The organism is Spirosoma litoris, from assembly GCF_054776755.1.
Map to the genome: position 1 here is coordinate 562,409 of NZ_BAAHBI010000010.1, position 230,686 is coordinate 793,094.

The 230,686-nt window shown below is 47.0% G+C and carries 204 protein-coding genes and 2 pseudogenes (1 of these 206 only partly in view); 113 read left to right on the forward strand and 93 right to left on the reverse strand.

Features of this window, described 5'->3' with window-relative positions; translation table 11 throughout:
• A pseudogene (locus tag ACYVGR_RS08790) lies at positions 1 to 333 on the forward strand (hypothetical protein); the annotation flags it as partial.
• Between the two features lie 166 nt (positions 334 to 499).
• On the opposite strand, the gene ACYVGR_RS08795 reads toward ACYVGR_RS08790, so the two are convergent.
• Positions 500 to 1,498: a glycoside hydrolase family 43 protein gene (locus ACYVGR_RS08795; protein WP_460955597.1), complete on the reverse strand. Its 999-nt coding sequence runs from the start codon at positions 1,496 to 1,498 to the stop codon at positions 500 to 502.
• 426 nt (positions 1,499 to 1,924) lie between these two features.
• Between ACYVGR_RS08795 and ACYVGR_RS08800 the strand changes: the two genes are divergently transcribed.
• The 3 genes from ACYVGR_RS08800 to ACYVGR_RS08810 all read left to right on the forward strand — a co-directional run bounded on the left by ACYVGR_RS08800 (position 1,925) and on the right by ACYVGR_RS08810 (position 5,132).
• Positions 1,925 to 3,019: an FIST signal transduction protein gene (locus tag ACYVGR_RS08800; protein WP_460955599.1), complete on the forward strand. Its 1,095-nt coding sequence runs from the start codon at positions 1,925 to 1,927 to the stop codon at positions 3,017 to 3,019.
• A gap of 3 nt (positions 3,020 to 3,022) precedes the next feature.
• Positions 3,023 to 4,552: an ATP-binding protein gene (locus tag ACYVGR_RS08805; RefSeq protein ID WP_460955601.1), complete on the forward strand. Its 1,530-nt coding sequence runs from the start codon at positions 3,023 to 3,025 to the stop codon at positions 4,550 to 4,552.
• A gap of 205 nt (positions 4,553 to 4,757) precedes the next feature.
• Positions 4,758 to 5,132, forward strand: coding sequence for an Hpt domain-containing protein (locus tag ACYVGR_RS08810; protein WP_460955603.1), 375 nt, complete (start codon positions 4,758 to 4,760; stop codon positions 5,130 to 5,132).
• A gap of 239 nt (positions 5,133 to 5,371) precedes the next feature.
• Here ACYVGR_RS08810 and ACYVGR_RS08815 read toward each other — a convergent pair whose 3' ends face one another.
• Positions 5,372 to 6,961, reverse strand: coding sequence for a right-handed parallel beta-helix repeat-containing protein (locus tag ACYVGR_RS08815; protein ID WP_460955605.1), 1,590 nt, complete (start codon positions 6,959 to 6,961; stop codon positions 5,372 to 5,374).
• Between the two features lie 614 nt (positions 6,962 to 7,575).
• On the opposite strand from ACYVGR_RS08815, the gene ACYVGR_RS08820 reads away from it, so the two are divergent.
• The 6 genes from ACYVGR_RS08820 (at position 7,576) to ACYVGR_RS08845 (ending at position 15,406) form a co-directional block, all read left to right on the forward strand.
• Positions 7,576 to 8,592: an acyltransferase family protein gene (locus ACYVGR_RS08820; protein ID WP_460955607.1), complete on the forward strand. Its 1,017-nt coding sequence runs from the start codon at positions 7,576 to 7,578 to the stop codon at positions 8,590 to 8,592.
• 135 nt (positions 8,593 to 8,727) lie between these two features.
• The gene (locus ACYVGR_RS08825; RefSeq protein WP_460955609.1) at positions 8,728 to 10,182 is read left to right on the forward strand and encodes an O-antigen ligase family protein; all 1,455 of its coding nucleotides are present in this window, start codon (positions 8,728 to 8,730) and stop codon (positions 10,180 to 10,182) included.
• A gap of 62 nt (positions 10,183 to 10,244) precedes the next feature.
• Positions 10,245 to 10,976, forward strand: a complete 732-nt coding sequence (locus tag ACYVGR_RS08830) for a TolC family protein (RefSeq protein WP_460955611.1) — start codon at positions 10,245 to 10,247, stop codon at positions 10,974 to 10,976.
• A 9-nt stretch (positions 10,977 to 10,985) separates the two neighbouring features.
• On the forward strand, positions 10,986 to 13,004 hold the full coding sequence (locus ACYVGR_RS08835; protein ID WP_460955613.1) for a GumC family protein: 2,019 nt from the start codon (positions 10,986 to 10,988) through the stop codon (positions 13,002 to 13,004).
• An 11-nt stretch (positions 13,005 to 13,015) separates the two neighbouring features.
• Positions 13,016 to 14,212, forward strand: coding sequence for a glycosyltransferase (locus ACYVGR_RS08840; protein ID WP_460955614.1), 1,197 nt, complete (start codon positions 13,016 to 13,018; stop codon positions 14,210 to 14,212).
• Positions 14,213 to 14,269: 57 nt separating this feature from the next.
• Positions 14,270 to 15,406 carry an acyltransferase family protein gene (locus tag ACYVGR_RS08845; RefSeq protein WP_460955616.1) on the forward strand — a complete coding sequence of 379 codons (1,137 nt, stop codon included), beginning with the start codon at positions 14,270 to 14,272 and terminating at the stop codon, positions 15,404 to 15,406.
• Positions 15,407 to 15,498: 92 nt separating this feature from the next.
• On the opposite strand, the gene ACYVGR_RS08850 is transcribed toward ACYVGR_RS08845, so the two are convergent.
• The gene (locus ACYVGR_RS08850) at positions 15,499 to 16,644 is read right to left on the reverse strand and encodes an acyltransferase family protein (protein ID WP_460955618.1); all 1,146 of its coding nucleotides are present in this window, start codon (positions 16,642 to 16,644) and stop codon (positions 15,499 to 15,501) included.
• An 81-nt stretch (positions 16,645 to 16,725) separates the two neighbouring features.
• Entirely contained in the window at positions 16,726 to 18,069 is a 1,344-nt protein-coding gene (locus ACYVGR_RS08855; protein ID WP_460955620.1) for a lipopolysaccharide biosynthesis protein, read from the reverse strand.
• A 354-nt stretch (positions 18,070 to 18,423) separates the two neighbouring features.
• Between ACYVGR_RS08855 and ACYVGR_RS08860 the strand changes: the two genes are divergently transcribed.
• Entirely contained in the window at positions 18,424 to 19,605 is a 1,182-nt protein-coding gene (locus ACYVGR_RS08860) for a glycosyltransferase family 2 protein (protein ID WP_460955622.1), read from the forward strand.
• Between the two features lie 282 nt (positions 19,606 to 19,887).
• Here ACYVGR_RS08860 and ACYVGR_RS08865 read toward each other — a convergent pair whose 3' ends face one another.
• The 9 genes from ACYVGR_RS08865 to dprA form a co-directional block, all read right to left on the reverse strand.
• Positions 19,888 to 21,087: a glycosyltransferase family 2 protein gene (locus tag ACYVGR_RS08865; protein ID WP_460955624.1), complete on the reverse strand. Its 1,200-nt coding sequence runs from the start codon at positions 21,085 to 21,087 to the stop codon at positions 19,888 to 19,890.
• A 10-nt stretch (positions 21,088 to 21,097) separates the two neighbouring features.
• Positions 21,098 to 22,048: a glycosyltransferase family 2 protein gene (locus ACYVGR_RS08870; RefSeq protein WP_460955626.1), complete on the reverse strand. Its 951-nt coding sequence runs from the start codon at positions 22,046 to 22,048 to the stop codon at positions 21,098 to 21,100.
• Positions 22,027 to 23,196 (reverse strand): sugar transferase, encoded by a 1,170-nt coding sequence (locus tag ACYVGR_RS08875; protein ID WP_460955628.1) that lies wholly within the window; start codon positions 23,194 to 23,196, stop codon positions 22,027 to 22,029. Before ACYVGR_RS08875 ends, ACYVGR_RS08870 begins: the two co-directional genes overlap by 22 nt.
• 29 nt (positions 23,197 to 23,225) lie before the next feature.
• On the reverse strand, positions 23,226 to 23,636 hold the full coding sequence (locus tag ACYVGR_RS08880; RefSeq protein ID WP_460955630.1) for a response regulator transcription factor: 411 nt from the start codon (positions 23,634 to 23,636) through the stop codon (positions 23,226 to 23,228).
• 204 nt (positions 23,637 to 23,840) lie between these two features.
• Positions 23,841 to 24,962 (reverse strand): sensor histidine kinase, encoded by a 1,122-nt coding sequence (locus tag ACYVGR_RS08885; protein ID WP_460955632.1) that lies wholly within the window; start codon positions 24,960 to 24,962, stop codon positions 23,841 to 23,843.
• The gene (locus ACYVGR_RS08890; protein ID WP_460955634.1) at positions 24,959 to 25,552 is read right to left on the reverse strand and encodes a chemotaxis protein CheB; all 594 of its coding nucleotides are present in this window, start codon (positions 25,550 to 25,552) and stop codon (positions 24,959 to 24,961) included. The genes ACYVGR_RS08885 and ACYVGR_RS08890 overlap by 4 nt, the downstream gene beginning before the upstream one ends.
• Positions 25,549 to 26,376: a CheR family methyltransferase gene (locus ACYVGR_RS08895; protein ID WP_460955636.1), complete on the reverse strand. Its 828-nt coding sequence runs from the start codon at positions 26,374 to 26,376 to the stop codon at positions 25,549 to 25,551. The genes ACYVGR_RS08890 and ACYVGR_RS08895 overlap by 4 nt, the downstream gene beginning before the upstream one ends.
• Before the next feature lie 4 nt (positions 26,377 to 26,380).
• A complete protein-coding gene (locus ACYVGR_RS08900) occupies positions 26,381 to 29,833 on the reverse strand; it encodes a hybrid sensor histidine kinase/response regulator (RefSeq protein ID WP_460955638.1) in 3,453 nt (1,150 codons plus the stop codon).
• Positions 29,834 to 30,375: 542 nt separating this feature from the next.
• On the reverse strand, positions 30,376 to 31,500 hold the full coding sequence (dprA, locus tag ACYVGR_RS08905) for a DNA-processing protein DprA (RefSeq protein WP_460955640.1): 1,125 nt from the start codon (positions 31,498 to 31,500) through the stop codon (positions 30,376 to 30,378).
• 284 nt (positions 31,501 to 31,784) lie between these two features.
• Here dprA and ACYVGR_RS08910 point away from each other — a divergent pair, with 284 nt between their 5' ends.
• Both ACYVGR_RS08910 and ACYVGR_RS08915 read left to right on the forward strand, forming a co-directional pair.
• Positions 31,785 to 32,663, forward strand: coding sequence for an oxidoreductase (locus tag ACYVGR_RS08910; protein ID WP_460955642.1), 879 nt, complete (start codon positions 31,785 to 31,787; stop codon positions 32,661 to 32,663).
• A gap of 90 nt (positions 32,664 to 32,753) precedes the next feature.
• A complete protein-coding gene (locus ACYVGR_RS08915; protein ID WP_460955644.1) occupies positions 32,754 to 33,560 on the forward strand; it encodes a helix-turn-helix domain-containing protein in 807 nt (268 codons plus the stop codon).
• A gap of 17 nt (positions 33,561 to 33,577) precedes the next feature.
• Here the strand turns inward: ACYVGR_RS08915 and ACYVGR_RS08920 are convergent, their stop codons facing one another.
• On the reverse strand, positions 33,578 to 33,937 hold the full coding sequence (locus ACYVGR_RS08920; RefSeq protein ID WP_460955646.1) for a MerR family transcriptional regulator: 360 nt from the start codon (positions 33,935 to 33,937) through the stop codon (positions 33,578 to 33,580).
• Between the two features lie 162 nt (positions 33,938 to 34,099).
• Between ACYVGR_RS08920 and alaS the strand changes: the two genes are divergently transcribed.
• From alaS to murI, 5 genes are all read left to right on the forward strand, one after another.
• The gene (alaS, locus tag ACYVGR_RS08925) at positions 34,100 to 36,757 is read left to right on the forward strand and encodes an alanine--tRNA ligase (protein WP_460955648.1); all 2,658 of its coding nucleotides are present in this window, start codon (positions 34,100 to 34,102) and stop codon (positions 36,755 to 36,757) included.
• Positions 36,758 to 36,769: 12 nt separating this feature from the next.
• Positions 36,770 to 36,964, forward strand: a complete 195-nt coding sequence (locus ACYVGR_RS08930) for a hypothetical protein (RefSeq protein ID WP_460955650.1) — start codon at positions 36,770 to 36,772, stop codon at positions 36,962 to 36,964.
• 1 nt (position 36,965) lies between these two features.
• Entirely contained in the window at positions 36,966 to 37,349 is a 384-nt protein-coding gene (locus ACYVGR_RS08935) for a type II toxin-antitoxin system death-on-curing family toxin (RefSeq protein WP_460955652.1), read from the forward strand.
• 114 nt (positions 37,350 to 37,463) lie between these two features.
• Positions 37,464 to 38,888 (forward strand): amidohydrolase family protein, encoded by a 1,425-nt coding sequence (locus tag ACYVGR_RS08940; RefSeq protein ID WP_460955654.1) that lies wholly within the window; start codon positions 37,464 to 37,466, stop codon positions 38,886 to 38,888.
• 2 nt (positions 38,889 to 38,890) lie between these two features.
• Positions 38,891 to 39,718, forward strand: a complete 828-nt coding sequence (gene murI / locus ACYVGR_RS08945) for a glutamate racemase (RefSeq protein ID WP_460955656.1) — start codon at positions 38,891 to 38,893, stop codon at positions 39,716 to 39,718.
• A 93-nt stretch (positions 39,719 to 39,811) separates the two neighbouring features.
• Here the strand turns inward: murI and ACYVGR_RS08950 are convergent, their stop codons facing one another.
• Complete coding sequence (locus tag ACYVGR_RS08950) at positions 39,812 to 42,196, reverse strand: carboxypeptidase regulatory-like domain-containing protein (RefSeq protein WP_460955658.1); 2,385 nt, start codon at positions 42,194 to 42,196, stop codon at positions 39,812 to 39,814.
• A 462-nt stretch (positions 42,197 to 42,658) separates the two neighbouring features.
• On the opposite strand from ACYVGR_RS08950, the gene ACYVGR_RS08955 reads away from it, so the two are divergent.
• The 3 genes from ACYVGR_RS08955 to ACYVGR_RS08965 are packed head-to-tail and all read left to right on the forward strand — an operon-like array spanning position 42,659 to position 46,294.
• Positions 42,659 to 43,432 carry an RNA polymerase sigma-70 factor gene (locus ACYVGR_RS08955; RefSeq protein ID WP_460955660.1) on the forward strand — a complete coding sequence of 258 codons (774 nt, stop codon included), beginning with the start codon at positions 42,659 to 42,661 and terminating at the stop codon, positions 43,430 to 43,432.
• Positions 43,425 to 44,483, forward strand: coding sequence for a FecR domain-containing protein (locus tag ACYVGR_RS08960; RefSeq protein ID WP_460955662.1), 1,059 nt, complete (start codon positions 43,425 to 43,427; stop codon positions 44,481 to 44,483). The genes ACYVGR_RS08955 and ACYVGR_RS08960 overlap by 8 nt, the downstream gene beginning before the upstream one ends.
• Before the next feature lie 56 nt (positions 44,484 to 44,539).
• Positions 44,540 to 46,294: an STN and carboxypeptidase regulatory-like domain-containing protein gene (locus ACYVGR_RS08965; protein WP_460955664.1), complete on the forward strand. Its 1,755-nt coding sequence runs from the start codon at positions 44,540 to 44,542 to the stop codon at positions 46,292 to 46,294.
• 314 nt (positions 46,295 to 46,608) lie between these two features.
• On the opposite strand, the gene ACYVGR_RS08970 is transcribed toward ACYVGR_RS08965, so the two are convergent.
• Genes ACYVGR_RS08970 through ACYVGR_RS08985 form a run of 4 tightly spaced genes read right to left on the reverse strand, consistent with a single transcriptional unit; the run spans position 46,609 to position 50,411 of the window.
• Positions 46,609 to 47,424, reverse strand: a complete 816-nt coding sequence (locus ACYVGR_RS08970; protein ID WP_460955666.1) for an alpha/beta hydrolase — start codon at positions 47,422 to 47,424, stop codon at positions 46,609 to 46,611.
• Positions 47,424 to 48,527: an alcohol dehydrogenase catalytic domain-containing protein gene (locus ACYVGR_RS08975; RefSeq protein WP_460955668.1), complete on the reverse strand. Its 1,104-nt coding sequence runs from the start codon at positions 48,525 to 48,527 to the stop codon at positions 47,424 to 47,426. The genes ACYVGR_RS08970 and ACYVGR_RS08975 overlap by 1 nt, the downstream gene beginning before the upstream one ends.
• 58 nt (positions 48,528 to 48,585) lie before the next feature.
• The gene (locus tag ACYVGR_RS08980) at positions 48,586 to 49,347 is read right to left on the reverse strand and encodes a LytR/AlgR family response regulator transcription factor (RefSeq protein WP_460955670.1); all 762 of its coding nucleotides are present in this window, start codon (positions 49,345 to 49,347) and stop codon (positions 48,586 to 48,588) included.
• Complete coding sequence (locus tag ACYVGR_RS08985) at positions 49,344 to 50,411, reverse strand: sensor histidine kinase (protein ID WP_460955672.1); 1,068 nt, start codon at positions 50,409 to 50,411, stop codon at positions 49,344 to 49,346. The genes ACYVGR_RS08980 and ACYVGR_RS08985 overlap by 4 nt, the downstream gene beginning before the upstream one ends.
• A gap of 256 nt (positions 50,412 to 50,667) precedes the next feature.
• Between ACYVGR_RS08985 and ACYVGR_RS08990 the strand changes: the two genes are divergently transcribed.
• The 8 genes from ACYVGR_RS08990 to ACYVGR_RS09025 all read left to right on the forward strand — a co-directional run bounded on the left by ACYVGR_RS08990 (position 50,668) and on the right by ACYVGR_RS09025 (position 58,403).
• Positions 50,668 to 53,295, forward strand: coding sequence for a TonB-dependent receptor (locus ACYVGR_RS08990; RefSeq protein ID WP_460955674.1), 2,628 nt, complete (start codon positions 50,668 to 50,670; stop codon positions 53,293 to 53,295).
• 192 nt (positions 53,296 to 53,487) lie between these two features.
• Complete coding sequence (locus tag ACYVGR_RS08995) at positions 53,488 to 54,063, forward strand: YceI family protein (protein ID WP_460955676.1); 576 nt, start codon at positions 53,488 to 53,490, stop codon at positions 54,061 to 54,063.
• A 66-nt stretch (positions 54,064 to 54,129) separates the two neighbouring features.
• Positions 54,130 to 54,438: a Dabb family protein gene (locus ACYVGR_RS09000; protein ID WP_460955678.1), complete on the forward strand. Its 309-nt coding sequence runs from the start codon at positions 54,130 to 54,132 to the stop codon at positions 54,436 to 54,438.
• 84 nt (positions 54,439 to 54,522) lie between these two features.
• Positions 54,523 to 55,635, forward strand: coding sequence for a hypothetical protein (locus ACYVGR_RS09005; RefSeq protein ID WP_460955680.1), 1,113 nt, complete (start codon positions 54,523 to 54,525; stop codon positions 55,633 to 55,635).
• On the forward strand, positions 55,592 to 56,740 hold the full coding sequence (locus tag ACYVGR_RS09010; RefSeq protein WP_460955682.1) for an Ig-like domain-containing domain: 1,149 nt from the start codon (positions 55,592 to 55,594) through the stop codon (positions 56,738 to 56,740). The genes ACYVGR_RS09005 and ACYVGR_RS09010 overlap by 44 nt, the downstream gene beginning before the upstream one ends.
• 15 nt (positions 56,741 to 56,755) lie before the next feature.
• Positions 56,756 to 57,478: a helix-turn-helix domain-containing protein gene (locus ACYVGR_RS09015; protein ID WP_460955684.1), complete on the forward strand. Its 723-nt coding sequence runs from the start codon at positions 56,756 to 56,758 to the stop codon at positions 57,476 to 57,478.
• Positions 57,479 to 57,538: 60 nt separating this feature from the next.
• Positions 57,539 to 57,811, forward strand: a complete 273-nt coding sequence (locus tag ACYVGR_RS09020; protein WP_460955686.1) for a hypothetical protein — start codon at positions 57,539 to 57,541, stop codon at positions 57,809 to 57,811.
• Positions 57,812 to 57,941: 130 nt separating this feature from the next.
• On the forward strand, positions 57,942 to 58,403 hold the full coding sequence (locus ACYVGR_RS09025; protein WP_460955688.1) for a VOC family protein: 462 nt from the start codon (positions 57,942 to 57,944) through the stop codon (positions 58,401 to 58,403).
• Between the two features lie 110 nt (positions 58,404 to 58,513).
• Here the strand turns inward: ACYVGR_RS09025 and ACYVGR_RS09030 are convergent, their stop codons facing one another.
• Together ACYVGR_RS09030 and ACYVGR_RS09035 are read right to left on the reverse strand one after the other, a co-directional pair.
• Positions 58,514 to 60,616: a M56 family metallopeptidase gene (locus ACYVGR_RS09030; RefSeq protein ID WP_460955690.1), complete on the reverse strand. Its 2,103-nt coding sequence runs from the start codon at positions 60,614 to 60,616 to the stop codon at positions 58,514 to 58,516.
• A 6-nt stretch (positions 60,617 to 60,622) separates the two neighbouring features.
• Positions 60,623 to 61,027 carry a BlaI/MecI/CopY family transcriptional regulator gene (locus ACYVGR_RS09035; RefSeq protein ID WP_460955692.1) on the reverse strand — a complete coding sequence of 135 codons (405 nt, stop codon included), beginning with the start codon at positions 61,025 to 61,027 and terminating at the stop codon, positions 60,623 to 60,625.
• Positions 61,028 to 61,173: 146 nt separating this feature from the next.
• Between ACYVGR_RS09035 and ACYVGR_RS09040 the strand changes: the two genes are divergently transcribed.
• The 3 genes from ACYVGR_RS09040 to ACYVGR_RS09050 all read left to right on the forward strand — a co-directional run bounded on the left by ACYVGR_RS09040 (position 61,174) and on the right by ACYVGR_RS09050 (position 65,649).
• On the forward strand, positions 61,174 to 62,718 hold the full coding sequence (locus tag ACYVGR_RS09040) for a serine hydrolase (RefSeq protein ID WP_460955693.1): 1,545 nt from the start codon (positions 61,174 to 61,176) through the stop codon (positions 62,716 to 62,718).
• Between the two features lie 387 nt (positions 62,719 to 63,105).
• Complete coding sequence (locus tag ACYVGR_RS09045) at positions 63,106 to 63,462, forward strand: MmcQ/YjbR family DNA-binding protein (RefSeq protein WP_460955695.1); 357 nt, start codon at positions 63,106 to 63,108, stop codon at positions 63,460 to 63,462.
• 105 nt (positions 63,463 to 63,567) lie between these two features.
• Positions 63,568 to 65,649 carry a CehA/McbA family metallohydrolase domain-containing protein gene (locus ACYVGR_RS09050; protein ID WP_460955697.1) on the forward strand — a complete coding sequence of 694 codons (2,082 nt, stop codon included), beginning with the start codon at positions 63,568 to 63,570 and terminating at the stop codon, positions 65,647 to 65,649.
• A 98-nt stretch (positions 65,650 to 65,747) separates the two neighbouring features.
• Here ACYVGR_RS09050 and ACYVGR_RS09055 read toward each other — a convergent pair whose 3' ends face one another.
• The 4 genes from ACYVGR_RS09055 to ACYVGR_RS09070 all read right to left on the reverse strand — a co-directional run bounded on the left by ACYVGR_RS09055 (position 65,748) and on the right by ACYVGR_RS09070 (position 69,612).
• Entirely contained in the window at positions 65,748 to 65,999 is a 252-nt protein-coding gene (locus ACYVGR_RS09055) for a hypothetical protein (protein WP_182463156.1), read from the reverse strand.
• Positions 66,000 to 66,119: 120 nt separating this feature from the next.
• Positions 66,120 to 66,842 carry a YqjF family protein gene (locus ACYVGR_RS09060; RefSeq protein WP_460955700.1) on the reverse strand — a complete coding sequence of 241 codons (723 nt, stop codon included), beginning with the start codon at positions 66,840 to 66,842 and terminating at the stop codon, positions 66,120 to 66,122.
• Positions 66,843 to 66,913: 71 nt separating this feature from the next.
• Positions 66,914 to 67,879 (reverse strand): NAD(P)H-quinone oxidoreductase, encoded by a 966-nt coding sequence (locus ACYVGR_RS09065; RefSeq protein WP_460955702.1) that lies wholly within the window; start codon positions 67,877 to 67,879, stop codon positions 66,914 to 66,916.
• Between the two features lie 212 nt (positions 67,880 to 68,091).
• Positions 68,092 to 69,612, reverse strand: coding sequence for a capsule assembly Wzi family protein (locus tag ACYVGR_RS09070; RefSeq protein ID WP_460955704.1), 1,521 nt, complete (start codon positions 69,610 to 69,612; stop codon positions 68,092 to 68,094).
• 419 nt (positions 69,613 to 70,031) lie between these two features.
• Here ACYVGR_RS09070 and ACYVGR_RS09075 point away from each other — a divergent pair, with 419 nt between their 5' ends.
• The 8 genes from ACYVGR_RS09075 (at position 70,032) to rplT (ending at position 77,041) form a co-directional block, all read left to right on the forward strand.
• Positions 70,032 to 70,607, forward strand: a complete 576-nt coding sequence (locus tag ACYVGR_RS09075; RefSeq protein ID WP_460955706.1) for a DinB family protein — start codon at positions 70,032 to 70,034, stop codon at positions 70,605 to 70,607.
• A 119-nt stretch (positions 70,608 to 70,726) separates the two neighbouring features.
• Positions 70,727 to 71,143, forward strand: a complete 417-nt coding sequence (locus ACYVGR_RS09080; RefSeq protein WP_460955708.1) for an EVE domain-containing protein — start codon at positions 70,727 to 70,729, stop codon at positions 71,141 to 71,143.
• A gap of 2 nt (positions 71,144 to 71,145) precedes the next feature.
• Positions 71,146 to 72,042: a class I SAM-dependent methyltransferase gene (locus ACYVGR_RS09085; protein WP_460955710.1), complete on the forward strand. Its 897-nt coding sequence runs from the start codon at positions 71,146 to 71,148 to the stop codon at positions 72,040 to 72,042.
• Positions 72,039 to 73,316, forward strand: coding sequence for a tetratricopeptide repeat protein (locus ACYVGR_RS09090; RefSeq protein WP_460955712.1), 1,278 nt, complete (start codon positions 72,039 to 72,041; stop codon positions 73,314 to 73,316). The genes ACYVGR_RS09085 and ACYVGR_RS09090 overlap by 4 nt, the downstream gene beginning before the upstream one ends.
• Before the next feature lie 153 nt (positions 73,317 to 73,469).
• Positions 73,470 to 75,413 (forward strand): threonine--tRNA ligase, encoded by a 1,944-nt coding sequence (gene thrS / locus ACYVGR_RS09095; protein WP_460955714.1) that lies wholly within the window; start codon positions 73,470 to 73,472, stop codon positions 75,411 to 75,413.
• Between the two features lie 199 nt (positions 75,414 to 75,612).
• Positions 75,613 to 76,170 (forward strand): translation initiation factor IF-3, encoded by a 558-nt coding sequence (infC, locus tag ACYVGR_RS09100; protein WP_460955716.1) that lies wholly within the window; start codon positions 75,613 to 75,615, stop codon positions 76,168 to 76,170.
• A gap of 151 nt (positions 76,171 to 76,321) precedes the next feature.
• Complete coding sequence (rpmI, locus tag ACYVGR_RS09105; RefSeq protein WP_012926783.1) at positions 76,322 to 76,516, forward strand: 50S ribosomal protein L35; 195 nt, start codon at positions 76,322 to 76,324, stop codon at positions 76,514 to 76,516.
• A 180-nt stretch (positions 76,517 to 76,696) separates the two neighbouring features.
• A complete protein-coding gene (rplT, locus tag ACYVGR_RS09110) occupies positions 76,697 to 77,041 on the forward strand; it encodes a 50S ribosomal protein L20 (RefSeq protein ID WP_182463145.1) in 345 nt (114 codons plus the stop codon).
• Positions 77,042 to 77,140: 99 nt separating this feature from the next.
• Here rplT and ACYVGR_RS09115 read toward each other — a convergent pair whose 3' ends face one another.
• Entirely contained in the window at positions 77,141 to 77,581 is a 441-nt protein-coding gene (locus ACYVGR_RS09115) for a nuclease A inhibitor family protein (protein WP_460955719.1), read from the reverse strand.
• Positions 77,582 to 77,707: 126 nt separating this feature from the next.
• On the opposite strand from ACYVGR_RS09115, the gene ACYVGR_RS09120 reads away from it, so the two are divergent.
• Both ACYVGR_RS09120 and dnaK read left to right on the forward strand, forming a co-directional pair.
• On the forward strand, positions 77,708 to 78,247 hold the full coding sequence (locus tag ACYVGR_RS09120) for a hypothetical protein (RefSeq protein ID WP_460955721.1): 540 nt from the start codon (positions 77,708 to 77,710) through the stop codon (positions 78,245 to 78,247).
• 327 nt (positions 78,248 to 78,574) lie between these two features.
• Positions 78,575 to 80,494 carry a molecular chaperone DnaK gene (dnaK, locus tag ACYVGR_RS09125; RefSeq protein ID WP_460955723.1) on the forward strand — a complete coding sequence of 640 codons (1,920 nt, stop codon included), beginning with the start codon at positions 78,575 to 78,577 and terminating at the stop codon, positions 80,492 to 80,494.
• A gap of 153 nt (positions 80,495 to 80,647) precedes the next feature.
• Here the strand turns inward: dnaK and ACYVGR_RS09130 are convergent, their stop codons facing one another.
• Positions 80,648 to 80,959: a DUF2442 domain-containing protein gene (locus ACYVGR_RS09130; protein ID WP_460955725.1), complete on the reverse strand. Its 312-nt coding sequence runs from the start codon at positions 80,957 to 80,959 to the stop codon at positions 80,648 to 80,650.
• Positions 80,896 to 81,198, reverse strand: a complete 303-nt coding sequence (locus ACYVGR_RS09135; RefSeq protein ID WP_460955727.1) for a DUF4160 domain-containing protein — start codon at positions 81,196 to 81,198, stop codon at positions 80,896 to 80,898. Before ACYVGR_RS09135 ends, ACYVGR_RS09130 begins: the two co-directional genes overlap by 64 nt.
• Positions 81,199 to 81,464: 266 nt before the next feature.
• Here ACYVGR_RS09135 and ACYVGR_RS09140 point away from each other — a divergent pair, with 266 nt between their 5' ends.
• From ACYVGR_RS09140 to ACYVGR_RS09150, 3 genes are read left to right on the forward strand one after another with little or no spacing between them, the layout of a single operon-like run.
• Positions 81,465 to 81,998, forward strand: a complete 534-nt coding sequence (locus ACYVGR_RS09140) for a deoxycytidylate deaminase (protein WP_460955729.1) — start codon at positions 81,465 to 81,467, stop codon at positions 81,996 to 81,998.
• Positions 81,995 to 82,600 carry an acyl carrier protein phosphodiesterase gene (locus ACYVGR_RS09145; RefSeq protein ID WP_460955731.1) on the forward strand — a complete coding sequence of 202 codons (606 nt, stop codon included), beginning with the start codon at positions 81,995 to 81,997 and terminating at the stop codon, positions 82,598 to 82,600. The genes ACYVGR_RS09140 and ACYVGR_RS09145 overlap by 4 nt, the downstream gene beginning before the upstream one ends.
• Positions 82,597 to 83,046 carry a rhodanese-like domain-containing protein gene (locus tag ACYVGR_RS09150; protein WP_460955732.1) on the forward strand — a complete coding sequence of 150 codons (450 nt, stop codon included), beginning with the start codon at positions 82,597 to 82,599 and terminating at the stop codon, positions 83,044 to 83,046. Before ACYVGR_RS09145 ends, ACYVGR_RS09150 begins: the two co-directional genes overlap by 4 nt.
• Before the next feature lie 72 nt (positions 83,047 to 83,118).
• On the opposite strand, the gene ACYVGR_RS09155 is transcribed toward ACYVGR_RS09150, so the two are convergent.
• From ACYVGR_RS09155 to ACYVGR_RS09175, 5 genes are all read right to left on the reverse strand, one after another.
• The gene (locus ACYVGR_RS09155; RefSeq protein WP_460955733.1) at positions 83,119 to 84,888 is read right to left on the reverse strand and encodes an alpha-L-fucosidase; all 1,770 of its coding nucleotides are present in this window, start codon (positions 84,886 to 84,888) and stop codon (positions 83,119 to 83,121) included.
• Positions 84,889 to 84,985: 97 nt separating this feature from the next.
• A complete protein-coding gene (locus tag ACYVGR_RS09160; RefSeq protein ID WP_460955734.1) occupies positions 84,986 to 86,371 on the reverse strand; it encodes an APC family permease in 1,386 nt (461 codons plus the stop codon).
• Between the two features lie 113 nt (positions 86,372 to 86,484).
• Positions 86,485 to 87,414, reverse strand: a complete 930-nt coding sequence (locus ACYVGR_RS09165; protein WP_460955736.1) for a heme-dependent oxidative N-demethylase family protein — start codon at positions 87,412 to 87,414, stop codon at positions 86,485 to 86,487.
• A 174-nt stretch (positions 87,415 to 87,588) separates the two neighbouring features.
• Positions 87,589 to 88,656: a mandelate racemase/muconate lactonizing enzyme family protein gene (locus ACYVGR_RS09170; protein WP_460955738.1), complete on the reverse strand. Its 1,068-nt coding sequence runs from the start codon at positions 88,654 to 88,656 to the stop codon at positions 87,589 to 87,591.
• Positions 88,646 to 89,710 (reverse strand): DUF1611 domain-containing protein, encoded by a 1,065-nt coding sequence (locus ACYVGR_RS09175; RefSeq protein WP_460955740.1) that lies wholly within the window; start codon positions 89,708 to 89,710, stop codon positions 88,646 to 88,648. The genes ACYVGR_RS09170 and ACYVGR_RS09175 overlap by 11 nt, the downstream gene beginning before the upstream one ends.
• 156 nt (positions 89,711 to 89,866) lie before the next feature.
• Between ACYVGR_RS09175 and ACYVGR_RS09180 the strand changes: the two genes are divergently transcribed.
• Both ACYVGR_RS09180 and ACYVGR_RS09185 read left to right on the forward strand, forming a co-directional pair.
• A complete protein-coding gene (locus tag ACYVGR_RS09180) occupies positions 89,867 to 90,340 on the forward strand; it encodes an Lrp/AsnC family transcriptional regulator (protein WP_460955742.1) in 474 nt (157 codons plus the stop codon).
• On the forward strand, positions 90,337 to 92,868 hold the full coding sequence (locus ACYVGR_RS09185) for a serine hydrolase (RefSeq protein WP_460955744.1): 2,532 nt from the start codon (positions 90,337 to 90,339) through the stop codon (positions 92,866 to 92,868). Before ACYVGR_RS09180 ends, ACYVGR_RS09185 begins: the two co-directional genes overlap by 4 nt.
• Positions 92,869 to 93,076: 208 nt before the next feature.
• Here ACYVGR_RS09185 and ACYVGR_RS09190 read toward each other — a convergent pair whose 3' ends face one another.
• The 3 genes from ACYVGR_RS09190 to ACYVGR_RS09200 all read right to left on the reverse strand — a co-directional run bounded on the left by ACYVGR_RS09190 (position 93,077) and on the right by ACYVGR_RS09200 (position 95,809).
• Positions 93,077 to 93,997 (reverse strand): helix-turn-helix domain-containing protein, encoded by a 921-nt coding sequence (locus ACYVGR_RS09190; protein ID WP_460955746.1) that lies wholly within the window; start codon positions 93,995 to 93,997, stop codon positions 93,077 to 93,079.
• A 111-nt stretch (positions 93,998 to 94,108) separates the two neighbouring features.
• Positions 94,109 to 95,119, reverse strand: a complete 1,011-nt coding sequence (locus tag ACYVGR_RS09195) for an aldo/keto reductase (RefSeq protein ID WP_460955748.1) — start codon at positions 95,117 to 95,119, stop codon at positions 94,109 to 94,111.
• A 123-nt stretch (positions 95,120 to 95,242) separates the two neighbouring features.
• Positions 95,243 to 95,809 (reverse strand): hypothetical protein, encoded by a 567-nt coding sequence (locus ACYVGR_RS09200; protein ID WP_460955750.1) that lies wholly within the window; start codon positions 95,807 to 95,809, stop codon positions 95,243 to 95,245.
• Positions 95,810 to 95,965: 156 nt separating this feature from the next.
• Here ACYVGR_RS09200 and ACYVGR_RS09205 point away from each other — a divergent pair, with 156 nt between their 5' ends.
• On the forward strand, positions 95,966 to 96,337 hold the full coding sequence (locus tag ACYVGR_RS09205; protein ID WP_460955752.1) for a winged helix-turn-helix transcriptional regulator: 372 nt from the start codon (positions 95,966 to 95,968) through the stop codon (positions 96,335 to 96,337).
• Between the two features lie 315 nt (positions 96,338 to 96,652).
• Here the strand turns inward: ACYVGR_RS09205 and ACYVGR_RS09210 are convergent, their stop codons facing one another.
• The 7 genes from ACYVGR_RS09210 to ACYVGR_RS09240 form a co-directional block, all read right to left on the reverse strand.
• The gene (locus tag ACYVGR_RS09210; protein ID WP_460955754.1) at positions 96,653 to 97,255 is read right to left on the reverse strand and encodes a NifU family protein; all 603 of its coding nucleotides are present in this window, start codon (positions 97,253 to 97,255) and stop codon (positions 96,653 to 96,655) included.
• A gap of 143 nt (positions 97,256 to 97,398) precedes the next feature.
• The gene (gene rpmA / locus ACYVGR_RS09215; RefSeq protein ID WP_460955756.1) at positions 97,399 to 97,698 is read right to left on the reverse strand and encodes a 50S ribosomal protein L27; all 300 of its coding nucleotides are present in this window, start codon (positions 97,696 to 97,698) and stop codon (positions 97,399 to 97,401) included.
• 95 nt (positions 97,699 to 97,793) lie between these two features.
• Entirely contained in the window at positions 97,794 to 98,111 is a 318-nt protein-coding gene (gene rplU / locus ACYVGR_RS09220; protein ID WP_157588287.1) for a 50S ribosomal protein L21, read from the reverse strand.
• A 69-nt stretch (positions 98,112 to 98,180) separates the two neighbouring features.
• On the reverse strand, positions 98,181 to 99,248 hold the full coding sequence (locus ACYVGR_RS09225; protein WP_460955758.1) for a peptidoglycan DD-metalloendopeptidase family protein: 1,068 nt from the start codon (positions 99,246 to 99,248) through the stop codon (positions 98,181 to 98,183).
• A gap of 100 nt (positions 99,249 to 99,348) precedes the next feature.
• Entirely contained in the window at positions 99,349 to 100,320 is a 972-nt protein-coding gene (gene trxB / locus ACYVGR_RS09230) for a thioredoxin-disulfide reductase (protein ID WP_460955760.1), read from the reverse strand.
• 197 nt (positions 100,321 to 100,517) lie between these two features.
• On the reverse strand, positions 100,518 to 102,518 hold the full coding sequence (locus tag ACYVGR_RS09235) for an OmpA family protein (protein ID WP_460955762.1): 2,001 nt from the start codon (positions 102,516 to 102,518) through the stop codon (positions 100,518 to 100,520).
• Positions 102,473 to 103,117, reverse strand: coding sequence for a 7-carboxy-7-deazaguanine synthase QueE (locus ACYVGR_RS09240; RefSeq protein ID WP_460955764.1), 645 nt, complete (start codon positions 103,115 to 103,117; stop codon positions 102,473 to 102,475). Before ACYVGR_RS09240 ends, ACYVGR_RS09235 begins: the two co-directional genes overlap by 46 nt.
• A 422-nt stretch (positions 103,118 to 103,539) precedes the next feature.
• On the opposite strand from ACYVGR_RS09240, the gene hisG reads away from it, so the two are divergent.
• The 11 genes from hisG (at position 103,540) to metF (ending at position 115,937) form a co-directional block, all read left to right on the forward strand.
• Entirely contained in the window at positions 103,540 to 104,400 is an 861-nt protein-coding gene (gene hisG, locus ACYVGR_RS09245; RefSeq protein WP_460955766.1) for an ATP phosphoribosyltransferase, read from the forward strand.
• Positions 104,401 to 104,503: 103 nt separating this feature from the next.
• Positions 104,504 to 105,781 (forward strand): histidinol dehydrogenase, encoded by a 1,278-nt coding sequence (gene hisD / locus ACYVGR_RS09250; protein ID WP_460955768.1) that lies wholly within the window; start codon positions 104,504 to 104,506, stop codon positions 105,779 to 105,781.
• Positions 105,782 to 106,121: 340 nt separating this feature from the next.
• On the forward strand, positions 106,122 to 107,306 hold the full coding sequence (locus ACYVGR_RS09255) for an aminotransferase class V-fold PLP-dependent enzyme (protein WP_460955770.1): 1,185 nt from the start codon (positions 106,122 to 106,124) through the stop codon (positions 107,304 to 107,306).
• The gene (locus tag ACYVGR_RS09260) at positions 107,303 to 107,806 is read left to right on the forward strand and encodes a peptide deformylase (RefSeq protein ID WP_460955772.1); all 504 of its coding nucleotides are present in this window, start codon (positions 107,303 to 107,305) and stop codon (positions 107,804 to 107,806) included. The genes ACYVGR_RS09255 and ACYVGR_RS09260 overlap by 4 nt, the downstream gene beginning before the upstream one ends.
• A gap of 82 nt (positions 107,807 to 107,888) precedes the next feature.
• A complete protein-coding gene (locus ACYVGR_RS09265; RefSeq protein WP_460955774.1) occupies positions 107,889 to 108,317 on the forward strand; it encodes an antitoxin Xre/MbcA/ParS toxin-binding domain-containing protein in 429 nt (142 codons plus the stop codon).
• Complete coding sequence (locus tag ACYVGR_RS09270) at positions 108,317 to 108,772, forward strand: RES family NAD+ phosphorylase (RefSeq protein WP_460955776.1); 456 nt, start codon at positions 108,317 to 108,319, stop codon at positions 108,770 to 108,772. Before ACYVGR_RS09265 ends, ACYVGR_RS09270 begins: the two co-directional genes overlap by 1 nt.
• Positions 108,772 to 109,905 carry a histidinol-phosphate transaminase gene (gene hisC, locus ACYVGR_RS09275; protein ID WP_460955778.1) on the forward strand — a complete coding sequence of 378 codons (1,134 nt, stop codon included), beginning with the start codon at positions 108,772 to 108,774 and terminating at the stop codon, positions 109,903 to 109,905. The genes ACYVGR_RS09270 and hisC overlap by 1 nt, the downstream gene beginning before the upstream one ends.
• An 84-nt stretch (positions 109,906 to 109,989) precedes the next feature.
• The gene (locus ACYVGR_RS09280) at positions 109,990 to 110,532 is read left to right on the forward strand and encodes a hypothetical protein (RefSeq protein ID WP_460955780.1); all 543 of its coding nucleotides are present in this window, start codon (positions 109,990 to 109,992) and stop codon (positions 110,530 to 110,532) included.
• Positions 110,533 to 110,608: 76 nt separating this feature from the next.
• Positions 110,609 to 113,938 (forward strand): UvrD-helicase domain-containing protein, encoded by a 3,330-nt coding sequence (locus ACYVGR_RS09285; protein WP_460955782.1) that lies wholly within the window; start codon positions 110,609 to 110,611, stop codon positions 113,936 to 113,938.
• 96 nt (positions 113,939 to 114,034) lie between these two features.
• Entirely contained in the window at positions 114,035 to 114,817 is a 783-nt protein-coding gene (locus ACYVGR_RS09290; protein WP_460955784.1) for a phosphatase PAP2 family protein, read from the forward strand.
• Between the two features lie 160 nt (positions 114,818 to 114,977).
• Complete coding sequence (metF, locus tag ACYVGR_RS09295; protein ID WP_460955786.1) at positions 114,978 to 115,937, forward strand: methylenetetrahydrofolate reductase [NAD(P)H]; 960 nt, start codon at positions 114,978 to 114,980, stop codon at positions 115,935 to 115,937.
• A gap of 79 nt (positions 115,938 to 116,016) precedes the next feature.
• Here the strand turns inward: metF and ACYVGR_RS09300 are convergent, their stop codons facing one another.
• Both ACYVGR_RS09300 and rhaT read right to left on the reverse strand, forming a co-directional pair.
• A complete protein-coding gene (locus ACYVGR_RS09300) occupies positions 116,017 to 116,643 on the reverse strand; it encodes a carbonic anhydrase (RefSeq protein WP_460955788.1) in 627 nt (208 codons plus the stop codon).
• A gap of 240 nt (positions 116,644 to 116,883) precedes the next feature.
• Positions 116,884 to 117,936, reverse strand: a complete 1,053-nt coding sequence (gene rhaT / locus ACYVGR_RS09305; protein ID WP_460955790.1) for an L-rhamnose/proton symporter RhaT — start codon at positions 117,934 to 117,936, stop codon at positions 116,884 to 116,886.
• Positions 117,937 to 118,291: 355 nt separating this feature from the next.
• On the opposite strand from rhaT, the gene ACYVGR_RS09310 reads away from it, so the two are divergent.
• The 7 genes from ACYVGR_RS09310 (at position 118,292) to ACYVGR_RS09340 (ending at position 127,488) form a co-directional block, all read left to right on the forward strand.
• A complete protein-coding gene (locus ACYVGR_RS09310; protein ID WP_460955792.1) occupies positions 118,292 to 120,397 on the forward strand; it encodes a bifunctional aldolase/short-chain dehydrogenase in 2,106 nt (701 codons plus the stop codon).
• Positions 120,398 to 120,507: 110 nt separating this feature from the next.
• Positions 120,508 to 121,782, forward strand: a complete 1,275-nt coding sequence (locus tag ACYVGR_RS09315) for a TIM barrel protein (protein WP_460955794.1) — start codon at positions 120,508 to 120,510, stop codon at positions 121,780 to 121,782.
• Between the two features lie 90 nt (positions 121,783 to 121,872).
• Positions 121,873 to 123,267 (forward strand): FGGY-family carbohydrate kinase, encoded by a 1,395-nt coding sequence (locus ACYVGR_RS09320; protein ID WP_460955796.1) that lies wholly within the window; start codon positions 121,873 to 121,875, stop codon positions 123,265 to 123,267.
• A gap of 10 nt (positions 123,268 to 123,277) precedes the next feature.
• Positions 123,278 to 123,592, forward strand: a complete 315-nt coding sequence (rhaM, locus tag ACYVGR_RS09325; RefSeq protein WP_460955798.1) for an L-rhamnose mutarotase — start codon at positions 123,278 to 123,280, stop codon at positions 123,590 to 123,592.
• A gap of 100 nt (positions 123,593 to 123,692) precedes the next feature.
• Complete coding sequence (locus tag ACYVGR_RS09330; RefSeq protein ID WP_460955800.1) at positions 123,693 to 124,238, forward strand: (2Fe-2S)-binding protein; 546 nt, start codon at positions 123,693 to 123,695, stop codon at positions 124,236 to 124,238.
• Positions 124,235 to 125,245, forward strand: coding sequence for an FAD binding domain-containing protein (locus ACYVGR_RS09335; RefSeq protein WP_460955802.1), 1,011 nt, complete (start codon positions 124,235 to 124,237; stop codon positions 125,243 to 125,245). The genes ACYVGR_RS09330 and ACYVGR_RS09335 overlap by 4 nt, the downstream gene beginning before the upstream one ends.
• A complete protein-coding gene (locus ACYVGR_RS09340; protein ID WP_460955804.1) occupies positions 125,242 to 127,488 on the forward strand; it encodes a xanthine dehydrogenase family protein molybdopterin-binding subunit in 2,247 nt (748 codons plus the stop codon). Before ACYVGR_RS09335 ends, ACYVGR_RS09340 begins: the two co-directional genes overlap by 4 nt.
• Positions 127,489 to 127,609: 121 nt before the next feature.
• Here ACYVGR_RS09340 and ACYVGR_RS09345 read toward each other — a convergent pair whose 3' ends face one another.
• Positions 127,610 to 129,202 (reverse strand): serine hydrolase domain-containing protein, encoded by a 1,593-nt coding sequence (locus ACYVGR_RS09345; RefSeq protein WP_460955806.1) that lies wholly within the window; start codon positions 129,200 to 129,202, stop codon positions 127,610 to 127,612.
• Positions 129,203 to 129,543: 341 nt separating this feature from the next.
• Between ACYVGR_RS09345 and ACYVGR_RS09350 the strand changes: the two genes are divergently transcribed.
• The 3 genes from ACYVGR_RS09350 to ACYVGR_RS09360 all read left to right on the forward strand — a co-directional run bounded on the left by ACYVGR_RS09350 (position 129,544) and on the right by ACYVGR_RS09360 (position 133,790).
• Positions 129,544 to 131,124, forward strand: a complete 1,581-nt coding sequence (locus ACYVGR_RS09350) for an amidase (protein ID WP_460955808.1) — start codon at positions 129,544 to 129,546, stop codon at positions 131,122 to 131,124.
• A 299-nt stretch (positions 131,125 to 131,423) separates the two neighbouring features.
• Entirely contained in the window at positions 131,424 to 133,178 is a 1,755-nt protein-coding gene (locus tag ACYVGR_RS09355; protein WP_460955809.1) for a M14 family metallopeptidase, read from the forward strand.
• Between the two features lie 117 nt (positions 133,179 to 133,295).
• Positions 133,296 to 133,790 carry a YybH family protein gene (locus ACYVGR_RS09360; protein WP_460955811.1) on the forward strand — a complete coding sequence of 165 codons (495 nt, stop codon included), beginning with the start codon at positions 133,296 to 133,298 and terminating at the stop codon, positions 133,788 to 133,790.
• Between the two features lie 61 nt (positions 133,791 to 133,851).
• Here ACYVGR_RS09360 and ACYVGR_RS09365 read toward each other — a convergent pair whose 3' ends face one another.
• Positions 133,852 to 134,877 carry a Gfo/Idh/MocA family protein gene (locus ACYVGR_RS09365; RefSeq protein ID WP_460955813.1) on the reverse strand — a complete coding sequence of 342 codons (1,026 nt, stop codon included), beginning with the start codon at positions 134,875 to 134,877 and terminating at the stop codon, positions 133,852 to 133,854.
• Positions 134,878 to 134,949: 72 nt separating this feature from the next.
• On the opposite strand from ACYVGR_RS09365, the gene ACYVGR_RS09370 reads away from it, so the two are divergent.
• On the forward strand, positions 134,950 to 136,065 hold the full coding sequence (locus ACYVGR_RS09370) for a glycerate kinase (RefSeq protein WP_460955815.1): 1,116 nt from the start codon (positions 134,950 to 134,952) through the stop codon (positions 136,063 to 136,065).
• A gap of 7 nt (positions 136,066 to 136,072) precedes the next feature.
• On the opposite strand, the gene ACYVGR_RS09375 is transcribed toward ACYVGR_RS09370, so the two are convergent.
• Entirely contained in the window at positions 136,073 to 136,522 is a 450-nt protein-coding gene (locus ACYVGR_RS09375) for a hypothetical protein (protein ID WP_460955817.1), read from the reverse strand.
• Between the two features lie 117 nt (positions 136,523 to 136,639).
• Between ACYVGR_RS09375 and ACYVGR_RS09380 the strand changes: the two genes are divergently transcribed.
• The 6 genes from ACYVGR_RS09380 to ACYVGR_RS09405 all read left to right on the forward strand — a co-directional run bounded on the left by ACYVGR_RS09380 (position 136,640) and on the right by ACYVGR_RS09405 (position 143,464).
• Positions 136,640 to 136,900: a hypothetical protein gene (locus tag ACYVGR_RS09380; RefSeq protein ID WP_460955819.1), complete on the forward strand. Its 261-nt coding sequence runs from the start codon at positions 136,640 to 136,642 to the stop codon at positions 136,898 to 136,900.
• Between the two features lie 220 nt (positions 136,901 to 137,120).
• The gene (locus ACYVGR_RS09385; RefSeq protein ID WP_460955821.1) at positions 137,121 to 137,306 is read left to right on the forward strand and encodes a hypothetical protein; all 186 of its coding nucleotides are present in this window, start codon (positions 137,121 to 137,123) and stop codon (positions 137,304 to 137,306) included.
• Between the two features lie 7 nt (positions 137,307 to 137,313).
• Positions 137,314 to 138,147: an SPFH domain-containing protein gene (locus tag ACYVGR_RS09390; RefSeq protein ID WP_460955823.1), complete on the forward strand. Its 834-nt coding sequence runs from the start codon at positions 137,314 to 137,316 to the stop codon at positions 138,145 to 138,147.
• Between the two features lie 409 nt (positions 138,148 to 138,556).
• Complete coding sequence (locus ACYVGR_RS09395; protein ID WP_460955825.1) at positions 138,557 to 138,871, forward strand: hypothetical protein; 315 nt, start codon at positions 138,557 to 138,559, stop codon at positions 138,869 to 138,871.
• Between the two features lie 634 nt (positions 138,872 to 139,505).
• Positions 139,506 to 140,951, forward strand: coding sequence for an autotransporter outer membrane beta-barrel domain-containing protein (locus ACYVGR_RS09400; RefSeq protein WP_460955827.1), 1,446 nt, complete (start codon positions 139,506 to 139,508; stop codon positions 140,949 to 140,951).
• 425 nt (positions 140,952 to 141,376) lie between these two features.
• Complete coding sequence (locus tag ACYVGR_RS09405) at positions 141,377 to 143,464, forward strand: beta strand repeat-containing protein (RefSeq protein WP_460955829.1); 2,088 nt, start codon at positions 141,377 to 141,379, stop codon at positions 143,462 to 143,464.
• A gap of 165 nt (positions 143,465 to 143,629) precedes the next feature.
• Here the strand turns inward: ACYVGR_RS09405 and ACYVGR_RS09410 are convergent, their stop codons facing one another.
• The 4 genes from ACYVGR_RS09410 to ACYVGR_RS09425 all read right to left on the reverse strand — a co-directional run bounded on the left by ACYVGR_RS09410 (position 143,630) and on the right by ACYVGR_RS09425 (position 148,060).
• The gene (locus tag ACYVGR_RS09410) at positions 143,630 to 144,532 is read right to left on the reverse strand and encodes a helix-turn-helix domain-containing protein (protein ID WP_460955831.1); all 903 of its coding nucleotides are present in this window, start codon (positions 144,530 to 144,532) and stop codon (positions 143,630 to 143,632) included.
• Positions 144,533 to 144,547: 15 nt separating this feature from the next.
• The gene (locus ACYVGR_RS09415) at positions 144,548 to 145,411 is read right to left on the reverse strand and encodes an NmrA family NAD(P)-binding protein (RefSeq protein WP_460955833.1); all 864 of its coding nucleotides are present in this window, start codon (positions 145,409 to 145,411) and stop codon (positions 144,548 to 144,550) included.
• Between the two features lie 305 nt (positions 145,412 to 145,716).
• Positions 145,717 to 146,403: a porin family protein gene (locus ACYVGR_RS09420; protein WP_460955835.1), complete on the reverse strand. Its 687-nt coding sequence runs from the start codon at positions 146,401 to 146,403 to the stop codon at positions 145,717 to 145,719.
• Positions 146,404 to 147,025: 622 nt separating this feature from the next.
• Positions 147,026 to 148,060 (reverse strand): hypothetical protein, encoded by a 1,035-nt coding sequence (locus ACYVGR_RS09425; RefSeq protein WP_460955837.1) that lies wholly within the window; start codon positions 148,058 to 148,060, stop codon positions 147,026 to 147,028.
• Between the two features lie 233 nt (positions 148,061 to 148,293).
• Between ACYVGR_RS09425 and ACYVGR_RS09430 the strand changes: the two genes are divergently transcribed.
• Complete coding sequence (locus ACYVGR_RS09430; RefSeq protein WP_460955839.1) at positions 148,294 to 148,848, forward strand: alpha/beta fold hydrolase; 555 nt, start codon at positions 148,294 to 148,296, stop codon at positions 148,846 to 148,848.
• Positions 148,849 to 148,898: 50 nt separating this feature from the next.
• Positions 148,899 to 149,351 carry a VOC family protein gene (locus tag ACYVGR_RS09435; protein ID WP_460955841.1) on the forward strand — a complete coding sequence of 151 codons (453 nt, stop codon included), beginning with the start codon at positions 148,899 to 148,901 and terminating at the stop codon, positions 149,349 to 149,351.
• Positions 149,352 to 149,482: 131 nt separating this feature from the next.
• Here the strand turns inward: ACYVGR_RS09435 and ACYVGR_RS09440 are convergent, their stop codons facing one another.
• On the reverse strand, positions 149,483 to 150,346 hold the full coding sequence (locus ACYVGR_RS09440; RefSeq protein ID WP_460955843.1) for an SDR family oxidoreductase: 864 nt from the start codon (positions 150,344 to 150,346) through the stop codon (positions 149,483 to 149,485).
• A 101-nt stretch (positions 150,347 to 150,447) separates the two neighbouring features.
• On the opposite strand from ACYVGR_RS09440, the gene ACYVGR_RS09445 reads away from it, so the two are divergent.
• The 5 genes from ACYVGR_RS09445 to ACYVGR_RS09465 all read left to right on the forward strand — a co-directional run bounded on the left by ACYVGR_RS09445 (position 150,448) and on the right by ACYVGR_RS09465 (position 155,219).
• Positions 150,448 to 150,864: a winged helix-turn-helix transcriptional regulator gene (locus ACYVGR_RS09445; RefSeq protein WP_460955844.1), complete on the forward strand. Its 417-nt coding sequence runs from the start codon at positions 150,448 to 150,450 to the stop codon at positions 150,862 to 150,864.
• A 281-nt stretch (positions 150,865 to 151,145) separates the two neighbouring features.
• A complete protein-coding gene (locus ACYVGR_RS09450; RefSeq protein ID WP_460955846.1) occupies positions 151,146 to 151,976 on the forward strand; it encodes a helix-turn-helix domain-containing protein in 831 nt (276 codons plus the stop codon).
• Positions 151,977 to 152,055: 79 nt separating this feature from the next.
• The gene (locus ACYVGR_RS09455; RefSeq protein ID WP_460955848.1) at positions 152,056 to 152,946 is read left to right on the forward strand and encodes an SDR family NAD(P)-dependent oxidoreductase; all 891 of its coding nucleotides are present in this window, start codon (positions 152,056 to 152,058) and stop codon (positions 152,944 to 152,946) included.
• 19 nt (positions 152,947 to 152,965) lie between these two features.
• On the forward strand, positions 152,966 to 153,334 hold the full coding sequence (locus tag ACYVGR_RS09460) for a hypothetical protein (protein WP_460955850.1): 369 nt from the start codon (positions 152,966 to 152,968) through the stop codon (positions 153,332 to 153,334).
• A gap of 397 nt (positions 153,335 to 153,731) precedes the next feature.
• Positions 153,732 to 155,219: a S41 family peptidase gene (locus ACYVGR_RS09465; RefSeq protein WP_460955852.1), complete on the forward strand. Its 1,488-nt coding sequence runs from the start codon at positions 153,732 to 153,734 to the stop codon at positions 155,217 to 155,219.
• A gap of 310 nt (positions 155,220 to 155,529) precedes the next feature.
• On the opposite strand, the gene ACYVGR_RS09470 is transcribed toward ACYVGR_RS09465, so the two are convergent.
• Positions 155,530 to 157,590, reverse strand: coding sequence for a heavy metal translocating P-type ATPase (locus ACYVGR_RS09470; protein ID WP_460956088.1), 2,061 nt, complete (start codon positions 157,588 to 157,590; stop codon positions 155,530 to 155,532).
• Positions 157,591 to 158,152: 562 nt separating this feature from the next.
• On the opposite strand from ACYVGR_RS09470, the pseudogene ACYVGR_RS09475 reads away from it, so the two are divergent.
• Positions 158,153 to 158,574, forward strand: a pseudogene (locus ACYVGR_RS09475) (helix-turn-helix domain-containing protein); the annotation flags it as partial.
• A 373-nt stretch (positions 158,575 to 158,947) separates the two neighbouring features.
• On the opposite strand, the gene ACYVGR_RS09480 reads toward ACYVGR_RS09475, so the two are convergent.
• Entirely contained in the window at positions 158,948 to 159,475 is a 528-nt protein-coding gene (locus ACYVGR_RS09480) for a GNAT family N-acetyltransferase (protein ID WP_460955854.1), read from the reverse strand.
• Positions 159,476 to 159,643: 168 nt separating this feature from the next.
• Complete coding sequence (locus ACYVGR_RS09485) at positions 159,644 to 160,477, reverse strand: SDR family oxidoreductase (protein WP_460955856.1); 834 nt, start codon at positions 160,475 to 160,477, stop codon at positions 159,644 to 159,646.
• A gap of 194 nt (positions 160,478 to 160,671) precedes the next feature.
• Here ACYVGR_RS09485 and ACYVGR_RS09490 point away from each other — a divergent pair, with 194 nt between their 5' ends.
• Entirely contained in the window at positions 160,672 to 161,016 is a 345-nt protein-coding gene (locus ACYVGR_RS09490) for a winged helix-turn-helix transcriptional regulator (RefSeq protein WP_460955858.1), read from the forward strand.
• A gap of 112 nt (positions 161,017 to 161,128) precedes the next feature.
• Here ACYVGR_RS09490 and ACYVGR_RS09495 read toward each other — a convergent pair whose 3' ends face one another.
• A complete protein-coding gene (locus tag ACYVGR_RS09495) occupies positions 161,129 to 162,532 on the reverse strand; it encodes a YncE family protein (protein ID WP_460955860.1) in 1,404 nt (467 codons plus the stop codon).
• 1 nt (position 162,533) lies between these two features.
• Positions 162,534 to 163,136 carry a DUF305 domain-containing protein gene (locus ACYVGR_RS09500; RefSeq protein WP_460955862.1) on the reverse strand — a complete coding sequence of 201 codons (603 nt, stop codon included), beginning with the start codon at positions 163,134 to 163,136 and terminating at the stop codon, positions 162,534 to 162,536.
• 185 nt (positions 163,137 to 163,321) lie between these two features.
• Here ACYVGR_RS09500 and ACYVGR_RS09505 point away from each other — a divergent pair, with 185 nt between their 5' ends.
• Positions 163,322 to 164,440, forward strand: coding sequence for a LytTR family transcriptional regulator DNA-binding domain-containing protein (locus ACYVGR_RS09505; protein WP_460955864.1), 1,119 nt, complete (start codon positions 163,322 to 163,324; stop codon positions 164,438 to 164,440).
• A gap of 422 nt (positions 164,441 to 164,862) precedes the next feature.
• On the opposite strand, the gene ACYVGR_RS09510 is transcribed toward ACYVGR_RS09505, so the two are convergent.
• The 10 genes from ACYVGR_RS09510 to ACYVGR_RS09555 form a co-directional block, all read right to left on the reverse strand.
• Positions 164,863 to 167,721, reverse strand: coding sequence for a M16 family metallopeptidase (locus tag ACYVGR_RS09510; RefSeq protein WP_460955866.1), 2,859 nt, complete (start codon positions 167,719 to 167,721; stop codon positions 164,863 to 164,865).
• Between the two features lie 135 nt (positions 167,722 to 167,856).
• Positions 167,857 to 169,542 (reverse strand): protein-disulfide reductase DsbD family protein, encoded by a 1,686-nt coding sequence (locus tag ACYVGR_RS09515; protein WP_460955868.1) that lies wholly within the window; start codon positions 169,540 to 169,542, stop codon positions 167,857 to 167,859.
• A gap of 8 nt (positions 169,543 to 169,550) precedes the next feature.
• Positions 169,551 to 169,997, reverse strand: a complete 447-nt coding sequence (locus ACYVGR_RS09520; protein ID WP_460955870.1) for a protein-disulfide reductase DsbD domain-containing protein — start codon at positions 169,995 to 169,997, stop codon at positions 169,551 to 169,553.
• Entirely contained in the window at positions 169,997 to 170,134 is a 138-nt protein-coding gene (locus tag ACYVGR_RS09525) for a hypothetical protein (RefSeq protein WP_460955872.1), read from the reverse strand. Before ACYVGR_RS09525 ends, ACYVGR_RS09520 begins: the two co-directional genes overlap by 1 nt.
• A 37-nt stretch (positions 170,135 to 170,171) precedes the next feature.
• Entirely contained in the window at positions 170,172 to 171,236 is a 1,065-nt protein-coding gene (locus tag ACYVGR_RS09530; RefSeq protein ID WP_460955874.1) for a PLP-dependent cysteine synthase family protein, read from the reverse strand.
• 113 nt (positions 171,237 to 171,349) lie between these two features.
• Positions 171,350 to 172,492 carry a redoxin domain-containing protein gene (locus tag ACYVGR_RS09535; RefSeq protein WP_460955876.1) on the reverse strand — a complete coding sequence of 381 codons (1,143 nt, stop codon included), beginning with the start codon at positions 172,490 to 172,492 and terminating at the stop codon, positions 171,350 to 171,352.
• A 67-nt stretch (positions 172,493 to 172,559) separates the two neighbouring features.
• A complete protein-coding gene (locus ACYVGR_RS09540; RefSeq protein WP_460955878.1) occupies positions 172,560 to 173,945 on the reverse strand; it encodes a RagB/SusD family nutrient uptake outer membrane protein in 1,386 nt (461 codons plus the stop codon).
• A gap of 19 nt (positions 173,946 to 173,964) precedes the next feature.
• Positions 173,965 to 177,267: a TonB-dependent receptor gene (locus tag ACYVGR_RS09545; protein WP_460955880.1), complete on the reverse strand. Its 3,303-nt coding sequence runs from the start codon at positions 177,265 to 177,267 to the stop codon at positions 173,965 to 173,967.
• A 193-nt stretch (positions 177,268 to 177,460) separates the two neighbouring features.
• Complete coding sequence (locus ACYVGR_RS09550; RefSeq protein WP_460955882.1) at positions 177,461 to 178,579, reverse strand: FecR family protein; 1,119 nt, start codon at positions 178,577 to 178,579, stop codon at positions 177,461 to 177,463.
• A gap of 88 nt (positions 178,580 to 178,667) precedes the next feature.
• Positions 178,668 to 179,234 (reverse strand): RNA polymerase sigma factor, encoded by a 567-nt coding sequence (locus ACYVGR_RS09555; RefSeq protein ID WP_460955884.1) that lies wholly within the window; start codon positions 179,232 to 179,234, stop codon positions 178,668 to 178,670.
• Between the two features lie 696 nt (positions 179,235 to 179,930).
• Here ACYVGR_RS09555 and ACYVGR_RS09560 point away from each other — a divergent pair.
• Positions 179,931 to 180,455, forward strand: a complete 525-nt coding sequence (locus ACYVGR_RS09560; RefSeq protein ID WP_460955886.1) for a nuclear transport factor 2 family protein — start codon at positions 179,931 to 179,933, stop codon at positions 180,453 to 180,455.
• Between the two features lie 127 nt (positions 180,456 to 180,582).
• On the opposite strand, the gene ACYVGR_RS09565 is transcribed toward ACYVGR_RS09560, so the two are convergent.
• The 9 genes from ACYVGR_RS09565 to ACYVGR_RS09605 all read right to left on the reverse strand — a co-directional run bounded on the left by ACYVGR_RS09565 (position 180,583) and on the right by ACYVGR_RS09605 (position 186,059).
• On the reverse strand, positions 180,583 to 181,191 hold the full coding sequence (locus ACYVGR_RS09565) for a Crp/Fnr family transcriptional regulator (RefSeq protein ID WP_460955888.1): 609 nt from the start codon (positions 181,189 to 181,191) through the stop codon (positions 180,583 to 180,585).
• Positions 181,192 to 181,372: 181 nt separating this feature from the next.
• Positions 181,373 to 181,843, reverse strand: a complete 471-nt coding sequence (locus tag ACYVGR_RS09570; protein WP_460955890.1) for a hypothetical protein — start codon at positions 181,841 to 181,843, stop codon at positions 181,373 to 181,375.
• Between the two features lie 6 nt (positions 181,844 to 181,849).
• Positions 181,850 to 182,266 carry a DUF4267 domain-containing protein gene (locus tag ACYVGR_RS09575; protein WP_460955892.1) on the reverse strand — a complete coding sequence of 139 codons (417 nt, stop codon included), beginning with the start codon at positions 182,264 to 182,266 and terminating at the stop codon, positions 181,850 to 181,852.
• Positions 182,267 to 182,333: 67 nt separating this feature from the next.
• On the reverse strand, positions 182,334 to 182,909 hold the full coding sequence (locus tag ACYVGR_RS09580) for a Crp/Fnr family transcriptional regulator (RefSeq protein WP_460955894.1): 576 nt from the start codon (positions 182,907 to 182,909) through the stop codon (positions 182,334 to 182,336).
• Positions 182,910 to 183,132: 223 nt separating this feature from the next.
• Positions 183,133 to 183,543 carry a DUF2000 family protein gene (locus ACYVGR_RS09585; RefSeq protein ID WP_460955896.1) on the reverse strand — a complete coding sequence of 137 codons (411 nt, stop codon included), beginning with the start codon at positions 183,541 to 183,543 and terminating at the stop codon, positions 183,133 to 183,135.
• A gap of 6 nt (positions 183,544 to 183,549) precedes the next feature.
• Positions 183,550 to 184,503 carry a bifunctional helix-turn-helix transcriptional regulator/GNAT family N-acetyltransferase gene (locus ACYVGR_RS09590; protein ID WP_460955898.1) on the reverse strand — a complete coding sequence of 318 codons (954 nt, stop codon included), beginning with the start codon at positions 184,501 to 184,503 and terminating at the stop codon, positions 183,550 to 183,552.
• Positions 184,504 to 184,647: 144 nt separating this feature from the next.
• A complete protein-coding gene (locus ACYVGR_RS09595; RefSeq protein WP_460955899.1) occupies positions 184,648 to 184,773 on the reverse strand; it encodes a hypothetical protein in 126 nt (41 codons plus the stop codon).
• A gap of 176 nt (positions 184,774 to 184,949) precedes the next feature.
• Positions 184,950 to 185,369 carry an ester cyclase gene (locus ACYVGR_RS09600; RefSeq protein ID WP_460955901.1) on the reverse strand — a complete coding sequence of 140 codons (420 nt, stop codon included), beginning with the start codon at positions 185,367 to 185,369 and terminating at the stop codon, positions 184,950 to 184,952.
• A gap of 138 nt (positions 185,370 to 185,507) precedes the next feature.
• A complete protein-coding gene (locus tag ACYVGR_RS09605) occupies positions 185,508 to 186,059 on the reverse strand; it encodes a hypothetical protein (protein WP_460955903.1) in 552 nt (183 codons plus the stop codon).
• Between the two features lie 114 nt (positions 186,060 to 186,173).
• On the opposite strand from ACYVGR_RS09605, the gene ACYVGR_RS09610 reads away from it, so the two are divergent.
• Both ACYVGR_RS09610 and ACYVGR_RS09615 read left to right on the forward strand, forming a co-directional pair.
• On the forward strand, positions 186,174 to 187,064 hold the full coding sequence (locus ACYVGR_RS09610) for a LysR family transcriptional regulator (protein WP_460955905.1): 891 nt from the start codon (positions 186,174 to 186,176) through the stop codon (positions 187,062 to 187,064).
• A 252-nt stretch (positions 187,065 to 187,316) separates the two neighbouring features.
• Positions 187,317 to 187,736: a hypothetical protein gene (locus ACYVGR_RS09615; protein WP_460955908.1), complete on the forward strand. Its 420-nt coding sequence runs from the start codon at positions 187,317 to 187,319 to the stop codon at positions 187,734 to 187,736.
• A 645-nt stretch (positions 187,737 to 188,381) separates the two neighbouring features.
• On the opposite strand, the gene ACYVGR_RS09620 is transcribed toward ACYVGR_RS09615, so the two are convergent.
• Positions 188,382 to 188,783 carry a nuclear transport factor 2 family protein gene (locus ACYVGR_RS09620; RefSeq protein WP_460955910.1) on the reverse strand — a complete coding sequence of 134 codons (402 nt, stop codon included), beginning with the start codon at positions 188,781 to 188,783 and terminating at the stop codon, positions 188,382 to 188,384.
• Between the two features lie 120 nt (positions 188,784 to 188,903).
• Here ACYVGR_RS09620 and ACYVGR_RS09625 point away from each other — a divergent pair, with 120 nt between their 5' ends.
• The 7 genes from ACYVGR_RS09625 to ACYVGR_RS09655 all read left to right on the forward strand — a co-directional run bounded on the left by ACYVGR_RS09625 (position 188,904) and on the right by ACYVGR_RS09655 (position 193,838).
• The gene (locus ACYVGR_RS09625) at positions 188,904 to 189,251 is read left to right on the forward strand and encodes a winged helix-turn-helix transcriptional regulator (RefSeq protein WP_460955912.1); all 348 of its coding nucleotides are present in this window, start codon (positions 188,904 to 188,906) and stop codon (positions 189,249 to 189,251) included.
• A gap of 16 nt (positions 189,252 to 189,267) precedes the next feature.
• Complete coding sequence (locus ACYVGR_RS09630; protein WP_460955914.1) at positions 189,268 to 189,408, forward strand: hypothetical protein; 141 nt, start codon at positions 189,268 to 189,270, stop codon at positions 189,406 to 189,408.
• Positions 189,409 to 189,514: 106 nt separating this feature from the next.
• Positions 189,515 to 190,351, forward strand: coding sequence for an SDR family oxidoreductase (locus tag ACYVGR_RS09635; protein WP_460955916.1), 837 nt, complete (start codon positions 189,515 to 189,517; stop codon positions 190,349 to 190,351).
• A 77-nt stretch (positions 190,352 to 190,428) separates the two neighbouring features.
• The gene (locus tag ACYVGR_RS09640; RefSeq protein ID WP_460955918.1) at positions 190,429 to 191,241 is read left to right on the forward strand and encodes an SDR family oxidoreductase; all 813 of its coding nucleotides are present in this window, start codon (positions 190,429 to 190,431) and stop codon (positions 191,239 to 191,241) included.
• Between the two features lie 16 nt (positions 191,242 to 191,257).
• Positions 191,258 to 192,061, forward strand: a complete 804-nt coding sequence (locus ACYVGR_RS09645) for an SDR family oxidoreductase (protein ID WP_460955920.1) — start codon at positions 191,258 to 191,260, stop codon at positions 192,059 to 192,061.
• 52 nt (positions 192,062 to 192,113) lie between these two features.
• A complete protein-coding gene (locus ACYVGR_RS09650) occupies positions 192,114 to 192,890 on the forward strand; it encodes an alpha/beta fold hydrolase (protein WP_460955922.1) in 777 nt (258 codons plus the stop codon).
• A 21-nt stretch (positions 192,891 to 192,911) separates the two neighbouring features.
• Positions 192,912 to 193,838, forward strand: a complete 927-nt coding sequence (locus ACYVGR_RS09655; RefSeq protein ID WP_460955924.1) for a helix-turn-helix domain-containing protein — start codon at positions 192,912 to 192,914, stop codon at positions 193,836 to 193,838.
• On the opposite strand, the gene ACYVGR_RS09660 is transcribed toward ACYVGR_RS09655, so the two are convergent.
• Both ACYVGR_RS09660 and ACYVGR_RS09665 read right to left on the reverse strand, forming a co-directional pair.
• Entirely contained in the window at positions 193,742 to 194,068 is a 327-nt protein-coding gene (locus ACYVGR_RS09660; protein WP_460955926.1) for an NmrA family NAD(P)-binding protein, read from the reverse strand. The genes ACYVGR_RS09655 and ACYVGR_RS09660 overlap by 97 nt on opposite strands.
• A 46-nt stretch (positions 194,069 to 194,114) precedes the next feature.
• Positions 194,115 to 195,335 (reverse strand): FAD-dependent oxidoreductase, encoded by a 1,221-nt coding sequence (locus ACYVGR_RS09665; protein WP_460955928.1) that lies wholly within the window; start codon positions 195,333 to 195,335, stop codon positions 194,115 to 194,117.
• Positions 195,336 to 195,420: 85 nt separating this feature from the next.
• Here ACYVGR_RS09665 and ACYVGR_RS09670 point away from each other — a divergent pair, with 85 nt between their 5' ends.
• The 9 genes from ACYVGR_RS09670 to ACYVGR_RS09710 all read left to right on the forward strand — a co-directional run bounded on the left by ACYVGR_RS09670 (position 195,421) and on the right by ACYVGR_RS09710 (position 203,685).
• Positions 195,421 to 196,386, forward strand: coding sequence for a helix-turn-helix transcriptional regulator (locus ACYVGR_RS09670; protein ID WP_460955930.1), 966 nt, complete (start codon positions 195,421 to 195,423; stop codon positions 196,384 to 196,386).
• Between the two features lie 174 nt (positions 196,387 to 196,560).
• Positions 196,561 to 198,141, forward strand: a complete 1,581-nt coding sequence (locus ACYVGR_RS09675; protein ID WP_460955932.1) for an ATP-binding response regulator — start codon at positions 196,561 to 196,563, stop codon at positions 198,139 to 198,141.
• A gap of 170 nt (positions 198,142 to 198,311) precedes the next feature.
• Complete coding sequence (locus ACYVGR_RS09680) at positions 198,312 to 198,605, forward strand: putative quinol monooxygenase (protein ID WP_460955934.1); 294 nt, start codon at positions 198,312 to 198,314, stop codon at positions 198,603 to 198,605.
• A 261-nt stretch (positions 198,606 to 198,866) separates the two neighbouring features.
• A complete protein-coding gene (locus ACYVGR_RS09685; protein WP_460955936.1) occupies positions 198,867 to 201,053 on the forward strand; it encodes a hybrid sensor histidine kinase/response regulator in 2,187 nt (728 codons plus the stop codon).
• Positions 201,054 to 201,295: 242 nt separating this feature from the next.
• On the forward strand, positions 201,296 to 201,520 hold the full coding sequence (locus tag ACYVGR_RS09690; protein ID WP_460955938.1) for a DUF4172 domain-containing protein: 225 nt from the start codon (positions 201,296 to 201,298) through the stop codon (positions 201,518 to 201,520).
• Positions 201,521 to 201,670: 150 nt separating this feature from the next.
• A complete protein-coding gene (locus ACYVGR_RS09695; protein ID WP_460955940.1) occupies positions 201,671 to 201,982 on the forward strand; it encodes a Fic family protein in 312 nt (103 codons plus the stop codon).
• Complete coding sequence (locus ACYVGR_RS09700; RefSeq protein ID WP_460955942.1) at positions 201,979 to 202,410, forward strand: Fic family protein; 432 nt, start codon at positions 201,979 to 201,981, stop codon at positions 202,408 to 202,410. The genes ACYVGR_RS09695 and ACYVGR_RS09700 overlap by 4 nt, the downstream gene beginning before the upstream one ends.
• A 163-nt stretch (positions 202,411 to 202,573) precedes the next feature.
• Positions 202,574 to 203,152, forward strand: a complete 579-nt coding sequence (locus ACYVGR_RS09705) for a recombinase family protein (RefSeq protein WP_460955944.1) — start codon at positions 202,574 to 202,576, stop codon at positions 203,150 to 203,152.
• A 113-nt stretch (positions 203,153 to 203,265) separates the two neighbouring features.
• On the forward strand, positions 203,266 to 203,685 hold the full coding sequence (locus ACYVGR_RS09710; RefSeq protein ID WP_460955946.1) for a hypothetical protein: 420 nt from the start codon (positions 203,266 to 203,268) through the stop codon (positions 203,683 to 203,685).
• Positions 203,686 to 203,998: 313 nt separating this feature from the next.
• Here ACYVGR_RS09710 and ACYVGR_RS09715 read toward each other — a convergent pair whose 3' ends face one another.
• Together ACYVGR_RS09715 and ACYVGR_RS09720 are read right to left on the reverse strand one after the other, a co-directional pair.
• On the reverse strand, positions 203,999 to 204,682 hold the full coding sequence (locus ACYVGR_RS09715) for a hypothetical protein (RefSeq protein ID WP_460955948.1): 684 nt from the start codon (positions 204,680 to 204,682) through the stop codon (positions 203,999 to 204,001).
• Between the two features lie 44 nt (positions 204,683 to 204,726).
• Entirely contained in the window at positions 204,727 to 205,923 is a 1,197-nt protein-coding gene (locus ACYVGR_RS09720) for a THUMP-like domain-containing protein (RefSeq protein ID WP_460955950.1), read from the reverse strand.
• Between the two features lie 156 nt (positions 205,924 to 206,079).
• Between ACYVGR_RS09720 and ACYVGR_RS09725 the strand changes: the two genes are divergently transcribed.
• From ACYVGR_RS09725 to ACYVGR_RS09735, 3 genes are all read left to right on the forward strand, one after another.
• Positions 206,080 to 207,711, forward strand: a complete 1,632-nt coding sequence (locus ACYVGR_RS09725; RefSeq protein WP_460955952.1) for a SulP family inorganic anion transporter — start codon at positions 206,080 to 206,082, stop codon at positions 207,709 to 207,711.
• 159 nt (positions 207,712 to 207,870) lie between these two features.
• Positions 207,871 to 209,241 (forward strand): glycoside hydrolase family 30 protein, encoded by a 1,371-nt coding sequence (locus ACYVGR_RS09730; protein ID WP_460956090.1) that lies wholly within the window; start codon positions 207,871 to 207,873, stop codon positions 209,239 to 209,241.
• Positions 209,242 to 209,299: 58 nt separating this feature from the next.
• A complete protein-coding gene (locus ACYVGR_RS09735) occupies positions 209,300 to 210,265 on the forward strand; it encodes a glycoside hydrolase family protein (RefSeq protein ID WP_460955954.1) in 966 nt (321 codons plus the stop codon).
• Between the two features lie 13 nt (positions 210,266 to 210,278).
• Here ACYVGR_RS09735 and ACYVGR_RS09740 read toward each other — a convergent pair whose 3' ends face one another.
• Entirely contained in the window at positions 210,279 to 211,160 is an 882-nt protein-coding gene (locus tag ACYVGR_RS09740) for an oxygenase MpaB family protein (protein WP_460955956.1), read from the reverse strand.
• 383 nt (positions 211,161 to 211,543) lie between these two features.
• On the opposite strand from ACYVGR_RS09740, the gene ACYVGR_RS09745 reads away from it, so the two are divergent.
• Complete coding sequence (locus tag ACYVGR_RS09745; RefSeq protein WP_460955958.1) at positions 211,544 to 213,496, forward strand: KUP/HAK/KT family potassium transporter; 1,953 nt, start codon at positions 211,544 to 211,546, stop codon at positions 213,494 to 213,496.
• A gap of 376 nt (positions 213,497 to 213,872) precedes the next feature.
• Complete coding sequence (locus ACYVGR_RS09750; protein ID WP_460955960.1) at positions 213,873 to 215,390, forward strand: PQQ-dependent sugar dehydrogenase; 1,518 nt, start codon at positions 213,873 to 213,875, stop codon at positions 215,388 to 215,390.
• A gap of 134 nt (positions 215,391 to 215,524) precedes the next feature.
• Here ACYVGR_RS09750 and ACYVGR_RS09755 read toward each other — a convergent pair whose 3' ends face one another.
• From ACYVGR_RS09755 to ACYVGR_RS09775, 5 genes are all read right to left on the reverse strand, one after another.
• Positions 215,525 to 216,586 (reverse strand): DNA glycosylase AlkZ-like family protein, encoded by a 1,062-nt coding sequence (locus tag ACYVGR_RS09755; protein WP_460955962.1) that lies wholly within the window; start codon positions 216,584 to 216,586, stop codon positions 215,525 to 215,527.
• 251 nt (positions 216,587 to 216,837) lie between these two features.
• Positions 216,838 to 217,158: a hypothetical protein gene (locus ACYVGR_RS09760; RefSeq protein WP_460955964.1), complete on the reverse strand. Its 321-nt coding sequence runs from the start codon at positions 217,156 to 217,158 to the stop codon at positions 216,838 to 216,840.
• Positions 217,159 to 217,368: 210 nt separating this feature from the next.
• Positions 217,369 to 218,529, reverse strand: coding sequence for an HU domain-containing protein (locus ACYVGR_RS09765; RefSeq protein WP_460955966.1), 1,161 nt, complete (start codon positions 218,527 to 218,529; stop codon positions 217,369 to 217,371).
• Between the two features lie 20 nt (positions 218,530 to 218,549).
• On the reverse strand, positions 218,550 to 220,232 hold the full coding sequence (locus ACYVGR_RS09770; RefSeq protein WP_460955968.1) for a TonB-dependent receptor: 1,683 nt from the start codon (positions 220,230 to 220,232) through the stop codon (positions 218,550 to 218,552).
• 119 nt (positions 220,233 to 220,351) lie between these two features.
• Positions 220,352 to 223,423: a tetratricopeptide repeat protein gene (locus ACYVGR_RS09775; RefSeq protein WP_460955970.1), complete on the reverse strand. Its 3,072-nt coding sequence runs from the start codon at positions 223,421 to 223,423 to the stop codon at positions 220,352 to 220,354.
• A gap of 223 nt (positions 223,424 to 223,646) precedes the next feature.
• Here ACYVGR_RS09775 and ACYVGR_RS09780 point away from each other — a divergent pair, with 223 nt between their 5' ends.
• Complete coding sequence (locus tag ACYVGR_RS09780; protein WP_460955972.1) at positions 223,647 to 225,503, forward strand: M61 family metallopeptidase; 1,857 nt, start codon at positions 223,647 to 223,649, stop codon at positions 225,501 to 225,503.
• 93 nt (positions 225,504 to 225,596) lie between these two features.
• Here the strand turns inward: ACYVGR_RS09780 and ACYVGR_RS09785 are convergent, their stop codons facing one another.
• Genes ACYVGR_RS09785 through ACYVGR_RS09805 form a run of 5 tightly spaced genes read right to left on the reverse strand, consistent with a single transcriptional unit; the run spans position 225,597 to position 229,387 of the window.
• Positions 225,597 to 226,082, reverse strand: a complete 486-nt coding sequence (locus ACYVGR_RS09785) for a GNAT family N-acetyltransferase (RefSeq protein ID WP_460955974.1) — start codon at positions 226,080 to 226,082, stop codon at positions 225,597 to 225,599.
• A gap of 38 nt (positions 226,083 to 226,120) precedes the next feature.
• Positions 226,121 to 227,149: a phytanoyl-CoA dioxygenase family protein gene (locus ACYVGR_RS09790; RefSeq protein WP_460955976.1), complete on the reverse strand. Its 1,029-nt coding sequence runs from the start codon at positions 227,147 to 227,149 to the stop codon at positions 226,121 to 226,123.
• Between the two features lie 30 nt (positions 227,150 to 227,179).
• Positions 227,180 to 227,677, reverse strand: a complete 498-nt coding sequence (locus ACYVGR_RS09795) for a hypothetical protein (RefSeq protein ID WP_460955978.1) — start codon at positions 227,675 to 227,677, stop codon at positions 227,180 to 227,182.
• A 19-nt stretch (positions 227,678 to 227,696) separates the two neighbouring features.
• Positions 227,697 to 228,671 carry a sulfotransferase family protein gene (locus ACYVGR_RS09800; protein ID WP_460955980.1) on the reverse strand — a complete coding sequence of 325 codons (975 nt, stop codon included), beginning with the start codon at positions 228,669 to 228,671 and terminating at the stop codon, positions 227,697 to 227,699.
• A 17-nt stretch (positions 228,672 to 228,688) separates the two neighbouring features.
• Positions 228,689 to 229,387: an aspartyl/asparaginyl beta-hydroxylase domain-containing protein gene (locus ACYVGR_RS09805; RefSeq protein ID WP_460955982.1), complete on the reverse strand. Its 699-nt coding sequence runs from the start codon at positions 229,385 to 229,387 to the stop codon at positions 228,689 to 228,691.
• Positions 229,388 to 229,392: 5 nt separating this feature from the next.
• On the opposite strand from ACYVGR_RS09805, the gene cysC reads away from it, so the two are divergent.
• Positions 229,393 to 229,917, forward strand: a complete 525-nt coding sequence (gene cysC, locus ACYVGR_RS09810; RefSeq protein WP_460955984.1) for an adenylyl-sulfate kinase — start codon at positions 229,393 to 229,395, stop codon at positions 229,915 to 229,917.
• Between the two features lie 374 nt (positions 229,918 to 230,291).
• A protein-coding gene (locus ACYVGR_RS09815; RefSeq protein ID WP_460955986.1) for a Gfo/Idh/MocA family protein crosses the window boundary here: on the forward strand, positions 230,292 to 230,686 show its 5' portion. The gene runs 679 nt beyond the window's last position; only the first 395 of its 1,074 coding nucleotides appear in the window; it begins with the start codon at positions 230,292 to 230,294; its stop codon lies off the right edge, out of view.

Here is a 230,686-nt window from a genome sequence, read left to right on the forward strand (position 1 = left end):
TGGCAGGCATTCATCGATGGTAAACCTGCGCCACATTTGCGAGCCGATTACGTATTGCGGGCTATGCGTATTCCGGCGGGTAAACATACCATTGAATTCCGGTTTGATCCACCTTTAGCGCACACTGGCGATACCATTGACTTGATTTGCAATGTGTTACTGATTCTGTTAATTGGCTTTGTTATTTTCCATGAAGGGCGTAATCGCCGTAAGGAAGCTGTATCTGAACCAACTCCTATAGTGCCTTCATCACCAGAAGTGCCATCTGGTACCGCAGAGCAAACGAAAGTAACTCCGCCACAGCGTAAGACTGGAGGAGCGAAATCGCGGTAGTGACTACAAACCTATAAGGTTTTTGAGACCTTATAGGTTTGTACGGAGTAATTGTTTCCTTAATTTCAACTCATAAAAAAGGTCGACTCTACTATAGAGTCGACCTTTTTTATGAGTTGAAATTGCATTTCTGTGGCCGCCCAAGGCCATATCTTAAGCCAGTAATTTATTTTAGTACCTGTGCGGATACGCCTTCGACCGTAATTTTTACGGGCTTGATGGCGTCCTTCTCGTCAAAGTACATGCGATCGATGCAGGTTTCCCGGTGATTACCATCGGTTTCGGTTAATGGGCGCCGATGATAAACGATATACCAGGTATCCATTCCTGGGACCTGAATAACCGAATGGTGACCGGCGCCAGTTGCCACGGCAGGATCTTGCTGGAGAATTTTTCCAACCCGCTCAAATGGACCAAATGGCGAATCGGCAACAGCATAAGCAACGGAGTAATTAGGACCTGTCCAGCCACCTTCTGACCACATAAAATAATACTTGCCGTTTCGAACAAACATGGTAGGGCCTTCTACATAATCTTTAGGCGTTATTTCCCGAAAAATAGTACCGTCGGCAAAGGGGAGAAACCCGGTAAAATCGTCTTTCAAACGAGCGATGTTGCAGTGACCCCAACCGCCATATAGCAGATAATATTGACCGTCTTTGTCTTTAAACACATATTGGTCAATGGGTTGAGCACCATTGTGAATCTGCCCAACGAGTGGTTTGCCCAGATAATCCCGGAATGGCCCCGCTGGGTTATTGGCGACTGCAACGCCAATGCCACCTACTTCTTTTTTGTCATCGTGAATATCATTCGCCCCAAAGAATAAAAAATACTTACCACCCTTTTCGATGATCGCAGGCGCCCACATCGCTCGCTTGGCCCATTTTACAGCTGTAGAGTCGAGGATTCGACTGTGCTTTGTCCAGGTTACTAAATCAGGCGATGAAAAGGCGTCGAAAAACACCTGTTGGTTATACTTTGCCGAATAAGTTGGATATATCCAGTACTTTTTGCCGAAAATAACACCTTCTGGATCAGCGTACCAACCCGGAAAAATAGGGTTACCCGAAGTCTTTGCCGTAGGCTTCTGGGTTTGAGCCAGTGAAAGCGACGAAAATAGTGCTAAAAAAAGAATGGGAATGCAGACGTGGAAACGGGACATGCTCGGAATAAGTTAATAACTGAGTCGTAAAAATAAGACGGAATCAGCTAAGAAGCGCTTTGCCTTGTTTGAGGTGAAATTGGATTGGGGTGTATAGTGTGAATTAGGCCTGTTTAAGTTTTTGAAGGATTGAATACATTAGCAAGAACGAATAGCATTGACTTGATTTAGAACAATCGTAGCCCATAACTAGCGCTCCACAGTAGTCTATATAGCCCTCTAATTATATGGATGAAATCAAGATATGTTAGTGTATTCTATTAAATAGTAAATAAATGTTGGCATTGGCTTTTAACGATAAATTTAATTGCTTTTTTGGGTAGTTTTGTTTGTAAAAGGATGGCCTGATCTATGCTTGTCCATTTGTTATAAAAGAGAGATATGAAAATAAGACAAGCGAAGTTTTCGAATGGCAATTGGGAGACTATGTCTGAAACTCCCGGATTTCTGCCAGAAAAGGCATCTTTGGTGTTAGCATTCGGCGAGCGAAGGATACTGGAAACTACAAATCCATATCAATACCTGGATCAACTGTTCCCCGAAGCTCAGATCATCATTAACTCTACATCTGGCGAAATTATAGGCGATAAAGTTTATGATGATACGATTGTTGTTACCGCCATTGAGTTCGAAAAGACAACGGTGCGAACCGTTCAGCTTGATATTAATAACCACAAAGAAAGCTATCAGGTAGGCGAAAAACTGGCCAAAGCCCTTGACGAAGAAAATCTGCAGGGAATTATTCTGATATCCGACGGTGGTGTCGTGAATGGGAGTGAACTGACCAACGCCAGCAATCGATGGTTGAACCGGCCAGTTCCCGTTATTGGCGGTCTTGCTGGCGATGGCCCTCGTTTCGAACGAACAGTCGTTGGCGTCAATCAGAATCCCGTGTCGGGTAAAGTTGTCGGTATTGGTTTGTACGGTACTGATTTGAAAATAGGGCACGGTACAATGGGCGGTTGGGACGTGTTTGGTCCCGAACGCGAAGTGACCAAGTCGGTCTACAATGAATTATATCAGATCGACGATCGGGATGCTCTTGATTTATACAAAGACTATTTAGGCCGATACGCTGAAGGACTACCTGGGACGGCGCTACTTTTTCCGCTGTCAATTCGAGTGACGCCTGATTCACAGCCATTGGTACGGACTATTCTATCGATAGACGAAACCAAAAAAAGCATGACGTTTGCTGGCGACATACCCGAGGGAGCTAGTGTTCGATTTATGCGGGCTAACCTGGATCGGTTGGTAGAAGCATCGGCTCTCGCTGCCCAGAACGCACTGACGCAACTAGGCAAAGCTCCTGAGCTGGCACTATTGATCAGTTGTGTGGGTCGTAAGTTAGTTTTAGGGCAACGTACCGAAGAAGAAGTAGAAGTTGCCTGCGAGATTTTTGGTAGCGTTCCTTATATGACCGGCTTTTATTCGTATGGTGAGATAGCGCCATCGGGCCCAGCGTCTCCGGGTGAGCTTCATAACCAAACAATGACTATAACTATCCTTTCTGAGCAGTAAACTATGGAAGAAAGTAAGTTGCATAAGATATTATCCCGCCAGATTCATCGACACCTGACAGAAGAATGCTTGCAGGATAAACATGTCCAGCAGTTTATTCAGGCGGTGAATGAGTCTTATCAGAATTTTGATCGTGACAAAGAATTGCTGGAGCACTCAGCTTTAGTGAACGATCGGGAGTATACTGCAATCAACCAGAAATTAAAGGAGGAAGTTAGTCAACGACGCCAGTCGGTTGAAAAGCTAATTGAAGCCATTGAACTTATTGAAGTGCCAGAGGGTGAGGCTATTGCCGATTTCGATTTGAATAATTTGGTTGGCTTGGTCAATTTCCTGCAACGGCAGATAGAGTATCGAAAAACGATCGAAGCCGAGCTGAGGCAGGCTAAAGACGAAGCCGAAAAAGCAACGCTGGCTAAGTCGGACTTTCTGTCGATGATGAGTCATGAAATCCGCACGCCACTGAATGGTATTGTAGGCATGACTTACCTGATGTTGCAGGAAGAAGTGCCGCCTTCTATGAATGAGAACCTGAAAACACTCCAGTTTTCGATCGAACATTTGCAGGCGCTCATTAACGATATTCTGGATTTCAGCAAAATCGAAGCCGGAAAAGTTGAGCTTGAAGAAGTTACCTTCGATTTTAAGCAGTTGCTATCGAACATTAAGCGGGCGCAACAGGCCAAAGCACAGGAAAAAGGCAACCGGATTCGGTTGATGATCGACGACGACATACCAGCCGCCCTAATTGGAGATTCACTTCGGATTGGGCAAGTGCTCACCAACCTGGTGTCCAACGCTATTAAATTCACCTTACAGGGCACCGTTACCATTGAACTGGCGCTTGAGCATCGAACAGAGCATATGGCAACGATTTATGTATCTGTTCAGGATACAGGAATCGGCATCGCTCCCGATAAGCAGCAGGCCATTTTCACGATGTTTACCCAAGCCAACTCAGCCACAACCCGCAAGTTTGGCGGAACGGGTTTAGGTTTGGTTATTACCAAAAAGTTGCTGGAGTTATATAACAGCGCTATTCACGTTGAAAGCGAAGAGGGTAAAGGCGCAACGTTCTCGTTTACGCTAAACCTGCCAATTAGCCGGGCCACACCAGTGACGGTAGTAGCACCCGATGCAGTAGATGAGAAAACACTGAAAGGACTCCGGATTTTATTGGTAGAAGACTATCCGGTTAATGTAAAAGTAGCTTTGAAATTCCTGAATAAATGGGGAATTGAGGTTGATACGGCTGAGAATGGGCAGGTAGCTGTCGATAAATGTCTGGTTGGCCAATACGATTTAATATTGATGGATTTGCAAATGCCTGTGATGGACGGCTATACAGCAGCATCAGAAATTAGAAAAACAAATACCACTGTTCCAATCATTGCCCTGACAGCCTCTGCTACATTCAGTAACCGGGATCGGGCCGTATTGGTGGGGATGGATGATTACGTTACGAAGCCGTTCAACCCCAAGGATTTATTCAATAAAATCGCCAAGTATAGTCAGCGTCAGGTAAGTATTTAAGGTAATAGATAATGAATGATTGATGAACTAGTACTTGTCCAATTTAGATTCTAGAGATTCTCGGGGCCGCCCGCGCGGTTGATTCTAATTGATTAGCAGTAGAATCCGGTAGAATCTACAGAATCTATTTTGGTAAAGCACTAGTACTCATTATCCATTGTTCATCAACAGTATAACTTGATATCAATTTAGGGCTTCATTAATTATGGCAGATTCAAATCCAGTTGCATTACACGCTATTGATTACAATCGACTTAATGAATTGTATGATGGCGATAATGAGCAGATTGCCAGTCTCTTTGAGTTATTTCTTGACGAAGTATTGCCTGATTTTGACGAAATAGAAAATGAAATCGAACAGCAGAACTGGTCTGAAGTAGCCCAGATTGCGCATAAAATGCTTCCCTGGGTGGGTATGGTTGGTCTGACAGCGTTAGAGGCCAAACTACGCGCTATTGAAGCACAGGCTAAAGCTGGTTCAGGCAAGGCGGAAATAATGGCAACCTGGAAGCAATTTAAAACAGGACTTAGCCAGGCTATGCCCTTGATTCGAGAAGAGCTGGTTAGATTAACGAGTTAAGTTTATACAAAAAGAGATCTGTCAATCCTCTGAAAAATAGATCTTTTTGAGTAAGCACTAGGCTTGTCCATTTGGCCAATCTAATAAATATACTCTTCTCGTGCTTTGATAAAATAGATTCTAACCGTTTCTATAGATTCTTTCGATTGATATTGTACTGATCAGCAGGGGCGATAGAATCAACCGCGCGGGCGACCCCGAGAATCTATAGAAGCTAAATTGGACGAGCACTAGGTTCGTCATATTTTTATAAATCGCCTGGTTATCACTTGTTGATCAGCCAGCGCTACCTTTAAAATGTACGAACCAATGGGCAAAGTGGTCATGTCTTTTGTAACTGTTGATACTAAATTGACTAAATAGAGGCAGCTTTGAACCAATTTGCCATTAAGATCGTACACCAAAAGTTCTTTAATCTGCGCTTCTGTTGGTAATTGAATTGTTAATTCGTCTTGGCAAGGTAACGGATAAACAAGCATTTGCTGAGACTGGCTTTTTTCTGAAGAGCTTACTCGGGCACCCGAAGCACCATATTCATAAGCCCCGATATCGTATCCCTGGCCAGCTTGGCGATCAGTGCCAATAATATCATCGGTTATACCCCAGGACGCAAGATTTATTCCCGCATTGATTGCCGGCGAAGTACTTGTCAACTGGAAATTCAAGCTATCGGCGTTGGCAAACTGCATTGCGGTTATCGATGAGCTGGTAAGGTTGTTCGTCTGGGTAGCGGTAGCTCCCTGGGCGAAAGTAACGTATCGGTTCTGCCAGATATTGACCAAAATATTATTGGCGATAGTGTTGATGTTGTTTTCGTTGTAGAGCTTAATTCCTTCTTTACCAGTAGTAACAATCGTGTTATTTAGAAAACCAACTGGCGTATTCACTGAAGAGCCCGCCCGATTGTCGCAGAAAATACCATTTGAGCCCGAGTTGGCGATTACGTTGTTATAAACAACCAAATTGCCGGTATGGCCTAAAATAATCAAGCCGGCACTGGCTGCATTAATGATCACGTTGCTGTAAAAAAGACCACCAGAACCTTCGCCAATCTGAATACCGTTATCCTGGTAGCTGGCAAACGGAGAAATACCTGAATTGCGTACTGTATTATGGTGGACCTTTGCCCCCGGCGAACAGCCGTATTGAATTCCTTCTGCGCCTGTCCGTTCAACCAGATTATTATAAATCTGTAGCCCAATTACTTCGTGCGGATACACAACCTGTGTGGTATTGTCACAGGTTCTGGTTATGCCGGCACTCCAAAAGGAATTGCCTACGTAAATGCCCTCTCCGTACGTATCGTGGATATAATTATCATGAATATTAACATTATTCATAGTGAAGGCACCTCGCCAGGTCGTTGGGTCACAAGTGGGATCGGTTTTAGCCATAATACCCGCAAAGGTCATATTCATAATCTCTACCCGTTCCACTTCGGTGTCAGAGCTCTTATTAGTTATCGTCAACCCGGAACCACCACCCGACTCATTAATCAGGAACCCATAGGGGACCTGACTATCACCCGAACCCGTCAGTTTGAAAAACCGACAATTATAGAATTGGATGCCCCCATAACTGGCTGAGCTGCCAACCGTTACCTGGCCTCCACAATTGATAATCTTGATGGGAGCAGCAGCGGTTCCCTGCATGTCCATAAAACGTAGGTAGGTGTAGTTTCCAGCCTGAACGCAGATCGTTTGGCCTGGTTTGACAGGGTACTGTTGGGCTCTATAAATGCCACTAGTTGTAACCGTCAAATCGCAATTGCAGGCTACAGCTTGATTGAGTAAAAGTACACAAAACAGCAGAGGCAAAAATGTCTTCATAGCATTCGTTCCCTTTTATTGTTGACTAAACTAAACCTGCACTATTCTAGGCCATTTTCAGACTGGTATATAGATAATGTACTTGCAATCTACCAATTAATCGACCCAAAAAAACCGTTTTCAGAGTAAGTATAGAGCTTTTATAGGTTGATCGTGACTCTTTTTATAGTAATAATTTATATAACTATAAACCTATTTATTTTGTTTGCTATTTAGTAACATAAAGTTAAATATCAAAATTAACGGCATTATATTTGCGTATATATTTTACTGAATGGGGGCTATGAGTTGGCAATTCGCCTGATTTAAGGTTGTGAAATACTACTTAAATTGAAGAAAATTGTAGTTTATTTTACTGATAATCAATTGATTGGAAATGTGGAAGATGGAAAAAAGACTACACTTTTAATTCTTACAATATGGTCAGTAAGTGAAGGGGTTTATTTCACAAAATATACATAAGTACTTAAAATAAAAACAAATAAGTATACATAATTATCTAAATAGATGGCTATTAATTCCAGGTGTGTACTAATGACTTTTAACTAATTCTTGTAAAACGCAACTAAGTGCAGCCATATAATTAATTGTTGACAAGTACTTTTTTAACCTGTATGCAACGAGATGCCTTTGTTGATTTCGCCCGTGGATTTTCAATTCTTACAATAGTACTGTACCATTATCTGGCTTTTATTCCATTGCCGGGATTTCTGGCCAAAGCTGCCTTGCTTGGCGGGTCAGGCGTGCATGTTTTTCTATTTATATCAGGTTATGGCCTTAGTTTATCAGCTTATAAAGGATGGTGGTTTTTTATTAAAAAACGTTTTTTAAAAGTATTGATACCTTATTATATTGGTATTATTTTTATTTTCAGTATTAATATTATTTTTCATTTATATCGGGAAGGTTTTGAAGAACTGTTAAGTCATTTATTTCTTTATAAAATGTTTTTTAATGGATATACCCGAAGCTTTGGCGGGCAGTTCTGGTTTATATCTACTATTATACAATTCTATCTGGCTTTTCCTTTGCTACTTAAACTATACACTAAAATAGGGCCTAGGAATAGTTTAGTAACTTCTATTTTTATTTCATTTTGTTATAGCCTATTGGTTGTTTATCTGGGAAAAGTTGATGAGCGGCAGTGGAGCCGATTTTTTCTGCAATATCTCTGGGAATTTGTATTGGGTATGGTCATTGCCCGGAATCAGTTGCTAGCTAAGTTTTTGAATTATAGATGGTTTTATTATTTGATTGCTTTAGTAGTTAGCTTATCTATTGCCCTATTATGTGTAGTAGTGCTAGGGGAAATCGGTAAAATATTGAATGACTATTTTACGTTTTTGGGCTATTTATGTGGATGTATACTCTTGTATTTATTGGGTAAGAATTATGCAATATGGATTGTGAATTTTATACGCTGGATCGAAGGGTTTTCGTATTCCTTATTCATTATGCATATGTTGGTATTAGATTTTTATCGACAAATACTAGTACATCGCCCCCTATCTTTAATCGATTTGCCTATTTTGTTGATCGCTTCGTTTGCAGTTTCATTAATTTTTAACAAGCTGATAAGTTATGTTTTGAATTTAAAAATGTTGCAATCCGCGCCAACCGTTAGTACTTGATTTTTTTACTAGTAATTCTGGGATAAACTAAATAGATCATCCTGTCTATTAATTAAAAAAGATCAACGTCACGATGAATCGTTTCGCTTTTTACTAAGTATTTGTTTTGCGTAACCACTACTGTTAATTAAATGTATGGCATTAGTTATTCGATATACGCTGAATACATTTTTACTGATAGCCTTACTTATCGTTTTAGCTATAATAATAGCTAAAGGAGAAATTCCTGCGTTGGTCGGACTTATTGTCCTGCCTATGGTGGTGGCTTACGTAATGTGGGTGATCAAATCGCCCGGAGTTGGTATTTATACAGCTTTTATTATTTCGTTTTTATCGAGTGGTCTGCCTCGTTACGTACCTGGCCCTCTAAGTCTATCAGTTGATGTTTTACTCTTCTTAGTGTTACTCATCGAATTTTTTCGTCGCTTCGAAAGCCGTCAGTGGCCAAACCTTCGGAAAAATCCGATTATGATGGTAATCTTTATCTGGTTCGTGTACTGTGTCCTGGAAATAGCAAACCCAGAAGCACGCAGTCTGGAAGCCTGGTTTTACGATGTAAGAGGTATTGCACTCTACCTAGTATTGGTGGTTCTGCTGGGTTTGGAGGTGCTTTATTCTGAGCGAGATATGAACCGGTTTCTGGTTATCTGGCTAAGCATTTCGGTCCTGGGAGTCCTATTTGGCATGCGCCAACTGTATTTTGGCGTCGATAAGTACGAACAGGCCTGGCTTAATGCTGGCAATGCGTTGACGCACGTATTGCATGGAAAGCTAAGGGTATTCTCCTTTTATTCCGATGCCGGGCAATTTGGAGCCGCAATGGGACATGCGGCTTTGGTTGGCCTCATACTAGCCCTGGGACCCCTTAGTAAAAAAGAGCGATTACTATCTGCAGTTGTTGGGGTCATCTGTTTTTATGGATTGGCTATTTCGGGTACCCGGGGGGCTATGTTTGTTCCGATAGCAGGCGTAGGCGTCTATCTTATCTTAACCCGGAATGTCAGGGTTTTGATCATTGGCGGCATCATAGCCGGTACACTTTTAGGAATCCTCAAATTTACATTCATTGGACAGGGTAATTATCAAATTCAGCGGATGCGCAGTGCGCTCGATCCAAACGATCCCTCACTGCTAGTTCGGCTGGAAAATCAGAAGCGTTTGCGGTTATACCTGGCTTCCCGGCCAATTGGGGGCGGAATTGGCTCGGCTGGTTATTGGGGCCTGCGATTTTCGCCCAACACCTTCCTGGCTCGAACGCCCACCGATAGTTGGTACGTAAAAATATGGGCCGAAACGGGCATTGTAGGTCTATATCTGCACTTGTTCATGATTGGTTTCTGGCTGGTTTATTTCTTTAAACGCATCTGGAAAATGCCCGAAGGGCCGATGCGTCAAAAGATGATGGCTCTTTATTCGGGATTGGTAGGGATAGCAGTGGCGAGTTATGGGAATCAGGTATTGGGTCAATTGCCTACCGGAACTATTATTTATCTCAGTATCGCCTATCTCTATCTGTTTACCCGAAAGCCAGTCGCCGATGCAGCGTCTGAAGTTCAACTATCCACAAACCAGCTTAGTCTGACCCATTAATGTAGAGATAATTTAAAAACAACCTAACCATCAAAAATCGCCCAATACTATTGCGAACATCTATGAAACGAGTCGACTTATTGTATAAACTGATGCTGGCTGGCTGGCTGCTTTTCCTGGTCAATAGACCTGGAATTGCCCAAACGCCCGCTCGTAAGCCCGATCCTGCTCCCTTGTTGGTGCTGCCACCACTCGACACAATTCTTCAACTGGCCCGGGCGCATTCGCCTTCAGGGGGTATGCAGAATGCCTTAATTGCCCGAAGCGAATACTTTGTAAAGAATCAAAAACAGATTTGGCTGGATGGAATTGGGATTGATTTACAACTGGCTTCCAGCAATCAGGCCTTATTGATCCAACAGGCCAATGGCGATCTCAATGCCTACAACAACTATAACAACGGGTATCGGGCGGCTGTAAACGTGCGCTTGTCGCTGTATAACTTTTTGGGGAGAAAAAATTTAGTGCGCATTGCTGAGAGCGAGGCCGATGCCGCCCGGCAACAGCGAAAATTTGTTCTTCAAGAAATGGAAATAGCTGTTGTTAATAAGTATTATGCTATTCAGGCAGCTCAGGCATTGCTAAAGATTAAGAGTGATGCTAAACAGGTAAATCAGCAAAACCGCCAAATGGCTGAAAAAGAATTTGCGCAGGGTACAATTACCATTACCGAGTTATCTCGAATTGTTCAGATTTCTACAAGTACCGAAGCCGAATACGAAGTTGCTAAACAGTCGCTCTTCGAAAACGTCAAAACATTGGAGATTCTGATTGGCCAAAAGCTATTTCAATAGTACGAGACTATGAGCCTGAAACGATTTTTACGATTATTATGGGGCTATAAATGGGCCTTTTTACTCTTTCCGTTCGCTTTAGCGGGAACAGTAATTTATTTAACGAAACAAGAAGACCATCAATTCACAACCAGCTCCCTAATCTATACAGGTTTGGCTTCGGGCTATACTATAGAAACTGAAAGCCGCCGGGATTATTTCTCCATCAGTATTGCCTTCGATAACCTGATCAATACAGTCAAATCGCGGGCGGCATTAGAGGAGGTCGGAATTCGATTAATGGCTGAGCAACTGATGCTTCGAAAACCATACGGAGGTACGGCCAATGCGAATACATTCTATAGATTGCACGCTATCATCCCCGATGATGTGGTCCGGAAAGTGGTAAACTATTATTCGCTAGAACAGACCGTCCAGAATATCTATCGTTACTCAAAAATTCCTAAAAATGTCATTGGCGAAAAATTATTGAATTTAAAATCACCATACAGCGTGTCAGGTATTCTGGCAAACCTGACTGTGACTCGAGAAGGCTCCAGCGATATGGTTCGGATTTCCTATATCGCAAACGATCCGGCTGTGGTGAAGCGGACCATCGAATTGATTACGTCCGTATTTATGCGTCGGTATCAGGAAATGAAAGTAAATGAAACGGGTAGCGTTGTGGCTTATTTTCAGCAGCAACTTGAACTGGCCTCCAATAAGTTATCCTCTTCAGAAGCAAACCTTACCAATTTTTCCCGCGATAATAGAATCATCAACTATTACGAACAGACCAAAAGTTTTACTCTTCAGGATCGGGATTTTAATTTTGAGATTGACCGGGAACGGGCTAACCTTGAGTCTTCTAAAGCTACTGTAAAACAATTAGCAAATAGGTTAAATATACGTCAGGACGTAATCCTTCAATCCACCAAATTGAACGCAATTCGTGATTCGCTTTCCCTATTGAATACACGACTAACTATGTTAGACATGCAGGCGGAGCCTGATCCCAGTCAGCGAGAAAAACTCATTAATAGAATCAGTGACTTTGAGCAAAAGGCGAAGACTGGCATTACCGAATTATATTCTATTAATAATTCGCTGGATGGTTTGCCTACTAAGCTCCTTTTCGACAATTGGATGCAAGCATTTGTTAATACCGATGCAGGCGAAGCCCGGTTGTTGGCACTCTACGACATTCGACAAAATTATGAATCATACTATCGTCGGTTTGCGCCACTGGGATCCAAAATGGGGCAATTACAGCGGGCTATTAATGTGGCTGAAAAAGAATATCTCGAAATTCTACATGGCCTGAGTGTGAGTAAGCTTCGAGAGCAAAACATGGTTATGTCGAGCAATCTAACCATTGTTGACCCTCCACTGTTTCCTGGTACAGCTGAGCCCTCCAAGCGACTATTTCTGGTCATTGGATCATACGTGCTGGGATTCATTTTGGTGCTCTCGTTTATGTTGGGAAAAGAGTATTTCGATAGAAGCCTAAAGAATCCAACCCGTGCGCTCGGTAAAATCAAGCTGCCCTTTATTGGGGCTATACCGCTGGCGAACGAGCGAAAGACAACGCGTTTTAAAGCTATTGAATCGATTACGGTAAATCAATGCCTTGCCAAAATGGCGTTGATGACCGCCAAGGTGCCAAACCGGCCAATTTTGATTGTCGTGTTTAGTATCCGGGGTGGAGAGGGTAAAAGTTACTTCATTTCCAGCTTACTACGAGCGGTTGAAAATCTTGATCCTGCTGATCGACCGGATTATATTATTCAGGAAATCGAGTCGTTGCTTTACCATCCTATACACGACGACATGGTCAAGCATGCCGACCTGTCTATCTTAGTCGCCGATGCTTCTAAAAAATGGCAACAATCCGATGCGTACATGCTCAAAACATACCTCGACGGCGTGAATCATCCGACCGGTTTTGTGCTCAATCGAGTACAAACCGACCAACTAGATGACATTATTGGCGAATTCCCGCGCCCGAAGTCACGGACTCAAAAGCGTAAATTATTACTAGGAACCTAAACTATTCGCGTGTGGCGTCAGATCTGGTTTGTATCGCATTTCCGGCTTGGGAAGGTAACTATGTGAAAAGTACGGTGGAGCTGGTCAAACGCATGGCCAACCACCATCGAATCCTCTATGTCGACTATCAGTATACGTATAAAGATCTGATTTGGAGTATTCTAAAAAAAGGAAATGCCCCCGCCCAGCGAATGCTCGGGCTGTCTCCACGGCTTCGGGAAATCCCAATGGAAACGGGTGGATCGGTTTTTGTCTTGACCCCGCCCCCAGTGCTTCCGGTCAATTTTCTGCGAAACTCCAGGATGTATGATTGGTTCCAGAAACTCAATAGCTGGTTAATCAGGCCCAGCATCCAGAAAGCGACTAAGCGGCTGAAATTTGCCAATGTAACGGTTATTAATGCCTTCAATCCCTTTTATGGCAATTACTTACTGGGTAAATTAGGGGAGCAACATACCGTTTATTACTGTTACGACGAAATTAGTGAATGCGCTTGGGCGCGTAACCACGGAGCAAGAGTAGAGCGGGAATTTCTGCGGAAAGTTGACGCAACGATTACGTCTTCGGTAGGGCTTTTGGCGAGCAAAAAGCAGTTCACTAAACAATCTTTTCTAGTCCAGAATGGGGTCGATTACCTTCCATTCTCGGCGGGATATGTAGATGCCGCGACAAAGGTGAAAACCGAAAAAGTTATTGGGTATATCGGAACGCTCGATAGCCGGATCGATTATTCATTGCTTGAAGCCATCGCGCAACGTTTTACAGATGTTCGTTTAACACTTATTGGTCGGGTAGTTGCCGATAAAGCCAGCGTGGTGGAGGATGTCGAACGGATAAAGGAGCTGCCGAATGTATCGTTAGTGGGTGCTCAGCCAGCCTCTGCTTTGCCCGGCTGGTTGCAAAAGTTTCATGTGGGGATCATTCCATTTGTGAAAAACCCACAAACAGCGGCAATTTATCCTATGAAAATTAACGAATACCTGGCTGCCGGATTACCCGTAGTGAGTACCGACTTCGCTCCGCTTTCTGATTTTGAATCAACCATTGCCATTGCGACAAATCCCACCGATTTCATTCATGCAATTCAAGCTGCTTTTGAGACAGATTCAAAAGAATCTCAACAAAGTCGACAGGCAGTTGCCAAAGGGAATTCCTGGGAATACCGAGCGCTGGAATTCGAGCGAGTTCTGCAAAATATTTCGGCTTAAGTTATTACAGATAAGTGTAATAAATAGTGTATACACGTAAAAAGACTAACCTGAATTATGCAAACATCTACACAGCCAGAACGCCCATCGGTAGTAAAGAAAATTTTCTTTCCGAATTTAGATGGTGTTCGTGCCATTGCTGCCACATTAGTGGTCATGTCTCATATTGAATTGCATAAACCCTTATATGGAATTGAACGATTTGAAACCGTAAATTTTCTTGACCTGGGAAAAATAGGCGTTTGCATTTTTTTTGTTCTCAGCGGATTTCTGATCACGTATCTACTGCTGGAAGAAAGAAAAAGTTTTCATAAAATAAACTATAGAGATTTCTATACACGCCGGGTTTTACGAATATGGCCACTGTATTTTATTGTTCTCTTAATTGGCTACTTTATTTATCCCAAATTTGATAATCCGACGGGCTTCTGGCTTAGCGTATTTTTTCTTCCCAATGTTGCATTCATTCTAAAGATGTTGCCAGCTGTAATCGATCCTGTTTGGTCAATCGGTGTTGAAGAACAGTTTTATATTTTTCAGCCTCATTTGCTACGCATCAAAAAGATGAGGGCGCTTTTTTATGTAGTAGCAGCTTTTATTGTGGCTTTGGTGCTAATTAGAGCAGGTCTGAATTATTTCAAAAATGTGGGAGCAATTTCCCCCGTCTGGTGGGAGTTTCTGTTTAAGTCGCGCTTTGATAGTATGTTGTTAGGAGCCTTATTGGCTCTCTTATTTTTTGATCGATCCTCCTCGCAACTAAATATGGGTTTTCTTCAACGAATTTTATTTCAGAAGAGTACTCAGATTATTGCTTTGGTAAGTATGGTAAGTTATGTGCTGGCTATTATTTTCTTTAGCTTACCAGTTTACTATGAATTTATTTCTTTATTATCGGGCGTTATAATTATTAATATCTGTAGCACGGAATCAAGTGTTATATCGCTACAAGCAAAGCCTTTTTTGCAGTTGGGAAAAGTTTCATACGGAATTTATCTATTACATAAATTCCCTGTTATGCTGGCGCTTTACTTAACCGCTGAATATTTGCCACGATTCAATAAATTGACCGATAACCTATTCATTTACCTATTTGTTCCTGCACTGACATTTATACTGGCGTCTCTTTCGTATAATTATATAGAAAGCTATTTCCTTAAATTGAAGAAACGGTTTGGTCATTTTTCTAAGGACTAAGCCATATTTTCTATAACGCGAAAGACCCTGCCATTTATCGCGATAAATGGCAGGGTCTTTCGCGTTATAGAAAATATATTATTTATTGTAGATCAATTAGTTGTTCTTAGCGATAACGTTCTTAGGCGGTACCACGCTTTCTGCGGCCATTGCGGATCCATGCATGGTTTTTCGATTACTAAATAGAAGATGACGCTGATCATAAAAACAGCAGGTAAAAACAGGAGCAGGCCTACCAGGTAATTGATAGCATAGGATGAACTGGGTAAAAAGTGACTATAGGCACTGGTGAAAAACTCGGCAAAAGCAAGATGTAGCAAGTAGATCGAATAACACATACCCCCAATAGCGCTAATCCACGGACTCTTGAAAAATTTATTCACGGATATGCTACGGAAACATCCATAAAAAGTTGTGAATAAAGCTGTAATGAAAATAAATTTCCAGGAAAGATTCTTGTCCCAAGTCCAGGAACAAAACATAACAATAATACTAATAATCGTTACGAAATCATAAAATCGACTTTGAGGTATACCATCTTTCCAATCAGCAATATATATGTCTGCTAATAATACCCCTACCAGGAAAAACTCAACCATATAGGGAAGGGTAATATTAAGGTTATCAAACAAAGTTGTTGTATTAGCAATAATGATTTTTACTAGAATTAATGATACTAATAGTAGCCTTCTCAACCATCGATTACGAATAGAAAAATAAAAGAGCGTAAGTATTGGAGCTACTATATAAAATTGGACTTCAACTTCTAATGTCCAGGAGGGAGGATTGATTGGACTCCACTCACCATATACTATTCGATGTACGTAAAGACAACTGGCAATATAATGTGGAAGGAGTGTAGAAAAGTCCTGATGCTTAAGGAAAACCAGGATAAGGAAAAAAAGAGTCATTACGAGCAGATAAGGTGGTTCAATTCGCGTAAATCGGCGGATATAATAAGTTCGTAATGACACAGGACGCCCTGTATGCAAGGCTTGCCTGCCAAATGGTAGCGACAGAATAAAACCGCTAATGGCGAAAAATACATAAACTCCTATATGGCCATGTGCAAATATTCGGGACAATACAAAATCGCCTGAAGAGTGAACAGGACTAACTTTAAGCAAGCGCTCACTAAAATGTTGTAATACGACAGGCATTATCGCCATAAAACGAAGTCCATCAATTTCACCAATAAAACCTGGTCCGCTGATAACGCGTCGCAGGTTGTGTGGCATGCCCGAAAAAAGTTGTATAATTTTATTAATCACCTGTAAAATTATTTTAAATAGATTTAATGGACATTGATTAAAAAATGCTTAGGAACGAGCAAACTTTGCGTATAGTAAAAATAACCCTTTATGCCCTGCTCGAACCACTTGCCATCCGGTAATAGGTAGTCGTTTGCCGATCATAGAAAATCCAAGTACCACGCCCGTACCAAACGTAAAGATTGAAACAAAAGCAACGGCCGTCACAGAATGAAAAATCTGCAAGGCAATTAAGTCGCCTAGTATATTGATGACCAACATGATAAATATTTTTGTCATGTTGGCTTTAGGAACGCCAATGGAGTCAAGTAATACGCCTACGTACCGGTCAAGTGGGATAAGCGCACTGTAAACCATAAATATTCGGAAGATCACCGTGGCATCACGGTATTGACTGCCCCCCAGGGCTGTTACCAGGGGTTCGGCAAAAATGATGCAGAATAAGGAAACCGGTAGGAGAGCAATCCAGAGTCCACCCGCATTTTTTCGAAAGAAATCGGCAAGCCGTTCGGGTTGGTTGGTTCGGTGAAGTTTTACCATTTCTGGAATAGACGTTACTACTATGCTTCTTATGGGAACTTCAAGTAGTTGGATCAATCGTTGAGGAATGGAGTATAAGGCTACGGCATCGGTCCCTAAAAAAATGCGGATCAGATAAATGTCGGAACTGCGTAATAGGTTGGAACACAGCAGAGCACCGATGCTATACTTCCCGTAATTCAGTAGAGGTTGCCGTTCAAGGGCCGTTCCAGTAAAGTAACTCGACATAAATGCCCAACCAGTTGTAATGGACACTAGGCTACTGACCACCATTGCCAGTAAATAAGCTAGTCCTACTGCCTTGATGCTGAGTGCATTATTGAGGTACGCCAGGCTCAGAAGAACCAGAAAAATAAGCGGATGAATGAGCTTAGACCATTGAAGTGCGCCAAAGCGGGATTTGGTTTGCAACAACCAGCTTGCTACGGAAAGTGGGAGGGAAATAACGCCCACCAGCAGGAGCCACAAGAGCGAGTCTACGTCCATAAGTGGGCCTACTACCCACCGGCTAATCAGGACGCTTACTACCAGCAGCGACCCGCACAAAATGGTAAACAGGCTCCCAACCTGCCAGGCGGCCCCCGCCCAGTTCCTTAGTTCATCATCGTTTTCGCAGTGCGATGCCTGCTGGATTAACGCATTCAATACCAGGCCTGTACGGACCGTGTCGAATAAAATGTAGGAGGTCAGCAAGAGACTCCATTCACCGAAATCGGATTTGGTGAGCCAGCGGGCTAGTAAAATAAAGGTTAATAAACCCAGTAGCATCGAAACGCCATTGCCTAATAAGGACACAACGGCATTCTTTCGAAGTAGCGATTTCAGGTAGTCAACGGTTAATCTGGATGGCATGATGGGCAGATTTACTTAGCAAATTCACTTCACTAAGTGAAAAAGAAGCGAATAGAAATCAGGGCTAAACTGGATGCTTTGTTCGATGTTGGACTCTGGTAAATTTACTTCTGGTATGGCGAAAAAAAAACTTATCAATCAAGTTTATTAATAGGTAAAAATATATCTTTGTTAGATATGTAATTTTAAAATCATACACTATTTGGTGCCATCAAATTTTACACTTTTTACAGGCATGGTATACGATTTGCAACAGATACCATCACCCAACTTAATCAGTATGGGCGTCATTATTGACGAATAGTCTAGAGAAGTCACCACCTATTAATTCTCCTTCATTAAACTTTACGTAATATGGTTTTTGTAAACGCCCTGGCTATGTTGATTGCATCATACACGGGCATAAATGTATTTTATTTAAGCATGGCGGCCTTTGCTGGTTTGTTCAGCAAGGATAAACCAGTTGCTACCATCGAGCCTGAGCAACTTCCTAAAATGGTTGTTATGATACCATCTTATCGGGAAGATACAGTTATTCTGGAAGCGGCCCAGGCTAGTCTTGATCAGGATTATCCGTCAGACCGGTTTGACGTAGTTGTGATTGCCGATTCACTACGCCCAGATACAATTGTTAAACTCCGCAGTTTGCCCGTTCAGGTTATAGAGGTTTCGTTCGAGGTCTCGACCAAGGCAAAGGCGTTGCAAGTGGCCGTATCGACTTTGCCCGACGTGTATGATGTGGCACTTATTCTGGATGCTGATAACGTTATGGCACCCGATTGCCTAACCAAACTTGCGCCTGTGTTTAATCAGGGCTGGAAAGCTGTACAAGGGCACCGAACGGCCAAGAATACCAATACCAGTGTCGCGATTCTGGACGCGATCAGCGAAGAGATGAACAATTACCTGCTACGAAAAGGGCAGCGGGCGTTGGGTATGTCGGCCACGTTGATCGGCTCTGGAATGGCTTTCGACTATCAACTTTTCAAAGAGTTTATACCTAAAGTTCAGGTTGTTAGTGGATTCGATAAAGAGACTGAAATGGTATTGCTTCGGCAGCGAATTGCGGTTGAATACGTCGAGTCGGCTATGATTTATGACGAGAAGGTGCAAAACCAACAGGTGTTCGAGCGGCAGCGTACTCGTTGGATGGCAGCTCAATTACGCGTCTTGCGGACCAACTTCTGGCCGGGCCTAAAAGAGCTGTTTAACGGTAATATTGACTATGCGAATAAGGTATTCCAGGCGATGTTGCTACCCCGGATTTTATTGTTGGGCGTATTGATGCTCGGATTTGCCCTTAGCTTATTTTCGGGTGGCACCTACTGGCCAACCCTCATGGGGACGCAGTTAGGGCTTGCCTTGGTTACGTTTTATATTGCCACGCCCGGCTGGCTACTCAAGAAGGTGGGCGTTACCGAGTTATGGGGCGTTGTTGTGTTATTTATCCGGTTTGTTCGGTCAATTCTAAAAGTAAAAGAGGCTCGTAATAAATTCATTCATACCCCTCACGGTATCGAATCGAATAATGCCTAAAAATCGGGGTGTATATAGGCCATATCTCCAATGATATGGCCTATATACACCCCGATTTTTAGGTGACTGAAAGACTACTAATGGAGTGATAAAGAAATTCTTAGGTTCTATTGATTCTAATACTGGCAATAGAATCTAAGAATCAATGGAATCAACTAGTGCTTTGACAAAATAGATTCTAGATGTTTCTATAGTTCTTGAGATTCTATTCTACTGATAATCAGAACCGATAGGATCGAAAGAATCTATAGAATCTAAATTGGATAAGTACTAGAACAAACACTACGTCAGTGCATCAACGGCCGACGCCCGTCGAACTTTCTCCCAGGTACCCGACTGATTTCCACGTAAATAGCGAACCAGACCTGCCAACGCGCAAACGTTCATGAACGTGAAATAGAACGGCACAAAAACGGCTTTCCAGCGAAGCTGCCGCTTCTCCAGCAAATACCCTAACCACGAAGCGCCGTAGAAGAAAACCTGACCCACCAGTAACCAGCTCCAGATGGAATCGACTTGCCAGCCATCGCGCAAAACAAGACCTAAATTGAGCAATAGGATTAGGGGTAAGCATAGGGGAGTGACAGCCCAACGCATAACCCGGTGCGACACATATTCGAACGTGAGCACGCCATATCGGAAGGGGTTCAGTAATTTTTTCAACCAAACGATCGATTGAAAACCACCTGCTGCAATACGTATTTTACGTTTTTGCTCGTCAATAATGGAGAAAGAAGGGCGTTCCAGTGCATAAGCATCTGGCTCGTAGGCTACCCGATAACCTCGTCCAGCAATCAGCAACGAAATCATAAAGTCGTCCAGAATTGTATTGGGCGATACGGGCTCATACAGGTCTGTCCGAACGGCGAATAGCTCCCCGGCGGCCCCTACAATCGTGTGCAGTTCGGCATCCCAGCGCTTTAATTGCGATTCATACTTCCAGTAAAGCCCTTCGCCCGAACCGGCAGCTGATTCACTATCGGTCGTCTGAATTCGCTTTTCGCCCGCTACAGCGCCTACTTGTGTATCCCGGAAATGCCGTACAATATTTCGAACAGCATCCAGATTTAGCTGCGTATTCGCATCGGTAAAAATGACAATGGGCGTTTTCACCTGTTGCATGGCCATATTCATAGCCGCTACTTTACCACGTCGTTCGGTGCCGCCCAGAATGTCGATGGCGTCACCGTAGTTCGTCCGTAGCCAGTCGTCAGAGCCATCTGTCGATCCCTCGGTGACGAATAGGAAATGAATCTTCTCGCGAGGATAATGCTGTCCGAGTGAATTTTCGACTTTCGCGGGCAGACAGTCCAGTTCGTTATAGGCGGGTACAATTAAGGTGACCTCAGGCATGTAATCGGCCGACACATCGGAGACGGCTGGTCGTTTAGGGCGTAGTTTAATAAGGGCCCACACAACTACACCGTAGCCAAGGTAGGTATAGACCACGAGGCCAATACAGAGCAGGAGAAGTATTTCCATTTGTTTGTCTTTAGTTACCCGCCATGGCCACTGGCATCGATACAACTGCTGTTGGCTTCGTTGTATGCGTCAAATTCCAGGTAATGGCATCCTTTACGGCTTTTAGGTACGTTGGTTGCCAGGATACGGTGTATTTGACCAATGCTTTGGGGAGCGCCATGCAAAAATAATACAGATAAAAAATCAGCAGCGGAAAGCCCGACACATTTCGGCGCATAAACCACAGCCGATTCCGCGTGTGGTAGTAGACCTTCATGGCACTTGCTTTGCCAACACTCATGGACTCCCGGTGATATATCAGGGCATCGGGTTGATAATAAATCTGAAAACCAGCCTTCCGTATCCGTGCCGACCAGTCCAATTCTTCGTAATATAGAAAAAAGCTCTCATCGAGCGTGCCTGCTCGTTCCAGCACCGCCCGACTAACCAGCATAGCGGCCCCGTGCGCAAACCAGGTTGGCCCTGGCTGGTCGTGCTGCCCCTGATCGGGTTCTTTGAGACCAATTGCCCAGGTTTGTCCTTTGTAGATGTTTAACGGCCGATAACCCGCGTACTGGATAACATTGGGTTGCGAATGGTACCGAATTTTAGGGCATACAACGCCAACATCCGGGTATTGCGCAAACGGAATCATCAGTTGCTCCAGCAAATTCGGCGTAACGATGGTGTCGTTGTTCAGCAGGAAAAAATAGTCGCCCTGTGCGTGCCGGATACCCAGGTTATTGCCGCCCGAAAAACCAAGGTTTTCGGGGCTGACCACCAGTTTTACGTGCGGATAATTGCCCTGTTGCAGCCGTTCGGCAATGTCGTCATTGGACCCATTGTCGACCACAATCACCTCGAAGCGAGGGTAGGTCAATACCTTCGTTGATTCCAGCAAATCGCAGGTAACCTGGGCCTGCTTATAATTGATGGTGATCAGCGAAATCAGGGGCGTGGTTATACGTTCTCCTTCTGCCATACTGCCTTCAGGGTTCTCACAAGAATAACCAGATCGGTACGTAAGGAAAACTGTTTGGCATACAATACATCGAGCTGAATACGCTCCTGGTCCGAGACTTTTTCTTTGCCTCGTTTGGTTACCTGCCATAAACCGGTTAAACCGGCCGGAGCGGCAAAACGACGGGCGTAGCCAATATTTGTGAGCTTTTCGGCTTCGTATAACGGTAAAGGCCGATTGCCTACAAACGACATGTCGCCCCGCAAAATGTTGTACAACTGAGGCAATTCGTCGATACTAGTGTTCCGCAGGATTTTGCCTAAGCGGGTCACCCGTGGGTCTTCCTTAAACTTGCTGAACATCGCTTTGGCCTGTTGCTGGCGATGATACTGGGTTTCACAAATCTGCTTTTGATCCAGAAACAACGGACGTTGACAAGGCGTATTGGCCAGCCGACAGGTTTCGCATAGTTCGTCTTCGGGCTTTTCCTCAACAACTTTATTGTACATGTTCTGCGATGCCATACCCGCCAGCAGCTTGTCGGCGCCCGTACTCATCGTCCGAAACTTGTACATATTGAATATCTTGAAACCCATGCCTACCCGTTTCGATCCGTAGAATATCGGCCCAGGTGAGTCGAGTTTTACCAGGGCAGCCACAACTAGTAACAACGGCGATATCATGAGCAGGATCGTGAACGAAAGCCCAATATCGAACGCTCGTTTTCCGATGGGCATCCGGACCGATACGGGCTTATGAACAACCCGCCCATTCTGTTGATAATCCCGTTTCTGGATCAGGTAACTCAACCGAATCCGAAAAGCATTCTCCGAATAATTGAACGGGAATGCATCGATCACATACCCATGATACGGCTCCGCGGTGATGTCGATATGCTCCTGATCGGTGAGAAGAACGATCGGGATTTTCATGCGGCTTAATTTTGCTTTAAAGGCATTCAAAAAGCCAAGCGTGTTGAAGTTGTCGTTAAACAGGATCAGATCGATCGGAGCATTGCTATCTAGATAGGCAATTGCCCACCAGCCATCAGGTACGCTTACGACCTCAACCTGCGATTGAAAGGTTTTCTGAAAAGCTTTTACCTGCTGTTCATCATTTTCTACATAGAGTACCCGAAAAGGGGCTGTAGTTGAGGTTTGGGCCTTCATAATCAGTATCGGAATGCAATCGTAGTGTATTAATCAACATTAGGCTGCGTCACCCTACTCATTTCGACCCGGCGCAATACGGTCGATATCTTGGTTTTTACCTCCATTGGGTTAAAAGGCTTAATGATATAATCATCAGCTCCCATGTTCAGGCAGGCAATACGCGTATCGCTATCGGCAAACGTAGAGAGCATGATAATCGGCAGGCTCTTGAAGGTCGGGCTGGACCGGAGCATGGCTATCAGATTTTTGCCATCCATATGCGGCATTTGGATATCCGACAGAACGATGTCGACATGATTGCCTTCTTCTAACCAAGCCATTCCTTCCATGCCATTCTCTGTTGTGACGACTTCAAAGTCATCTTTTAGCGTTTGTCGCAGAACTTTACGGATAAATGAGTCATCTTCAATCACTAAAACAGTATATAAATTTTTCATAGGGAATGTAAGGTTGGTCTGTAAAAGTAATAAATAATCATTTGTTGGTCTTTAAAATTAACTATATGGTTATAAAAATCTAATAAAGTAAACAAATTTCGCCCATTAGCAACAGCTTTTTTTTTGAAACACGGGTAAATTAATTTTACGGTAGGCAGTCGCAGATTCAGCTGTCGAAATTCCGGAATAGCCACCTCCGATTGCTCACTTGTTCCACTCAAAATAAAAGGTGCTTCCTTCTTGTGGCGAAGAGCTAACCCACACTCGACCACCCTGTTCTTCGACCAGTAATTTCAGGATAGACAAGCCAACACCAGTACTGCTTTCGGCCGTTGCTGTAGCACTATTCGACGCTTTCTGGAACAGATTGAAAATAGTACTCTGTTCGTCTGAGGCAATGCCCCGGCCATTGTCTCGCACAAAAAACTCAACATGGTTTGTAAAATCACGGTAACCGATTTCAATCAGCCCTTCCGATTTATCATTGTACTTGATTCCATTGCTAATCAGATTTTGGAGTACCTGCTGGAGCTTTAATTTCCGGGTGTTCAGAACGGGTAATGGCCCATGAATCCGAATTTTAATATGTTTGGGCGGAAACAGGAGCCGGGCAATTTGTTCAACTAACTCCTGCACATCAACTTCTTCAATGGCCTGTTGGTCCATACTCTTGCGGGAGTAATCGAGCAGCGAATTGACCATGTTCGACATGTAGTACGACGCTTCCTTTGAGTGAGTTATGTAGTCGAGCAGTTCCTCCTGCTGAATGCCCGCAGGACTTTCGGCGGCCATTTCCAGTAGCGACATGGCGCCTATGATGCCCGTTAAAGGCGATTTAAGATCATGGGCCACCACGTACACAAATTTTTCCAGTTGCTTATTGATCCGCTCGATGTGTTGCAAGCTTTGTTTCAAGTCCTGCTGGGAGCGATACAGGCGCTCAAAAACATTCACTTTCGCCTTCGTTACGTTGATATCCAGCGGTTTTTGCAGGTAATCGACGGCTCCTTCATCGAAGCCTTTCATGACGTATTGCTCGTCTTTGCTGATAGCTGTCACGAAAATAATGGCGATGTCCTTTGTTTTGGGGTTCGCTTTCAGCAAGTGTGCTACCTCAAATCCGTCCATTTCAGGCATTTGTACATCCAGCATAATCAGGCCGATCGACTCATTTTTGAGGACCTTTCGTAAGGCATCGCCCCCCGAAGTGGCCTTCAAAAACCTGCGGTTATCGGTTGCCAGTATGGCTTCAAGCGCCAGTAAATTTTCTTCCCGGTCATCGACCAGTAAAATGGTAAATTCGTTTTCTGTATTATTGGAGATCATAAGCTCTGTATGGGTTGAAGTAGCGTTTGCAGATGTGCCTTGAGTTGGTCTGGCGATAAGACAAGCGCCAGTTGATTTTGTTCGATAGCGGCCAAAGGCATGGCCGGATACTCGGCTGAAGCAGGGTCCTGAATGATGCCGACTCCTCCGTGGGCCTGAATACACCCCAGCCCATCGGCTCCGTCGCGATTGGCACCACTGAGTAAAATGGCCGTTGCCCGATGAGTATATACACGGGCAACGCACTCAAAGGTGACATCGATAGATGGTCGACTGAAATGAACTGGTTCTGAGTAATCCAGGCTAAACGTTTCGTCGGCTTCAATCAGGAGATGGTAGTTCTGGGGCGCCAGATACACGTAGCCAGACCGAACGGGGTCTTTGTCATTGGGCTCGCATACACGAAGGCTTTCCTCGTCGCCCAGGAATAATTTATACAGTTCACTTGGCGTATTTTTTAATCGATGCACAACCAGAATGACGGTTCCCGTGAAAGGTTTCGGGAGTGATTGGAGCAGGTCGGCGATAACCGGAATGCTGCCAGCCGAACCGCCAATAACTACCAGACCGATATCGTTTGTTAGCCTCATTGCTTACGTCGGTAAATACGTGTCGGTAAACTGATTGTTTCAAATTGTGTTCGCACATCGGCCGTCTGAATCGACTCTTTCGTGCCAATAGCCAGGTAACCCAGGGGCGATAAACTGTCGTGGAATAGTTGAAATACCCGATTTTGTAAATGCCGGTCAAAATAGATCAGCACATTCCGGCAACAGATTAATTGGAATTCGTTAAACACCTGATCGACAGCCAGATTGTGCTGCGCTAGCACAATATTTGAGCGGTACTCTTTCCGAATAATAACGTGTTCATAGCGAGCTGTGTAGTACGACGAGAATGCGTTTTTACCACCCGCCTGCATGTAGTTATCGGTGTAGGCTTTCATCTGCTGCATGGGTATGATTCCCTGCCGGGCCTGGTCCAGATTGGCCGGATTCAGATCGGTCGCGTACAGTTTAGAGCGCTCTAGTAAGCCCGCTTCAGCGAGCAGAATGGCCATCGAGAAAACTTCTTCGCCAGTGGCGCAACCCGCATGCCAGATTTTAATGACAGGATAGCTCGCCAGTTTAGGGAGTACTTTCTCGCGCAAGTCCCGATAGAATGCCGGGTCTCGAAACATCTCCGTAACGTTAACCGTCAGCGATTGCAGAAACCAATCGAAAAATGATTTGTCATTGGTTAAGCTATATTTTAGGTCGTAGGTCGTTTGCAGACCCGCTTGTTGCATGCATCGAACGACCCGGCGCTCCAGCGAAGCCCGCGCGTAATTGCTGAAATCATACCCATATTGCTGATGAATCAGGTAGATGATTTTGGTCAGCTCTTCCGACGTTACAATTGGATGCTGATTCATAAACTTAGTGCGACAACCAGACACGCATCAGGGAGAACAACTGGCCTTTATCGACGGGTTTAGGAATATAGTCGGAGGCTCCGGCTTCAATAACTTTTTCCCGGTCGCCGGGCATGGCCTTAGCTGTGAGGGCGATAATGGGCAATTTGGTCATATTCAGGTCTTCCCGAATACGCCGGGTGGCCTCGTAACCATCCATTTCGGGCATCATAATATCCATCAGTACGATGTCGGTATCGGTATGCTGCTGAAGCATTTCCAGTGCTTCCCGACCATTGTCGGCCGTTAAAACGTTCATCTGGTTTTGTTCCAATAGCGTGCTGAGCGCGAAAATGTTGCGAATGTCATCATCGACCAGTAACACTTTCCGGCCTTCCAGATTCTGGCTGATCGGTTCTACTTTGGGCTGGGGGAGGGGCTTCTTCTTCTCTTCCTGAACCTTGTAAAGAAACAGTTCCAACTCATCCATAAGCCGGTCGATGGATTGAGATGACTCCCGAATAACGACATCCGATAACTTTTTGAGTTTAAGCTCATTAGCCGGGCTTAAATCTTCATCAATGTAAATAATAACCGGCATCGGATTCGACGCCAAGGCCGACTTTAACTGGCGAAGTTCCTTAATGCCATGCTTCAAATCGTGGCCCATATCGACAATCAGGCAGTCATAGGTTTGTTCGGTCACCTTCTGAACAACTTCTTCGTCCGTCAGTACATAATCGCATTCCAGTTCCAGATGCCGCTGTTCGATCACATGGCGGAGCGCGTCGTCTTTAAGGTAATTGCCCGATTGGACAAGCACCTTTTTTACTTTTCCGCTTAACTGGGTCCCGATTAATGTGAAAATCTGGTTTAAATCGTTGGCACTAACGGGCTTCTGAATGTAGGTCAGAGCGCCATCGCCAGGCAACCGAAGGTCGTTCATGCCCGATATGATATGTACCGGAATATGTTTCAGCGCTTCATCGTTCTTCAGTTCGTTCAGAATGGACCAGCCGTTTACGACGGGCAATTGCATATCCAGAATAATCGCGGCTGGTTTGTAGCTACGAGCGAATTTTAATCCTTCGTCGCCCTGGGTGGCAATAACTGTTTTGTAGTGCCGACTGCGGGCAAAATCGCGGACGATTCGAGCAAATGACAGATCATCTTCAATAATCAGCATCACCTGATCGTCTTTTTGAATCGTTTTCCGATCGTCAAACTCTTGAACATCAGCCGTTTTTTCGACGGCTTGAGCAGGCTTCGTTGCTGTTACAACAGGCTGATTGATAGTCGATGGCGCTGAAATCGGTAAATCGCTACCCGTTAACGGGAATATGAGCGTAAATGTGCTGCCTTTACCTACTTCGCTTTGAAGTTGGACCTCGCCGTGTAGCAGCCGAATCAGCTCTCGGGTGATAGAAAGCCCCAGACCAGTACCACCGTATTTACGACTGGTTGACCCATCGGCCTGCTGAAACGCATCAAAAATTAACTGTTGCCGGTCGTTTGGGATACCAATTCCCGTATCGGAAACCGAAAGAGCAAGGACCCGATCGGTCTGCCGTAAAGCCAGATTCGTTAAGGTAGTCGAAGGCTTTTCGACCCGCAGCGAGAGCGTTACGGAGCCATTTTTGGGTGTGAACTTAAAGGCGTTCGAGAGTAAATTTCGGACGGTTTGTTCAAGCCGCTGTTTATCGGTATGGATCAACGCAGGAACGGCTTCATCAACATGGGTATGGAACGTAACGCCTTTTTGATCGGCAACCACCGAGAACAATTGTCGTAAATCGTCGACAATACTGCTGACTGATGCTTGTTCGAGATGCAATTCTACTTTACCCGCTTCAATTTTCGATAAATCCAGGATATCATTAATAAGTTCGAGGAGATCGGCCCCGGATTTATGAATGACGTTAGCATAACCGATTTGCTTGTCGGTCAGGTTGTTCGATTTATTCTCCGCCAACAGCGAAGCCAGAATCAAGACACTATTTAGTGGCGTTCGCAACTCATGCGACATGTTGGCCAGAAACTCGGATTTGTATTTGCTGGCTTCTTCCAGCTCCCGCGCCTGACTGACGAGCGTTTGCCGGGTTAGTTCAATGGATCGGTTGCGTTCTTCTAACTCGGCATTGGTTTGGCGGAGCTCTTCTTCCTGCACGCGCAATTCTTCTTCCGACGCTTGTAAATTCTCGGCTTGCAGTGTTAGCTCCTCGTTGGTCTGCCTGAGTTCTTCCTGCTGGTTCTCCAGAATTGCCTTTTGCTGTTGCACCTGACGGAGTAATTGACTCATCTGTTGCCGGGCCTGAACCGTACTCAACGCAATGGCAATATCACTGGCAATATCTTTTAGCAACGATAGATTTCTGTCTGCCAGGGGTTGGAAATTAGCCAGTTCGATTACCCCCTTCAATTCGTTACCATACCATAAAGGCACACAGACGACCTGCCCCGGCGTAGATTGTCCTGTTCCTGATTGGATAGCCCAATAGGTAGCCGGAACATTATTAATTACCAAAATATCTCGACGTGTGGCTGCCTGCCCAACCAAACTTTCGCCGATGCGGTAAGATTGAGGAGCATTCGGAGATAAAGCTACCGATGCGGTCAATTGCAGATGCGGTTCCCCGTCTTGTTCCTGGCACAGATAAAACCCCGCAGCAGGTATATTCAGGTATTGGCTAAGGGTTTGGAGTGAATTCCTGGCAACCACCTTGGGGTCTTGCTGGTTTTGCATCGCTTCATTGAGCGCGGTTGTTCCCGTGAGTATCCAGTTTCGGTTGTCGCTATCCCGATTAAGCGCTTCTAATTCAGTTACGTTGGCATGAAGCTGGGCGGCTACTAAGCGATGGCGTTTGAACTCCTGCGCGTAGAAGTAGGTAAGCACTAAGGCTACCGCAAACAGAATTACGGTTGCCGCAACGGCTCCTTTGGTAAGCGTTTTAATGAGCGCCTGCATCTTCTCTTCCCGCTGGTTTAATTCCCGTTGTGCTTCGCGAAGAATCTGCGTGAGTTGTTTATCACTACTCGTTAACTCGGCAGCCTCCAGCTTTTTTAATTGATTGGCATCAATAGCGTTCGTTGAGGCATTGACCGTGTGCTGGCTGCTTCGAATTTGGACCAGACGTTGCATGGTCTGCTCGAGCTGGAGCAGTCGCTGGGTTTGTTGTAAGTCGTTGGGTGTCGCCTTGAGTTCGGTAATTGTCTCTCTTGCCTGTTCCTGAGCCGTTGAATAAGCCAGCAGTAACGTCTGGCTCTGCGTATCTAAGAAAGAACGATGAGCTAATTCCGCATCATCGAGTAAGTTCTCAAGCGTTAGCAATTGCTGAATCTGTTTGTTTTTATCGCGAGCCCAGCGAGACTCCTGTTGCTGATCCTGAATAGTTTGGAAAAACAATACTCCGATCAGCGAACCGGACAGAGTAAGAAAAATACTACTCAGATGTAGCTTATTTACAAACGAAATGGTCATAAGACAAAGCGTCAGTCGGTATAGATCAGGGTGTAAACTAGCCTGATTTTAGGCAATAGCGTTTTATAGATAGGAGTTAATAACTGTACTAGATTGGCATGACTCGCGTCGAATCAAATCAAACCTAAAAGGCATTTCTATTAATTGTACCGGCAACCAGTTCAACGAAAAGCCCGTTCGCTACAGAAAGGCAGCGATTGAAATTCGAATAATTTCCTAATTGTCAATAGTTTATGCAGAATTGGGTAGAATTAACTAAATGGACTGGCGTTCTATTTATATATTTATGGGTAGTTATTTTGTAAATATATGGAATTTATGTTAATATAATATTGATTAATATTGCATTAAAGTAACTTTTAATGAATATACTAAACTAGTAGAAGTACTCAATGCTACTTAGGGAGCAAAGACCGGTATAGTTGGCAAAATAGAATCTATAAATATTTCCGAATGTATACTCAGTGTTTAGTAGGTGCAATAGAATTCCAAGAATCTATAGAATCTAAATTGTTCAAAATCGCCGATCAATCTTTGGTCCTTTATACATACACAAGAGCATATTTTTTACCTGGTAGTGAACGTACAAATCCTCTAAATTCCAGGCTGAGGAGTAAGGAGGCTAGTTTTCCCATATGCATCTGACTCTTCCAGCTTAACTCATCAATATGGATGTTCTCACATTGGCGGAGTAAGGCCAGAATCTGACTCTCTTCGTCAGTCAAGTCGAGCGGTAAGGCGGGTACTATCCTGTTACGTGAACTCTGCTCGTTGGTTTGTTTAGTCGATTGATCCCAATTTAGGCCTTCGATAATATCATTGGGACTGGTGTAAATCTGCGCTTTATTCTCTCGAATGAGTTTGTTACAACCTGCCGAAAAGGCTTGGTTTAATTGGCCTGGTACTGCAAATACCTCACGGTGGTAGTTATTGGCATACTCAGCTGTAATTAAGGCCCCGCCTTTAGCCGCAGCTTCTACGACCACCACTACATCGCTTAAACCAGCAATAATCCGATTTCGGGCCGGAAACAGATGGGCGTCTGGTTTGGTACCGGGTTGACTTTCGGTGAGTAAGCCACCTAATGGCTGCATGTCCTGCGCTGTTTTCTGATGCACGTTTGGGTAAATAACGTCTAACCCACTCGCCATGACACCAATTGTGGGCAGGCCATTGGCTAAACTGGAACGATGGGCTGCAATGTCGATCCCGTAGGCCAGACCACTGATGACATTTACGCCCAAAGGAGCGATCGCTTCAATGATTTCATTTGTAATGCGTCGGCCATAATCGGTAGCTTGTCGAGTACCAACGATACCAATTGTTCGGGACGTGTTCAGGTTGCCTTTGCCCTGAAAATAGAGTAAGGCTGGTGCATCATAAAGTGCTTTTAAACGACTTGGATACGTCTTTTCGGTATAGAATAAGGCAGTGGCGCTCATTTTTTCTAACCGATTCAGAATTCGTTCGGCTTCGGTCAGGACATCCGATTTCAGAATAGCTCGGGCCGTTACCTCGCCAATACCGGGCACTTTCAGTAATCTGCCTAGTGGTGAGCGGAGGACATCTGTTGCCGAGCCACAATAGCTAATCAGTTGCCGAATAAGAATGCTCCCTACGCCCGGTACAAGTGTGAGGGCAATTTGGTGTTGAGTATCGGTGGACACAGAATGAAGATCAGAGTAAGTTCTTTTACTAGACACTTTATTGGTGAATAGTCACTTGTATTGGTGCGTAAACTTCTTCTTTTTTTGAATAGGAACTTGTAGCGCGGGTGGAAACCCGCGTAGCCGAAGGCTAAGTTGAAGAGCAAAGAACAATTAACCTTCGGCTACGCGGGTTTCCCCCCACGCTACAAGCATGAGCGTTTTAACAAACGAACTTTGAGCGTTTCAACAAAGCAGGCCGGGTTAATTCGCCAGACCTTTGTCAAAAATAAAATTCAATGATAATGACAAAAGTTTGGTTTATTACCGGTAGTTCCAGAGGTCTGGGACGTAGTTTAACAGAAGCTGTTTTGGCGAAAGGCGATCAGGTTGCCGCAACGGCTCGCAACCTGGAGCAGCTAAAAGACCTCACCAAAACCTATCCAGATCAGATCTACCCCATTCAGTTAGATGTGACCGATAAAGTGCAGATTATCAAAGCAGTTGAGGCCGCTATAACGCATTTTGGCCGGATCGATGTATTGGTCAACAATGCTGGGTTTGGTATAATCGGAGCTGCTGAAGCCTTTACTGATGAGCAGGTGCGTAGCCAGTTGGAAACTAATCTCTACGCCCCCATCGAAATAACGAGGGTTGTGTTGCCCTATATGCGGAAACAGCGTTCGGGACGTATTTTGCAAATTAGTTCGGTGGGTGGTCGAGTTGGTAATGCGGGTTTAACGATGTATCAGGCCGCTAAATTTGGGTTAGGTGGTTTCAGTGAAGCGCTGGCCAAGGAAGTAGCGCCATTGGGTATTCGGGTAACCAGTGTAGAACCGGGTGGTTTTCGGACCGATTGGGCCGGAGCGTCTATGACCTATGCACCAGCCGTAGAAGGCTATGAAACGACTGTCGATCAACGGGCGGATTTCATTAAAGGAGGAAATTTTGTTCCGGTGGGTGATCCCGAAAAAGCGGCAAAAGTAATGGTGGACTTGGTTGAAAGTCCTGAGCCACCTGTTCATCTGGTTCTAGGCAGCGAAGCCATCGGTATTGTAAAACAGGCCGATGTTGCACGTCAGAATGAGTTGGAAAAATGGCTTCCAGTTAGTCTTTCCACCGATCACGACGAAGCTGTCAATTTTTTCGATACTACATTGGGTAAAACATTCGTTAAAGCATAATTTTTTTTGACAGGATTTACAGGATGAACAGGATGGCTAGAATCAATACAAACCGGTTAATCTTGTGAATCCTGTCAAAAAGAGAGTCTTATGATTACACGGGCAGAAACTAAGCGGGCGTCAAAAATCGTCTATTCCTGTTACTACACCCGCAGCAGGGAAGGGGAGCAGTTCATCTCGGAACATGTGTTTAGTTACCAGATTGCTGGTACACTCACCATGACGGACGGGCTGAAAGATTATGTATTTAAGGAAGGTGATTTTCGGTTTAGTCGTCGGAACCACCTCGTGAAATTCTTCAAACAGCCTCCCGAAAATGGTGAGTTTAAGTCGCTGTCCATTTATCTCGACCAGGAAACCTTGCGCAAATTCAGTATTGAATATGGCTATAAAGCCGAGGCTCATCAGGAAACCGATGCCATTCTGGAGCTAAAGCCGCATGCGTTGTACAAGAGCTTTATGGATTCGTTACTGCCTTATTTGCAGGAGAATCAAGCCGTAAATGAAAATCTACAGGCTATAAAATTGAAAGAAGCAATTTTAATCATCTTACAGGCAAACCCGGAATTAAGGCACATTTTATTTGATTTTTCGGAGCCGGGTAAGCTGGACCTGGAAAGCTTCATGAACAAAAACTTTCACTTCAACGTGGAATTAAAACGCTTTGCGTATTTGACGGGAAGAAGTCTGGCAACGTTCAAGCGAGATTTTGAAAAGATATTTCATGTATCGCCGAGTCGATGGCTACTCCAAAAAAGGCTACAGGAAGCCTATTATCTGATTAAAGAAAAAGGAAAGGCCCCGTCGGAGGTGTACCTGGAATTGGGCTTTGAAGACCTGTCCCATTTTTCATTTGCCTTTAAAAAAATGTACGGCTTAGCGCCTTCTAAAGTCTAGGAAGCTGGGTCAATTGCTTACTCCTCAGGCCCTTTGCTGGTTTCCTGAGATTTATCCAACGCTTCGCGTAACTCGACCATAAATGATTTTATTTTTTTCAATTTGGCGATGTAGCGGGCGTTTTCCTGACGCCGTTCCAGTTTGGCTTTTAAAAATTCGCGGGCACCGGGAAGCGTATATTTCTGGCGATCAATTAAATCCAGAATTTCGGTAAGGTGGTCAATGTCTTCCTGCGTGTACACCCGATCACCAGAGCGGTTTTTCTTAGGCTGAAGTGTAGGGAATTCCTTTTCGTAATAACGCAGTTTAGAGGCATTAATGCCGAACATATCGGCGACTTCCTTAATGCCATAATACAATTTACCAGAACCTTCCATGTCACAAACTTGCTGACGTTCGACTAAACCTGCAAGTTTTACCGTAATTTTGCTGAATTAACGTAGTGTTTCAAGTTCCATGTTTCAGCCGGGCTGCCGGTCCGGTTTCATGTTGACTGATAAAACCTGGAACTTGAAACTGTGAACCTGGAACTTACAATAATGACTTCCCACGAAATTCGTCGGCATTTTCTCGACTTCTTCCGCTCAAAACAACACCTGATTGTTGCTTCGGCTCCGCTTGTTGCCAAAAACGACCCCACCCTGATGTTCAATAACTCGGGCATGGCGCAGTTTAAAGATTTTTTCCTCGGCAACGGGACACCTCCAGCCAAGCGGGTTGCTGATACGCAGAAGTGTTTGCGGGTGTCGGGTAAGCATAACGATCTGGAAGATGTAGGGTTCGATACCTATCACCATACCATGTTCGAGATGCTCGGCAACTGGTCGTTTGGTGATTATTTCAAGAAAGAAGCCATTACCTGGGCGTGGGAGTTACTAACGGAAGTCTATAAACTGCCGAAAGATCGGTTGTACGTATCCGTATTTCAGGGCGACGATAAAGACAACGTTCCGTTCGATCAGGAAGCCTTCGATTTGTGGAAACCCATTGTTGGCGAAGACCGGATTATTTACGGCAATAAAAAAGACAACTTCTGGGAAATGGGCGATACCGGCCCTTGCGGCCCCTGTTCCGAAATTCACGTGGATTTGCGGTCGCCGGAAGAAATTGCCGAGAAACCTGGTAAAGAACTCGTCAACGCCGATCACCCGCAGGTTGTTGAAATCTGGAACCTCGTGTTCATGCAGTTCAACCGTAAAGCCGATGGTTCGCTGGAGCCGCTGCCTGCCCGCCATGTCGATACGGGTATGGGCTTCGAGCGGTTGTGCATGGCCATTCAGCAGAAAAAATCGAACTACGATACCGACGTTTTCTCGGGCACGATTCACGTAATCGAAGAACTATCGGGCCTGAAATACAGTGCCGGAACCGATATGGCCGATGTAGCGATGCGCGTTATTGCTGACCATATTCGGGCCGTATCGTTTGCTATTGCCGATGGCTTGGTTCCGTCTAATTCGAAAGCGGGTTATGTGATCCGACGGATTCTACGTCGGGCTATTCGGTATGGGTATTCGTACCTGAACCTGACCGAACCGTTCATGACTAAACTTGTACCTACGCTGGCCATGCAGTTTGCCGACGTATTCCCCGAACTGAACGCCCAGCGTGATTTCGTGGCAACAGTTATTCGGGAAGAAGAAATTGCATTCCTAAGGACACTGGGTACAGGGCTGGGCCGATTAGATCAGATCATTAGCGACCTGAGTGGCAAAGGCACCAAAGAAATTCCGGGCGAAACCGTATTCGAACTGAACGATACCTTTGGCTTCCCGGCTGACTTAACGGCGCTGATTGCCCGCGAGAAAGGCTTGAGTATCGACGAAGCTGGCTTCCAGAAAGCCCTTCAGGAGCAGAAAGCCCGTTCGCGGAAAGATGCAACGTCATCAGCTGGTGACTGGATCGAACTGGCCGAAACTGATAAAGTTGAATTCGTGGGTTACGACCAGCCTGAAGCCTATGCCCATGTGGTGAAGTACCGGAAGATTCAGAACAAACAGGGAACTCAGATTCAGGTTGTTCTGGATAAAACGCCGTTCTACGCTGAATCCGGCGGACAAATTGGCGATACGGGCGTACTTGAGTTGTTCAAAGGTTCGGACCAGATTGGTACGTTGACTGTGATAGATACCCGGAAAGAAAATGACCTGAGTATTCACATTGTTCAGGACGTAACCGGTATTGACGATCTACTGACCGAAGCTGATACGGTGTATGCCGTTATCAACAACGCTCGTCGGGGTTTGATTGCCAGCAACCACTCGGCTACGCACCTGTTGCATTCGGCTTTGCGCGAAGTGTTAGGCTCACACGTTGGCCAGAAAGGTTCGTACGTTGGTCCCGATGCCCTGCGCTTCGACTTCTCGCACTTTACTAAAGTAACCGATGAGCAGTTGGCCGAAGTGGAGCGTATCGTAAACGAGAAAATTCGTGAAGATATCAAGCTCGATGAGAAGCGAAATGTCCCTATCGCACAAGCCAAAGAATTAGGCGCAACGGCCCTGTTCGGTGAAAAATACGGTGATTTTGTGCGTGTTATCACGTTCGATCCTAGCTACTCTGTTGAGCTTTGTGGGGGTACACACGTGCCAGCAACGGGGCATATTGGCCTGTTCAAGTTCACGGGCGAAGGATCTGTATCGACGGGTATTCGTCGGGTTGAAGCCAAAACATCAGCGGGTGCCGAAGCCTTGATTAACGAACAGATGGCTGTGGTAAGCGAGTTGAAAGACTTACTGAAAGCGCCTAAAGATATTGTTAAAGCCGTTCAAGCGTTGCTTGATGAACGGACTGCCTTGCAGAAGCAGGTAGAAGCGTTGCAAAACGAGAAGGTTCAGCAACTGAAAAACCAACTGTTGGATAAAGTTGAAGTCGTAAATGGTCATTCGCGCCTGGTTGAGCGGGTCGACGTTCCGAATGCTGACGCCCTGAAACAACTGGCGTATGATCTGAAAGCGAAAGTAGATAACCTCGCTGTTGTTCTTGGCGCTGATATCAATGGCAAGCCACAACTAGCGGTGATGCTACCTGATTCACTGATTCAGGGTAAAAATCTGAATGCTGGTCAAGTAGTGAAAGAGCTGGCGAAAAATATCAAAGGCGGTGGCGGTGGCCAGCCATTTTTTGCTACGGCAGGCGGTTCCGATTCGTCGGGGCTGGATGCTGCGTTGGCACAAGGGAAGGCGTTATTGGGGTAAACTAGAACTGTTATGACAACCATCCAACTGACATTACCCGATCAACAAGTATCGGCTTTGCAATCGAAGGCTGAATCGGAAAACCTTACGATTGAAGAGCTGTTGAAGCAGACGATTGAGACAATTTTAGCTCAATCATCTGCAAAGGAGCGTGCAATGGATTATGTTCTGGCTAAGAATAAAGCCTTGTACGAACGACTAGCTTAATGTGATATTTCTATCTCTCGCTGATACACTTTCGTTGCATGAGCGAATTATTCAGCAATCGGGTGGGAGTTTAGGTGTTCGAAATAGGGATGCCATTGCATCTGCTTTGATTCAGCCTTTTGCAACCTTTGATGGCCAGGAGCTTTATCCAGCACTCGTTGATAAAGCTGCTTTGGCTGGCTATTTGCTAATCTGCAATCACCCATTTGTCGACGGAAATAAGCGGATTGGCCATGCTGTGATGGAAGTGGTTTTGATCCTGAATGGGTTCGAAATTGCTGCTAGTATTGATGAGCAGGAGAAAATTATCCTACAAGTGGCTGACGGAACGTTAAGTCGAGAGGAATTTACAGACTGGCTTCGTCAACATATAAAGGCAGCTTAAAAAACGACTTACCTGTTGTCATAGTGCCCACTAAACCATTCATATGCTGAGTTCAACTTCCCGAAAGTCTAAACTTTCGGGAAGTTTTATTTCTAATCTTTCCATTAATTCTCCATGCGAAACCTACTTCTTGCGCTACTTATACTGTTTGTAACAATCAATATAGCTCACGCCCAAAAACAAACGGTTGATCTTTTGATCAAATCCGGGAATTTGATCGATGTGAAGACGGGTAACATTTTGACGAAGAAAATCATTGTTACCCGTGGCAAGACCATTGTGGGCGTGTTCGATGAAGCTCAATTCAAGAATTTTCAGGCGAAAAAGACGATCGATGCGAGCGGGAAGTATATTATTCCGGGCTTGTGGGACATGCACGTTCATTTTGGCGGTGGCGATACCTTGATCGAGGAAAACAAAAACCTCTTCCCACTTTACATTGCGCATGGGATTACGGGCATTCGCGATGCCGCTGCCGACTTGAGCCCAAGCGTATTACAATGGCGCGATCAGATTGCAAAAGGTGAACTGATGGGGCCAACCCTGTTTACGTCCGGGCCTAAATTAGAAGGCTATAAGTCGAGTTGGGTAGGCGACATTGAAGTCAGCACGAACGCCGAAGTCGACAAAATGCTTGATTCACTACAAGGCTTGAAGGTCGACTTTGTAAAGATCACCGATAATGCGATCAAACCGGATATCTATCTCTACATTTTGCAGGAAGCTAAAAAGCGCGGTATGAAAACCTCAGGGCACGTGCCCTTTGCCCTGACTATGGACGAGGTTTCTGCGGCAGGGTTAGGGTCGGTAGAACACATGAGTTACGTGCTTAAAGCAGGTTCAACCCGCGACAAAGAAGTGGCCGATAAAGTGAGGGCGGGAGAGCTAACAGCCCGATTGGCATCGCTGATGGTTGCTCAAAGTTTCGATGAGGCAACTGCACTGGCAGTGTATGGTCGAATGGCTAAAAACGGTACAATCGTTGTGCCTACATTGAACATCAGCCGTACTGTAGCGTATCTGGATCAGGATAATCACCAGAAAGATAGCTACCTGCAATACATTGGTCAGGGGCTTAAAAATACCTACGCCTGGCGGGTGAGCCGGGTTGCGAAAGATGGGCCAGAAGCTATTGCCGAACGCCATGCTGTTTATGAGAAATCGGCTGCATTGCTTCCATTACTTCATAAAGCGGGCGTGACCATTATGGCTGGAACCGACGCAGGTTTTCTGAACTCTTACGTGTATCCGGGCCTGGGCTTGCATCATGAACTTGGCTATTTCGTAAAAGCCGGGTTGACGCCCTTGCAAGCCTTGCAATCGGCCATTATTCCGGGTCCTGTATTTTTGAGCAAGACTGCCTTGTACGGCGATATTGCCCCCGGAAAAAGTGCCGATATTGTTTTGTTGGATAAGAACCCGCTCGACGATATCAACGCTACGCAGGCGATTAATACCGTCATTCTGCGCGGAACCGTGTACGATCGAAAGGCGTTGGATGGGTTGCTGGCCGACGCAAAAAAGAAAGCCAGCAAGTAAGCATGTCAGTATCCTCACAACCCATTGGTGTATTCGATTCCGGCTATGGTGGCCTGACTGTCCTGCGCGAAATTGTTCAGAAATTACCCCAGTACGATTACGTTTACCTCGGCGACAACGCTCGAACGCCCTACGGCACCCGATCCTTTGATACAGTTTATCACTATACCCTTGAGTGCGTTCGTCACTTGTTCGATCAGGGTTGTCGTTTGGTAATTTTGGCCTGTAATACCGCATCGGCCAAAGCCTTGCGTAATATCCAGCAGCTTGACTTGCCTACACTTGCGCCAGACAGACGGGTGCTGGGCGTAATACGACCCACCACCGAAGTCATCGGTAATTATTCCAGAACGGGAGAAGTTGGCGTTCTGGCCACGCGGGGAACGGTTACTTCAGAATCGTATCTGGTTGAAATTGAGAAGTTCTTCCCAAATCTGAACGTCTATCAGGAAGCATGCCCAATGTGGGTGCCTTTAGTGGAAAACGGCGAATACGCCAGCCCAGGTGCCGACTATTTTGTTCAACAGCACATTGACCGTTTGCTGGCACAATCGCCTGACATTGACACGATTTTACTGGCCTGTACCCACTACCCACTTCTGATTGATAAAATCCGGCAGGCGGCACCAGCAGGCACAACGATCCTGAGTCAGGGTCGCATTGTTGCCGACAGTTTAGCGGATTATTTACAACGCCATCCCGAACTAGAAGTGCAGTGTAGTAAGCATGGGCAGCGTACCTTCCTGACAACCGACTCTACCGAAGATTTCGACCGACAGGCCACCATTTTTTACGGGCAGCCTGTGCAGTCGATGCATCTGGCATTGTAGCGCGGACATCCTGTCCGCATCACCATAGGCTAATTGTGTAACTGGCAATTATTAACCTACAGCGATGCGGACAGGATGTCCGCGCTACAACTTTTAAAACACAACCCGATAACTCAGCACGGGTATCAAGCCCGTAGCATAATACGATTTAACCGTACCGCTGGCTGGATCGAAATAGTGGTTATAAATATTTTGTCGATTGATGGCATTCTGTAAGTCCAGTGAAAGCGTTCGGGTTGAAGTTGGCCGGTTTTTCTTCCAGCTGAGCCGGATATCGGGCCGGAAATAATCCGGGAGCTGCTCCGTAAACGATTGACTGTCTACGTACACCGTTTCACCAAGACGTTTCGATTCGGCTAGGTCAACCGGCGTGTCGCGGTAACCACCGTAGTAGCTCAGTTTCAGGTTTAAGCCAAACACATTGGAACCAGACACCCACTCATTTCCAATCAGTAAGCTTTCGGCATAACGACCATTCCAACGCGTATTTCGCCAAACGCCATCCGACCCTTTGTATTCCGAGTTGTAGAGCGATGAGGAGAGTAGAAAATAAAAACTATTGCCCGACGCCGACCGACGAAGAAATTGCTCCAGGGTTAGCTCTAGTCCGTAATTCCGGCCAGTTCCTGCATTAGTCAGCGCCCGATCGGTGAAGCCATCGAATCGATTGATAATTGAAAAGGCGTCGTATTGACTGGCACTCACCGGAATGTTGAACAAATGCTGATAATACGTTTCTACTTTCAAACGTAGCGGAGGGGCATCGCTGCGACTGTTCAGTCGTTGATCATAGGCTAGCACGTAATGATGGGAGCGCGTAAAACCCAGGTTCTGATTCGACGTAACGGGATTGCCCGACTGGTCGGCTGGAAGCACAAAGTAGGTAGCCGGGTTTTGCAACTGACTATGCAAACCGTAGCCCAGACTAATGGATTTATTGGCTGCGAATGCCCAGCGGATAGAACCACGTGGTTCCAGGGCCGAGGTATTGTTGAGGTTCAGACGAAGATAGTGTAGCCCGGCGTTAATTGTTAATTGCTCCGACAGTCGGTAATTCCATTGGCCAAATGCTTGCAGGGTACTGGTTTGATCGCTAACCTGAACCCGTGTCAATACCTGTTGCTGTTCTGAATCCCAGGATTTTTGATTCAGATCATACAACAGCTGTGTGCCAATTAAGCCGGTTCGGAACGTATGCTGGGCGTTAAGTTTGTAGGTCAGGGTGGTCGATAGAATACGCTTTTGAGTGAGGAAGGCATCGTTTTCCCGCTCCGAGGCTGCGTATTCTTTGGCCGGGTCCAGCAGTTCCGTTCGATCCCTATTTTCGTAGCCCGACGCTAGTATCACTGTTTTGAGCAAGGCTTTTCGACCAATTGGTAAGGCATGGGTTATCCCAGCGGCACCCGTATTCGATAGGAAATTGTCGTTGTATTGATCGTAGTCAGTTACCCATTTGCTGGAGTCGGCTGGGGCGTTGACCTTGCTGTTACTGAGGCCGCCAAATCCGAAGAAGGTGAACGTACCGGCTTTTCGTGTGGGTAAGTACACATTGAACGATAAGTCCTGAAATACACTTTCACCTGTACCAATATTGACGCCCAACTTCGAAAGCAATCCCAGGGTTGAGTAACGATAGTTAATCAAAAATGAACCCGTGTAATTTTTGGCAATAGGACCCTCGGCGGCTATATCGATTCCCAGAACACCAGCTTGCACGGTGTACTCCCGTTTGGTGTTATTGCCCCGTCGTAATTTTAGATCGAATACACCCGAGAGGGCATTTCCATACTCGGCGGGAAAAGCGCCTGTCAGGAAATCCGAGTTGGCTAGTAATTGGGCGCTCAGAATAGAAATACCACCACCTGCTGCACCCAGATTGGAGAAATGATTTGGATTCGGGATTTCGACCCCTTCCATTCGCCATAAAAGGCCATTGGGAGCGTTGCCACGAATGACGATATAGTTGCCCCCATCGTCACCCCCGACCACGCCGGCATAAGCCGTTGCCATCCGGGCTGGATCGTTCACGGCTGCGGCAAATTTCTGCGTTTCTTCAACAGAAAACGTTCGGGCCGACACCGTCGCCATTTCATTAATTGGCTTGTCTTTGTCAATCGTTGGCTTTACGGTTATTTCCGACAATTGACTAACGGCTTCTTCGAGCGAGATGGTCAGAACCAGCTCCTTACCCGCATCAACGGTGATGTTTTGGAGCGTCGTTGTTTTGTAGCCCACAACACTAATTTGCAGCGTTTGCCGCCCAACGGGTACTTGCATAAACTGAAACTGACCACCAGCATCTGTACTGACTCCACGCACGGGCGAGCTATTGAGAATCACAACGGTGGCTCCGGGTAGTGGCGTTTGCAGGCTTTGATCGATAACTGTGCCCCGAATGGTTTGGGTAAGCGATTGGGCGTAGACGAAAGGGGAGAGTAGAAAGAAACAGAGAAACAATAGGCGCTGATGGCTGGACATGATTGACAGAATTGCGATGGTTTGCTCTCCTGACAGCCAGTTTGTCAATTGCCCCTATGTGAGATGATGTTTTTTTTCGACAGGATTAACAGGATTTATTGCATTAACTATTGAACCTGTTTAAACTTTTAAAAATAGGTGGGAATTGAGTGTTTTTTTGTCATTCCGACGCAGGAGGAATCTTCGGGTGCGCAAATATTCCTCATCCCGAAGATTCCTCCTGCGTCGGAATGACAAAAAAACATACCCTTTTCTTGGTAAAAAAGAAAGTTTAAACAGCCTCATTGGTAAAATAAATCCTGTTAATCCTGTCGAAAAAACAGTTTACAAGCCCATACGCTAAACTTGTCCTACACCCGTTTTATCCTGTTAATCCTGTCGAAAAAAAATAGTTCGAAGACGCGTAGGGGTAAGGCGGAGGTTAGTTGTCATAGGGCTAACCAAGCGTGTGTTTAGCGAAAAATGATAGCTTTGCAACCTCCTATCATCCACAAGCCTACAGCCGTGCCACCGATTGAGCAGGATATACTTTCAGCCATCCGAGACGGTAATGAGCGGGCATTTGAGTCGGTTTTTCGGCAGTATTACGAATCGCTGTGCCGTTACGCCCGACAGATGTTGCCCGATACTGATGAAGCCGAAGAAGAAGTACAGGCCATGTTTTTGTCCGTCTGGGAAAAACGGGAAGACTTGTACATTACCGTTTCGTTGAAATCATACTTGTATCGGGCGGTGCATAACCGTTGTTTGAATCGACTGAAACACGCATCGGTTCGGGAGGAGCATCGGGAGCATACCCGTTATCTGGGTGACACCACCGCTGAGTCGCCCATGCAGACATTGCTGGGTAATGAACTGTCGGTCCAGATTCAGTGGGCGATTCAAAAGTTGCCTGAACAGTGTCGACTGGCGTTTACGCTAAGCCGATTTGACGAACTGAAATACGGAGAAATCGCCGATCAATTGGGCATTTCCATCAAAACAGTTGAGAATCAGATTGGAAAGGCGCTTCGTATTTTGCGGACGGAACTGAGTGAATACCTGCCCGTTACCGTTTTGATAATGTACAACGTACAATGGTTAATGGATAATGTAAACTATAAAATGGATAATGAACAATGGATATTGGATAACACATGCTGGCTTGGTAGTGAGTGGGCGCTTCAATTACTTGCGATAACTCATTGTACATTATCCATTTTACATTATTCATTAGCAACCATAAGTCATGTCTGATCAGCAACCTATAGATGATGCCCTGCTGGGCAAGTTTCTGGCGGGTGAAACCGATCCAGCTGAATCGGCGCGGGTACGGGCGTGGCTTGCTCGTCGAGAGGACAATCAAGCGGGAACGAGTCAGGATGATTTTGGCCGGTTCGAACGACTTTGGGAGGCTGCCGAACCCGATAAAACTGAAGTGGATACCGATGCGGCCTGGCGATCGGTTCGGCAGAAGATGCGAACAACCGATCGGAATCCTGTTTCCCGCAATGAACCGATCATCAAGCCGTTGCCTGTTCAACCTGCTAAGTCGTATCGAGACTGGAATCAAACAATTCTTCGGGTAGTGGCTGTGCTGGCATTGGTGGCGAGTTTTGGTGGATTGCTGTACAAGCTCAGAACCATGAGTCATAGACACCCGGCCGAGGGCGTGGTAACGTTGGTAACCAATAATCAGAAAATCAGCAAAACACTACCCGATGGCACCCATATTTTACTCAATAGCCATTCGATGCTAACCTATCCCGTCGCTTTTGCCGATGACCGACGAGAGGTAACGTTAGTGGGAGAAGCTTTTTTTGAGGTTACGCCCGATGTCAGTCGCCCATTTCGGATTGATGCCCGCAAAAGTGTTGTGCAGGTGCTGGGTACCTCGTTTAACGTTCGGGCTTATGATGATAACGTAAGCGTGGCCGTTCGGACGGGGAAAGTACGTTTTTCCAGAGGTCAGCATGAGGTGTTGCTGACTAAAAATCAGCAGGCAACCTTTGAGGAGTCGGGCGATACAATTCGTCGAATGACGCAACTGGCCCCGAATGTATTTGCCTATAAAACAGGTCAGCTTGTTTTCAATAATGAACCATTGCGTGATGTAATTCAGGAAATTAATCAGTTTTATAATGCCGATGTCCGACTGGCAAACGACCAACTGGGTAACTGCCGTCTGACTACCCGGTTCGATAAAACGTCGCTGGATGAAGTACTGGCCGTTACTGCCGAAACACTCAGCCTGCATGTTCACCACGAAGGAAAGCAGGTAATTTTAGACGGTACTGGGTGCCGATGAATAGGGGTAAAGACCAGGATAACTGTCTTGCTCTAAACTCATCAGAATACACCGCCATGCGCTATTTTCTCATTTTTGTTTTTCTGCTTGTCAATGTCAGCCTTTTTGCTCAATCGGTTCCTCCGCTCGATCGGATTATTTCGGTAGATATTCGAAATGCCACGATCGAAAATGCGCTTCATCAGGTTAGCAGCGCCGGACGGTTTGAGTTTTCATATAATCCAGATCGTATCAATACAAACGCTGTAGTAACCTTACGTTTGGTCAATACACCTGTTCGTGACATACTTAATCGCTTGTTTCAGAATCAGGTATCCTTTAAATCACGGAGCAATCACGTTATTCTGGTTCGGACTGAAGCGCCTGACTCAACGCCTAAAAACTTCCTGCTCGATGGGTATATTCTGGACGAGCAAACGGGCGAAAGGATAGCCCAGGCCAGTATTTTCGAAAAGACAACTCTGGCGTCGACCGTGAGCAATCCATTTGGTTATTACCGACTTCGCTTATCGACCGACTTACCAACTGTGCGGCTGGATGTTCGGAAACAGGACTATGTGGGCGAAACGGTCCTGATTCGATCGAGAAGTACGCATTCGCTCAGTATCCGAATGACACCCGTACCTCCTCGTATGTCGCTGGAAACGTTACCCATCCGAATAACGGAAGATACGACGCGGTCAATGGAGGCATTGGCCGCTGTACCGGTTGAAATGCCAGCGGTTACGCCCGATACAACGCTTCAACAACGGCCTGTCTCTGTTCTGGATCAGGGTCTTACACGAATCACACGCGTTTTTGTTTCGGCCCAACAGGCTATTCACGATGTAAACCTAAACCGAGACACCCTGTATCGTGATTGGCAGGTGTCGTTTCTACCGTTTATTGGGACCAATCATCGGTTGAGTGGCCGTATCAGTAATCGGATTTCCGTGAATATGCTGGTTGGGTATTCATTTGGTGTGCGTGCCTTTGAACTAGGCGGTTTAATGAACCTTGTTCGGACGGATGTGCAGGGATTTCAGGCGGGTGGATTAGCAAACCTGGTAGGCGGAAAACTTACGGGCGTACAGCTTGGGGGGCTGGTTAACTACGCCAATCAGGATATGAAGGGTGTGCAGATTGGCGGTTTAGTAAACACCGCTGGCTTATCCGTCGACGGGCTTCAACTCGCGGGTTTGGTCAATTATGCCCATCGGGATGTGCGGGGCTGGCAGATTAGTGGTATTTTGAATCGGGCTCATCGCGTAACCTCAGGGCATCAGCTAGGTCTGGTCAATGTTGCCGATACGGTGGGTAATGTCCCGATTGGTTTATTGAGCTACGTTCGTAAAGGTGGTTACCAGAGTCTGGAAGTGGGGGCCAATGAAGTCAATTTACTAAACGTAACGATTCGGACTGGTACACGCCGGTTGTACAATATCCTTTCGGCAGGGCATAGTTTCGATCGGGTTGGGAGTCCCCGGTTGAGTACGGGCTATGGGCTTGGAACTGCTTTTGGCTTATCCCGCTCTACGTTTTTCAGTATAGAGGGAACCTACCATCACCTGTTTTATTTCGATAAAACATCCCGGAAGGACGGCTGGAATAATCAGGTTCGGTTGAGTACGTTAGTCGAAACAAAATTTAGTCCGCATTTGTCGCTGGCGTTCGGGCCGTCGGCCAACTGGTATTTCAGCAACGATGGAACCTCCCGGCCGTTACTACAACCTGAGGTGGGTCTTATCTCGGGCCGTACCGACGATACGAATGCTACGCATCATTGGGGCTGGCTTGGCTTTCAGCTAGGATTGCGGTATAGTAATCTCTAACCTTGGTAATCAGTTACGCTAAAATTTGAAGAGTTCATAGGACTAATCCGCTGATTATGTGGTATATACTTGTATTTTGGGGCGAAACTCCGTTAGGAGTGGCCTGTTAATAGAAACCAGAGAATTGGACGTACCTTGAAGCGCCGTAGGTGCGACCTATATGAACAGAATTAGGTCGCACCTACGGCGCTTTAGATCCTTACTAAGCCTCAATACCTATTGACAGGTCACCCTTACAGGGTTGATAGCCTGTAAGGGTGAGGATACAGACCGAGGATACATAGAAAAAACGTCAATTCATTTAACTCAATCAATTAGCGAGTAGAATCAAAAAATAGTAGCACATCGGCAAGGTGTTCTTCCCAATAAGGCCACTCATGTCCGCCAGGATATTCGACGTATTGGTGGGCTATATCGTACTTCAGCAAGTCCCGATGCAGCGTACGATTGTGTTCGATCAATAAATCCTCGGTACCACAATCAAACCGAATCAGGGGCAGTTTCGCCCGATTTTGTACCAGTAAGGTAAGTACAGATTCGTCAACGGAATTGGATTGTCTGTACGAACTGAGCGCTTCTTCAACAAATAGGGGCAGCTGATCTAGGTGCGTAATTGACGACATCCCACAAACAGCTTGAAATCGTTCAGGGTATTTCGAGGCTAAGCGCAAAGCTCCAAAGCCACCCATCGATAAACCCGCAATAAACAGGTTCGATGGAAAGTTAGTCAGCTGATTGGCGGGTAGAGCAGCTTGTACTGCGTTCGGGACATCATCGACGATCCATCGCTCAAAATCAGAGCCGTTATGAGGCAAATAACCGCTGCCGTCGCCCCAAAGACCATCGGAAGGCATGGCCAGCATCATCGGACGAATCCGACCTTCCCGAATTAATTGTTCGGCTGTTCGGTGGGCGCCACCTTTCAATGACCAGGCCCAATGGCTGCCGTAAACACCATGCAACAAAATGACGAGTGGCAAAGGCTCGTTGCCAATCAACTCCGCATTGGGAAGCCAGACAGTTATGTCTCCCCGGCCTTTCAGATTCGGCGTTTTAACCGTAATGTAACGGAGGCCATCGTGCTCATAAGCCGGATCAGATAGCTCGATAGTTCGAAATGTTGACTCCATCAGAAAACCAGTACGCCTTTGGCATTGCGTCCCTTCAGCATATCGTCGAAGGCAGTGTCGAGCTGATGAAGAGAGTAGGTTCGGGTAATGAGATCATCCAGAATTAAGTCGCCTTTCTGATACAGATTCAGCAGGAGGGGGATGTCAATTTCCGGGCGACATTTGCCGTAGAGGGGATTAATGTAGATTTTATCCCACTCGAACAGGTTCATGTCGATACTAATCTCCTGTTCAATTCCGCTGACCTGGCAGGCAACCCCGGCGTTTCGGACCATCGCCAGCGGCACGGCACCGAGTTCGGGAATTGCCGTGCATTCGAACGCATAATCGGCACCACGTCCGCCAGTTAACTGTTTAACCTGACTGACCGCCTGAGCTAATCCTTTGTCGGCCCGGTCGGCCAGAATGGTATGAGTAGCACCATAGCGAACAGCCATCTCCAGACGATTTGGGTTAACGTCGACCGCAATAATCATCCCGGCTCCCGAAATACGCGCTCCCTGGATGACGTTCAACCCCACGCCCCCGGTTCCGACCACAACTACCGATCGACCCGGCTTGACCTGGGCTGCATTCATGACCGAGCCCACGCCTGTCATGACCCCACATCCGACAATAGCCGCCGATGAGAACGGAATAGGGACGTTCGTTTTCACAACGGCAGCTTCCCGCACAACCGTAGCGCCCGACATGGTGCCGAGGCTAAAGGATCGTTCGATAGGTTGTCCGTTGTAGGTGGTACGCTCCAGGGCCGCATGACCGCCACTGGCTTTATTGCCAGACGTAACCGGCGAGTTTACTTCGCAGATATGTTGATTACCTTCCAGGCATTGGAAACAGTGTCCGCACGGAATGGCCCAGTTAAGAATGACCGAATCGCCTGGTTTTACTTTCTGAACAAGTGGGCCTATACTGCGGACTATACCGGCGCCTTCATGGCCCATCACGATGGGTTTCCCCCACGAAAGCGAGTCAAAGTCGGTGTGGCAGATACCAGTGGCCTTGATCTCAACAAGAACCTCGTCGCCTTGTGGCTCACCAACCTCAATATAATCAATCTGGAAACTTCCGGCCCCGGTAGCAATGGCGGCTTCAACTTTCATAGTAGTGGTTTTATCTACCTGAAAGAAGTGCCAAATGGCTTCCTACTTAATGCTGGTACTACAACCAGCGGCTTATGAATTGCCCGAAGGTATCTTTGTACTGATCGCTTACTGGAATCATGGCCTGGCCAATCTGGACGGAGTTACGCGTAACGGCATTGATTCGGTCGAGGGCGACTATGAACGACCGATGCACGCGCATAAACTGTTTGGTGGGCAGTTTTTCTTCCAGCGTTTTTAGGCTCGTTAACGAGAGTAGCGGCTTGGCCGGATCGCTCTGGCGGTAAACTTTTACATAGTCTTTTAGTCCTTCGATGTATAAAATATCACTGTAGGCAACGCGAACTAACTGATACTCTACCTTCAGGAACAGATAATCCTCCGCAGGGTCAATGGAAATGGTTTGGGGGGCGGCAATAGGCGCTGATTCAGGGCGTTGTATTAGTTCAAAGTAATTGCGAGCCTTACTGGCTGCCCGAAGAAACTCTTCGTAATTGAAGGGTTTGAGCAGGTAATCCAGCGCATCGACCCGGAAGCCATCGAGTGCAAATTGGTCGAAAGCGGTGGTAAAAATAATTCGGGTGTTATGCGTGCCCCGGTTGCTTCGTTCCAGTACGCGAGCCAGTTCCAGCCCTGTCAGATCGGGCATCTGAATGTCCAGAAAAATAACGTCTATCGGTCTTGTTATGAGGCACTGCAAGGCTTCAACGGCACTCGTATATCGACCAACCAGATTTAGGAAAGGGGTTTTTTCAATGAAGGCACAGACTAACCCCAGCGCCAATGGTTCATCATCTACGGCAATACAGGAAAGAGTCATGCCAAATCGAGGGTTAAGTGTACGTGATACTCGCCAGCGGCAGTTTGCTCATTGATCTGAAGTGAGTACTGACCCGGATACAATAAATCAAGTCGTCGACGGGTATTGGCCAGACCAATGCCATTGCCTACTTCGAGTGAAGGCGCTTTTTCTGTAAACAGGGTATTATGTACGTCGAGCAATAACTTATTCGGCTGCTGCTCAACGGCGATATGAATCCGGCTTGGGTGCATCGCGCTGACCCCGTGTTTAAAGGCGTTTTCCACGAATGGCAGCAGGAGCATGGGTGCAATCGGCTGGTCATGCAATGGACTCGGGGTACTGAACGTGATCGACACTTTATCGGTCAGGCGCAGTTGCATAAGCTGAATATAATCGCTGACGAACGATAGTTCTTTACTCAGAAGCGTTGTACCCGCCTGGGTTTCGTAGAGAACATAGCGCATCATACGCGAGAGTTTATGAATGGCCTCACGGGCGGTTTCGGTATCGATCAGCGTGAGCGCATAGATGTTGTTGAGGGTGTTAAAAAAGAAATGAGGATTGATCTGCGCTTTCAAAAAGGAGAGTTCGGAGGTTGTTTTTGCCTGTTCCAAGGCTGTTCGCAGATTAGCGTCATCCTGCCATTTCAGCAATATCGCAATACTGGTGCTGATCCCCAATACAAGTATAATAGTGAATAGCGTAGGTTGAAGCCAGCCATAAATTTTAGGCTTTCCCTTACCGTCAGGATGAAAAGCCAGGTGCATCTTCGTGGCTAAATCAAAGCCAAATTCAACACAGCCTACCAGAATAATCACCGTGATAATCGTTACGAGCAGGGCAAGAATATACTGACTGGTTTGTCCCTGCAAAAGCAACCGAGGGACCAGCCGTTGCGAGTTTAAATAGAATATACACACCACCAGACCAAAAAAGATGCACTGTCTTACCCAGAAAAGCCTGGGGAACTGGATGTCTGAATTAAACGACTGGGAAAAAAACAGGAGATAGCCCATTAAGAACCAGCCCAGTACATGGATCAGTACAGGAACATAACGGCGGGAAAACAAAGTAACAGCCATAGTCGTCAGGAAAGCTACAAGTTTACGGCAAATCCCCGATTCCTGTTCGGGCAATCGCTGGTTACCCCAACTTTGCCGATAGCTGGCTCAGTTTAACCGATGAATGGCCTGATTTTTCAGTCGGTATAACTACTTAGCCATTCATCGGCTAAAATGGGCTATCTGCCGATGTTTTACTGTACTCAGTCTATTGCATTTTTTGGATTGATAGAACGGTAGTTGATTTGAACGATCAATCTGAAATCATTACATACCAATGCGTAAGCAACTTATACTTCTAACATTTGGTCTCTGGAGCGGTCTGGCAATTGTTCAGACAGCCTATGCACAATTTGGTGGCCCTCCAGGTGGTGGCCCCGGCGGACCTGGTGGTTTTGGCCAGGACAACGGTCGTAAAAAAGCTGAGTTTACGGGCGTAGCCGACGACACTCCCAAAGGTAATGGTAAGATTGCCGGTGTTCTGGTCGATTCAACTTCCGGCAAACCCGTTGAGTTTGCGACCATTGCTCTCATGAATGTGAAAACCAATAAGCCTGTCGATGGGACAACATCGGATGCTAAAGGAGCTTTCACGCTCGCCAAATTAGCACCGGGCGAGTATCGGCTTCAGTACTCATTTATTGGTTATAAAACCCGCGATTCCAAGTCGTTTACAATTGCGAAAGGAACGGATATCAATCTGGGCTCCGTGAAACTACCAGCCGATGTACGGATGCTGGGCGAAGTGGTCGTAACCGGGCAGGCCGCCTTGGTGGAAGAAAAAGTGGACCGTCTGGTGTTCAATGCTGATAAAGATATGACTGCGAAAGGGGGCGACGCATCGGATGTACTAAAACGCGTGCCGATGCTATCGGTCGATCTGGATGGGAACGTGAGTCTGCGGGGAAGCTCCAACATTCGGGTGTTGATTAATAACAAACCATCGACAATTGTAGCTGCCAGTGTAGCCGACGCCTTGAAACAACTTCCTGCCGACATGATCAAAACGGTAGAGGTGATCACCAGCCCTTCAGCTAAATATGACGCTGAAGGTGCCGCCGGTATTATCAATATCGTTACGAAAAAGAATACGCTGCATGGATTGACACTGAACGTAGATGCGGGAGCGGGCCTTCGGGCATCTAACCTGGGCCTGAATGGCTCGTATCGGCAAGGAAAGCTGGGTATTACCCTCGGTGGCTTTGGTCGGGCCATGTACAACCATGCCTCCTCAACCTTAGAGCAGACCACAACGTTTGGCGGGCAATCTGTGCGAACCAGTCAGGCAGGTACCGCTTTCGATAAGCCAGTATTTGGTCAGTATACCTTAGGTTTCGACTACGATCTAGCCAAGAACCAGTCGTTATCGGCCAATGTTCGCTATGGCACCCGCAATTTTGTTCAACAACAGCAGCAATTGACCAGCACGTTTTCTGACAATGTGCTACAGAGCATAACTGATCGGGATGTTAATCGGAAAGATCTGTCAAATTCAGTCGATATGAACCTGGATTACGTTCGCACATTCAAACCACAGCAGGAGTGGAGTATTTCGACTCAATATAGCCGAACGGGACTGACAAATAACTTCTTCGCCGACCTGCTGAACACCAGCACCGGAGCCTTGACGGGCCGGCAGCAGAATTTGAATAATAATACCAATCAGGAACTAACCATTCAGTCGGACTATCAAACGCCAATCCGAAAAAATCAATTGCTGGAATTTGGTGGTAAAGCCATTATGCGTCAGGTAGATAGCCACTATCAGTATCTGGTAAGTGGTAGTTCAGGAGAATTGGCGATCGATCAGACGAACCCTCCCGGATCACTGAATTATAGTCAGAACATTGGTGCGGGTTATATCTCATATACGTACGTAACACCCAGCAAATACACCTTCAAAGTAGGGACACGCTACGAACATACAGGCATTACAGCCACGGCCAATGACAATACACCATTAAATATTCCGGCCTATAGCAACCTTGTGCCCAGTATTAACGTATCGAAGGGGTTGAAAGGCGGTACCACACTCAAAGCAGGTTACAATCGACGAATCCAACGGCCGGGTCTGCAACAACTGAACCCGAACGTCAATACGGCTAACCCGTTGACGATCTCGAAAGGTAACCCAAATCTGAGCCCCGAATTAACCGATAATGCTGAACTAAGTTTGAGCACGACCATCAAGAAAACGTATCTGAACGCTTCGGTGTTTGGTCGGTTGACCAACAACGCAATTACGCAGGTGCGTATCCCTGGCGATACAGCACAGGGCTTTGCAGCAGGTTCTATTATTACAACGTTCGAGAATATCGGGGTACAGCGTACGGTTGGGACGAACATTTTCTTCAACACGAACCTGACATCGAAATGGAGCCTCAACGGTGGCCTGGATGGTTACTATATGTACATGCAAGGCACAACCCAGGGTACTGATGGAAAAACTCAACTTATTGACAACTCTGGCATAAGTATTGGTGGTCGATTGATGAGTCAGTTACAATTGGATAAGGGCTGGAGTGCACAGGTATTCAGTTTTTTCCGGGGCCCAAGCCCACAACTACAGGGAACGATGGGTAGCTTTTACATGTACTCGCTGGGCGTTCGGAAAGATCTGGCCAGCAAACGGGGGAGCATCGGACTGGCGGCAGAGAACTTTGCGGGTAATGGTGTAACTATGCGCACTACCCTGAACTCTCCGACGCTTACCCAGGTAAACGTTAACCACCTGTACAATGCAAACCTGAAAGTAACGTTCACCTACCGTATCGGTAAAATGACCTTTGAAGAGAATCGACGGAAGGGGCGCTCGGTAAGTAACGACGATGTGAAAGGTGAAGGTGGTGGCGATGGTGGCGGACAGCCGCAGGCAGCGCCTGCGGGTGGTGGACGTCCCAAATAAGTTTTTAGATTCTGTTGATGCTACTAGATTCTGTCGATTCTATCGGATTCTATTGATGATATTCTGCTGATAATCAATAGCTAAGTTATCAATTAGAATCAAAAGAATCTACAGAATCAATAGAAACCAAAGAATCAATTAGTTAACTATATTACTTAAATTCAATTTTCACCAATCCAATTCCAATCACACATGAAATCGATTCTGTTTACGGTTGCTTCTTTACTTGCTTTTTCAACAGCCAATGCACAAACCTGGGCGGTTGATAAAGCGCACTCTGGTGTTGGCTTCACCGTTACGCACAATTTGCTGTCGGAGGTAGATGGTAAATTCAAAACGTTCGATGCCACAATTACATCGGCAAAACCCGATTTGTCAGATGCCGTCTTTACATTTTCGGCTGATGTAAACAGCATTAGCACTGAGAATGATCGGCGCGATGGTCACCTGAAAAGCCCTGATTTTTTTGATGCTGCGAAGTTTCCAACGCTAACGTTCAAGAGCACATCATTCAAGAAAGTAGAGGGCAAAAAATACAAATTGACTGGCGACCTAACCATGCATGGCGTAACCAAACCAGTAGCGCTGGATGTTACGATGAATGGCCCCGTAACGGCGAAAGGCATGGGTGGCAAGGAGCAGGAAAAAGCTGGCTTTAAAGCAACGGGTACCCTGAAACGCTCTGATTTTGGCGTCGGTACGATTCCGGTTGTGGTGGTTAGCGATGAAATCGAACTAAAAGTTACCGGCGAATTCACGAAGCAATAAGTAATGAATATACATTAGAACGCCCTGGCTTGTGTCTTATCAAGTCAGGGCGTTTTTTCTGAATTTATGATACGACATACCGTTGTTTTTAAGCTGAAGGATCAAATCGATTTGCTGCAGGAGCAGGCATTTTTCGAGGCTGCGTTAGCATTAGCCGCTATACCTGGCGTGCAAAAATTTGAAGGTCTGAAGCAAATCGGAACGAAAAACAAGTTCGATTTTGGGCTGTCTATGGAATTCGATACGGAAGAGGAATATGCTTACTATAACAACCATCCGGCCCATGTTCAGTTTGTACGGGAGCATTGGATACCAACAGTACAGGATTTCCTGGAAATAGACTATGAACCACTGGAGCCTGTGGCTGGAAATTAATAAAAGATGGATTGAACATCAGGTTGTTATCCTTACATTAGCCTTGTCAATCAACGTATTCTTTTAAATCTAAACTCAATCAACATGAAACGAATATATGCCGTGCTGTCGCTCGGGTTTGCTGGCCTTTTATTGCTGGCAACAACAACCCGTTCGCCTAAAAGCAAGTATGGATTGGAAGTTGGAACACCGGCCATTAAGTCGATCAATGCCTTGACATTTGGCCCCGAGGGCGTCTTGTTCATTGGTGATGGAAAGAGTGCCGCCGTGTTTGCGATTGATACCAAAGACGCTAACCTTGTCGAGAAGCCAAATGCGGTCGATGTCAAAAATGTTGACCAGAAGATTGCGGCTCTTTTGGGTACGGAAGTGAAAAATATCACCATTCAGGATATTGCCGTAAATCCGAAGTCGAAGAATGTGTACTGTGCAGTGCAGCACAGCGATGGTACACCCGTATTGCTCAAACTAGAGAGCGACAAAATCACGCCTGTGTCGTTGAAAGATGTCCCTTTTTCAACGCTAGAGCTAACCAACGCTCCGGCCGAAGATGCCAAAGATGGCCGGGGAGAGCCTTTGCGTGTTGCATCCATTTCCGACATGGGTTTTGCCGACGGCAAGCTACTGGTTAGTGGATTGTCGAATCAGCAGTTTGGCTCTACCTTCCGCAGTATTCCATTTCCGTTTACCAAGGCGCAGGATCAGGCTTCGCTCGAAATCTATCACGCTGCGCATGGCCGCTATGAAACAATGGCTCCGATCAAGACCTTTACAACGACGGAGATCAAGGGTAAAAAATACCTGTTGGCCAGCTACACCTGCACCCCGCTGGTTTTGTTTCCGCTTGATGAGCTAAAGGCCGGTAGTCATGTGAAAGGTCGTACGGTTGCCGAAATGGGGAGTGGTAACCAGCCACTGGATATGGTCATTCTGAAAAAAGGGAATGAATCATTTTTGATGATGGCCAATTCGAGCCGACCCGTATTTAAAGTGAAAGCCAAAAGTATTGAAGCTTATCAGGGCTCGTTGACTACACCCGTGGAAGAAAACTTTGCGACCGCTGGCGTCGATTTCGTTTCATTACCCGTTACAAACGTAATTCAGCTAGACAAACTCGATGACTCGAGAATGGTATTGCTGCAACGTCGATCCAATGGCAACCTTGATCTTTGGACCTCCAGTGAGCGGTATTTGTAATCAATTCCAGTTTGCGAAAATCAGGTTATACGCCATGTATAGCCTGATTTTTTTTGTTTGTGGCTTATTGATGAACTGCCGTCAGTCAGAAAAAACGAGCATCGATATCCAGTGGTCAGACAAACGGGCTACGGGTATTGCCATACCTAAGCCGTTGCTTCAGTCGGTGCCAGTCGATTCGCTGGGTCAATTGCTGGTGGTACGGCTGGCAGGGAAAACGACGGCTATTGCGGGGGCTATCAGCCAACGTAATGAGGTTGTTATTTTTGAACCATTGATTCCATTTACACGTGGGCTACACTATACGGTTTGGCTGCGCAATAACCAACTTGGCGAACTGACTATTCCAGCGTTGGCGCCTGACGATAAACCTGAACTCCTGGCGATTTATCCGACGCAGGATTCGCTGCCGGATAACCTGCTGAAAATCTACCTGAAATTTTCCCGACCGATGCGGGAAGGCCAATCGCTGAATTATGTTTCGTTGATCAAAAACAAAACAGATACATTGGCTGGTGTCTTTCTTGATCTTCAACCAGAGCTATGGAATGCCGACCGGACGATACTGACGCTCTGGCTGGACCCCGGTCGAATCAAACGCGATTTACAGCCGAACAAACGATTAGGAACGCCCTTGCAGGCTGGTGAGCACTACCAACTGGTTGTTTCGCGTGATTGGCCCGATCAACAGGGAGCCACTTTGGCGAAGCCAGTAGCCAAGTCCTTTCGGACGATTTCACGAGATGGTCTTTCACCCACACCAACTCGATGGACGATCTCCCAGCCGAAATCAGGAGGTGAACAACCCTTGGAAGTTGCGTTTGGCGAAGCGCTTGATTATAGTTTACTAACCGAAACAATGCATGTGTTCACACCCACTGGGCAACTGGTTGCAGGGAGCTGGCAAATCGGAAAGGAAGAGAAAATGGGCTTATTTACGCCAGACGTGCCGTGGCAAACAGGAGAGTATCGAATCCGAATCGAAGGGCGATTGGAAGACCTGGCCGGGAATAATCTGAACCGCCTTTTTGATCGTGACATAACCCGTAAAGAACTGTCTAAAAAGTCCCAATCGTTTGCCGAGTTAAGATTTGTGGTTCGTTAAGCAGGTATACTGAACGTGAATAATTTAGTTTTAGTTTTAAAAGCCTATAAATCAGACGTTGAGATTCATAGGCATTCGGCTTATCAAATCGTTTTTACTACAGATAACCCTTTTTTGACTGTATGCGACAATAAAAAATGTGAAAATATCTTTGGTTTTGTTATCAAACCACAAGTTGAGCATTCCTGCACTTGTAGTAATAGCAATTTAATCATAATGAATATAGAGACGTATTCATTTATGGGCGAAAAATTAGCAGAAAAATTAGGTGATAAAAACACTGAACTATTCCGAAGTCGAGACGAGTTTATGGACTTCTTTATGCTATCAGGTGATGAAATTAGAATTCAGGATATTGTAAAGTCTATTCAATTAAAAGATGACATTCAACGAGTAGATAGTAGGATACTTAATGCCATTGAGCTGATAAATAGTGGTTACCAATCTAATAGGTTAACCCTTGAGTACGTCGCAAAAACTGTCTGCTTATCGCCTTCCCGACTGACTTTTTTGTTTAAGCAGCAAACCGGGAGCAGTATCATGAAGCTTCTGGTTTGGATTAGGGTCAGGAATGCTATAGCGCGTATTCTTACCCAAAAAGATGAGTTATTTACCTCCATTGCCTACGAATGTGGCTTTTACGACTCGGCGCAAATGAATAAATATATGTATCAATTATTTGGTATATCCCCGTCGAAACTCAGGAAGAAAAGTGATCTGATACAATTTTTACAATGACCCTACAGTGAACTTTGCCTCCGGTTTACGTATTAAATAACTTTTTTACGAAGAGAGGCAATGAATAGGATATTAGTTTTAATTACGTTGGCAGAAAATGGAATTGAGCAAATAAAAGCAAATCCAGAACTACCAAAGCGGGAAATGGAGTTTGTAAATCGTTGGAAAGAAGAAGGCCTATTAGAGAGTTTCTTCATTGCCACATCTAAAAAAGACGCCGTGCTTATTTTTAAAGGTGTTGACGAGCCGAAAACGAAAAGCCTTATCGAAATACTACCGTACTTTCCGTATATGCATAAAATAGAGTACCATATTTTGGATAAGCAATTCTAATTGGTAATTCGGAAAGGGAGGCTGCTGCCTGCTTGAAATTGGTCGGATTTGACCCGCTATTTGTCGTTTTTACCCTCGGTCTTTGCGGGCGCTTTGCTGTAAATTTGTTTTGTAACAACCAGTAAGCAACATGCAAACAATCACGACATTTCTGACCTTTAACGACCAGGCCGAAGAAGCCGCCAAGCTCTACACATCCGTATTTAAAAACTCAAAAATTAACCGAGTTAGCCATTATGGGGAAGGGGCGCCTGTACCAGCGGGCAGTGTTATGTCGGTCACGTTTGAGCTAGATGGGCAGGAGTTTTTTGCGCTAAATGGTGGCCCTCATTTTAAATTTTCGGATGGAATTTCGCTCTTTGTGAACTGCGAAACCCAGAAAGAAATAGACTATTACTGGGAAAAACTTACCGAAGGCGGGGCACCAGGTCCCTGTGGCTGGTTGAAAGATAAATTCGGGGTATCGTGGCAGATTGTGCCTTCGAACTTAGGAAAATTACTGGGAAACAAAGATCCCGAAAAGGCAAAACGAGCGATGGCTGCCATGATGAAGATGTCGAAGCTGGACATTAAGACATTGGAGGAAGCCTAAACTGCATAAATCAAGCCCTTACCTTCGATACCCAGTTAATTTGCTACAGGCTATCGAAAGTAGGGGCTATTTTATGGTTACACTATCGAACATGAACTTCAACTGTTCGATTACTTTAGGGTTGTGTCCACTAAATTAGAAACTATTGTTTCGAGAGAAGGACCTCTAGTAAACCATATCGGAGATACCGTTTTAGGTTGAGTTAAAGGTGTTTGTGGGTTGCCGATATAAGCCGTTTTTAAATCTCGTTTGTCCAGGAATACCCCTGTTCCATGCATCTTTACAGGACCATAATAGAGCCCATATTGTGGCTTTATTCCATAGGCGGCCTTTAATTTTTGATGCAATGCATCGGATTGTCGGTTTCCGTTAACAATCAACTCAGTTTCCGTTAATCCAAACCAATCAACATCGGTCGGACTGGCTACTACTTTCTCCTGGACTAGTGCCGCAATAACTCCTCGAACCCGTTCCTGATCGTACGAGATGTCTGGGGCTGTTCGTTGTTTCTTCTTAGCCCAGTCATGTAGTTTGGTTGAGCTATCAGGCAGGGTGGTTATATGTTTTTTATAGTTAGCTAGCTTTTCGGATTGACTGGATAGGTCAGGTGTTTGCTTTTCTGATTTTTCAGTAGTGGCTTTATCCGTCTGCGATTGGAGATAATTGCGTTTACTCGCTTGAGCTTGTTTTAACTGACTAAGTTGCTGTCGCTGATTTTCGGCTGCTCTGGCTTTGAACTCAGCTACTGTTTCCTGCTTTACCTTCGATTTCTCCGCCATTGCCCGGTCAATTTGGGGCAGCAGTTCACTGTAATTAGCTTGTTCACTTTCCGACAGAGAGACCCCGTTAACGTCCAGAGCGACAAGCTGATTATTGATAATTTTTAGATGGTATTGATTACCCTGGTCATCACGAACCATCATTTCCCGATTGGCCATATCGTGGTTGTTATTTACAAACAAAATGCTGGTAAAGGTGCGGGTTGTATCCCTGGGCGTTGTGTTAGGCGCAATAGGTAGTTGAATGCGCTGGTCCTGGTTCGGGATGGCTGCTTTAACGGGGCTGGAAGTAGCTATTTTGTAGATTTGTCTGGCCGAAGCTTGCTCAGTTGTCTGAGCAAGGTCATTCTTTTTTGACGCCACAGTTCGTTCGACTAGGACAGATTTAGCTTTGGGAATAAACGCAAAGGCAGAGAGCAGAAGTAAGCTGGAAAGCAGCACAATTTTTTCGGGGATGCTTAATCGCTTATTTTCCTGCGAAACCATCCGTTTCAATCGGTTCATCAATTGTTGCTTTCCGAACCCGAGGGCCATTGCATACCCGGCAGGTTGAGTGTTGAACGTCTGAAACGCGAACAAGGCTTCCAGATAATTGCTTTTTTGGGCAGTGTGAGCCAGTACAATATCGTCGCAGCAGATTTCCCGTTCTTCCCGAATCAGAGACGATAACCACAACAGACCTGGGTTAAAGAAGAAAATAGTTTCTACCAAACTCTGTAACAAATTCACGGCATAATCACGGCGCTGTATATGAGCCAGTTCGTGCCACAAAATAGTGTCGATCTGTTCGGGGGGGAGTTGAAAAAGTAGGCCCATGGGCAACAAAATCATGGGTTTCAATAAGCCAATCGTAACCGGTACGTTCACCAACTCCGACTGGACCAGCGCAATCGACTGTTGAATGCCTAAAGCACGCCCAAAGTCCAGCGCTTTCCGGCTCCATTCATCGCCTAAAGCATGATTTTTATAATGCCGAATCCGGTGAACGTTATAGAGGCCACTGATTAATTTCAGGCTTTTAGCGACAAAAAACAGCAGCCAGAGTGCGAAAATCCAACCCGCTTGTCGATTAATGAAACCCTTCAACTGATTGATAACCGAAGCATTTATGGTTACTAGTTGGGGAGCAGGATTTGCGGATAGAGCAGGAACCGTATTAGACGTAATCGAGACTGATGTATATGAATTCGATTGGGCTAGTGGATGAGCTATTACTTCCCGATAAAAAACGACACTCATTGCGCCTACAAACGTCACTAAACAGCCACACAAAAGCTGGTAGCGAAATCGGGCGGAAGCTTTGGGCGTACCAAAAATTACCCCACCAGCAAGCACCGCCGTTAGCAAACCTATCCAGAGCGAATGAATGAGTGTCCAGCAGATGGCATTCATCATCTGCCCTGAAATCCATTGAGTTAAAAGCGGTGATTCCATATGTATTTATTGTTTGTTATCTATTTTCTTCATCAATTCCCGGAAAGTCTCCATGTCGGTGGGGGATATTTTTTTGTTTCCCAGCAGCTGCATCATCAAGTTACTCGCCGACCCGTTGAACAGGGTATCCACCACTCGATCCAATAGATACCCTTTCGTTTTTCCTTCTTCTACGGCTGCCCAATAAATGTGCTTCATCTGGCTTTCGTCTTTTTTGAGGAAACCCTTTTCTACCATAATCTGCATCAGTTTGAGCGTAGACATATAGATAACCTTCCGATGATGCTGATTCAGGTGGTCATTTACGAAGCGAGCCGTTGATGGACCAAACTCCCATACTACCTGGAGGATCTCCAACTCTGATTTGGTTGGCTCTGGATTATCGCCTTTTTCTGTCTTTGTTGATTTCATGAAACAAACATAAGAAATATTTCTTATGTATTTAAAAATTTATCTATGTTTGCCTTGCTTTCTGGATATCAACGCACTAAACATAAGAATATTTTCTTATCTATCGCCAAAGTCAATAAATTTTAACGGATTAACCAACACGTACCATGAACAGAATAATCAGTTGCCAACGTCTGCTAATTCTTATCGCCACTCTTGTATGTCAGTTCGGATTGGCCCAGCACCCCGATTCCGCCTTAACGACTAAAACGGCGCGTATAGACTCATTTTTAACTGTATTAGCCAATCATCAGCTGTTCAATGGAAGCGTTCTAGTGGCTGAACAGGGACGGGTTATCTACAAAAAATCGGTTGGTTACGCGGATTTCAATAAACGCATCCTTAATACCGATACAACCCAGTTCAATCTGGCGTCCTTATCTAAACCATTCACGGCCATAGCCGTACTTCAACTAGTACAGCGAAAAAAACTAAAACTAGAAGACGCGTTCGTGACATACTTTCCTGATTTCCCCTATCCGACGATCACGATTCGAAATCTGGTGGCACAAACCTCTGGACTCCCCGTCCTGGAGCGTTACGAAGATGAGTACATAAAGGCGCACCCAGAGGAAATCATCACGAATCGACAGGCTTATGAACACCTGATTGCTCAGAAAAAACCATTGTCCTTTCAACCGGGCGATGACCACCGCTATAACAACACAAATTATTTCTTACTGGCCATGCTGGTCGAAAAAGTGAGCCGGATGCCGTTTCCAGCTTATCTGAAAAAGAATGTCTTTATGCCCGCTGGCATGGCACAAACCTATGTTCGGGAGGCAGGTATGCGGAATACGACCCGCTACACCCGGCCTACTATGTACATGACCACCTATCATAATGTAGATTCGCTGAATCATAACCAGTTCTATACCTATTATAATCTGGGCAGTTTAATAGGGCCGGGAAATGTGGTTAGCACTATTCAGGATTTGTGGCGCTTCGATCAGGCGCTGTCTGTCGGTAAACTGATTAGCCCGGCTTTGCTCGAAGTGGCTTCAAAACCGGTCATCTTAAACAACGGAATGGCTTTTCACATGGGCAATAGCAGTCGTTCGTATGGACTAGGTTGGAGTGTATACAACAGCAAGAAGGAACCTGTTAGCCAGTTTATGTTTCATGATGGTCATATTGTTGGCTTAACCACCTTCCTGCATCGGAACCTGACTAAACCACAAACCATCATTTTTTACGACAATACCGATTCTAATCCACTTCAGGTCATGATTTCATTGTCTAACATTCTGAATAATCAGCCTCCGCTTACCGTTCAGCTAAAGAAATCATTGGTGCGAGTCTACGGAGAAGCGCTTGTTACAAAAGGCCCCGATCATGCCATGAGCACCTTCCATTCGTTGAAAGATGACAGTACACATTATTACGTGGATGAATTAGAAATGAATCGGCTTGGGTTTGACTTATTGAGCGCATCCTTGCCCAACCATATTGACCTTTCGCTCGAGGTTTTCAAGCTCAATACATTGCTTTTTCCTAAAAGTGGCAACACCTACGACAGCTATGCCATTGCGCTGGAAAAAGATGGCAAAAAGCAGGAAGCCATTGCTATGTATCGGAAATCCATTGTACTCTGGCCCGGCAACGAGGATGGGAAAAAGGCACTGAAACAGTTATTGGAGCAAAAGGAATGAACTAGTACTCTATAGGTTTTATCATTCTCGCCGGGTTAAAACCCAATGTAAAAACACAGAATGGATGAGCTGCGCTGGGTTTTAACCCGGCGAGAATGATTAAGCTACCTTTTTGATAGAACGAACGCAGTGGAAACCTATACCCCAATTCGTTTTACTAGTAAAATGACTAGCGAATTTTTTCCATTCCTGTTCACTGGGAAGACGATAGGTGACCAGCGTCTTGGCGGATGCATTAGCCATCTGCATAGTTTGATAGGTGGTTACTTTTGCGTGCGTGAGTAAATAAGTAGCCGGTCTGGGAACTTCACTGCCTTTCTGGGGAAAATGAAATTTTAAAACGTTAGAACAGGTTCTTCGAGAAACAAATCCACCACTTACAAGCTCATGGTTGAGATCGAGAGATTCCGGGAAATGGCTCTGTCGTTTCCCCAAATGACCGAAGGGCCTCACTTCGACAAAACGTCGTTTAAAGTAGGAAAGAAGGTTGTTGTAACGCTGAATGCCAAGGAAAATCGGTGTTGCCTGAAGTTATCAGAAATTGATCAGGATCTTTTCTCAACATTTGATCGGACGGTTATCTATCCAGTGCCTAACAAATGGGGAAAACAGGGATGGACATTGGTCAGTTTACAGAAGGTAAACGAAGAAACGCTACTTGACGCCCTAACGGCGGCTTATTGCGAAGTCGCACCGAAGAAACTGGCGGACTTAGTCCGACCAAATTATGACGACCAATTCTGATCGTTCGAACAATCATCGGCCTGTCAACACAATGACACGTTGAACAGACTATGGCATTAGATTCTCCTAAGGATTCTCTTATGTGGTTCAAAACGGAGACGATTTATGAAGCTACGGCTATTGATTTTAGCAGGGCTGATTTGCCAGGTTGCTCACGCACAACTGCCGGTAGATTTGTCTGGTTACCAGAAAAAGAGTGGTACGAGTGTAACGAGTCAGGGAAACAGTTTAGTGGTAAGCTGGCCTACCAAGGGTAAAGAAACGGCTAAACTTGTCCTCAATCTCGACCAGGCAAAACCGCTCTTCAGCAGCATTCAGTTAACCCAGCAAGGCAAAGTTCATGAGATTGTGAAAGAGCTAGACCCTGCCTTTGTGCTGACTATTGGCAAGCGGGATTTAGTTTCTCAAAATGGCTGGAATATCTTTTTCGACAAGACCAATAAGCTGCCCCATAAATCCTACGCGGTTGAGTTGACCAAGCGGGATGCCAGCGTCAAAACCATCGGCACCCGGACAATAGTGCGGCTCTCAGAAGTAAAAGTAGCTACATTTAGCGGAGCGCTTGAAATTACAGTCTATGCAGGTAGTCCGTTGATTAATGTGGCTGCCGTAATGGCCACTGAAGTGGACTCAACGGCCATTCTCTACGACGCAGGCTTAGTGACGAAACAGCCTGTATGGAACACATTGGCCTGGGCCGATACGGACAACAACATGCATAGTATTGCTGCTGACCTGAATCTGCCCAATAAAGCCCAGGCGGTTAAATACCGAACAATTATTGGCGCTACCAGGAGTGGAAGTCTGGCTGTTTTTCCCGCACCACACCAGTATTTCTATCCGCTGGATGAAGCCTACAATCTGGATTTTACCTGGTATGGGACTAAGTATCGGAGCCTGATTCCTGATTTTGGTATTGGTATCCGGCAGGATTTAATGGGCGATAGACGCTGGGTCCCTTGGGTCAACGCTCCTCCAGGAACCCGGCAACGACTAAACTTTTTCTGCCTGCTGAGCGCCGATACCCCCACTAAAACCCTGGATGAAGTCAAGCGATTTACGCACAACGACAAGTACCCGGTGGTGCCAGGTTACAAAACGATGTCGAGCCACTTTCACAACGAGCATACCATGAACACGGTGCTGGCAGGAAAGCCGGTGCCCGAAGTACCCAACTTTGTGAAGGTGTTCAAAAACTCTGGTGTCAATATTGTACATCTGGCGGAGTTTCACGGACCTGGACACCCCAAAGGGCCTGATGATCAGCGATTGCTGGAACTTAAAACGCTGTTCAGTGAGTGCAAACGACTCTCAGATCATGATTTCCTGCTATTGCCAGGGGAGGAGCCTAACAACTTTTTTGGGGGGCACTGGTTGGACTTCTTTCCGAAGCCGGTGTACTGGATTATGTCCCGAAAACCTGATATGCCTTTCATAACTGACGATCCAACCTACGGGAAAGTCTATCGGATTGCCGATAAAAACGACATGCTGAGACTCTTACAAGTCGAAAATGGCCTTGCCTGGACAGCCCACGCCCGAACGAAAGGGTCAACAGGTTTCCCGGACCAGTACAAAGACGAAGAATTCTATAAATCCGATCACTTTTTTGGGGCTGCCTGGAAAAATATCCCCGCCGATTTGTCGGAGCCAAGATTGAGTCGGCGGGTGTTGGACCTGATGGACGATATGGCCAACTGGGGCTTGAAAAAACACGTTATCGCCGAGTCAGATATTTTTTCGATGGAGCCGGAGAACGAAACCTATGCCCATCTGAATGTCAATTACTTACAATTGGATAAGCTACCTGAATACAGCAAAGGCTGGCAACCCGTTCTGGATGTGATGAAGCAGGGGAAATTCTTCGTAACAACGGGTGAAATTATGCTACCCAAATTCACAGTCAACGGCAAAGGGGCGGGGGAGACGCTGCAACTGCCTGCCGATGGAAAAGCAACGATCAATCTGAACGTTGACTGGACATTTCCGCTAACGTTTGCCGAAATCATATCCGGTGATGGAAAGCGGGTGTTTCGCGAACGGATTGATTTAACGAATACGCTCCCTTTTGGCAAGCAAGCATTTCGCTTTACAACGAATCTCAAAAACAGAACTTGGGTACGCGTTGAATTTTGGGATGCGGCCGTCAATGGCGCTTTCACGCAGCAGGTTTGGCTAACTCATTAAATAGTCGCTCGGATTTTAAGCACAAAGTGAAAAATCCAGGTTATTTTTTGTCATTCCGACGCCAGGAGGAATGACAAAAAATAATGAACAGTTCCTTTTCAAGAATTAGCCAGAAAGCGATGGCGGTATTTGTTCCATTTGCCTTTGAGCTTCCATGACTTCCGATGCATTGCTTTCCAGATGGCATCGTAGGCTTCGGTGTTAATCTGAGGATTAGTCTGATGCTGGCTAACTAACCGGTCTTTTAACACGTTGAGCGTGTACAAACTGAGGCAGTTTTCAACGTCATTCAGAAAGTTCTCCGGACTTGGTAAGAATGGACTTTCTGGGGCTATTGGCTGCGTTTGCATACGGTGTAATTGATTGATTTTCTAGATTAAAGATACGCGTTTTCTCGCACTTTATCAAGCAAATTGGTCGCTAATTGTTGTGATTTTCAAGCGTGATAGAGTGAGTTATAATGTTGAAAATCAATGGTCTATGTCCTCGCCAGATTTGACTGTAACCGCCGACCCATCGGCCAGAAACACCGAAATGGGTGGATGCTCAAAAAACGGTACAAAGTCAGTTCCGTAAAGAGTAGCTACATCACAGCGAACGTCGTAGGTCTTTACCGGGTAGATGTTCCAGGGCGGGTGAACAACTTCATATTCTGAAGTACGTTCATCTTCCCGTCGTGTATAACCCCAGTAATGTTCAGTGATAAACGCTTCCTCGCTTTCGGCTACGAGCGGATGTCCGATTCGGTCGGCACTGACTCGGATATGGTTCCAATGAGAGTCAACTTCCCACTCATAGTCGATATGCTGGACGTGCTCCTGGATATCCCAACGATGGCGCATGGTGTGCGTTTCATAAGGTTCGCCGTAGAGTGTATTGGCTACCAGAGAAATGGCAAATTTAGGAACCAACTCTTTCACAAATACGACACCACGTCTCCAGCCAGTGGGCGATTTACGCCGGACATAAAACCGTAAATTGAATTCTTCAAACTCCCGATGGAAGGGCACCGATACACGACCCAGCAGTTTTACATTCTGGAAATAAAACCCTACCAGACTAGCGTAGCATACGCCGTTAAACTCGTCGAGTTCGGTGCCGTATGGAACAAGGGGCGCCAGTACCCGACGATCGAGGGCGTAATTGGCAAAGATTAGATTTCGCCATTCGGCGTTCAGAAAAGTAGTTGCCATAGTGGTCAGTAAGGCTATTTTTTCATGAGCCAAAGGTAAACATTTGTATGGTTTACAATTAGTTAGGACACTTAGAACACTTCAAGGATGATTTTGCCAATGTGTTCACCAGTTGCCATCAATGCTTGTGCCTGAGCCGCTTCGGCCAGCGGAAAAGTCCGGTAAACAATAGGCTTTAGGCGACCATCGATTACTAATGGCCAAACCTGTTGCTCGACATCAGCAACCAGGTCGGCTTTAAATTGAGCGTCCCGTGGTTTGAGCATACTGCCGCTAAGCGTAATCCGTTTTTGCATCAGGGTTGGAATATGGATCTGACTATCGGCACCTTTCATGGCATTGATAAACATTAGTCGTCCATCGGTAGCGAGTAGCCGGAGATTTTTAGGGGTGTAATCGCCCCCAACCATATCGAGCACAACGTTGATACCCACGTCCGCAAGCGCTTTTTCAAAGTCTTCTTCGTTATAATTGATGCATTTGGCAGCTCCTAACTGTTCGCAGGTAGCACATTTTTCTTTACTGCCTGCCGTTGCATAGACAGTTGCTCCGAATCCTTTCGCCAGTTGAATGGCCGTGACGCCAATGCCACTGCTTCCGCCATGAATAAGAAAATTTTCGCCCGTTGTTAGATGTGCCCACTGGAAAACCGTCGACCAGACAGTCAGAACAGTTTCGGGTAAGGAAGCTGCTTCAACTAATGATAAATCTACCGGAATAGGCAGGCAATGCCGCTCATCGACGGCAACATAGTCCGCATAGCCACCGCCAGCAATGAGCGCGCAAACCCGATCCCCAACTTGCCATCGGCTGGTGTTAGGCCCACATTGCTCAATAATTCCAGCTACTTCAAGTCCCGGAATCTGACCAGTTGGGTCTGTTCCATAACCTCCTTCCCGTAGTAGAATGTCACTTCTATTGACGCCAGCCGCCCGAACTCGAATCAACACTTGTCCAGGTTCGAGTGGTGGAATAGGGCATTCCTGTAGTTGAAGTAGGTTATTATCGCCTTGTCGGACTATACGAACTGCTTTCATACATCAATAACCTAAAAACCACTCATTTTGTCTGATAGAACGCTTGCTATTATGTAGAGACCAAAAAAGAAAATATGATACCGTTTAACCGCAGAGAACGCTAAGGCAAATCCGCAAAGAGCGCTAAGTAGCTGACTGAATACTTTGAGACCTTTGCGCTCTGTCTTGGCGTTCTCTGCGGTTAAATAAAAAATAGCTTTATAGCTTGGTAGCTAGTCAAAGTCAGCGGATTGCCGTTTCTTACTCCGGCCTTCTTTCCGAATACCAATAAAAAAGCCGACACTGTTATCATACAGATCGCCAATGTCGGTAGCCACCGATGCATTCGCCGTTACTCCGTTGAGGATGGCAAGCGGAGCGGCTACTGACAGAACCGACGAGAATTGGTGTACCAGTTTGTCAAACGGAACCTCATAGGTGCCGAGATTCGTACTGTAAGAGGCTTTTACCTGAAACTTAAAGAAATCGAGCACCTGCCCTGAAAGACCAAGATGCATGACCGCAACCCGATTATTATTGGTAAAACTATAACGGGGCAAATTGCTGCGACTGTCGGTCGAGGGGCTTATAAAAGGAGTTCCCATTGTGAGCCCAAAGCGCGACCAGCCGTCCTGATATTGTGAATGATTGAAATAATTATCGCGACCTCGCTGGGCATCGTTTTCCAGGAATAAACTTCCGCCCTGACTTTCGGTGTACAGATATTCGAACAGGATGTCCTGAATTTGTAAACCGTTGGGATTTCGGGGACGCCGATTGCGAATCCGTAACCCGTTTAAGCCATCCTGAATATTGGTGAGATAAAACAGGGAACCATCCTCGTAGATGTTTTGCCGATAAGCGAAGATCGAAAACGAACGGGCCGTGTACTCAAACGCCAGATCGACTGTGCCGAGGTGATTCCCGATCCGATTTTTTCGATCAAATTCACTGACCCGATTGGTATCGATATCGGTCCGATTTCCTAGTGTAACAGCAGTGACTACGTCAATGTAATCGCTAAATTGATTGGGTAGCTGATTATTTTTGATAACCGATCCTGGCAAACGTTCAGTATTCCCGCCCCACATGACCTCGTGATTGATTCCTGCGAAAAGTTTGATCCGCCAATGGGGTTTACCAAACCGACCGTAAAGGGCTTTTTGGTGGAGCATCGTGTTATTGACAAAGCGATCTTCCTCAAACCAACCATGTGCGTAAAAACCCTTGAAGCCAAATAAACTATTGCGAGGAAGATAGTCGTTAATCGCAAGCTGGATTTTCGCCATGGGTAGCGTATTTCCCGACCAGGCGTATGATCCTGATGTAAGTGTGGAGTCGACCAAGCCGATTATTTCCCGGCGTCGGCCTGCCCAGACTTCAACGTTTTTACCAAACTTCACTTTTACGTAGGCCTCCGGAATTAATAATTTATAGTTGTAGCCAGCATTAAATACCACTTCGGCTCCCCAACCCCAATCGATACGTCGATTAGCCGCCCGAAGACTGTCGAGCTTGGTTTTTGGTAATTCATGATAATCGACGCGCAGGCCTTGTCGAACAGTCATAAATGCCTGATCATTTGGGACGATACCATATTGATTGGCTCGTAGCCAAAACGGAGTTTGGCCCGATGTCGAAAAATAAGTACCCACTTCGGTACGGAAATGAAGTGGTTTATCGGTCTGCCCAAAGCACAAAACCGACCACAAAAAACAAGGGAGAAGTAGAAGTATATTACCAAATTGACTCATGATTATCGTTATTCTCCACTTAAGTTTTTACTTTTTCATTTCGTTATACTATATATACGAAAACTTGCAATTGGTTTCATGCATAAAACATGCCACTCTATTACTAGTTGTTAGTCATAGGGTTATCAAAGTAGTTGAGTATGGTTGTTGATGTGTTTAGCGCGTTTGTTTCGCAAGGCAATCAATATTGGCTACCTTTGTGAGACCGCTCAGAAAATAATATTTTATTGGTAGGCTTTGATATTATTGGTTACAAATAGAGTAGACCGACGTAAATCGGGATTATTAGTACTGAGCATAACTCAAATTTTTAAACTGACGAACTGATCTTAAGGGAAGAGTCCCTGTTTGCGAGGATGAAAAGAGCACCTGAGAAGGTCATTATCTGCAGCATTAACTAACTCAACCATTCATTAACTATGGTACCAAACGACGAATTGATCCGCATCATTGACCTCTTAAACACGACATATGAAGGCGAAGAAGCCTGGCATGGCCCATCGGTAGTTGATGTATTGCGGGGCGTTACGCCCGAAATGGCTGGAAAACGGATTGCTCCCAATACACATAGCATTGCCGAACTGGTCTTCCACATGACGAGCTGGCGCATATTCTGTGTCAAAAAGATGCAGGGCGATGAGACGTTTGATATTACAACTCCTGACAAAAACTTTGGGGCTCTGCCCGACAAAATTGATGATTTTGAGTGGGAAGCCCTTGAAATGGAGTTGAGCCTCAGCCAGGAAGAACTCATCAATGAACTCGACAAACGCGATGACGATGAGTTCCTGGAAGATATCGTTCCCGGTCGTGACTACACCTATTATGATATGCTACACGGCATTATCAACCATGATATGTACCATACCGGGCAAATTATGATTCTCTATAAGGCGCTCTCCTTCAAAGGGGCAGGTTCTCGTTTTAACGATGATGATATCGATGAATACGGATCTCCTTTCGGTAGCAGCCAGGAACACGACGATTATTATTGATATACTTAAATTTTGAATGATAGAGTGAATGAATGATAGAATGGCGTTCTAGAGAATAGCTTTGTCAATTTCATGTTCATCGATTCCATTCTATCATTCATTCACTCTATCATTCAAAATTGAATTACTGGCTTGTTAAGTCCGAACCCGATGTATACGGGTGGACTCATTTTATTGAACAGGGGAGGGCCGTGTGGGACGGCGTGCGTAACTACCAGGCAAGAAACAACCTGAAAGCCATGCAACTGGGCGATCAGGTGTTGTTTTATCATAGCGTCACCAACACAGGCGTAGTTGGCCTGGCCAAAGTAAGTAAGGAGGCCTACCCTGATCCAACCTCACCCGACGATTTACGTTGGGTGGTTGTAGAGTTGGAGCCTGTTATGGCGTTAGACAGACTCGTGTCACTCGCGCAAATCAAAGCTGAACCATTACTGGAAAATCTGAGCCTCATCAGACAATCTCGCCTGTCGGTGATGCCCGTTCGGGCCGACGAGTTTGAATTAATTTTAAAAATGGGGCAGAAGAAGGAATGAGCATGACAGACATCCAACTTATCACCCCCAAACCCTGGGCTGAATACGAACTGATTGATTCGGGCAATTTTCAGAAACTCGAACGATTTGGCGATTTTGTCTTGTCGCGCCCTGAGCCGCAGGCAATCTGGGATAAGTCATTGTCTGATCAGGATTGGGAACGTCAGGCTCATGCTGTTTTTCGTCGTGATCGACAATCGCCGGAGCGGGGTGACTGGCAAACCAAGCCCAGCATGCGTGACCCCTGGTATGTCACGTTTCGGCAAGGTGGCTTGAATCTGAAGTTTAAACTGGCCCTAACCACTTTCAAACACGTTGGGCTATTTCCCGAGCAGGCCGACAACTGGGAATATATCTACCAAAAAGTAAAGGCGATTTCGACCAACACTCCCCGCCCGAAGGTGCTGAACTTGTTTGCGTATACGGGGGGCGCTTCGCTGGCAGCTCGCCAGGCCGGAGCCGATGTTACCCATGTCGATGCCGTGAAACCGGTTATTAGCTGGGCTCGCGAAAACATGGATCACAGTGAGTTAGATAATATTCGCTGGGTGGTTGAAGATGCAGTGAAGTATGTTAGGCGGGAGGTTCGACGGGGAAACAAGTATAATGGCATTATTCTTGACCCGCCTGCCTATGGGCGTGGACCCGATGGCGAAAAATGGGTGCTTGAAGAACAACTCAATGACCTGCTGAAATCCTGCGCCGATCTGCTCGACCGCGATGATTTTTTCTTTATCATCAATTTGTACTCACTCGGGTTCTCATCCCTGATTCTGGAAAACCTGATGCAACCCTTATTCGGCGATGTCCCTAATCTGGAATGGGGCGAATTAGCCCTGGCCGACCAGGCGCAGAAACGGTTACCTTTAGGGGTATTTTATCGGTTTGCATCCGTATGAAGAATAATAAAGAGCGAAAGATTGAAAGAGCGAAAGTGCGACAGGTTAGTGCCGGATGGTATTCACGCATTCGCTCATTCACTCTTTCACTCATTATTATCTCCTGTCTCTCTTCCTGTGGCGACGATAATCGGCAAACGACACATATTCCTGATTATCCAAAACCGGGCGATAGTAGTCGGGTTGAAGGGGCTCTGCGTGCTTTGACAAATGCCATCAATCAGTCGTCGTCGTCATCGGCCTATGCCAAACGCGCTGTTCTTCTGCTAGCGATGGGTCGTGTAAGCGACGCCCTGGCTGATATTGATGAAGCCATCAACCGAGATGACAATATTGGGTCGTTTTATCTGACCCGTGCCCAGATTCTACGGGCATTGCAACAACCTGATAAAGCACTTCAGAATGCCCAAAGGGCCGAAATCCTGGGGGTCGATACGCCTGAATTATATACATTACAGGGCGATTTGCTGCAACAGCAAAATCAGTTCGATAAGGCGAAACTGTATGTTGCCAAGGCACTTCAGATGGCTCCTTATGATGGAGAAGCCTATTTTTTCAATGGACTTATGGCCGCTCGGCAGGGCGATACAGCGCAGGCCTTGGTACTGTATGAACAGTCGTTGCGGCTGAAGCCCCGCTATCTGGAAACCTATAATCAGTTGTCGTCTATATACCGGACATTAGGCGATTTGAATTCCGCGCTTGTGTATAATGAACAGGCGCTACATTACTTCCCGAATAATGCCAAGCTGTATTATGGCCGTGGGATGATTTACCATACTGAGGGAAAGCTCGACAGTGCCATGATTTATTATCAGCAGACTGTAAAGGTCCAGCCCAATTACTATCAGTCCTATTTTCAGATGGGATTGATCAGTCAGAAATACCGGAATTATTATTCGGCGTTAGCAAATTATCAGCGGGTTCTGCAACTACGTCCCCAGTTTCCACGTATTGATACATACATTGGTTATTGTCATGAACAAATGGGACAATATGAGTTGGCGATAGCCGCCTATACCAAAGCAACCTCGCAAAATGCAAAAGATCAACAGGCTGTTGCAGGTTTATGGCGATCTCAGCGACGACAATACGCACAAAGTTCGTATAACTCCTTATTTTTGCCCGATACGGTGGCAAAACCAATAACGCCAACGCGAAGCCGGGCTATACTGGATACAACTCGTGTTAATATTTCGACAATTCAGCCGAAATCACGCGTAACAACAAATTCCAGCGATTCGCTAAAACGAACCGTAAAACCGTTAAATTGATTGTATGATATAGGATATATGATCGGGGCCGCCCGTGCGGTATTACTTCTGGCAAGCAAACCATACATCATATATTCTATAGTATACATAAAAAGTAAGTGGCTTACAGTTGTAGGTAAGCTGCGGGTGCCCACAAATAAATTAGTGTAAAGTATGATTGCGCAGGACGAACAAATCCGCGTAACGCTGCCCGACGGTAGCGTTCGGCAGTATCCCAAAGGAAGCACTGGGTTGGATATTGCCGCTCAAATTAGTGAAGGGCTGGCTCGTAACGTATTGGCCGCCAAAGTAAACGGTGTGGTGCAGGATGCCACGCGCCCCATCGATCAGGATGCGAACGTTCAACTCTTGACGTGGAATGACGCTGAAGGGAAAGCAACCTTCTGGCACTCATCGGCGCACTTACTGGCCGAAGCGCTGGAAGCATTGTATCCAGGCACGAAATTCGGGATTGGACCTGCGATCGAAACAGGATTCTACTATGATGTTGACCTCGGTGGAAAGCCGTTTTCTCAGGAGGACTTCAAGAAGGTAGAAGATAAAATGCTGGAGCTGGCTCGCCAGAAACAACAGTACATCCGTAAGCCAATGAGCAAAGCTGATGCTATTGCTTATTTTGAGGAGAAAGGAGACCCCTACAAACTCGACTTGCTTGAGGGCCTGGAAGACGGAAGCATTACGTTCTACACACAGGGAGATTTTACGGATTTATGCCGCGGCCCGCACATCCCAAATACGGGCTTTATCAAAGCAGCTAAACTCATGAACGTGGCTGGCGCTTACTGGCGCGGCAACGAGAAAAATAAACAGTTAACCCGAATTTATGCGGTTACCTATCCGAAACAGAAAGAACTGGACGACTACCTGTTCTTACTGGAGGAGGCTAAAAAGCGTGACCACCGTAAGTTGGGGAAAGAGCTGGAATTGTTTGCTTTTTCGGAGAAAGTAGGAGCGGGGCTTCCGTTATGGTTGCCCAAAGGCACCATGTTGCGCGAACGCTTGGAGAATTTTCTGCGGAAAGCACAATCGCGGGCGGGTTATTTACAGGTGGTAACACCCCACATTGGTAGTAAGCAATTGTACGTGACTTCGGGTCACTGGGAGAAATATGGTGAAGATTCGTTCCAACCGATTAAGACTCCCGATCCGAACGAAGAGTTCTTGCTGAAACCGATGAACTGCCCGCACCACTGCGAGATTTATAAAACCAAACCACGTTCTTACCGTGACTTACCATTGCGGTTAGCCGAATTTGGTACTGTATACCGCTATGAGCAATCGGGTGAATTACACGGACTAACACGGGTTCGGGGATTCACACAGGACGATGCGCACATCTTCTGCCGCCCCGACCAGGTGAAAGAAGAGTTCATGAAGGTGATTGATCTGGTGTTGTACGTCTTTAAATCACTCGGATTTTCGGATTATAGCGCTCAGATTTCGTTACGTGACCCAGAAAACAGCACAAAGTACATCGGTTCGGATGACCTGTGGGAAAAAGCAGAATCCGCTATTATTGAAGCTGCTGCTGAAAAAGGGCTTCCAACCGTAACCGAGTTAGGCGAAGCGGCCTTCTATGGTCCTAAGCTTGATTTCATGGTACGCGATGCGCTTGGTCGTAAGTGGCAGTTGGGGACAATCCAGGTTGATTACAACCTGCCGAACCGATTTGAGCTGGAATACATCGGCGCCGATAACCAGAAACACCGTCCGGTTATGATTCACCGGGCGCCATTCGGTTCGATGGAACGGTTCATTGCGATTCTGATTGAGAACTCAGGAGGGAATTTTCCACTTTGGCTCTCGCCCGATCAAATTGCCATTCTACCGATTTCGGAAAAATACGAAGACTACGCTAACGACTTGTATTTCAGCTTACAGGAACAGGATATTCGCGGTTTCGTTGATTTACGTGACGAAAAAATTGGCCGTAAAATTCGCGATGCAGAAGTGAACAAGGTTCCGTATATGCTCATTGTTGGCGAGAAAGAAGCCGCCGATGGTAAAGTATCTGTCCGGCGGAAAGGCCAGGGCGACCTTGGCAGCATGAGCATTGAAGAGTTTGTTAAGACGTTCCAGGCAGAAGTGAAAATGTAAGTTTGTTCCAGGTTTCACGTTTCATGTTCTACCCCAGGTAACATGGAACTTGAAACCTGGAACAATTTATACTTGCTTAGCTTCTGTATTTTCAATAGTTTCCCGAACTTTTTAGAAATCACAATGTTATCCAAGCGACTTTTACCTAAATCTGCGTAAAAGTCAATTTCAAACAAATTCGTTACCCTAAACACAATTTATGGCATTACCCCAACGCAGACCACCCCGTCGCGTGGTTGAAGAACCCTACAAAGTCAATGAACGCATACTTGCCCGTGAAGTTCGGGTGGTCGGTGAAAATGTAGAGCAGGGAATCTACGAAATAAATAAAGCTCAGGCGATGGCCAAAGCGCAAAACCTCGACCTGGTTGAGGTGTCGCCTAATGCCGTGCCGCCTGTTTGCCGTATCGTTGACTACTCTAAGTTTAAATACGAGCAAAAGAAAAAGCAGAAAGAAATCAAGGCGAACGCAACGAAAGTTGTTATTAAGGAAATTCGGTTCGGTCCTAACACCGACGATCACGACTTTGATTTTAAACTAAAGCACGCCATTAACTTCCTTAAAGAAGGCGCTAAAGTAAAAGCCTATGTTCAGTTTGTAGGCCGGGCTATTGTTTTCAAAGATCGGGGCTTTCAACTGCTGGAACGTTTTTCTAAAGGTTTGGAAGATTACGGCAAAGTTGAAGCAGAGCCCAAACTTGAAGGTAAGCGCATGAGCATGTTCCTGTCACCCAAAGTAGTAGCTCCTAAGAAATAAATTTTAAAAGGAGAAAAGGGAGTAGAGGAATGAAAGGAAGAAGGAAACTGTAAAATCCTTTCTCCCTTTTATTCCTCTACTCCCTTTTCTCCTTTTTTTTTGTATCTTTGCGGCCTGTTTACTTATTTTTTCCATAAAGCGGGTTACTGCAATGCCAAAAGTAAAAACCAATTCGGCCGCCAAAAAGCGTTTCAAGCTGACCGGCACCGGAAAAATCAAACGGAAGCATGCCTTCCACAGTCATATTTTGACGAAAAAAACAACCAAACAGAAGCGCAATTTAGTGCACGCTGCCTTGGTTGATGGTCCAGATGAGCGTCGCATTAAAGCGTTGCTGAACGTCTAAGGGACAAAAAAGGACGCGGTTGCGTCCTGGTTTCACGTTTCACCCGATGCCGGGCTTTAAAAGAGAATGATGAATGATGAATGATGAATGAATGGAAGCTAGCCTACTGGTTATTCTTCACTATTCATTCTACACTCTACACTCTTCTTCCGCCTGTCGTCAAAAAACAACTAACATACAATGCCACGTTCCGTCAATCACGTTGCCTCACGGGCGCGTCGGAAAAAAGTAATGAAGCTGGCCAAAGGTTATTATGGTCGGCGTAAAAATGTTTGGACAGTTGCTAAGAACGCTGTCGAAAAAGGTTTAGGATACGCTTACCGCGACCGTAAAACGAAGAAGCGCAATTTCCGTTCACTCTGGATTCAGCGTATCAACGCTGGTGCCCGGATTCATGGATTGTCGTACTCGGCCCTGATGGGTGCTCTGAATAAATCAGGCATCGAACTCAACCGTAAAGTATTGGCCGATCTGGCTATGAACCACCCAGAAGCATTTTCTGCTGTTGTGGAACAAGTGAAGTAAACAGAGAATCTAGTAATAGGAGCGAGGAGTGAGTAATAGAAGAGCTGACGCATATACAGCGTTTCTCCTAGTACTCACTCCTCGCTCCTATTACTATCCCTATGTCTGCACAATTTTAGTCTTGATGCCCGCCCGTTCGCCGTTTTTCTGAAGACCAAGCAAATACACATCCATTTCGGACTCGCCTACCCGAAATACCTGCCGAACGGTTAGTTCCTCTTCGGTCAATTTTTTCAGCTGCTGGAACTTGGCAGTACGGGCTTTTTCTTCATCGCCGTACCAATCCTGATCGGTACTAACAGGCTCCCAAAAATCAGCTTCCGGCGTCTCTTCGACATATACTGACGGAGGTAACATTTGCCAATCTTTGATCTGGCTAACCGTGAGAGGCTCGGTCTGTTTTAAATAACATGTCACCGTCTCGAGCGGCTCATCCGACTCACTCGGATAAAGTAAATCTGTAAGTATTGGTTTAGCTTGTTCCGTAAACAAATTATTTTCTGAAGTAGACTCGCTACTTTTAGGCGCTTCGTTCGTCATAAACATGAAAATGGATTCGGGACAAATTAACCGATTCAGATTGAAGTATCCATTGGAATCTATCTAATTTTAACGCGGAGTATTAACTAAACCTATTCCGTTTAACAGTTTAAAAACAAACTAGTCATGTTCGAAACATTGATGAATCTGGTTCAGCAGCAGGCAGGCCAGGCGGTTATTAACAACCCGGCCATTCCAAATAGCCAAAACGACAGCGTAATGCAGACCGTGACCAGTAGCATCCTGAGTGGCCTGGGCCAACAAGCACAAGGCGGTGGTCTGGGTAATTTGCTGGGTATGGTTGTGAATGGCGGTGGTAATATTCACCAAAGTCCTGTTACACAAGGTGTTCAGAGTCATGTTGAACAAAACCTGATGGAAAAATTAGGCATTTCTCCCCAGGTTGCGATGTCTGTAGCAAGTACATTGGTTCCGATTGTATTGAGTAAATTGATGAACAAAGCAGCAGATCCGAACGATTCAACCGTTGATGGTAACAGCATTTTAGGCGCTGCTACAGGCCAACAAGGTATTGACTGGATGGGTATGGCTGGTTCGGCTATGGCCGATGGTAAACTCGATATGAATGATCTGCTGCGCGTAGCTACACAAGGTGGTGGCGGTGGGGGTCTGGGTGGTATGCTAGGTGGCCTGTTTGGCAAATAGGTTATAGGCCACCATACAAATAAGTACATACGAAAGCCTCTTAGGATAATCGGATTTAATTCGGATTACTCCTGAGAGGCTTTTTTTACAACCGATAGGCGGCCGAGTTAGCTCTGCCGTTTAGTACGCTTATTATTCAGGGGAGCAAATAAGGTCTGCCATGTTTTTCATGGGTGTTTCGTTCAATGCGCCAATATGGCCCCATTTAGTCAATTATTCTGCCAATCTGACAGCAAATCAAACAAGTTGACGGCGCTGGCATTTGTATTGATAGATAGGTTATGTCTGTCAGAATACACACAGCACATTAAAGAAACTAAACCAGTTATGGGAAAAATTATTGGTATTGACTTAGGCACCACGAACTCGTGCGTGGCCGTGATGGAAGGCAACGAGCCGGTTGTTATCCCCAACTCCGAAGGAGCCCGCACAACCCCATCGGTAGTTGCGTTTATGGACAACGGCAACGGCGAACGCAAAGTAGGCGCTCCCGCCAAACGCCAGGCCATCACCAACCCGAAACATACAATTTCCTCGATCAAGCGTTTCATGGGAAAACGCTACAATGAGGTTACGAATGAAATTAAAAACGTTGCTTACGACGTAGAAAACGGCCCCAATGGTACGCCCCGCGTTAAAATTGGCGATCGTCAATATACTCCACAGGAACTTTCGGCGCTGATTCTGCAAAAAATGAAGCAGACTGCCGAAGATTACCTCGGCCAAACCGTAACAGAAGCCGTTATTACGGTTCCTGCTTACTTCAACGATGCTGAGCGTCAGGCTACGAAAGAAGCTGGTCAGATTGCCGGTCTGGATGTAAAACGGATCATAAACGAACCAACTGCGGCTGCGCTGGCCTATGGTCTGGATAAAACCAACCACGATCAGAAAATCGCTGTATTTGACCTTGGTGGTGGTACATTTGATATCTCAATTCTGGAACTGGGTGATGGCGTGTTTGAAGTAAAATCGACCGATGGTGATACACACCTGGGTGGCGACGACTTCGACCAGGTAATCATCAACTGGCTCGCCGATGAGTTCAAGAAAGATGAAGGCATCGACTTGCGTCAGGACCCAATGGCCCTACAACGGTTGAAAGAAGCCGCTGAGAAAGCGAAAGTTGAACTGTCTAGCTCAAACTCGACGGAAATCAACCTGCCTTACATTATGCCAGTGAATGGTATCCCCAAACACTTGGTACGGACATTGAGCCGGGCGAAATTCGAGCAATTAGCTGATTCACTGATTCAACGGAGCTTAGAGCCTTGCCGTCGTGCCCTGAAAAACGCAGGTCTGTCGGCTAGCCAGATCGACGAAGTTATTCTGGTGGGTGGTTCAACACGGATTCCTAAAGTGCAGGAAGAAGTTGAAAAACTATTCGGTAAGAAACCTTCGAAAGCCGTTAACCCTGATGAAGCTGTAGCGATTGGTGCTGCTATTCAAGGTGGTGTATTGACCGGTGAAGTAAAAGACGTCTTGTTGCTCGACGTTATTCCGCTTTCGTTGGGTATCGAAACAATGGGTGGTGTATTTACCAAAATGGTGGATGCTAACACAACGATTCCAAGCAAGAAAGTAGAAACCTATTCGACGGCATCGGACAACCAACCAAGCGTTGAAATCAACATCCTGCAGGGTGAGCGCCCAATGGCGGCTCAAAACCGCCAGTTAGGCCGGTTTATCCTGTCCGATATTCCACCAGCACCTCGTGGCGTTCCTCAAATTGAGGTAACTTTCGACGTAGATGCCAACGGTATTCTGCACGTAACGGCCAAAGATAAAGGCACGGGTAAAGAGCAGAAAATCCGAATTGAAGCGTCAAGCGGTCTGACCGAAACGGAAATCAACCGGATGCGTGAAGAAGCGAAAGCGAACGAAGCTGCCGATAAAGCAGAACGTGAAAAAATTGAAAAAGTGAACCAGGCCGACTCAATGATTTTCCAAACGGAAAAACAATTGAAAGAGTATGGTGATAAATTGTCGGAAGGCAATAAATCGGGTATCGAAGCTGCGCTGACAACGCTCCGCACGGCTCACGCTTCTCGTGATACTGCTGCTATCGACAGCGCACTGGAAGGTCTGAATGCTGCCTGGGCAACCGCTTCGCAGGAAATGTACAACGCTACCAACGGAGCTAACCCTGCGGATGGCGCTGGTTTCGCTGGAAACGCCGATGGCGCCGGACAAGGTCAACCTGCTGGCGACAATGTATCGGATGTGCCTTACGAAGAAGTGAAGTAATCGGAACCCGGATTTTTCAGATTATCCTGATTGATCTGATTTTGAAAAGCTCTGCTGAGGAAACTTGGCAGAGCTTTTTTATTCCTGACGTTCAGCGAAGTCTTTGACTAGCATGCTATAGTAAACTCTTATATTGAGTAGATAAATGATAGCCTATCCAATTTTCCCTTCATATAAATCCCCGGTTGGGTAAACAATATCCCAATCTTCGCCCCAAACTAAGTTGCCGTTGTCGATTGCGAATTTTTGAAATAAGGCAGGCTGGCGGAATTGAGCATAGTAGCCTTGTAATTTGCCGAAGGCATTTTGGAAATCCACAATTCGTTGTTTCCCATCCGAGAAGTGAATGTCAATACGGTAATCACCCAAGAAGTTTGCATATAGTACCTTAAGCGAAGGTTTTATATCTTTTGCGTTATTTTTTCGAACACGGGTTTTTGATTGAGCACCATCACGATTTTCCATTTCTCAACGATGTCTAAGTGGTATTGGTAAATGAATTGTTCAGCTTCTTTACGCTGCGATGAAGGAAGCGGTTTCTTTCCCTTCACTTTACTAAAATTAACAGCAGTCAGTTCCCCATCTACATAACTCAACTCTGCTTTATTTTCATATTCAGCGTATTGCACATGCACATGAATAGGTAAATGGTCGTTTGTATAGATCAAAAATACTAAACCAAAGTACTCGTAAATTTTGGGCATAAAGCGCTTTATTTTCTTTAAATATATAAATATATCAAAAATGTATATTTTTTACATGCTTTCCAAAGTTATTCCCAAATCCATAAGGACACCATAACTAGGCAAGAAAAAAGCAGAGAAAAAGAATGTTTAGAGGTCAGTCAGGCAAGTCATCCTAAATTGTTAGCAGGAATCATATTGCTGTTTAATTGTTCAATAGATGACATTGGTCAAGTTTAATGCCTAACTAATCTGTATTTGCCTGATTCAGCGCGTAACTTTATAGCATGACACCAGTATCCGTTCCCCAAATTTCTGATGCCAAACCAACGGTAGCTCGTCCGCGATTCGATGATATTTTCATGGATCTAGCCGTAAATCTGGCGAAACGATCACACTGTATTAAGGCGCAAGTGGGTGCTGTATTGACCCGTGATACCCGTATTATTTCGATTGGCTATAATGGACCTCCAGCCGGTACACACAATTGCGATGAGGAATTTCCGGGCGTAGGTTGCCCTCGCGACTCAAAAGGCTCGTGCTCCCTGGCGCTCCATGCCGAGCAGAATGCAATTTTGTATGCCGCTAAAAATGGCTCAGAAATTGAAGGGTCAACAATTTATGTGACACTGTCACCGTGTATTGCCTGTGCCCGAATTATATATAGTATGAAAATTGCCCGGGTTGTTTACCTGAACTCCTACGCCGAATACAAGGGTATTCCTTCCGACGAAGGTGTTGACTTCCTGCGTCGATTTGGGGTTACGGTGGAGCGGTACGTATCGGGTGTTACCCCAGCTATGGAGCAAGTAGCGTTATGAATATTCTGGCGCACGCGTATTTATCGAACCGACACACGGAGCTACTCATTGGTAATTTTATTGGCGATTTTATTAAAGGAGATCCCAGCAGTTTTCGCCATCACCTGACACCCGGTGTGGTGGCTGGTGTCCGGTTGCATCGGGCCATTGACAGCTTTACGGATGCGCATCCCGAAGTGGCTGCTGTGCGGGATATTCTTCATCCGCGTTGTCATAAATACGCTGGTGCTGCCGTTGATATTTTCTTTGATTACTTCCTGGCGATCAATTTCCAGTTGCTGACGGGTGAGTTATTGGCCGAATTTGTACCGTATTTCTATCAAATCCTGGTCAAGAACCAAGTTTCTTTACCGTCCAGCGCTGCCCGGATGGCCGACTATATGATCCGGCAAGACTGGCTTACTAGTTATCAATTTGTTGAAGGGATTGATCGTTCGTTGAAAGGTGTTTCCCGACGGACAGCCTATCCATCAGGATTAGATACGGCCATTGAGGATTTTACGGCTTATTACGATCAGATTGCAATGCATTTCCAGTATTTTTGGCCTGCTTTAGTTGAACATTGTAACGAAACACGGGCCTCGTTGCTCGCCAGCTTATGAAGTCAAAAACAATTCGTTTCTCCCTTGCGCTCGCTGCGTTGCTACTAGGAGTTTTACTTGTGCAGGTCGGTTGGAAAAAAGCTGAACCCTGGACACCTGCACAACTTCTGGAACCAGCTGATCTGGCGGCTACCATCAATGATGCGAAAGCTGCCCAGCCGCTCATTATTAGCATTGGACCGGCGGCTACCATTAAAACATCAATCGGAGTTGGGCCGGGTAGTGAAGTCGAAAATCTGGCGAAACTGGAGAAGCTATTGAGTAAAGAATCCAAGAGCCGTCAGATCGTTATTTACTGTGGTTGTTGCCCATTTGCGAAATGCCCCAATGTGCGTCCAGCGTTTACGAAGCTCAATGAATTGGGGTTCAAAAATCATAAACTGCTGAATATAAGCAAAAACCTCAAGACCGACTGGATCGATAAAGACTATCCGGTGATTGATTAGACGGGGTTTTTGATTAAAATAAACACGATTGTAATTCGGTCGGGATCAGTCCAATGAGTGATCCCGACCGAATTATTGTTTGGGAGGAAACAGCTCGAATTCGCGGATGCCGATACTGCCAACAGACTCCTGAATAACGAGCCGGAATCGTTGGGCTGTAATTGGCGAAATGGTTTGCTGCCAATTGGTGCCTGGTTGACTCCCCTGCGCTATAGTTACCCAGTCGTTCCCTTTCTGATACTGAATTGCAAATCGACTAATTTGAGCGACTGGTTCTGAATTTGGCGTCGAAGAAAAATCTCGGACAAGCGCTTTGCCAACTTGTTGCGGTTTCCCCAAGTCTACTTCCAGCCAGCCAGTCGGGTTGTATAGTGCCTGTAAGGTCGTAGATTGAAACGAGAGGTCTTGTCCATAATAGTTGTCGAAATTAACAGATGTCCGTCGTCCCAATTTCCAGTAAGTTTTCGGATCATCGTCTACAGCGGCAGCTGCATTGTGTAAAAAATGGCTGAGTTCGCTGGAGGCTGTGGCTGTTTTCCCATACGCCAATGAACCTGTTTTCGTGAAGGGTTGAATTAGGGGAATTGTAGCCGCTGGTCGATCAAGCGTGAGAGCGATGATGGTCGCAATAGAGTCACGCATCGCTAACGGAACAGTTAACTGTAGCTTGTTTTTCTCTTGCTTAAAAACGGCTGGACGGCCGTCCAGTAAGGAGGCCTGTTTGATGTTAGCAGGAAGGGGCGGCAATAAAATAGTCTCGTCCGTACCTGACAACACGTGTACGTAAATGGTATTGCCCTTTTGCGTACAAACGTAGGAATCGGTTGGGGTATAAGGACCACCTAAGGTACCGTAAATAGCTGCTGAACGAGGAGAAATCCAGTCTCCGAGTTCGTGAAGACGGTTCGCGAAAAGAGGAGGGAACTGACCCAGGCTATCAGGACCAACATTGAGCAATAAATTGCCGTTGCTGCCAACACAACGAAGGAGTGTATGGACGGTTTCGCGCAGGCTCCGGGGTGTATCGCCAAATTTCCAGGCCCACTGATGTCCTAGGTTCGTGCAGGTTTCCCAAGGCGTTTGGCCAAAGCCAGCTACAAACCCTTCGGGAGTTGTGTAATCACCATACTTGCCGGGTTGGCTATGCGATTCATCTGGAGTAAACGCTTCCAGTCGATTGTTCAGAATGATACCTGGCTGGAGCCGATGAGCGAGTTCATAAATGGGTTTTGGGTTGGCGGGAGAAGGAGACCCCTCGTAATCGAACCACAACAAACTTACCTTCCCATAATTGGTCAACAATTCGGTGAGCTGGGCCTTCATCCGGTCGGTAAATGCATTGTTGCTAACGGGATTGCGGCAGTCCGGGTCTTTCCAGTCGGCTAACGAGAAATACCAGCCGAGTTTAAGACCTGCTTCATGAACGGCATCGGCCAGTTCTTTACAAACGTCCCGCCCGAAGGGAGCTGACATGATGTTATACGACGACGTTTGTGTATTCCACAAACAGAAACCATCATGATGTTTGGCTGTCAGGACAACGTATTTCATACCCCCTGCTTTCGCCTGCGCTACCCATTCTTTGGCGTTGAAGCGGGTGGGATTGAATCGGCGATAGAGCGAATCATACCGGTTTTTACCGTATTCACTTCGCGACCAACTAATTTCTTTACCCGTCAGTGTCACCGGCCCCCAGTGAATAAACAGGCCAAAGCGAGCATCCTTCCACCAGGCTAAACGCTCTTTTTGCGGCAAAATTGGCTGAGCCAGCGCAGTGACTGTGAACAACAACGCCAGTAGTATAGGATAAAGTCGGCGGGAGTTAGTTAAGATAAAGGGCATGAACTCAAAACAGCTTGTTAATAAACGCCTGTTTACTGGTAAAGGAGACAGGTGTCTTTAGCTAATGATAGAGCCAATAAATTGTGGATCATGCAACTCAAATCGTATCTACAGCATCCACACGATCTGATTCGATAACCGGCGGTTTGGATTTCCAGAACCAGTAAAAGGGTAGACCTGTTGAAATCAATCCCAGTCCCGTTAGCGCTTCACGCGGCTGATTGATCAGGGTCATAACAACCAATAAGGCACAGCACCCACAGAAAAAGGCCGGTACGATTGGGTAACCAATAACCCGGTAAGGCCGATGTAAGTCTGGTTGTTTATAGCGAAGTAACAGTACGCCGAACGCAGTGGCTCCGTAGAAAATAAACGAGGCAAAGACCAGCATATCCGTTAACTGATCGAAACTCCCCGACCACACCAGAATTACGGCCCACAGGGACTGTAGCAAAATAGCGACTGATGGCGTTTTGAAGCGGGGGTGAATAACGGCTGCGGCTTTAAAAAACAGACCATCTCTGGCCATCGCATAAAAAACACGAGCCGGCATCAGGATCGAGGCATTGGTCGAGTTCGAGGTTGTTACCAGAATCAGAACCGAAATAAAGAGTGCCCCAGCCCAACCAGCCGCTTCCCGAACCACCTCAACGGCCGCTATTTTACCGGGTGTACTAGCCAGCCCAGCTAGTTGACCGATAGGAAGTACATATACATAGACAATATTCAGCAATACATAAATCAGGACAACGATAGCCGTTCCAACGCCAAGAGCAATTGGTAGATTTCGTTGCGGATTTTTGACCTCCTCCCCAATGTAAGCAATCTGATTCCAGCCGTCATACCCCCAGAATGCGCCCAGCGACGCCACAACGAGTGAGCCTAGTAAACTCCCATGCGCAGCCGTAGCACTTACAGGAACAGATTGAGTAAGATGATCGATACTACCCGTTTTCGCCGTGAATCCCAGAAACGCAATAACCGCAACGGCTGTGAAAGTCAGGTAGATAAGGCCACGACTTAGCCCTTCGGCAAACGTGATACCCCGGTAATTGAGTAGACTTAAAAACGTAATGAGTCCCGTGGCTACACACTTAACCGCCAGTTCGACAGAATCGCCATGTAGACTTGTTAAGGAAATTAATGATTGACCAAAGATGTGCGCGAGGGCGGCAATCGTAGCGGTTCGCATGACGGTAAAGGCACCCCAACCATACAGAAAAGCAAATAAGCGCCCGTATACTTTTTTGAAATAGGCATACTCACCACCCGATTGCGGAAACATACCGGCCATTTCAGCGTAAGTAAGGGCACCCGTCAGACTAACAACACCAGCGGCTACCCAACAAGCCAGCACCAGCAGAGGTGAACCTAACTCAGCCGCCATTGGTGCGACTTTCTTGAAAACCCCCGATCCAACAATGCCGCTGACAACTAGTAAAATGGCTGGTCGTAACTCGATCGAGCGCGAAAGTTTACTCATGAATGTTATTTGGTTCTGTATTGAAAAATGTACAGGAAGATTCTATAGAATCGTAATAATACGGAATAAATACTTGTTTTGGGACGGTAAAATGGATTTGATTTCGTTGGAAACTATTTTGTTTCTGACTGTCTGTTTAAATACGCGATTAACTCGGGCATAAACGGAGTCATGCTTTTGTAGGCAAGCATTGCGGAGGGAGTCGTACTGAAAACCTGGGCCATCCGGGCTGCCTGTTCTGGATTACGGGCTTCGTTGGCGAGCAGATTCTGGTACGTATGAATGCCAAATAGAATAGCTCCTGAGCGGGGTAACCGGGTGAGCGTTTGTCGCTCTACGCGCACATAAAGTTGATCCCCAATTGTGTCGGGAGTTAAATAGGGCAACCGATCGGTGAGCAATTGGTGCATAGTCGCCGTATGACGGCTGGTCATGTCCAATTGATCACTCACTTTTACACTCCAATTCAATCGCCAAATTGGGCGTCCAACGGGCAGTCGCTCCATAAGCATCTGAGCAGCCCGCATCATGGGCTCAACAATGGGTACAATGGGTGTATGAATTTGCCAGAACGGCAAGCCCAATTTCTCATCCAGACACCAATCATTCGCAAAGCAAAGCTGACCCGACACCAATCGGGCCTCATTTCCCGCGAGAAGAAGCAAATCTTCCTGAATCTGTCGGCCTACCCAATCAAGCGGGTCGACGGGTAGGGATGCTGAATCGCCGAATGTAAATGCGGTTTCTTCGTTCAGGATATGATTTTGCCATACCCAGTTTGCCCCATCTCGATGAAGCGTAAATGAATCAGAATTAAATCGGACCAGATTTTCTAAAACCAACGCCAAAACTTCCCAGTGCGCAGTTTCGTGGACCGGTTGTGTCTGGAAATAATAGCCAGGAAGCGTCGTCAGAAGCTGTCGTTTTAGAGCAACCTGATTTGAATAATGCTCATCCACTTCAATTAGCCGGTCGCTTTCGAGCAATGGGAATGTACCCATTTTATCGTTAAACCGTTGGCCAAAAGGGAAATAGGGAAGCATTTTTGGGATATATGATGTATGAAGTTGTACCCACGGGCTGATTGATTTGAAGAAATTAACCGCCGATATTTTTTGCTTCTCGCCGGGTTTTAACCCGGCGAGAAGCAAAAAAAGGGAAGTCTATTTCGGTGCTTATTTAATACAAGTCAATCAGCCCGTGGATACAGAAAACTATTATAAACGAACCAGTCCTAATCCGGCTCCTGCACTTGGGCGCATGAGCCCATTTTCGAGAATAAATCCACCAGAAACAATGTCTTCGGCGAGATCTAAGCTACCGTCGAGGTCGATGTAGCGAGTATTGGGGCAGGCAAATGCTGCATGTAAGGCCGCCGTTATACTTACCCGACTTTCGTCATTGCAACCCCAAAATAGGGAGATTTTAGCTGGCTTCGCAATGGTAGCAATATCGAGGGCTGCCCGAATGCCTCCGCATTTCATGAGTTTGATGTTGAAAATACCAAACGGTTGCGGTTGCTGGGCTAACCCAAGAGCGGCTTCCGGGCCTTTCAGGGATTCATCGGCGGCAAGCAGGCTTCTCGTTGTAGTGGGCAACGTCAGAAGCTCCGGCTCCAGGCCTACGGGTAAGGGTTGCTCAATCAATTCGATAGCAGCAGCTTGCGTTGCTGCCAAAAACTGCTGTAAGTTGGCGAGTGAATAGCCTTGATTGGCATCGACCCGGATGGTGAATTTACGCCCGAACTGCTCGCGTAATTTATGAATACGCTCCACGTCTTCGGTAACATCCAGTCCCGTTTTGACTTTTAAAACCCGAAATCCCTGTTCATAAAACGCTGCGGCTTCGGCCAATGTGTCAGCTACATTCATGATGCCAATAGTGACTGAAGTCGACAGCGCGTGAAGCTTCTGGCCATAAAATTGAACAACCGGAATGCCCAGAAACTGCCCGAAAGCATCGTGCAGCGCAATATCCAGTGCTGCCAGCGTGCCGGGAGCACTGGCAAACTGTTCAGCCGCTTCGTTGAGGAGGGTATTGAATAGGCGGATGTCGCGCCCAACCAGGCTGGTTACCCATTCGCTTTGCAGGTTCTGTAGCGCCTGATCGGGCGATTCGCCTACGACCTCGGGCGAGGGGTTAGCAGCCCCAATACCAATAATTCCATTCGCCAGTTCGATTTCCAGAAAAACATTCTCAACTGCCGAAATTGTTTGGTAGGCAATGGTATATGGCTTGGTTAGCGTCAGGTCTCGACAATAGGCACGGATGGCGTTAATGCGCATGAGTGGTGGCGGTTAAGGTTTGAATGAGAGGCACAATCGCGTCGACACCTTCTTCGAGTGGCAACAGAACAGGAATGCCGAGTTGGGCGGCATATTGCTTTTGATACGCAAACGCTTCCTCCCGGCTGCACCCCTCTGTATTCAGGGCGAGTGCGATGACTGTTGACCCATACGCCTGAATCAGGTTGATTTCGGTCTCAACCGGTGGAATGCGACCCCAATGTTCTTCATGGTCGTAGAAAACTCGGGTGGGGGCATGAACCAGCACGACATGCCGTGCATTGCCCGAAACCAGAAATTCGGAGCCGCATGGCCCACTTGGATTTCGGAGGGAAGCCTGCCCTTCAATGAGTAGCGCATCGGCATTGGTTTCGCGCCAGCAGGATACGAGGGCGTGTTCGAGTTCGCCCGATACAAAATCATTCAGGGTCGAATCGAAAATGAACCCATATTTAACACCTTGCAGCCAACCCGTTTGACCAGTATAAATCATTTGCGCATTAAGGCCCTGTCGGCCGCAGGCTTCGCGGATCAACCGGGTGGTGGTGCGTTTGCCAAGCGCACAGTCGGTACCCATAACGGCGATGATAGGCGCTGTAATCTGGTTTATTTCCCCTGTCCAGAAGTGCAGCTCCTGACGGGTTTTCGGTCGTCGAACGTCAATAAGTTGGCCGCCATACTGCTGCGCTAACGCTACCAGATCAGGTTTCTCACTCAAAAATTCGTGTAAACCATTGACGATGGATAGTCCTCGCTCCAGGCTACGGCGAATATCCGTTAACATCGTTTGGGGAAGCACTCCGCCACTTGTAGCCACCGAGACAATGGCAAAAGAAATATCGCCAAGTTGCGCCAGCGCTTCATCGACCGATGCAAAGACGGGAATGTTACGAGCTGTGCCATCAAGCACAACGCCAGCGTCCTGTCCGGCGGTAGGGGCATCGATAACCCCTGCCACGGTATAACGATCCGTACCACGAATCAGACCGTGAGCAGTTTTGGCATTTGGGGTACTTAATATGCCATCAGTAAGCAGAATAGCCCGATTACTCATTCGTTAATTGTTCTAATTTTTTTCTTAAATCTATGAGTTTGTTCTTATAATTAGTAAATTGTCTGAATAAAATAATAACTTTTTTGACTGGTTAGAATATTATTCTTTTTAACGCTGAGATTCCAGTCTTGAAAAGAATATCATGCTACGCGGCCTATGCTCGATGACATCGATTTACGTTTATTGACCCTATTACAGCAGAATGCCAAACTGACCATCAAAGATTTGGCGGAGCAGTTGGGCATGACTACCACGCCCATTTTTGAACGAATCAAGCGGATGGAGCGCGACGGGGTTATTGCCAATTATGTCGCGCTGGTCGATGCCGAAAAAGTGGGCCGGTCGTTGGTTGTCTTTTGTAATGTCTCAATGCCAGACTATACACCTGAGAATATTCATGAATTTGAAGAGAGCGTTCGCCAGATGCCCGATGTGCTGGAAGCATATCATCTGGCCGGAACGATTGATTATCAGTTGAAAGTATTGATGCACGATATCAAAGAATATGCTCAGTTTCTTCAACAACTGGCTCGACTTTCCATGATTCGTGTCCATAGCAGTGCCATTGCCCTTTACACGGTTAAACAATCAACCGTAGTGCCGACTCCTACTAAATCAAGTAATTCATGAACCGAATTTTACATCTTCCTCTGCTTGCCTTCCTGATTAGCTGTTACACGGCGTTTGGCCAAAAGGGAACTCCTGCGCTGGCTCCTCGCTTGAAAACGCTTGATTCTACGCTGACCGTTCTCTACAACCGGGCTATGTTCAATGGGGTTGTGCTGGTTGCCGAAAAAGGTAAAGTACTTTATACGAAAGCCTTGGGGACTGGTAATATCGCCACCGACGAACCCCTGACCACCAATTCGGCCTTTAATCTGGCATCGGTGTCGAAGCAGTTTATCGCTATGATGATCATGCAGTTGCAGGAGCGGGGTAAACTGGCCTACGATGAGCCCGTGCAAACCTATTTGCCCGATTTCCCCTATGCAACGATTACGGTACGTGACCTGCTCAATCATACCTCTGGACTCCCCGAATACTTCGATCTGGCGCAGAAATACACAGGTCCGCTCGATACCCTGACCAACGATGGTATGCTCCAACTGCTGCATCAATACCAACCCGAAGTCATCTTTCAGCCCGGTGACCGTTGGGAATATTGCAACACCGGCTATGTGTTGCTAGGCTCAATCATTACGAAGGTTGGTGGTATGCCCATCGAAACATTTTTCGATAAAAATATCGTGAAGCCGCTCAAGCTCAAAAACACCTACATCTATTACCACAAAAGCAGCACAGTGCCCCGTAACCGAGTCTATGGTTTTCGACGAGAGAATGGAAAAAACGTGCCAGATGACCTGATCCGGCTGGATGGTGTGATTGGAGACGGAAATGTCTATTCATCGGCCAACGATTTATTAACCTGGAGCCAGGCGCTTTACACGGAAAAGCTGGTGAAAGCGGCTACCCTTAAGGAAGCGTTTACCCCCGTTAAACTGAACGATGCAACCACCTATCCGTACGGTTTTGGCTGGATGGTAGACGATAGCGTGAAGGTGCTCATGCACACAGGGAGTTGGGTAGGCTTTCGCACCATGATTATTCGCTACACCGACAAAAAGCAGACGTTGATTCTCTTGACAAACGGTGGCAATGCCGCTGGGAGAATTGTTCGGGAGGCATTCGAAGGGAAAGTACCCCAATTGCCACAAACACACTTGATTACGAATGTTCAACTTATTGATGGAACCGGAGCAACTCCGCGAAAAGCTGCCGTTCGTCTTCGAAACGACAGAATCTGGGAGGTTGGCGAGTTAACAGCCTTTCCGAATGAATCGGTCACGGATGGGAAAGGCTTTGTGCTGGCACCTGGTTTTATCGATAGCCATAGCCACCATGTGGGCGGAATTAACAAGCAACCAGATGCGCTGGCCGTTGTTAACCAGGGAATTACCACTATTGTGTCGGGGCAGGATGGGGGGAGCTATTGGATCGATTCGTTACAGGCTCAATTGAAACGAAATCCAGTTGCCGTTAATGTTGCAACCTACACAGGGCACGCTACGCTGCGACAGAAAGCCCTGGGTGCCAATGGTCTCTTCCGAACAGCTAAGCCAGAGGAAGTTGAAAAGATGAAGGCTTTGTTACGGATCGAAATGAGCAAAGGCTCGCTGGGTTTATCAACGGGTCTGGAGTATGAAGAGGCTTTTTTCTCGAATCGGGATGAGGTCATTCAACTGGCGCAGGCCGCTGCCGATTCGGGTGGTCGCTACATCAGCCACATTCGTAGTGAGGATGTACAAATTGATGATGCCATCGACGAAATCATTGAGATTGGCCGGGCAACGAAGATGCCCGTTCAGATTTCGCACCTGAAAATTGCCTTGCACGACAAATGGGGGCAATCATCGCAAGTACTTGCCCAACTGGAACGAGCGCGTGCTCAGGGAGTAAATATTACCGCCGATTGCTATCCGTATGATTACTGGATGTCGACAATACGGGTATTGTTTCCTAAACGTGATTACACCAATCCTGTGAGCGCCGAATTTGCGGTCAATCAACTGTTCGATCCGGCTCAATCAGTATTAGTTCGGTTTGCCGCTAACCCCGCTTACGCTGGCAAAACCGTCGGCGATATTGCTCAGCTTCGGAATGAAAAACCGGCCCAAACGCTGATGGGCTTAGTGGCCGAAGCGTCGGCATTTGCTCAGAAAAACCCTGATGCGGAAGGCGTAGAAGGTATTATGGGGAAATCGATGGATGAGCCGGATGTGAAAAACTTTCTAGCCTGGTCGCATACCAATATCTGTTCCGATGGCGCCTACGGAGGGCATCCACGCGGCTATGGTGCCTTTACGCGGGTATTAGGGCGTTACGTGCGCGACCAGAAATTGATGCCCATCGAAACGGCCATTTACAAAATGACGGGCCTTACGGCCGAACATCTTGGCCTTAAAAATCGGGGGTTGATTACGCCGGGTTATTTTGCGGATTTGGTGTTACTTAACCCCGACACCGTGCAGGACAAGGCCCGCATTGGTGAGAGTAGCGCGCTCTCAACCGGCATCGAAGCCGTTTGGGTAGCGGGAAAGCTAGTGTATCAGGATCAGAAAGCGACGGGTGCGCATCCTGGAGTGTTTATTCGGCGATAATGGATGATGGCTCAGTTTCTATTTAATCCTTTGATTATCAACGTTTTTTTTGTCATCCCGACGCAGGAGGGATCTTCGCTAACAGCAGCACATTCTAGCTACCGAACCGGGCCGCCGGAGCGGATCCCTCCTGCGTCGGGATGACAAAATTATCTTTTAGTATTTTGATTGTCATGGGTTTATATATTATATCAACCCATGATTCACGTTAATTAAACGAGTGTCTGAATTCGAGTGGAGAAAGTTGCGTCTTGCTTTTGAAGAGTTTGTTGAACGACTGAGGGTATTCAAAGCCAAGTTGATACGCTATTTCACTGACAGATAGAGAGGTTGTCGTGAGGCTTTCCTTCGCTTTCTCAATCAATTTATTCTGGATATGCTGCTGGGTACTTTGCCCCGTTAGCTTCCTTAATAAATCGCTCAAATAATTGGGAGAGACATTGAGGGCATCGGAAATATAGTGAACCGTTGGTAGCCCCATTTCCTGCACTTTAGTACTGTTAAAATAATCCGTTAGCAAGCCTTCCAGATTGGTCAACAGGTCATGACTGGCGTGCTTACGGGTAATAAATTGGCGGTTGTAAAACCGATTGGCGTAGTTGAGTAACAAATCAAGATGGGCCACCATGACATCCTGACTATAGCTGTCGATGGACGAATGATATTCCTGTTCAATATTCCGGATTAACGATTCCATCAGGGCGTCTTCTTTATCCGACAAGTGTAAGGCCTCGGTAACCTCGTAGGAAAAGAAACCATAACTCTTGATCGTCTTTTCTAATGGATAACCCCTGATAAAGTCCGGGTGAATGAGAAGCGACCAACCCGAACAATCCCGACTTTCATCATCTTCAACGGTAAGCACTTGACCTGGCGAAAGAAACGTCATGGTGCCTTCATCAAAGTCGTAGTAATTCTTACCGTATTTCAGCTTGCCTTTGAAGTCCTTCTTAATCGAAATGATGTAAAGATTGATAACATTCCCTTTCCAGTATTCATCGGAAACAACGGGCACATCGGCATGATGAATCAGGCTGATTAGTGGATGCTCTGGCTTGGGTAGAGATGCTATATTATGCCACTCCAAAATGGAATTGATAAGGCGAGGCTGATTCATTTCCTTTTTCATAACTGTGCGATTATCTGCTTTCTGGCATTAGTTAACCCTACCACTATTTGATTTTACTCCCAAGTTTCACCCTTCTCCTGTTTTCAGGAGAGGGGCCGGGGGTGAGGTGAGCTACAAACCAACCATCGACATCCCGGCAGCATCATACCGATCGCCAGTTGATACGCCGAGTGGTACGATGGCTTCTAGTTTCTCAAATTCGTCGGCCGTCAGAGTAATCTCCGTTGCTGCAATATTTTCGGCTACATACGTCCGGCGTTTTGTTCCCGGAATGGGCACATACCCTTTTGAAATGATCCAGGCAATCGCTAATTGCGACGGGGTAATTCCTTTTATTTCAGCCAGCGCTTTTATGGCGTTGACCAAGTCAATATTCTTGTAAAACTGTTCGCCCTGAAAACGGGGAATTCCTCGTCTGAAATCATTCTCTGGAAAATCGTCCGGGCTTTGAATAGCTCCGGTGAGAAATCCACGGCCAACTGGTGAATAAGCGACAAATCCGATTCCGAGTTCATGAAGCGCGTCTAAAATTCCTTCTTCCTCCACGCTCCGTTCAAAAAATGAGTACTCCGTTTGGATAGCCGTCAGTGGATGTACCTGATGGGCTTTTCGTATGGTAGCTGCCGATACTTCGGAAAGACCAATATAGCCAACCTTGCCTTCTTTGATGAGATCGGCCATGGCACCAACCGTGTCTTCGATAGGCGTATTGGGGTCTAGCCGATGCAGATAATATAGATCGATGTAATCGGTGCCCAGATTTTTAAGGGAGCGTTCAACGGCTTTTTTTACGTAGGCTGGTTGCCCGTTTATTCGCCAGGTAAGCTGTTCATTATCATTAATTTCGTAGCCGAACTTCGTGGCAATGATGTATTTATCGCGGTTTCCTTTGATGGCTTTGGCAATGAGTCGTTCGTTGGCCAGCGGACCGTATAAATCGGCTGTATCCAGAAAATTCCCCCCTAGTTCCAGCGAGCGATGAATGGTGGCAATCGATTCCGCTTCGTCGGCTTTCCCATAAATATCCATACCGGCAATCTTGGTCATGCCCATGCATCCCAGGCCAATAGCTGGAACAACAAGTCCCTGACTGCCTAATTCAATTTGTTTGAGACTGCTCATGTTTACTTTTTACGTTTGAGTTTTACGGAAGCAAATGTCAGCGTCCGTACCCTGAAAAAAGTAGCCCAATCTCTTGTTGTTGTATCCAGAACGGGGCAGTGCCGATTTGGATACAGAAAACCCTCATTTTCGGATCATCGGGATCTGTAAATTGGTTGGTCGGTTTGCTTCTGTATCGAAACCGCGCCCATCGACATTTCGAGCACCCCAGAATAATAGATCGTTTACTACATAAATCAGGTCAAATTCAGCGAAGATTTGTCCGTCAACAAGCCCAAAAGGAGGAAAGGCCTTGCCCAGAATACTTTGCGTACCATTTACTTCCCACTTGGCAAATCCATGACTGGCAAGCTGATTCATGGCATCGGCAAAACCCTGGAGCAAGGGCGTTACTTCGTAGGCATCGTCGGCAATAAAATCTACTTTCTGGGCTCCTTCTGCAATTGGGTGCGGCCCTTGCCAAAGCATGTGTCCTTTGATGGTCATTTTCACCAAAGGCACGTGGCCATAGGCATCAGCAGAGTTAACCACGATCAGTTCAAATTTGTCGTCGGCTAAATAGGTGAAATCCCGCGTTAGGTAAAACGGCTTCATGCTGCCGTCGGGATTTTTGCTGATGCTGGGTCGAATTTCGGGGGCAATGCTTTTCCAGCTACCCAGGATAGACTGTTTAATTTGATCGACTGTCATTGGTCTATATCGTTAAAGTTCTTGGTCTCAAGAGCCCGGAAATAGCTCTGGAATGACCTTCGTTGGTCGCCTGTTTATGCAAAAGCAAAGTTGTTACCTTTGTCTAGATGTGGCAAGTAGTCAAGAAAATCGGTATTAGTACATTTTTTTAGACCAATGGAGAATTCGCGAAAAAATAAGGATTTTAACCCAAACAATTGTCCGGTAACCCATTGTCTAAACCGGATAGGCGGGAAATGGAAACCGTTACTGATTTATGCCATCAGTAAAAACTGCAATCGATTTAGTAAGCTACAAAAAGCGGTTCCCGTCATTAGCAAGCAAATGCTCGTCAATCAACTACGCGAATTGGAAGAAGATGGCATTCTTGAGCGGATTATCTACCCCGAAATTCCACCCCGAGTCGAATACAAGATTACGGAATACGGTCAATCCCTAATTCCCATTTTGTATGTGATGCAGGATTGGGGGCTGAACGATTTGAAAAGAATGGCGAATGAAAAAGAGCAGGCTTCAGCTCGTGTTTAATGGCGATTCCATACACCTATCATCTGCAACGGCAGAAGTGTTGTCCACTTCTTACAGCGTAAAAAGTTACTGACATAGTGTTGAGCTTTGATCGCTAAAAAGGTCGTAGCTGTTGACTTTAGAGGCTAAATCTCCTTTTTTTGCTGGTATGTCTTGGACGTAAAAAGAACCTCCTTTCTTCGTTTTGAGGTTGCTCAAAACGAAGAAAGGAGGTTCTTTTATTACCATCCGGTAAAACTCGGAATGACTGATGTTTTAAGTATAAGCTAATAGCAACAACTTTTTTTTAAGCTGCTCTACTGGCCAATAGAATTTTTAAACACCTTCTGCTTCCACAAGTTTCACCTCAGGTACCAGACGAGTGAGTAGGTTTTCGATACCAGCTTTTAGTGTAAGCGTGGAAGAAGGGCAACCGCTGCATGAACCTTGCAACAATACCTTAACCGTACCACTGGGTTCGTCGAACGAATAAAAATTAATAGCCCCGCCGTCCGATTCAACCGCTGGTTTGATGTATTGGTCCAATACCGCTTTTATTTTTTGTACCGTTTCGGAATCCATGTCAAGTTTGGTGCTATTCACATCCATAGTCCGTTGAGCAAATACGGGCTTCTGGTCACCAAAGTACTCTTTCAGGAATAACTTGATCTCAAATAAGACTTCGTCCCAATCGGTTTCGTCGTCTTTTGTGATGGTCACGAAATTTCCCGAAATAAACACCCTACGGACAAACTCAAAACCAAAAAGAGCGACGGCCAAAGGGGATGCTTTGCCTTCGAGGAGAGCGTCGCCCGGTGTTGCGTAATCGAATGAAAGCCCAGCGGGTACAAGCTCAAAATTAATGACGAACTTCATCGAGTTCGGATTGGGACTTCCTTCCGTAAAAATGGATACGGGACGGTTTAGCGTAGAATTCATTGTCAGGAAAGTTTCAGTTCACCGGTACAAGGGCCGGTACTAGTAGGGAAGTAACAGCTTGACTGTTTTTTTAGTTTTTGCAAATGAAAAAACCCGCTTAACAACGCTAAGCGGGTTTTTTCTGTAAAGAAGGTAATGCTGTATTAAGCAGCAGCTTCAGCAACAGGAGCTGTTTCAACAGCTGATGGTCCTTCTGGAATGATATCCACGTACGAGCGGCTATCGCGGCCTGGACGAAATTTCACAGTGCCAGCTACCAGAGCGAAGAGCGTATAATCTTTACCTAAACCGACGTTTTTGCCGGGATGGTGTTTCGTACCGCGTTGGCGAACGATGATATTGCCGGCAATAGCCGACTGACCGCCGAATAGTTTTACACCCAGGCGCTTGCTGTGTGAATCGCGGCCGTTTTTGGAACTACCTACACCTTTCTTGTGTGCCATTGTCTTTTAAGAAGTGAGGAGTGAGGAATGAGGAATGAGAATAAGGTTCGCATCAGCAACTCCTCACTTCTCAATCCTCATTCCTTACTACTATTTTAGAGAGTAATGTCTTCGATCAGCACCTTCGTCAGATACTGACGGTGGCCATTTTTCTTTTTGTAACCTTTCCGACGCTTCTTCTTGAAGACGATAACTTTCTCGCCTTTCAGATGTTCGACGATTTTAGCGGATACCGACGCTCCAGCGACGGTCGGAGCACCGATGCTAATGCTCCCTTCGTTGTCAACAAGGAGAACTTTCACCTTGTCGGAGGCAAGGGCAGCGTCCACATCGCCTTCTAACCGGTGGGTATAGATAGTGCGACCTTTCTGGATCTTGAATTGCTGTCCTGCGATCTCTACGATTGCGTACATGTGTTGTGTATGAAATTGGAAATGAGGGTGCAAAGGTAGCAGTTATTTCCTGAAAATCCAATACAACACTTAGTGTACGCGTATTTTTTGTCCAGGTCGAAGCCGTGATCCTGATATGTGGTTTTTACGCTTCAGTGCCGATAACGACATGCCGTAACGCTCGGCTATGGAACTGAGCGTCTCGCCCGACCGGACCTTATGTAATACAGTCCGCTTGAAACGTGGCCGTGAACTGGATTCTGATGACGATGAACGGCCTCCCCGCAGGTAATCCCAAACGGAACCTGTTAGCAGAAAATGATCCGAGTTAATCGTGTTTTCTGGAAACGAGAAGATATTGAGCGGGCTGAACGGGTTGCCTTCATAACGGGTCTCAAAGTGTAGGTGAGGACCAGAACTACGACCTGTGCTACCTCCCAAACCGAGTTGGTCACCTGCTTTAACGAGCTGACCTGTCTCGACGGTTTGCTTCGACATATGCCCGTAAAGTGTTTCTAGCCCGTTGTAGTGCCGAACCAATACATAGCGACCATACCCATTCCCGTCCCAGCCTACTACCCGCACAATACCATCGAAAGCAGAATAAACCGGATTCCCAGTTTCAAGATCGAGATCGGTACCCGTATGCCAACGCCCCCAGCGAAACCCAAAATTCGACGTCATTTTACCTTCGTCCAGCGGGGCCGACCAGTAGCGGTTGGCGGGTGGGTCGTACAGTTTAATATCAATCGTTTCGTCGAATTCGAGCGGATTAATATTATACGGATCAACCGTTCGGGAATCCCAGACAGCGTAGTAATCGGCAATTTTCACCCATTCGTTACCAACCAGAACCGAATCAATTACTTCAACAACGCTGGTTTCTCCCTGATCGAGCTGGCTGGTATCTTCGCTAACAACCGGGTTTAATTCTTTTTTCGGCTCAAACTGGTTATTAAAGCGCAGTTGAGTTGATTCCTGTTCAAATTGGTCGTCCGCTTTTTGCGGCTGTTCGACGACCGGGGCATTCGGATTAGCTCCGTTTTTGGGCGTGATACGCAGGTTATTTTTAAATCGCCCGCGCTCCTGAGCCTGTGCCGTTAGGGTAATGCACAAACACCCAATGGCCAATAGCCACTGTGTAGCGGTTCTTCTCATCGATAAGTAGATGAGTTTACCGTTTTCTGTTTACGGTTGGCTTGCGCGAGCAAGGTGATGCGTCCGTAAACCATAAACAGAAAACGGTAAACTAGTTTTGTTAATGAACAATTTCTTCGCCCTGCATTTCCAGCGTGACTAAATAACGTTCTGCGTCGAGGGCGGCCATACAGCCTGTACCCGCTGCCGTGACAGCCTGACGGTAGATGTTATCCTGGGCGTCTCCGCAGGCAAATACACCAGGTATATTGGTTCGGGTACTTCCTTTCTCGGTCAGAATGTACCCATTGTCATCCAGCTCGATATAGTCCCGGAAAATGTCTGTATTGGGTTTGTGACCAATTGCCACGAAAAAGCCAGTCACGTCTAAAACGCGCGTTTCTCCGGTCACAGTATTTTTTACCAGTACTCCAGTTACGTCTTCATCACCCAGAACCTCTTCGGTTGCTGAGTTATATAGGATTTCGATGTTATGGGCCGATTTAACTCGTTGTTGCATAAAATGTGACGCCCGCATTTCATCACGACGAACCAGCATATATACTTTCCGACAGAGGTTAGCTAAGTAGCTGGCTTCTTCGGCAGCAGTATCACCCGCACCAACAATTGCCACATCCTGGCCTCTAAAGAAGAAGCCATCACAGACAGCACAAGCCGATACGCCACGGCCATTCAACCGCATTTCGGAAGGAAGACCAAGCCATTTAGCCGATGCACCTGTCGAAATAATAACCGAGTCGGCGGTGATTTCGTGTTTGTCATCCACAATAGCCCGGTGAGGGTTTCCGGGGCCAGGCTGCTCGGCGAAAATAACTTTTGTTACCAGGCCATAGCGAATGTCGGTACCAAAACGGCGTGCCTGCGCTTCCAGATCCTGCATCATTTGCGGACCATTGACACCGTTAGGATAGCCAGGAAAATTATCTACTTCATTTGTGATGGTAAGCTGCCCACCAGGTTGTTCGCCCTGATAGAGAACGGGTTTCATATTAGCCCGTGAGGCATAAATAGCAGCTGTATATCCGGCTGGGCCGGAACCTATAATTAAGCACTTAACGTGTTCGGGAGTCATTGCAATGGAAATGAGTTGCCTGGTAACTAAAAATACGACTCCCTAAATAGGGAGCGCATTGTGACAACGTACACAAAATTGAAAAAAATCCCGCAAACAGCAATGATTTACGAGCTTCGATTTGCGAATTACGATTTATAAAAGGCGAGTCGTATTGGCATCAGCCAAATCGTAATTCGCAAATCGAAGCTCATAAATCACTGTATTTTCCACTCGATGCGCCGGTTAAGTCGCCGGTTCTCATCTGTTGTGTTCGGAACAAGCGGGTGCGTTTTGCCATAACCCACCGCCCGAATACGACCCGCATCAATGCCTGCTTTGGCGAGGTAAGTTACAACGGCCTGGGCTCGTTTTTGGGAGAGTCCCAGGTTGGCAGCCGCATCGCCTTTGTCATCTGTATGCCCCGAAATCTCAACTTTGAGAGCTGGATTGGCCTGCAAAAACGTCGATAATCGGTCAAGTTCTGTTTTGGACTTTTCGGCAAGGTCATAGCGTCCTGACTCGAAAAACAAATTATTCAGCGTTTCATTGGCCGATGCGCCTGCTACGGCTGGTTCCAACGGCACAGTTAATGACAAACCATCGCCTTTCGTTTTCTGGGTAAAATCGAAGGAAAGGCTTTTGAAAAGGTAGCCCGGCTGACTTACATACAAGGCATATTCGCCCCCGCTGGGCAATACCGCCGTGTATTGGCCTGTCTGACTGTCGGTTTGCACACGGGAAACAATCTGATTCGTTTTTAAGTCGATTAACTCAAGGCTGGCAGTAAGAGGTTTCTTGGTTTTTGCATCGGTAACCACCCCTTTCAGGTACGTTACCGGCTTGACACGTTCACGTAACGACTCGGGTAAGTCGAATGCATAAAGCCTTGACTTCTGCGAAACCCCATCTTTCTGTTCTTCGTAGGAATAATAAGCTCGTGTACCATTGGCCGAGACAAACAGCGACGCCTGATCTTCTGAATTGTTGATTGGATAGCCTAGGTTCGTGGGAGCCGACCAGCCCGATGTACTATTGTCAGCCACAAACAAGTCATAACCACCCATGCCGATATGCCCTTCTGAGGCAAAAAACAAACTCTGCCCGTTCGGATGAATGAAAGGCGAAGCTTCATTGAACGGTGTGTTGACGGGCTCTCCCAAATTAACGGGCTCGTTCCAATCGCCAGTGGCACTCCGTTCGCTTCGCCAGATGTCGCGACGGCCTTTACCACCGGGGCGATCCGACACGAAATAAAGCTGTCGTCCATCAGCCGACAAAGCAGGCTGTGATTCATAATAACGTGTATTGATGGGCGTGCCCAGATTTTCAGGGTTCGACCAGTCGTTGCCCGTTTTGTGGCTCATATACAAGTCACAACTGCCAAATCCTTTGCGCCCCTGACAAGCTGTAAATACAATGGTACGCCCATCGGCCGACAAACTGGCTGTGCCTTCGTTTTCGGGCGTATTGATATTGGTGGCGAGGGAAGTAGGTGGCGACCAGGTTTCTCCGTTGAAGGTCGATGTCATTAAGTCTTCATCACCTTCTGGTTTCAAGGCTGTAAAAACCAATGTTTGTTCATCGGCCGTGAGCACAGGAAAGTACTGAGAGGGTGTTGTTTGTAAAACAGACGATAGAGGTTTGGGATCGACAGCCTGCGGATGCTGCATGGCTTCCTGCGCAAAACGTGCGGTTTCAATCTGTCGGGCAATTCGCTTGGCCTGCGTCGATTGCGGGGCAAACATCGTCTGATATTTTTCGAGATAGGGGAGTGCTTCGCTGTACCGCCCCAATCGAAGTAAAGTATTGCTCAGCGACTGATAGGCGGCTCCAGAAGCAGGACTATCGGGTTGAAGTTTTATAGCGCTTCGATAAGATGCCAGAGCAGGGTCGTACCGTTTCTTGAATTCGTAAAGCTGGCCGAGTTTTAGATAGGCATCTGTAAAGTTAGGGTCTTGCTTGATCGCCTGCTCCATAAACGGAATGGCTTCATCGGCTTTCCGTTCACCAAATAGCTTGATGGATTGGGCGTAGAACTCCTGGGCTTTGGCATTTTGGGCGTGGAGCGTGGAGCAGGGAGCGAGGAGCAGGGTAACAAGCAGGGAGCAGGGGGCGAAGAGCTGGGTAATCTTTCTCAGGCATCCCGCGCCCCGTGCTCCCTGCCCCGAGCTTACGGAATATCCATGTACTTGTGCGTTTGCAACGAAATTTGCCATTGCGGGTGATCTTTTACGTATTCAACGATACGAGGTAGCATTTCATTGGAACGACCCCATTCAGTTTGCAAAAAGAGCCTGCAATCGGGACGTAAATGTGGCACAAACGACTCGGCAAAGGCAAAGTCAGATTGATTGTAGATAATAACTTTTAGCTCGTCCGCTTTATTGTAAATGTCGGGATTGGGAGCTTTAAATTTCTTTGGCGAAAAGCAAATCCAATCCCAGGAGCCCGTGACGGCCTGGCACACGCCCGATGTTTCGATATTCGTCTTGAATCCTGCTGCCTGCAAAGCGGAAGTTAACCCTGTCAGGTCGTGCATGAGGGGTTCTCCGCCTGTAATGACGGCCATTCGTCCAGGGTGTTGCAGAGCGCCATCAACGATGGACTGAATCGATAATTTCGGGTGTAGATCAGCATCCCAGGATTCTTTGACGTCGCACCAGAAGCAGCCTACATCACACCCGCCAAGCCGGATAAAGTAAGCAGCCCGTCCTGAATGAGCACCTTCGCCCTGAAGCGTGTAAAAGGCTTCCATGACCGGCAAGGCGGTAGTTGTCGATTCGATTGTTGTTTGTTGATTCTGTTCTAAAAGCATAGACAAAGATACAGGAGGTTCGCTGGAATGCTTGGTTGTGCCTGTCGGCTCCATCGCTTTTCCGTATTCCTAAATAGACCCATCGCCGAGGATTTTAGTTTCAAAAATCAATAGTCTCATACGAAGTGATAGACGTTTTTTGCAGAAAGTCCTGAATTTCTTTTTTACCTTTGCGCCATGATTTCCCAACGGGCTACACATTCTCCCTTCCGACATCGTCGCCATCATCGCGGCTGCTAAGCCCGTACGACTACGTGTTGCCTCGTCAAAATATCGAAAAACCTGTCCATTTTCCTGTACTTTTGCCCCCTGATTGCATAAATCATCGCGAACCATGTGGGTTGCTCGTGATTTTTTGCTGACAATCAATCGAGTACGTAGTGTATGGACGCTATCATACATCCTATATCATACCTCAGTTAATGTCTTCTGTATTACGCATTGCCCTACAAAAAAACGGTCGTTTAAGCGAAGATTCATACCAGCTTTTCAAAGAATGTGGTATCAGATTCGATTACGGAACCGGTAAACTCAAGTCCATTTCGTCGAACTTCCCCGCTGAATTCCTGTTCCTGCGTGACGACGATATTCCTGGCTACGTTGAAGATGGCGTAGCCGATCTAGGCATCGTTGGCGAAAATGTAGCCGTCGAAACCGGTCGGCCAGTGACAACGATTCACAAGCTGGGCTTTTCCAAATGCCGCCTGTCCATTGCAGTTCCGCGTGGTATCGAGTGGACGGGTATTCAACATCTGGATGGTAAAAACATCGCTACATCCTACCCGAATTTGTTAGGTAAATACCTGGCTGAACAGGGTGTAAAAGCCGAGATTCATGAGATTAGTGGCTCGGTGGAGATTGCGCCGAGCATCGGTCTTGCCGAGGCTGTCTGTGATATTGTCAGTTCGGGGAGTACGTTGTTGAGTAATGGATTGAAAGAGGTAGAAACGATTTTCCGTTCCGAAGCTATCCTCATTGCCCGCCCTGAACTTGATGCGGATAAGCAGGCGTTAGTTGATAAACTCCTGTTCCGGATCAAGTCGGTTCAGGCTGCCAAAAACAATAAGTACATTGTTCTGAATGCCCCAAACCATGCCCTTGAGCAGATAACATCGTTGCTGCCCGGTATGAAGAGCCCAACGGTAACACCCCTGGCTACCGAAGGCTGGAGTTCGGTTCATTCGGTTTTGAACGAAAATGAATTCTGGGAAAATATAGAAGCCATCCGCGCTGCTGGTGCCGAAGGAATTCTGGTGATCCCGATTGAGAAAATGATCTATTAAAAGTATGTAGGAGTGAGGAGCGAGGAGTGAGAATGGCTGACGCAAGCCTTTTTTATGCGTCAGCCATTCTCACTCCTCACTCCTCACTCCTCACTCCTTCAACATGAATATCATCCCGTTTCCTGCCCGCGCTGAATGGCCTGCTTTACTTGCCCGGCCTGTTCAATCGACCGAACAGATTGAAGCTGCGGTAGCTCCAATCCTGGCACAGGTTCGTTCTGGTGGCGACGCTGCCTTGGTTGAATTAGCGAAGAAATTTGACAAGATAGATCTGGAAAGCAGCCAACTGCAGGTTAGCGCTGACGAACTTGATGCCGCAGAAGCACAACTCAGTGATGAACTGAAAACCGCTATTCGGCAGGCGTACCAGAACATTCGGTTGTTTCACGAGCGACAAAAACAGCCCGTTGAGAAAATCGAAACGATGCCAGGGGTTATTTGCTGGCGTAAAAGCGTGGGTATCGAAAAGGTTGGGTTATACATTCCAGGGGGAACGGCACCACTTTTTAGCACAGTACTCATGCTGGGAATTCCTGCGCAATTAGCCGGTTGTCGCGAAGTTGTACTTTGTACACCCAGTAATCACCCTGCCATTTACTTCGCGGCCAAATTAGTGGGTGTAACCAAGGTATTTCGCATTGGTGGGGCACAGGCCATAGGGGCTATGGCGTATGGAACGGAGTCAGTGCCAAAGGTTTATAAAATTTTTGGTCCAGGTAACCAATACGTAACGGCGGCCAAAATGCTGGTGGCAAAAGAGGGTATGGCCATCGATATGCCAGCTGGACCCAGTGAAGTTGCGGTATATGCTGATGATTCAGCTATTCCGGCCTTTGTTGCGGCTGATTTACTATCACAGGCTGAGCATGGTGCTGATAGTCAGGTGTTGCTGGTTTCGACCAGTAAAAAGCTGCTGAGCAGTGTTAATCTGACGCTAAGCACACAGCTAAGCCGACTTCCCCGTCACGAATTAGCTGGAAAGGCGCTGGAAAACAGTAAGATGATTTTGCTTGATAATCAGACGGATGCTATAGATCTGCTGAATGACTACGCTGCCGAGCATTTAATCCTGAGTATTGAAAACGCAGAAGAAGTTGCCGATAAAATCATTAATGCAGGCTCTATTTTCCTAGGAAACTATACGCCCGAATCGGCAGGTGATTATGCATCGGGGACCAATCATACGTTGCCAACGAATGGATTTGCACGGGCTTATAGCGGTGTGTCGTTAGATAGCTTTGTTAAGAAAATTACGGTTCAACACATAACAGCAGAAGGTTTGCAAAACGTTGGTCCTGTAGTTGAAGCGATGGCCGAAGCCGAATCCTTGGAAGCCCACAAGCGGGCTGTGAGTTTACGACTGGCAAGCCTTGCGGATTGATGAGAGTTAATAACCGAAGATACCGGGTCTAGTTTCAGCCCACTGCTTATTGATTTGAAGAAATTAATCGACGAAAAGGCCATCTATCAGCCCACCGCTTTAGCTGTGGGTTGCCAGTAAAGAAATTGAATGACCCAACTGTTTCAACGGTTTCGATTCCCAATAAACCGTTAAAACGGTTCGTGAATAGCGTATTTTTTATAGACCCACAGCTAAAGCGGTGGGCTAATATGGGTTACATAGTCAATTCGGCGTTTATTTAACGAAACTCAATTAGCTGTGGGTCAATTGTTGATAGCTTGACGGTTGTTTCGCTGGCATCGGTTTTATCGTAACTTTTATGTTTGACCTCCTTTCCCTTCGTACCGATACCCCCGGCACTCAGCATGTCGTTCATGTGAATAATGCGGGCGCAGCGCTGATGCCGAAACCAGTAATTGATGCCATAACGCAACATATTGCTTTAGAAGCCGAGATCGGGGGCTATGAGGCTGCCGAAATTCGTAAGGCAACTATTCAGGAGTTTTATGCCTCAACAGCTGATTTACTGAATACAACCGCAAATCATATTGCCGCAACGGCCAGTGCGACGGATGCTTATGCTAAAGCACTATCGTCGATTCCATTTCAGCGGGGCGATGTCGTTCTGACCACAACGAATGACTATGTCTCCAATCAGATTGCATTTCTGTCATTAAAGAAACGATTTGGTATAGAGATCGTTAGAGTAGAGGACGAACCTACAGGTGGCGTTTCGGTGGCCGATATGGCCGAAAAAATCAGGACGCTCCGGCCACGCCTTGTGGCGGTTACTCATGTACCGACAAACTCTGGACTGGTTCAATCGGTCGAAGCGATTGGGGAAATCTGCCAGGAATATGACGTATTGTATCTGGTGGATGCCTGCCAATCAGTAGGACAGCTTCCCGTTGATGTGACTCAGATTCATTGCGATTTTCTGACCGCTACCTGTCGGAAATTCCTTCGGGGGCCACGTGGTGTGGGTTTTTTGTATGTATCCGACAAAGTCTTGATGGCCAATATGGCTCCTCTGTTTGTCGACCTTCATGGCGCTTCGTGGGAATCGGCCGACAGTTATCAGTTGGAGCCGACGGCCAAACGGTTCGAAGATTGGGAGTTTCCGTATGCACTCGTATTGGGTGCTGCCGAAGCGAATCGCTATGCCCTGAGCGTAGGTATTGACGCCATCGCAGAACGAAATGCTCAGCTTTGTACAATACTTCGAAAGAAGCTGAGTCAATTGCCCGGTGTTCGTTTGTATGATGAAGGTGAACAATTATCGAGCATAATCACCTTGTTCAGCGAAACGAAATCGGCGGCTGAGTTGAAATCAGCTTTATTGGCCCGACGTATCAATACGTCTATCAGCCCTTATGATGCAGCAATTCTGGATTTTGGTCGAAAAGGCATGTTGACTGCTACGCTTCGGATTTCGCCCCACTACTACAATACTGAGGATGAAATGAATACGTTTGTTGATGCGCTAAACGATATTCTCAGATGAAACACCTTGCTGACCTCCTGCTTCTGGGTGATCCACGCCTGTACGAAACCTGCGAGCCGGTCTTGGAATCGGAGCTTCCTTTGGTGACAGGCTGGGCGGCCGATTTGCATAACGTGATGGAAGAAATCAGAGCGAAGTACCAGTTTGGACGAGGCATTGCCGCTCCACAGCTCGATATCATGAAACGGCTGATTTATCTGAATGTAGATCGTCCCCAGATTATTATCAACCCCGAACTGGTTACCGTTAGCGACGAGACCGATGAACTCTGGGACGATTGCATGAGTTTCCCAAATTTACTCGTGCGTGTCCGGCGCCATTGCCGTCTGACAATGACTTACCGGGATGAACACTGGCAACCACATACCTGGGAGATCACCGACTGGAGTCTGGCAGAGCTGGTTCAACACGAATACGACCATCTAAACGGCATACTTTGTACCATGCGGGCAATCGACGAACAATCATTTCGGTGGCGACCAACGCCAACTAGTACTTAAATGACCTTTTGTCTGTTTATTCTATTCCTCAATTTGGGCTCATAGAAAAATGTCCGTATTTTTAAGGAAATAATTCCTCATTATGACAATCATAGCCATCGCCAATCGCCTGGGCGGCAATGAAATACTCGGACGAGTTATTCGTAGTGAAGCCGACTTGATGCAGCTTATTGAGCAGGGTGTGCCTAAAGCAACGATTCGATATCTAGCTGATTCACTGGGTATTGAACCAAAAGAATTAGTAGAGTATTTGCCCGTTACACCCCGTAATTTACAACGTTATCAGGACAGTGACCGCTTGAGCGACATTGTTTCAGACCATATTGTTGCTCTGGCTGAGTTATTTGAACATGGCGAAGATGCTTTAGGGAAAGACTATTTCCGAGATTGGCTTCATGGGTCAATTTTATCGCTAGGGAATCGTCGCCCGGTTGAATTTCTCAAAACGCATAAAGGAATTGGTATTGTTGACCGCGAGTTGGGTAGGATTGAACACGGAATTTTTGCCTGATGGAGTTATTTCGGGTTACTCGTCAGATGTACGCCAATGACCTGTCGGGTAATGGGGCCGCAGTATACGGAGGTCGATGGAACGAAGTTGGTAAACCCGCTCTTTATACGGCTAGCAGTCGATCGCTGGCAATTTTAGAGACATTGGTTCATTTACGCCAATCGCAGCCTCCAACCGATTACCGGGTTATGGTTTTGTACGTACCAGATCATATTCCCGCTGTAAACAGTGGGCAGTTGCCTGAAAACTGGCAAATCAACGAAGCCTATACACAACAAGTTGGAAGTAAATGGCTGGCTTCCAATGAATCTCTTCTGTTACGAGTACCTTCCGTAATCGTGCGGTCAGAGTATAATTATCTGCTCAATCCAGCCCATGTTTTTTTTGCTGACGTAAAACTAATTGCCGTGGAGTCTATTGAATTTGACCCACGATTTTTTCAGAAATTAAGCTAATGCAACCATTCAATCTTAATAATCTTCTCCGTCCCCACATTCTTTCGTTGACACCCTATTCTTCGGCTCGTGACGAGTATACGGGTAAGGTGGGCGTGTTTCTGGATGCCAACGAAAATCCGATTGGTTCCACGACTGATACGGGCGATTACAACCGTTACCCTGACCCACACCAATGGGCTATCAAGCAGAAATTGGCACCCATCAAAGGGGTTCGGCCTGAGCAGATTTTTCTGGGAAATGGTTCTGACGAACCCATTGACTTACTCGTTCGTGCTACCTGTGTGCCGGGCAAGGACAATCTGCTGATTATGCCACCAACCTACGGCATGTATGAAGTGTCGGCGGCTGTTAATGATGTTGAGCTGGTCAAAGTGCCACTGACGCCCGATTTTCAGGTAGATACCGAGGGTGTGCTGGCTGCTATCACGCCCAACACAAAACTAATATGGCTGTGTTCGCCTAATAATCCGTCGGGCAATCTGCTCCAGGCCGATGCCATTCGGACGATTCTCGAAACTGCCGATCATTCGTTAGTGATTGTGGATGAAGCTTATATTGATTTTGCGGATACGCCTTCCTGGACGAGTGAGTTGGATAAATACCCAAACCTGGTCGTATTACAAACCTTCTCGAAAGCATGGGGATTGGCTGCGTTACGGTTAGGGATGTGTTTTGCGTCGGAGGAGCTTATTGGCGTACTGAATAAAATTAAACCTCCCTACAACATTTCGGCACCTACGCAGGTACTCGCTCTGGATGCGCTTTCGCACGAAGACGAGAAGAATGAAATGGTTCGGCAAATTTTGACAGAACGGCAGTTTTTGGCCGAGAAACTGCGTTCTTTGCCATCCGTACAGGTCATTCATCCGTCTGATGCCAACTTTTTACTCGTTCAATTTGCCGATGCGAAGGGTATTTTTGAGCACTTAATTGGGCAACAGGTGATTGTTCGGGATCGATCGAAAGTGAAATTGTGTGGTGGTTGTTTGCGGATTTCGGTGGGTAAACGGACTGAAAATGAGCGACTTTTAGCCGTGCTCCAATCGATGGAAAGCAAATCTGCATTACCGGATTTACCGTTAGGAACCGCTGACGAAGCAACAAAACCGGAGGCTGTTTCAACTACCTGACCTGAGTTGAGGTATTAAATTGGGACAAAAAATCGGTTACGAGAGTTGACCTGTATAGTCTAAGAAAGACTAATCATTTACTCTATGAAAAAATTGATTCTGCTCACAGCGCTGTTGGTTACAGGCTGTTTACTAACGCCTGCTGATGTACAGGCACAATATAATAACTGGGCTATCGGCGCTCGTATTGGGGAGCCGTCGGGCATAAACGTTCGGAAATACTTCGGCACGAACCATGCCTTCGATTTAAACATCGGGACGTATGGCGGTATTTATGGCACCCGGCGGAGTTATCGTTCCGGCGATTATAAGAGTGTTGGTCTGGCTATCCAGGGTCACTACTTATGGCACACGGCCCTTACGAAAAGTGAAAGTGTACGGGCGTATTACGGATTTGGTGGGCAACTGAACAATCGTCGCTATTACCCCGATTATTTAGCTGGACAATCCGTTGACTACGTAAAGGGAAACCTTTCAATTGGTGGGTCGGGTATTGCCGGACTTGAGTTTTTTCCGGTTGGCAAACCCTACTCGTTTTTCCTGGAAACCGGTGCTTACGTCGAGCTTTTTCAGGCCCCATTTTTCCTGAACTTAAATACAGGGGTGGGATTGCGGTATAATTTTTAAAGGTAGTAGAAGCGAGAAGTGAGAATGCTGGAGCGTCAGCAACTCCTCGCTCTTCGCTCCTCGCTCCTCGCTCCTTATGTTCAAAATCTACAGTTCTTCGGCGGGGTCGGGTAAGACGTATACGCTTACCAAAGAGTACCTGAAACTGGCGTTGCGGCCAGGTGCGAAGGACGATTATTTCCGGCATATTCTGGCCGTAACGTTTACAAACGCTGCTGCTAACGAGATGAAGAACCGGATTCTCGAACGGCTCTCCGACATTGCCGGTACGAAGGAACTTCCCTTGCTGGATGAATTGGTGGTCGAACTCTACGGCACGCCACTAAACACCGATTCATTTGAGATTGCTAAAGCCGACTTGCGCAAAAAAGCATCGGCTGTTTTCAGAACCATTCTCCATCGCTACGCCGATTTCAGCGTCACAACGATTGACTCGTTCACGCAGCGTGTCGTGATGGCTTTTACCGATGAGCTTGGGTTACCCTATTCGTTTGAGGTGGAGCTGGAAACCGACGAAGTCCTCGAGCTGGCCATCGATAACCTGATTGAAAAGGCGGGCACGGAGGAGATGGAGGAGATTACGGCTATTCTGAGCGAGTATTATACCCATACCGCTGCCGAAGGAAAAAGCTGGAATCAACTGCCCGAACTGCTCAAAGAGTTTGGCCGAAACCTTACTTCCGATCAATTCTACGACGCGGTAAATGCGGCTCAGGAGCTATCGCCAGGGGCACTGCGAACCATCCGGCTTCAATTGATGGAACATAATCGGCAGGTTGAAACCTCAATTGTTGATCAGGGCCAACGAGCCTGGTCGTTGATTACCAGCAAAGGACTCAGTGAAGAGGATTTTAAAGGTAAGAAAAACAGCGTAGCCGCTTATTTTAAGACGATTGCCTTTTCCAATTTCGAGAAAGAACCGACCGCTACGCACCGGAAGCAGATTGAAGGCGACTGGTATTTGCCGAAAACCCCACTTACCATAACGAGCGCAATTGATGGAATTTCGGAAGAACTGTGCAATTATTTTGATCAGATCGAAGTGATCCGAAACGAAAGCAGCCGGGAGGTAACGCTGTTCGATTGTTTGTTGCCGCATTTGCAGAAACTGGCGCTATTGAAGCAAATGCGCGTGGAGTTTGATGATTTGCTTCAGAAAGATGGTCGGGTGCATATTTCTGAATTCAACAAGAAAATTCTGAGTATTGTAGCAACAGAGCCGGTACCGTTTTTGTATGAACGGCTGGGTACAAAGTACAACCATATCCTGATCGATGAGTTTCAGGATACTTCCCGACTCCAGTTTGCCAACCTGCTGCCGCTGATTGAAAACTCCCTGGGGGCTGCCCATTTCAACCTGGCGGTAGGCGATGGCAAACAGGCAATTTACCGCTTCCGGGGGGGCGATATGGATCAGATTGTGGCCTTGCATCGACAGGACCTGGAAAGCCTGAAAGTGGCACACAATCCGGCGTCCTGGACAGCCGACCGTATCGGTATGCTCGACGGGCAGTTGGAACCCGAAATACTGGATACCAATTGGCGGAGTGCGGAGCCAATTGTCCGATTTAATAATGACTTTTTTGAGTTCGTGGCTCGTCAATTCGAGTATCAGCACCCGAAACTGACGGATGTGTTTGATGCCGAACGGCAGTTTCATCAGAAAGCGCAGCCCAAAGCCAATAAGGCAGGGCATGTTCAGATCGATTTCGTTGATAAAGATGACGAACTCGGTAAAGACCTCACGACACAGATGCTCGAAACGACTATGGCGCATCTGGAAAAATCGTTGGCCGAGGGTTATCAGTATGGTGATATAGCGATTCTGTGTCGGAAGAAGTCGCACGCCAGAATCCTGGCCAACGAATTGAACGTACGCCAGATTCCATTGGTCTCGGCCGATTCGTTGTCGCTGGAGTTTTCAGACCCGGTTAAATGGCTGATTACGGTTATGCAGGTGCTGCAACGCCCCGATCTGCGGATGCTTCGTTATGAATTGCTTTATCTATTTCATCGGGTCGTACAGGGTATTTTTCCGGATGATGCGTTGACCGAGAAACTTCGTAACGTGGCCGAAGATGACATTTCGGCTGTCTATGATTACCTGGCCGTAGAAGGCTATCCACTCGATCCGTATGTATTGGGACAACTGAATCCATACGAACTAGCTGAGCGTCTGATCGCCCAATTTGATCTATTCAATCAGTCGGAACACAATCCATTTTTGTTCCGATTCCTGGATGAAGTGCTGACGTTCAACCAGAAACGAAGCGGGCATCTGAGCGATTTCCTGGTATATTGGGAAAGTGTTCGGCAGAAGATTTCGGTAGAAGGAAACGCCCGTAATGCCGTAAGTATTCAAACAATTCACAAGTCGAAAGGGCTGGAGTTTCCGGTGGTCATTATTCCATTTGCCAACTGGCGGGTTGAGCCCATAAACGACAGTACGATCTGGCTCGATCTGGCCGACATTCGTACTGATGCCCTGTCGCACGCAACTGAACTGGGGAAACTTGCCCGACTTACAGCCGCTCCATCGAACACGACCAGTAAATTACGAAGTGCTCCTGCATCGGTAGCCGCTCAATATGAAGAGGAGTTGACGCGTACCTTCATCGAGAATATGAACCTGCTGTATGTCGCGTTTACCCGACCAACGGATCGGTTATATATCATTGCCAAAGGAGGTGATTTTGACAAAGTAGGGAATCAAAAAGATGTTAGCTATTGGCTGCATGCGTTCCTGCGCGATAGCGAAGTGGCCCGAAATTGTGGTTGTGCCTGGGAGAAAGGCCGATCAAGTTATGAAATAAGTCTGTGTTCGGATGCGGTATCGCATTATCAGCCAGAGGAAGAGATCGATGAGATTTATCTGGACACGATCGTCAGTGGAAACCGGGGGCAGGATATGCAACTTCGTCGGCTGGCTGATCGTATGTTTGATGTGGCCACTTTTGAGCGGACCCGCGAACGAGACCGTAAGTTGTGTGCAGCGTTGAGCCTGATAAAAGGACCAGAGGTTATCGATGCAGTCCTTCGCCAGCTCGTTAGCGAGGGCCTTATCCGAAAAATCGAATGCGAAGTCTTGAAAGTAAGTTTGTTGGCGATTGTCTCCCATCCAGACCTGGCTTCCCTGTTCGATTCATCCCTTCGCATTGATACCGATCGAACCATTCTGAGTAGCAAACGGATGCATGGTGCGCCCCATCGGGTGGTGCATTACCCGGATGGACATGTCGTTTTAGTGCAATATGAATCGAGGCCGGTAGAAAAAGAAGATCAGAACGACAAACCAGTGACTACCTTACGCTATTTCGCAAATTTGTATCGGGAAATGGGGTACCCTGAAGTTGAGGCACGATTGGTGTACTTGTCTGATGAACCAGAGGTGGTGCGGGTGGTATAATTATCTATGTATGATAGCTGATATATGATGTATTTTCAGAAATTGAATCATTGGAAAAAGTTTAGCGCATTAGTTTTCATTATCCACTGCTCCTTATTGATTAACTACTCCGTTGCTCAGTCGCCATATGAATTAAAAACAGGGCGGGAAATTACGTTATTAGGAGCGGGAGCTGTAACACTAGGAGCAGCGGTGGCGCTAAGGCATACGATTGACCCACTCACACAATCGGAAATTAATGCCCTCAATCCAAACGACATTAATGCTTTTGATCGGAAAGCGGTTTATCATTGGTCTACATCTGCCGACCGCTTGAGCGACGCCACGTTGGCAGGAAATGTAGCCTTGGCGGGTTTATTAACGGTTGGTACCAAGCCCATGCGACAGGATATTAAAACCGTGGCTGTCATGTACCTGGAAACCGTGTTGTTGGCGAATGGTGTCGAGCGAACCATAAAGGGTGTTACACAGCGAACCCGCCCCTATGTCTACAATCCCGCAGCTCCTATGGATGAAAAGCTGACGCGCGATGCCCGAGAGTCATTTTTTTCGGGCCATGCAACCAATGCCTTTGCCACCGCCGTGTTTACCAGTGAGGTATTTCTCCATTATTTCCCGCATTCGAAGCTGAAGCCTGTTGTCTGGATTGGTTCACTCGGCCTGGCTTCTGCTACAGCGGTGTTACGCTACGAGGGCGGCTTACATTATCCGACTGATCTGCTGGCTGGCGCTGCGTTTGGGTCGTTGGTAGGATGGGGTATCCCAAAGCTTCATGAAGTGAAAGATAAAACAAAGCTTGGACGTCGGCTAGATATACAGCCCTGGAGCAATGGCCCCACGAATGGAATTTACATGCGACTGGCGATGTTTTCGCGATAACATTGACCTTAAAAATGGAACACAGATTTTTATGAAGAATATGATTTTAGGATGATTATTGGTATATCTAACATGAGGAAACACATTTTTAATCAATGCTTTAAGTGGTCATGACAAATTCGAAAAATCATAAAAATCAGCGTTCTATTGTGTTTAACCAATGACTAAAATTACCGATCACATTAAGGCCGCTAATGGCAAACCCATTTTTTCGATTGAAGTAATTCCGCCCATCAAAGGAGATAACCTGAAAAATCTGCTCGACAACATCGAGCCATTAATGGAGTTCAAGCCGCCGTTTATTGACGTAACCTACCATCGCGAAGAATATATTGAGCGCCCGCTACCCGATGGCACGATCCAGAAAATTGTGACCCGAAAGCGACCCGGAACAGTAGGCATCTGCTCAGCTATTATGCATCGGTTTGGAGTCGATCCGGTTCCTCACGTGCTCTGTGGGGGATTCACACGGGAAGAAACAGAAGATTTCCTGATCGATCTACATTATCTGGGCATTGATAACGCTTTAGTTCTTCGGGGCGATCCGGCTAAACCGTTCAGCACGTTCAAGGCAAAAGAGAACGGTTATTCCTATGCGAGTGAATTAGTGGAGCAGGTTGCCAATATGAATCGGGGGATTTATCTGCACGAAGAAGATACACCCCTAGCTCCCAGTAGCTTCTGTATTGGCGTGGCGGCCTATCCCGAAAAACATTTTGAAGCCATCGATCACGATATAGATTTTCATTATCTCAGACAGAAAGTCGAGAAGGGAGCCGATTACATTGTAACCCAAATGTTTTTCGATAATCAAAAATACCTGGCTTTTGTTGATCGCTGTCGGCAGGAAGGTATTACTGTGCCCATTATTCCGGGGTTGAAACCGCTCAGTACACGTAAGCAACTCCAGATCTTACCAAAGCTCTTTCATCTAGAGCTACCCGAAGATTTGGTTAAGGCGGTTGAAGCCTGCGAAAATGACCAGCAGGCCCGGCAGGTAGGGGTGGAGTGGTGTATTCAACAATGCCGTGAACTAACAGCCGCTGGGGCACCTGTCTTGCACTTTTACACAATGGGCAAGGCGGATAATGTAATGAAAATTGCCCGGGAAGTATTCTAATAAATGGGCCTTGGATAGTCAGCATGACTATCCAAGGCCCATTTATGTATGTGAGATTACCACGACTTTGCGTTTTATCTCAGTCGAGACGATAAATCTCCTTGATGTTTTCTAAAAGCTTGATAAAGTCAATTTTTAGGTCGATCAGCTTGCCTGAGTGTACATCAAAAACCCATCCATGAACAGTAAGATTTCGATCTACCTGGGCTTTCTGCACCTCTGCCGTTTTGAGAACATTTATACACTGCTCTTCGACATTCAATTCTACTAATCGTTTATAGCGTTGTTCTTCGTCTGTAATAGCATTTAATTCATCTCTGTGCATTCGGTACACATCGCGGATATTTCTCAGCCATGGATTCAATATCCCCATGTCAGCTGATTTCATAGCTGCCTGGACACCACCACAATTGTAATGGCCACAAACTACTATGTGATTTACCTTAAGGTGTACTACGGCATAGTTAATAACTGACATTACGCCCAGATCCGTATTGGGAACCATATTGGCAATGTTTCTAAGCACAAACGCTTCACCAGGTGATACGCCCATCAGCTCTTCGGCTGTTACACGGCTATCTGAACAACCAATATAGAGGATATCTGGAGTTTGCCCTTTGGAAAGATCACTAAAGTAATTTGGTTCTACGTTTAGCTTCTTTTGAACCCAATTTTGATTGTTTTGAAAGATTCGTGTAATATCCATTTTGTTTGCTTAGTGTTAATGTTTACTCTATTCTGGTAGAGTGCCCGATAGAAGTTGGCAATTTAATGTCTTTTTAATCCCCGATCGGTATTCTCTGATTAATAGACTGCAATTTAGGCAAAGAGGTTAACGAACAGAAGCCGATCAAAGCAAACTTATCCATTGCTCTGACCGGCTTCTAGTTTTGTTAAAGTCGCTTTACGCGGCCGGGTGATTCTCTCTGATGCGTTCAGTCTCGGCTCAAAGTGAATTGCCGATTCCCACCAGGACGATTGAAATAAGAATCACAATAATGCCCGTGATGAAGGTGCGGAAGGTAGCGGCCGACACCCCCGACCACTCCTTCAGATACAAGCCCCAAATATTCGCGGTCAGAATGATGGTGGCCATGTGCGTAATCCAGGAACTGGCACCATTGCCCAGCTTACTTTCACCCATGCCGTAGAAGAAAAACTGGAGAAACCACATGGTACCAGCCGTTGCCGAAAAAAGAATATTGGCCAGAATGGGCGTCCGGGTATCGGTGTAATTACCGAAGGTTTTATTCCTGGCGTTTAAGTACATGCACCACAAGAAATTGGTGGTCAGGCCGCCCCATAGTAGCACCACGTAGGTCACGTTATTCTGAAACAATGGATTGCACCCTTGTACAACAGCCTGCTCGGCCAGGGGTTTTCCAGCTTCGATTCCATAGTTGAAGAAGGCACTTAGAATCCCGGAGATCACAGCAATGGTCAGACCCTTCACGATGCTGAACTCTTTGACAGCGGCTTTTTTCTCGGCTTCCGAAAGTTCGGCTTCCTTCATCATGCCGGCTTTACCCGAGATGGCGATTCCGATGAGGCAAACCAACACGCCCAGCAACACCAACTGCCCACCACTTGAACCCAGCATATCGCTAAACGAGACTTTCCCTTTAACTGGGTTGATATTATAATAGATGGAAGGTACCAGTGCGCCGAAAGCCGAACTGAACCCTAACACGACTGAATTCCCCAGCGACATGCCCAGATAGCGAACGCCCAGGCCATACGTCAGCCCACCTATGCCCCATAACAAGCCAAATACGAATGTGAGCATCTTCACATTCATATCTGCCGAGGCAATGATGGCTGCAAAATCGGGAATGGTTAAGTAGGCGGCTAAGGGAGGTACAATGAGCCAGGAAAAAAGGCCTCCAACAATCCAGAAGCTTTCCCAGGCCCATCCTTTCACTTTATTGAAGGGCATGTAAAAGCTGCCCGAAAAACCGCCACCAATTGTGTGGTAAATGATGCCAATCAGAACTTGCATAAAGAAATTAAGTACAATACTGTTTTAAAAGCTTTGGCAACCGGTTAATGCGTGAAATACAATATCCCAGATTACAGCCACGGTTATCTAATTATGAAATATGAGTTCGAATGAGCAGGGTAAGTCTTAGTATACGGATATGACTGTCATGATTTCCAACAAATTTATCCTCGTTTGTTACAGAAACTTACCTGTTCTCTCCTGTATATTCGCCCAATTGGAATTGAAAAAACGGTTTACGTTTTCTACCATTATAATGTGATTATAACAGGAGAGTACATGAAGCAGGAGAAAGTGAGGGTAACGTACTTTGTCTAAAACAAGATTACTGTCGGATATACTTATTTAACTATTTATGAATACAACGCAAGCGTTCAACTACGTTAGCTACCTCTGGGATGAGAAAAAGGCCGCAGAACTGGCTGGTGATGAAGTGGCTTTGTTTATTTACCGCTCTAACCTACTCGGGGCTGATCTGCGCCTGACCAATTATGCCGGTGGAAATACATCAGTTAAGTTAATGGAAACTAACCCACTGACCGGCGAACCGGTTGAAGTAATGTGGGTAAAAGGATCTGGTGGTGATATTGGTACCCTAACGAAGAAAGGCTGCGCTAACCTCTACGTAGAGCGCCTGCATGCACTGAAAAGCCGGTATCGTGGGTTAGAGTTTGAGGATGAAATGGTTGGCCTTTTCGACCATTGCCTCTTCGATCCTAAATGCGCTGCGCCATCAATCGATACGCCTTTACACGGATTGTTGCCGTACAAACATATTGATCACCTGCACCCCGATGCATTGATTGCTATTGCTGCCAGCCGCGACGGCGAAGCCATCATGCATCAAATCTGGGGCGATAAAATGGCCTGGATTCCCTGGCAGCGTCCTGGTTTCGATCTTGGATTGAAACTGGAAGAAGCTGTTCAGAAAAACCCGAACCTGCGTGGTATTATCCTGGGCGGTCACGGCTTGTTTACCTGGGGCGAAACCTCCTACGAATCGTACATGAATACGCTCGAGGTTATCGAGCAGGCGTCCGAATTCCTGAATCAAAACTACGGCAAAAAACGCCCTGTATTTGGCGGTCAGGCACTGGAAAATACCGATGCCGATACGCGGAAAAAGCAGGCGGCTTCCTTAATGCCCGTTCTGCGTGGTTTGGCTTCAGGTCATCGCCAGATGATTGGTCACTTCACCGACGATGCCCGCGTACTGGAGTTCGTGAACTCGAATGACCTGCCCCGCCTGGCGCGCTTGGGTACGAGTTGCCCTGACCACTTCCTGCGCACCAAAATTCGCCCGCTGGTATTAGACCCTGCTCAATTAGCTGGTGAGGGTAGCATTGCTTATCTGGAAAAGGCATTTGAAGATTACCGCGCCGACTACACTGCGTACTACGAACGCTGCAAACATGACAATAGTCCGGCCATCCGTGACCCAAATCCAGTCGTGTTGCTATGGCCAGCTGTAGGTATGTTCACCTTTGCCAAAGACAAGCAAACGGCGCGGGTAGCGGCTGAGTTTTATACCAACGCCATCAACGTAATGAAAGGCGCCGAAGCGGTATCAGATTATGTGGGATTGCCTGAGCAGGAAGCGTTCGATATTGAATACTGGTTGCTTGAAGAAGCGAAACTTCAGCGGATGCCGAAGCCAAAACCATTGTCGGGTAAAATTGCCCTGATTACAGGAAGTGCCGGTGGTATCGGAAAAGCGATCGCCAAGAAATTCCTGGCCGAAGGAGCTGTTGTGGTCATCAACGATAACGATGCCGATCGACTGGCTGGTGCGAAAGATGAGTTTCAGAAACAATACGGTAAAGATGCTTATGCCGCTGATCAACTGGACGTAACGAAAGCTGATACGATTGCGTCAACGTTCGAAACGGCTACGCTGGCCTTTGGCGGTGTCGATATTGTGGTTAACTGTGCTGGGTTGAGCATCTCCAAGCCTATCGAAGAACATACCGAGAAAGATTGGGATTTATTGTACGACGTATTGGTGAAAGGCCAGTTCCTGGTGACGCAGCAAGCCGTTGAGGTGATGCGGAAGCAGAAACTCGGTGGCGATGTTATCAACATCGTCAGCAAAAACGCATTGGTGTCAGGCCCCAATAATGCAGGTTATGGATCGGCCAAAGCAGCTCAGTTACACCTAAGCCGCCTGAACGCAGCGGAGTTGGGTAAAGATCATATCCGGGTGAACGTCGTGAATCCTGACGCCGTCATTTCGGATTCGAAAATCTGGGCTGGCGCCTGGGCAGAAGGTCGCGCGAAAGCCTACGGCATCACGGTTCCCGAACTCCCGGCTTACTACGCAAAACGGACATTATTGAACGAAATCATCTTGCCTGAAGATATCGCCAATGCCTGCCTTGCCCTCACCAACGGCTTACTCGCTAAATCAACCGGCAACGTCCTGAACGTAGACGGTGGCGTAGCCATGGCGTTTGTGCGGTAGAATAGATATATGGTTTGAGGTTTGAGGTTTATGGTTGGCTGACGCGCCAGTATTTCTCGCGTCAGCCAACCATAAACCTCGAACCTCAAACCTCAAACCCAGACACCTTTATGCAACTCGAACCCGAACATATTGCAGATTATAACCAGACGCTGTTGGAGGGCCACCAGCGGAAGCTGTCTTACTGGACGCAGGAAGTCGCTACGGCGGAACCGATTATCCAGAAACTGATTGATTTTCAGATTGCCATACCGAGCTGGGCACTCGGCACGGGTGGCACGCGCTTTGGACGTTTTCCCGGTGGGGGAGAGCCTCGTTCACTCGAAGAGAAAATTGCTGATGTGGGCCTGCTCCACGCTTTAAACCGGGCTAGTGGCGCTATTTCGCTCCATATTCCCTGGGACATCCCAACCGATCCGCAGGCGATTAAACAGCTTGCTGCCAAGCATGGCCTTCGTTTCGATGCGGTGAATTCGAATACCTTTCAGGATCAGCCAGATCAACAGCTAAGCTATAAGTTTGGCTCGTTGCAACATACCGATCCGGCCATTCGGCAGCAGGCTATCGACCATAACATCGAGGTGATTCGACATGGCGTGGCATTAGGGTCAGATGCCTTGACGGTTTGGTTATCCGATGGTTCCTGCTTTCCGGGCCAGCTTAATTTCCGCAAAGCTTTCGACCGTACACTGTCGAGCCTGGAAGAAATCTATGCAGCTTTGCCCAACGACTGGAAGTTGTTCGTGGAGTACAAAGCGTTCGAACCGAACTTCTATTCCATGACTGTTGGCGACTGGGGTAGCAGCTTCCTATACGCCAATAAACTCGGGCCCAAAGCCTACACACTCGTTGATCTGGGGCACCACCTTCCTAATGCCAACATTGAGCAGATTGTGGCGATCCTGTTGCATCAGGGCAAGCTGGGTGGTTTCCATTTCAATGATTCCAAGTATGGCGATGATGACCTGACGGCCGGTAGTGTTAAGCCTTATCAATTGTTCCTGATCTTCACCGAATTAGTTGATGGTCTGGATGCTCGGGGCATGAATCACGCCAAAGATCTGGGCTGGATGATCGATGCGAGCCACAACGTGAAAGATCCGCTCGAAGATCTGCTTCAGTCGGTAGAAGCCATTCAACTCGCTTATGCACAGGCGCTTTTAGTTGATCGCGCTGCGCTTGAAGAAGCCCGTGAAGCCAACGACCCTGTGCGGGCTCAGGAAATACTACAGGATGCGTTTCGGACCGACGTTCGCCCACTGGTAGCCGAAGCTCGTCGCCGGGCCGGTGCTGCATTGAATCCACTGGGTTTGTATCGCCAACTCAACGTTCGCCAGCAACTCATTGGCGAGCGAGGTGCCAAAACAGTAGCCACGGGACTATAACAATAGTGAAAGAGCGAAAGAGTGAATGAGCGAAAACGGCGCAGGTAATTTTCACTCATTCACTCTTTCGCTCTTTCACTCATTAACCTTATGAACGTCATTGCCATTTTCGATATTGGTAAGACCAATAAAAAGTTGTTTCTCTTTGATGAACATTATCGAATCGTTCTGGAGAAATCGGAGCAGTTTGACGAGATTCTGGACGAAGATGGCGACGCCTGCGATGACCTGAATCGGCTTACGGATTGGGTCAAAACGTCGCTGACTGCGGTGATGGCTATGCCGGAATTTACGGTGAAGGCCGTAAACTTTTCGGCATACGGAGCTAGTTTGGTCTATATCGATCAGATGGGCCAACCGCTTACGCCTTTATATAATTACCTGAAAGCCTATCCCAACCAGTTATTACAACAGCTTTTCGCTGCGTATGGAGGGGAAGCGACGTTAACCCGACAAACGGCCTCGCCTTCGCTGGGCAGTTTGAATTCTGGCCTCCAGTTATACCGACTGAAGCATGAGCAGCCTGACATATACGCGAAACTGGCCTTTGCACTGCATTTGCCTCAGTACGTTAGTCATTTAATTAGTGACTGGCCGGTATCTGATCTGACCAGCATTGGTTGTCATACCATGCTTTGGGATTTTGATCGGCAGGGCTATCATAAATGGGTGACCGATGAACAACTGGATACCCGTCTGGCACCCATTGTCGCTTCCGATTCAGCTCGTTCGACTACCGTTGGGGAAGGGACGCTTCAGGTCGGTGTTGGGTTGCATGATAGCTCGTCGGCCTTAATTCCGTATCTGGCCTCTTTTCAGGAACCCTTTGTATTGATCTCGACCGGAACCTGGTGCGTGAGTATGAACCCGTTCAACAGTCGACCGCTGACACCGGAAGAGTTGCAATACGACTGCCTCAACTTCATGCATTACAAAAGTCAGCCTGTGAAAGCGGCCCGTTTGTTTGCTGGCTATGAGCATGAACAACAGGTGAAACGACTGGCGGAGCATTTTCAGGTACCTGTCAATCAGTATAAAAAGGTTGCTTATAATCCAGAAACGATTGAGCAATTGCGACAACAGGTGAGTCAGGTAACTACTGGAGCAGACGCAAAAGGCAACCAATTACTCTCCATGAAAGGCTCTCTGTTTGGCCAACGTAACCTTGTCGATTTTGCTACGTACAATGAAGCCTATCACCAGCTTATTCTCGATATTGTTTCGCAACAGTTGATTTCGACTAATCTCGTGCTGGCAGGCTCTCCCGTGAAGCGCATTTTTGTGGATGGCGGTTTTGGGAAAAACCCGATCTATATGAATCTACTGGCTACGGCTTTCCCTGGTATCGAAGTGTATGCCGCATCGGTGGCGCAGGCATCGGCGCTAGGGGCTGCCCTGGCCATACACCAGCATTGGAACCCTTATCCGCTCCCCGGCGACTGTGTCGAGTTGAAAAAATACACCGCTCACGCTGTAACCCACTGAACTTGAAGCTATGGAAGAAGTTGCCTTTACTATGAAATTAAAGCCCGGCGTAGAGGCTGAATATCAACGCCGTCATGACGAAATCTGGCCAGAATTATCGGTGGCTTTGACCGAGGCTGGTATTCGGGATTATTCTATTTTCCTTGATCGATCTACCGGGACACTCTTTGCCGTTCAAAAACGATTGGCGAACCACACGACAGCGGCTTTACCAGGGTTGCCCATTATGAAGAAATGGTGGGCTTATATGGCTGATTTAATGGATACCAATCCCGACAACTCGCCAGTAGCCGTAACGCTGGAGCGGGTATTCCATATGGAATAAAGCTGGTTGAACACTAACGGGCTTTGCCCGTTAGCATAGTTTTTAAAACAACAGGTAGGGCTGAGGGTTCCGGGAGTATAAACTACTCAACCGAACCGTTATGACTCTTTTGGCTGAATCTCCTCCCGAGGTCGGGCAGTATCCTTCGCTGCCATCTACCCATACGATTGCATTGACCGTTAATGGAACCCCATTTCAGCTACAACTAGCTCCCTGGACTAGTTTGCTTGATGCATTGCGAGAGTATTTGCACCTGACCGGCACAAAAAAAGGTTGCGATCATGGGCAGTGCGGAGCCTGCACTGTGTTGGTAAATGGCAAACGGATCAATTCCTGTCTGACACTGGCCATTATGCAGGATGGCAATCAAATTACGACTATTGAAGGATTAGCACAGAAAGATGTGTTAGGGCAGGAGGGACTACATCCGCTTCAGAAAGCCTTCATCGAGCATGATGCTTTTCAGTGTGGCTACTGCACTCCCGGTCAAATTTGTTCGGCAGTTGGTATGTTGAACGAAGGCCATGCTAAAACAGCCGACGACATTCGCGAGTTGATGAGCGGCAACATTTGTCGTTGTGGAGCCTACACCAACATAGTCGATGCCATTCAATCAGTTATATCCTCTCAGCCAGATACGCTATGACTTCCTTTGATTACATCCGGGCCGATGGCGTAGCCGATGCGGTTGACGGACGAGCTTCGGCACTTACAACCAAATTTATCGCAGGTGGCACTAACCTCATTGACCTAATGAAGGAAAATGTGGAACGCCCAACACGCCTAATCGATATAAATCGACTGCCATTAGCCACCATCACTGAAACCGAAGACGGTGGCTTACGTTTAGGAGCGCTGGTGACTAATGCCGATACGGCCTATGATCCAAAGGTTTCTGAACGATACCCTTTATTAACCCAGGCAATTCTGGCAGGTGCGTCGGCTCAATTGCGAAACATGGCAACGGATGGCGGTAACCTGATGCAACGCACCCGTTGCTACTATTTCTACGACGTAGCGACGCCTTGCAATAAGCGTGAACCAGGGTCCGGCTGTTCGGCCCTTGTTGGATTCAATCGAATTCATGCCATTCTTGGAACCGAAGCGGCTGATCGATCGATCCATTGCATTGCTACGCATCCTTCAGATATGTGTGTGGCATTGGCGGCTTTGGATGCAACTGTTCGGGTAACAGGCTTATATGGAGACCGTACGATTCCCTTTGCCGAATTTCATAGGCTTCCGGGCAATACTCCTCACATTGATAATACGCTCCAGGATGACGAACTGATCACGGCCATTGACCTGCCTGCCAAAGGATTTTCAACGAATTACGCGTACATAAAACTCCGTGATCGAACTTCTTATGCATTTGCTCTGGTGTCGGTGGCAGCAGCCTTGGATATGGAAAATGGCCGAATTGCCGATGCCCGGATTGCGCTCGGGGGAGTGTCGCACAAACCGTGGCGACGACCTGAAATTGAAGCGATCCTAGCTGGCAAGGAACCATCAAAGGATAATTTTCAACTGGTTGCGGATGGTCTTCTGGAGGGGGCTCAGGGGTTTGGGCATAATACATTCAAAATTGAATTGGCTAAACGTGCCATCGTACGTGCATTATCACAAGCCGCTAAACTGAAACCAGCATCATGACTCAATACATTGGAAAACCTCTGAACCGAATTGACGGACTGGATAAAGTAACGGGCAATGCTAAATATGCCGCCGAGTTTGATACGCCAGATCTGCTCTATGGGTATATCGTAAACAGCACAATTGCCAAAGGGAAAATCAAGCGGATCGACTCCAGCAAGGCACTAGCTCTCGATGGCGTTTTGCAGGTCTTTACCCACGAGAATCGTCCTAAGATCGCATGGTTAGATATGAAGTACTCCGATCAGGATGCCCCACCCGGTTCTCCATTTCGACCTCTGCGCGATGCTAAAATTAAGTACAATGCACAACCAATTGCCTTAGTCGTTGCCGAAACATTCGAGTTGGCTCGTTATGCGGCTTCGTTGATTCAGGTTGATTATGAAGAAGATGCACACCAAACCGATCTGCAGGTCAATCGGCATAAAGCGAGGAAACCGTCTCTCGGCATGGCTTCGTTACTGAAGCCACCGCCACCAAAACCGCGGGGTAACTTTGAGGAAGCTTTTAATACAGCCCCGGTACAGATGACAGGTGAATATGTCCATAGCATGGAGCATCATAATCCGATGGAGATGTTTGCCAGTACAGTGGTGTATGAAAAAGGACGGAACAAATCTGGGGCTCGTTATACCATCTATGACAAGACGCAGGGCGTGACAAATAGTATTTTGTATGTCGCTCAGGTGTTTGATATTCCGTTCAAAAACTTACGGGTTATGTCCCCATACGTAGGGGGCGGATTTGGGTCTGGTCTACGCCCACAACACCAGTTATTTCTGGCTGTGATGGCCGCTCGGGAGTTGAAACGCTCAGTGCGGGTCACGCTCACCCGTCAGCAGATGTTCACGTTTGGACACCGCCCAGCTACAGTGCAGACGATTGCCCTGGGCGCATCGACCGACGGGACAATGACAGCCATGTATCATGATACTGTTGGCGAAACATCGCAATTTGAAGACTATACCGAGATTGTATCCAGTTGGGGCGGAATGCTCTACCCGGCAGAGAACGTAAAATTTGACTACAAACTAGTACCGCTCGATGTAGCTACACCCCTCGATATGCGTGCACCAGGTGGTGTAACAGGCATCTCAGCACTCGAATGCGCTGTAGATGAATTGGCTTACAAACTAGGTATGGACCCCGTTGAGTTTCGACTCCGAAACTATACCGAGCGGGATATGAATGCCGATCTGCCTTATTCCAGTAAAGAGCTTCGGGAATGTTTCCGGCAGGGAGCTGAACGATTTGGCTGGATGAAACGGAATCCGGAGCCGCGTTCTATGCGAAATGGACATACCTTAATTGGTTGGGGGATGGCTACCGGAATCTGGGATGCAAACCAGATGCCTGCTCGGGCCGAGGCTGTGATGATGGTGAATGGAAAACTTCGCGTAAGTAGCGCCACGGCTGATATAGGTACAGGTACTTACACCATTATGACGCAGATTGCCGCCGATACCCTTGGTATGCCAATAGAGGATGTGCTCTTCAAGCTTGGTGACAGTGATATGCCTGCTGCCCCAATTGAGGGTGGTTCCTGGACGGCAGCCACGGTGGGAACGGCAGTGAAAACAGTTTGTGAGGATTTAGCCGAAAAACTCTTCAAGCTGGCCAGAAAGATGCCAAACTCGCCTTTTGCTAAAGTTGATTTTAAAGAAGTCGTCTTTGCGAATAAAAGCATTCAGTTGAAAAAAGATCCGTCCGTGTCGGTGTCGTTAGAGGCCGTTGTTGACTCCAACGGAGGAGCCGCTGTTCGGGAAACATCGTCGGGGCTACCCAAGATGCTGAAACAGCGAAAGTACGCCCGCACGGCGCATTCGGCGGTATTTGCGGAAGTTGAGGTCGATGAAGACTTTGGTACAGTTCGGGTTACAAGGATCGTCAGTGCCATTGCGGGTGGCCGAATTCTAAATCCAAAAACCGCCCGGAGTCAGATTCTAGGCGGTATGGTGTGGGGAATTAGTAAGGCGCTTGAGGAAGAAACTATAATGGACCATAACCTCGGTCGTATCATGAATCATTCTCTGGCTGAATACCACGTAGCTGTCAACGCCGATGTTCACGACCTCGACGTTATTTTCGTGGAAGAACACGACGAAATCGTTAATCCGCTGGGTGTAAAAGGATTGGGTGAAATCGGGTTAGTGGGCGTTCCGGCGGCCATTGCCAACGCCGTATTCCACGCCACTGGCAAGCGAGTTCGTGATTTGCCAATTACGCTGGACAAGTTGTTGTAAATAATGGAACCGCACGGGCGGCCCCGGCTGATGACGCAGATTTAACTGATCAATTATGATAAAATCATTATAAATCAGTTAAATCTGCGTCATCAGCCGGGGCCGCCCGTGCGGTTCCATCTTACGCTACGGCTTTTCCTTCCAGTACTGGACGTTTGTCTTTTCCTTTTGTGAGTATGCTTATACTGTTTTGAAATTCTACCTGAACCCCGTCGGCACCAAATCGGCAGGTTACGGTTTCGTAGTGAGCAGTTTCAATAAATCGCCAGGTCATGACGAATGTATTCTCGTCCTGCCAGCCACCACTACCGGCTACTTTTCGGTTCGGGCCATTGGGTACCGCCGTTGGGGTTAGCGAGAGCGGTGCTACTGAGAACGTGGTTGTACTATCTCGCCAGCGACCAACACCGCACAATACCTGATGGTCGCCCTGGTCGTCATTCAGTTTGAAGATACAGCCATCCTTGCCGAACGTCAGTGATACATCTTTTACCTTCAGTGAATTGTCGGCAACTGCATATGTTTTTCCACTTATTTTGGCCTGTACCGACGAAGCAGTTTGCGAAACACTTGGCGTTAAGGTCAGCGTAGCTAACTTTTGGGTTAAGGCCGCCTGTTTCATTTTATCGGCCGATAAACCTGTTCCTCGAAGGGCGGGCAGAATGTGATTCCAGATCGCATCGAGAATGCCCTGCGTGTTCGCCGATTCAGCGGTGATGGCAACCAGCGCATCTTCCTTGGGAAGAACAACGCAGAACTGACCAAACGCGCCATCGGCCCGATAAGCGTCGTTACGACACCGCCAGAATTGATAACCGTATCCCTGAATCCAGTCGTTTACAGTGGCATCGCCTTTACCACCTTTCGAATCGACTTCTTTCCTTGTGGCGTCATGAATCCAAGCTTCAGAGATCAAGCGCTTCCCATTCCAGACACCTTTTTGTAAGTAAAGCTGCCCGAACTTGGCAATATCTTCCGTCTTTATTCGCAGACCCCAGCCACCCGTATTGATGCCGTTGGGGTCAACTTCCCAGTCCATGCCTTCGATGCCCAGCGGCCCGAACAAACGAGGTTTTAAATAATCGAGCAGGGTTTGGTTCGTCAGTTTCTGGATAATGGCCGAAAGCATATAGGTAGCACCACTGTTGTACATATAAAATGTACCTGGTTCATGATCAACGGGTTGGGCCAGGAATGATTTAACCCAATTGCTGTCGGTGCCCCCTCGTAATGCTGGTGTTGTATCCTTATCATGCCCTGTCGACATGGTCAGCAAATCCTTCACGCGCATGGCTGCCAGATTTGCGCTGATAGTGGCGGGAACATCTTTGGGGAAAAATGAAACTACTTTATCCTCAACGGTTAACCGCTTTTCATCGACAGCCATCCCGATTGCCGATGAGGTAAAGCTCTTGCTTAGTGAATACAGTGTGTGAATGTATTGGGGGGCATACGGTGCCCACCAACCCTCAGCCACAACCTGGCCATGCCGAAGCACCATCATGCTGTGGATATTAAGCTTCTGGGATTCTGCCGTGTTCAGAAAGTCAAGCAGACCTCCGGGTGCAACACCCTGGGTTTCAGGTAAAGCACGGGGGAGTTTGCCCGTTTTAGTAGGTAGTGCCCAACTGGTATCGGGTAGAGTAGAAGCAATGGCCAGGCCAGCAGCACCGAAGCCAAGTTGCCGGAGAAAATCTCTGCGATTGAGGTTCATGGTTTTAAGGTATCAGGTTTAAGCGTTTCAATCGGGTCGCCGGTGCGATTCAACGTTTCAGGGGGAATGTCCAGCTTATAGGCTGATCTGTTACAAAACTGGGCCTGAGATGTTGCACAAGCCTATGCAAGTACGGGATTTGTTTGGGGAAGGTCAAACGACAACCGCACTTTAAATGATTAAACGTAATGGATTTAAAATTGCACTTTTTAGGGTACCTAGCAATTATTCTGGGTTTGCGTTTATTTTTATGATGAAAAATTGGTCAAACCGTACTGTGCCAATAAATTATTCTGTCACTTCTCAATAAAAAGTAACCATTCATTCGTACACAGCCTAAAATGAAGAACTCTGTACTTCCTCTTTTAATCTCTTTACTGCTTTTGGTAAATGCAGTAAACGCTCAGTCGTTTAAGCCAAAACAGTTGCGCGAAGCCACTATTGAACAGCTTCATAGCGCCATGCAATCGGGTAAACTGACGGCTGAGCAACTGGTGCAACTTTATCTCGACCGAATTGAGGCTTACGACAAACAGGGACCTTTTCTGAATACCATCATTATGGTGAATCCGAAAGCCTTAACCGAAGCCCGTCGGCTTGATTCGCTTTATAAGGCGACCGGCAAGTTTGTTGGCCCACTGCATGGGATTCCGGTGATTGTGAAAGACAATTACAACACCTTCGATATGCCAACGACCAACGGCACGCTGGCTATGAAAAAGTCTATTCCACCTACAGATGCCTTTGTCGTGCAGCGGATTCGGGAGGCCGGGGCTATTATTATTGCTAAGTCAAATCTGGCTGAATTTGCTACATCGGGTAACGTTTCTGTAAGTTCTATTTTGCCTGGTTATTCCCGGAATCCCTATGATACGAAACGGACAACTGCCGGTTCGAGTGGAGGCACGGCGGCTGCTGTAGCCGCCGATTTCGGCACCATTGGCCTTGGGACCGATACGGGCAGTTCGATACGAGGGCCATCGTCGCACCAAAGTCTGGTTGGTTTTCGGCCTACACTAGGTCTGGTTAGTCGGAGTGGGATTGCTCCGCTGGCAATGACCAATGATACGGGTGGGCCAATTTGCCGAACGGTGGAAGATGCGGTTCGGGTATTGGACGTGATTGCTGGTTATGACAAGGCAGATACCGTAACTCGGCGGAGCGAGGGTAAAATTCCGCAGTCGTATCGTCAGTTTCTGGACAAAGATGGCCTGAAAAGGGCACGTATTGGCGTGTTTCGTCAATTATGTACGACGAAAAATTCTGATCCTCAGGTATATGCCTTGTTCAATAAAGCGCTGGATGAGCTTCGGGCGGCTGGTGCCATCGTTGTCGATTCGGTTCGAGTACCGGAGTTGGATACAATCAATAAATCGTTCGATACCATTCCGCAGCTACGGCGCGATTTCAATCTGTATCTGGCCAATCTGGGGCCTAATGCACCCCACAAGAGTTTGACATCCATCATCAAATCAAGACAATTTCATCCTAGTATCGAAAAAACACTACTTGATTCGGACAAGGATACGCTGGCGCCCGAAGCTCATAAAGGCTGGGGAAAAAACCTGGCACTTCGCGAACGGCTTCGGCAATTACTCCTTCGGGCGATGGATTCAACGGGAGTGGATGTGCTGGTGTACCCGTCATTTAGTTATCCGCCCCGGCTCATAGGCGATCTGAACACGCCGTCGGGAACAAACAATAATGCCCTCTCTCCGCCAACGGGTTTCCCGGCTTTTTCGGTGCCGATGGGTTTTACGTACGATAACTTACCGGCAGGTCTGCAATTCTTTGGTCGACCGTTTAGCGAGCCAACGCTTGTCAAGCTATGCTATGCTTACGAGCAGGCTACTCATCACCGAATACCACCAGCCAGTACGCCCGTTTTGCCGAAGAAGAAAAAGAAGGTTGAACGGACGTAAAAAGTGAATCTCTTTGCCGAATTTGGTGCGACCCCTTCAGGGTCGTATGTTTATAGAAAAAGGATACCTCTATAAACATACGACCCTGAAGGGGTCGCACTGAGTTTATCAACTAGTACTTGTTCAATTTAGATTCTAGAGATTCTTTCGATTCTAATTGATCGTTTAGGTGTTGATTATCAATAGAATGACATCAATAGAATCCGACAGAATCAACAAAATCTACTTTGGTAAAGCACTAGATTCATTCATTTTCAAGAAACCACATTTGATCCTCTGCGATACAAAAAATACCTTTCATGAAATCAATTCTTCTTTTCACCAACCAGTATTATCTACGGTTTATCGTGATTACTTGTTTGCTTTTACGACTTGTATCAACGCATTTGTTTGCACAGCCAAAACGATCAGACCTGACACCTTATGAACGAAATACAAACCAAACGGCAACGTATGCTCAGATTATAAGCTGGTACCAACAACTGGATAAACAGTATGATCAGGCGAAACTCATAGAAGTTGGTAAAACCGATATTGGGAAACCGCTCCATGTGTTTCTGTTAGCTGCCGATAAACAATTTACCTCGCGGCCCGACCGTGTAACACTGCTCATCAACAATGGGATTCATCCCGGCGAACCCGAAGGGATCGATGCTTGTATGATGATGGCGCGGGATCTATTGAAAGCCAATAAACTACCTAAGAATGTGCTACTGGCTATTGTGCCTGTGTATAATATCGATGGGGCACTGAATCGGGGCGTTTCGCGGGTGAATCAGAATGGGCCGGAATCGTACGGGTTTCGGGGAAATGCACGTAACCTGAATCTAAATCGCGATTTTATCAAAGCCGAAGCCGAAAATACCAAAGCGTTTCAGGCGATGTATCAATCTTTAAAGCCACAGGTGTTTATTGATAATCATACCAGCGATGGTGCTGACTATCAGCATGTACTAACGTATTTTGCAACGCAGAAAGACAAGCTCCACCCGACTGTGTCTGGATACATGGTGAAAACATTTCAGCCGGAACTGGATAAAGCCCTGACGGCTCAAGGTTTTCCGCCAGCACCTTATATTAACAGCTTTTCGGAGACGCCGGAAAGTGGCTTATTGGGTTATAATGACTCTCCGCGCTATTCGACAGGCTATGCCACTTTGTTCAATTGCTTTGGCTTCACACTGGAGACGCACATGTGGAAAGATTATCCGGCACGGGTTAAAGCATCTTATGCGTTCGACGAATCGGTACTACGATTATGTGAACGTGATGCGCAAACCATTCTAGCCAATCAGAAAAAAGCGAACGATGTGGTTAGTCAACAAACGAACTTTCCCCTGAGCTATAAACTGGACCGGACTAAAACAGATTCAATTACGTTTCTGGGCTATGCAGCCGCGTATAAACCTAGTGAGGTATCAGGCTTGAAACGACTTTATTACGACCGATCTAAGCCATTTACCAAGCGCATACCTTACTGGAACACATTCGCTGTTGATGCGCAGGTTGATAAACCTCGGGCTTATGTTATTCCACAAGCCTGGAGGGAGGTTATTGGATTGCTGCAACGGAATGGCGTGAAACTTCAAACGTTGCCGAAAGATAGTTTGATGAGCGTTTCAGCCTATTATATCACCGATTTTAAAACGGGGCAGCGACCTTACGAAGGGCATTATCTCCATTCAGGGGTGAAAGTACGGTCGGAGACGCAGCAGATTCAATTTTACAAAGGCGATTACCTCATTCAGACGAATCAATCCACGAACCGATACATCGTTGAAACACTTGAGCCACAGGGCGTCGATTCGTTTTTTGCCTGGAATTTCTTTGATAGTGTGCTCGACCAGAAAGAGTATTTTTCGGATTACATTTTCGAAGACACAGCCGCCGATCTCCTGAAGAAAGATCCGGTGTTGCGTAAAAAACTGGATGAGAAACGGGCGTCTGATAAAGCGTTCGCCGACAATGCCGACGCTCAGTTGGATTTCATTTATCGACAGACACCCTATTACGAAAAAACGTATAGCCGGTATCCGGTGTACCGGTTGAATTAATTTTTTTTCTGACAGGATTTACAGGATAAAACAGGATTTTTTGATTTACTTTTTGAATCCTGTTTTCTGTGGTGTCAGGTGTTAGCACCTGACACCACTGCCTAAAAAACTATTCTAATGAACCGCACTCAAATCACTTGCCTCTTAATCGGCCTTTTTCTGCTTTCATTTAGTTCGTTCGCGCAAACGAAGCCTGTAGAAAGTACTGATATCGTTGCTATTAAGTCGTTACGGGCACAGTCAAACCAGGCCATTCAAGCTCGTGACCTAACGGCTTTTGGGCAAACGATGCTGCTGGATATTGAAGTGACTCGGGGAAGTGGCTCGCACGTATCGGGTCGAGATTCAGTATTAGCGTCCGTATCGGTTCAGTTTAAAGATCCCAATTTTCTGGGCTACATGCGTAATACGGATCAAATTCAGGTGAGTACAACGAGTCCATTGGCTGCTGAAAATGGCCATTGGACAGGCCGTTTTCAGCGCCCTGATGGTATTCAGATAATTACTGGCGTTTATCTGGCCATGTGGCGAAAAACGGAATCCGGCTGGAAAATCCGCTCTGAGCTATTTGTTAGTCTGGCTTGTACCGGAAGTGCGGCTTGTGGGAAGTAACGAAACCTGGAGCGACAAAAAACGAAGTTTAACTACTGTTCGTTGTCGCTCCAGACTGAATCTAGGCAGTGGTAGCAGACTGATAAATGCGTTCGACAATTTCCTGCAAAATGGCTCCCTGTTCCGCCGTGCAGACGTTTGAGGGTTTGCCGTGGCAGGCGTCCAGAAAAGCCGCCGTGTTTTTTAGCTGAATGTCGACTTCTTCCAGGTAAGGAAACTGTATGTCGGCAAGTTCGCCAGCTACTTCGGTATGTAGACTAAACGGGAACAGCTTAATTCCTCCCTTGCTGCCGAATACTTCCAGATTACGGTCTTTATCGACCTGCGTATTCAAGGCAAACGAAGCGGATAGCATAATTGACGCTTTGTTTGGAAATGAGAGATAGGCGGTAGCGGCATCCTCTACTTCAAAAGTAGCTGGATTCCAGGTGCCTAGTAAACCTTTACCACCTGCCTTTCCAATAAAATCGTAAGTGTTTCCCAGTACCTGATCGGGAGTGGGGTAGCCAAGAGCGCACAGGGCTAAATCAAGAACGTGAACGCCTATATCCATTAGAGCACCACCACCCTGCATGGCTTTATTGGTGAAATAACCCCAGCCCGGTATGCCCCGCCGACGCAGAAAATGCGCCTTAATGTGGTAAATATCGCCCAGCAACCCATCGGCTTTGCAACGCATAAGCAACGCCCATTCGCTGGTTTGCCGGAGTTGAAAATTATACGCCAGTATCCGGCCTTTTTGAGCTGCGAGATCGGCCATTTCGCGAGCATTTTTGGCGTTCAGTGCGGGCGGTTTTTCGCAGAAAACGTGGCAGTTATGGTCAAGAGCCTCCATAGTTTGCGGATAGTGGAGGTTGTTCGGTGTACAAATAACCACAACATCCGGTGCGCACTGACGATACAGCTCACTCGTGTCATCGAATGCATGAGGAATGCCGTGCTTGTCGGCCAGGGCACGGGCTTTCGTCAGGTCGCGACTACAAACAGCCACAATTTCGACTTGTTCAAATAGCTGTTTGAGTGCGGGAATATGATTATTATCGGCAATATTGCCACCCCCAATGATGGCTGCTTTAAGTAGGGACATAGTTTTGAATAGCCAGTAAATCGAATTGGCAGCCAACTTACTCACTTAGCAAAGGATACACAATTATTAACAATGAAGATTTTATTGGCACCCGATAAGTTCAAAGGTTCATTGACTGCTTCGGAGGTTTGTGCGGCAATGACCGACGGCATTTTACTGGCTAGTCCAACGGCCGAAGTTGTAGCTGTTCCGATGGCCGATGGCGGTGAAGGTACCTCCGACGTATTAACACAGGCTACCCAGGGCACCTGGCATACGGTTACGGTTCAGGGACCTTTGGGGCATCCAGTCGAAGCGGGATATGGCATTTCGGGTGATGGCAAAACGGCCTTTATTGAAATGGCCCAGGCGTCAGGTTTGCGATTGCTTAAACTCGCGGAACTCGACCCATTTCGGGCCAATACGTTCGGAACTGGCGAGCTAATAGCACACGCTATTGAACAGGGTATTAAGCACCTGGTTCTGGGCATTGGTGGTAGTGCAACCAACGATGCTGGAACAGGTATGGCTGCGGCACTGGGTTGGCAATTTCTTGATGCATCTGGAGTGGTTTTACGGCCCTGTGGAGGCAATCTGGGCCAAATTAAAACAATAATCCCACCTAAAACGGCCTGGGAAGGAACCGTAGAAGTCGCGTGTGATGTCACGAACCCGCTAGTGGGTCCACAGGGAGCAACCTATGTGTACGGTCCACAAAAAGGCGCGAAACCAGACGATCTGTCAGTTCTGGATGCGGGTATGAAGCATTGGGCTGAGGTCGTCAAATCAGCGTTTGCTATGGATCTTTCAGCTATGCCCGGTGCTGGTGCGGCAGGAGGCCTAGGGGCTGGTACTGTTTTGTTCCTGAAGGGGCAACTTACCGAAGGCGTTAACTTACTTATGAAACACACCCAATTGGCCGACAAAATGACGGGAGCAGATTTTGTATTTACAGGCGAGGGGCGAATTGATAATCAGACATTGCAGGGCAAACTCATTGCAGGGATTACCCGGTTGGCGAAAGCGCAAGGTATTCCGGTGGTGGCGCTTTGTGGTTCATTGCAACTGGCACCTGATGAGCTGGATACGCTAGGATTGGCCAGCGCCTTTTCTATTATGCCGGGACCGGCAAGTTTAGACGATGCACTGGCCAATGCACCTGATTATCTGAAACGGACTGCGTTTCAGATAATGCGGCTGTTAGTTTAAGCAGCGCTTACTTCGTGACCCGTTTGTATTTTTCAATAATGACGCGATCGACTCCAAGTTTCTCAACTTTTTCAATGCCCTTTTGAATAAGGGTATCACCGCTAAATTTGACAACAAACTCGAATTTGTTATTCTCCCAGGCCTTGTCGATAAAATAATCCAGATGCTCGGTGTAGTTGCTATCGACTAAGGTATAGGTGCCACCTCCGCCGGAGAAAGCATTTGACGAATCTTTTGGCGGAGCTACTGCATGATTTAAGAACGCAAAGTGAGTGTCATTGATGATTTTGATCATCTTGTGCGTCGAGTCAAACGTAGAGAACGTTGTATCCTTTTCTATAGTCGTTGCCGAGACTAATTCCCAGGTTCCGACGATTGAAAGAGCCTCCTTTTTCTGGGTACAGCCGTACAGCAGTGTTATTGACGTAACTAAAACGAGTACAATTTTGAATTTCATAGTTGCTTAATTTCTGATAGGTAGCGATAGAGTACTGTCGCAATAGGAGTATAAAGTTTACTTTAGGCGTTGCCTACTATACGGAGAGAAACTCAACATTTTAAGATTTTGACATCTATGAAGCTTACCTGGACATTTTACCCAAAAGGTGAAACCGAGTCTGTTACGCTAACGGTCGTATATATCCCCGAGCTGGATGCCGAAAAGCTTTCATCTGGCGGATTTCTTCACGAGAATTCGAATACCGCTTATGTAGACTGGCAAACCTATAAGCGCTTCGATATGTCGGATGTGGAAGGTCGAAAAGATGCGTTTCGGCGGCTAACACCTATCAACAAAGACCGAACAGCCAGCGATAAATTGCCCTGGCTATTGTAAATGAAGAGAGAGCATAGAAGCTTTTACCGTTTTAGTTTCTAGGTGAGGTTGGTGTTTTTTGTCATTCCGACAAATTGTCGTTAATGTCAATCAGGAAGTTAGCCCAACTTCATACAGACAAAAGGCCCTAAAAACACGTGTTTTAGCCATTCAAACAAAATAATCGATCCTCGATTTTCGCGCCCATTACCTTAGCGAGCAGAAATAAACTCCTAAACTAATGAGCACACAACGAATCTTTTTAATGCTGACCTGGGCAGTCTGTTTTTTTCTGTCTGCTGATGTTGGCTTCAATTTTCTCAACCAGAAAGACACTTTTCAGAATATTCTAGGGCTATTCCTACTGACCGGATTGCTCGTCATTTCGTTTAAAACCAAAGCCTTCACTAAGAACCCTTTTAACTAAAAATCACATGAGTAAGCTACGTGTTGCCATTTGGAGTGTTGGACTCCTGTTGGGTTTTGTTTTATTAACCAAAAGCTGTACCACTGTCGACGCATCGCACGAAGGAATTAAAGTCAGTAAAATTGGCTCTGATCGAGGAGCAAATGATATCGAAAACGTGACGGGCTGGATATTTTATAATCCGCTTACGTCCTTCATCGAGCAATATCCAACCTTCACCCAGACCAAAGATTTTGAGCCCTTTACCGTCAGCGCGAAAGGAGGGACGCTTTTTAAAATTGACCCCACACTGAACTACCATTTAGTAAAAGGGCAGGGGGCTAATGTGTATCGAAAATACCGGAAAGAACTTCCCGAAATTGAGGATAATATTTTGCGAACAATCGTCTATAATTCCTATCGCGATGTGGCCAACACGTTTACACCCGATTCGCTTGTCAATAACCGCGTTGGTTTTGAAGAGTTGGTCGAATCGAAATTGCGTAAGGCGCTAACCGATGATGGGTTTGCCTTTGAAAACATAACCTCGAATCTTACTCCGCCCGAATCGTTGCAGGCCATGATTGACGCCAAGAACACGGCTGTACAAAACGCATTGCGATTAAACAATCAGGTGGCGGCCGAAAAAGCGAGTGCGGAGATTGCCGTGACGAAAGCCAGTGGTATTGCCAGAGCTAAAATTATTGAGGCTGAAGCCGAAGCGAGAGCTAATGAGTTGAAACAGAAAACGTTGACGCCTTTGTTGATTCAGCAACAGTGGATTGCCAAGTGGAATGGTAGCCTGCCAACCACGCAATTGGGTACGAGTAGTTCGACGATGATCCAGCTGCCCATTAAATGATCAATTTTTTTGCTGCCTTACGATTACTCTACATTCTGATTGTACAGGGATTAGGCTATATCGGTTAGAGTATAAATACTTATAGCGGTAAGGCAAATCTATTTTTCAGATCGCCGTACAATTAATCAAGTTACCATTTTTTGGAATGATATAACTAAATTTGCAGCTGTTTACGTATATCACATATATGTCGTAAGCACTTATGGGTTAGATTAAACGTTGGTGCCATTGGTGCCAACGTTTTTTGTGTCCAGATGAAGTTTTTCAAGTCTAAAAAATACTTCCCAACCTAACCCATAGGTCTAGAAGTAGATTGAAGATTGGAAACGGCTTCGTCTTAGGTGGCGAGGCTGTTTTTCTTATAAACATTGGTTGACCATGCTATTATCGAAATTGGTAGATTGCAACCATGAATCGAATTGTAGAACTTCAGAATCAACTCCCCCGTCATGGCGTAGAGTTTCTGTCTGAAACAGACTGTAATCGTATCCTGACGGATTACGCAACTCTCTGTGATACCTATGTTGCCTGCCCTTATAAGCCTGATGTGTTATTAACAGAAGCACGGGGTCGGGCAGGAAAATCCAATGTGCATATCGTAGGGGTTGGTGCCGTGTCGTACGGAGATACACCGTTTGAAGCGAAATTAACCGCCGTCACTGCTTTTTTGGATCGGGGATATTTTAAGCTTGATGGCGATCTTCGCGTGATCCGGCTTCTGTAAGCACAAAAGCCGCAACAATTGTCGCGGCTTTTCGTAATCCTCTCTATCATAAAAGAGGCTTCTAGTGCTGTACCAAAATAGATTCTAGTGGATTTTATAGATGCTTTTGATTCTATGTTGGGTAAATCTAAAAAAACAGACCTAATTCGTCACTTGGTAGAAAAATCAGTCTCACAAACTCAGCTTATACGTGAGATTTTTGGTTTAATTCGTGAGATAACATTTTGAGACTTCTTTTTATTTTGACTATCCTTTTAATGACAACCACCATCTCTATCTCAAAAAAAGGGCGATAAAAGAGACGGTAAATCAGCAGGAATCTAGTGGTGACAAGTGCCAAAAGCAGTCGGGTTTAGCATAACTGGTTTACTAGTCTATTGAGGTTTCAGTAGAGGCTGCTCTTAATGCTAACTGAGCGCATTTCTAGTACCAATTGATCTAATACCGAATTGCTTTCTAAGAAAACCCTAGCCTTGGGTGAATTAACCTTTTGTGTTGTTCAAACTAGCCGAAAGAGGAAATTCGTTCGTTTGCCGTTCACTCAAAACAAGGATTAAAATCAGATTAAACTCTTGAACTCTATGGGATTGATCTGTCAATTAGAAGATCATAACCATCTGAATAAATGATCCTTATGAAAAACAGTCAACTGCTAGTCGGGATTTATTTAGTCTGTCTGCCAACTCTACTAAAGGCTCAGTATAATTACGTGGTTAATTCGGTCAACAACAGCACCAGTGGATCGTTCAATACGTTGGTAGGGCCAGTTACTGGCCAATCAGTAACCACAGGGGCTCGAAATACCGCTGTTGGTTATGCGGCCGGCCATGACTTAAGCACTGGCGCAGACAATATCTTTATTGGCGCAGGAGCGGGTCAATACAATTCAACCGGTAATGGGAATGTGTTTGTGGGCAGTCTAACCGGTTACTACAATACCGATGGGGGCTTGAATACATTTGTTGGGCAAAAAGCCGGATATTTAAATACTACCGGTGGGCTGAATCTGTATCTGGGCTATCAGTCCGGTTATAATAATGACACGGGGGGCTATAATTCCTTTCTAGGAGCACAAGCCGGGTATGCCAACACCACGGGTAGTAGCAATGTATTTACAGGTTATCAGGCGGGCTATAGAAATACCACGGGTAGTACCAATGTATTTAGTGGCATTCAGGCAGGTTATCATAACACATCAGGTAATGGCAATGTGTTTACCGGCTATGTTGCAGGGTATTTCAACACGACCGGTGGGAGTAATATGTTCTGTGGTAATGGTGCCGGATATTCAAACACGACCGGTGGAAATAATGTGTTCAGCGGCTATTCAGCAGGCTTTTTCAACACGACGGGTGTAAATAACACCTTTATAGGCTATCTGGCAGGTCAATACAATACGATTGGCAATAATAATATCATCATCGGCCCTAATTCCGGAACGGCCATTACGACCAGTGATGATAATATATTAATGGGCTACAACAGCCAAGCCGAGGATGGCTTACAAAACGCCATCGCTATCGGTGCCAATAGCCGGGTCGCGGCCAGTAATGCGCTCATTTTAGGTAATCAGGTTAATGTAGGGATTGGTACGTCTGCTCCTACCAACCGCTTAGAAGTGCTCAGTCAGTCAACAAACAGCAGTGGTTTAACCTTAACGAATCTAACCACTGCCAGCCCAACTACCCGAACTACCGATCAATTCCTGACTGTCAGTGAAACGGGTGAAGTGGTAAAAGCGCGTTATCAGCTTCGAATCACTGACCCCTCCGTATGGAGTGATAAAGTGTTTAGTTCTGACTATAGCCTTCGCCCCCTGATTGAAGTAGCCAGTTTTGTACAAAGTCATCAACATTTACCTGGTGTTCCCTCAGCCGAGCAGGTAGCCAAAGAAGGAATTGATCTGGTGAAGATGAATGCGACCCTACTGGAGAAAGTGGAGGAGCTGACCTTGTATAGTATCCAGTTGGAAAGGACCAATCAGCACCAAGAAGCCCGAATTGACCAATTAGAAAAGCAGCACAAGAAGGAAATTGAAGACCTAAAACAGCTTATCAGCAAGAGGCTCAATAAGCAATAGGCACGACCAAGTGGATAGATCCGTTTTCTAATTTAACCCTGGTATTATCAGATACATCTTGTATAAGCTAGTTCATAGCGAATTCGGTCGATAACAAACAGGTAGTATTGAGCGAATTTTTAGCGGAAGTCCATTAACTTTTACAGTAAATTAATGGACTAACATGAACAAGATCCAATCAATTAGTAAACCAAAAGGACTTAATTGGGCTGAGCGACATTCCCTGTTCCTTTTGGTTTGTCGTCGACAAACGGCATTAGTCGATTTTTCTGTACATCTTAACCTAAAATTTAGCCGTTGGTCGATTAACTGAACCTGCCATACAATAGATGACTAACTTTCCACAAATCTATTGAACGTCACGTATGAAGTTGAAGCTATTACCCTGCTGGTCACCATCTCGAAGGAGTCTGATAGTATGTCTGATGAGTGCCTTGTCCGGTAATTGGGGTTTAAGTCATGCCCAGAATTATGTCGTCACAACGCCCAACTCCGCTACCCCAGTTTTTGGGAATACGTTCGTGGGACCTTATGCCGCAGGGGCCAATGTAGTTACTGGAACCTATAATACTTTTATGGGTTATAATGCTGGCTATGCGAATACGTCAGGTTCAGGTAATGCTTTTTTTGGCGCGAATGCAGGCAAATCAAATACCTCGGGCCAAGGTAATGTCTTTATAGGTTCTGGTGCAGGACAGTCCAACACAACAGGTGCTAATAATGCGTTTATCGGTGGAGGACAGGCGAATACGACTGGTGTGGCCAATACGTTTGTTGGCGCTCTAGCAGGAAATGCCAATACGACTGGCATTAATAACGCTTTTATTGGCGCTGGCTCAGGGAGTTTAAACACAACGGGAAGCGATAATGTCTTTTTGGGATTTGAAGCAGGTCAGGCCAATACGACCGGTGGACTGAACGTCTTTTTAGGCGATAAGTCCGGTTATTATAATGATGGGGGGGCGCAGAATACGTTTGTAGGTGCCAGCGCTGGCTATTCCAACACATCAGGCACGAGTAATATTTTCATTGGCAATTTTGCGGGTAACTCGAACACATCAGGAGGCTATAATGCTTTTATAGGCTCATCGGCTGGGTACTTCAACACGACGGGAACCAACAACGCTTTTCTGGGTAATTCTGCCGGTTTTCAAAATAGTTCAGGCTCGTACAATTCCTTCGTTGGAGACAATGCCGGAAGCCATAATACAACGGGCCATCATAACGCCTTTATTGGCTCTACGGCGGGAAATTCGAACACATCGGGTGCGTATAACGCGTTTGTCGGAACGGATGCAGGCAATCGGAATACAACCGGTAATTACAATTCCATGATGGGCTATCATACTGGTTTTTATAACTCAGCAGGCAATTATAATGTCTTTATGGGTTATTCAGCGGGCTATAACAGCACAACCGGTAGCCATAGTGTCTTTATCGGTGTTTCGGCAGGAAATTTGAATACGACCGGATATAGTAATGTATACATAGGCAAAGAGTCAGGTTATTCGAATACAACTGGTCATAATAATGTAGCTATTGGTGATTCAGCCGGATACCATTCCGCCGTATCAAGTAGCCTTTTCGTCGGTTCTAAAGCGGGTTATACCAATGTTAATGGGCAACTCAGCACGTATATTGGCTATCAAAGTGGCTTCAATGCCGTTGCCGACTCCAATACCTTTGTGGGCTATCAGGCAGGTTATCAAACTAGCTCAGGTCGAAGTAATACCTTCTTTGGCGTCAACGCGGGTCGCACCATTTCTACCGGCTCGCACAACACTATCATCGGGAATCAGGCGGGCCCAGCTTCGGTTAATGCCGACGACAATGTATTTATTGGTTATCATACCGGGCAGCATGACCAGGGCAGTCAGAACACATTGATTGGTAGCCAAACCGATGCTTTAACGGCCGATAGCGATGGATTAGCTTTACATAATGCTACGGCTATCGGCTATCGAGCAACGGTAGCCATTAGCAACGCGGTTGTGCTGGGAAATCAGGCTAATGTCGGCATTGGGACAAGTACCCCCAGCGCCCGGCTCGAAGTGGTCAGCCAAACCGATGATGTCAGCGGCCTTCGGCTCACCAACCTGACAGCACGGAGTCAACCCACCCGCTCCACTGATCAGTTCTTGACGGTCAATGAACGGGGCGATGTGATCAAAGCCCGCTATCAACTTCGTATCAACAATGTGAAGGAGTGGAGTGACAAAGTGTTCAGCCCTACTTACCAGCTTCGTTCCTTGTCATCGGTGGCTGCTTATATTAATCAGCATGGGTATTTACCGGGTGTTCCTTCGGCAGAGCAGGTAGCTAAAGAAGGGGTTGATTTGGTGAAGATGAATTCGCTCCTACTGGAAAAAATAGAAGAATTAACCTTATATAGTATTCAACTGGCGAACGAAAATCAGACCATCAAGCACCAGTTCCAAGCGGAAAAACAACAGCAGCAAGCTAGAATTGACCAGTTAGAAAAGTTGATGAAACAGGTTCTTGAGAAGAAGTAATGGATGAGGTGCATGACTTAACTTGACCTGCTTTCTTCTCAATAAAATCCTGTTACGAGGATTTACAAATTCTCCTTAAACGCTCCTATCCGAGACAAGGAGATTTTGACTGTGCGTAAATAGGCGTTCTGTGCCCCGGCAATACACCAACCTACAACTGCTTGTTTAATTAAATGAGGCTCTGAAGCTGAGCGGGGTGGTATTTGTTTTTGCTTTGAAAAGTTTACTGAACGATTGCGGATGCTCGAAGCCTAAACTAAAGGCAATCTCGCTCACCGATAGGTCGGTAGTGGACAGTTTTTCTTTCGCCTTCTCAATCAGCTTTCCGTGGATGTGCTGCTGAGTGCTTTGTCCGGTTAGCTGTTTCAGCACACGACTCAGGTAGCTTACCGATATGTTGAGCTTATCACATATCGACTGCACGGTAGGCAAGCCTTTAAGCGTAATCTTCTCACTGCTGAAATAGTCACTGAGCAGAGTGTCCAGCCGTTCAAGTAGCTGATGGTTACTGATCTTGCGCGTGATAAACTGGCGATTGTAGAATCGCTCGGCGTAGTTGAGCAACAACTCGATTTGTGCTAGGATAATCCCCTGACTATAAGGATCAATGTTTGCCTGATACTCCTGACTGATCTGAGAAATAATACCGTCAACAGTCGTCTCCTCTTTTTCGGAGAGAAATAACGCTTCATCTGCACGGTAGTCAAAAAATTCATACTGCTTTATGGTTCTTGCCAACGGGGTGCCCCACAAAAAATCAGGATGAATCAGCAGCAACCAGCCCGTTGGATCAGCAGGCAGTTTATCTATTTCAAACCCAATCACCTGACCTGGCGTCGTGAAAAACAAAATACCTCCCGTGAAATCATAGACCTGCTGGCCATAGCGGTATCGGGCGTCAGGGATGCGTTTCATAGAAATGCAGTAGAAGTCGTTAATGCTCAACCGATCAGGTACGATCGTTATGTCTTTAATATTGACCACGCTTATCAGGGGATGCGCCGATGGAGGCAAGCCTCTGCGCTGGTGAAATTCCTGGATGCTTTTGACCCGGATTGGCTGGCTCATATCGGTTGTAATCTATTACTGTTGATGATAGGCTTTTGCAAAGTCCTTCGCAAAATCCTTCAGTTTTGTTTTCCCTAAAACGGGTTGGTGGCGAAGGTAGTTTTGGTACACCACACCACTATGTATGGCTGCCTGCATGTTTACCAATTCATCCGCTAATTGTGGAGGCAGGCCCATTTGTAGTAAGCCATTTCGCAACACTTCATCGGGAATGATGATCCATTGCAGGTCAGGCTTACCAATCGCTTCGCCCAATATGGCGGCCACTTGGTTACAGGTAAGTTCTTCACTAGCTACATAGCGGACTCTGTTTTCAGTAGATGAATCCGTTAGTACTTCCGCTGCCGCAGCGGCAATGTCTTCTGGGGCAACAATCGCAATTGGGTCATTACAACCGTAGTTTCCTAGGATAGCCCCTTGCTTTTTTATCATCGGGATATAGGCGTAAAAGTTGCTGTAAAACACACTGGGACGCAGTTCGGTCAAGGCCACATGGCTTAATTGGTCGGCCAACCGAGTGGCTTCAAAGGAACCAGTAACACCGGCTGCCCAGCCCGTTAACAACACCACTTTTTGTACACTCGTTTGGTTTATCGCCTGCACATAATTGTTGGCTATTTTTTGAAAATACGCCTTCTGGTCGGTAGCAGCAAAATCAAATGGGATCATGCAATACACGGCATCGGCCCCCGTGAAGGCACTGATCAGAAAAGAGGCATCTTCTAAGTTGCCAATAGCGGCTTTGGCACCGAGTTGTTCAATGGTTTTTTGCTTGTCAGGCTTGCTACTAATAATAGTTATCTGGTGTCCGTTGGCGATGAGTTGGGTAGCCAAGGGTTTGCTGATGTTACCGAGCGATCCGGTTATAGTAATGTTCATGGCTCTGGCTTTTTATAGGGCAAATGTCAGGGTATGCGAGCTGATAGCTGTAGCCTGATTTTGCTTTATTGTAGCCGAAAAAGACCAGATTGATTTTTAGGCTGAGGCTTTTAGTAAGCCTAATCTACTGAGGCTCCTAGGTGCTTAATCTCAAAATACCCTGGTTTTAATATCTACCCAGTTGTAGGCCTAATGGGCTCAATTAGTAGGGTTCTATGTACACGAAATCGGTAGCAGATGGTCCGTTTTATAAGTAAGAACATCTAAAACCAACTCAAACGCAGCGGATACGGACGGACTGCCAATCAACGAGTTTCTGAACCCTGATTGGAAGATCTTCGACTCAACCAAAAAAACACACTTATACCGATCGGACGATGAAACGATTTGGCCAGGGCGCTACCCAAATCAGCTAGCCCATAGCCATAGGTAACCCCCGCCATCAACCGATGCCATTCTAGACCCGCAGCGCCACTTACTCCATAATCAAATCGCCTAAAGCTATTACTGCCCACGCTCCCCGATCCGAATACGACTTCACGCTCGCCTATTGGCACAAATGTGGAACTAATGCGGCCACCTATTCCCAAGCCCAGGTAGGGCCCTAAACCCCCATAAAGGCGCAAGGATGAGCTGACGTCAAAGTGAAACAGGGCGAGTACTGGTAACTCGACATAGAGCAGTTTAATCGAGTTGGTAATGGGTGTAGCAATCGGGTTTCGACTGCTGTCAATCGCGAACGTATTGATCTGAGTTCCTTTGGTACTAATTAGTAAGGCAGGCTGAAGGGAGAAGCTAGTCGTTATGGGCACATCGACTAAAAAGCCACCCTGAAAATCGGTTCGCGCCTGCTGAGTCGCGTTTAAGGTGGGGTTATCAAACTTAAGGGTGGCTAAGTTTACTCCCGCTTTGACCCCCAGCTGTACTTGAGCGAGCAGGGCTTGAGTACTCAATAAGCCACTAATAGCAAGCAGGCAGAGTTTTAGTTTCATCCGGAATTGACATTTTTAGAAGTGTACCCTTGAAGGGGAGAGCTCTGCCTTTAGCCACAGCCACAGCCTCTATGTATAGTCAAAGCATGACATCTTCAGATTATATCTGTATCATGTATTGCCCCCACTTGAGACGATAGAATCTTCATCCATCTGCTTCAATAAATGGGCGTTTTATAAAGCAGTCTGGATTCGCTTAGTTGAATGTCCTGTATTCGTTCGGAGGTGGTCCCGGTGGATCTGGTCGAACTGACACCATTGCTAACCAATTTGCCCAACAAGGGCCACAACAGCGTAGGATTGGCGTAATCCCGATTCTCAGAAAACCCGCCCACTTGAGACGATGAGAGATTGGCGTACTTTTGATTCGGGCATTTGATGCAATATCAACCGCCATTATTTCCTTAGGGGATAGTAGAAATGGCAAGGCTAAGCAATATCGTCAAGGTGGAGTATCCATTTTTGAAAACGTATGAACCGCCTACTGTCGTCGCTCGTTTCTAAGGGCATAACGTGGCGATCCCTTCATTAGTTTAACGAGCAGGATTTGCAACAATAAATCGATGAGTGTGATTATATCCATTCCTTTAAGTCAATTACTAAAACGGCCAGCTACAGGCTATTATTTAAAGCCAATCGAGCTAAAGTCACCCACCAGCTGTAGCTTCGTGCCTGTGCCTTGGCCGACTATACCTGAGTAACGTTTGACCGAACTAGCGTCAGTCGATTGACTTTGGATGAGAACTGAGCTATTCGATGGATAGGAAAAGCTACTATACTTCATATTCACATCGAAGTTATAATTCGCTTTCCGAGTGAGAGGCAATACAACTGATGAATACGATAAAGCCATATCTAAGTTTAATAAACTTTCGGGCAACTGATCCATATGGAATCGTTGTGAGAACCTAATCGTCATCAATGCTGACTGATGAACCGACCCAATTTCCATCTCTGAATAGCTGGACGTTGTCGTCAGGTCGGTTGCTTTCCCTAGCCAAAATTTCCCCATTTTGTTATTGAGCTTTACCCTGTTTGCTGTTTTAACTGCTAAATTTCCGTAGGCGACGTCCACTTCCCCATCGGTCATCTTTTTGATGTCAGCATTTCCATAGACTACTTTTGCGGCTATTTCACTATCAGTTAATGAGTTAGCAGTAAAGTTTCCGTTTTGAAGGAATACGGTTAAAGGAGCTTTGAAATGAGGAATATGGACATTGCCAAATTGGTTTGTCAAGGTTAGCCTGTTCTCAATAGGCATTAAGATTGTATAATCTATCTGTAAATAGCTACTTAAAATACTGTCTTTCCCCGTAAAACCAATGTATGGAGTCAAACCATCCAGGGGCTCAATAGCTGTATTGATCATAAGCTGATTTCCCTCCCTTTGCTCATTGATAGTTACTGCATTTAGCAACTGATCAACCGCATGTTGATCAGTTGAATGGGCTCGTATTCGGACCGTAATCTGAATTTCCGGTTTTTTCCAGAGTTCGATCTTGACTTGACCAAATTTATTATTGATGGTCAACTGATCTTGCGATTGGACCTCATACTGTAGGAGAATGGTCTTTTTACGATCTGTGTATGTAGCCAATGAATTAGCAAAGATGGAAAAGCTCCAGAAACAGATCAGACAAGTAAAAATTATTTTCATCAGCGAAGCAGAGTTATACAATAGTCGATCCAATGACAATCAAAAAATGAATAAGTTGCTTCCACGATTATTTAAACCCCTCTATTCCGGTTGTCTCACAAATTGCTCCATTTCAATACCAATTAGGTAAGGCAATTAGTCGCAAACCACCTTTCACATTGACGCAAATACCCTTGACGATAAAAACAAGGGGGCTTTACCTTTGTTCGATACTAATTTGATAGTTAGCAGCTATGAGCCCAATCAACCGCCAAGTGCTATTTATTCAAGGGGGAGGAAGTCAAGAAGACTATGATGTCGATAAAAACCTGGTTGATTCCTTGCAGCAGCAGTTAGGTGAAGCCTATGAATTGCATTACCCCCATTTACCCAATGAGTCCGTCCCGGACTTTGGCAGGATTAAGCAGATTGGCCAAGAAATCTCGCGGATTCAAGGAGCGCCTATTGTCGTTGGACACTCCTTTGGCGCTTCCATGCTGTTGAAATACGTTTCTCAAAACGAAGTCAAGCAACAAGTAAAGGCTATTTTTCTCATTGCTACTCCGTTTTGGAGTGGGGATGAAGAGTGGAAGGAGGAGTTTAAGTTACCCCCAAATTTTGCGGATAGGTTATCCCAAGACGTTCCTATTTTCTTTTACCACAGCCAAGATGATGAGCAAGTACCGGTTGCCCACCTTGCCTTATATCGACAAAATCTCCCCTGGGCCACTTTCCGCGAAATACCCGCCGGTGGCCATCAATTGAATAATGACCTCACCCTTGTCGCCAATGATATTAAATCCGTATGAATCCCAATGCCGAATCGATTATGGCGTTTTAGGCAAAAGCAGCTAGACCAATGACAAAAAATGAATTAATCCGAATGGATAATGTTGGCATCGTGGTCGAATCCCTCGATGAAACCATCTCCTTTTTCACCGAACTTGGCCTCAAACTCGAAGGACGATCTAGGGTCGAAGGCGAATGGGCCGGGCGGGTCACTGGTCTGGGCAATCAGAGCGTGGAGATTGCTATGATGGTCACACCCGATGGCCACAGTCGACTTGAACTCTCGCAGTTTCTTACCCCGCCTGTGGTGGCAGATCACCGGAAGGATCCAGTGAATGCGCTGGGCTATTTACGGGTCATGTTCGCCGTGGCTGAGATCGACCAGATGCTTGACAGACTCCAAAAGCTGGGCGCCCAGTTGGTAGGCGAAGTGGTCCAGTATGAGGAATCCTATCGGCTATGTTATATCCGCGGGCCTGAAGGATTGCTCATCGGGCTGGCAGAACAACTTAAGACTAAATGAGGAAAGGAATCAGGCGTTTCATACCAACCATGATACAGTCTCTGAAAAGGCTCATAAGTGAGACGATGGAAAATTTATGCGTCCATTCATGGATGAATGGACGCATAAATAGTGGAAACCACTGAAAGCGGTTAGCTAACCCAGAAATAAGTCGCTTTCAAGTACTCTCCCAGCGAGGTTGGCTTGCGGCCCAGCACTCGCTCGAGGGTATCACTCGTCTCAGCCAGCATGCCATGTTGGGCGGCTGCACCCCACTGAGCCAAGAAGGTGGCGACTATTTCGGGAAAGCCAGCGACCACTTTCTGGGCGATGTAGGGAGCCTCCTCGATATTTTTGTAAGCGATGGGCCGGCCCGCTAACGCGGAGAATTCCCGAGCGATATCGGCAAACGAATAGGCTTCGCTGCCCGACAGGGTATACGCCTGGTCCTCATGCCCTTCGCCCATCAGCAGGGCGGCCGTGGCAGCGGCCAGGTCGCTCCGCTTGACGAACGCGATCTGGCCCTCGCCCGCCGGGAAACGGATCTCGGTATCCGGCACCTCGCTGCCAATCAGATACCTAAGTCCTTCAAAGTAGTAGCCGTTTTTGAGAATGGTGTAGGTAAGGCCAGACGCTTTGAGATAAGCTTCCGTGGCCAGGTCGCTTTCGGTCACCTGGGGCATGACAAAATCACTGCCGCGCTGGATGCTGGTGTAAAACAGGTGCTTCACCCCAGCTTGCTTAGCCGCATCGATGACGTTCTGGTGCTGGTGTACCCGGTCGGTAAAGGCTACAGCCGAAACCAGCAGTAGTTTCTCGACGCCCTGAAAGGCTTCTACCAGGGCGGGGTAGTCGAAGTAGTCGGCTTGCCGCACGTCTATGCCCCGCTCCAAAAGGTCAGTGGCTTTGTTGATATCGCGCACCAGAGCGGCAATTTGGGCGGCCGGAGTAGAAGTGAGCAAATAATCGATGGTTTGGTGGCCTAACCCACCGGTGGCTCCCGTGACAAGAATCATGGTACGAATCAATAAAAAACGGTGTACATTTGCTTGTAATTTGCAAGTGCAAAGGTAAGAGAAAATACTTGCAAAAGGCAAGTTAATATATATTGATTTTTATGAAGGAGCTAAAACAGCGTTCGACTTGCCCTATTAGCACATCACTCGATGTGCTGGGGGACAAATGGAGCCTGCTCATTCTGCGGGACATGGTGTTTTCGGGCAAGTCGACGTATGGGCAATTTCTGCAGTCGGAGGAGAAAATAGCGACTAACATTCTGGCCGACCGGCTGGCGTTGCTGGAGTCGCAGGGGATCTTAACCAAAGCGGTGGCCGCTGATAAGAAGTCGAAGTTCACCTACCGGCTGACCGAAAAAGGGATTGATACCATCCCCATTCTTATGGCGCTCACGTTGTGGGGAAGCAAGCATGGCTCTACTGTTGTCGAGGCTGGCTTGCGGGAAGAAATTCAGGCTGGGCAAGAGGCAGTCATTGCGAAGTATCAACGGCTGGCCCGCGAACAGGCCCTGGTATAACCAAGGTGTGTGCGTCCTTGGAGCTAGAAAGCGGTGAGATTTTAAGTTCGCACTTCTAAACTTTTGGAGTAGCGCTTTTCTCCCAAAAGGCTTCCCACTGAGACGAGGGTGTATCCAAGAATAGGGCATTTAAGGAGACACATCAGATAGCCCAATTGCCCAACTTATTGATCGAAAGCTGAGTAACACATGGGTAACTTTGATTAGTTACTTTATCATTCTAAAGGCATCTTTGTCAATAAGAACTCGTGAGCTGCTAATGGGCAGTATGTTCCAGTCAAATGCTAATCCGGGAATCCATATCAACTTATAAACATCTTGATTTTGGCAGCATAAAACTTGCTTTTACGCAGGTGTGTCAGGAGGAATTTTTTTCAGATGTTTACTTTGCTGCCAACTCCTTGTACTTCGTTGAATCGGGTATGGCAATCCTCTTTCTAAATGGAAATAAGTTAACGATCAAAAAAGGCGAAATTGTCTTCATCAAGCAGCATAGCAAACTCGACATCCAAAAATTCAGAAGTGAAGATGGACAAGATTTTAAGTCAATCATTTTCTATCTGTTTCCAGATTTTGTGACCGAGTTTGTTAAATTATCACCAAAAGGCAAGTATACTTTTGAGGATCCCAGAATGGAAATCATTCATCTGGGGCAACAGGAGAAGTTGAAAGATTTCTGCGAATCGTTGTTGCCACTTTTTGATGCCAAACAGCTTAATCCCGCTGACATTCGAGAGAAAACTTTCGTAGCCCTTCATTACTTAGCGCACTACAATAAAGACCTTCTTCAAGTTATTGTCCTAAACAGCAAGCCGGTAAAAATCGACCTATACGAATTCATGATTCATACCGCGATATATAATTATTCAGTAAGTGAACTGGCTAAATTGACGGGACGAAGCCTTTCTGCATTCAAAAGAGATTTTGCCGCCGTTTTTAAAACAAGCCCACACCAATGGCTCCTCAGGAGAAAAATCGATTACGCCGAAGAATTGATGCGAATAAAGAAAATGAAAGCGTCAGAGATTTATTTTATGCTAGGTTTTCATGAGTTATCTCATTTTTCGGCAGCTTTTAAGAAAATTAAAGGTACTTCGCCAAGCCAGCTGTAGCCCACTTACATTTGGACTTTTTTTGTAAGTGCTGTTCCAAAGACTGTCCTGACCTTTGTATCAGCAAAACAAAAAAGAAATGAAAAAATCAATCTTAATCACAGGCGCATCGTCCGGTATAGGCCTGGCTAGCACCTATCTATTCAGCCAACACGGTTACCAAGTCTTTGCTACTTACCGGAGTAGCAACGATGAAGACAAACTCAGAGCGATGCCGCATGTGCATCCTATAAAACTGGATGTAACCAACACGGCTGCTATTGATCATGCGTTCCAGGAAGTAGCCAGCATCGTTGGGGAGAACGGCCTCTACGCCATCATCAACAATGCAGGAGCTACCTACACGGCTCCATTTGAATTTGCTGATGAAAAACGAGCGCGACAGGTGATGGAAGTAAACGTTATGGCGCCTTACAAAATCACGCAGACGTTTATCCCCCTGCTGAAAAAGCATAATGTCCGTAACGAGGTAAAAGCGAGAGTTGTTAATATCGCGTCATGGGCAGGCTATCTAGGCCAGCCTTTTATTCCTTTCTATAACGCATCAAAAGCTGCGCTCGTTGGTATGTCAGAATCCATGTACTACGACTTAGGATTGCTTGATATTCATGTGGTGCTGGCTTCACCAGGTGTTACTAACACTGTATTCCTCAAAAAAGCAACCGAAGATGTCGTTCAAAGCTTACAGGAGTTTGGCAAGGAGGGGCAACTGTTTTATAAACCTTACTTCGACCATTATGAAACCATCAGCGAGAGCGCCCGCCAGTCAAAGTTCTTACCAACCGCCGAGGATATAGCCAAAAAACTGCATCAGATAGTAGACGTTAAAGAGCCAAAATTCAAATACAACTTGGCGATGGATGCCATTATCGTTGACCGGATTATCACCCGATTTATTCCCTTCAGCTGGAGAGTGGCGATGAACAAACGGATGTTCAAGCTGACCAAAGTAAAACCTACTAAAGTCTAAGTTGTGTTAACGTTGATCAATGATGAAGTTAATAAGCACCGTATTGATGCTGGTCAGTGTCATCGCATCGCTCAACTACTTATTTGTTGGATTAGTAAAACCGGAAACAGTAGCGCTCTACAACAAAGTCAATCTTCCTCTTTGGGGCATACAACTCTGGGCATTGGCGTTAGGACTCAGTGGTATACTTCTCCTGTTTCCTCAAACGTTCAAACCGGCAGGGGCCTTGATGATTTTGAATTCATTATTTACAATACTATGCTTTTTAGCGATACGAGATTATAAAGGTGGATTCATTGAATTTGTGTTGCTGCAAATACCAATCTTTTTACTTTGGGTTGGTTATCCTTTATCCGTTCTTGAGAAACTTAAAAGTTGGCTTGCCTAAATGACCTGCGAGAAGAACATGTCTGACACTCACTTTAGGATTTGCGCAGCTATATTCAAGGTAGTAACGTTTGGCTCAGGATGAAAACTACCTCGTGCCAATAATGTCGATGATTGGCACAGTGAAACTCAGCAAAGCTTCACAGAAATGGACGCGCGTTAAGCCGTCTCTTTAAACCCTCCTACCTGAGACGATTGGAATAGTTATCATAAACATGCGGCTTCATGGGGCTGTAGAAGAGACTCTTAATCTTTACTGCATCCGTTAAAAGTTATTAAGGCCAGCTCTGGCAGACAACCCTAGTGGAAAATCAGGCATTACTATAGGAAACAAGCGCAAACAGGTTGTACTCATCCACAGGCGGTTAACCTTGTCGCTCTACATCCATCTTCATGCTATGAAACGATTCCTTATGTTGGCCTTTATACTACTGGTTGGGTTAGCTAACGCTCAAAACCCAATCGTATTAGCCGGTCAAAGCCTGGATAAGGCTACCCCTCAAATCCCTCCATCCGTAATGCATCGACTTTTTCCGGCTGATACCGTTAAACAGCTCATTCAGCAACTCACCAAAGAACTCAGCCTGAACCATCCCGGCTTTTACCGGTATACAACTAAGGAGGAATTTACCCAGTATATTGATTCACTGACAGCAACCATTCAGGATTCACTCTCCGAGTTTGCCGTTTACGGTAAGCTAAAGCCCCTTATGGCCAAGATTCATTGTCTTCATACGGGAATAGCCTTGTCCAACCAAGACAACGCCTTCCTCAATCAGCAAGCCAATCTACTGCCACTTCAACTCTATTTTGTGGATACTAAAGCGTTTGTCGTTAAAAACTACTCCGACGATCAGTCCATTCTCAGTGGCGATGAAGTGCTGAGTATTAATGGGCGAAGTATAGCCAAAATCAAGGAGGAACTCTTTTCGTTCATTCCATCAGACGGCTACAACTTGACGCTCAAATACCGGGCTTTACTTTATCAGTTTCCTACCTGGTATCGGCTTATTGACCCGACAGAAACCTTTACGCTTGTTACCAAGCAAAAGGGTATCTTAAAAAGATGCCAACTGAAAGGAACTACAGTTGATTCCCTGGCCCGAGATGGTTTTTTGAGGGAGCCTAGCCCTGCCAAGCAGTTGGCGTTCACCATTGAGGGGAATGTGGGGATTTTAACCATTCATTCATTTGCCCAAACAGCGATCAAACGAGGTAAGCAGGATTTTAAAGCCTTCATTGATCAAGCCTTCAAGGCATTAAAGCAAGGGAAGATTCAAAACCTAATCGTTGATTTGCGCAATAATACAGGGGGGACTGATCCTAATGCCGCCTACTTTACCAGATACTTCTTTAACCAACCTTTTCGGTATTGGGATCGGATTGAAGTGACGGAGCGATTTTCAAAACAGATCAAAGGACTAGTCTTGAAAACGTTTTATAAAAAACCTATTCAGCAGGATGGGGTCTGGATTTGGCCGGGTGCCCGTCACACCAGGGCATTCGACTTTTATCAACAGCAGCGACCCGCTAAAAACGCTTATTCTGGCAGGACCTATATCTTGATCAATGGTTTTTGTATGTCCTCCTGTGGAGACGTTGCGGCCGTGTTGGCATCGAATAAAAAAGCGGTCTTTATTGGGGAGGAAACCGGTGGGGGCTACCAGGGTAACACCAGTGGGATGCTGGTCACAGCCAAAGTGGCTCCGTTTAGTTTCAAAATTAGCCTTCCCTTACAGAAGTATGTCAACCATGTCCATCCTGTCGAACCCATTGGCCGGGGTACGATGCCTGACTATCCAATTGAGGAAAGCGTGAACGATCTTCAGGGTGGCCTCGACAGACCGCTATTGTTTACGTTAGACTTAATCAAGAAGGGTCTGTGAGAATAGAAATTAGCTATGTAAGTGCCAGCTAGGAACAAATGAGCTAGCACGGTTCATCAGGCCGTCCACTACCAGATTAGTTTACCATTTGGTTGTCCGTCGGTGTTGATATTCTCACAAAATGCTCCCTAAAGTGAGAAGTCTTCATCATGGTAAGTCAGAAATTTACCGAAGCATCAGCACAGCCTCTTTATTTGGTGATGCCCATTTTAGTAAAGGCCCGGTCGCTAAGGCTTTGGGGACCGGGTCTAACCTTTAAAAAGATAGCCAATTGAGCGGGGTAAAATTGATCGTAAAGAGGGCGCAGCTACTACCGTTTAGGGTGAAGGCTTCGTTTCAGAAGTTGGGCATTCAGTGCTACAATCACGGTGCTGGCACTCATCAATACGGCACCCAGGGCTGGACTGAGCACGAAGTGCGGATACAGCACACCGGCTGCCAATGGAACTGCAATGACATTATAACCTGTGGCCCAGAACAGGTTTTGAATCATCTTGCGGTAGGTAGCTTTGCCAAAGTCCACCAAATTGGTGATATCGGTTGGGTTGCTGTTGACCAAGATAATATCAGCCGTTTCTGCGGCAACGTCGGTACCTGAACCAACTGCGATGCCCACGTTGGCTTGTGCCAAGGCGGGCGCATCATTGACCCCATCGCCGGTCATGGCTACAAACTGGCTCTTTGCTTGCAAATCTTTCACAATCGTCACTTTCTGGCCGGGTAGCACTTGGGCATAAACGCCATCCAGCCCTAACTCACCGGCCACCGCATCCGCTACTTTCTGATTGTCGCCGGTAGCCATATAGACTTTTATCCCGGATGCCTGTAATCGCTTTGCCGCCGATTTGGAATCATCCCGAAGCTGATCGGCCAGGGCAACATATCCGGTGAGCTGATTATCCATCAAGACAAAAACCACTGTTTCCGCACCACTACCGAAGGCATCCGCCGGTAATTCAATGGCTTTCTCTTTTAAATAACCGGGACTGACTACGGCCACTAGCTTTCCGTTTACCGTGGCCGAAACGCCTTTTCCCGTGATGGACTGAAAGTTCTCAATGGCTGGCAATTTAACGTTGCGCTTTTTTGCTTCACCAACAATTCCCTGAGCAATGGGGTGTTGGGATTCCTGCTCCAGAGCTGCCGTCAGACCCAGCAAAACCGTCTCATCGAGGCTCGTGGTTAGTGGTTTGATCCGCGTTACCCCGAATTCTCCTTTGGTTAAGGTGCCGGTTTTATCGAAGACCATAGCGGTGATTTTTCGGGCTTCTTCAAAAGCCGTTCGATTTCGAATAAGCAACCCATTCTGAGCTGAAACGGCGGTAGATATGGCCACTACGAGGGGAATCGCTACGCCCAAAGCGTGTGGACAGGCCGTCACCATCACCGTCACCATTCGCTCGATCGCAAAGGCGGCATCTTTCCCAGCCCACAGCCAGGCGATCAGCGTAATGATTCCCACCGACAGGGATACAATTGTTAACCAGCCCGCTGCCCGATCGGCCAGATTCTGCGTTTGCGATTTCGCATTCTGGGCCTCAGCCACCATTTTTACAACCTTATTGAGGTAGCTATCCTCGCCTTTGTGCATCACCTTGATGGTCAGTGAACCTTCGCCGTTGACCGCTCCGGCGATGACTGGATTGCCTATTGTTTTTTGAGCGGGTACGCTTTCGCCCGTGAGCATACTTTCATTGACGGCACTGCTGCCGCCAACGACCTCACCATCCGTCGGAATGCGTTCGCCGGGTTTCACCAGTACCAAATCTCCAATAGTCAATGTCGAAACCTTGACATCGGTTAAAGTGGAACCATCCACTTTGTGGGCATCTGAAGGCAATAGTTGAACAATCAGTTCCAGCGAATGAGAGGCCCCGGCTACCGATTTCATTTCCACGTAATGCCCCAGTAACATGATGTCGATCAGGGTAGCCAGCTCAAAGAAAAAGTCCATGCCCCGCAGCCAACCGACAGACACGACTACGCTGTACACATAAGCGGTGGTGATCGCTACGGCAACCAGTGTCATCATGCCCAGTTGACGATTGCGTAATTCTCCGATCATCCCCGTGAGAAATGGCCATCCCCCGTAGCCGTAAATAATGGAGGCCAGTCCCAACACAAGCAACTCTTGAAAGGGGAAGGTAAGGTGGTAGCCGATTAACTCCTGCGCCATCGTCGACAGGGCCACAACAGGAACGGACAAGACCAGACAGATCCAGAACCGACGCAAAAAATCAGCAATCATCGCCCGGTGGTCATGTCCACTGCCATGACCCATCTGACTGTGATCCATTGCGGAATGGTTCATTTGACTATGATCCATCTGGCCCTCTTTCATTTCGCTAGGGTTCATGTCGGCAAGATGCATAGACCCTTGATGCACACCAGCACCGCGCGTTTCTTCACTTTTGGAGGAAGGGGTATGGATGTGATCATTGGTTCTATCCGCTTGACTTTCCATAACGTGAAACGCACCTACCGACGAGACTATGTGCTGAATCTCGTTCAGGGAGGGAAGCTGTTCGCCTGTCAAAACTGCCTCAGGTGGATCAACGGTTACCTGGGCATTGAGAACCCCCGTCAGTTTGGTTAAAACCTGCTGAACAGCCCTGGCCTGTTGAGTCGTTGTCAGGCCATGCAGAGTAAACCGGTACAGATGTGTCATGATTCAGTAGGAATGGTGAAAAGAAGCTAATGACTAGCTAGCTACCCGGTAGCCTACCATTAGTAACACGATAGAAATAAAAAGGGCGCGACGAATGGAAATAATATACACCTGCACCAGAATTTCATACAAAAGCCGATCAAGTCCGCTTGTCGCTTAGGTTGTCATCAAGGCAGTGGGTTTATAGCTAACTTCAAGTTTGAACCAGAATGCTTCGGTACGTTTAGCGCAGTTTCCTATACAATTGCTTACCGACATGCCTCGTTTATTCGTTTCGCACGTAGAAACCTTCCTTAACTATGCCGATCGCTTTTATCATCGGCAATTTCTCACACGGGAAAAAGCGGCTCATATTGTATTAGAGCGGCTGGAATCCGTATTGACGGTTTATTTTAATAGCCAGGATTTGCTGGCAAAAGGATTACCGACTGTCAGCTACATTGCACATTTTTAAGCCTGTCCTCTAAGTACTTAAGTAGCCTTCTTAAAGTACTAACCGGTCAAAATACCCAGCAACATATTCATGAGAAACTGATCGAAAAAGCGAAAGGAAAGCTGTCAACCAACGATTTAACCGTTAGTGAAATTGCTTACGAATTAGGGTTTGAGCATCTGTAATCGTTTAGCAAGCTGTTTAAAACGAAAACGAACCAGTCACCTCTGGAGTTTAGGACTTTATTTAACTGAAGTGTGCTAGTCACGACTTCACCAGACAAATTTCTCCAATTGACTATTTGTCGCTGCCATTCTCATCATCTCACAAAAGTCTCCCAACTGAGACGACTTTGTACAGTTCTGGTGCAAACGACAAATTATCAGAGGGGGCTGTGCCGGACCATTTTGCAGAAATACCTTAAATAGGACGTTTTAGGAAAAGCCAAGTAGGGATTATTTCGTAATCTCATGCTACAAGCAAAAAAAGGGGAGTGATAGGTGGTTCATCTACGTTCCAACTGGTAAAATACTATCTTTATAAAACGCAAATTGAAGGTGTTTTGAGATACTTGTAAAACCCTATCTGATAACCTAAATTACCTCAATATTAATTATGTGGAAAAAGTTATCTGATATGCAGCTGCATAACAACCATTCTTTTAAACTCATCTATTATAAATGGATATGATAGATCCGTTTCGTCCGTAACTATGAAGCCTTGCTTTTCATAAAACTTTACGGCATCGGCTCCCTTCATTGCTTTAAGCCATATAATCTTTTTATTCCCAGCTACCGCCAATTGCTCGACCATCTTGAGAGTGGATTTCCCTAAACCTTTTCCAGCTGCTACCTTCAAGAAATAAATTCGTTCAATTTCTAAATAATCAACGTCTTTTGTCCCATCAATAGATTTATTAATATTAATTTTTAATATTCCTACAGGAAAATCATTATCTGAAATGAGGAAAAATTTACTATCACTAGCATTCATCTCAGCCAACAATTTTTCTTCTGTAAAACTGGTTTTTATATAGTTTTTTCCTTCATCGCTCCATAAATAGGTATAATGCTCGGTGTATGATTGCCGGCATATGTCTATTATCTTCGGAATATCATTCACTGAACAATTTTTGTACGTAGTTCCTTTAATCATAGCGAATGAATAAATTATTGAATGGTGATTTTGGGCGGTGGCAGTATTAGTGACTACCGCCTGCAAACCATTCGCGAAAAATTTGGTTGAATCGACTTAAAAGTTGGCAGCCGGATAGAATAGTACTTCCAATGTTGTTCATGCAGGGCTAGATTTCCTGCACCAAACTTAGAAATTTGTAGACAGGCTGCTTTTTTTATTTTTTTCCAATGCAACAAGCTGATTATGGTAGTAACTAGTTGCCCTGGCAAAGGCGTCTTCTCCCATAACTAAATGCAAAGGCGGGTCCGCCGTTTTTACTGTATCTACAAGTATCATTGCTAATTTTTCTGGATTACCTGGCTGTTGCCCATTATACTGGGTCATTGCATCGACAAGCCCTTGGGTAGGATATCCATCAATTAAATTTTTAGCAGTTGTAAAAGATCCGGTGGCTAAGAAGCTAGTTCTGAAAAGCCCTGGAGAGACAATTGTTACTTTTATGTTAAATGGTTTAACTTCTTTTGCCAAAGCTTCTGAAAATCCAATAATTGCAGCCTTAACCGCATTATAGCTCCCTGCACTCGCATCGCCACCATAACCCGCCGATGATGAATAATTAAAAATATGTCCGCTATGCTGTTTTCTAAAGTACGGCATTACGTTTCTAATGACATTTAAGAAGGCAAATACATTCAGATTCATGGATTGTTGAAATTCCGAATTAGAGACTTCTTCCAGACTTCCTAATAGCATATAGCCTGCATTGTTTACAACCACATCAATTCTACCGAAATAATCCACTGTTTCGTTAATTGCCTTAATAACATCGCTCTCATCGGTAAGATCAACCGTCAGGGCTAATAACTCTTTATGAAGGCCCGTCTCAGCTTCAATGCTTTTCTTGTCTCTGGAGGTTGCGGCTACTTTTTGACCATTGGTCAATAATAGCTTTGTTAGTGTTAAGCCAAACCCTTTCGAGGCACCGGTGATAAACCACACTTTTTGATGTAGATCGCTCATAAACCTATTTTTTTTCAAAAGTAGGTGGAATTAAGTATCCCTTTTATACTTGTATACAAAAGGATACTTAATTTTAACAATCTAGAAATCTATTGGTCAACTTTTGGGTGGGGAAGCTAAAATAAAACCTCCTTTTTTCGCGATTATGCTGACATTACTATACTTTCGATACTTATACACTAAGATATACTTAAATGGAAGTCCAGGAAGCGATAAACTTTCAAGAGAAGATAAAATGGGTACAGGATACAATGTTTGTGTTGGGCGGAAAATGGAAACTGGCAATTATCATAGCTATGTATCACGGGAATAAACGATTTAACGACATATCGATTTCGATACCAAATATCACTAACCGTGTACTTTCCAAGGAATTAAAACATTTAGAAGAAAATCTTTTGATAAAACGAGCAATTGTCAGTGACTATCCTATCAAGGTAGAATATAGACTGACCGAATATTGCTACACCATCTCAGAAGTTTTAATTGCAATGGAAACTTGGGGCAAGCAGCATAGAGAAAAAATTAAAAGGAGCTAGCCTGTTTTATTTCGCTATGATGGAGTGCATCGGATGAAAAGAATCTGTGAAGACAGGGCAAAATTTATAACTGACTATTAATCAAACTCAAGAAATACTCAACATGATATATTTAAGGCTTATCTAGTAAGCGGAGTTCTTTTGATCGATTATCAATCAGGATAATGTGCTGGTAAGCAGAAGCCGCCTGGTCCTGAACCGAGTGCACTAGACCCGTAGACTGCCCCGTGTATCGACCCTTTTCGTCGGTTTGAAACTGGTTGATCTTGTAATCAACCATGTAGGGAGCCTCTGTCGAACGGCTGAAGGCCAGTGTGTACGAGCTATTGGGGGGAAGGTTGGTAAAAATCTGCTCCACTAAGTCAGTTAAGCCAATGGGTCGTACAGCCAGCCTGCCTAGTCCCTGATTGCCCTGGTTCGTTGGTTTTAACAAAATGATTCGGGTAGCCGTCGAATCGGATAAAGATCTGAGGTTGGCTTGGTTTCCCACATTGGTAACGGCATTTTCAGCATACACCAGAGCCTGGGGACTTTGCCCGATCTTGACCGGCGGTAGCGATTGCCTCGTTTCCAGATCAATGCCCTGTACCTGGTCGGCATACTCCAGGCCGACGTACAACCGTTTGCCGTCTGGTGCAGCCCACAAACCGTGCGGAAGCGCCCCAACGTTGATGGTATCCGTTTGGCTGAAATCCTGGGCCGGGTCAAATACCCGGACTTTGTTCTCCCCCCCCACGGTAGCCAGCATCCGCAGCTTTTTCGCGACGTAGGTAAAGGTTACGTGGTTGGTAATGGCCCCCGTGTTGATCACTTTGGCGATGCGTTGTGTTTTGGTGTCGAGCACCGTCACCTTACCCACATCTTTGTGGGTAAACGCCACCCATTCGCCCTGGGGGCTGGTAAAGATGTTCGGCGAAAAAGGGCTGACCACTGGTATTTTCTTTATGATCTGGTAGGTCGAGGTATTGACAATATCAAGCTCAGGGGTAAAGCTAGAGCACACATAAGCCAACTTACCATCGGGCGAAAAGGATACCATGCCGGGGCCATCCGCTACGGGTACCTGCCTGACTTCCCTCATACTGGCCACATCGATGACACTGATATAGGCTTCCCCCCGCACCGAAACCCAGACTTGTTTGCCGTCGGGCGTAAAGGTTGGCTCGTGGGGAGAGCGTCCCACGTACACCGTTTTCAGAACCTGATTGGTCTGGGTAGAAATAAAGGTGAGGGCGTTTGAGCCGATCGATACCACCGCCAGCAGCTTTTTGGACGGTAGGTAGCGCAGGCCGTGTACCAGTGCCTGCCCTCTGTATAGGGGTGACAGGACGTTTGGGTAGGGTTTACCCAGATCAATTTCGCCCAGAAGCCGATTGGTAGCTGGATCGATGACCGATACGGTGTTAGATACCTGGTTGGCCGTGTACACCCGGTCGTAAGCGTACCGGGATTGGGCGATGGCAGGGACGCTGCTAACCAGTAGCAGACCTAGAAGCAGCTTTTTCGGATTCATCATCTTATCTTAAATAATTGGTCATCTGGTCAATTTCGATCTGCTGACTAGCCATAAGCCCTCTAGCATAGGCCCCAATAACCGGTTCATGGCTGAATTGCAGGGCAACTTTTGCCATGTCCAGAGCCGCCTGATGGTGGGGTTTCATGACGGCGGCAAACGCCCGATCAGTGTCGGACAGGGCTTCATTGGGCGGCAGGCTGTTCATCATTAAGGCCATGCTTTGCTTCATGGCGGCATCGAATGCAGCGGGCTGGAACGTCGTGTCGGCTCTGATTTGTTTCAGCCAGAGCCGCATTTGCTCGACCTCGCTTTGTTGTTCAATCAGGATGCTCTTCGCTAACTGAATCATCTCTCGGTTGTGACCATTCGTGATTTCATAGCGTGCCATCGCGATGGCACCCTGATGATGGGCCAGCATCTGATGCAGAAAAGCCGCAACTGGCGAGTTACCGGTTGGTGCTTTGTCCATCTGTAGCATCATCGTGTCCATCATGGTCAGGTAAACGTTTTTGTTCGATGTAGCAGGCTGGATATGATGCGTGTGCTGGGCATGGGCCCAGGGATTGGTCATGACGAGCATAAAAAGTAAGCAGGCCGTTTTCATAAAAATCAGGTTGTTACTGTATGAATAAGCTTCGTAGCTTGCCTGACAAAGATGGCTGGTTGAAGGTGATCCGTTAAAGGAAATGGCCACTAAAGGGGGAAAATGGCCGGTGAAGCCGAAAAAAACACCCTGAAGGTTTCGCCCAGGTAGCTTTCGTTTGGAGGTGGTTTGGATGATTCTATGACATGAAAAAAGAAAAGGTCTATCTCTACACGGTGCTGGCGCTGTCGTTGATTGTTATGCTGGTTAGCGTGTTGACCACGAACTACCTGTTTTCGAGTGCAACAGACCGACTGCTGGAAGCGCAGCTGGACGCCAGCAAACGCGAGTCCCGTGAAATTCAGCGGCTGTTAGAAGGACAGTTAAGCAGTGGTATTGAGAAAGCTCAGGTAGTGACTAATTTGCAGAAGAGCATCGAAAATACGGATACGCAAACCGGCTTTGTGTGCATGTATGACACGACCGGTAAAGAAATCTGTCACCCCGACCCGAGTCGAATCGGCCAGCAGATCGAAACAGACAACTCGGTAGTTGGACCAATTAGAGGAAGAGAAAATCAGTCGTTTTATGCACTGCTCAACGACGGGAAAGCCGCTGGAGGTCTACGGACGTTTAGCTCCAGTCAGCGTGGATCAGAGATCATCTACGTACAACCCATCGCGAACACAAGCTGGATGCTAGCCGCTCATGCCAACCTTCAGGCCATCCATCGACAGATTGACGAGTTGCACACCCAATTTTTGCTGGCGCAGGGACTTGCCAGTACGTTGATCATCGTTTTCTCCTTTTTAGCCGTGCGGTGGATTGGCAATCGGTACGAACAGCAACTGGAAGGAGAAAAAAACGAGTTAGCCGATGAGGTAAGGACCCTGAATGCTAATCTGGTTCTATATCAGACAAAAGTCGAAAATGAGCCGTCCGTACCCGCGGTGGATGAGCCAGGCATCCAGACGGACGACACGAGCCCTAGACGTCGGATTCTCACCTATTGGAAAGACGAGCTGGTCGTGATTCCCACCGATCAAATAGCCTATTTTTATACCGCTAATTCGCTGACCTACATCTACTGTCAGGATGCCAAAGTTTATACCAGTCCAGCAAGCTTGGATGAGTTACAGAAGGGATTGGATGCGGACCAGTTTTTTCGGGCCAATCGCCAGTTTCTGATCGCCATCCGGGCTATCGACAGGATCTTCCAGTATGGCAAGAATCAGTTGAAAATTACCATTGCCCCCCAGCCGCCGGAAGATATTCTGATCAGCAAGAACAAAGTCGCCGAGTTCAAGCAGTGGCTCAACGGTTAGCTGATGGCGGTTAACGGTTATCATCATGTAGCTGTCAAGTCGATGATATGTTCTTATTTGGCGTTGGTACAATAAGGGCCCTATTTCAGTTGGCACTTGATTGTTTTAAAAATAAAATACATCATAAAATTTATTCTCAAAATACCCTCCCATCTGAGACGAAGAGAGATTTGCGTATCGATAATTCGGGCGTTTGATGCACCAAAGATAACCGACGCTTTCACTGATTCAGTTACTACATTAGTCTAGTTTACGAATCGTCAATGAAGCGGATTAATTACTTCATTTAGGGAAACGTCAGGTTAATACGAAAAAGGGCTATCCCATTGGGAAAGCCCTTTCCAAAATCTATTTTCTTAACCTAAACGAATCATGTTTAGCTGCCTCAAAGAGCACCTGGCGATTCATGCGTATCGAATTATTTATTCGTTAGACACACTTCCCGCATTACCTTCCTTATCCAATTCAACCAACTCGTACCCCAGCTTATCCAGCCCAGGTTTAATTTTAGCTTTATCGCCCACTACCAGGATAATTAATTTATCGGTGGAAAACCGCTTGAGAGCCAGTTCGCCAACCTGTTCACGGGTTAATGTGCTGAGGATCCTGGTCTGTTGTTCAACAAAATCAGCGGGTAGATTATACTCCAGAATCTGACCTAAAAACTGGGCCTTCTGAAACGGCGTTTCGTAGCGGAGGGCGTCGCGCTGACCGACCGAATTTTTGGTAAAGTTTAGTTCTTCGGCGGTAATGCCCTGTTGCGCATATTGGTTGATTTCTTTGACAAACTCAACAAGGGCGCTGTCGGTCACGGCTGCTCGAACGCCCGCCTGGGCCGTGAACGGTCCGGGCAGATACGTACTGGAAAAGCGGGACATCGCTCCGTAGGTATAACCTTTTTTCTCACGCAGATTCAGGTTGAGTCGGCTGTTGAAGGCCCCACCCAGAATGAAGTTCGTCAGGGTGCTGCGGTAGTATTCACCCGTTGCATCATAGGGAAGGTCGGTCAGGTAACCAATCCGAATTTCCGACTGGGCTGCCCCCGGTTTATCGACGAGGTAAATACGCGTTTTTTCGGCTGCTTTCGGAACGGGTAGCGTGGGTAGGGAAACCGGTTTTGCCGCCCAGTTTTTCAGGAAGGTCAGCTTCGTCAGCATGGCTTCCTTATCCACCTCGCCCACAACAACCAGCTTCGCTACGGATGGCGAAAACTGGGTGTTATAAAACTCCTTCACGTCATCCAGTGTCAGCGTTTCTACGCTCTGCCGAGTGCCGCTAACCGGAATTGCGCGGACATTGTCGTTCCCGAACAACAGGCGATTGTAGGCTTTGTTGGCAATCACCACGGGCTGCGTGCTCTGGTTGGCGATCAATTCCAACTGCTGCTTTTTCAACCGCTCGAAGTCGGCTGGATCGAACCGGGGTTCCCCCAGTTTCTCTCGCAGAATGGCCAGTGTCGCGTCCAGGTTTTTGGTCAGCGACTCGACGGAAACGCCCATTTCTTCGGGGCCAGCAAAAAAACTAATCGAACTGCCCAGCTTTTCCAGCTGGCGCGTCAGCTCTTCGGTAGAATGACTACGGGTCGCTTCGTTAAGCAGCGAGGCCGTCAGTTGAGCTACACCCGCTTTCGACAGGTTCTGCTGAGCCAGCAAGTGGCCTCCTTTCAGCGACAGATAGAGCGTTACGGTTGGCACTTCATCCGAACGGACGCCAATCATCCGCAACCCGTTCGGAAATGTTTCCTGATAAAACGGCGGTACTTTAACCGTAGGATTAGGCCCTACGGCCGGTAGCTGACTTCGGTCGAAGGTATCGGCTGGTTTGGTATACGTCAGGCCTGTATACCCGTAATCCGGTGCCTGATAGCCCGCCGGTGACGCGGTGTAATTATCCGCATGCGTAACGATCGCTTTCTGCCCTTTCGGATACACGGTGGTGATGACGGCTTTCTTTCCTTTAATGTACTGATTATACACCCGCATAACGTCGGCTTTGGTCAGTTTACGCAAGGCCGAAAGCTCGCCGGGTAGTTGATTGGGGTTGCCGTCGAAGGTCTGGAATTCGGCCAGTCGGGATACTTTGCCCGCTACGCTGCTCAGTGAACCGATCAGATCGACTTCCCGAGAAGCCTTAAACTGAGCCAGTTCATCATCGCTCACACCCTGGCGTTCCAGTTCCAGCATACTGGCCCGTAACAGCGCTTCGGCGCTGTCCAGCTGGAAGGTAGGAAGTGGCAGGGCGATCAACGAAAACTCGCCGGCTAACTCGCTCGTGGGATGGATAACATTGACCTGTACCGCTTTCTGGGTTTTCACCATACGCTGGTAGAGTCTGGAGGTTTTGCCCCCTCCCAGCACGGCCGCCAGCGCGTCGAGCGCCACTTCGTCGGGGTGATGGCGGGGAACGGTTGGGTAGGTCAACCGTAGCATCGGAAATCGAACATTATCCTCGTAGGAAACGTAGCGGTCTGCCGTCAGTACGGGCGTAGGAACCACCGTCTTTTTTACGGCCGGTCCCCGGTTGATAGGCCCAAAATACCGTAGCGCCAGCCGGACTACTTCCGCCGGAGTCACGTCACCACCCACTGTCAGTACGGCATTGTTAGGACCATACCAGCGTTTAAAGAAGTTCTTCAGGTCGTCTACACCTACCCGGTTCAGGTCTTCTACGTAACCAATAGTCAGCCATGAGTAAGGATGCCCATAGGGATACAGCGTTTTGGCAGTCACTTCTTCGGCCAGTCCGTAAGGCCGGTTGTCGTAATTCTGACCGCGTTCGTTTTTAACCGTAGCCCGCTGAATCTCGAATTTTTGCTGGGTAACCGCGTCCAGCAGAAAACCCATCCGGTCGGCTTCCAGCCAGATGGCTCGCTCCAACTGGTTGCTGGGTACCGTTTCAAAATAGTTGGTGCGGTCGCGGTTCGTCGTTCCGTTCAGCGTACCACCCGCCTGAGTCACCAGCTTGAAATGTTCGCCGTTAGCGACGTGATCAGAGCCCTGGAACATCATGTGCTCGAAAAAATGAGCGAAGCCCGATTTCCCGATTTCTTCCCGAGCTGATCCTACGTGGTACGTTACGTCGACGTGGACCAGCGGATCAGAGTGGTCTTCATGAACCACTACCGTTAGCCCATTGGGCAGTACGTACTTTTCGTAAGGGATAAGGAGGTCGCTTCCTTTTCGGGTTACTTTTTCGATCAATTTGGCTTGTGAAAAGGCAGCCTGAGTCGTCAGGCACCCGACCAGCAGGCTGAGCCATAGACTTCGTTTAACGTAATGCATGCGGTTTGAGTCGTGTTTGTTTTGCTATCGCTTTTGTCCTGGCGTCGGGCCGGGGGGGGCGGAGCCAGGACAAAAAACACCGATTTTAGCTCGTTCGTATTTAATTTCAGATAGCCTGTAGGAGATGGGAATGAATCAATAGGCCTGGCGACCTCTGTCCAGAAAGGAGACAAAATTAGCCGGATCATAATCGGCTCCCTGAGGCTGCACCAGCGGTTTGCCATCAGGCCCCAGGAGTACATAAAACGGTTGCGAATTGGCATTAAATCGGCTGGCCTGCAAATCGCTCCATTGGTTGCCAATCGTTTTGATTTTTTTACCACTGAAACTAGATACACGCTGCTCCGTTTCGGGCAATTCGGTCTTATCATCAACGTAAAGTTGAATCAGTACGTAGTCTTCCCGCAGGCGCTTGAGCACTGCCGGATCAGGCCAGACGGTGGCTTCCATTTTCCGACAATTGACGCAGGCATGGCCGGTAAAATCGACCAATACAGGTTTTCCCACTGATTTCGCGTAGTTCATTCCTTCTTCGTAATCGAAAAAAGCGTTCAGGCCCAGGGGCGCGTGAAACAGATCGTCGTATTTCTTAGCCGTTGGCGAGTGGGCCGTTTCGTTGGTCACGCCTGACTGGGTCATTCCTGACTGGGTCAGCCTTTGCGTATATAAATCAAAATCCTGGGTCTGCTGAGGAGGTAGAAAAGCGGCTACAGCTTGCAGAGGGGCACCCCACAGACCTGGCACCAGGTAAAGAGCGAAGGCCAACGACACAATGGCCATGAAGAGCCGAGGTACTGAGATACGGGTCGTGGGGCTGTCGTGGGTAAACTGCAATTTACCCAGTAGATAAAAGCCCAGCATCCCAAAAATGATGACCCACAGCACCAAAAAGACTTCCCGGTCGAACCACTGCCAGTGATACGCCAGATCGACATTCGACAGAAACTTCAGCGCCAGCGCCAGTTCCAGGAAGCCCAGGGCGACTTTTACGGAGTTGAGCCAACTCCCCGATTTGGGCAGGGAGGCCATCCAGGAGGGAAACAGCGAGAACAAGGTAAAGGGCAGCGACAAGGCCAGGGCAAAGCCAAACATACCCACGGCAGGGCCAATAAGCTGCCCCATTGACGCGGCCTGTACCAGCAGGGTACCAATGATGGGACCCGTACAGGAAAAAGAGACCAGGGCCAGTGTTGTGGCCATGAAGAAAATGCCCAGCAAGCCGCCCTGATCGGCCTTGGCGTCCATTTTGTTCGCCCATGACGTAGGTAGAACGATCTCGAAGGCCCCAAAAAACGAAGCAGCAAAGCCGATCAGCAGCAAAAAGAAGGCAAAATTGAAGAGGCCATTGGTCGATAGGTCGTTCAGGGCATCGGCTCCGAAAAGGACCGTAATCAGCAATCCCAATGATACGTAGATCCCAATGATCGATAACCCATAAATCAGCGCATGGCGGATACCCTGCGCCCGGCTTGCCGATCGTTTGGTGAAAAAGCTCACCGTCATGGGCAGGAGCGGAAAAAGGCACGGCATGAGAATGGCCGCAAAGCCACCCAGTAAACCCGCTACAAACGTGACCCAGAGGGATGGCGTAACGGCTTCCTGAGGACCTAGGCCTGTCGAGGAAGGGGTAGCGGATATGGTCGTTTGCGCTACCGTATCCGCTACTGTAGCCGACTCCTCAATTGGTGAAAACTCCAGTCCTTCCGTAGAGAGCGTATCCTGCCCCCAAGCTGTCTGAGGACCGCCGACCAGGAGCGCTACCGCCAACAAACAGGGCATTAGCCAGCGCCAACCAGAAAACAGAAATTGATGCGTAGTCATGTGGTTCATTATTTTATGGATACACTGAAGGGGATTTCGTCGGGCGGTAGGCACTGCTTGTCGTTGCAGACCATGTACTCAATTGTTCCTTTCACAACCTGGGGGTTTTTGCCGGTCAGTTTAACTTTCTGCTGAAAGATGACTTCCTTTTCGAAATAGCTCACTTCCATGTTGAATACCTTTTCCATTCGGGTGATGGGCTTCGGTTCCTGTGCCGTTCCCTGTAAGGCGTAGGCACCAGGATCGAAGGAAATCGTCGTTTTGACCGGGCCTCCTTCGCCCACGTGCTGCGAATACACATGCCAGCCCGGATCAATGGTAGCCTTCAAAAAAATGACAGCCTCCGTAGCACTTGTTTTCCGGGCTGCGTAACTCCATTTTACTGGTTTTAATACCTGCGCCTGAACGGCATAACCGGCGAGCAGCATCAGACTTGCGAATACTAGTGTTTTCATCAGTAGGTTTCTTTCGTTAAAAGCGTTAGCGAATTAGCAATTTCTGTCATCCCGACGCAGGAGGGATCTTTGGGTGATTCTATAGAGTTGTTCGTTTCCGAAGATCCCTCCTGCGTCGGGATGACAAAAATTATCATAAGTAGCTCTTGGTTAGGCAATTAATCACAGGCCACATCAGCTGAGCAACGGGTTCGCTAATCGGCTAATGGGTCGATAATCGAGGAACTGCACGTCTGGGGAGACGTAAGCCGGTTTGAGGGGTTCGGCGCGAACCAGATCCGTGCTCAAATATTTTTTGTTACTGTCGCAAAGGATGGTGACTACGACGGCATTGGCTCCCAGCTGGCTTTGTACCTGAATCGCACCGATCAGGTTGGCCCCCGACGAGATACCTACCGCCAGCCCCATATCCGTCGCCAGTTTCTGTGCCATCAGGATCGCATCGCCATCGGATGCCTGCACAACGGCGTTCAACTCCGCCAGCTTAACCAGGTCCGGAACGTACTCATCGAACAGCCCCTGAATCCGGTGCGAACCGGTTTTGTAGCCAACGGAAAGTGTTGGCGATTCGGCGGGTTCCAGCGGATGCACCTGAATCGCCGGGTTGCGTCGTTTCAGGTAGCGACCCACGCCCATAACGGTTCCTCCGGTACCAACACCCGCCACAAAGGCATCCGGTGAGCAATCGATATTCTGCAGTTGCAGCCAGATTTCGCGTCCCGTAGTCAGGTAATTGGCTTCCGCGTTGAACTGATTAGCAAACTGGCGAGGCAGAAAAATGCAAGAATCATTGGTCGCCATTTCCTCCGCTCGTCGCTGCGCCCCCCGAAAACCGCCTTCTTCCTTGGTAAACAGTTGAATGTCGGCCCCCAGACTGCTAATAATGTCCATGCGCTCCTGACTCATGCCAGCGGGCATAAGAATCGTAACGGGGTGGCCCAAGGCTCGTCCGACGGCAGCAAACGAAATACCCGTGCTGCCACTGGTCGCTTCTACAATGCGGTCGCCTGGCTTGATTAGTCCTTCCCGGTAAGACTGATGCAGGACGTGCAGGGCCATGCGATCTTTGATACTGCCCGTCAGGTTATAGTGTTCGCACTTTACGTAGAGCGAACGCGGTTCCCCCCGGTACGTATACACCAATTCCAGCATGGGCGTATTGCCAATCATGTGCCAGAGGTGCGCAAATTTCTCCCGTAGGCGGGGCGTCAAGTCAGGCGGTGCTGTCTCCGTGAGCATGTTGATGGAAAGTAAAGGCAATAGAGGAGCTGTACCCACAAAAAAGGGCAGCGATAGATGACAGGAAAAGGAATAGATCCCCCTTACCGACCTAAGCCGGTAAGGGGATGCAATTAAGGTTTGGGGTCCAGCAGTTCGGCCAGCTTTTTATGCAGTTGTTCGCCCCGTAGGTTTTTCGCCACAATTTTGCCGTTCTGATCCAGCAGAAAACTGGTTGGGACCGCTTTGATTACGTACGGACTTAATATGTCGCTCTTCCAGCCTTTCAGGTCCGACACATGATACCAACTCAGGTTATCGGCCTGAATGGCTTTTTCCCACAGGTTCTTTTTGGTGTCGAGCGAAACGCCGATAATCTCAAAGCCCTTGTCGTGAAACTTCTGATAAGCCGCTACTACGTTCGGGTTTTCTTTCCGGCAGGGACCACACCAGCTCGCCCAGAAATCAACCAGTACGTATTTTCCTTTGATCGACGAAAGACTAACCGCTTTACCGGTGGTATCGGCCAGCGTAAAGGCTGGGGCAGGCCTACCAATCCCCACTTTTTCCAGATCGCTCATCAGTTGCCGCATCTGCTGACCGTAGTACGAATTTTTCACGGCTGGCGACAGCTGAGCATAAATGGCCGGTAGTTTATCGGTTTCGGGCTCTACCGAGTAATAACTCATGGACAGAAAAGAGCTAACGACTGAGTTAGGATGCGTTCGAATGAATAGTTGGGTAAGACTATCCGCCCGGGAAAACTGGTACCGAATGGCTGCGCTTTGCTGCTTGGCCAGACTGTCGGGTAATTTGTCGGTAGGATTGGCTTTCATAGCCGCGTATTTCCTGTCAATCGCGTTCAGTTTGGTAAAAACCTCTGTCTCCAGTTCCCGGCGGTGCTGTCTCCAGAGTGTTGTCTCTTCGGAACCGTCAACCAGGGCCTGACCAAGCGAATCCTTCACAGCTTTGATCGTAACTGGCTGTGGCGTCAGGAAGAAAGGAAGAAACTGATTGCGGTTGGAAGCCAGACTGATCGACGCCGTTCCTTCATGATCGAGCGACCCTTTAAACGAAAACGTACCATCCGCGCTGATCACGGAATCCTTCACCCATTCCTCACTTTTTTGGTGATTGAAATAGATTTTCTCGTTTTTTAACCCTTTTATTTCCCCTTTTACCAGATAAGACTTTGCGGGACTACTGGGTTTGGGCTGGGCCCATCCATGCGTAGTCAAGGCGGCTGCGAAAGCCAGGAATATGAGTTGTTTTTTCATAAAATTCGATGTCGAAATGAATTAAAACGGGGTAAGTAGCATCAACCAAGGCAGTTCGTAAAGGGCCTTAGAATGTATAGCCTGGGTTCTGGGTCAGGTTCGGGTTGGCAAGCCCCTCGGCCTGTGGAATGGGATACAGCACGGCAGTTGGTTTCCAGCTCGGCTTTTTCGGAGCTAGTACCGCGTCGGCCCGGCCCGTACGTTTGAGGTCGAACCACCGATGGCCCCACTCGGCTACTAACTCGATGCGCCGTTCCTGCTCAATGGCCAGCAGCACACCGGCTTTATCCAGTGTCGTGTCCAGAGCTGCCAAACCAGCCCGGCTGCGGATGACGTTCAGATCCTGAAGAGCACCGGTCAGGTTGCCTTGCTGCGCCCGCGCTTCGGCCCGGATCAGATATTGTTCGGCCAGGCGCAACATCGTCAACTGCTCCGTTACGGTTGCGTTCGATTTGACCTTGTACTTATACGGATAACTATAGGTTTTCCCCTGATACGTAATGCTATTGACCCAGGCCGCTTTCCGCTTATCGGTTGGCTCAAATGCGCCGGGCAACTCGTCGGTGTAGATATACAATGGGTTTGCCGTAGCCGTTGCTGCCGGAATGGTCAGGGCACCAACGAAGGTATTGTTGTTGGCGAGTACAGGAGCCAGCTGCCAGATCGCTTCACTGCTGTTTTTAAGGAAAACGCCATTCGGATCACTCACCAGACTATACGTGCCGCTACCAATCAGGGCGGTCGCCTTAGCTTCCGCATTGGCCCAGTCCTGGGTGTAGAGATAGGCACGGGCCAGCAAAGCGGTTGCTGCCCATTTATTGGGTCTTCCCTTGTCTCCGGCAGTAACGTAGGCCGTTGGCAGTATACTTTCGGCTTCGGTTAAGTCTTTACTGATCGACTGGTAGACCGTTGCCTGCGCCGTGCGGGGTAATTTGGCGTTTACCTGGTAATCCGTCGAGGTCACCAGCGGCACATCCCCGAACAGATTGGTCAGGTAAAAATAGTTGAACGCCCGAATGAGTTTCGCTTCACCCAGCAACTGGTTCTTAGTCGCCGTAGATACCCCTGTAGAGGCCGTCAGGCCTTCAATGGCGGCATTGGCGTAATAGATGTATTGATAGCCTGAAGTCCAGAAATTAAAAAAATATGGACTTGCCGAAATGAGCGTGTTCGTACTAAACGCGTTGTAATCCGTCGAGGGAAAATACAACAGTTCGTCGGCCGACATCCCGGCCGCCATGGTCACCAGGCCATTGTCCAGATAATAAGCGTTCGACACAAGCATCTGCGAGTAAATGCCCGTGATGGTTGAGGTCGCTACCAGATCCCCACTAAATACCTTGTCGCTGGCAGCCAGCGTTGGCGACGGGTCAATATCCACGTACCGTTCACAGGCCGTATTGCAGAGCATCAGAGACGCCAGCGATGCAAAAACAAGTTTATTGATTTTCATAGTGACTGTTGCGGTTGGGTTAAAACGTCAGTTGGATACCGCCCGTCAGCAGGCGGAGTGGAGGTAGAGCAGCGCCCTGGGTTTCAGGGTCCAGGCCGTTGTATTTAGTGAAAGTCAGTAGATTCTGACCCTGTACGTACAGCCGACAGCTCTTGAGCTTAGCGCGGCTGATCCAGTCGGCGGGTAGTGTATACGATACCGACAGCGTTTTGAGCCGGATAAAGGAAGCGTCGCTTACCGTAGCGTCCGATTGAGCATAGTTTACATAAGCTGCATAAGCTGCCGTGGTTGCCTGCGTTGGTCGGGGCACGCTAGCCGTTGGGTTGTCAGCACGCCAGTAATCGATCATACCCGCATCGTGGTTGTAGAGCGATCCGGGCGTGGCAAACGAATTGATCCCCCGGAAGCTTCGGCCCTGCTGCCGAACAGCCTGAAAGAAAACATTGATTTCCCAGCCTTTATACCGCAAACTGTTGTTAAGACCGCCATACGCCGTTGGTAATCCTTTCATAATAGCCTGTCGGTCATTGGCGAATGAAATGACGCCGTCACCGTTCAAGTCCTGTACGGTTGCTAGTCCGGTCGTTGGATCGATGCCCGTGTAGTGATAGCCCAAAACAACGGATGTAGGCTCACCAAGAACATATAGCGTACGGTAGGATGAACTGGTCAGACCTGGAAAATCAACCAGGCTGCTCTTGGCAAAGGTCAGGTTGGCCGACGTACTCCAGTTCAGTTTGGTAGTCCGGATATTGACCGTATTCAGTTCGAGTTCCAACCCTTTATTTTCAACCAGGGCCGGAAAATTCGCCTGGTAGCCTGTAAAACCGGTTTGCGAGGGTAGCGTATAGTTGACCAGTTGATTGCCCGTACGGTTCTGATAATAGCCAGCCGTCAGCAGAATCCGGTCCTGTGCAAATCCCAGTTCGAGGGCTGCTTCGAGTTTGCGCACCCGCTCCCAACTGTAGTCTGGATTATTGAGGTTGGTCGGGTACAAACCGGGTTGCCCCTGGTAGGTATAAAAGGCCGAGCTATACGTAGATAAATACTGATAATCACCGATTTGATCATTGCCCGTTATGCCGTAGCTGCCCCGCAGTTTCCCGTAGGAGAGAAACGGTATCGCGTTTTTAACGAAGGCCTCCTGTCCGAACAGCCAGGCAGCACCAATGGCGCCAAAGTTGCCAAACCGATTATTAGGGCCAAATCGGCTGGAACCATCCCGACGAAACGTCGCATTCAGGATGTATTTTTCGGACAGATTATAATTCAGCCGACCGAAAACCGACTGGTATTTGTATTCCGCATACCGGCTGTTCTGAACGCTCAATGCTCCGGCAGCGGCTATAGAGCCCAGCAGCGCATCATTGGTATAATTCGTTCCACTGATCCACTGGGCATCGCTCAGGTTCTGTTGCCAGGTTCCTCCCACCAATGCCTGCAACCGACCCAGTCCAAGATTGACGTTGTAATCCAGTTGCGGTTCGATGATGTAGTTTTGCGAGGCATTGTTGGCAAAGTAGGCATATCCCCTGGGGGCGGTAGCTGGATTTTGAGACGAGGCAGGTACTTTTTCCAACTGATTCATGCTGATTCGGCTGTAGCCCAGGCTGGTCTTCAGATTTAAGCCGGGGCGAATCCGATACTGAAGTACTGCGTTGCTCACCAGGTTCAGGGTCGTACTGTTGTTGGGTCGTTGTAGGTACGAATATGGATTGGTTTTACCCGCTCCCCAGTAGAGGGACCCATCGGCAGTGTAGGCCGGATAATTGGGTGGCAGATTAATGGATAGCGTCAGGTCGGTTGGGATCAGTTTGGTATCGGTCGAGGAGTAGCTGCCGGAGAAGTTGAGCCGGAATTTTTCGTTGGCCGAATTATGATCGACGTTAAAATGGGCACTGGCCCGGCTTAGACCGAAATCGCCTGGATAAATCGTACCTTCCTTTCGATAGGCTCCCCCGAGCAGAAACCGCGTGCTGACATTTCCTCCCGAAACAGAGACCTGGGCTTCTGTCACATGGGCGGCATTACCAATCAACTCCTTCTGCCAGTTGGTGTAGGCTGTTGTGTCCCAGGTCATCAGGTCGGGCGCGTTGCTGGCGGTGGGCGTTACGCCGTCGTTGACAAACGCTTGTCGGCGCATGGCAAGGTATTGCTGCGTATTGAGCATGGGCATTGTCCGCGTGGCCCGGCCTACCCCTGAGTACACATTCACATCGAAAACGGTACGCCCTGCTTTGCCTTTTTTGGTGGTGATCAGCACAACACCGTTGGCTCCGCGTGAACCATAGATCGCTGTCGCGTCGGCATCCTTCAGAATTTCAATGCTGGCAATATCGGCCGGATTGATGCTATTCATCGGACTCTGTGCTACGTCGCCAGTGGCTCCGAACACGCCGAACTGATTCAGGGAGTTGGGGGCCTGGTTGAAGGATGAACCCTGCTGCGGAGCCCCTATGGTAAAGGGAACACCATCAATGATATAGAGTGGTATGCGGCCGCTGGTAACGGAGTTCAGGCCCCGAATCTGCACGTTAACCGTTGAGCCTGGCAATCCGCTCGGACTGGTTACGACCACGCCCGCAGCCCGCCCCGCCAGGGATTGCAACGCATTCGTATTCGGTTGCTGGCTCAGAATGTCGTCCCCTATTTTGACAACCGAACCTGTCAAATCGCGCCGGGTAGACGTACCGTAGCCAATGACGACGGTTTCATTCAGCGTATTGTCCGCAGGCTGTAACGCCACGTTGATAACACTCTCCCGTTCTACTTTAATCGACTGGGTGGTGTAGCCAATGAAGCTGAACCGCAGGGTGACCCCCTGGGGAACACTCATTCGGTACTGGCCTCGGTTGTCAGTTACCGCCCCCATAGGCGTACCACCAGCCACGATATTGACCCCCGGTATACCTTCTCCCGTGCTGGCATCGGTCACCCGGCCACTCACCGTAACGTCAATCCGACTGTCGACCGATGCTCTGGCATTGATCGGAGTCACAGTGGTCATTTTTTTGAGGATGATGTAGTTCCGGCGGATACTATAGTCGATTTGTAGCGGTTTCAGTAGCCGGTCCAGTAGCGTTGTCAGATTTTCATTACGGGCGTCGATCGATACGCGTTGGGGTTTCTCGATGAGCGAAGGCACATACGTAAATTTCGCCCCCGTCGCTTTCTCGATTGCCAGGAGGGTCGCTGGCAGGGGTTGATCCTGAATCGTCAACGTTATGTTACGTTCCAGTAGGGCCTGTCCCAGGCCGTCGAACGCCAGTGCCGTGCTGGCAAAAAATAGAGTCAGCCCAATGGGAAATGCCGCTAGTTTCATACAGTGAAGTAGTAAGTTTCGGCGAGGTATCGCTTTTTTCATCGTAGATTTACACGTGTTGTTTTGGTGATACAAGGCAATACAAAGCCCGTCGCCCGGTTTTCGGGTGTTCAGATGGTCGCACATACTGGACGGGTTTACTTTAGGCTGGTGGTGCTGGTAACACCATCAGCTTTTTCTTATACGGGAAAAATTAGGGTGATTCACAGCCTTTTCCCGAAATAACGATTTGGGTCTCAACCACTTCAAAGCGAGCTCCAATTGTCTCGCAGATGATGCTTAACTTGTCGAACAGAGGTTCATCGCCCAGGGGGGCCGTCACCAGGCAATGCTGCATAAGTTGCTGATCGAAAACAATGGGGATGTTGTAGGCCTGCTCAAGAATTTTCAGCGCTACTGGAACCGGTGTATTGACAAAGTTGAAGCGGTTTTCCCTCACGGGCGTATTGATAACGACTGGCTGGTCAACCAGAGACTTACTTAACCGTTCCCGATCTCGCTCAAATACCACCTGTTGATTGGGGGTAACAATGACCGACTGCGGTTGATAACTCGTCTGCTGCTGCGCTCGTTTCCATTCCGATTCGGCAAACACGGATACTTTTCCCGACAACACCTTGACGATAACCCGGCCCCCACCGGTGGGAGCGTTGACCGTGAACTGAGTACCCAAAACCCGGGTGACTGAGCCATTGGCGTACACCAGAAAGGGCTGATCCGGTCGACGAACAACCGAGAAGGTAGCCTCACCCGTTAAGTACACGTCGCGGGTGGCGGCCGTAAAGCGGGCGGGGTACCGAAGTTCACTGCCCGATTTAAGTTGAATCAGGCTGCCATCGTCAAGCCTGACAGTCGTGCCCTTCGCGGTCAGAAACGCTGGTTCGTTTGCCGAAACGGGCGTATCTGATCGGGTAACAATTGTTGGCTGCTGTTGCCAGAAAATTCCTACACCAACCAGCAGTAAAAGGGAGACCGTAGCCGCAATAGCGAACCGATTTGTCCATCCCCAACCCCTTGATGAAGGGAGAGGTTTTACTACAGCCGATTGAGGTAGATCCAAGTACTGACGAGTCAGTTCAATACAGGCCTGAATGTCGGCATCGGTGATGGGACGGTTTTTTACCTTCAGCGCCAGCACCACTTCCCGGGCCTGGCTTAGCGTGGTTGCCTGATCCGCGTGGTTAGCCAGCCAACCCTTCCAATACTGCTCCCGTTCCGGCGTTGGGTGCAGGACCCAGTCGCGAAAGGATTCCTGCCAGACGAGTTCTTCCAGCGTAACGGGGGTAAAATCGGATGGGTTTTGTTGCATCATACCTTCGATAGCAGAAAACCGAAGGCAGATACCATTCAACGTCGAAAAATTTTTACATTTTTTTCGAAATGCCAAAGAGTCTTCGGCTTTAAGACTCTTCCCGCCATTGGCCCCGCAGCTTTTTAAGGGCCATTTGCAGCATATTCGAAACTGTCTGGGGCGTTATCTGCATCGTCTGCGCAATCTGATCCCGGTCCATCTCCTGAAAGTATTTCAGGTAAATCACTTCCTTTTGCCGATCGGGCAGTTCGTCCAGCAGTTGCTGCATCTGGTGGGCTTTCAGGCGGGCACTTTCAGAATGGATTAGATTCTCCTCGACCGTATATTCAACTGAAAAGTCAGGCTGAGTTGCCAGATCGGTCTGTAGCTGATTCATTTGCCAGACGCGGTAGATGCGTCGGCGCAGAATTACAAACAGATAGGGTTTTACCTGCACATCCGTTCGTAGGGTGTGCCGCCGTTCCCATAAATCCAGGAACACATCCTGGATGCAGTCTTTGATCAGGTCGTCGTCTTTGGAGAATTTAGTACCGTAGTGGTAGAGTTCCTTGAAACAGCGTTTCATCAGCACATCCAAAGCGGCATCATCCCCTTCGATCAGGCGAAGCCAGAGCGTCGAGTCATCATCGGAAAAGCCACTACGGAAAATATTCATAAGTGGATCATAACCAATTCGAGCGAGTTTCGACTTCGGTTAACGAATGAATTAGCAAAATACTTTAAAAGTAAATATATAAAATGAGCGCCAAAACATTGCCATTTAGCGCATTTGTCCGTTTTATTTCGCGGAGAGGAAAGAATGGATAGCCGTAGCGATGATGGGTGCAGCTTTAGTAAGCTGGTCAGGATATGTAGTTGGCCTTGGTTACCGAGTCAGCAAAATCAAGCGACGAGCTAGTAGCTAGCATTTGATTGTGTTGACTTCCTGTTTCTCAGAATACGATCCCAACTGAGAAGAAAGGGGGCTCGTCTGCCTGAATCTTGATCGGGGCGATGTTTAATAGATTGTTAGCTACTGGGTAAGCATGGTTTGAATAGGTGCCCTGTTCCCGATTCTTGAATGCCTCGTCAAACACACATGTTCCGTCACTAAAGTTCTTCGTAGGAGTTAAATTGAAGCGGCCTGCCGTTAAATCTGCTTAAACTTTCTTCAGTCAACTATAGCAAGTCCAGGTTTTTGTGCGTCCTGTAATTAACAGTCTTTTACCTGTATGAACCGGGACGATTACCCAGGCAGGTCGTGGATGCGGCTTTAAAATTATTGATAATTGTCACATTGATATTTTAGCAAATGTCCTCTCTGCCCCCTAAACGGGCGCTCTACCTTTGCTATTATTAAAAAAATCATACCATGAAAAAATCAATGTTGATCTCAGGAATCGCCATTATAGCCGTGGCTTCCTACATTGCAAATGTAAAAGCCGCAATGGCGACCGATAGGCCAGCAAAGGCTGCTCCTATACAGAACGCTGAACAGGATTCAATGGCATTAAAGGTTGTGAACGACTTCTTTGACAGCTTCAAAAAAGGGGCTACACCGGATGAAATCGCGGCAAAGTTCGACGTGAATGCGGACTATTTCATCCCCGGTGATACGAAGAACGTGCCTTGGATCGGCCACAGGACCGGTCGGGACGCAATCAAAGAAAGCTTCCGCCTGCTGAGAGAGAACATCCAACCTGAAAAGCTAGTCTTTACGGATATGCTGGCCAAAGGTGACAGGGTCGTAGTGCTGGGGTACCTTGAATCACGCATGAAGAAGAACAACAAACAAATGAAGTCGGAGTTTAGTATTGATATTGTGGTGAAGAACGGCCTGTTGACCCGCTACCACCTGCTGGAAGACTCGTTCGAAGTTTCGGATAAAGCAAAATAATACGCATCAGGTAACGAATCGTTTAAATGAACAGGCGGTTCTGTAAAGGGCCGCCTGGTTCATTTTTATACCTTTTCGGTTGCTGATCGGGGTAAACGAGAATCTGTTTCAGCTATGATCAGCCGACTTATCCCGGTGACCCCCGTTTGGCTGAAGGGTTTCTTTTAACACCCTGCTTCCTGACACGGCTCAGGGTTTCGCGCGTCAGCCCCAGGAAGGAAGCGATCATATATAAGGGGACGCGGCTGTACAGCGTCGGGTACGTCTGCACAAATTTTTCATAACGTACTTCAGCAGGCTCGCTGATGTTGCTGAAGATTCTGTTCTGATGAGCCTCAAAGTTTTTGGCGGTAAGCGCTTCGATGATCAGCTTGAAATTGGGCGCAGCGGCAAGCAATTCATCCCATTTTTCTTTAGAGAACCGGATTAGTTCACTGTCCTCAAGTGCTTCGATGTAACAAGTTGAGGGTTGCCCGGACATGAAGCTGACAAAGTCCGAGATCCACCAGTTGTCTATGGCGAATCTCAATACATGTTCCTGTTTGTCAGCCCCTATACGGAATAAACGGAAACTCCCTTTAGCGACGAATCCGATAAAATCACTTACCTCCCCTTCTTCGAGCAGGTATTGCTTTTTCCGGACCCTTTTCTGTACCGCGGCATTTGCAACCAATTCTAGTTCTTCCGGCGTCAGCTTCCCTTTTTGATGAAGATAGTCTATAAGTGTTGCCAACATTCGAACGGCTTTTTAACAACGTATGCTACTGATTGAGCCGCGGTGGCGGACCACTGGACAGAGATTAAAGTTACCTAAAAGCCCCCACTAAAAAGTAGCGACGAGTCAATTTTTCGGCCGCTTGGCACATCGATACGGTTCGCCCGTACGGGTACCTACCGATTACCTATGCCCATGGCCATCATCGCAGATAATTGATCACCACCAGGCTCGTCAGGGCTATCCACAACAAGGCCGCCCGTAAGTTGATCACACTATCCCAGCGCTGCTGTAATTGCCGCGTAGTATCCAGTATCTTGCCATCTTTTACGGCTTCGACCAGCAGGTCATTAACGGGTTTGGAGATCGTCACGTAAATCAACAGATGGACCAGCAAAGCGGCTAAAGCTACGAGGGCTAATGGCCCTGAGAGCGTTTGAAGACCAGCTACTATACCCTGCAAGAGGGTTGTTGCTATCGCCGTAACGCCAATAACGGGCATCCGGGCGTCGGCCACTTGGTGGAAATGACCCATCAGATCGGCTATGGAGGATTCCTTACTGTTAGCCGCAGCTTTTTTGCCTACCAATGCAAAAAACACATCCGTACCGAATACAATGGCAGTGGTGACGATCGCTACACCATTTAGAATAGAAAATAATACAGAATACATACGGGGCTAGCGTTTAGGTTTTGCTTGGCATAAAAGTAAGGTTGTGATCAACATATAGATCGCCGTAAGGCCATGGATCAGTAGATGTGTTACATCGTGCAGACCGTTGACGGCCAGGATGGTCAGACAGTCGGATACGGGGATAATGATGGCTGCGCCAAAGGCGAAGGCCGTTTCACGGGGTTTCCTGGGGATTAGGAATAGGAGCACCACCAAGCCCGCAAATATATCCCGGATGCCTTTGACCCAGCCATACGCCATGGCCTCTTTAGTCGAGGCAAGCGGAATACCAAATCCTTCCGCGCCAACCTTAGGAGCCACGATAAACCGTAAGCCCAGGAACATAATGCCCACCGCAGCCAGCGCCGTGAGCCAGTAGGAGGCCGAACGGGCCCCCCAGAAATGGATTGGTTGTGAGTTCATTTGCTTTCAAGAGTTTGTTTAAGCAAATGTCCCCCGGCTATCTTTTATAGTCATTCACCCAGGTTAATTAATGCGGCCGGGTGTCTCTTTTGCGGATTCGGGATAAGGACTGGGGTTTAATGCCTACATAGGATGCGATGTAGTATTGTGGCACTCGCTGACTGATCTGTGAAAATGTATGCAGGAAGCGTTGATAGCGCAGCTCTGGCGACTCCTTATAAAAGGAAGATAGCTGCTGGAGCACCGAGACAAACACCTGTTCAATACCCAGTCGGCCCAGGCGCTCCCCCTGCTGGAGCGCCTGATACAGTTGTTGCAGCCCCTCATAGCTTACTACATATAGGGAGGTGTCCTCCAGGGCCTGGATATTTTTACTGGATGGCGCTTGAGGCAGGAAGCTCTCATACTCGCAGACAAACTCGCCCTCCCGGCTGAAATAATAGGTACCCTCCTGGCCATCCTCATTGATGTAATACCGAACTAATCCGGTCTTTATCAGTGCCACTGAACGACAGACCTGGCTTTCCCGCAAAAAGTGCTCTCCTTTTTTGAGGTGTTTTTCAGTAAAAAGCTGTGTTACCAACTGCGCTTCATCCTCCGACAGGCTGATGATTTGGCGGATGGTGTCGAGTAGAAATTGCATCTGGCGTAAGGGTTAAGACAGACCAAGGGTAGACCAGCAACGGTTACGGAAGCGGTTTTTAATTAGTAACTGCTCATCGTAAATAACCCTCATTTTTAAGGCAAAAGGGGATTCTGCTGTTCGTAAAATAGACATTAGCTAGAGAGCTAGTGTTAACAGCTGGTATCGACTATTTGTAGCCTGCGAAAATCTTGCTAAGTTCTTTTTAACTGGGGCTGAACGATTAGTCGTGAAATTTTAACCCATCCAAAGCCTTGTCCACTTTCTTATTCGCTCCGTATAGGATGAGCCCGACCAGATCTAAGTCATCAGCCCGGTGAGAAGCTATTTCCTGCACATTCTCTTCGCCTGACTTAGTAGCAAACAGCGGGGCGGTGTAAATGCCAATGGCTAGGTCTCGCTCTCTGGCTCGTTGAAAAGCCCGTTGCAGTTTTTCTGAAGTATCAGCCTTGTAAACCAGGATGGGATGTTTCGTAAAGGGAAGAAATTTTACCCCATCCGCTGTGATAAACGCTCCGCCGTGTGTTTCGGGAAACTGGATGGCGATACTACTGGCCAAAAACGAAACTACGTTCATTTTTTGCCACGCAAGCAGATCGTCTTTAATAATAATGGCCACTTTCTGATCGTACATCGCTTATCAGGTTAAATTTAATTCCATTTGAATGTTGCAGCGTTGGTAAGGACTACTTCGGCCAACAACTTTTTGAAAACCAAGCTTATGGTATAGGTTGATAGCGGGGGTAAGCCGGGTATTGCTTTCCAGATAAAGTCTGGAGGCTCCGAGTTCTCGGGCTGCCTGGATGACGGCTTCACCAAGCCGCTTACCAATACTTTTTCCTTGCGCCTTGGGCGAAACAGCCATTTTTGCCAGCTCATACTCATAGACGGGATCATCCATTTTGATTAAGGCGCACACCCCCACCGGTTCATGTTGGTATAAGGCGACGAAAACCTTACCACCCTTGTCCAGGATATGCGTTTGGGGATTGTCCAGGACTTTATAATCCGACTCCTCCATGGTGAAGTAGGCAGAAATCCATTCCTCATTAAGGGATTTGAACTGGGCCTGATGTTGATGCTGATAGGGGATGATTTGGACGTCTTTACTTTCCCGGAGCTTTTTCTGCTCATGAACCCGTTCCAGTAACGATCGCTGATCCAGCAAAAACTCCCACTCTGCCAAGGCTTCCCATAGGTTGTGGGTGGCTTGCTGAAGGATTCCATCAATAGCCACTTCGACATCGGCAGCTTGCCATTTTACCTTTTCGGCCAGCTCGGTTCCCTGCTGGGTCAACCCGACAACGTTTTGGCGTTTGTCCTTCGACGTCAAATTGGCTTCTACGATTCCTGCCGCAACCATCTCCTTGATGATCTTGGTTACGGAGGGTTGAGAATGCCCAATTTCATCGGCTATTTCCGTTACCGTTCTTTTTCCAGCGTAGGACAGGACAAAGAAGACGGGGAACCACTTGGGCGAAAAGGCAATGTTATAGAGTTCATATATTTTAGCTGCATCCTCGGAGATTCGCATGGTAAACAGGCGGAGTCTGCTTCCTAAAGCCATCTTCCCGGTCTTTTCAAATATATCCATAGTTGATTACATAATCAGTTATGCAAATAAAGCAAAATCACTCATTATATACAAGTTGAGTGAATTATCGGTCAGTATACTATCACTTAAGTGGGCAATCAGTAAAATAGGTAGTTACACCTTTATGCCAATGGCTATGTTTGCTCAATGTACCGGTTCCAGGGCAACGGCGTATCGGTTTGTTAGCCAGTTACCCGTGAAAATGATGTTCATGGCCGCTTTTTGCTGGGCGTTATCAAACTGCTGCTTTAGTTCGTCTTCAATTTTCATAAATGCAACGATTGCTTAGTCCGGCTTTTGGGTAGAACGACTCATTGAACAAATAAGATCCATGGATTTATATTTCATGGATCTTATTTGTCTTAAGCTCGAACGCTGCTTTCCCCAAGACGGATTTTTTGAGTGTGACTAGGGGCAGTATCCGGTAAGTGATTCTCAAAAAAGGCTCAATTTTTGGCTAACTGTTGTAAAACAGTGGGTAAGGTATTGATACCCCAGTGTTCAATGTACTTCCCGTTGCGCAATCGTACCACGTCAATTACCTCAATACGTACTGACCGATCAGTTGGCGGTATACCCATCAAGGTTCCCGTATGGGTTCCTTTAATGGTTTTGCGCGTAGTGACTAAATCACCTTCAGCGATTTGATCATGAATGATGACCTGCATATCAGCCAAAGCTGGTCGAAGGATATTGTTGAAGGTATTTATCATGCCTTGCGGACCATTATCAGCTTCTGGTGGGGCGGAATGATTAATAAACTGGTCATCCATTAATTCGTTGAAGCTGTCGAGATTGCCTTCTGCAATCACTTCTTGGTTGAAACGCCTGACAGCTTGCTTGTTTAGTTGAGTCTGTAAATCCACGTGTTGTATAAGTGTCTATTTGGTAGCCAAAGTACGAAACTTCAAACCAATAGCTTTTGAATGATCAGTCTTAAAAAAGGCTCCTTCCTGAGCCTAGACCTAGCTGGATAGCACCTTTATTGAAAGGTGCTATTTCCCTTAAATGCTATATAAACCTGTTAATGCCTTACGTTCGATACTTTGGGCGAAAAGTGGCGTTTCCTCCTGGTTATGAAGATCGGATGCCGCTTGCCGGGCTGCTGCCGCCTGAGCTAAGCTAATACCGTGTTCTCGAATGAAGGCCAAAAACTCTGGCGTGGCGGTTGCATGGATCTCATTCGTGTATTCACTACGTTCATCGTCAATTTTGGTGACTCTTAGCTCCCAGAGCACCTGGACTTTACTGCGACCATTTTTACTGATCACATCTGACTGCGAGAGCATTCGACAATAATTAGCCCTATATTCAGTGGCGACATAATGTTGGATCACTAAGGCATCACCGATCATCTCAACGTTAATTGACATGGGTTCCCCCTCATAGGTTCGGCTTGCCCCGGCGGCAATGTGGTTGACCGAACATTTCTGATATTCCGCATCAGGCAGGTTCAGCAGCCAGTCGGCAATATTGATTTTTTGAATTGGCGCGTTGATCACCGCTTTAGCTACCACGTGCGATAAGGCATTTGCCGGGGTTTGTTCAATTTCCATGATCCGTTTGGTTTATGTTTGACAGGCCAAAGGTCTGACCAAAAACTTAATCGTCTAAACTCTTTTTTTCGATTAACTTCATCGTTAATACCGATTAACTGGCTACCTTGTGCCATGGAGCTAAGACAACTTACCTATTTCGCTAAGGCGGCTGAACTGCAAAATTTCACAGCCGCGGCAGCCGCTCTGTTCATCACGCAAAGTACCTTGTCCCAGCAGATTAAACAGCTGGAAGATGAACTGGGACTGCCACTTTTTGACCGTATTGCCAAACGGGTGCGGTTAACCGAAGCGGGGAAGGCCTTTTTGCCCTATGCTCGAAAAACGCTGAAGGATACTCAAGACGGCAGGGATACGCTCAGCGATCTTATGGAGCTTAAAACGGGTGTGCTCTCTATAGGCGTCACCTACGGCCTGACTAGCCTGTTAACCAGGGCAGTGGCAAAGTTTAGCGTCCAATATAGCCAGATCAAGCTGCTGATCGTCTTTGGTACAACCCAATATTTGCTTCAACAAGTAGAGGAGGGAAGACTGGATCTACTGCTGTCTTTCTACAACCAAGCAGACAATGATCGTATTACCATTGATCCCTTATTCTCTTCAAAGCTATCCTTAATTGCCCATCGCGACCATTCTGTTGCAGCCAAAAAACACGTTAGCCTGAACGAGTTAGTGTCTCTGCCACTTATACTGCCCTCGGAAGGATACAGCATTCGCCACTATCTGGATTCGGTGCTGCAAAAGCAGGATTTGTCTGCCTCGCCAAGTATGGAAGTGAACGACATACACACTTTACTTCAATTGATACAAACTGGTTTCTGGGTTAGCGTGCTAATGAATTCGACGATCCGGGATCATCCTGAGTTAAAAGCAATCGCAATTACCGGAGCTGATATGAGGGGTCTGGCCACGATCGCTTGGCCGAAGGACGCTTACAGGAAAAAATCAGCGACTACGTTGTCCGATTGGCTTATCATGTACGCTTCGGATTACCAGATGGGTTAGTAGGGCTGTTATGATTAAAAATAGTGTACACCCGTGGTGTTTTTGCTTGAGTGGGTAGTTACTCCCATATTTTGTGTTCAGAATACACGTAATACACCTGCATTTGCCAGTATGTCTGGATCGTATGCGACTGATGAAGTTTGACAGGTATTAAAAATGACTTTCTCACAATTCGCTGCTTAAAAGCTTCACTTACGGTATATTTTACCACTTTATCCCTTCTACCCTAGTGGCGATTATCGACAATACACCATGAGCAATGTTTACCTGATTATCCTTGCCTGGACTATAAGTCACTACCCTAGTTTAGGACAAACTGCACCTACTACCAAGATTTATATCTATAGTGATCGGAGTATTTCCATTAAAACGACGCTCAACTTAACGGAGCCCATTAAAGTGAATTTTTGCACATTAGTGGAGACTACTTTAGATAGCCTTGGGTTCAATATAACTTCGAGTAAGACCGTTTACATTCCCTTCCAACGAGGTCATAGTTACTATTTCCGTAGTGTAGGAGGTGGGGCATCTACCACTACCCAACCATCACTGACCTTGTCTACTGAGCAAGAGTTTTGGCTTAACGCTCACGTATACGGCACGGGTAAATACCGACATTATTTTCTGGATCAACTAGCAGGGCTCAAACTGATTGAGGAAGAAAAAAAATAAAAAGATCCCTTCCTGTTAGCCTATTTTATAATTGAACGCGCTGTTAATAAATTTCGAAACTTCTGACTTAATAGTCGTATATGACCCATCTCAGAATACCCTCCTTCCTGAGACTAAGGGGTATCTATAATTCGGGCGCTCAAAGCGACAGTGCCTGTGCTGCCTAAGCCACACTCTGGCCGTTAGCAATCATTTTCAGCATATCGGCCTTGAAGGTAGCCAGTCCGCCGGGGCGGTCGTATTTACGCCGTTTAAGGGGTTTGTTTTTAGGCGGCATGATCTTACGAAATTAGACAAGTTCACTGTGCCGATTTAGTAGACCATCTCAGAAGGAGCCGGGCGTTTGCTATAACGCTCCTACCTGACACGAAGCAGCGTTCATGTGTCTGTTTCAAAATTGGGGCGTTTCCTGAAACGGTGTTTAGCCTATAGTTTCGTACTTTGGCTAACAGACAAGAGGTGACTGTTGCAAAAGTCGGAACCGGCTTAGGTTTTCCGTTTTAACGGTTGTTTCGACCCCAAATTACGGGAAATAATGCCTGTTAGTAGGCCATAAAGAGCGCCTTATAGACTTTTGCAACAGCCAAGGCACTTATAAAACCGCTTGTATTACACTGAAATAACTCTACACGGTTAGTGTCTATTCTAAGCACTGATATTAGATGGTCCATAATACGCTTTCATTTCGGTGATCAGTCCCTGCTCATTAAATTGCATCACGTCAATGGACTGTATTTTCATGGGCGTACCATTCATAACTAGTTCAACTGTCATCGCAAAGGCCCCTCCCGAGAGATCATGTGATGTACGGATGGGTGTGTCAAGAGTAAACGTTGCATTTTCGGGTAAGGCCCCTACCAGGCGGCTAAGCCCATCCGCTGCTTTTTCCAGAACGGAACCGACGGGATCTTCAATTGTACCACCTTCGGCAAAGAGAGCGATAATACCGGCCACATCTTTGTTATTCAGCGCGTCGATATAGGCGATCATCGCCTGTTGAAGTGTGCTTTCCGTTAAACTGAATTGAGTCTGTTTGTCCTGCTTCATGGTTAGCTTTTCTTGCAAAACTATTAGCGGTGGTAAGCGGACACAAGTACGGATAAATTTATCCGTGGTTCTCCGGCAAGAAGAATATCCCGACCTTTGCCGGTAGAGACATTAATGAATATGGCAGCAGTTTATGAAAAGAAACTACCTCTCGTCCTGAACAATGGCTTGGGTAAATTCTTTGAGATTATGTCCGGTAAGTGGAAAGCCTATCTGTTGTTCTATATCGAGCAGGGGGTTAATAGACCCGGTCAGCTTCAAAGGGTGATTCCGGGAGCAGACAGAAAAGTACTCGATCAGCAACTCAATGAACTGGTAGCAGATGGCCTGCTCACCAAAATCACAGTAGCGAAAAAGCCGCTGCATGTTGCGTATCAATTTACTCCTTTGGGTGAGTCTATCTTACCCATACTGTGCAGGATGAATGATTGGGGGGAATGCCTACGAATCGAAAAGGAACGATTATAGGATTAAGGGTAAAGTAATGCAGTATGTCGAACTGCTTCCGGCCGCCAGTAAAGACCCCGAGGTGGATGGTTTTGAAACGAATGTAAATTCTAAAACCGGCGTTCAGGTGATTACCTATCACACTAATAATGAGCATTTATTCTGGCAACACCCCTAATGCTCATTTCGGCTAATCATTGCCTCGTTTTGGCTTATCGGAGGTTTTGAATTCGTTGGACATTTGCCATGTATTTAAATGTCCAACAAGGATAAATCGAAGAAAAATGTCCAAAACAGTCTTGATTACAGGAACATCTTCAGGATTCGGTTCCTCTGCAGCCAGTTATTTCGCTACAAACGGGTGGAATGTCATTGCCACCATGCGGGATACCAGTAAAGCCGCAATCTTCAGCAACTCAGAAACTATTTTTGTTACACAACTGGATGTAGAAAATCCTTCATCCATTCAGGAGGCCATCCAGGCAGGGATTCAACGTTTCGGGAAAATTGATGTCCTGGTCAATAATGCAGGCTACGGGCTTTTCGGCGTCTTCGAGACTATCGACGCGAAGGCTATCCAAAATCAATTTGCGGTCAATGTATTTGGTGCTATAGACGTAACCAGAGCAATCCTGCCTCATTTCCGCGAAAATAAGTCAGGTGTCATTGTTAATGTAAGCTCAGGTGCCGGGGCCATCGGCTTTCCAATGGCTTCCATTTACAGCGCATCAAAATTTGCGCTGGAGGGCTGGTCTGAAGGACTTCAGTATGAACTGGGTTCGTTAGGCATTAACGTGAAAATCATTGAACCCGGTGGTGCTCCTCAAACCGGTTTTCTCAACCGGGTAGGCGGTGAAAGTACAGGCCTGCCACTGATTGGCGATTATCTGCCTTTTTTGGAGCAGACAGGAAAAATGTTTCAGACCATGGCCCAAACAGCCGATGCCGACGCCGTTGAAAAAGTAGTGGCCGCTATATACGAAGCGGCAATGGACCAGACAGACCGCCTGCGCTATGCGCCCACAACTGACATTCAGCCCATCTTACATGCCCGCCGTAGTACCTCTGAGGAAGACTATAAAACCTTCACGCGCAGCCTCTTCGCTTCACCAAGAAGTTAGTGCCTTTAACCAACCAGCAGGCTAATTTGCTCTCCTGGGAGCCCCTTCTACCATCTAATCGAACACAACTAAGTAACATGAATACAGTCCTGATCACCGGTGCTTCATCCGGTATTGGAAAGGCGACCGCTTTGCACTTTGCTGACAGGGGCTGGCAGGTCATTGCCACGATGCGTAAGCAAGCCACTATCAGCGAACTTGAAAACCGGGAAAACGTATTGATTACTCCATTGGATGTACGCAATGCAGATTCGATTCAGGCGGCCGTTGCCGATGGTATTCAACGGTTCGGCTCAATTGATGCGCTAATAAACAGTGCTGGTTACGGCCTGATGGGCGTTTTTGAATCCGCCAGTCTAGACCAAATTAAGCAGCAATATGAGGTGAACGTGTTTGGTTTGATGCGGGTGACACAAGCGGTTTTACCCTATATGCGGCAACAAGGGGGAGGAAGTATCGTCAATATTTCCTCCTTTGGCGGTGTGGTTGCCCTGCCTTTCGGCAGTCTGTATAACAGTTCCAAGTTTGCCGTTGAGGGCTTTTCCGAATCACTGTCGCACGAAGTAGCCTCTTTTAACATCCGGGTAAAGCTCGTGGAACCAGGCAGTGTGGCTACAGCCTTTCGGAGTAACCTGGAAATGATTCCTAACCAGTTGCCCGATTATAATTCGATCATGGGGTCATTTTTCCAGCGCTACAGTGGCATTACAGACCATTTGGCCAAAGCTTCAGTTTCCGATGTGGCCAATACAATTTATCAGGCATGCACGGATGAATCCCCACAACTGCGGTATGTGGTTGGTGAGGATGCTCAGTTTTACATCGACCTAAAACGGGGTAACAATGACGACGCATTCATTACTCAGATGCGTCAGTATTTTTTCCAATAACTACTTGAATACTATCATGAAAACCATATTTATTACCGGAGCCTCTTCGGGTCTGGGAAAAGCAACCGCCAAATTATTTGCAGAAAAAGGCTGGAACGTATTAGCCACCATGCGGCATCCTGAAGATGCAACCGATCTGGCTACCATTGACAATATACACCTTTTACAATTAGATGTAACGGACAGGCTATCGATCAAAACGGCTATAGAGGCTGCGATCCAGATCAGCCCGGTGGATGTTGTTTTCAACAATGCGGGCTATGGATTGACAGGACCTCTTGAAGGGTATACAGACGGACAGATTACCCGACAGTTCGATACGAATGTATTGGGTGTGATCAGGGTGACCCAGGCATTTCTTCCGCATTTAAGGGAAAGAAGAAGTGGACTGATTATTAGTACCACGTCTATTGGTGGATTAGTCACCTTTCCATTTAGTGCTATATACCATGCTACTAAATGGGCCGTCGAAGGCTGGAGCGAAAGCCTGTCCTATGAACTGGCAGCCCACAACATTCAGGTCAAAAGCGTTGCTCCCGGCGGAATCGCTACGGATTTTATGACCAGGTCCATCGACATAGGGACACACGAGGCTTATGCTGAACAATTTGATCGGTTTATAGCTAGTTTCAGCAATACGGATAGCCCATTACAGTTCGCGGCACCGGAAACGATTGCTCAGGTTGTCTATGAAGCCGCTACGGACGGTAAAGATCAACTCAGGTATCTTGCAGGGCAGGATGCTGTTGCTACCTATCAGCACCGATTAAATGTGGGTGCTGAGGTATTCAGGAAAAACGTAGCTAAAGGGCTGGTGTAACAAGCCGTTCGCCCTATATTGTTTACATTTAGTTACCAAATCTAGTTATATCATGGGCAAACATAGTCTGTTGACGTCCGCATTGGCCGTCCTCACCATTCTATTGACTTCCTTTACACCCAAAAAGCCAACTCAGGTTGCCTCTGTTAAAAACATTGTACTGGTGCATGGGGCCTTTTTGGATGGATCGGGATGGGAGCCCGTATATAACATCCTGGCAAAAAAAGGCTATAAGGTTTCCATCACCCAGCATTCATTGCAAAGCTTAGCAACGGACATTGCGGCCGTAAACCGGGTTATTGATCAGCAGGACGGTCCCTGTATATTGGTGGGACACAGTTATGGGGGCGTCATCATATCCCAGGCAGGGAACAACAGTAAGGTTGCAGGACTTGTTTACATTGCCGCCCATGCCCCTGAGGCCAATGAACAACGAAGTGAACTGTTTAAGAAATATCCACCAGCCTATACCTCGCTGATCAAAGGTGCCGATGGGTATGATTATATTCAGCCTGAACATTTTCCAGCGGATTTCGCGGCCGACCTCCCCCTTGAAAAAGCCCGGTTTATGGCCAATGCTCAGATGCCGACGAGTGACAGTTGCTTTCAGGGATTGATTGATCATCCAGCCTGGAAAACAAAACCCTCCTGGTACATGGTAGCCAAAGCCGATAGGATCATCAACCCTGACCTGGAAAGGTTCTATGCCCAACGAATGAAGGCAAAGAAAACGGTGGAAATTGATGGGGGAAGCCATTCTATTTACACCTCACGTCCGCATGAAGTGGCGCGTTTAATAGAGTTGGCAGCGATAAATGCGCTTAAATAAATAGCCTTTCAAGAACAAACAATGACGGCGATGATCGATAAATCCATTCAAAAAAAAGGATTACACTATTTTAAATCGGTTTCCGATCTGTGTAGAGCGCTCGGTATCTCCAGGCCCCGGCATCCGCTGATCGCCCTGGTCAATCATAATGAAATCGCTGCCAGTTCACCTGTCAGGTATCTCGTCCATGATTTCTACATGATTTCGTATAAAAGCAATTTGACTGGCAAATTGAAATATGGACAGGGCTATTATGACTTTGACGAAGGTGGGCTGATCTTTGTTTCGCCGGGCCAGGCTCTTTCTGCAGTAGACGATGACGCCTGCAAAGGACATAGCGTGTTTGTGCATCCTGATTTTTTTTCCGGATTTCCTTTAGCCCAATCGATCACTAAATATGGATTTTTTGGTTACAACATAAATGAGGCCTTACATCTGTCGGAAAAAGAAAGGGACAAAGTTCTGGCTGTTTTTAATGATTTAAAGGAGGAGCTGGAAACAGCCATAGATGATACCAGCCAGCAGTTGATTATTTCCTACCTTGAAGTGCTTTTAAATTACAGCAACCGGTACTACAAACGGCAATTCATTACCAGAAAGGCGGCTATTAAACCGATCATTGAACGCTTTGAAGATGCGCTCAACGATTATTACCGTGACGGGTTGGCGTTGGAAAAGGGTATTCCATCCGTAAAGTATTTTTCGGACCGAGTGAATGTTTCATCGGGTTACCTGAGTGATCTGCTCAGAAATCTGACCGGATTAAATACCCAGCAGCACATTCATGCCAAACTGGTGGATGTAGCGAAGCAAAAGCTTTCAATTGCTGAGCTTACGGCTGCCGAAATTGCCTATGAATTAGGATTTGAACACCCGCAGTCTTTTAACAAATTATTTAAAAACAAGACGGGTATGACACCGTTGGAGTTCAGGGAACGTCTTAATTGATCATTGTTCCTTCCGAAGACGAGCGAATGTGTCTTACCCCCCTGGGCCTCCTGGATTAACAAATCGGTGTCGTCCAGATTGCCTAAGACTGGGGTTATGCCGAGTGTCGCCAGTTGCTTCGCCTTGGCCTCATCCCGCACTAACCCCCGCACGTCGCGTCCAGCCGCCACTAGCCGGGCGGCAATGGTTCCCCCGATGTAGCCGGTAGTGCCGGTTATAAATAGTGCCATGTTATTGTATTGGTTTGATAGCCTATCCGGGTGGATGGCTAAAAGATTATGAGCGCTTGACAGTTTCTACGATTTGCCCAGGTATCTCAACGGCGTTAGTAGCTGCTCCGGTTGAATAGAGGCTCATCAAGAACTGAATATTGTTTGTGGAATGGAACCCTTCTGTATTACGCACGCTTTCCTGGGTGATGCGTGCTGACCGCTGGAACATGTTGCGTTCGTAAGCGGCAATGGCCTGCTGGAGGGTGGTAAACTGGCCCAGGCATAAAGCCTCATACAGATCCAACGCATCGGCCAGGGCCTGATTGGCTCCTTCACCCGCATAGGGGGGTACTCGGTGAGCGGCATCCCCAAGAAGAGTTAGATTAGGCTGAGCCGGCCAGTGCTGATCGGGCGGAAAATGGTACCACACGCGTGGTGTAAAGCTGACCTTATTTGTGGCAAATAGTTCGGCCCACTTCGGACTCCAATCGGCAAATTCCTCCTGGAACCAGGCAGCTACCGCGTCTTTATTCGTTAGGTCGATGCCTGAATCAGCCAGCCAGTTTTCGGGTTTTTTGACCCCAATGAGAAAGGTCAGGGTACCATCGCCTTTGGTAATAAAGAAAATGGTTCTCCCGTTTTCCAGCGCATGCAAACTGCCCCCATTGGCTAATTTCCACAGGTGTGGTGCATTAACGGGTGCGTTTACCAGATTTCCCTCTATGGCGGTTGCTCCCGAATAGACGGGCTTAATGGGGGTGATATAGGGGCGCAGCTTCGAATTCGCTCCATCGGCCCCAATCACCAGGTCGGCATACGCACTGGTGCCATTCGCAAATTGGATCATCCACCCTTCTTTTTGGGGTTGAAGGGCCCGGAATTTAGCGTCCCAGACAATCGTATCCTTTTTGAGGGAAGCCATCAGCATATCGCGCAGGGGACCCCGGTCAATTTCGGGTCGAAATTCCGCGTGCCCAAACCCTTCGTCAGCACTTACCTGATCAGCGAACAGCAAGTTCATCTGGCTATCGACCAATGCACTCCTGTCTGCACCCGGCCGGTAGCGCTTTTTAAATTCGTCGAGCAGGCCTGCGGTGATGATTGCTTTCAGCCCCGTATCATGATGCATATCCAGGGTTGAGCCTTGCTGACGAACGTGCGGATGAACATCCCGCTCGTAGACGGTGACATCAACGTCGGCTTGCTGTAAGAGTCTGGCGAGCATCAGCCCTCCCGGGCCACCGCCTATGATCGCTACTCGTTTGTTGCTTACTAAATCACGCATAGTCGTGTTTGGGTTAATTCCAGGCGCAAAGTTATTTTTGTACTATTGAGTAAAATAGTCGGTATTAATCAAAAAATAGTCGTAAGTGAACATCACTGTCTATGATCATCAGGGTAGGGGCATATTAGCTGACTTTGCCCAACGGATTGGGGCTACCGTAAGCGGGCGGTTTGTTTATATTCCTAAAGAAAAAGGAAGTGGTTACCTGACGGGCTTTTCGTGGGGTAATGACATGCGGATGATGATTCGGAATTATCACCTGAATGAAGCGGTTTCCATTGAATGGACAAACCCTGCTATCGAAGGGCAAGAGCCCGTTGTGTTTCAGCTACATGGCATTTTTACGGATGCCAAACAGCCTGATGAATCCTTGGTAGCTGAACCGCCTACCGTGCAGATCAGTAAGCAAACCATTACCTCCATTCTGGCGATGCCGTCCCATACGGCCTTCCGAAGTCTGACGATTGCCGTTTTTAAACCCTACCTGCACGCGCTTTTTGGGTCAATCGATCACCCCATCCTTCGGAGTCTGTTCGAAGACAAAGGGAATTTTGCCTACGAAACGGCGCTATCGGCTGATATGCTCCAGGCTGCGGCTGATCTGCTTCGTCAGCCCGTTCCGCACAGCCTGGAGACTGCTTTTTACCAACTAAAGTGTACGGAGATTCTTTATTACATCGTATCCCAGCTAATCAGTCGCGAACCGTCTCCCATGAGCAGTATGCATATGGACGATATACGCGCTATTTATGCCGTTAAGTTGTCGTTGCAATCCCAGTTGAGCGATCCCCCGGACATTGGTGAGCTGGCATCCCAGGTCGGCATCAGCAAACCCAAGCTACGCAGGCTTTTTAAACAGACCTTTGGGCAGGCTATTTTTGAGTATTACCAAGCGCTGCGGATGCAGGAGGCTGCTCGCTTATTAAAGCTAGGCAGGCTAACGGTTTCGGAGGTCGGTTACCGGCTGGGCTTTACCAATCTGAGCCACTTCACTCGACTCTTTGAGCAGCATCAGGGGACAAAACCTAAAAAATACTCAGCGTCCCAATGACAGTTGGATATCACTATCTTATTCTCAGCAAAAAGGCTCCCTGCTGAGACGAGTAGTGATTTGCGTATCGATAATTCAGGCGTTAAATGAGCCCCGTTGGCTCACTAAAACGGCCATGTAGAAACTCTTCGTCCGAGCGGTTCTTTCTGGTTATAAACCACTTGGCAACAACTCATGACAAACGCCAACGATGAGGCCAAAAATGCCACTCCATGGCAGGACCCAGACCAGAACTACTTTCAAGTACTGTGTAACGCCAGTGATCAGGGACTTTGCCTGGTCGAATTGATCCTCGACCAGACCGGTAAGCTCACCGATCTGATCGTCCGGCAATACAACCAGGCCTTTACTCAACAGTCTGGCCTGAGCAACGTCGTCGGCAAAGCCTACAGCCAGATCCTGCCCCAGTTTGAAACCTACTGGTTTGAGGCCTTTGCCCAGGTGGCTAAAACAGGGGAACCCATCCAACTGGAGCAATACGTCCAGGACCTGGACCGCTGGATTAGGACCAAATTTTCCCGGGTGGACCCACTTGGTAGTCGGTTGGTGGCGGTGGCCTTCGAGGATGTGACCGCCATCAAGAAACGAGAATTAGCCCTGATGGAAGCCGATCGGCGGAAAGACGAGTTTCTGGCTATGCTGGGCCACGAACTGCGCAATCCGCTGGGGGTGGTGACCAATACACTGACCTATCTGGAACTGTCCGGGGGAGAGGCCCCCGAACGGTCCTATCCAACCGCTGTCCAGCGCATGAACCGACAAGCCCGCCACCTTAGCCGCATGGTCGATGACCTGCTGGAGGTCAGCCGCATCCGCCAGGGCAAGATCCGGCTGATGCGCCAGCCCCTTGACCTGGGTCCGCTGGTCACCCAAACCGTTGAAGCTGCCCGATCGCTATTTTCGCAATACGAACGACGCCTGGCCGTGGTCCTGCCCGCTGAGCCGCTCGTGGTCGAGGGGGACGCTACCCGGCTTGCGCAGCTGGTGATGAATTTGCTGGGTAATGCGGCTAAGTATACCGAGGAGGGGGGGCATATCTGGGTCAGCTTAGCGCGGGAAAATGACCAGGCGGTGCTGCGGGTGAAGGACGATGGGAAGGGCATTCCAGCCGACGAGCTGAGGGCCATCTTCGAGGTATTTGTGCAGGGGGAGACCTCGATTGATCGCCCGCATGGGGGCTTAGGCCTGGGCCTGGCGGTGGCCAACCAGATTGCCCTGGGCCATCAGGGCCAGATCCATGCCCAAAGTGAGGGACCTGGGCAGGGCAGTGAATTCATTCTCCACCTGCCCCTGCTGACTCAGCAAACAACTTCATCAGCGCCCGAAGAAGAAGTGTCCACGAAGGCCACTGATACGGTGCGCGTGCTGATTGTGGACGACAACCGGGAGCTGATTGACCTGATGGGCAAGATCATGCAGCGACAGGGCTACGAGGTGCATCTGCGCTACAGCGGACAGAGCGGTATTGAGGCAGCTGAATCGCTGAAGCCCGATGTGCTGCTGCTGGATATAGGCATGCCGCAACTGGATGGGTATGCCGTCTGTGAGCATATTCGTCGGCAGACCTGGGGCAGGCAGTTGCCGATCATCGCCCTGACGGGCTACGGCCGGGAAGCCGATAAGCAGCGGAGCTGGGCCGCGGGTTTTGATGGGCATGTGTTGAAACCCATCGATTACGCAAGTTTACCCGAGCTGTTAGCCAAGACGAGGGCGGCCAAAAAAGACGAGCAGGGTGATCGCTCCCCTCTCAATTAACGTTCCCTGCTAAGACGAAGGGCAATTCGAGTATACTAATCCGGGCGTTCAATGCCTCACCATCTAGTCGCCCGCTCACGTGTCTTGAATCAATGACCAACCTATGACCCATGTCGTAGAGTTGTTACCCAGCATACGTATTGCAAACCTTTAAACTCATATTCATTATCATGGAAAAACTGTCATTACTGGCCCGTGTTCAGGCCAAACCTGGCCAGGAAGCTACGGTCGAGGCCTTTCTGAAAGAAGCGCTGGCACTAGCTCAACAGGAAACGGGTACCCTTCGTTGGTATGCCTTCAAGATCAATGAGAATACGTTTGGTATTTTCGACACCTTTGCCAGCGAAGCCGACCGGCAAGCCCACCTGAGCGGTGAAATTGCGAAAGGGTTACTGGCTAATGCGGACACGCTCCTGAATGGCCCCCCGGTGATCGAACCGCTCGAATTACTGGCCGTTAAGTAATCCTACCAATGGAAGCGCCTTTCCTACTTTATTTCCCAGAGTAGAAAAGGCACTTCCGTTGGCAGTCAAACGACCTGTTTCTTATACTTAAAACACCCTCCTTTCCCGACACGAACGAGCTATCCAGGAGCCTACTCTGATCGAACACGTATAAGCCGAGTCCTTCCTACGACAATCCTGCCCATTCTAGGGTGGATGGTATCATCACGCTTTTGTATTTCATTGTTACCGTAGAACGAATCCTTAAAAGGCTCAACGAACGTGAACACACCTAAACCGCTTACCGATCCATCTGCCGGGCACCCTCCCAGCGCTGACAAGGCTCAACAAGCTGACCCAACCGCCGAGCAACTGGCCAACGCGCTGGAGGCCCTGCGCCTAAGTGAGCAGCGTCACGCGTTTGGGCTTCAGCTGAGCGATACCTTACGCGCTCTGGCTGATCCGCAGCTTATGCTCGATGAAGCCGCCAGGAGGCTGGGTGAGTTCCTGGGTGCCAACCGGGTGGGCTACGCCGAAACCCAGGCCGATACCCAGCTGGTCTCTGTTACCCGTAACTTTACCCAGGGCGTACCCTCCATTGAAGGGATCTATCGCTATCAGGATTATGGGCCGGACTTACTGCTCAGTATGCAACGGAGTCAAACCGTGATTCGTCCTGATATAGCCAAGGAACCTATCCTGTCGAAGGTCGAAAAACAGGCGCACGCCTTGCTGCAACTGGGAGCCACTCTCAATGTACCGCTGGTCAAGCAGGGACGCCTGGTGGCGATCCTGTTCGTGCACTACCGGCAGGCTCATGCCTTCGCCCCGGATGAAGTGGCCTTAGCTCAGGAAACCGCCGAGCGCACCTGGGCCTATCTGGAACAGGCCCGTTCGGAAGCCGCCCTGCGGGAATCGCAACAACAACTCAGTGCGATCGTCAACCAGGCCACTGCCGGTATTGCCCGAACCGACCCCGACGGGACGTTCACCTTTATCAATGAGCAATACGCCCGGCAATTAGGCTACAAATCCGGTGAACTCCTGGGACGCAGGATGCAGGAGTTTACCCATCCGGATGACCTGGCCCGAAACCTGGAGCTGTTTCAGCGACTAGGCCAGCAGGGAGAACCCTTCGAGATTGAAAAGCGCTATATTCGGAAAGATCGATCGTTGATCTGGGTGCACAATCATGTGTCGGCGTTACGCAACACTGCCGGTGAGATTACCCAACTGCTGGCCGTTTCGGTGGACATTACCGCCCGCAAGCAGGCCGAAGAAGCGCTTCAGCAAGCCGACAGGCGCAAGGATGAGTTTCTGGCCATGCTGGCCCACGAGCTGCGCAATCCCATGGCGACCATCCGGTCGGGCCTGCAACTTCTGAGTATTACCGACGGCAACGATGAAACCACCGGGCCGACGGTCGGCAGCGCCACGATTGCCGCATCCACGGTGGCCATGATGAATCGACAAAGCAATCAGCTGGTGCACATGGTCGATGATCTGCTGGACGTAAGCCGCATCCGTCAGGGCAAGATTGACCTGCATACAGAACGGGTGAATCTAGTTGACTTAGTGCAACAAACAGCGGCTAGTCATCAGGCCACTTTTCAGGAGCAGGGTAAACTCCTTCACCTGAAGCTACCCAGGGTTGCCATTGAGCTGGAGGGCGATGCCACCCGGTTGAGCCAGATCGTCACCAACCTGGTCACCAACAGCCTACGCTATACGGGTGAGCACGGCCAGGTCTGGCTGAGCTTGGAACAAAAGGCCGGGCCGTCGGGCGGCCAGGAAGCCATTCTGGCGGTACGGGACAACGGCCTAGGCTTAGCGGCCGACCAGTTGTCAGCCATTTTTGAGCTCTTCGTGCAGGTGGACAACTCGACCGCCCGCTCGAAAGGGGGCTTAGGCTTGGGCTTGACGTTGGTCAAGCGGCTAGTAGAGCTGCATGGCGGTCATGTGGCGGCCCAGAGTGATGGAATAGGCCTGGGAAGCACCTTTACCATTCATCTACCGACACTGACCCTCGCTGTTGATCCTACGGCAAAACCCACTGCGCAGGCAACGCAACCAACGGCAGTCAATCGCATTTTAGTGATCGATGATAATGCAGATGCAGCGATGACCTTAGCCATGCTACTCAAGCTGAAAGGCTATGAATCCCATACCCGAACCAATGGTCAGGCAGGCATCGAAGCGGCCGAACAATTACAGCCAGCCGCCATTCTATTGGATATAGGTATGCCCCAGATGGATGGCTATAAAACCTGTCGGCTGATCCGTGAGCAAACCTGGGGCACTACTATGGTCGTGATCGCCTTAACGGGTTACGGGCAAGAGGAAGACCGGCAGCGAACTAGGGAAGCTGGTTTCAATGGGCATCTGGTGAAGCCAGTGGATCTGGGCGAACTGACGACATTGCTCACGGATTTGCTCGATAAAGGCCCGAACAGAGCCGAATTTGCGTAACTCCCGAATCTCAAAATACCCTCCAAAATGAGACGACACATCACGTTTCAAAGTGAAGTCTTATTTTTCGAAATAAGGTCTTCATCAACTCAAAATTTTAGGTGTTTAAAATTACCGTCATGTATTTGATGAGCGGTATTATGTTAAAAGATGAAAATACGAATTACAAAAGAGTTATAGATTTGTTTTCTATAACTCTTTTATTTGCTATTGTTGAGTTATAGAACGTTGCTTTATAACTCATGAGATGGATTTGGCAATTACAGAACTGGCCACAGTTCACATTTGATACAACAAGGTTTATCCACTTCGAGAGAGAATTCCATCGAAATGCAGGCGTTATCATTGGGTCGCTGAATGGGGTTTCTGCCCATGAAGTCAATGAATTACGGATTACTCTGCTAAGTAATGAAGCGCTTGATACCTCAAAAATTGAAGGAGAGATCTTAGACCGTGATTCTGTTTAGTCATTGATCCGCAAACAGTTAGGTCTACAAACGGATGGTAGAAGGGCGGGCCCAAAAGAAACAGGTGTTGCGCAAATGATGGTCGACTTAGTCAGAAGCTATCAGGAGCCACTTTCCCAAGAACATCTTTTTTTGTGGCCTAAAATGATCATGAATGGCCGAATAGATCTGGAAATGATTGGTGGCTACAGGGCCCATGCTGACCCAATGCAGATCGTATCAGGCCGATTAGACATGCCCAAAGTATACTATGAAGCTCCTCCATCCAACCGCGTGGAAGTAGAGATGAAACAATACATCGATTGGTTCAATCGAGCTGCTGAAGCGCAAATACCAACGGTTGTTCATGCGGGTATGGCCCATTTATATTTTGAATTGATCCACCCTTTTGAGGATGGAAATGGGCGGATTGGACGGACTATTGCCGAAAAAGCACTAGCCATTGGGGCCGGCAATCATTGATTACCTCGTTATCTAGTGCGATTGAGCGAGACAAAAAAGCCTACTATCAGGCTTTAGAGCGGGCCAGCACCTCTTTGGACATCACAGAGTGGCTCATTTATTTTTCTGAAAAGATTCTGGAAGCACAAGTCTATGTTCAGAAAATGATCGCCTTTATTATCTATAAAGCTCGGTATTTTGAGATGTACAGTGTCCAATTGAATGATCGACAGATAAAAGTAGCGTCACGGCTTTTCCAAGAAGAGATAGATGGTTTTAAAGGAGGCTTAAGTGCCGAAAATTATATTCGAATCGCTAAAACCTCAAGAGCCACAGCTACTCGGGATTTGGCTGAGATGGTAGAATTAGGAGCCCTAACGAAGAAAGGAAAGTTACGACACACGCGCTATTATCTGCCTGTTCAGGAAGTAGACCTAAAAGAACTATAGCTTGCGCTGGCTCAACGAATTATAGATGGATATTTGAGAGCATCCAACCAGTTGACTACTAATTGCATCTTCGCAACTATCAGCCTACACCAATACGTAATTTTATAGCCGGTTCGCCGACGGTCGGCCGCTGCCGGTTTGGATACTTATATGCTACTTGGTTATGCACGCGTATCAACCGCTCCGGCGGCCCGGGCAGGATCAAAATTTAGCCCTTCAACTGGATGACCTCAAAAAAGCAGGTTGTCAAAAAATCTTTCAGGAAAAGGTGTCATCGACCAAGATAAGACCGCAGCTTCAAAAGATGCTGGAGGTTATTCGGGAAGGGGACACAATTATAGTATGGAAATTGGATAGGTTAGGCAGGTCTCTAAAAGAGCTTTTCACATTGATCAATGACTTCCTAGCTAGAGAACTTGGCTTCCGCAGTCTGAATGATGCCATTGATACCACTACGGCACAAGGCCGTTTAGTATTTAATCTATTTGCTTCATTAGCTGAATTTGAAAGGGATTTAATCCGCGAGCGTACTATAGCCGGTTTGGCCGCAGCGCGAGCTAGGGGACGAATAGGCGGCCGTCCGAAAGGACTTTCTGCCGAAGCCCAAGTAAAGGCCAGGGCCGTAAAGGCGATGCATGCTCTTAAAGCTCATACGATATTAGAGATTGGCCAATTGTTTCATCTAAGCAGAGCGACAGCTTACCGTTACTTAGAAAGAATTAAAATAATGGCTGCTCCATAAAATGGGCGTTTGTTGGAACAGTATTTAGCTTTAAGTTTCTTACTTTAGCTAGTATATAGCAGATCAGACAACAGTTTCATAAAGTCACAAAAACGGCATACGGCTTTACCACTATGGCATGGCAACGAATTTTAGAGGCAGACCTAATGGCCCATCTCCTCTTTTCAGGGGGACTAATTGCTCTGGTCTGGATGACCTTGTTGGGAGCTAAAAACCAAACCAAACATCTGGTCAGTTCTGACTCGAGCAGCCAAATGATAGGCTTGTATTATCAATTAGAGAGCGGTGTCAATCTGTTTATTTGTAAAGCTAGTCGAGACAAGTCCAGATTAATTGCCAACTTAGTTAAAGCACTGTCAATGCGTTCTGCTGAAGCAAAAGATATAGTAGATATTAATGTCTTCCAAAAGGTCTGTGGTGAAGCCTTTAATCCCACCAAGCTACATACCAAGTTAATTTCTTCGACGACTAGTGTCTGTCCCATGTATTATAATACAGGTATACTTAAAAGCGATTCTGATCCCCAACATTAAGTACTTTGCTTTACATGAATGAGCGCCTGTTGCTCATGACAGGGAACTTCAGGTTAAATCTTCCTATATTGGTTTTCTCGTAAAACGCTCCTACTTGAAACGGATTTTGCAAGTCAAGCGCGACTCCGAGACGAATTGTGAATCATATACAGAAAAGGCAGAATAAACCTAAGTGACGAATTAGGTCCGTTTTTTTAGATTTACCATATTTGTCTGACTATCACAACAATAGGGCCAAAGGCGTCTACCGCGTGAGTGGCCCCGAGAGACTAAACTGGAGAAGTCCTAGCTAACCTATTGCAGAAACAGGCTCCTAGTTGCTCTTCTTAGCTTTCACGGCTTCAACATTCTTTTTGCGGCTTTCCAACTCGGTAAGTGCCGCAGCCTGATCAGATTTATTGGTTTCGATATCTTTATTGAGTTGCTCCAACTCTTTGGCGTTATCGTCAATTCGCTTCAGGAGTTTCTCTTTTTCCTTTGCATTTTGCTCAATAGCGCGTTGGAGCTGTTCGCCTTTTTTAACCATTTTCTGATGATTGCTTTGGGCATCCGTAAAGCCACCTTCAGCCGTTTTCACTTCCTGATTATACAAAGAGCTGTCTGCAAAGCTTTTTAACAGTGCTTCGGCTGCTGAATAACCCGTGCTGCCGGGCGTAACAAAGTTGCCATTTCCAAGATCGAAAGCAACAAAAATGGTAGCCGATGTACGCGACGATTTTACAGTACTCACCAGATTAATCGGCTCCGATGAAATTGCCGAAATGTCAGCGTTTGGAATGCGGTAAGTTCCGCGTGAGGAGCTAAGCCGGCCGTACTTCTGAAGTTGGGCCTCCCAGTCTTTTTCAATTTGTTTGCCGTCTCCTTGAAGCGTTAAATACAGGCCCGAAACTTTGACTTTGTCGATTGTACTTTCACTGGCATAAACGGTTTGCGCATTGGCTGAGATCGAAAATGAAACCAGTCCGATGATCAGAATAAAACGTGCTAGGGTAGTCATGATGTAGTTAATTTACCCGGCTAATTAACCGGAATAGAGTGAATTTATTGAAACTGATTTTGATCAATTTTTTGAGTTATTAACAACCGTTTATCGCCATTTAGCAGTGTTGTTGCCAAAATATAAATAGAACCTCCGTCGCGCAATGACATTTTTTTTCGCAATTCGGCCACTGTTTGGGGGAAGTTGCGCACAGTCAGGTTCGCTTTTAGATCAGGCACGGCAAGTTTCAAGGCTTTGCTATCGGGTTTAATGATGGTCTGAATCTCAAATACTCGACCAGGGAAATCGCCTTTTAGTTCGTCGCTTGTGTATAAATGGCTATTAGGCGCTAGCTTGGTCAGGCCAAATCGAGTGGCCACTAGCCGAAATGCCCCCGCCTTCAACACCGAAGCATTTGGCTCATAAACATAACGCTGCGGGTTTCCCAGGTTAACATCGGCTGTACGTTCCTCCTGCCATTGGAAGTTAAACCGGATAGCTGCCTGATGGGAAAGGTTAACAGTGTTAAATATAATGTTATCTTTTGCAATGATCTGATTACTAAGGGTGAATAAAATTTCCTTTACTTCGCCTTGAACAGCCACAATGTGTACAGATTCTACGGTTCCAGACAATTGTCTGACGGTCGCATCAATGTCAAGTAACGGGGAAGCTTTTATTAAAATTTTTCGGGTCTTCCTGAACAAAGTCGAAACCAGGTTGGGCTGTGTGAGATCAGGCTCACAGTTTTCCAGCTTGACAACACGCCCTCCCAGTTCATCGCGCCGATGCGGATCAAGGTAAATCCAGTCGGCAGGCTGTTTCTCTAATGAGCCTAGGTTGGTAAAGTTGGTTTCGTTTTGGTCGATAAGGCCCAGGCCATCTCCAACCTCGACAGTTACATTCGAAATTCCTAATAAAGGCAAATTGTGCGCGGCTAATTCGGCCAGATCGGATCGGTGCTCCACATACACTACCTGCGCTACCTGTTGCGCAAATGCCCAGGTATCTACGCCCATGCCACCCGTAAGATCGAGCAGTAATTCCCCCTGAACTAAGGAGGCTTTATAGATAGCTGTCGACTCTGAAGACGCTTGTTCTATCGATAAAGCAGGTGGAAAAATCAGTTGATCGTTTGCGTACCAGCTAGGTAGCTTTTCCCGCGCTTTTTGGCGGGCTGAAATTTGAGAAGCCAGCTTTTTTAAGTCCAGTCCAGCCGGGTTAGGACGCAGTAATAATGCCCGAACATCGTCGGTCAAATGTTCTTGTATGAACCTCTGTTCGGTGTGGGAAAGATGAGTATGCAAAATAATTTAATCAAATTTTAATCAATTTTTAATTATTCTTTAATTTAACACAATGATGAACGTTATTGTGCGTCATGACTTCGAATCTAAGCCCGAAAAGCCACTTTTATGAAACTAGTTAGCCCTTTTCACACCCTTACCCATTATAAATCCGACTACTTCCGGCGGGATGTTCCGGCCAGTTTATCTGTTTTTTTAGTAGCCTTACCCCTTTGTTTGGGTATTGCACTGGCATCAGGAGCCCCTTTATTTTCGGGTCTGGTAGCCGGGATGATTGGAGGTATAGTAATTGGGTTGTTTTCGGGTTCGGAAGTAAGTGTTAGTGGTCCAGCAGCTGGTTTGGCTGTCATTGTCGCCGATTCAATTGCAAAAATAGGTTCATACGAGGCATTTCTGGTAGCGGTAGTGCTGGCAGGTCTGATGCAATTGGTATTGGGCCTGATCAAAGCAGGGCGTTTTAGTAGTTTTTTCCCCGACAGTGTTATCAAGGGAATGCTCGTGGCTATCGGCATTGTGATTATTCTGAAGCAGATTCCCCATGCGCTTGGCAGAGACAATGACTATGAAGGTGAATTTGAATTTCAACAATTGGCCGATGGCGAAAATACAATTTCAGAAATATACAGGGCTATCGAAACCGCCAGTCCCGGTGCCGTGGTCATTAGTTTGGTTTCACTCACTTTTTTAATTAGCTGGGAACGTCTGGTTGGACGCAGCAAGCGTGCGATTTTTAAAAGCTTTCCGGTGGCCCTGGTTGTTGTTTGTGGCGGAGTCGCTTTAAATGAATTTTTTCGAGTGTCGGTACCAGCCTGGTATCTGGGCGATACCGCTCATCAGCACATGGTGCAGATTCCAACAATTGCAGCTGGAAAAAGTCTGTTTTCTATATTTTATTTCCCCGACTTACGTATTCTGGGTAATCCTCAGGTGTACGGTATTGCGGCCACAATTGCGCTGGTTGCCAGCCTGGAAACGCTATTGAATCTAGAAGCCTCTGATCGACTTGATTCCGCGAAACGCATATCGTCTACCAATCAGGAGTTAATTGCGCAGGGTATTGGTAATATGTTGTCGGGGGTGATTGGTGGATTGCCCGTAACATCGGTGGTTGTCCGAACATCGGCCAACATTTACGGGGGCGCCAGAACCCGTGTGTCGACTATTCTACATGGTTTTTTCCTACTGCTGGCTGTGTTTCTGGGAGGCCCCTTGCTTAACCTGATTCCGTTATCCTGTCTGGCAACGGTACTGATTATGGTTGGTTATAAGCTAGCAAAACCTTCGATTTTTACAAGCACCTACCGGGACGGCTGGAGTCAGTTTGTGCCATTTATCGTGACGGTTGTTGGTATTGTTTTCACTGATCTGCTGATTGGTATTGCACTGGGCTCGGTGGTTGGAATTATTTTTGTTTTGTATACCAATTTCCAATCGACCTTTCAATTGGCCCGCGTGGGTAATAAAGTGACGATTGCGTTTGAAAAAGATCTTTATTTTCTGAGTAAACCACAATTGAAGGAAGCCTTAAACTCGCTCAAATCGGGCGACGAGGTTCTTATTGATGGCACCAAAGCCCCGTTCATCGATCACGATATTTTTAATATGCTCCACGATTATCGGGAAACCGCGAAAGTGCAGGGAATTCAGTACGAGCTAAAGAATGTCCATCTAAATCGGCGAGTCCTGAAACCGCGACGAACTCATTTGGTGAACAAGCCAGTTTCGGAAGCGAATCAGTAGCTTTTGCCAAAAAGTGGTTTACATTCGCAAGGAGTCTCCAGGATTATGTGAGCTCTAAAGATGCGTATGTACAAGATAGTGTCGATTAGTTTTTTGATAAGCTCGCTCGCTGCCTTTGCGACTGTTAGTTTCGGACAGACTGGCTCAAAACAAGTGAACATGAGTCGGGCTGGTAGCGGTCTAAAGGCGCCTGTTCGTTCTAATTCGGGTGGCATTGAGTTTTGGCTGACGGACCCCAGTCGGTCAATTCTGTTCGTAAAACAACCTTTGCTAACCTTTAAAAGTGAGCGAAAGGATATCCCGGCGATTCATGTCGATCCGGCGCAGACATATCAAACCATTGATGGCTTCGGTTATACCCTGACAGGCGGCAGCGCTATGCTGATCAACCGAATGGAGGCTTCGGCACGGGCGAAATTGCTGAAAGAGCTTTTCTCGACCGAGGGTAAGGGGATAGGCGTAAGCTACCTGCGCGTGAGTATTGGGGCATCTGACCTCGATGAGCAGGTATTTTCGTACGATGATTTGCCCGCCGGTGAAACCGATCCAACAATAGCCAAATTTAGTCTGGCTCCCGATCAACAGCATTTAATTCCGATTCTCAAAGAGATTCTGGCGATAAACCCAACTATCAAAATTATGGGTTCGCCCTGGTCGCCACCCGCCTGGATGAAATCGAATGGAGAGACGAAGGGGGGAAGTCTGAAAATGGAATTTTATGATGCTTACGCTCGCTATTTTGTAAAATACATTCAGGGTATGGCGAAAGCCGGGATTCACATTGATGCCGTTACGATTCAAAATGAGCCCTTGCATCCAGGGAATAACCCCAGTTTGCTGATGCTGCCCGCCGAGCAGGCTTTGTTCATCAAAAAAAGCCTGGGACCAGCTTTTAAAGCTGCTAAGCTCAAAACGAAACTCATTATCTACGATCATAATGCCGACCGACCTGATTACCCAATAACGGTCCTGAATGACCCCGATGCCCGGAAATTCATCGATGGATCGGCTTTTCATTTGTATGGAGGATCAATTGGTGCCCTATCGGATGTGCACAAGGCTTATCCTGATAAAAATCTGTATTTCACGGAACAATGGATAGGAGCACCCGGCAACCTTAAAGGCGATTTAGTCTGGCATGTGCGCGAACTTATTATTGGGGCAACTCGTAACTGGAGCCGAACGGTATTGCAATGGAACCTGGCTGCCGATTCGAAACAAAACCCACACACGCCAGGCGGTTGCGATCAATGTTTAGGGGCACTGACGATCGATGGAAACACGGTCAAACGAAATCCTGCTTATTACAATGTGGCAGTAGCTTCCAAATTCGTACGGCCTGGATCGGTGCGTATCGCATCTGATGAAGTGAAGAATTTACCCAATGTTGCCTTTAAAACACCCGATGGCCACACCGTATTAATTGTCCTGAACGATAGCCCATCCCGGCAGACATTCAGTATTGATAGTGCCGGTAATCAGGTCACCACTACGCTATCAGGCGGGGCTGTAGGCACGTATATCTGGTAAATTTGCTCTTTAACAACCATAAGCTGTTATGATAAATCTGGTAAAATCCCTGAAATCAATGGACTTTACGTCCGCCTTTACACGCCTGATTCGAAACGCTGGACTTCCTGTTCTCTTCGTGGTCAGTACTGTATCGGGCGGATGGGTTTTACTGGATAAATCAGCGTTGCTAACCATTGCGGAACCTGAGTTTCCTAAAGAACTTATCACATTTACCCCGTTTGCGGGCAACCCCGTATTCAGCGGAACAGGGGCAGATACCTGGGATCAGAAAATCCGGGAACGGGGGTATATTCTCCACGAAAACGGACAGTATTATATGTGGTACACCGGTTATCGGGAAGGGAAAAATCAGACCCAGTCACTGGGGTATGCTACCTCGGCCGATGGGCTAACCTGGACCCGCTATCCGGGCAATCCCATTCATCAGGCAGACTGGGTCGAGGATATGTCCGTGATCAAATCGGATGGTACGTATTATATGTTTGCCGAAGGAAAGGATGATATAGCGCATATATTGACCTCCACCGATCGGATTCATTGGCAGGAGCAAGGGCCGATCGATATCCGGTATACTAATCATCAACCCATTAGCAAAGGACCCTACGGAACCCCCGCAATCTGGAAAGAGAAGAATATCTGGTACCTTTTTTACGAACGTAATGATCGGGCGGTCTGGCTGGCAACGTCGAACGATTTGAAGGTCTGGACGAACGTGCAGGATGAACCCGTTCTGGAAAAAGGGCCAACAGAATATGACTTACACGCTGTTGCCGTGAATCAGGTGATTCGGTACAAAGGGCTGTATTACGCCTATTACCATGCGTCGGCCTTTGCCGACTGGCATGAATGGTCAACCAATGTGGCTGTGTCGAAAGACCTTATACACTGGATAAAATATGCTGGAAATCCAATCATGAAAGGCAATACATCCAGTGGCATTGTGGTAAATGACGGGAAGCAATTCCGACTCTATACGATGCACCCAGCTGTAAATGTCTTTTTGCCAGTAAGTCGGAAATAAGTCGAACAGATCGCTACTGTAAATTATCCGGTCCAACGGCTTCAATGTCGGGAGGGCCATCGGGGTAGTAGCGAAAGGTCGTTTTCTCAATTAAATAGGGGTAGGGCTTGAACGTAATCCAGCGTAAGGGCCATTTGCGCAACCACAACGCGCCCGTTGTTAGCCCGATGAACCAACCGGGTGGACGCTGATAACCGAAGGCCATCCGTAATTTGTTATTGATGAGGGCCGAGAAAGTTGGCTGAACAAGTGGGTGAAGAAAACGGGGAAACCATCCCTGAACAATCCGTACCGTTGCATCGGCAATTTTACGATTGCTGTCCGTATACCGAAAATACTTCTCCTCATACACATCGCTGAAGGCGCGTAACTCGGCCAGATTGCCGGGTAGATCGTGTAAGTTCATGCGTATACCCACTTCCCGAAAAAAGTAAAATAACGCCTGCTCTTCTGATGTGGTCAGTTTTCGCCAGCCATAGCGATTCAACCAATCGATCGGATAAAAAACAAATGTGGCCAGTACAAACACAAAATCAGCATTGTCGATTCGATAATGGCCGTGAATCTTATTCATGTGGGCAATGGCCCGCTGCCCTTTATCACTGTCGTATCCCGATTCCATAAACTCTGAAATCAGGCGACTGGTATCGTCGTAACGCTTTTGACCGTGACGTTCAAATTCGCCAGTGCGAGCCAATAAGCCCGATACTCGCGGACTGGCATAGGTGTGGAACAGCGCTAACTCAAGCGCGCGAGTAATATCGAACGGGAATTCGTAGGCTGTCAGCAAATGCACCATGCGCTGGTGATCGCGGATAGGATTGAGGGAGTTTAGTTCGCGCTGGACAGCCGGATTACGAAACAGACCAAGCTGTTTTCTGTAGGTTGCAGTCATAGGTGAATTGAATTAGCAAGCCGTTGCGGCCTTTACAAGTATAGGGAAAATACGTGAAGCTCATCCGTTCAGGAGGCCGTTTTAACGTAGCTTGATGGGTAGAAGAATGCCTGATTAATTTTTAAATCCCAGAACATACCTTTTCATTTTGAAAATAAACCTTACCAAAATGGAAAACCGCCTGTCTATCCTAATCAGCATGCTTTTTTAATTTGTACTATAATTTACTCATTATTAGTAATTTGTAGGTGATTATTAGGGCTATTACTCAATTTGGCACAAGTTTGGCTGCTTAAATTGATCCGACGGCCAGAAGACCGTACCGCATCCTGTTTATACAACCTGTGCAGGGTTTCCGGTACGTAACCACCCGGCCTATTTTTATGAGTGATAAACGGAATATTGACACAGTTACGGCGGCTGGCTTGCTGGTTGCCATGGGTATTATTTACGGAGATATCGGTACGTCTCCACTCTATACACTACGTGCCATCATTGGGCCATCTGCCCCGATCAAAGCAGAGGTTGTACTTGGGGCGCTTTCCTGTGTTTTCTGGACACTCACGTTACAAACAACGGTCAAATATGTTGTATTGATTCTCCGCGCCGACAACCGGGGAGAAGGCGGTATTTTTGCGCTGTATGCGCTTATTCGTCGGCATGCCCGCTGGTTAACATTGCCGGCCATCATAGGTGGCTCGGCATTATTGGCCGATGGGATTATTACCCCCCCAATTTCAGTCTCCTCGGCGGTTGAGGGCTTACGGCTACTGTATCCCACCATTACCGACACGATGATTATTCAGATTGTCATCGTCATTTTAACCATTCTTTTTCTAATTCAAGCCTTCGGCACGAGTGTAGTAGGGACTGCTTTTGGTCCTATTATGCTGGTCTGGTTTATTATGTTGGGTACATTAGGCGCCTTTCAGATTATGCAGGCTCCCGGTGTTCTGGCTGCTCTTAATCCATACTACGCGTGGTGGTTATTGTCAAAGTACCCCGGTGGATTCTGGCTATTAGGCTCTGTATTTCTATGCACAACCGGAGCCGAAGCGTTGTATTCTGACATGGGTCACTGCGGGCGGGCCAATATTCGCGTAAGCTGGGTGTTTGTGAAAACTTGCTTGATCCTGAATTACTTAGGTCAGGGTGCCTGGTTGCTGAGTGTGAAAGGCCAGGTACTAAGCGAGCGAATCCCTTTCTATGAATTAATGCCTCCCTGGTTTCTTACGTTGGGGATTATTATCGCTACAGCGGCCACCGTCATTGCGAGCCAGGCCCTGATTAGTGGTTCGTTTACCCTGATTAGTGAAGCCATCCGGCTTAACTTCTGGCCCAAGGTTCAGCTGCGCTATCCTAGTGCCCAGAAGGGACAATTGTATGTTCCTAGCGTCAACCTGTTACTCTGGGCAGGGTGTGTTGGCGTGGTGCTTTATTTCCAGAAATCGTCTAATATGGAGGCTGCTTATGGACTGGCAATTACGCTAACCATGCTGATGACAACCCTCCTGATGTCCTATTATCTTTATACCCACAGGTATCAGGCCTGGTGGGTCGTTTTATTTCTGACGGTCTATCTGGGTCTCGAAGGAAGTTTCTTGGTGGCCAACCTTATTAAATTCCCGCATGGTGGTTGGGTTTCGGTGTTAATCGGAGCTGCCATTGCATCGGTAATGTATATATGGCTGCAAGCCTTCCAGATTAAGTTACGCCTGACCGAGTACGTTCGCATCGATCATTATATCAATGCACTCAAAGAGCTTAGTCGGGATATCAGTATTCCCAAATACGCGACTCACCTGGTGTTTATGAGTAATGCGGGCCGTCAGTCAGAAATAGAGTCGAAAATCATTTATTCTATTTTCCAAAAGCGCCCCAAACGGGCGGATATTTATTGGTTCGTGCACGTCGATATAACGGATGATCCTTATACGATGGAGTATAAAGTTAACACCATTGCGCCCGACGATGCGTATAAAGTGACTTTTAAGTTGGGTTTCCGGGTCGAGCAACGGATCAATTTATTCTTCCGAAAGGTGATTGAAGATATGGTTCGGAATAAAGAAGTGGATATTACGAGTCGGTATGAATCGCTAAGTAGACAGAATGTGATTGGCGATTTTCGCTTTGTAGTTCTGGAAAAATTTCTCTCCTTCGAAAATGAACTGCCCCTTCGTGAGCGGTTAATTATGAATATCTATTTTACCATTAAGGGGTACACTACATCAGAAGATCGTTGGTTTGGACTAGACAGTAGTTCTATCAAAATTGAAAAGGTACCTCTGGTGATTCGTCCTGTCGATAACGTTCAACTGAAGCGTATTGCCACCTAAACGATACGGGAAAAATAAAGAGATTGCCGTGATCGCTGTCAACTAAAGATCATCATAGCTCTTACTGAACGTTACATAGTCCTGCTAGTCAGGACTATTTTTTTGCTATTTCGTTTAGGGTTTCAATCCGGAAATACGAGCGTTATAAAGTGCCCACATGCTGGTATTTATGTACGAAAAATCATATTTGTAAACATTAAAGTGATGGTTGGGGTTGACTCGTATAGGACAATAACTATGTGTCACTTTATACCAGCGTTTTATGATAACTATTTACAAATCAGTTGCGAGTTGTATTAATCGCTATCTGTATAGACCGATCGGTAATGAGGCACACCAGTTGCTCTTTACCCTAGCCTTATTATTTATTACTGGAATGGCACAAGGCCAAACGTACCCCACCAGTTTTAGTCAGGTTCAAATAGCGAGTGGTTTGAATGGAGGTACTGCTATGGCAGTGGCGCCCGATGGACGGATCTTTGTCACAGAACAGACGGGTGCGTTGCGGGTTGTGAAAAATGGTACTATGCTATCTACGCCGGTTATATCACTCACTGTCGATTCGAATGGCGAGCGAGGCCTCATCGGTATTGCCCTGGACCCGGCTTTCACCACCAATCATTATATTTATCTATATCATACTGTACCGGGTACTACAGCTCATAATCGGATCAGCCGGTATACCACCAATGGAGATGTTGCTTTAGCCGGAAGTGAAGTGGTAATTCTGGATTTAGACCCGCTAAGCTCTGCTACTAATCATAATGGTGGCGGCATGGTTTTTGGGAAAGATGGTAAACTTTACGTAGGCGTTGGTGAAAATGCGAATCGGGTGAATGCCCAAAATCTGAACAACTATCTAGGCAAAGTGCTTCGCATCAACCCTGATGGTAGCGCCCCAGCCGACAATCCATTTCCAACGGGGTCAGCATCGGCCCAACGCATATGGGCGTATGGTCTGCGTAATCCGTATACGCTTGCAGTGCAACCGGGAACGGGCCGAATATTTGTCAATGATGTAGGAGAGAATTCGTGGGAGGAAATTAATGATGCAACTACCGGTGGGCATAACTTTGGCTGGCCGGATGCAGAAGGAATGACTTGTACGGGCCCATCCTGCGCAACGAATACCTCATACAGCTATCCAGTTTATACCTATGCCCACGGTACAGGAGATGGCGTTGGATGCTCTATCACGGGCGGAACCTTTTTCAACCCTACTACGACCAACTATCCCGCTAGCTACGTTGGTCGCTATTTCTTCCCGGATTATTGTGGTAACTGGATCAACAATATTAACTTATCGGCAAATCCAGCTACCCGATCGTCCTTTGCTACCAGCGTGCCGGGTGGTCCAGTAGGCTTGGCTACTGGCACTGATGGAAACCTCTATCTGTTAAGCCGGGGTGGACTCTATAAAATAATCTATGCCGTTCCCGATTTGTCTCCTTCTCTCTCGCTCCCCCAGGCTAATTTTGGCACATCGGGTACAGCCACGGTAGGTAACTTTGCCATGAGCATTTCCGAAGTCAGTGGTTATTCTACAACGGCAGGTAGTGTGATTGTTACCGCCACGGCTCCTGCAGGCTATACACTTGCTTTCCCCGCTACGATTAATAGTATTAATGTGACAGGTGGCAGTACAGTAGCAGTTAGTAATAATAACTGGACTGTGACGGGTACCGTGGATAATCGCCAGATTGTACTGAAGATGAAAGCTGGCCAATCTATTGGAGCCAATAGTACAGTTAATCTGGGCTTCATTATCACTCGTACTACAGCAAATTCAGGAAGTACGGCCAGCATCACGGTCAACGTGACAAATGATAGTACAAATGGCTATGATAGCAACACGACAAACAATGGCTATGCCCGTATTATTTCGGGGTTATAGCTGAAGAGGGCTGATAAATAAGTATTTAGTACTCATTTTTTGGTCATTCCAATGCGGGAGGAACAAAAAGCAGTGCATCTAATTGATTGATAATGAATTAGATGTACTGCTTTTTGTTTGTTGGAGGATATAGTTTAGTCGCGCTTTTGCAGAAACAGGCGAAATCGCTCTACTTCCCTATCAAATTCGGAAAAAAAGTCATCATCAAGCGATACGTCTTTTTTAAAGCCGGGCTCTACCACCAGGTTACCGGCAGAATACGAAACCGTCACCCATCCAACCATGTCATCTCGCCAAAGGATGGGTAACGCATAATAGCCTAATTCGCGTTTGGCTGGTGGAGTATAGGCTTCAAAACGATAGGCCCATCCCCACAAATGTTCGAAACGCTGGCGGTCCCAAACCAAAGGGTCAAACGGAGCCAGGAAGCGGACAGTTTCGTTCATCGGGTTATTGGCGGACGTTAATGTGGGCCAAACATAGCGAATCCCATCAACTACTTCTTGGGTTAAATCCCCCGTGTTAATCAGCTGCTTAATAATTGATTTTTGCACATTGAGCGCAGGAGCAGCATGAGCCAGATGCCATAGAGCTGCCCGTAAATTACGATCGGTGATTGGGTTTAAAATGTTCGTAATCAGCAGGACTAGCTGACGCAAACGGTCTGCTGGTTCGATCAAGGGAGGTTTCTGACTGGAAAGCTCATAGAGTTTAACGCCATTTTCCCGCCGGGCTACCCGCAAAAATCCCCGATAGTGGAGCGCTTGAAGTGATCGTGTTGTTCCGGCTGAAAACCCACCCCAATCATTACGTTCGCGGGTGCGCCCGAGATAGGCTTCGACCTGACGAGGATGACTATGTGGGTTGTTCGAAACAAAATCAAGCACGCGCTTGTCGGCCATACTTAATTCGATTTCGGGGCGTGGGTGCACGAGTTGCCAGGTAGATTTAGGCATAAAGCCATAGGCATACAGAAAATCTTCTTCCAGGTCGAGGGAAGGGTACTCGCGCTCAAGATCGCCAACTCGATAATCCTGAACCCGATGACGAAGAATAAGATCCTGAGCCCGAGCTGGTGCCCGAATTGGATCGGCTTGCACAAAGCCAAGCTGATTCATGGCTTCCAGTAAGCTGGCGGCTGGAAAAAGAGAACCCGCGATAGCTTGTTGCCGAAGAGAGTGGAGAGCGTGTTTCACGTTGTAATTTACGGGAATCCAATAAGCAATCAAGCAGGCTTTACTTTGACTCTTTTGTGTGGCCCCAACGGGGTGATATGTCTATAAAAGGGCCATATTACTATAAACATTTGACTCCGTTGGGGTCACACAAAACATAGGCCAACTTAATTGCTTGCAAATAATGAAACTTGGCCAGCAAGCCGGCCCGATCCCACTCCTAATGACTGGCTTGTCTCCACTTTCGGGTTATCTCAACGTAGGCCATCTTTTTATTCGTCGCCTGAGAGCAATCCTGCTACGCCGAAAAGCATGGTCCCGATAATTTTCGGCCCAAATTTCTTACCCGCAAACCGGCCAAATTCACTCATCCATTTGGTCGTTTCCAGAGCTTTGGTACCAATTTCCCGTAACGCTTCTGGCGCTTCTTTACCAGCAGCTCTTTTTTTGAAATAGAAAACAGGGGCACTAAAACCCGCTACCGATGCACCTACTAGAGCGCCCGTTACCGCACCGATCGTTCCAGAGACCTCTTTACTTGATTCCTCTAACTTCTTCCATTTCTCTTCGAAATTGTAGTCGGTTGTATCCATGGCTTATGGCTGCTTAGGGCGAATAAAGGAAAGTACGACTAAAGATAATTATTGACAGGATTCAGTCAACAAGGTAGCTTATTAACGACCTTATTTCGCGAGACTTTTGATGTGTGATTGCGTCGATGACCACAATCCTGAGATCACAGTTATATAGCAAAAAAGACAACCCATCCGAGTTGTCTTTTTTGCTATGTGTAAATGCTGTTGCTAATTCTTTAAAATCCAAGATTCAGCTTGGGTCAATTCATTGATAGCTGCCATCTTGGCAACGGCTTCATCCCGAACGGCAGAACCTACTGCTGCTACTTTATATAACTCTTTCTCATCCTGAGCGGGCATGATAACAAAGGCATCTTCATAACCTGCTTTGCGTAATTGGCGCCGTAGTTTCAACGCATTTTGTTTGCTTAAAAACACGCCGGCGATTACCGTAAAATGTGGTCCTGTTCGAACAGGCTTACTGACAACCTCAGCAACTTTTTCAACAGTTTTTGCTTGTGTAGCAGTTGAGATTTCAACTTTCGCTTTACCTTCGGCAGGTACACTATTGGGCTTTACAGTTGCTACAGCTACAGTAGGGGCAGGAGCAACAGGTTCTACTGGTGTAACGGCTGCTGGTTTTACGTCTGTAACTGGCGTAGAAGTGATTTTTGGAAGAACAGCAGCTTTTACGGATCCTTTTGCGTCAGCAGAAGGCTTGAAGAAATTAGCCGAAACCCGGAACAGATTGGCCGGATCGAGGCTACTCTGGAAGGGCTGATCTGGCTGCATCACGGAAAAATAGCTAATAAACCCTAACGAGCCAACCAGCAAGGCAATAGCCGCTACGCGCCAGTAAGGACGAGCTGGACGATAAGGAGTTAGAGATACTTCTTCTTCCTGAGAAAGAACCGGCCCCAATGCTGTTACAGGTACGGCTTCAAGTGCCGGTTCAAGTTGAGGTTTACGATTAACCGCTTGTACCGATAAAGAAGTCATCCCATAGGCTTCGCCGAAAAAGTTGTGCCGAAGGCTTGGCGAAAACTGTAGGCGACTTTCATCATTTTGGGTGAATGTGCCGATGCCTTCTAATTCAAATCGACCTGTTTTTTCTACTTGTTGCCGTAACTCTGCGACAAATGAACTCACGTACCGTTGTGCACCTTCGCGAGTGACAGGCTCATGGAGCATAATATAGTTGGTCAGAATACCATCGTCGAAACGAAGTGCTTCGTTGAACGCAACGCGTTTGCGAGGGGGCAGATACTGACCAGAGGTTTCCGTGAAACTTGCTGATTGGTAGTGCGTTAGAAAGGCGCCTAACTCAGATACGACTACGCAATCGTACTGATATAGCAGCTTTTTAATGTAATCGTTTACGGATGCCATAGCGTGCGTCGGTGGAGCGGTTAGAACGAATAACTGATTCCTCCGAGAAAGTTAAGACCTTGTGTTTGATAATACAAATAACGCTGGTAATTCTGGCTAAAGATATTATTTAACGCAACAAATGCCGATACCTGTTTTCCAAGGAAATAGTCAATTTTCAGGTTAGCATCATAAATGGGCTTCAGGGTGTACGTAATGCCGGAAGTAAAGTTTTTGTTTTGAATGCCTTCATAAAAATACAGGTCGGCAGTTACAAATAATTTTTTATTCAGGATGTAGGAGTTGGTCCAGGTGGCCGATGTACGCGGACGGCCCCAGGCTGCTTCGAGCCGATCAAGCCCGTAATTGAAAAAGTCTGCTTTAAGGGTAGAGCGGAATTTGTCTTTCTGGGCATACGCCAATTGTCCCGAGATTGTCAATACATTGGTGATGCCACCGTCATACAGAACAAAGAATTTTGTTGAATCGGGCGTACTATTGTTGAAGGTCGAGAAGTTTCGATAACGAGCGTAGGAAACTTTGCCCTCATAGGAGAACCCTCCGCCCAACGCTCCTTTCGTACCGCCATAAATATCGATTGACTTAACAGTGTTAGCCAGTAGAACTTGTGGGGCAAGCCACTTATTCTCACCTAGTAACGAGCGGAGGGTATTCCGGTTAATATCGCCGTCGACACCAGCAAAAATATGGATGTTACCCACCGGAGCTACGTCTACATCAATGACTGGAAACGCTCGCGTGTCGTTGATACCCTGTCGCTGATCGGTTTGGTTTACTGCATTGATACCCGCCGTTACGGTGAATAAAGACGTTGCGTATTTAAAGGTTGGCTTTACCCGAAACAGATTACGGTTATCAAGTATTGAGCCGTCTGTTCGTTGAGTGACATAGGCATCGGCCGCTATGAGTGCGTATACATTATCGGTGATACCGAGCGACGCATTGAAGTTTGTACCCCAATCCGTTTCGGACGCATTGAATCGATCGCTCAGCGAGGTGATACCAGTGCGTAATGAATAGTCAATGGTGTTATCTGAATTCGCGTTTTCAATACCGACTTTGAAGTTGATCGTATTGAGCCGTTGTTTGATCAGATCAGGGCTAAATGTAGGTTGTGCCGCATATTCGCGACTATACCCGTAAAAATTATAGGCATTCCGGTCATAACCGAGATCAGCCTGGAGTTTGAACGCATCGGTTAGGTATTTCCCCGTCACCCGAACACGCGTATCGCTTTGGGCTGAGTTCTTGCCGTCTACAGGACCAAGACCGGACGACAAATGCCGAACAGATCCCTCCAGGGCAAGATTCGAAAGCGCATTGATGCCTACAAAACCTTCCCCTAAAAATGAACTGTAATTTCCGGCTCCTAACTTAACGTAATTGCTGTAGGCTGGTGTATCATCGGCCTGACCAAGGGCTGGATTCAACACGCCCGGTGTAATCTTAGGGTCGCCGATGGTTAATTTACGGTCTTCAAACTCATAGGTTAGTTTTCGCTGCTCAGCCGACGGCTTTACGGATGGTATCTTATTGAAAATCCGGTTAGCAGGAGGCAGCTCAATCTTACGGCTTTTTTCGACCGTAATTTCCTGATTATCTACTTCGCCTTCTTTCACAGGACGCGTTGGCTTCGACTGTTGTGCATACAGCGTTGCCGACAGGGAAAGGAGGGAGAGGGTGAGTAAGGGGCGTACTGTCATAGTGAATGTACGACAAACTTGGAATGATGAATGATGAATGATCAATGATGAATATTAACTGGATTTAACCAATTCATGCATCACTAATTCATTCATCATTGATCATTCATCATTCATCATTAATTTTTAGATTCCAGCGTAGTGAGCTTTTGTTTGGCTTCGGCAACGATGGTTTCGTCGGATGAGTTTTCGATGATGGAATTCAGAACGGCTTTGGCCTGGGCGGGCTCGTCGAGGGCAACGTTGTTGTCGGCTACCAGAATGAACGCTTTACCTTTCCAGTACTCGAAATCGCTGAACTGCTCGTTGAATTTTAACAGCAGTGCTACCGACTCCTTGTACTTTTTCTGCTTGTACAGAATCTCGCCAAGGTGATATTGGGCTTCGGCTCCGTTTACGTCTTTAGCGAGTGCGATGGTTTTTTCAAAATCAGCCTGAGCCGTTTTGTAATCTCCTTTACCTTGTGCCACTTTACCCAGCATCAGTTGTGCTCGGTTCTGGGCTCCCGATACGACATTTCCTGCTGTTAAAACGTCACGCGCAATCGCAGCGGCCGAGTCAGGTTTTGGATACGCGAAATAGGTGTCCATCAAGCCAAGTTGAGCCGCTACCTGTTCGGCTTTACCATTAGCTTTGCTCATGATAATCTGATAATTCCGAATGGCACGGGGGTAATTTTTCTGCTTCGCTTCTAACTCAGCCGCGCGGGTAGCCGCCCGAACCAGGTAATCTGATTTGTTATCGGCTACCACTAAATTGTAGTACCGTAGCGCGCTGGCAGGGTCATTCGTTTGGCGGTACGATTCCGCCAGATAATAGCGGGCTTCATTCGTACTGGGACTATTGGGGTATTCCTGCATAAACGACAGCAGTGACTGAATGGCTTGGGAATACTTTTCGTTGGCGTAAATATTCTTGGCGTTTTCGAATTGAACCCGCTCCACATCGGTGCTAGCCGGATTGGTTTTCTTATACTGCCCCAGCACCTGTGAAAACTCTTCGGGCCGACCAGCATCATTCAGCGTATTCTGGATACCCAGCAACGCACTTTGAGCCTGCTCCGAATTGCCATAATTATCTAAAATACGTTTGTAATCGGCAACGGCTGGGTCGTACTGCTGAATGTTTCCGTAAGCAATGGCCCGCTTTAACAGAGCCGCTGGAACGAGTGTGCTGTTAGGTTTGTCCTGAATTAACTTCGTATAGCCTTGAATTGCAGTCTGATAAGCACCTTTCTCGAAATCGACATTCGCTTTTTGTAACAGCGCTTCATCGACAAAACGAGAGTTCGGGAACTGGCGTTGTACCTGATCGAATTGGGCTTTGGCTTCAGAGTCACGGCCAACATAACTTAAGATCATGGCTTTCTGATAAGCAGCATAATCTTTATCGGCAGCATTCTGCGCAATAGCCTGATCATAATAACGCATAGCGTTTTCGTATTGCTTCGACGAAAAATAAGTGTCGGCTAACCGAATGGTCGCATCCTGAAGCTGGGCCCGATCATCGGAAGCACCACCACGACTAACAAAATCGCGGAAATAGGGGAGTGCACGCGCGTAATCTTTCTTGTTGTAATAGGCATAGCCGAGCGCATACAAACTCTTGGTAGCATAATCGCCTGAGCCTGATTTCGAGATACTGGCATAGAGCGGGATGGCGGTATCGTATTGCTTCCCTGCCGAATACGATTCGGCTTTCCAGAATTGCGCGGCTTGTTGCAGATTGTTGTCAACCGGAAATTTCAACGATTTATCCAGATTGGCTACCGCTTGAGGGTAGCGTTCTGCGTTGAAATCGTTTACGCCCTGATTGTACGTTAAACGTTGGTAAGTAGCGTTGATTTTAGACGTCCGACGTTTCAGTCCTTCGATGTAAGCAATGGCGGCCGGATAGTTATTCGAAGCATAATAGGCTTCCCCAACCAATTCGTTAGCTTCATTTTCAAACTTACTGTCTGGGTATTGCTTCAAAAAAGCCGTCAATTCTTTTACAGCGTCGGCGCCGTTGTTTTGATCCAGTTGGAGTTTTGCGTGCGTGAATTTCGCTTCTTCCTGAATTTCACGATTAAATGACAATCGTCCGGCCTGATCGAAGGCGGTCAGCGCATAAGTTGGGTTTTGTGTCTGTAAGTAGCTGACCCCTAATGTATACGCGGCATATTGAGCAGTGGTATCTTTCCCGCCTGCGAGTGGTTTAAGCTGGGTAATCGCATCATTATACGCGCCGGTACGGAACAGCGATTGACCATACCGGAACTTAACCGCACTGGGTGCTTTGGCCCCTGCGGCATTAATGTATTGTTTGTAATAGGGTACGGCTCGGGCAAACTGGTTTTGCTGGTAAAAAACTTCGGCTGTAAATAAGGCTACTTCGTTCAGGCTACCTCCATTATTCCGGCGGAGTAGCGGTTCGGTATAGGCCAGTAAGTCATCAAATCGCTGTTGTTTATAGAGCGCCTGAGCTATCCAGTTCGGTACCTGGTTCTGATAGGTTGGGTTGGTCTCAATCCGCTTGAAATCAGCAACGGCTTCGTTATAATTTCGATTGCGGAAGTTGATTACCCCGGCATAATACGAAGCTGCAGGAGCATCGGTAGAGGTAGGATCTAGCTTGACCTCGTTTAAAAGCGGCAACGCATGTTGTAGATCCTGCGTACTGTAATAGGAGAGTGCCAACTGGTATTTATAGGTCGTTTGCTGAGCACTATTTCCCCCCTGATCAACAGCTTTTTCCAGAAAGTTAATGGCTTTTGTGTAATCCTGACGATTGTAATAATACGTGCCTAAATCGCCATACAATTGCCCTGCTTTTGGGTGCTGACTATGGTTTTTGACAAACCGATCGACAAGCAACTCAGCGCCTGGCTCGTCGATGTAGAGGCTGGTTAGCGCGATGTAATATTCGGCTTCAACCGCATTTTGGTCGCCCGTATTGAGTAACGTTTGCGAGCCATCACCCCGGCGCGGTTCGAGGTATTGGCGGAATTCGTAGCGAGAAGCGGCATAATTAGCTCTTTCGAAAAGCTCCAGCCCGTTTCGATAATGATAGTCGGGCTCGGCGTTGCTTTGGGTTCGTTGAGCTAAGGTCGATACTGAAGTAAATAGCCCAATAGTCAGAAAAAATAGCAACCGAAACGAAGTCTGGCAGTACGATTGGTGTTGATCTGATTGGGTGCTTGAATAGGGCATAAATAAATGTAATATTGGTTTGAGGTATTCGGTTTACGGTTGGCTGACGCGTGGGGTTAGTGGTTTGTCAGCCAACTGTAAACAGAATACCGTAAACTGAAAACCATAAACCGAAAACTTTCCTTAAAAACTACCTTCTAAAAAGATTGCGTCGTAGTTTCGCTGGGAATTGACAAATATCAGGTCAATTCTGGACAAAAAACGAAGGTATTCCTGTTTCCGTATGAAAAAAAACGCCCGGCTTCTGTATTTACTTACTGTCTGGACATTTTTTACTCCATTTTCATCAACTGCAACCGGCTTTCCTGCCGATGACGAAACGCTCCCGGCGGCATCACCCAGCGTAACCTATGTGCTTTCGATGCCCGAACCTCAGACGCATTATTTCGAGGTTGAAATGCAACTCAAAAATGTAGCTGCTTCAACTAATGCCAAGAAGAATGGGTACATTGATATCAAAATGCCGGTCTGGACACCGGGTTCTTACCTGATTCGGGAATACGCCAAGAACGTAGATGGGTTTACAGCTTCTGTAGGGGATAAGAAGATTTCGAGTGAAAAGATTCGTAAAAACGCCTGGCGAGTATACACGAACGAAGATAATCTGACGATTCGGTATAAAGTATACGCTAATGAGCTTACCGTCCGAACGAGTTTCGTAGACATCGATCATGGTTATGTGACGCCCGCTGGTGTATTTATGTACCACGACGCTCTAAAGAACATTCCGTTGCGAGTGGTTGTGCAGCCTTACAAAACCTGGAAAAGTGTGGCTACCGCTCTGGAACCGGTAGCTGGCCAGGAATTTACCTACGAAGCTGCCGATTTTGACTTGCTGGTTGATTCGCCCATCGAGATCGGCAACCACAAAACATTCAGCTTCACCGCGTCGGATATACCGCATACTGTATCCATGTTTGGCGATGTTGACTATAACGAAAAGCGCTTGGCTGAAGATTACAAGCGGGTTTGTGAGGCTGCCGCCACCGTAGTGGGCGAGCATCCGTGCAAAAATTACACCTTTATTGTTCACCATATTCCACCGGGTGGAGGAGGGCTGGAACACCTCAACTCAACTACGCTCGAAACCACGCGGAATGCTTATGCTACCGAAGCAAATTATAAACGATTCCTGTCGCTGGTAGCGCATGAGTATTTTCACCTCTGGAATGTGAAGCGTATTCGGCCCGTAGCGTTGGGACCGTTCGATTATGAGAATGAGAACTACACGCACATGCTTTGGTTGTCGGAAGGCTGTACGTCGTTCTATCAGGAGTATATTTTGCGTCGGGCGGGTTTCCACACACCCGATGCCTATCTGACCCTCGTCGCCAGTGGAATTACCGAGATTGAAAATCAGCCTGGTACGCGCATACAATCGGCAGCTGAGTCGAGCTGGGATGCCTGGATTAAGGGGTACCGACCCAATGAAAATTCGGCCAATACCCAAATATCCTATTATAGCAAGGGGAGTGTTTTAGGAACGCTGCTGAATCTGGCCATACTGGCGGGCAGCAACGGTCAGCGTAATATGGACGATCTGATGCGGCTCCTGTATAACGAATATTACAAAAAACAGAAGCGGGGTTTCACCGACAACGAATTCCGGCAGGCTGCTGAACAAGTGGCTGGGCGGAAGCTCGACGATTTCTTTAACATAGGGGTAAACACGGCTGAACCCATTAATTATGATGCCTATTTTGCGCCCGTGGGGATGCAATTAGTGAATCTGGCGAGTAAAACGCAGGATGGTTTTCTGGGTGCTGCCACGACGATTGCTAATGGAAAATCAACGATTTCAAGCGTCCGTCGCGGATCGGCAGCGTATAACGATGGACTAAACGTAGGCGATGAAATTATCTCGGTCGATAAAGTGCGTGTCGGCGATGATCTGCTTCGGGTCATTAGTGGCCGGAAGATGGGTGAAACCTTGAAAGTACTTGTCAATCGGGGCGGGTTTGTTCGCGAGATACCAGTTACGCTCACTCAAAATCCATTGGTAAGTTATCGACTGGAGCCCCTGCCTACTCAAACAGCAGAACAAAAAGCGCTCTACAACAAGTGGTTGTATATTAAGTAAGCCCTTTTTTACTACAGAGGGACAGAGCACACAGAATTGTTTACAATAAAAATGTAAAACTCTGTGCGCTCTGTCCCTCTGTAGTAAAAAACATCAAAGCTTCCGGTGCATGATGTAGGCATTGGTTAAGCCGTTCTGTTGGTGATTAAATGCATCCGGGATTTCTCCGATGATTGTAAAGCCCAGCTTTTGCCACAAAGCCACAGCTCGTTCGTTGCTTTTCACTACGATATTGAATTGCATGGCTTTATAGCCGAGTCGTCTGGCCTCTTCCAGCGAGAATTCTCCCATTGCTCTACCCACCCCTTTCCCTGACGCTGTTGGGGAAGCCATGTAAGAACCATTTGCAATGTGCGAGCCCAAATCAGGCTGGTTGTCTTTAAGTACAAACGTTCCTACCACATCGCCGTCTAACTCCGCGACATAGGTGTGTTTATCTGGGCTGAACCAGTAATCCAGCATTTTCTCTTTTGACGAATTCGGATCAAAGGTATAGGTATCACCCCCAGCGATAACAGACTGGATAATTTTCCAAACGGGATCATGATCAGCTGTCGTTACCTTTCGAATAGTAAGCATATATAAATATGAAATCCAGAATTTAAGGGTTAAAGCGCTTACTTCCAATCAGGTTTTACTTCTGTGTGGGCTGGCGCATAATTAATGTATTGAACAAAACGGGCCTCTGCCGATCTATTCGGAGAGCTTCCGTGTGGCAGCGCCTGATGCCAGATGATAAAATCGCCAGCATTGGCAGCAATAGGAGTAGCTCCTAAAGCGTGAAGATTTTGCGTTCGGGGATTGGCCTGAGGAGGAAGTTGTGCAATCCAGTCGTCGATTCGATGCTGAAAGCCGGGTACTAGGGTAAAGGCTCCCTGATTTGGTTGCGTATTGGATAAGTAGAGTATCCCTTGCAACCCAAACGGAATGGGGAGCGTCAGGCTGACATCCCAATGCAAATGTGGACCCGGAAACTGCCAACTTTCAGTTTCAGGTGGATTAAAGCCAACTCGATCGGTTGATACCCACAAATCAGTTCGATTCCACAACTGTTCGTAGGCCTTTCGGATGCGGCTCGACGAGCGATTCTTGGTCAGGATTGGGTGTTGAAACAGTTGGACCATGATGCCCTGCCGCATTGGGTTAGGACGATACCAGGTTTCGGGTTGGTAGCGTTCGATGTCAATTGTTTCACAGATCAATTGAATCGTTTGCTCGCAATCCTCGTGCGAGACCGCATTCCGCACAATCACGTAGCCATATTTATCCCAGTGCGTAAGATCATCGGCAGACAACACGTTGGATGAGTCCTCCTTACTTTCCTGTGGCTCTTGGTTTCCTATAAATAAAGCATTAAAACTGGCTACTTGACTGGCGTCGAGTAACCCAACTGTTACTGATTGAATCCAATCCTCAAATTCAGGAAAGGTAGGGGCCGTATTGTATAAGTAGCGAATTGTTTGTTCGAGACCAAGCCCTAAGGCACTAAGAAGTGTCACATCAAGATTCCACTCATCCTGAAGTGATCCACTGGCTATTAACCCTTGTCGGGTGGCCATTGCTTTCGCCCAATATCGTTTTAAATGCAAAATTCCTAAACGACTATTCTCGGTTGAGGGTGGAAGTTCAATAAGTGGAGTGGTCATACTGTTAAGCTTAGTAAATCAATTTAATGGTTAATTCTCGCGTAACCACATTTTCATGGTCGGGAAACTATTAGGAGAATTAATGCTAACATCATCGGCGAGACCCATCCAAACCAATAAAGGAAGACCCATGTAGTTTCTGGAAGTAAACTGGTCGATGAGCCATTCGCTATCTCCTTTATAGCCAGCCGGATGAAATACAACTTCTGGAGCAATACCAATGTGCAAACAGGCCGCATAGGTCCAGAGTAGAACCGCTATTTCATCGCCCATTTTTTCAGGGCTATTGTCGATAATGTTGCCTGATAAAAATGGACGTTGATCGGGGAGGGTAACCGCAATATGGCCTGCTTCGTGTAGAATGTCACCGGGATATAACAGTTTCTCCGAGTCAATGAATAGCTTCCCTTGGTCAATAAGTAAACCTGGTAAAAAAGTATCATCAGGGAGTGTAGCGTCGCGATTTTCAATGCCGATTTGTGTAACGAAGTCTCGGATAGTCGAAACTAATTCCTGCTTGGTTTTCATGCATTCCTGGCGATTGGTTTTAATAGATGTTGTGGGTTATTCTGGGTTCGGTTGGGGCAACAGAATTTAATTGAGTATATAACGCCATTGCTGGTTGTAGGTAATCTGGAATAGGCTTATTGAGCCGTTCCTCCTTGAATTTCTGATCGGGGTACTTAGCGTGCCTGCTACTTCGCTGTTGGACTAATGACCAGTCTACGATATCAGAAGGTAAATTGAGGAACTGCAAAAATTGCTGCATCATCGCAATGCCATCGGCTTGATAGTTCAACAAAAATGCCTGATCATCCTGTTTGACAATGGTTAGAAAACGCTCTAGGTAACGCTCTAGTACGCGGGCCGTATAGTCGTCAAAATTGGCGGTAATAGCGTCGGCAGGATCGAAACCGAATAAAGCGGGCGGTAATAAACCGGGCACGGCGTGCATACCCCGACGTTTCTGGTGGGAAGCCACAACTTCATCGGGAGATCGATATAGCAGAATAATGGGCACCTCTGGATACAAGCGCCGGATGGTTTCATAATAAAACACATGCCAGCTATCGACCTTTATGAAGAGTCGATTTTCGGCACCTGTTCGTTTATGCCCTAACAGGCGAATCGCGGCCATAAATGCCTGATCCTGTTCATCAGATGATATTGATGGAATATTCAGGCGTAACAACTCGTCCAGAAAAGGGACTTCTGATAAAATAATGTGTTGCTCGTTTAGCCCCAAAAACTGAGATAACAACGTTGAGCCGCAGCGAGATACATGGAAAATGAACGCCGTTGGCGGAACATAAGGTACGTCCTTAGCCATATCGATCATGCCATCCAACGTACTTACAGCCCGCATAATCCCGGAATTATAGGGATATGATTGGCATTTACTAATGGTTTCATCGAAGAACGGTTCCAGAAAACGTAATTCATCCGTATATAACCATTGGCACTTAATGGCATCATCAGATAAGCTGAGCTTGTAGGGAATCCAGTTACAGAGTGGATGCATGACTAGTATTTTCTGATTTAAAGAAGCGCTTTGGCTTCAAGCTGGCGAATTAACTGCCGGGCTGTATCGGTGTCTAGTCGGCGGAGTTCGGCAATCATCTGTTGTCTGACTTCGGCGCTGGGTTCCTGCTGGCGATTTTCTTCGGTGAAGTCATAACGCGCTTGAGCAAAGAGCTTATCTGACCAATCATTTCGCAGGCAATCGATAACGAGATGAATACGCTCGGTGGTACCATCATTACGCACACTATGTGGCTGGTCGAAATTGGCATACCAGCAGTCACCCGGCTGCATAGCCAGATTAGAACCCGCTACCCGAAACTGTACATCATCGGCAGTTTGGATAGGAATATGAATACGGAACGCATTAAATTCGTATGCCAGTCCCTGATCGCGATGCTCCCGAATTTGACTGCCTGGTGCCAGTAACATAAGACGGATCGTCTCTTTAGGACAGCCAAACTGATTAATAACTTCCTGAAAATAAGGGCACTCGGCTAATAATGGGGTGTCTCTATAGCCGATACTACTAGGGCCAGCATAGGCATCGTTAGCGTTGCCTGAGGCCGATCGTAGCGAAATACTCGTCCAGTTACCGGTATAATCTCGCTGATTATAGTGAAGTTGCCAAACGCTACGACGACAGGTTTGCAGATCGGTGTTCAGGCGTTCTGGGTCAAATTGAAAAGGTAACTTAAAGAAATTATTGTTTGCCATTATCGATGCTCTTAATTCAATTGACGGGTCTTTCAGGTGCGGGTAAAACAACACTTGCCTATCAGGCAAAAGCAAAACTGGTGGACATGGGTTATCGGGTTGAAGTGCTGGATGGCGACGAATACCGACGTAAACTCTGGCCCGAATTGACCTTTTCCGCTCAGGACAGGCAAGAATCTGTTCGGCGATTAGGGCACATTGCTGCGCTGCTGAGTCGAAACAAATTAATTGTATTGATGGCCGCCATTAATCCATACGAAAGTGTCAGAAATGAGCTGAAATTGGTGAGTCCAGTTACAAAAGTTGTTTATGTTCAGTGCAATGTAGATGTACTTTGTTTGCGTGATACAAAAGGATTGTATAGCCGTGCTCTACTGCCAGACGGGCACCCCGACAAAATTACTAATTTGACTGGTATCAATGACCCCTATGAGATACCGGCAACCCCTGATTTGATCCTGAATACCGACTCCGAATCGGTTGAGATGTCGACAAAAAAGCTTCTAAAATTTGTAATAGAATCACTCTAGTTTATAATTACCATAACTTACTAGTTGGATAGTAATCGGTCATTAGGTTGATTTCACTTACATGAAAGTGATGAATATTGAGTATAAATACTGGTTTATAAAATAGATTTTGTAATTTATTTAGATTATACATAATATTGCCTTTATAGTATGTAGTTATTATTGATGTAGTGTATTAGTGGTAAAATGAATATATAATAGATAATTTGTATATTAATTGACCACTTACTCAGTAATTACAAGTTGATATGAACCTATTTTGATTACAACTTCCTATCTTTCTAGGGACTTTTTATGCTTGATGTTTACCTCATGAACAGGTAATCTTTTATAAAACCACAGCATAAGCTTTTAACCTCTTTTAACCCGACTGCATGAATCGACGTCTATTTATTAATCAGGCAAGTACTGGTCTACTCTTGCCGTTTCTTCCACTTTCAGGATTTGGCGAAAAAACGTCTGACAGCCGCGCTATAAAGATTGGCTTTGTTGGGGCGAATACCCATCGTCTGGTATCGGAATTGACAAAATTGCCAGGTGTAAAAGTCAGTTCATTTTACGAGAGTGGGGCAAGTTTTAGTGAATTCCTGAATCGGCCTGGTCTCGATGCTATCCTGATAACCGCAACTGGTTCTACCGGAGTAAATCAGGCTATTGCTGCCTGCCAGACTGGGAAATCGGTTTATCTGGCTGCTCCCGGTACGAATACCGCTCTGGCCGGAGAAGCTCTGGTCCAAGCGGCTCAGGCGAGTGGAGTTATTCTTCAAAC

Excerpts from the sequence above, each read along its gene's own strand:
- ACYVGR_RS09360 (WP_460955811.1), top strand. The coding sequence starts at position 133,296 with ATGAACCGCACTCAAATCACTTGCCTCTTAATCGGCCTTTTTCTGCTT.
- rpmI (WP_012926783.1), top strand. The coding sequence starts at position 76,322 with ATGCCAAAAGTAAAAACCAATTCGGCCGCCAAAAAGCGTTTCAAGCTG.
- ACYVGR_RS09405 (WP_460955829.1), top strand. The coding sequence starts at position 141,377 with ATGAGTGCCTTGTCCGGTAATTGGGGTTTAAGTCATGCCCAGAATTAT.
- rplU (WP_157588287.1), bottom strand. The coding sequence starts at position 98,111 with ATGTACGCAATCGTAGAGATCGCAGGACAGCAATTCAAGATCCAGAAA.
- ACYVGR_RS09300 (WP_460955788.1), bottom strand. The coding sequence starts at position 116,643 with ATGGATATTACACGAATCTTTCAAAACAATCAAAATTGGGTTCAAAAG.
- ACYVGR_RS09575 (WP_460955892.1), bottom strand. The coding sequence starts at position 182,266 with ATGAACTCACAACCAATCCATTTCTGGGGGGCCCGTTCGGCCTCCTAC.
- ACYVGR_RS09155 (WP_460955733.1), bottom strand. The coding sequence starts at position 84,888 with ATGCCCTTTATCTTAACTAACTCCCGCCGACTTTATCCTATACTACTG.
- ACYVGR_RS09560 (WP_460955886.1), top strand. The coding sequence starts at position 179,931 with ATGAAAAAATCAATGTTGATCTCAGGAATCGCCATTATAGCCGTGGCT.
- ACYVGR_RS08890 (WP_460955634.1), bottom strand. The coding sequence starts at position 25,552 with ATGAGGCTAACAAACGATATCGGTCTGGTAGTTATTGGCGGTTCGGCT.
- ACYVGR_RS09120 (WP_460955721.1), top strand. The coding sequence starts at position 77,708 with ATGTTCGAAACATTGATGAATCTGGTTCAGCAGCAGGCAGGCCAGGCG.
- murI (WP_460955656.1), top strand. The coding sequence starts at position 38,891 with ATGTCAGTATCCTCACAACCCATTGGTGTATTCGATTCCGGCTATGGT.
- ACYVGR_RS09185 (WP_460955744.1), top strand. The coding sequence starts at position 90,337 with ATGAACCGAATTTTACATCTTCCTCTGCTTGCCTTCCTGATTAGCTGT.
- ACYVGR_RS09260 (WP_460955772.1), top strand. The coding sequence starts at position 107,303 with ATGAAACACCTTGCTGACCTCCTGCTTCTGGGTGATCCACGCCTGTAC.
- ACYVGR_RS09315 (WP_460955794.1), top strand. The coding sequence starts at position 120,508 with ATGCAACTCGAACCCGAACATATTGCAGATTATAACCAGACGCTGTTG.
- ACYVGR_RS08825 (WP_460955609.1), top strand. The coding sequence starts at position 8,728 with ATGGCATTAGTTATTCGATATACGCTGAATACATTTTTACTGATAGCC.
- ACYVGR_RS09050 (WP_460955697.1), top strand. The coding sequence starts at position 63,568 with ATGAAGCTACGGCTATTGATTTTAGCAGGGCTGATTTGCCAGGTTGCT.
- ACYVGR_RS09450 (WP_460955846.1), top strand. The coding sequence starts at position 151,146 with ATGCTAATCCGGGAATCCATATCAACTTATAAACATCTTGATTTTGGC.
- ACYVGR_RS09525 (WP_460955872.1), bottom strand. The coding sequence starts at position 170,134 with ATGATAATTTTTGTCATCCCGACGCAGGAGGGATCTTCGGAAACGAAC.
- ACYVGR_RS09175 (WP_460955740.1), bottom strand. The coding sequence starts at position 89,710 with ATGAGTAATCGGGCTATTCTGCTTACTGATGGCATATTAAGTACCCCA.
- hisG (WP_460955766.1), top strand. The coding sequence starts at position 103,540 with ATGTCTTCTGTATTACGCATTGCCCTACAAAAAAACGGTCGTTTAAGC.
- ACYVGR_RS09180 (WP_460955742.1), top strand. The coding sequence starts at position 89,867 with ATGCTCGATGACATCGATTTACGTTTATTGACCCTATTACAGCAGAAT.
- ACYVGR_RS09635 (WP_460955916.1), top strand. The coding sequence starts at position 189,515 with ATGTCCAAAACAGTCTTGATTACAGGAACATCTTCAGGATTCGGTTCC.
- infC (WP_460955716.1), top strand. The coding sequence starts at position 75,613 with ATGGCATTACCCCAACGCAGACCACCCCGTCGCGTGGTTGAAGAACCC.
- ACYVGR_RS09615 (WP_460955908.1), top strand. The coding sequence starts at position 187,317 with ATGAGCAATGTTTACCTGATTATCCTTGCCTGGACTATAAGTCACTAC.
- ACYVGR_RS09075 (WP_460955706.1), top strand. The coding sequence starts at position 70,032 with ATGGTACCAAACGACGAATTGATCCGCATCATTGACCTCTTAAACACG.
- ACYVGR_RS09190 (WP_460955746.1), bottom strand. The coding sequence starts at position 93,997 with ATGAAAAAGGAAATGAATCAGCCTCGCCTTATCAATTCCATTTTGGAG.
- rhaT (WP_460955790.1), bottom strand. The coding sequence starts at position 117,936 with ATGCAAGTTCTGATTGGCATCATTTACCACACAATTGGTGGCGGTTTT.
- ACYVGR_RS09745 (WP_460955958.1), top strand. The coding sequence starts at position 211,544 with ATGAGTGATAAACGGAATATTGACACAGTTACGGCGGCTGGCTTGCTG.
- ACYVGR_RS09680 (WP_460955934.1), top strand. The coding sequence starts at position 198,312 with ATGGAAAAACTGTCATTACTGGCCCGTGTTCAGGCCAAACCTGGCCAG.
- ACYVGR_RS09070 (WP_460955704.1), bottom strand. The coding sequence starts at position 69,612 with ATGAGTCAATTTGGTAATATACTTCTACTTCTCCCTTGTTTTTTGTGG.
- ACYVGR_RS09480 (WP_460955854.1), bottom strand. The coding sequence starts at position 159,475 with ATGATTAAAGGAACTACGTACAAAAATTGTTCAGTGAATGATATTCCG.
- ACYVGR_RS09130 (WP_460955725.1), bottom strand. The coding sequence starts at position 80,959 with ATGGAAAATCGTGATGGTGCTCAATCAAAAACCCGTGTTCGAAAAAAT.
- ACYVGR_RS08880 (WP_460955630.1), bottom strand. The coding sequence starts at position 23,636 with ATGAAAAATTTATATACTGTTTTAGTGATTGAAGATGACTCATTTATC.
- rpmA (WP_460955756.1), bottom strand. The coding sequence starts at position 97,698 with ATGGCACACAAGAAAGGTGTAGGTAGTTCCAAAAACGGCCGCGATTCA.
- ACYVGR_RS09425 (WP_460955837.1), bottom strand. The coding sequence starts at position 148,060 with ATGAAAATAATTTTTACTTGTCTGATCTGTTTCTGGAGCTTTTCCATC.
- ACYVGR_RS09690 (WP_460955938.1), top strand. The coding sequence starts at position 201,296 with ATGAGATGGATTTGGCAATTACAGAACTGGCCACAGTTCACATTTGAT.
- ACYVGR_RS09420 (WP_460955835.1), bottom strand. The coding sequence starts at position 146,403 with ATGAAACTAAAACTCTGCCTGCTTGCTATTAGTGGCTTATTGAGTACT.
- ACYVGR_RS09345 (WP_460955806.1), bottom strand. The coding sequence starts at position 129,202 with ATGAACCTCAATCGCAGAGATTTTCTCCGGCAACTTGGCTTCGGTGCT.
- ACYVGR_RS09660 (WP_460955926.1), bottom strand. The coding sequence starts at position 194,068 with ATGGCACTATTTATAACCGGCACTACCGGCTACATCGGGGGAACCATT.
- ACYVGR_RS09065 (WP_460955702.1), bottom strand. The coding sequence starts at position 67,879 with ATGAAAGCAGTTCGTATAGTCCGACAAGGCGATAATAACCTACTTCAA.
- ACYVGR_RS09750 (WP_460955960.1), top strand. The coding sequence starts at position 213,873 with ATGGCACAAGGCCAAACGTACCCCACCAGTTTTAGTCAGGTTCAAATA.
- ACYVGR_RS09655 (WP_460955924.1), top strand. The coding sequence starts at position 192,912 with ATGACGGCGATGATCGATAAATCCATTCAAAAAAAAGGATTACACTAT.
- rplT (WP_182463145.1), top strand. The coding sequence starts at position 76,697 with ATGCCACGTTCCGTCAATCACGTTGCCTCACGGGCGCGTCGGAAAAAA.
- ACYVGR_RS09520 (WP_460955870.1), bottom strand. The coding sequence starts at position 169,997 with ATGAAAACACTAGTATTCGCAAGTCTGATGCTGCTCGCCGGTTATGCC.
- ACYVGR_RS09390 (WP_460955823.1), top strand. The coding sequence starts at position 137,314 with ATGAGTAAGCTACGTGTTGCCATTTGGAGTGTTGGACTCCTGTTGGGT.
- ACYVGR_RS09590 (WP_460955898.1), bottom strand. The coding sequence starts at position 184,503 with ATGGATATATTTGAAAAGACCGGGAAGATGGCTTTAGGAAGCAGACTC.
- ACYVGR_RS09445 (WP_460955844.1), top strand. The coding sequence starts at position 150,448 with ATGAAGGAGCTAAAACAGCGTTCGACTTGCCCTATTAGCACATCACTC.
- ACYVGR_RS08860 (WP_460955622.1), top strand. The coding sequence starts at position 18,424 with ATGGTTTTTGTAAACGCCCTGGCTATGTTGATTGCATCATACACGGGC.
- ACYVGR_RS09570 (WP_460955890.1), bottom strand. The coding sequence starts at position 181,843 with ATGTATTCTGTATTATTTTCTATTCTAAATGGTGTAGCGATCGTCACC.
- ACYVGR_RS09500 (WP_460955862.1), bottom strand. The coding sequence starts at position 163,136 with ATGAAAACGGCCTGCTTACTTTTTATGCTCGTCATGACCAATCCCTGG.
- ACYVGR_RS09000 (WP_460955678.1), top strand. The coding sequence starts at position 54,130 with ATGATACGACATACCGTTGTTTTTAAGCTGAAGGATCAAATCGATTTG.
- ACYVGR_RS09400 (WP_460955827.1), top strand. The coding sequence starts at position 139,506 with ATGAAAAACAGTCAACTGCTAGTCGGGATTTATTTAGTCTGTCTGCCA.
- ACYVGR_RS09665 (WP_460955928.1), bottom strand. The coding sequence starts at position 195,335 with ATGCGTGATTTAGTAAGCAACAAACGAGTAGCGATCATAGGCGGTGGC.
- ACYVGR_RS09585 (WP_460955896.1), bottom strand. The coding sequence starts at position 183,543 with ATGTACGATCAGAAAGTGGCCATTATTATTAAAGACGATCTGCTTGCG.
- ACYVGR_RS09375 (WP_460955817.1), bottom strand. The coding sequence starts at position 136,522 with ATGAAATTCAAAATTGTACTCGTTTTAGTTACGTCAATAACACTGCTG.
- cysC (WP_460955984.1), top strand. The coding sequence starts at position 229,393 with ATGCTCTTAATTCAATTGACGGGTCTTTCAGGTGCGGGTAAAACAACA.
- ACYVGR_RS09485 (WP_460955856.1), bottom strand. The coding sequence starts at position 160,477 with ATGAGCGATCTACATCAAAAAGTGTGGTTTATCACCGGTGCCTCGAAA.
- ACYVGR_RS09790 (WP_460955976.1), bottom strand. The coding sequence starts at position 227,149 with ATGACCACTCCACTTATTGAACTTCCACCCTCAACCGAGAATAGTCGT.
- ACYVGR_RS09510 (WP_460955866.1), bottom strand. The coding sequence starts at position 167,721 with ATGCATTACGTTAAACGAAGTCTATGGCTCAGCCTGCTGGTCGGGTGC.
- ACYVGR_RS08980 (WP_460955670.1), bottom strand. The coding sequence starts at position 49,347 with ATGACTCTTTCCTGTATTGCCGTAGATGATGAACCATTGGCGCTGGGG.
- ACYVGR_RS08885 (WP_460955632.1), bottom strand. The coding sequence starts at position 24,962 with ATGATCTCCAATAATACAGAAAACGAATTTACCATTTTACTGGTCGAT.
- ACYVGR_RS08800 (WP_460955599.1), top strand. The coding sequence starts at position 1,925 with ATGTCTGAAACTCCCGGATTTCTGCCAGAAAAGGCATCTTTGGTGTTA.
- ACYVGR_RS09280 (WP_460955780.1), top strand. The coding sequence starts at position 109,990 with ATGAAAAAATTGATTCTGCTCACAGCGCTGTTGGTTACAGGCTGTTTA.
- ACYVGR_RS08820 (WP_460955607.1), top strand. The coding sequence starts at position 7,576 with ATGCAACGAGATGCCTTTGTTGATTTCGCCCGTGGATTTTCAATTCTT.
- ACYVGR_RS09460 (WP_460955850.1), top strand. The coding sequence starts at position 152,966 with ATGATGAAGTTAATAAGCACCGTATTGATGCTGGTCAGTGTCATCGCA.
- ACYVGR_RS09320 (WP_460955796.1), top strand. The coding sequence starts at position 121,873 with ATGAACGTCATTGCCATTTTCGATATTGGTAAGACCAATAAAAAGTTG.
- ACYVGR_RS08815 (WP_460955605.1), bottom strand. The coding sequence starts at position 6,961 with ATGAAGACATTTTTGCCTCTGCTGTTTTGTGTACTTTTACTCAATCAA.
- ACYVGR_RS09555 (WP_460955884.1), bottom strand. The coding sequence starts at position 179,234 with ATGAATATTTTCCGTAGTGGCTTTTCCGATGATGACTCGACGCTCTGG.
- ACYVGR_RS08940 (WP_460955654.1), top strand. The coding sequence starts at position 37,464 with ATGCGAAACCTACTTCTTGCGCTACTTATACTGTTTGTAACAATCAAT.
- ACYVGR_RS08900 (WP_460955638.1), bottom strand. The coding sequence starts at position 29,833 with ATGACCATTTCGTTTGTAAATAAGCTACATCTGAGTAGTATTTTTCTT.
- thrS (WP_460955714.1), top strand. The coding sequence starts at position 73,470 with ATGATTGCGCAGGACGAACAAATCCGCGTAACGCTGCCCGACGGTAGC.
- ACYVGR_RS09645 (WP_460955920.1), top strand. The coding sequence starts at position 191,258 with ATGAAAACCATATTTATTACCGGAGCCTCTTCGGGTCTGGGAAAAGCA.
- ACYVGR_RS09385 (WP_460955821.1), top strand. The coding sequence starts at position 137,121 with ATGAGCACACAACGAATCTTTTTAATGCTGACCTGGGCAGTCTGTTTT.
- ACYVGR_RS09765 (WP_460955966.1), bottom strand. The coding sequence starts at position 218,529 with ATGGCATCCGTAAACGATTACATTAAAAAGCTGCTATATCAGTACGAT.
- ACYVGR_RS08855 (WP_460955620.1), bottom strand. The coding sequence starts at position 18,069 with ATGCCATCCAGATTAACCGTTGACTACCTGAAATCGCTACTTCGAAAG.
- ACYVGR_RS08970 (WP_460955666.1), bottom strand. The coding sequence starts at position 47,424 with ATGGAGTCAACATTTCGAACTATCGAGCTATCTGATCCGGCTTATGAG.
- ACYVGR_RS09495 (WP_460955860.1), bottom strand. The coding sequence starts at position 162,532 with ATGATGAATCCGAAAAAGCTGCTTCTAGGTCTGCTACTGGTTAGCAGC.
- ACYVGR_RS08990 (WP_460955674.1), top strand. The coding sequence starts at position 50,668 with ATGCGTAAGCAACTTATACTTCTAACATTTGGTCTCTGGAGCGGTCTG.
- trxB (WP_460955760.1), bottom strand. The coding sequence starts at position 100,320 with ATGACTCCCGAACACGTTAAGTGCTTAATTATAGGTTCCGGCCCAGCC.
- dnaK (WP_460955723.1), top strand. The coding sequence starts at position 78,575 with ATGGGAAAAATTATTGGTATTGACTTAGGCACCACGAACTCGTGCGTG.
- ACYVGR_RS09740 (WP_460955956.1), bottom strand. The coding sequence starts at position 211,160 with ATGACTGCAACCTACAGAAAACAGCTTGGTCTGTTTCGTAATCCGGCT.
- ACYVGR_RS08845 (WP_460955616.1), top strand. The coding sequence starts at position 14,270 with ATGCAAACATCTACACAGCCAGAACGCCCATCGGTAGTAAAGAAAATT.
- ACYVGR_RS09160 (WP_460955734.1), bottom strand. The coding sequence starts at position 86,371 with ATGAGTAAACTTTCGCGCTCGATCGAGTTACGACCAGCCATTTTACTA.
- ACYVGR_RS08810 (WP_460955603.1), top strand. The coding sequence starts at position 4,758 with ATGGCAGATTCAAATCCAGTTGCATTACACGCTATTGATTACAATCGA.
- ACYVGR_RS09545 (WP_460955880.1), bottom strand. The coding sequence starts at position 177,267 with ATGAAACTAGCGGCATTTCCCATTGGGCTGACTCTATTTTTTGCCAGC.
- ACYVGR_RS09240 (WP_460955764.1), bottom strand. The coding sequence starts at position 103,117 with ATGCTTTTAGAACAGAATCAACAAACAACAATCGAATCGACAACTACC.
- ACYVGR_RS09580 (WP_460955894.1), bottom strand. The coding sequence starts at position 182,909 with ATGCAATTTCTACTCGACACCATCCGCCAAATCATCAGCCTGTCGGAG.
- ACYVGR_RS09490 (WP_460955858.1), top strand. The coding sequence starts at position 160,672 with ATGGAAGTCCAGGAAGCGATAAACTTTCAAGAGAAGATAAAATGGGTA.
- ACYVGR_RS09430 (WP_460955839.1), top strand. The coding sequence starts at position 148,294 with ATGAGCCCAATCAACCGCCAAGTGCTATTTATTCAAGGGGGAGGAAGT.
- ACYVGR_RS09195 (WP_460955748.1), bottom strand. The coding sequence starts at position 95,119 with ATGAGCAGTCTCAAACAAATTGAATTAGGCAGTCAGGGACTTGTTGTT.
- ACYVGR_RS09010 (WP_460955682.1), top strand. The coding sequence starts at position 55,592 with ATGGCAACCTTGATCTTTGGACCTCCAGTGAGCGGTATTTGTAATCAA.
- ACYVGR_RS09795 (WP_460955978.1), bottom strand. The coding sequence starts at position 227,677 with ATGAAAACCAAGCAGGAATTAGTTTCGACTATCCGAGACTTCGTTACA.
- ACYVGR_RS09060 (WP_460955700.1), bottom strand. The coding sequence starts at position 66,842 with ATGGCAACTACTTTTCTGAACGCCGAATGGCGAAATCTAATCTTTGCC.
- ACYVGR_RS09055 (WP_182463156.1), bottom strand. The coding sequence starts at position 65,999 with ATGCAAACGCAGCCAATAGCCCCAGAAAGTCCATTCTTACCAAGTCCG.
- ACYVGR_RS09145 (WP_460955731.1), top strand. The coding sequence starts at position 81,995 with ATGAATATTCTGGCGCACGCGTATTTATCGAACCGACACACGGAGCTA.
- ACYVGR_RS09135 (WP_460955727.1), bottom strand. The coding sequence starts at position 81,198 with ATGCCCAAAATTTACGAGTACTTTGGTTTAGTATTTTTGATCTATACA.
- ACYVGR_RS09200 (WP_460955750.1), bottom strand. The coding sequence starts at position 95,809 with ATGACAGTCGATCAAATTAAACAGTCTATCCTGGGTAGCTGGAAAAGC.
- hisD (WP_460955768.1), top strand. The coding sequence starts at position 104,504 with ATGAATATCATCCCGTTTCCTGCCCGCGCTGAATGGCCTGCTTTACTT.
- ACYVGR_RS09735 (WP_460955954.1), top strand. The coding sequence starts at position 209,300 with ATGGACTTTACGTCCGCCTTTACACGCCTGATTCGAAACGCTGGACTT.
- ACYVGR_RS09335 (WP_460955802.1), top strand. The coding sequence starts at position 124,235 with ATGACTTCCTTTGATTACATCCGGGCCGATGGCGTAGCCGATGCGGTT.
- ACYVGR_RS09380 (WP_460955819.1), top strand. The coding sequence starts at position 136,640 with ATGAAGCTTACCTGGACATTTTACCCAAAAGGTGAAACCGAGTCTGTT.
- ACYVGR_RS09630 (WP_460955914.1), top strand. The coding sequence starts at position 189,268 with ATGCAGTATGTCGAACTGCTTCCGGCCGCCAGTAAAGACCCCGAGGTG.
- ACYVGR_RS09780 (WP_460955972.1), top strand. The coding sequence starts at position 223,647 with ATGAAAAAAAACGCCCGGCTTCTGTATTTACTTACTGTCTGGACATTT.
- ACYVGR_RS09350 (WP_460955808.1), top strand. The coding sequence starts at position 129,544 with ATGAAGAACTCTGTACTTCCTCTTTTAATCTCTTTACTGCTTTTGGTA.
- ACYVGR_RS09770 (WP_460955968.1), bottom strand. The coding sequence starts at position 220,232 with ATGACAGTACGCCCCTTACTCACCCTCTCCCTCCTTTCCCTGTCGGCA.
- ACYVGR_RS09235 (WP_460955762.1), bottom strand. The coding sequence starts at position 102,518 with ATGGCAAATTTCGTTGCAAACGCACAAGTACATGGATATTCCGTAAGC.
- metF (WP_460955786.1), top strand. The coding sequence starts at position 114,978 with ATGACTAAAATTACCGATCACATTAAGGCCGCTAATGGCAAACCCATT.
- hisC (WP_460955778.1), top strand. The coding sequence starts at position 108,772 with ATGCAACCATTCAATCTTAATAATCTTCTCCGTCCCCACATTCTTTCG.
- ACYVGR_RS08985 (WP_460955672.1), bottom strand. The coding sequence starts at position 50,411 with ATGGCTGTTACTTTGTTTTCCCGCCGTTATGTTCCTGTACTGATCCAT.
- ACYVGR_RS08865 (WP_460955624.1), bottom strand. The coding sequence starts at position 21,087 with ATGGAAATACTTCTCCTGCTCTGTATTGGCCTCGTGGTCTATACCTAC.
- ACYVGR_RS09340 (WP_460955804.1), top strand. The coding sequence starts at position 125,242 with ATGACTCAATACATTGGAAAACCTCTGAACCGAATTGACGGACTGGAT.
- ACYVGR_RS09025 (WP_460955688.1), top strand. The coding sequence starts at position 57,942 with ATGCAAACAATCACGACATTTCTGACCTTTAACGACCAGGCCGAAGAA.
- ACYVGR_RS08795 (WP_460955597.1), bottom strand. The coding sequence starts at position 1,498 with ATGTCCCGTTTCCACGTCTGCATTCCCATTCTTTTTTTAGCACTATTT.
- ACYVGR_RS09365 (WP_460955813.1), bottom strand. The coding sequence starts at position 134,877 with ATGTCCCTACTTAAAGCAGCCATCATTGGGGGTGGCAATATTGCCGAT.
- ACYVGR_RS08910 (WP_460955642.1), top strand. The coding sequence starts at position 31,785 with ATGACAAAAGTTTGGTTTATTACCGGTAGTTCCAGAGGTCTGGGACGT.
- ACYVGR_RS09760 (WP_460955964.1), bottom strand. The coding sequence starts at position 217,158 with ATGGATACAACCGACTACAATTTCGAAGAGAAATGGAAGAAGTTAGAG.
- ACYVGR_RS08920 (WP_460955646.1), bottom strand. The coding sequence starts at position 33,937 with ATGGAAGGTTCTGGTAAATTGTATTATGGCATTAAGGAAGTCGCCGAT.
- ACYVGR_RS09540 (WP_460955878.1), bottom strand. The coding sequence starts at position 173,945 with ATGAAAATCAATAAACTTGTTTTTGCATCGCTGGCGTCTCTGATGCTC.
- ACYVGR_RS09035 (WP_460955692.1), bottom strand. The coding sequence starts at position 61,027 with ATGAAATCAACAAAGACAGAAAAAGGCGATAATCCAGAGCCAACCAAA.
- ACYVGR_RS09725 (WP_460955952.1), top strand. The coding sequence starts at position 206,080 with ATGAAACTAGTTAGCCCTTTTCACACCCTTACCCATTATAAATCCGAC.
- ACYVGR_RS09505 (WP_460955864.1), top strand. The coding sequence starts at position 163,322 with ATGAAAAAAGAAAAGGTCTATCTCTACACGGTGCTGGCGCTGTCGTTG.
- ACYVGR_RS08965 (WP_460955664.1), top strand. The coding sequence starts at position 44,540 with ATGCGCTATTTTCTCATTTTTGTTTTTCTGCTTGTCAATGTCAGCCTT.
- ACYVGR_RS08870 (WP_460955626.1), bottom strand. The coding sequence starts at position 22,048 with ATGGCAGAAGGAGAACGTATAACCACGCCCCTGATTTCGCTGATCACC.
- ACYVGR_RS09310 (WP_460955792.1), top strand. The coding sequence starts at position 118,292 with ATGAATACAACGCAAGCGTTCAACTACGTTAGCTACCTCTGGGATGAG.
- ACYVGR_RS09605 (WP_460955903.1), bottom strand. The coding sequence starts at position 186,059 with ATGGAAATTGAACAAACCCCGGCAAATGCCTTATCGCACGTGGTAGCT.
- ACYVGR_RS09705 (WP_460955944.1), top strand. The coding sequence starts at position 202,574 with ATGCACGCGTATCAACCGCTCCGGCGGCCCGGGCAGGATCAAAATTTA.
- ACYVGR_RS08930 (WP_460955650.1), top strand. The coding sequence starts at position 36,770 with ATGACAACCATCCAACTGACATTACCCGATCAACAAGTATCGGCTTTG.
- ACYVGR_RS08960 (WP_460955662.1), top strand. The coding sequence starts at position 43,425 with ATGTCTGATCAGCAACCTATAGATGATGCCCTGCTGGGCAAGTTTCTG.
- ACYVGR_RS09715 (WP_460955948.1), bottom strand. The coding sequence starts at position 204,682 with ATGACTACCCTAGCACGTTTTATTCTGATCATCGGACTGGTTTCATTT.
- ACYVGR_RS09595 (WP_460955899.1), bottom strand. The coding sequence starts at position 184,773 with ATGAAAATTGAAGACGAACTAAAGCAGCAGTTTGATAACGCCCAGCAA.
- ACYVGR_RS09370 (WP_460955815.1), top strand. The coding sequence starts at position 134,950 with ATGAAGATTTTATTGGCACCCGATAAGTTCAAAGGTTCATTGACTGCT.
- ACYVGR_RS08975 (WP_460955668.1), bottom strand. The coding sequence starts at position 48,527 with ATGAAAGTTGAAGCCGCCATTGCTACCGGGGCCGGAAGTTTCCAGATT.
- ACYVGR_RS09285 (WP_460955782.1), top strand. The coding sequence starts at position 110,609 with ATGTTCAAAATCTACAGTTCTTCGGCGGGGTCGGGTAAGACGTATACG.
- ACYVGR_RS09355 (WP_460955809.1), top strand. The coding sequence starts at position 131,424 with ATGAAATCAATTCTTCTTTTCACCAACCAGTATTATCTACGGTTTATC.
- ACYVGR_RS09695 (WP_460955940.1), top strand. The coding sequence starts at position 201,671 with ATGAATGGCCGAATAGATCTGGAAATGATTGGTGGCTACAGGGCCCAT.
- ACYVGR_RS09140 (WP_460955729.1), top strand. The coding sequence starts at position 81,465 with ATGACACCAGTATCCGTTCCCCAAATTTCTGATGCCAAACCAACGGTA.
- ACYVGR_RS09415 (WP_460955833.1), bottom strand. The coding sequence starts at position 145,411 with ATGAACATTACTATAACCGGATCGCTCGGTAACATCAGCAAACCCTTG.
- ACYVGR_RS09775 (WP_460955970.1), bottom strand. The coding sequence starts at position 223,423 with ATGCCCTATTCAAGCACCCAATCAGATCAACACCAATCGTACTGCCAG.
- ACYVGR_RS08850 (WP_460955618.1), bottom strand. The coding sequence starts at position 16,644 with ATGCCACACAACCTGCGACGCGTTATCAGCGGACCAGGTTTTATTGGT.
- ACYVGR_RS09440 (WP_460955843.1), bottom strand. The coding sequence starts at position 150,346 with ATGATTCTTGTCACGGGAGCCACCGGTGGGTTAGGCCACCAAACCATC.
- ACYVGR_RS08830 (WP_460955611.1), top strand. The coding sequence starts at position 10,245 with ATGAAACGAGTCGACTTATTGTATAAACTGATGCTGGCTGGCTGGCTG.
- ACYVGR_RS09090 (WP_460955712.1), top strand. The coding sequence starts at position 72,039 with ATGAAGAATAATAAAGAGCGAAAGATTGAAAGAGCGAAAGTGCGACAG.
- ACYVGR_RS09565 (WP_460955888.1), bottom strand. The coding sequence starts at position 181,191 with ATGTTGGCAACACTTATAGACTATCTTCATCAAAAAGGGAAGCTGACG.
- ACYVGR_RS09210 (WP_460955754.1), bottom strand. The coding sequence starts at position 97,255 with ATGAATTCTACGCTAAACCGTCCCGTATCCATTTTTACGGAAGGAAGT.
- ACYVGR_RS09225 (WP_460955758.1), bottom strand. The coding sequence starts at position 99,248 with ATGAGAAGAACCGCTACACAGTGGCTATTGGCCATTGGGTGTTTGTGC.
- alaS (WP_460955648.1), top strand. The coding sequence starts at position 34,100 with ATGACTTCCCACGAAATTCGTCGGCATTTTCTCGACTTCTTCCGCTCA.
- ACYVGR_RS09675 (WP_460955932.1), top strand. The coding sequence starts at position 196,561 with ATGACAAACGCCAACGATGAGGCCAAAAATGCCACTCCATGGCAGGAC.
- ACYVGR_RS09040 (WP_460955693.1), top strand. The coding sequence starts at position 61,174 with ATGAACAGAATAATCAGTTGCCAACGTCTGCTAATTCTTATCGCCACT.
- ACYVGR_RS09650 (WP_460955922.1), top strand. The coding sequence starts at position 192,114 with ATGGGCAAACATAGTCTGTTGACGTCCGCATTGGCCGTCCTCACCATT.
- ACYVGR_RS09710 (WP_460955946.1), top strand. The coding sequence starts at position 203,266 with ATGGCATGGCAACGAATTTTAGAGGCAGACCTAATGGCCCATCTCCTC.
- ACYVGR_RS09085 (WP_460955710.1), top strand. The coding sequence starts at position 71,146 with ATGACAGACATCCAACTTATCACCCCCAAACCCTGGGCTGAATACGAA.
- ACYVGR_RS09800 (WP_460955980.1), bottom strand. The coding sequence starts at position 228,671 with ATGCATCCACTCTGTAACTGGATTCCCTACAAGCTCAGCTTATCTGAT.
- rhaM (WP_460955798.1), top strand. The coding sequence starts at position 123,278 with ATGGAAGAAGTTGCCTTTACTATGAAATTAAAGCCCGGCGTAGAGGCT.
- ACYVGR_RS08955 (WP_460955660.1), top strand. The coding sequence starts at position 42,659 with ATGATAGCTTTGCAACCTCCTATCATCCACAAGCCTACAGCCGTGCCA.
- ACYVGR_RS09005 (WP_460955680.1), top strand. The coding sequence starts at position 54,523 with ATGAAACGAATATATGCCGTGCTGTCGCTCGGGTTTGCTGGCCTTTTA.
- ACYVGR_RS09255 (WP_460955770.1), top strand. The coding sequence starts at position 106,122 with ATGTTTGACCTCCTTTCCCTTCGTACCGATACCCCCGGCACTCAGCAT.
- ACYVGR_RS08875 (WP_460955628.1), bottom strand. The coding sequence starts at position 23,196 with ATGAAGGCCCAAACCTCAACTACAGCCCCTTTTCGGGTACTCTATGTA.
- ACYVGR_RS09265 (WP_460955774.1), top strand. The coding sequence starts at position 107,889 with ATGACAATCATAGCCATCGCCAATCGCCTGGGCGGCAATGAAATACTC.
- ACYVGR_RS09435 (WP_460955841.1), top strand. The coding sequence starts at position 148,899 with ATGACAAAAAATGAATTAATCCGAATGGATAATGTTGGCATCGTGGTC.
- ACYVGR_RS09785 (WP_460955974.1), bottom strand. The coding sequence starts at position 226,082 with ATGCTTACTATTCGAAAGGTAACGACAGCTGATCATGATCCCGTTTGG.
- ACYVGR_RS09170 (WP_460955738.1), bottom strand. The coding sequence starts at position 88,656 with ATGCGCATTAACGCCATCCGTGCCTATTGTCGAGACCTGACGCTAACC.
- ACYVGR_RS09465 (WP_460955852.1), top strand. The coding sequence starts at position 153,732 with ATGAAACGATTCCTTATGTTGGCCTTTATACTACTGGTTGGGTTAGCT.
- ACYVGR_RS08915 (WP_460955644.1), top strand. The coding sequence starts at position 32,754 with ATGATTACACGGGCAGAAACTAAGCGGGCGTCAAAAATCGTCTATTCC.
- ACYVGR_RS09640 (WP_460955918.1), top strand. The coding sequence starts at position 190,429 with ATGAATACAGTCCTGATCACCGGTGCTTCATCCGGTATTGGAAAGGCG.
- ACYVGR_RS09165 (WP_460955736.1), bottom strand. The coding sequence starts at position 87,414 with ATGCTTCCCTATTTCCCTTTTGGCCAACGGTTTAACGATAAAATGGGT.
- ACYVGR_RS09455 (WP_460955848.1), top strand. The coding sequence starts at position 152,056 with ATGAAAAAATCAATCTTAATCACAGGCGCATCGTCCGGTATAGGCCTG.
- ACYVGR_RS09115 (WP_460955719.1), bottom strand. The coding sequence starts at position 77,581 with ATGACGAACGAAGCGCCTAAAAGTAGCGAGTCTACTTCAGAAAATAAT.
- ACYVGR_RS08895 (WP_460955636.1), bottom strand. The coding sequence starts at position 26,376 with ATGAATCAGCATCCAATTGTAACGTCGGAAGAGCTGACCAAAATCATC.
- ACYVGR_RS09205 (WP_460955752.1), top strand. The coding sequence starts at position 95,966 with ATGGAGAATTCGCGAAAAAATAAGGATTTTAACCCAAACAATTGTCCG.
- ACYVGR_RS09395 (WP_460955825.1), top strand. The coding sequence starts at position 138,557 with ATGAATCGAATTGTAGAACTTCAGAATCAACTCCCCCGTCATGGCGTA.
- ACYVGR_RS08995 (WP_460955676.1), top strand. The coding sequence starts at position 53,488 with ATGAAATCGATTCTGTTTACGGTTGCTTCTTTACTTGCTTTTTCAACA.
- ACYVGR_RS09330 (WP_460955800.1), top strand. The coding sequence starts at position 123,693 with ATGACTCTTTTGGCTGAATCTCCTCCCGAGGTCGGGCAGTATCCTTCG.
- ACYVGR_RS08950 (WP_460955658.1), bottom strand. The coding sequence starts at position 42,196 with ATGTCCAGCCATCAGCGCCTATTGTTTCTCTGTTTCTTTCTACTCTCC.
- ACYVGR_RS09620 (WP_460955910.1), bottom strand. The coding sequence starts at position 188,783 with ATGAAGCAGGACAAACAGACTCAATTCAGTTTAACGGAAAGCACACTT.
- ACYVGR_RS09530 (WP_460955874.1), bottom strand. The coding sequence starts at position 171,236 with ATGCTCACGGAGACAGCACCGCCTGACTTGACGCCCCGCCTACGGGAG.
- ACYVGR_RS09410 (WP_460955831.1), bottom strand. The coding sequence starts at position 144,532 with ATGAGCCAGCCAATCCGGGTCAAAAGCATCCAGGAATTTCACCAGCGC.
- ACYVGR_RS09045 (WP_460955695.1), top strand. The coding sequence starts at position 63,106 with ATGGTTGAGATCGAGAGATTCCGGGAAATGGCTCTGTCGTTTCCCCAA.
- ACYVGR_RS09515 (WP_460955868.1), bottom strand. The coding sequence starts at position 169,542 with ATGACTACGCATCAATTTCTGTTTTCTGGTTGGCGCTGGCTAATGCCC.
- ACYVGR_RS09625 (WP_460955912.1), top strand. The coding sequence starts at position 188,904 with ATGGCAGCAGTTTATGAAAAGAAACTACCTCTCGTCCTGAACAATGGC.
- ACYVGR_RS09550 (WP_460955882.1), bottom strand. The coding sequence starts at position 178,579 with ATGATGCAACAAAACCCATCCGATTTTACCCCCGTTACGCTGGAAGAA.
- ACYVGR_RS09150 (WP_460955732.1), top strand. The coding sequence starts at position 82,597 with ATGAAGTCAAAAACAATTCGTTTCTCCCTTGCGCTCGCTGCGTTGCTA.
- ACYVGR_RS08805 (WP_460955601.1), top strand. The coding sequence starts at position 3,023 with ATGGAAGAAAGTAAGTTGCATAAGATATTATCCCGCCAGATTCATCGA.
- ACYVGR_RS09030 (WP_460955690.1), bottom strand. The coding sequence starts at position 60,616 with ATGGAATCACCGCTTTTAACTCAATGGATTTCAGGGCAGATGATGAAT.
- ACYVGR_RS09270 (WP_460955776.1), top strand. The coding sequence starts at position 108,317 with ATGGAGTTATTTCGGGTTACTCGTCAGATGTACGCCAATGACCTGTCG.
- ACYVGR_RS09020 (WP_460955686.1), top strand. The coding sequence starts at position 57,539 with ATGAATAGGATATTAGTTTTAATTACGTTGGCAGAAAATGGAATTGAG.
- ACYVGR_RS09535 (WP_460955876.1), bottom strand. The coding sequence starts at position 172,492 with ATGAAAAAACAACTCATATTCCTGGCTTTCGCAGCCGCCTTGACTACG.
- ACYVGR_RS08835 (WP_460955613.1), top strand. The coding sequence starts at position 10,986 with ATGAGCCTGAAACGATTTTTACGATTATTATGGGGCTATAAATGGGCC.
- ACYVGR_RS09730 (WP_460956090.1), top strand. The coding sequence starts at position 207,871 with ATGAGTCGGGCTGGTAGCGGTCTAAAGGCGCCTGTTCGTTCTAATTCG.
- ACYVGR_RS09610 (WP_460955905.1), top strand. The coding sequence starts at position 186,174 with ATGGAGCTAAGACAACTTACCTATTTCGCTAAGGCGGCTGAACTGCAA.
- ACYVGR_RS09470 (WP_460956088.1), bottom strand. The coding sequence starts at position 157,590 with ATGCATCTTGCCGACATGAACCCTAGCGAAATGAAAGAGGGCCAGATG.
- ACYVGR_RS09805 (WP_460955982.1), bottom strand. The coding sequence starts at position 229,387 with ATGGCAAACAATAATTTCTTTAAGTTACCTTTTCAATTTGACCCAGAA.